Genomic DNA, 230686 nt, shown 5'->3' on the forward strand with positions numbered 1-230686 from the left:
CGTCTATAATCGGGGTCTCGAAAATCAAATGGACCTATATGATGTGGGAGTGAAATGGTTTAGATCCCATCCTAAAGAATTTAAAAAGCTTAAAGAAGATAAATCGTTTTACCTCACAGACAACTCTTTAGACAAAGTAAAGGTGAACGTCAACATCAAACACTTTAATGCTTATCGATATGAAAAAAGACAATAGTGAATAGAGAATGGTATCTTGCGTATGAAAAGCTCATTCAGTGTTTTGTTCATTTTACCCTGCATACGAGTGAGTAGTGATAAAGAAAGGAGTGTTTCCATATGAATATCAGCATCTATATCCTCTTATTGTTGCTATCGGCTGTTGTGGCAATCGGATGGAGCTGGAAGAGGCTATTGGATTTTAACACCTATAAAAAACCTTTTATTGAAGGAGTAGCCGTGCAATTTTCATTTCTATTCATCGCATCTGTATGGTGGATCATAACAGAAGATAGATCGGATGGAGTCATGGGTGTTTTTTACTACTTTTTAGCCTTTATTACCATCATGGTTATTCATGGATATATCCTTCACTATCTATTCTCTAAGAAGAAAATGCAGGAACGGGAGGAATGAGACGGGACTTTCTTTAGAGGAAGGGTTCAGCTTTCACAAAATTGACAATGTATCTTTTCTGTACCAATTGTTTTTTAATCCTTTTTTTACTAACATAGAATGGGAGAGAAAGACAAAGTCGGAGGAGATATAGGTGTCTAAAACCAAAACGTTCATTCTGGTGATAAGCATCATCGGTTTTCTCCTTGCAGGTTGCAGTAATAGTAACTTTCAAGCAGAAACAAATTATGAAGTGAAAGATTTCAATTATACGAACCAAAATGGTAAAGAAGTCAGTCTAAAGGATCTAAAAGGAAAGGTTTGGATAGCGGATTTCATTTTTACCAATTGTGAAACGGTTTGTCCCCCTATGACATTCAACTTGACAAAGCTTCAAGAGAAGTTGAACGAAGAAGGTGTCGAGGATTATAAGATCGTTTCATTCAGTGTAGATCCTGAAAATGATACACCAGAAGCATTAAAGGAGTATATTGCTAATTTTGATGCGGACACAAGCAAATGGGATCTACTGACAGGCTATGAATTTGACGAGGTAAAAGACCTTGCAGAACATTCCTTTCGTTCCATAGTCGCGGACGACCCCAATTCCGATCAGATGATTCACGGTACAAGTTTTTATTTGGTCAATCAGGAAGGAATAGTCGTGAAAACGTATAGTGGCAATAGTGACGTCCCATACGATGAGATGGTACAAGATATGAAAACGTTAATAAAAGAAGGAACGTAACAGTCCCAGTTTTAAGGAGAATCACTTCATATCAGGTGATTCTCCTTTTTTATGTTTCGCTCCTTTCGCAACAATTGTTGCTTTTAGCATCAGCACGTATGTACTTACGCTGGAGTCTACGCTCATCTTTGAAACTTTTATAGCGAAGGGGCTGAATGTGTCAATGAACAATAAAGCAACATCTTTGTTCCTTAATAGGAAATCATCCTTTTAATACATTTTAATGTAGTTGTTTCTACCATTATTTAAATACATGCTTAGAACGTTGTTTTGGAGCATCCTGCAGCGGAAATCAACTTCAACTTTCTTCTTTAGGATAGCAACAATGATTACGAAAAGCATGATGGTTTAATTTTTCCAAATACAAGGGAATAGGATTATAATAAAAAAAGCATCGGTGATGAAACAATGAATATACGGATTGTTTCTGAAGATGATCATTCGTTCAAATGGGCCTTTTTTAGGAGAGTGTTAAATGGTAAGAAATAGACCCCATGGAACGTCTAAGAGAAGGTATGATAAAGTGAGAGAGTCACAACTATATTATTGGGCAGCAGGTGAAGAAACATTCGAAATTCTAAAGGAATACTGATTTTTGATCTGTGTATCACCATATTTATATTGATATGGGTGGTTAAATCTTTTGCTGATGGGGATGTGTGGAAGGGAAGTTTATTCGCCGCTTGTTTCGCGATCATGGCAGGCGTCATATTATTTCGGTTCAATAAGAAAAGATAGGAGAAGGTGAGAGATTGGAGAAAAATTATTACACGATTGGAATGGCCGGTCACATCGATCACGGAAAAACAACCCTTACAAAGGCCCTTACTTCGGTGGACACAGATCGTTTAAAGGCAGAAAAAGAGCGAAGCATCTCCATTGAACCTGGGTTTGCCCCGTTGTATCATGATGATGAAATGGAGATTTCCGTAGTGGATGTGCCGGGTCATGAAAGGTTTATCCGGCAAATGATCGCAGGTGTGGCAGGAATCGATTTCGTCGTTTTAGTCGTAGCGGCAGATGAAGGGGTTATGCCACAAACAAAGGAGCATCTGGATATACTTGCCCTATTAGGTGTAACGGAGGGCATGGTCGTACTGTCGAAGAGTTCGAGAGTAGACAAAGAACTTAGAGACATGGCGCGTGAAGAGGTGCTCCAGGAGTTGGAGGGAACGGTATTCGAGGATTCCGATGTTCTGCTTGTGGATAGTATAACCGGTGAGGGGATCCAAGAATTAAGGCAGAAACTCATTGTGGCATTGAAGGATACGGCCCCAAGGAGAATTAGAGGAGATTTCCGTTTACCGATTGATCAGGTATTCACGATAAAGGGGCAGGGTACCGTTGTAAGAGGCACTGTCTTTGAGGGAAGCTTGAACACCGGAGAGGAAATAACCATATTGCCTCAACGTATACATACAAGAGCAAAGCAAATCCAAAGCCATAATAGGAAAGAATTCAGTGCGTTTGCCGGTCAACGTGCAGCCATTAACCTTTCAAGAGTGGATTACAAAGAGCTCAAGCGGGGGAATGTACTTGTATCGTCTACTCATTTTAGTGTAACGGATACGATTGATGTGAATCTCGTTGTTTTAGATGGACTGGTCCATCCACTAAAACAAAGGATGCCTGTTGTAGTTCATACCGGGACTTCTGAAGTGATGGGAAGGCTTATATTTTTTGACCGGAATACATTGACAAATAAAACGGATCCTATTTTATGTCAAATCCGTCTGGATGAGTCCGTTGTTGCTAAAAGAGGGGATCGGTTTATCATAAGAAGACCATCCCCAACGGAAACGATCGGGGGAGGTTGGATCATTCATCCCAATGGGGGGAAATACAAATTCGGGGAAGAAACCATCGCTTTCTTGCAGGCAGAAAAGAAAGGCACCCCTAAAGAAAGACTGCTCAGGCTGCTTGAACAATACAAGTGTGTCGAAGACTCCATGATATTAAACGATCTTTCTATCTCACATGAAGACCTGGATGAACTGTTGAATGGTGATTTAAAGTGGATTAAACTACCTCAGTCTAAAATTACCCATATGAACATAGTGGAAGAATGCATGAACGACATGGAGAAAGCTCTTCGCAGGTTCCATGGTGAATACCCCTTACTAAAAGGGATGAATAGTGGAGAATTGAAGCAAACGTTTAGAACGTATACAAGTGAGCTAGCCGATTATGTTATTGAACTTAAATCTTGGAAACAAGACGGTGGGTTGCTCTCCTTAGAGGGCTTCATTCCCCATCTCCCTCCTGAATGGGAAAAACGGTGCCAGCAGGTCCTGACATTCCTACAGTCTGACGGAACAAAGGTAAAGTCCATGAACGACTACTTTCAACAAGCGGGGATCCCGGAAAGATGGAGGTCTGATTTCTACCATTTCTTTATTCAGGAAAAGAAAATCGTACCCCTGGATGATGAAAAATCTTATTCCTATCAAGTATTTATGGAAGCAGTAGCTAACCTGAAAGAAAACACAGGAAAAAAATTTGATCTTTCAGAAGCAAAGGAAATATTGGGAGTATCCAGAAAATATATGATCCCGTTTTTAGAGAGATTGGATAAGGATGGACTGACATTAAGGATGGACGATCAGCGAAAATGGATTGAAGAAGGATTTAAAGGGTGAGGAATTAGTGAAGACAGTGATGTATACATTAGTCATGGTACAACAGGGGAATGACGTACTTTTGCTGGATAGACCGCAATCGAAACAATACCCAGGTTATATCGCACCTGGAGGGAAAATTGATTTCCCTGAAAGTCCCCTAGACGGAGCAATACGTGAAGTAAGGGAAGAAACGGGTTTACATGTGGAAAAAATAAGGTATAAAGGGTTAGATGAATATGTGGTCCCGGAGGAAGGTTTTCGATATATGGTGTACAATTTCCTTGCTTATGAAACATCCGGTGATCTCCTTGAACACCCACCTGAAGGCAGTCTTGTATGGGTCCCAAAAACAGAAGCTCTGAAATTACCGATGCAGCCATTCTTTAAACGCAAATTTCCATTGTTTTTTGAGGAAGGGACATTTGAAATTCACACTTCTTGGAATGGGAAAGATAAAGATTCAGCGGATGTGACCATCAGGATATTGTCATAAGTCCACTACTGAACACATATATCATGATAAACAAACCGGAGGAAAGTGTTGTAGCATAAAAGAAAGTAGGATACGAAATCATGAAAGAATTATGGAGCGCATTTGGTTGGGTACTTCCCATTATTGTGGTCGTGACGGTGTCCCTTATCTTTGCAGTCTCCTTTTGGAAGAAAAGAAAAGGGAAGGGCAGATGGATGAATTTACTGCCCGTCTTGTTTACATGCATAACCATCACAGCGATTTGTTTGATTACCCTCACCCCATTGACAGGTGGGAACGTATCAGAAGGGTCTGTGAATTTAGATCCATTCTCCAATCTTAAGTTAAATTTAATTTATCGCATTCATTTAGATGTGCCTATTCGAAATTTGCTGGCCAATATACTCTTATTTATTCCTCTCACCTTTTTCATTGCCTGGTGGATGAGGCATTCGAAACAGATTGTATTAATGGTTACATTTATAGGCGCACTCTTTTCCTTTGGTATTGAGCTTGCACAATATTATCTTCCTTTGGGAAGAGCAACGGATATTGATGATTGGATCATGAATACCCTTGGTTCATTTATAGGTGGATTCATATTTGTATGCGTACGTATCATTTATAACCTTATAAGAGTCAACAAGAGGAAAAAATGAGAGCATTAACGCCAAGTTAATGCTCTTTTTGTTTTCTTAGAAATGTATAGTCCTGCTCCTTAAACAAAAGCTACTATTAAATAGAAAGGCGGTGAGTTTCCTTGGTGAAAAAAGGGTTAATCGGGCTTCTGCTTCTGGCTGCAAGCATCGTGGTTTTGTTCATGATCATGCATTGGGATGTCAGGCAAGGAGTGAAGAATTACACAAGAACTCACCCCATTACAGAAACCATTACCAGTAAAGCTTCTATCAGCGTTTACAATACTGGGGAAAGTGTATATGAAGTCTTATTTGAAGATATAAGGAGAGCTGAATCCTTTGTATGGATACATTTTTTCATCATCAGGGACGATGAGGTTTCCAACCGTTTTTTTGATTTGTTAATAGAGAAAGCTCAAGAAGGTGTGGATGTCCGCTTGTCCGCTGACTTGTTAGGCTCAGATATTAAGAAGAAGACTGTAAAGCGCATGGAAGAAGGAGGGGTTAACATAGTAAAAAGCAGACCCCTCTCCCTGAAGAACCTGTTTTATTCTGTTCACCACCGGAATCATCGGAGACTCATCTCCATTGATGGAAATACAGCCTATATGGGAGGTTTTAATATGGGGGATGAGTATCTTGGCAAAGATCCGGAATTAGGATATTGGAGGGATTATCATATCCGGTTGGAGGGAGATGCAGCCAAAGATGTGGCTTTGCAATTCAAAAGGGACTGGCTTGAAGATGGAGGCAATCGAAAGGGAATCCATACTCCTTATGTTCCAATAGAGGAAAGAGGGGAAAGTAATGTGCACTTCATATTTTCAACAGGAGACAGCCTCGTGAATAAAACAATCGAATGGATCGATGGGGCTCAAGAGAGTCTGACCATTACCACCCCCTATTTCATTCCCAATGCTCCGTTGATTGCAGCGTTAAAGAAGGCAGTGAATAGAGGAGTTGAAGTGAAGATACTCGTTCCGGATGATACTGATGCATGGTTCACTAAACCTCCAAGTTATCAAATTGAAAAAAGTTTGTTAGAGAGCGGGATCGATCTTTATTTATATGAAAAAGGCTTCTTCCATGGAAAAGTCATGGTCATCGATCATAAATGGGCAGACATCGGTACTGCGAATTGGGATCCGCGAAGCTTTTATTTAAATGATGAAAGCAACTGCATCATTCGAGATGAGAAAATTGCCCGGGAGTTGGAATCACTCATTCATAACGATATTCATGATAGTGAAAAACTAACGATGAATGCTTTCAATAAATTGCCTGCATGGGAAAAAGCGTTAAGGAAAACTCCTCGATGGGTTTATTACTATTTTTAAGGATAAATAATTTTTTTGAATAAGAAATTATGGTAAAGTATGAACATATCTTAAAAATGAACACACCTTACTGGAGAAAGGGATTGTCCATGAGCGAGCTCTTATTTGTATCGTTGTTTATTCTTTCGTTATTGGCTTTTAAGTTTATTAACGTGTTAAAGAAGAAGCATGTGTCAAGGTCTCACAGGTCTGTAGCAGTGAGTATTGTCATCTTTTCTGTTATCGGCATGATGTTGACGGTCCTATTCTATCTTCCTGATGCATCTTAAACTGATTGAAGGAGTTCACACACGGGAGAAGCGTTCTCGTGTTTTTTTTGTGGGAAAGAAAACAGATTTCCTAAAAGTCCGAAGGGCAAACGAATGATAAGGACAGGATCTCCAATATGAATTTGATATGATTAGGGAAGGTCCACTTTGTAAATATAAATGTAAGTAAGGCATTAAAGGAGAATATATATGAAAGCTGCAATGATTTTTGATATGGATGGAACGTTGTTTCAAACGAACCAAATTCTTGAAGAGTCCCTCCAGGATACCTTTCAACTATTGAGAGATAAAGGGATGTGGAATGGAGAAACGCCTGTCGAGGCATACAGGGCTATCATGGGTGTGCCTCTTTACGTTGTGTGGGAAACCCTCATCCCTCATCATCCTGTCCATGTACATACTGAAGTAAATGATCTATTTCAAACATTACTGATTGAAAATATTTATAGGGGCAAAGGGAAATTATACCCCCATACTGTAGAAATATTAACTTATCTTTCCGAAAGAGGCTTCCGTATCTTCGTAGCCAGCAATGGATACCCTCATTATCTTAAGGCAATAGTTGAGTATTATCAATTGGATCAGTGGATTGAAAACTGTTACAGCATCCAGGAAATCAAATCAAATGATAAAGGGAAGTTGATTCAAAGGATCAAAGAAGAACATGATCTTTCCTACGGTGTCGTGATTGGTGATAGACTGTCAGACTTCGAAGGGGCAAGGGCGAATGATTTACTGTCAATCGGCTGCGCCTTTGACTTTTCGCAGGAAATCGAGTTACGTGAAGCTGATATTGTGGTTGAGGACCTGATGGAAATTAAGGAATATCTGGAGGAAATGAACGAACGGAGGGATTCAGGTGGAAAATGAGCAACTGGCCATCTTTGATGACAGCGGAAAAAGATGCGGAGTGGCGACGAGATCTGAAGTCCATGCTAAAGGCTTTTGGCATGAAACGTTTCACTGCTGGATTGCCCATCATGACGGTGATCAGGGTGATGTGTATCTATACTTTCAATTAAGAAGTAATCACAAGAAGGATTACGGGGGATTACTTGATATAACCGCAGCCGGGCATATCTTATCCCATGAGACAATAGAGGATGGTATTAGAGAAATTCATGAAGAGCTAGGTGTCATGATCAAGATGAATGAACTGGAGCCATTGGGCATTTTGAAAGGAGAATTAATTCAAGGGGACTTCATTGATAGGGAATTAACCCATGTGTTCCTCTATTCCAAGCCTGTTGCCTGCGACGTTTTCCGACTTCAACCAGAAGAAGTGGCCGGTATATATCGTTCGACACTTCAAGACTTTAAAGCACTTGTACAATGTGAGAAAACGGAAATTGAGGTAGAGGGTTTTATCGTCGAAGAAGGAGAACAAAAATATTCCTCGAAATCAGTTAGTTATCTGGATTTTGTTCCACATAAAAGATCGTATTTGAGTGAAATCATTGACAGCATTTCGTCATGCCTGAAAGAAGTGCAGGGAACAATACATTCTACCCATGGTCAAAGAAGGTCATAAAAGCTATCATAGTAATCTACAGCATAATGTGAAAGGGAAGTAGGAGGTCACAATTGAACGGCACAGCACATATGGCAATCGGAGCAGCAACAGGTTTCATAGTCGCCAACTCATATGGATCAGGACCCGGTACGACTGTAGTACTTGTTGCAATCGGCGGGTTATCAGGACTCATGCCTGATCTGGATATTGACGGGAAGCTTAGTAATAAGGTTACTTTCTCAGCGAAAATGATTAGGGCTGTGGCACAAATGATAGGATTCTTAATGATATTATACAGCTATCTAGAAGGAATCGGGGAGGATAGATGGTTTGGTATTGCATACGGTGTTGGTATGATCATTCTCTCCGGATTCATCACCCAAAGAAGGATGTTGATGATTACTGGGATAGGAGTGTCGGCATGTGGATGGCAGTTAAATGAGACTTGGCTATGGATGTTGGGGATCTACCTATTCACAGCTTCATTCGTTTCTCATCGATCTTATACCCATTCCTTCCTAGGTGTCCTTTTTTATGGAATGATTGCTCACCATTTAGAGTCATCCATCATGTTGGATGGAGTATTTGAAGCTTGTGTCATCGGTTATACGAGTCACCTGATCGCAGACATGAAAGTTTTACCATTCAATAAAAGAGGCATAAAGCTCCTTCTGCCATTTTCATCCAGAGAAATATAAATATGTGATATCCACTTGACCAATTTTTTCAAGTGCATTAAAATAATGGAAATGCTTTATCATAATCACATGCGATGAAAAAGAAGAGTAGGCGGACGAAACATTTCAGAGAGCTGATGGTTGGTGTAAATCAGCATGCAGAGACCGTTGAATGGGCTTTTGAGCATCCTGGCTAAAATGAGTAGGTCGAGGCGGAAGGTCTCTCCGATAAAGGGGGCGGTGTATGGAAGGCGATTTCTATACATATGAGTGCGCTTATACTACGATGTAAGCGAATAAAGGTGGCACCACGGGTTTCTCGTCCTTTTTAGGGGACGGGAAGCCCTTTTTGTGTTTATTTTTTATCATTTCGAGTGAGGTGAAGGGGTATGGGTAAAACAGTTCTGACGGGTATAAAACCTACTGGACAGATCCACTTGGGGAATTATATTGGAGCGATTAAACCTGCATTGCGTTTGGCAGAGAATGAATCATACCAGAAGGCATACTTTGTTGCAGACTATCATGGTCTTACCAAAATACACGATCAAAATCAATTGAAGGAACTTTCATACGGAGTCGCTGCAGCCTGGTTGGCTCTCGGCCTCGACCCTGATCGGGCAATCTTTTATCGTCAATCCGACATTCCTGAAATTTTTGAGTTAAGCTGGATTCTTTCCTGTTTTGCACCCAAGGGATTGATGAATCGTGCTCACGCTTACAAATCCCTTGCAGAGGGAAATCAACGTAGTGGAAAAGATGTAGATGCAGGAATCAACATGGGATTATTCACGTACCCCATATTAATGGCCGCTGATATTCTCCTCTTTCAATCAGAGTTGGTGCCTGTGGGGAAAGACCAGATACAACATGTTGAAATCGCACGTGACCTGGCTGAAAGCTTCAACAAACAATATGGAAAAATATTTACGATCCCAGAATATATCATTCAGGAAGAAACATCCGTTATACCTGGACTCGACGGACGTAAAATGAGCAAAAGCTATAATAATACGATTCCTTTGTTCGAGGAACCAAAAAAGCTTCAAAAACTGATCAATAAGATCAAGACTGATTCCATGCCGGCTGAAGAGCCTAAGGACCCTGACTCATCCGTCATTTTTGCCCTTTACAAAGAATTTGCCACCATCGAACAAACTGTAGAGATGAGAAGGAGATTTGAACAAGGGATAGGCTGGGGGGAAGCGAAGAAAGAGCTATTTGGAGTAATGAATTCCTTTATTGCAGAACCTCGCTTGAAATATGATGAACTGATAGCCAATCCCCGGAAGCTTGATGCTATCCTATACGATGGAGCAAAGAAAGCCAGAAAAAAAACGATTCCCTTTTTGAAAGAAATTAAAGAAAAAATCGGGATTTATCAGTAACTTAGAACCTGCTGGTGTGACCGATCATTATCATATATTTTCAGATAATTCATAATTCTCATTGACAATTAACATTCTTTGTTATAAGTTATGGGAAAGTTATTTTTCACACAATCATATAGTTTCTTATCAAGAGAGGTAGAGGGACTGGCCCGACGACACCTCAGCAACCAGCCGCAGTATCAGGTATGGTGCTAATTCCAGCAAGTTGATGTCAACTTGAACGATAAGAGGGAAAACGAATGTACAAAACCTTCTTATTTTTTAAGAAGGTTTTTTGTTTTTTTCTTTTCGATTTCAAGGAAGAAAAGGAGAGAAGAAAGTTGAAAAATCATATTGATACGTTACTGGTCCAGGCAGGAAACCGAAAAGATCCCGGTACGGGTGCCGTAAGCCTGCCTATTCATTTAACCACTGCCTATGCACATAAGGGGATCGGGGAATCGACAGGCTATGATTATTCAAGAACGGGTAATCCGACCCGTACTACATTAGAAGAAACTCTTGCAGAATTGGAGGAGGGGGAGAGGGGATTTGCCTTTAGTTCGGGGATGGCGGCCATCCAGGCCGTTTTGAACCTATTTGTGAGCGGGGATGAATTGATTGTGTCGAAAGATTTATACGGTGGCAGCTACCGATTATTCGTTCAGTATGAAGCACAATATGGGATCAAATGTCACTTTATTGATACAAGTGACATGGGGGCAATAAAGGGAAAGATATCTGCCGAGACCAGAGCCATTTTCCTTGAATCTCCTACCAATCCGTTAATGAATGAGGCGAGTATCTCAGAAGTAGCCGACATAGCAAAAGAAAGGGGGCTGCTTCTCATTGTCGACAATACCTTTTACACACCTGTGCTGCAGAAACCCATTACCAATGGGGCGGATATGGTGATTCACAGCGCTACGAAATATTTAGGGGGACACAATGATGTATTGGCTGGCATTGTGGTCGTAAATACAACAGATCTTGGTGAAAAGCTCTATACTATCCAAAACTCTATAGGTGCGGTGCTTGCCCCATTCGATTGTTGGCTCTTATTAAGGGGAATGAAAACCCTGAGTCTTCGCATGGCTCAGCATGAAAAAAATGCAAAGAGACTGGCAAAGTACCTTGAAGAGCATGAATGTGTAACGGATGTTTTATATCCAGGAAAGGGAGGAATGCTTTCTTTTCGTATTGCAAAAGAAGAATGGGTTGCCCCCTTCCTGAAACACTTGAAGGTCATTACATTTGCAGAAAGCCTGGGTGGAGTAGAAAGCTTCATCACTTATCCTGCTACGCAAACACATGCTGACATTCCTGAGGAAGAAAGAAAAAAGATAGGGATATGCAACAGACTCCTGCGATTTTCGGTGGGAATCGAATATATAGATGACCTTATTGAAGACTTGGAGAATGTGTTTCATCAATTGGAGAAAGAGGTGCTTACGTATGAGTAAAAAACCATTTTCACTTCAGACGTCACTCATTCATTCTCACGGGGTTGACAAAGAAACCGGTGCTGTTTCTACGCCGCTTCATCATGCTACCACCTTCCATCAACAGAATTTCGATCAGTATGGAACATATGATTACAGCCGTTCAGGTAATCCGACGCGGGAAACTGTAGAAGAAACGATTGCAGAATTAGAAGGAGGAATAAAAGGATTTGCCTTTTCATCGGGAATGGCAGCCATCTCAACAAGCTTTTTATTATTATCAAGCGGAGATCATGTTCTCGTATCTGAAGAAGTGTACGGCGGAACTTACAGAATGATTACAGAGGTACTTACCAAGTTTGGTATTGAATATTCATTTGTAAACATGAAGGACCTCCATGAGGTGGCTTGTGCAATAAAGCACAATACGAAAGTGATTTATATGGAAACTCCCTCAAACCCGCTTTTGAATATTACGGATATTGAAGGAGTGGTGAAGCTTGCCAAAGCGAATGGATGTTTAACATTTCTAGATAATACCTTTATGACCCCCCTTCTTCAAAGACCGATCAGTTTAGGGGTAGATGTTGTTCTTCACAGTGCGACGAAGTTTCTTGCCGGTCATAGTGACGTATTAGCAGGCCTTGCCGTAACGGGGAATATAGAGGTTGCAAACAAGCTTTCTTTCTTGCAAAACTCTTTCGGTGCAGTCCTCGGTGTCCAGGACTGCTGGCTGCTTCTGAGAGGTTTGAAAACACTGCATGTACGATTGAAGGAGTCATCAGAATCAGCTTTTAAAATAGCAAACTTCCTTGAGAAAAGAAAGGAAGTGGAAGAGGTGTATTACCCGGGCCTGAGTTTTCATCCTGGCCGCGAAATTCAAATACGACAAGCAGAAGGCCCTGGAGCCGTTCTTTCCTTCAGGTTAAAGGGGGAGAATGAGGTGAAGCAGTTCATTCAAAATGTCACCATTCCTGTCTTCGCAGTGAGCCTTGGGGCAGTAGAGTCGATTCTTTCCTATCCATCCAGAATGTCACATGCTTCCATGCCAAAAGACGAAAGAGAGCGAAGGGGGATTACAGATGGTTTACTACGATTATCTGTTGGACTTGAACACGTGGATGAACTCATAAAGGATCTTCAAAACGGGCTGGACAGTATAAAGGAAAACAAAGGGATTAGTGTGATAAATCTATAATAAAAGGAGGGGAAGCCATGAAGCCGTTACTGGAAGAATTGAAAGAAAGAATCTTAATTGCAGATGGGGCAATCGGAACATTGCTGTATTCATATGGAGTGGACAGATGCTTTGAAGAATTGAATCTATCCCATCCTAATGAAGTGTTAAAGGTCCATAAAGAATATACTGATGCTGGAGCGGATATCATTCAGACCAATACGTACGGAGCCAATTATCAGAAACTTTCCAGATACGGTTTGGAAGATTCAGTGAAGGAAATCAACACTGCTGCAGTGCGACTGGCGCGAAAAGCTGCGGGTATTGATACCTATGTTCTCGGTACCATCGGGGGGATCAGGGCAATCAAACAAAATGTGACGTTAGAAGAAATCAAAAGGAGCTTTCGTGAACAGCTATATTGTTTATTGTTAGAGGGAGTGGATGGCATCCTTCTTGAAACGTATTATGATTTCGAGGAATTAACGACGGTCCTGAATATCGCAAAGCGGGAAACCGATGTTCCTGTCATTGCACAGGTCTCCCTCCATGAAACAGGAGTGCTTCAAAATGGTCTGGAGGTAAAAGATGCCCTTCAACAACTGGAATTATTGGGAGCGGATCTTGTAGGGATCAATTGCCGTATGGGTCCATTTCATATGGTAAACTCCTTAGAATCAGTCCCCCTTCCTAAAAGAGCATTTATCTCCGTCTATCCCAACGCCAGTCTCCCAAATTATGAAGAAGGACGGTTCTATTACTCTGCTGAACCGGATTACTTCGGGGATATAAGCAATGAATTGAGAATGCAGGGTGCAAGGCTTATCGGGGGGTGCTGTGGAACGACTCCCGATCACATCCGATCAGTTGCTGCCCGGCTGAAAAGCAGGGAACCTGTGAAACAAAAAGAGGTGAAAAAGAAAGAAATCGTTCAGTTATCATCTCCGACTATCAAAGGGAGCCTGTTGCATACGAAGGTAAAAGAAAAGAAAACCATCATCGTTGAACTCGATCCTCCTAAACATTTGGATACCAAGCTGTTTTTTCAAGGCGCTGAGGCCCTTAAGGGAGCTGGAATCGATGCAATCACCCTTGCTGATAACCCCTTGGCATCACCACGTATAGGAAATGACGCGATCGGCAGCCTTGTCCAATCAAGATTTGACCTCACCCCATTAGTCCACATTACTTGCCGGGATCGGAACCTGATTGGACTTCAGTCTCACCTAATGGGTTTACACACGTTAGGGATTCACAATATATTAGCGATAACGGGTGATCCCGCCAAGATTGGTGATTTTCCAGGGGCTGCATCAGTATATGACCTGTCGTCCCTTGAACTTATCGAATTAATCAAGCAGAACAATGAAGGCATATCGTTTTCAGGTAAATCACTCCGTGAGCGTACTCAGTTTTCAGTTGGAGCAGCATTTAACCCAAATTTCAGGCATTTGAACGCTTCAGTGAAAAGGCTCGAAAAGAAAAAGAAAGCGGGAGCCGATTATTTCATTTCCCAACCCATATTCGGGAAAGAGCAGCTGTTTCAAGTGCATGAAGCCACAAAACATTTAGATGTTCCGATCTTTATTGGAATCATGCCACTGATCAGCTCAAGAAATGCAGAATTCTTGCACCACGAAGTTCCTGGTATAAATGTTCCGGAAGAAACAAGGAAGAGGATGAATGAGGCTGGAAGTGACCCGGTTATTGCGCGAGCAAAGGGAATGGAAATAGCGAAGGAGTTATTGGATACGGCAATCGAGTTGTTCAATGGCATTTATCTCATCACTCCTTTTGTCCGTTACGATATGAGCATCGAATTAATTCACTATGTTCATGCTAAAGTCAATTCAGAAAGAGAGGTTCCCTATGGCCATCACATTGTTTGAACAACAACTCAGAAAAAAAATACTTGTACTCGATGGAGCAATGGGAACGATGCTTCAACAAGCGGAATTATCTCCTGAAGACTTTGGAGGGGAAAAGCTTGACGGTTGTAATGAAAATCTTGTTTTGACAGCCCCTGAAGTCATTTATAGGATTCATCTTGAATACCTGGATGCAGGAGCAGATGTGATTGAAACGAACACATTTGGAGCAACTCCCGTGGTACTGGATGAATATGATCTGGGCTACAAAGCTTATGAAATAAACAAAGTGGCCGCAGAAATCGCCAAAAAAGTGGCCCGTGAAAGATCGACTCCAGATTGGCCGAGATTTGTTGCGGGTTCTCTCGGGCCAACTACTAAAACCCTATCTGTCACAGGGGGAATAAGCTTCGGTGAGTTAGTAGATAACTACCGTGTTCAAGCTGAAGGCCTTCTTGATGGAGGAGTGGATGTGCTCCTGCTTGAAACGAGTCAGGATGCATTGAATGTTAAAGCGGCAAATCTTGGGATACGGACAGCATTTGATACCATAGGGAAAGAAGTACCTATTCTTTTATCCGGGACGATCGAGCCCATGGGAACCACACTGGCAGGTCAGAATATCGAAGCATTTTATTTATCATTGGAACATTTGAATCCAATAGTCGTAGGATTGAACTGTGCGACTGGTCCTGAATTTATGAGAGACCATATCCGTTCCTTATCAAGTCTCGCAACTACGTATGTCAGTTGTTACCCCAATGCCGGTTTACCGGATGAGGAGGGGAATTACAACGAGACCCCTGACTCACTAAGTGTGAAGATGAAAGGCTTCGCTGAGAAGGGCTGGCTTAATCTCGTAGGAGGCTGCTGTGGAACCACCCCTGACCATATCCGTGCCCTTTCAGAATCCGTGAGTGGGCTGCCGCCCCGGAAGCCTAACGATTCACATCCTCATGCGGTTTCAGGTATTGACCCTTTTCTATATGAAGATGAGGGTCTAAGACCAATCCTGGTCGGAGAAAGGACAAATGTCATCGGCTCCAGGAAATTCAAGAGATTGATAGCTGAAGGTAAAATGGAAGAAGCTTCAGAGATTGCAAGGGCACAAGTGAAGAATGGTGCCCAGATCATCGATATTTGCCTTGCAGACCCAGACCGTGAAGAAGATGCGGATATGAATGTATTTATACAGGAGGTGGTCAAGAAAGTTAAAGTCCCCCTTATCATTGATTCTACTGATGAGAATGTGATGGAGACCGCCTTGAAACACATTCAGGGAAAAGCCATCATCAATTCCATAAACCTTGAGGATGGAGAAGAGCGGTTTGAAAAGGTGACAAAACTGATGAAAGAATACGGAGCGGCAGTGGTAGTTGGGACAATCGATGAAAAAGGGATGGGGGTTTCTGTTGAAAGGAAGGTAGAAATTGCTCACCGTTCCCACAAATTATTAACTGAGAAATATGGGATCTCATCAGAAGACATTATCTTTGATCCCCTCGTCTTTCCGGTTGGCACTGGAGATGATCAGTATATCGGATCTGCTGAAGCCACGGTGGAAGGGATAAAGAAAATAAAGGAAGTCTTACCGAAATGCCCGCACATCTTAGGGATCAGTAACGTTTCGTTTGGCCTGCCTCCTGTTGGCAGAGAGGTGCTGAACGCTGTCTATCTTTATCATTGTACAAAAGCGGGATTGGATTATGCGATTGTCAATACAGAAAAACTAGAACGATTCGCCTCGATACCGGATGAAGAAGTGAAGATGGCAGAAAAATTATTATTTAAAACTTCTGATTCAAGCCTTGCTGAATTCACTGCCTATTATAGGGGGAAAAAGAAGGAAGTAAAGGTTCCCGTAAACACGATGACCCTGGAAGAAAGACTGTCCCATTATGTAGTTGAAGGGACGAAGCAAGGGCTTGTCGACGACCTTGAGATTGCTCTTCAGAAGTATGAATCCCCACTTGATATCATTAACGGCCCACTGATGGAAGGGATGAGTGAAGTAGGGAGACTATTTAATGATAACCAGCTGATTGTAGCAGAAGTGTTGCAGAGTGCGGAGGTCATGAAAGCATCTGTTGCCCATCTGGAACCACATATGAAACAAACGGCAAGTTCATCTACGAAGGGAAAGGTCATTTTAGCCACTGTCAAAGGGGATGTTCATGATATTGGAAAGAATCTCGTTGATATAATCCTCAGTAATAATGGTTATGAGGTGATTGATTTAGGAATAAAAGTGTCACCACAACAACTGATCGATGTCATCAAGGAAGAAAAGCCAGATATTGTTGGATTATCCGGCCTCCTTGTGAAATCGGCCCAGCAAATGGTCATCACGGCGAATGATTTAAAACAATCTGATATTTCCGTCCCCCTTGTAGTGGGAGGTGCTGCCCTCACCAGGAAATTTACAACGAATAAGATCGGGATGGAATATGATGGTCTGGTGCTTTATGCAAAGGATGCCATGGATGGCCTTAGTATTATGAATGGAATTCAGCATGCAGAAACAAGGAAACGAATGGAAGAAGAAAGCATTGAAAAGCGAAGCAAGTTTGTTTCGGTTAGAGAATCACCGGCTCGAAAACAATCTGCAACGGCAGTGATATCAAGATCTTCAGTTGCAAAAGATGTAAAAGTTCATATCCCGGCCGACTTGTTCCCACATACGATAAAAGAATTCTCACTGGATCAGATTCAACCCTATATTAATCAGCAAATGCTGCTTGGTCATCATCTTGGGATCAAAGGGAAAATTTCAAGACTATTAGAAGAAGGAGACGAGCGAACGGTGGGACTGAAAGCTGTGACGGATGAGCTCTTTCAGAAAGCTAAACAAAAAGGGATGATTCAAGGTTCAGCGAGGTATCAATTTTTTCCTGCCCAATCTGATGGGGACGATGTTATCATCTATCATCCTGATGATCCATCCGTGGAAATGGAACGGTTTCACTTTCCTAGGCAGGGAGGTAATCAATGTTTATGTCTGGCAGATTACTTAAGATCTGTAGAGAGTGGTGAATTGGATTATGTCGGCTTCTTTGCCGTAACGGCTGGTGTGAAGATCAGACAGTGGGCGAAAGAATTGAAAGAAGCGGGGCGATTCCTTGAAAGCCATGCTTTGCAAGCACTAGCATTAGAAACAGCAGAAGGTCTGGCTGAGAGGGTGCATGAAATGATGAGGAGCAGGTGGGGGTTTCCTGATCCCGTTGATTTTACCATGCAGGACCGGTTCAGGACTCATTATCAAGGGCAGAGATTTTCATTTGGTTATCCAGCCTGCCCGGAGCTTGAAGATCAAAAGAAGTTGTTCAAGCTTATTCAACCGGAAACCATTGGAATCCATTTAACCGATGGCTGCATGATGGAGCCCGAAGCGTCCGTCACGGCGATGGTTTTCGCTCATCCGGAAGCCAGATATTTTAATGTATTATAAAAGGTATAAATGTAAAAAAAAGCAACTTCGCAGAGCGAAGTTGCTTTTTACATGTGATCAAGCGCTCAATAGCTCAATGGGTAATTTTATGTCAAGGTCAGTGGCGGGAATATTGAAAGACAAACGATTCTCTAAATGAAAGGAATGTTGGAAAAGAGGTAAATGTTACTCCGCTGTATAGATAAATGGGGAAATCAAAAAATCAGGTAGAGCGATCTTTCATATGAACATTATTTTGACTAAACGATATTTCTAGTATTTCCAGTATACTTTCTTCAGAGAATCCGGTGACCATGGATAGGTTTACTAAGCTGGGCTTAATTCCTATAGCCACACAGAATTGATAGGCACTTTTGATTGCCAGCGTTTCGGTGTGCTTTCTTGTCAGCTTGTCTTTCATTCTCTCATCAGCTCCCAACTATTTTGACGAAATGACTAAGCAGTCAGATACGATAACGTATTATGGGTTGCAGTTGATCTAGAAGAGGAAGTTCATTTCATCGAAATCATATATGGAGACATACCTTTTCAGTCAGATTCTCGGTTATTACCTTCATTATACACTTTATATTTTGAATTGTAGAGAAATGATTACAAAATATCGTATATTTTTTAGAAAATACAAAAAAGTGTAAGCTTTTATTATATAATCAATAGGAGAAATTATTTTTGGTTTATATTGGAAAATATGCAGGTGAGTAAAAGAATTCGATAAATCATCCTGCTTCTTAATGGTGTGAGAACTGTAAGTCAGTATGTGAGTCATACAGAAAGGAGATCAGAAGATGGAAATAAACGGGTTGCTGGAAAAGTTGAAAGTGAATGAAGTGGATATCATTTCTTCAGTTGCTGAAAGCAAAGACAGCTCTGTTTGGAAAGTGGTCTTGAAGGAAGGATCTGTCCTAGCTGTTCGCATATCCGAAAAGGAGAACCTGAATCGGTTTAAACGTGAAGAAGCCATCATGAAGTATGTCCGGAAAATGGGTATTCCATGTCCGCTAGTGTATAGAGTGGAAAACGTGGCTCAACACTCCATTATGTTAATGGAGTGGGTGGAAGGCAAGACAGTCTTTCATCATCTTCTTGAAAGGCCACAGGAATCGTTTGGTTTCGGAGTAAAGTTTGGGGTTATGCAGGCGATGCTTCATAATCTTCCGGTGCATGATTTTCCATATCATATATCTGAGAACTGGCTGAAGCCGAAATCAGATATTGAGGAAGAATTACTTTCCAAATGTCATAACGAAAAACATTCATTGCTTCATCTGGACTACCATCCATTAAACGTGTTGATTAATGTGGATGGAGTGATCGATTGGGCAAACTGCTCATACGGTGATTATCACTTAGACCTTGCAAGGACGTTATCTATCCTAGAAATTCAGGGCAGTCAATTTTTTTCTGACACAACCATTTCCACATTTATCAAAGGGTGGTACAAAGGATATCGATCCAAAAGGGAAGATGTAGGCGATCTTTCACCTTATGTAGCATGGGCAGGTGAACGTATGAAATTTGATATGGGAAGTCAGTTGGATGAAAAGGGGAAAAGGGAGATAGATGACTGGGTGCGTAACAGGACCATGATGATACGGAGCGCTGAAATTGGCTTCTAGTGTCAGGTTTCCGATGATTGGATCTCCTTTTCAATTATGGATGCATTCCGGTTCAATGGGATTCATGCGATTCTTTCCGGGATACGCACAAGTTGGCGCAAGCATCTGTCTCTTGTGAATCTCGAAATCGTTTCGATTACTTGTATATGACTCATGCTCTGTCAATTTATCATGATGAGTAGGTTTAATCCCAAAGGATTAAGGCATCCGTACATTTGTACGGGTGTTTTTTGTTCTTTAAATTGAGAGAAGGTGAAAGACAAATAAAACTTTGAAACAAAGTATCTTGAATTAAAGGTATTTTTCATGTATGATGTAAGTAGAAAGTAAGGGACACTAACACTAAGGAGTGAATACACTATGAATTTAAAACCACTTAAAGGGCAGCATCACGTATCTGCCATTACAGCAAATGCGAAGAAGAATTATGAATTTTATACTAAGACGTTAGGTCTTAGACTAGTGAAGAAATCAATCAATCAAGATGATACATCTGTCTATCATCTTTTCTACGCCGATGAAAGGGGAAATCCAGGGACGGACCTTACGTTCTTTGAAATTCCCCATGCAGGTCAAACGTATAAAGGAACAAATAGTATTTCCCTCACTTCATTACGGGTTCCTGCAGATGATTCATTGACTTATTGGAAGAACCGTTTTGAAGAAATGGGAGTGGAGCATGACGAAATCTCCCATCACACCGGCCGATCAACTCTAAGCTTCAGAGATTTTGAAGGACAGCGGCTCATGCTGGTATCCGATGAAAAGAATGAAGGTGTCCCGGGAGGAAAACCTTGGGATAAAAGCCCTGTTCCTGTTGAGCATGGGATTGTAGGTCTGGGTCCTATAACGCTTACTGTTGCCCAAGGTGACAACACGGCGATCGTATTGAAAGAGGTTTTAGGATTCAAAGAAACGCGGACTTTCCCGTCCCATCTTGAAGGTCAACCTGATATCCGTGTGTTTGAAACAGGCGAGGGGGGAACCGGTGGAGAAGTATATTTAGAAGAGAGAAGCGATATCCCTCGAGAAAGACCTGGTAGAGGAAGTGTGCACCACGTTGCCTTCAGGGTAGAAGATGAAGGAGAATTACGAAAATGGGTAGAGTGGATTACACAAAACCGACTGCCAAATTCAGGTTTCGTAGAAAGATATTATTTCCGTTCCCTCTACTTCCGTGAGCCAAATGGTATTCTATTCGAACTGGCTACAGATGGGCCGGGCTTTGAAACGGATGAAGACTTTGACTCATTAGGAGAGAATTTATCCCTCCCACCATATTTTGAAGCCCAGAGGGAGTCCATTGAATCACGATTAAAACCATTAGATACGAAAAAATAAGGAGGAAGTCAGCTTGAAACATCTTTTTAAACAAGGGAATAAAAACCTGCCTACATTGTTACTCCTTCATGGAACAGGCGGTGACGAACGTGATCTGCTGCCGTTGGCGGATATGATAGAGCCGGAAGCTTCTGTTCTAAGTGTAAAAGGAAATGTTGATGAAAATGGGATGGCACGGTTTTTCGCGCGCCTAAAGGAAGGAGTCTTCGATGAAGAAGATTTAGTATTCCGTACGAAGGAATTATTGGATTTTGTAAGGGAGAGTGCCGTTAAGTACGAATTCGATCCCAATAATCTTGTTGCTGTAGGATACTCAAATGGTGCCAATATCGTAGCCAGTTTAATGTATCATTATAATGATGCTTTAAAAGGCGGCATCCTGTTTCATGCCATGGTGCCAATTCGGGGACTGGACCTTCCGGAATTAAGTGGCGTACAAGTATTTATCGGTGCCGGTAAACGCGACCCACTCATCCCCATGCCTGAGACAAAAGAGCTTGTGAAAAATCTAAAAGATGCTCAAGCATCGGTAACGGAGTTTTGGACTGAGGGTGGACATGAGCTGAGAAGAGATGAAGTAGTGGAAGCAAAGGGTTGGTTTGAGAATCATTTTAAATGACGCATCCGGAAGAATATTTCTTCCGGATTTTTTTATTCAGTTTCTATTCTATTATAGTTGGAGAGCACCCTGAGCATCCCAAGAGTCAATATTCCTCTCCATTCCCTTTCAGCTACTGGCCATGTTTCCTCGAAGTGACCGAACCAGGACCAATTGGGCTGCCAATAACCTTCTGGGTGTTGATCTGATACTTCCGCTTCCAATTGAACACGAATCTCATCTTTTAAAATGTCATAAAAGGGTGAAGATGGATGACTGGCTACCTGCAAAGGTTTTGCCACATATTCATTCCACCTGGATGGGTCTGTACAAACCGTCTCTCTTACGGAAGAAGTCAAGATCTTAATAAGATCAGAGTAAGCGTGTCCTTTTACTCCTTGAACGAGCCTTTGATAGCAGAGAAAATCATGCATTTCAATCGGATGTTTCAGTTCCTTTAACTCTGTGACAGATCTTTCTGTCCATTCTTGCAGTAGGGGCTGTTCCGGTTGGAAAAGATGAAAATACCCTATTATTTCAGCATTGGGATTCGCCCAGGTTGTTTGAACTCCGGAAAATCCCCTTTCCGAGTCGAAATGCCACCATGGTGCGTGGGGAACTGCATTTACGGCTTCTGATACTGCATGCCATCCTCCAGCCTTTTCATCGTATGTATCAAGTAAGTAGCTCATCGCTCCTTGAACGACAGGATGGTTCCGAGAAAGGTTTAATTCTTTGGCATGCTGTAAACCAACGGTCGTTGCCATTGGAGAAGAACTGTCCAGTCGAAAGTCGGGCTCTATAGACCGGCCGAATCCCCCGTCATCATTTTGGAATTTTGCTAATTCATCTGCTGCGTCTTCTTTACTGCCCCCTTCAAAATGAAAGCTGAGCAGTTTTTGTTCCAAGGGTCTTGCATGGGTTTTGATATAATTTGCTGATGTGTTAAATTGTTGAATGGTTAATTTCATAAAAGTAGCTCCTTTCGTTAGATTTATGCTAGGCCTACCTTGTAATATTGTCCATACAGCCAGTGAATTCCTGCCTGTATGACCAAATTGATGGAAAAGAAAGGTCCGTCCCTCAAGAAGTGGAACTTTCCAGGGTGATAGTCGTATATAGGAGTACTGGAGAAGAGGAGGGGTCGAATTGTTTTATGTGTTAGGATGGATATTTATGGTAATTGCAGGAATTTCCCTTATCGCCGCAGGGTGATGTTCATTGGAAATGGAGTAGTTGTCAAGAATGAAGAATGGCGTGAACATGCACTGATTCAAGTAGAAGATCGTAATGGGACGATCGGGATTTTCCAGGGAGAAGAACAGAAGGCGGCCATTGCATATGATAATCCTCCTAAAGAGAAGGAGGAATACAAGACTTCTTTACTAGTATGGGATAAATATGCCAATCTCGAGCTAAGCCTTAAGAAAAAAGGTGAAGAACAAGCAGTGAGGATAGAAGCATCGGACAGTGAGTGTTCACGATACAATGAAGAAGCCTATTCTGTTCCGGTTACCTTTTATTTCGAAGAGTCAGGTTTATGGAAGATAATTGTTGAAAATGACGATGAGGTAATTGGAGAGAGCGTGTTGGAAGTAAAAAAATAATGGGTTCCTTTTTTAAATCAGGAAAATGGTGCCATAGTGCAAAGGCGCCTTTTTTGTTGAGTGAGGATGTAAGATCCAGTGAACAAAGAAAGGGTAGGTACTCAGACATGGATGGCTTTTCATTGCTTGCATAAGCCTTTAAGAGCAACTAAACTATGAGATAGAGCTTTTTACAGATGGGGAGTAATGTACATATGAACGTTGCTAGAAAAGGTATCATATTGGGTGTAGCCGCTACTGTTCAAGGATTGGCCATGGCGGTCTTTCTGTTTCCACATTTCATTCCCTCAGGAGGGGCAGCGAGTGTAAGCGTACTTCTTCATCATCTGTTGAATGTGCCATTTGCCGTTTCTCTTTGGATGTTAAATGCCTGCTTATTACTCGCAGCCATTAAATGGCTGGGGAAAGAAAATGCCATCTGGACACTGTATTGTGTATCTGTCACATCATATGTGGTCAATCTCATGTCTCCATTGGTTTCGGGTACGATTTCATTTGTGATCGTTGATTTGCTGATAGGCAGCATTCTTTTTGGAACAGGGGTCGGCATCCTTTTTCGCATGGGGGCATCCTCAGGTGGGATGGATATATTAGCCCTGATTGTTTCGAAGCTAAAAGGATACAGCCCAGGTAAAACATTGTTTTTCATTAATGGAAGCCTATTAATACTGACTGGAATGATAGTAGATTTGAAGATTATCCTGTTTGCCTTGATCTGTCAATTCATCTCTACAAGAATAGTCGATATCATGTTCCAAATCCATATAAAAAGAAATTTTATCAGTATCGAACATCAGTAAAAGGAAGGTTCGTCCCTCTTACAAAAGTGGGACGGACCTTTTTTTCAGGATATTTCTTTGATTATTGAGTTGACTGTGTGTGCAGGTGAGTTTTCAAATAGTGAGATGTATTGGAAAAGTTTGTTTTTTGGAAGGAGGTGTCTCCTGATTTCTTTAGGGGTTTGCCCCTCAAGATGGGCTTTGGTGACAGCGTCTTGTAGGTCGACCAGATAGTCCCGTTTTCTTTCGAGGAGCCTTCTGCCGTTCTTTAAATAACCCTGATGTGAGCAATACATATCCTGAAAGGAATACTGCAGAGTTTTGTCAATTGACCGGATGAGCTCCGGAACAGATTCAAATGAAAAATTTGATGTAGGTGAATGGAATAAGTATAAATCGCCTGAAAAACAAATCCCTCTTTCTTCATCAATGAGCACAATATGATCCTCCGCGTGACCAGGAGTGTGAACAATTTCAAAGGAGTGTTCAGGCGTGTTAAATACTCTTTTCTCAAGTGGCAAGGGGCTGAATGCAGGCCGGTTATGCCAAAACACTGCTCTGTATAAAGGTAATTTGGTGCTTTCAGTGCACGGAATCACACCTAAAGGGTGAATCCATTGAGGAATGGAATAAAATCTATCGATCCAGGAGCTATTCCCGGTATGATCCTCATGGTGGTGAGTGTGTATGACTTCATTTACCCCCAGCTCCTTAAAAATAGTCCGGACTTCATTTTTCATGCTATACGGCCCTGTATCAATCAGAACATCATCGACTTTAAAAATATAGACGGGCATTTTTTGTCCTAATCTCTGAACGTTTAACTTAAATGATTGAATCAAGTCAAATACTCCCTTTTCATAAATGGTTATAGTACATAATTCGAATGGAAAATGATAAATTCCTGCTTATCTGTAAGATTAATAGCAGAATTTTCTCACGGCTCACATTAGGCGGTCTTAAATAAGGTATAATTTTCAATAAAGGGTGATAGATTCTTTCAAAGGGGTTTTCAATGAATGAAGGCGAATCAGAAGTTCTTACTTTTTATCGTTGCGTTTATCATGACAGTCGCCTTGATACTGCTGGATAAAATGGGATTGCAACAAGCGATTGAAGCATGCGAACACCATGAAAGATCAGCAGAGGTGGAAATAGGATTTCTTTCTTGGAATGTGTCTTGCCATGAAAAGTAACAGATCGTGTATGAGCTTTCCTGGATGTTCCTTTTCTTGTCAAGCAGCCCATCAGTCACGAATTCTTCCGAATGTTCTATTCTATAGACTGTTGGGATCATGATGTTAACCTGAGTATCCTATTCAATGATAAAAGTGTGAATCTCCTTACTATTTTCTCCTCTTTAAAAGCCGTTGATGGTAAACTGGATAATAGAGTAGAAGATAAATCTAGGAGGAAGTACTTTGCAAAAGTGTAATGTATGCAAAAATCAATTTCAATGGAAAGAGCTATTATTCTCCATCTGGAGGTCTTATAAACCGATCGAATGCAGTCAATGTGGCAAGAAACATACCATCAACTTTGCATCGAAATTCTTTGTTTCTTTCCTTATCATCATTCCTGCTGTCGTTTTCGGATTATTATTTGCACCTGAACTCGGTTTATCAAAGCCGCTTACATTCAGTTTAATCATCGTCATGGCTTTCGTGATTTCTTTGATTCTACCATTTTTTGTGAAATATGAGTATAAGAACTGATCATTCAAAAGAGAGAGCGCCCGTTAGGAGCAGCTCTCTCTTTTGAATGATGGACTAATTTGACGATTTCATTTCTTTCACCACTTCTTCTAAGCGGTCAGGATAATTCGTAAACATTCCCGTCACACCCCATTCAATCAATCTCTTCATATCTTTTTTTTCCAAAACGGTATAAGGGTGAATGAACAGACCATGATCACGTACCTTGTCTACATACTCCTCATCGATCTTTTTATTATCCATTCCAAGTCCCACTGCATATTCCTCATAGTCCTCAAGTTCTTTATCAGTAATCGTAGCCTCATTCTGATAGTCGATCAGTTGGACAAGAGGAATATCATCATTCAGGCCGTGAATTTTTTTAAGGCTTTCGTCACTGAATGACTGAATGATCACTTTACTGGAAGACACATTCTGACCCAGAAGGTTATGATCTTTTAGTATTTTCAGTAATTTTTCTTCCATGCCCGGATATACTTCAGGTGATTTGGTTTCAATGTAGAAACGCTTGTCCTGACCAAAATGATGAAGGATTTCTCCAAGTGTTTGAACTTTCAGTCCGGTAAATTCCGAACTGGCCATTTCAGGGTACATCTTATTAAACCATGATCCCGCATCTAACTCTTTCAATTCTTTCAATGTATAATTTTTTACAAGACCACTGCCATCAGTCGTCCGGTCGAGTGTTTTATCGTGCATGGCAATTAATTCACCATCTTTGGTCATTTGCAGATCAATCTCTAAATAATCCCCTCCCATATCATTTCCCCGATCATAAGATGATAAGGTATGCTCAGGTGCATATGCTGAAGCACCTCTGTGTGCAATAGTTAAAAACTCACGGCCATTCATTTCTGGATGACTGGCAAAAGAGGGATGAAAGGAAACTGCCGCCATACCAATGATTGCTGAAGATAAGATGACAGAATTAACTAATATTTTCATGATGCATTCTCCCTTCTGATAGAAATTCAGATTAAGAGTATACAATGAATATGAAGGGGAATCCTTCAGTTTGAAAAGATCATGTAAACAATGGATGAAAGGAATGTATCAGATAATTCTATAGAAGTGTGTCAAATGAAATGAATAGGGATGGCCAGTAATACCTTGAGCCTGGAATCTTACATAAGGTACACTATTCACAAGGCTGAAAATTCAGCAATAAACAAAGGAGGCCTTTTATATGGGGATTACATACAGATATTATCGAGATGAAAATGATTTGGCACTTCAATATGATTTTTGGAAGAGAATAACGTCAGATCTTCCTTATGCATGGAAACCTACTTTGGCACCTAAGTTTTTTCAGGGGCAAAAGGAATTCCATCCAAAGGCCCGCTGTTTCGCCTATGATGGAGATGAAATTGTAGGGTATATGAGTTTTAGCGGAAAAGGTGATTTTGTTTCACTTGGGTACCCATGGGTTTTACCAGGGTATGAGGCCATTCAGGATGAATTATTCCAGCGAGTTTATGGCTTTGCTGTCAGCGATGAGTATGGGGGAAAGATATTCGCTCAGCGTTTTCGCCACCAGTGGGAAGATCAAATCCTATATTTTGAAACGAAAGGATTTGAGATCACTAATGAATCGGAATTGATCGGTGTTTCACTCTCCGATACAACCGTTTCCCACGAGGCTGAATTTACATGGAAGGTTTCCAGTGGTTTTGCTTTTGAAGAGTGGGCATCGATTGTAATGGCAAACGGGGAAGTGAATGAAGTTCAGCTTAAGATGATGGAGGAATACTACACTTCGGTGAATTTCGACTTTACCGTCACTTTCATGAGGGAAGGGGAAATCTTTGGTATTATAGGCGTCACGATAAGAGAAGATACAAAATTTAGTGAAGTTGTATCTTTCGGTATTTTACATGATTCAGAGGTTCATAAGGAAGATATGCTTTGTGTCTTGATGAAAGAGGCAGAATTACGTGGGGCAGAAATGATCTCATTTCATGGTGCAGATATACCTGAGGAGCACATTCGTAAAAAACTGAAATTAAGAGAACTTACTAAAGATGTCATGATGGTGATGGAAATGTAGGCTTGGTAGGGAAATGTAAAGGAATTCCAAAAATGCTGGAGCTCTGTGATTTATCACAAAATGTTCGGAAAATATTCAGTTCTTCAATGACAAAACACTAGTGAATAGGATAAAATGAGATACATTAAGGTAAGGCTTCAAGAGCTTAAAATGTACTATCAATTTTCAATTATAATTGATAATAGATTTATAGGGTCCCGTAAAAACTGACCTGATTCATTTTATTCTTTTGGTAGGTTGTGCTGTTTTAAGGAGAGAACTGATGCTGGAATACAACGTTCATCAAGAGGTTGGCAAGGAGTATGTGGTGTTTCTTCATGGAATTGGAGGAAACTCAAGTATTTTCTGCAAGCAGCTCGATGTATTTAAGAAATATTATAATGTGATTACCATTCATTTACCTGGCCATGGAAATTCCCCGGGTATTGAATGCTATAATGGGAACTTCACAATTGATTTGATCGTTGAGGAAGTTTTCAAGGTTTTGGATCATCTTAAAGTCGAACGTGCTCATTTTATTGGGATTTCCCTGGGCTCTGTGCTTATCCATGCTTTGCTGCAGGCTCATCCAAATCGGGTGAAAAGTGCAGTTTTGGGAGGTTGCATTACAAGGTTTACTATACTTTCCAATACATTGCTCAAGATTGGGGACGCGATAAAAGAAATGATCCCTTTCATGTGGTTATATAAGATTTTCGCTTATATCATGATGCCTAAAAGCAATCATAGGATTTCGAGAAAGCTATTCATCCGTGAAGCAAAGAAAATGAATCGCAACGATTTTCTTGCCTGGTATCGCCTTACACCTTACGTTAAATCCACCTATTCTTCTGTACAGGAAAAGGCTTCCCATATACCAAAGCTCTATATATCAGGAAAGGAAGACCATCTCTTTGTAAAGTCCCTGGAACAGGATACAATGGGTGATCCTTCCTCTACAATCATATTTATCAAAGATTGCGGACATGTGTGCAATGTAGAAAAGCCACGTGAATTTAATCGCTTGGCCCTTGAATTCATATATAAGAACCAAGACGTACCGTTACGTAAAGTTCAATAAAATCAGATGATTCCCATTTCCTTATGGAAATGGGAACTTTTTTTGCACGTAAGGATGTTGATGGTTGGAATGGCCGATTACAGGAAATCAGTTGTCAGGGGATTTTTTGTTCTATGACATAGACAGATTACATACACGCTTAGTGGTGAATGTTTAATGAATGGAAGCGGGAGGTACTTAAGGGAAGGTCCGTCCCTCACCATCACTCAACTATGATGAAATCGGGGTTAGGGGAGTTTTAGAGGTCCGTCCCTTTAAAGGGTTTGAATATGGATTTGGAGAATATTGTATGGAAGGGTGTAAGGAAGGGGGAGAGGATTTGAATTTCAGGTATGAAGAGTATCCGTTTGAGTTGTTTTCGGTTTCTCATGTGGCGGCCATGACGTTGTCGTTAGGCTGTATCTTCGTTTTGTATGGAATGAGGAATCGCATAAGCGAAAGAGGTAGAAATGTGTTGAAATGGCTGCTCGTGATGATGCTCCTTTCAAGTGAAGCACTATTTCACATTTGGTATCTAATCAATGATGTTTGGGATCCGGCGATTAATTTACCTTTTCAATTATGCTCAATCTCCTTATATTTGTGCACATTTATGCTATTGACGAATAGTTATAAGATCTTTGAAATCACTTTCTTTGTGAGTATGTCAGGTGCACTTATTGCCATTGTTACACCTGAGTTGTTTTTTGGATTTCCTCATTTTCGCTACTTTCAGTTCTTTCTGGCACATCTAGCCATTGTATTATCCAGTTTGTACATGGTATGGATGGAAGGCTTCACGTTAAGATTTAAGTCTCTCTTGAGGGCATTCGGAGCTTTAAATGTGATGGCAGTCATTGTGTATATGGTGAACGAACTGCTGGGTGCAAATTATATGTTTCTTTCACATAAACCATATAATGCCAGTCCCATAGATTTTTTAGGTCCTTATCCATGGTACATCCTGTCTCTTGAAGGTGTAGCCCTGATAATATTCGGCCTCCTTTACTTTCCTTTCTACCTTTTTCATAAAAGGAAAGAGGGGGAGGCAAAAATATGAAACTTTTACAGCTTCAGCTCGTCTATTATCATATAGGAAAAATGGGGTGCAGCTATGTGGAGTGACATGATGATGATGTGCATGATCATTCTGATTTCTTACGGGTTGGGCAGTATTACAGGTGCTTATTATATCGTCAGGATCTATACCGGAGAAGATATTAGGAATGTTGGAAGCGGAAATGTCGGTGCCACCAATGCCGGCAGAGCATTAGGTAAAAAAGGATTTCTACTCACGCTGTTCATAGATGCAGGGAAGGTGATGATTGCCTTGCAGATTGCTTCATTGCTTAATGGAGATGATCGTTACTTAGTACTTTCCTCCATATTCACTATGATCGGACATCTATTTCCCATCCAACTTGGGTTTCACGGAGGAAAAGGTGTCGTTACCTACTTAGCAACGGCGTTATTTTTCAGTGCCCCTTCCATTGGTTTTTTCGCCATTACCATGGGAATCTTATATGTGATTTTAAGAAAATACACCATTGCAGGATTTCTATCCATGGCGTCCATCCCAATCTCAGGATATTTGATGGGTGAATCATTTACAATATCTATTGGGTTGTCATCCCTATTTGTGATGGTGGTGCTTGCCCATAACCGAAAGTTTCCACACGCTCTAGATACATAGGAGGTAAGAGAATGCAAAATCCTTCTCTACATTATAAAATTGCCAATGAACTTGATGAATTTCAACAAATAGCTTCCTTGAATTACCAAACATTTGTAGAAGAAATCCCTCAGCATAAGGGAAACCGAAAACGCAGGCTAGTTGATCGATTCCATGATGAAAATACATATGTGATCGCGAAACATAAGAGTGAAGTTGTGGGGATGATCGCTGTCCGTGCAAAGCGTCCATTTTCCTTGGATCTAAAATTAGAAAATCTTGATGCCTATTTGCCTTCTGATACTGTTCCTTGTGAAATACGTTTATTATCTGTTAAAGAAGAATATAGAAGCACAAGGGTCTTTTACCAATTATGTGAACGATTAGTGTCTTATTGTCTTAAGAAAGGATATACGATGGCTCTAATCTCAGGGACCGTTCGTCAGCTTACACTTTATAAGCGAATCGGCTTCAAACCTTTCGCTCATTTGGTTGGAGAAGCCGGCGCGGAATTTCAGCCCATGTATTTAACACGGAAAAACTTTGAACAATCTACAAAAGCCTTTCAGCGTTTAATGATGAAGAAAGAAGAAAATTCAACTCCTATGAGTTTCCTCCCTGGACCGGTTCCCATACATGAAAAGGTAGACGATGCCTTCAAGGGGGAAGCCTTTTCCCATAGAAACAGTTCGTTCCTCCAGGATATGGAAGAATTAAGGGAGGCGTTATGTAAGATAACAAACGCAAACCACGCAAATATCGCAGTAGGAACAGGCACCCTATCCAATGATATGGTTGCAGCCCAGCTTAAAGGTATGGCAGGTAAGGGTCTTATTTTGGCAAATGGAGAGTTTGGTTACCGTTTGATAGATCATGCAAACAGATTTGGTTTGTATTTTTATAAGATTGAAAAAGAGTGGAATGAAGCCATTTCAATAGATGAAGTAGAAAGATTCCTAAAGGAAAATCAAGATATTACCTGGCTCTGGACGGTCCATTGTGAAACCTCGACAGGATATGTCTATGACCTTGATGCTCTACTTCCACTTTGCAGAAGATATGGAGTAGAGCTTTGCATTGATGCATGTAGTTCGGTAGGCGTAATCCCGGTAGATTTTAAAGAAGTGTATTTTGCCACAACGGTCAGTGGGAAAGGATTAGGTTCATATCCAGGCCTGGCTGTTGTCTTTCACCGGGATAAGATCATTCCTGACCGGTCGATACCGAGATATCTTGATGTGGGAATGTATGAGAGGAATCGAAGCATACCGTATACGCACTCTTCTAATCTTGTATATGCGCTAAAAGAAGCACTTCATTACGTTGAATATGACGACAATAAACAATTGGCTAAAGTAGTAAGGACCTCACTAACAAATGGTGGATTTGGCCTACTGGGAGATGAAAACTATTCTCCAGGCGTGGTTACAATTGCACTGGAGAGGGAAATGTGTAGTAAACGGTTTGGTGATGTGTGTAAAGGAAAAGGTATCTTATTAAGCTATGAAAGTGACTATCTACTAAGAAGAAATTGGGTACAGGTAGCTCTGATGGGAAATCAAAATGAACGAAAGGTTTTGAAAGCAATGAACATACTCAACAAAGAATATCAAACCACTGGGAAAACAAGGGTTGTGGAATGAGTGGGATAACCCATTTCTTTTCTCGCATTAAACCATTTAATCTCATTGGATTTGCACTGATTTCACTTTGGCTGAAGACTGCATTTCTTTCCATTGTTGGATTTAATCTGCATTTGGAATCATTTTTGGACTTATTGCTTATCTTATTCAATCCCATTGGTTCGTTAATGATCGTTGTCGGGTTCAGTTTTTACTTCTCTAGAGAAGTTAAACCTTCAGCTGTCATGCTCGCCATGGGATTTGCAACCGGTCTACTTTACGGGGATTTATTGTATTTTAGGTTTTATTCTGACTTCGTAACGGTCCCTATTCTATTTCAGTTTAATAACGTAGGGGGCATAGGCCCGAGTACATTTGAATTGATGAGTGCCTGGGATTTCCTGTTGGTTGCAGATTTACTTCTAGTCGGATGGTTAGTAAAGAAGAAGTGGATTTATCCCCCTAAGGTGTCAAAGAGGTGGAAATTCTCATATATGGGATTAAGTACCGTATTACTTCTTGTAACAGTCGGACTGGGGTTATTGAAATCACCCTATTTATTTACAGAATCCTATGACAGGGAGCAGCTGGTCAAATCAATTGGACCATTTAATTATCATTTATACGATATCGCTATGGAAGCCACCGTGCCGTTCACAAAGATACTTGCCAATAAATCGGATACAGAAGCATCCGTTAACTATACTCAATCCAGAAAAGGTACGGACTCAGATCTATTTGGCGTTGCAGATGGAAAGAATGTGGTATTGATCAGTATGGAATCTACTCAGAATTTCGTCATCAACCAAAAAATCAACGGAGAAGAAATCACACCCTTTCTAAATACGTTCATAAAGGACAGCTTTTATTTCAGTCAAATTTATGATCAAACTGCACAAGGAAAGACATCGGACTCGGAATTCATGATCGATACGGGATTGTATCCTTTGGCAAGTGGATCGGCATTTGTTCGAACCACAGATAATCGCTATAAGAGCATGCCCCATATTTTAAAAAAGAAAGAAGATTATTATGCTGCCGTATTTCATGGCAATGATCGCACGTTTTGGAATCGTGAATTGATGTATGATACGTTAGGGTATGATCGCTACTTCTCCAAACGAGACTTTGATGTAACAGAAGAGAATTCGGTTAATTACGGGTTAAAGGATATCCCTTTCTTTGAACAGTCCATCTCGTATCTCGAGAAATTGCCACAACCATTTTACACCCGGCTGATTATGCTGACGAATCACTTTCCTTTTTTATTAGAAGAAGAGGATCAATTGATCCCTGAGGCATCTACAAGTGAGGATGTTGTCAATCGTTATGTGACGACGGTTCGATACCAGGATGAAGCAATTAAGAAATTCTTTGATCGGGTAAAAGAAAGTGGAATGTATGAGGACACCGTTTTTGTTTTGTATGGGGATCATTATGGAATTTCCGAGAAATATGAAAAGGGAGTGTTTGAACTTCTAGGTCAAGAGGATCATCCACTAAATCATGTAAATCTCCAACAAGTTCCACTGATTATCCACGTGCCTGGGGAGGAAGGCCGATTGATTGAAACCCTCGGGGGGGAAATCGATATTCGACAGACAATTCTGCATTTATTGGGAATACATACGTCAGACAATCTTTCCTTCGGCCATAACTTGTTCTCTCGACAGAAAGATCATCCTGTCATCTTCCGGGATGGAGACTTTGTGACGGAGGAATACGTCTTTATAGATAACGTTTGCTATGATAAAAGAAGTCAATCTTCCGTTTCTGATACATTGTGTGAGCCTTATAAACAAACGGTGAGAAAAGAACTGGATATGTCGGATGATATTATTTATGGAGATTTATTGAGGTTCGTTGAATAGTGTTAAAAAAAATCCGACTTCTTCAATTTTTCATCGTGATTAATTTATTATAATTTTATTATGTTAACTAATTGTGAGACAGGCTGGAATGGATAGAAATTATCGTACAGAAAAGGCTTAGGGTGCTTACCCTAAGCCTTTGGGGATTGTACATTTTCATTCACAATCGGGAGACGAATCGTTACAGTTGTACCTTTATCCAATTGACTTTCATATTCGATCATTCCATCCATTTCCCTGATAATCTTGTTTGTCACCATGCTGCCAAGTCCTGTTCCTTTTGTTTTGGTAGTATAGAAAGGAAGGCCGATCTTTTTCAATTCATCAGATGTCATTCCTTTCCCTGTATCCGTTATTTTTAAAAGGATGGATTCAGAAGAAGGTTCTTCTTTTACAGATATCTTTATGTAACCCTGTTCCTCGATTGATTCAATTCCGTTTTTCATGACATTCATAATCGCTTGCTTCATATGATGTTCGTCACCTTTAATGTAATGGGTACCCGAATCCTGGAATAGTATCGAAGTGTTGGTGTATGAGGCAAAAGGCCTTAATAGATCGACACAGTCCTGGATAACTTCCTCCAAATGAAGGATAGAAAGGTGAAACTCACTAGGTTTTGCCACGCTGAGGTAGTCAGTGATGATTTTATTTGTACGATCTAATTCATTCAAGATGAGGGGGGAGTATCCTTTAAACTTTTCATCATCCGTGTTTTCACTGAGATGTTGAATGAATCCCCGCACAGTTGCAAGAGGGTTACGGATCTCATGGGCAATGGAAGCAGCCATTTGACCAACCATATTCAGTTTATCTAGGTAGACCATTTCTTCTATTTGTTTGTTGGTCCTGATCAGATGCTCAATGATGAAAACGAGAGCAACAAACGTAAAATAAAACACCGAAAAATAAATCAAATAAAAGGTTACATCAAGAAATGGGATCGTAATCTTGATGATCGTGATGTATAAAATGGAGTGAATGAGGAAGATGAATGTACTTCCAAGAAATTTATATTGCGTTTTCAAGAGCATTTTGCGAAAGAGAACTCCCATCACAAATGCTAGAGCTGAAACGATTATTCCAATCATCACAAAAGGACCGCCGATCAAATAGCGGGTTAAAATCACGCATCCTAGTACGATGGATCCGGATAGGAATCCTGCATAGATGGTTGCAATCAGGATAGCGATCATTCGTAAATCAAAATGAGTTTCCCCAAGGGTTTCCATTGGATAGAGCATACATAATAAAGCACCAAATGATCCGATCAATCCATATGTGATTTTGTGCTTTAGATGAGGGACTTGTTTTTCTTTAAACGGGAAAAAGACATTCGCATTATACGTAAATGAAAACAAAATGGTAATATTGACCAGAAGAGTCTTGATTAATGTAATCAAAGAAAAGCCTCCATAACTGAATTACCTGAAACAGACAAACTGTCCCAGTAAAAAACCTGAACATACAAGTATTAAAAATACTTCAATTTTCCCTTTTAGTCAAATGTTTCTACCTGAAGAGGGAAGGACCTTAGAAATCGATGAAACTCTATGAATATCCCGTTGAAGAGGATCAAACCGGACTGCAGTATTCAGGCTTGAGATGGTATTACTCCAATAGAGGTCCGCCCTCCCTAATGGCAGGTATTTTAATACTGAGAGTAGAATATATAAGTTATACAAGCTTATTTTTAGACGCTTGTGATGGATGATTACATAGATCATTTTGTTCCGAAGAGTTGGGTAAGGCTTTCGTCAAGGTGGGTTTATCTTAAAAGGAGGAATGGAGATGATTGAAGGTCAGGTAATACAACAAATGCAGCAAGTGAAAATCAAGCATAAGAAGATCCCTTTGAAAGAAGTGGTGAAAAGAGCTGTCCTCATCACCATCGGGGCGGTGATCATGGCGGTGGGTCTTGAGATATTCCTGGTGCCGAATCAGGTCATTGATGGAGGGATCGTAGGCGTTTCCATCATTCTTTCACATATTACAGGCGTTAAGCTCGGACTATTCATCTTTATTTTGAACATCCCCTTTTTTTTCATCGGGTATAAACAAATCGGAAAAACCTTCGCATTTTCCACGCTATACGGCATCATTATTTTATCTACGTCTACTACGTTCCTTCATCCTGTCCCTGCATTCACACAAGACATTCTACTGGCTTCTTTATTCGGGGGAATCGTTCTCGGGATAGGAGTCGGTTTGGTCATTCGCTACGGAGGATCTCTCGATGGAACGGAAATCCTTGCTATCCTGACAAGCAAAAAGCTCCCCTTCTCAGTTGGGGAAATCATCATGTTTGTAAACCTATTCATTCTGGCGTCGGCTGGATTTGTGTTCAGCTGGGATAGAGCCATGTATTCACTATTAGCTTACTACGTGGCGTTCAAGATGATTGACATTACCATCAAAGGGTTAGACGAATCCAAATCTGTATGGATCATAAGTGAAAACTATGAGGAAATCGGTGATGCTCTCCTTCACCGATTGGGGAGAGGAGTAACCTACCTGAAGGGTGAAGGAGCCTTTTCAGGAGATGATAAGAAAGTCATCTTCTGTGTCATCACCCGCCTTGAAGAGGCGAAGCTTAAAGATATCGTCGCAGAACACGACCCCTCAGCGTTTCTGGCCATTGCCGATATAGCTGAAGTAAGAGGGGGGCGGTTCAAGAAGAAAGATATTCATTAAAACGGAAAGGAAGCTCAGTGCAGGGGAAGTGATATGCCTCTGTAATGAGCTTTTTATTTGAGAAAAAATAGATATTGTCGTCCTCTGGGGGTTGTAGTAAGATATTCTAGATTATCATGAACGGGAGGGGAAATGATGGAGAGATTGCTGTTTGTATTACTTTACTCTTTCAGAATGTTTCAGGGCGTTGGGGAATATGAGAATTTTATCAGTGAAAAAGTCACACAGCATCAAGATCAACATGATGAACTTGCCGCCTTTTCATTTCCTTTATCTCCTCTTTTCATGACGAAGAATATGGAAGGGAAAGGGAACCCTCTGTTTGAGGGGAGTCATCATGACATTTCCCCGAAGCTGCATCCCCGCCGACAGAACCCATATATTCATGGGGATTCAGCCGGATTTACAGGCATTGTCAAATTCCACTCCAATTACCTTTCTTAACTGTCTGTTATACCAAATGTATAAATGGACAGAGGAGAAATGATAAATGGATTTCATTGTGTTATTAAAAGCAATTATTCTTGGTATGGTCGAAGGACTTACGGAGTTCGCTCCCGTGTCTTCAACGGGTCATATGATTTTAGTAGACGATCTGTGGATTAAATCAAAAAAAGTACTAGGTAAATATCCGGCAAATACATTTAAGGTCGTCATACAACTGGGCTCAATATTGGCAGTTGTCATCGTATTCAGAGAGAGATTTAAAGATTTACTGGGGATAAATCAAACTAAAAGCCATTCATCCAGGTTAAAACTTTCCCATATCTTTACGGGATTACTTCCTGCGGTGATTCTGGGATTAGTATTTGAGGAGTATATTGATAAACACCTATTTTCAGTGAATACAGTCCTTATTGGTTTAACGGTAGGAGCATTTCTAATGATTGCAGCGGATTGGTATAGACCTAAAGAGTCAATGGTGAAAACTGTCGATCAGATTACCCATAAAAAAAAGCATTCATCATTGGTCTGATCCAATGTTTGTCACTATGGCCAGGTTTTTCAAGATCCGGTTCAACCATCTCAGGAGGTGTTTTACTGGGATTAAGCTACCGGGCAGCAGCTGACTTTACATTCATCATGGCTGTACCAATCATGTTTGGAGCAAGTTCCATTTCCCTATTGAATAACTGGATGTACTTCACGCCTGAATTTTTACCTTTTTTACTGGCTGGATTTTTGAGTGCTTTTCTTTTTGCGTATCTGTCGATCCATTTTTTCCTAAAGGTGATCAATAAAATCAAGCTCCTTCCCTTTGCCATATATCGACTTCTCCTTGTTGGGATCATTCTTGTTGTATTTTATTCATAACTCTTGACAGTTAGAAATTACTACCATATAATTTCTTTAACAAATTTATTACGAATGGCATATACTATGAGAAAGCTGAGAAGAGGACATGAATCATTCCCTTTTTCTTAATTATCAGAGAGCAGGGTCATTGGCTGGAAGCCCTGAAGAAAAATGAATGATTTACCACCTCGGAGCTATTATGGGGAACGAACAGTATCCATAATCGGGAAACCGTTATCTTGCTTGAGCGAAGCGTTTATTTGACACTTCGGAATTAGGGTGGAACCACGACCGCACTCGTCCCTTGTAAGGGATGAGTGCGGTTTTTTTATTGAATTGAATACGATGTGCGATGAAGAGGATATGAATCTTCTACCGTTTTCTTATCAGAGAATAGGGTCATTGGCTGAAAGCCCTGAAGAAAAAAAGATGATTTACCACCTCAGAGCTATTATGGGGAACGATCAGTATGATCAGTATCCATAATCGGGAAAACCGTTATGTTACTTGAGCGAAGAGCTGTTTTATGCAGCTTTTTCGAAAAAAGGGTGGTACCACGACCGCATTCGTCCCTTATACAGGGATGAGTGTGGTTTTTTTATATAAAAAATGAGCAGTAGGAGGAAACAATATGTCAATTCAATCTGAAGTAGAAAAGAGAAATCACAGGAAGATCGGCCAGGAGCTTGAATTATTCATTTCTATGGAGGAAGCGCCTGGAATGCCCTTTTATTTACCGAAAGGGATGCTCTTGCGAAATGAACTGGAGGACTTTTGGAAAAAGGAGCATAGAAAAGCAGGCTACCAGGAGATCAGGACACCCATCATGATGAAGCAGGAATTGTGGGAGAAATCGGGGCACTGGGATCATTACCATGAGAATATGTATTTCTCAGAGGTAGATGATCAGAACTATGCCATCAAACCGATGAGTTGTCCTGGAGCAGTCCTGATTTATAAAAGCAAAAGGCGCAGCTACCGGGAGCTTCCTCTCAGATACGGCGAACTTGGGTTGGTTCATAGACACGAGCTCTCCGGTTCTTTAAGTGGGTTATTGAGAGTTCGGTCGTTCACTCAGGATGACGCCCATCTATTCGTAAGGGAAGATCAAATTCGATCAGAGCTTCATAAAGTATTGGATCTTATCGATGTCTTTTATAACCGATTTGGATTTGACTATATGGTAGAACTGTCGACTCAACCAGAAGATTTTATGGGGTCCCTTGAGCTATGGGATAAGGCTGAAAGTGATCTGGAGGCAGTATTGAAAGAAAGAGGAGTGAATTATCAAGTAAACGAAGGGGATGGTGCCTTTTATGGGCCTAAGATAGACTTTCATATTATGGATTGCCTGGGACGGAGCTGGCAGTGCGGTACAGTACAACTTGATTTCCAAATGCCGGATAACTTTGAATGTGAATATATCGGGGAAGGAAACCAGGTGTTAAGGCCCATTATGATCCACCGGGCCATATACGGATCACTCGAACGGTTTCTCGCCATTATCATCGAACATTTCGGAGGGAATTTCCCCCTTTGGTTAGCTCCTTATCAGGTTAAAATTCTTCCGATAGCCAATGCACATCATTTATATGCTCAGGACCTTAAGTCACAATTGGAGAAAGAAGGATTTAGGGTGGAACTGGATGATCGTGAAGAAAAGATAGGGTTAAAGATAAGGGAAGCAGAACTTCAAAAAGTTCCCTATATGATGGTGATAGGGGATAAGGAAATGAAAAGTTCATCTGTTTCACTCCGTAAAAGGAAGGAAGGGAACGTTGGTATGATGAAAATGAATGAAGTTGTGTCAACTTTCAAAGAAGAGTTGAAAGAATAGACAGAAGGGAAAATTCCATTGACCCTTACCTGTATTTTTTATACAATATTGTATAGAAAATTCTGAGTTTCATGCAGTGGAATGATACGTTTTACTGAATAATCATCAACCAAGCTCAACGATTTCTTCTGAAATAGAACTAAAAAGGTGTTCAGCACCTTCTTAGTTCTTTTTTATACGATGACGCCTAATCATTTAGCATAAGACATTTCAGGTGGAAAAGCTCGTTGAGGGGGAGGACCGGCTTAATGAAAATCATGATTCAGAACAGATTTGATCCAGACCAGGTGGGGGAGATCAAGGAAATTTATCATTCAGTAGGTTGGATGAAACATAGTGATGAGGCAATTGAAAAGGTGTTCATAAGAAGTGACATTCTTTCGTTAGCTATATGTTGTGGCAAGGTAGTGGGGGTGGGAAGAGCACTAACCGATGGTGTGTTCAATGCAACTATTTATGATGTAGTGGTCCATCGTGAATACCAAGGAAATGGGATCGCAAGTCTCATCATGGATGATTTATTAAAAAAGCTGCAGGAGATCTCATGTGTTCTATTAATCTCCACCACCGGCAATGAAGAATTCTATAAAAAACATGGATTGAAAAAAGTGAAGACGGGCATGGCAAGATATCTAAACTCAAATCTTGCTGATGAATATTTGGAATGAGGGCCAAGACGAAAAGGGATGTAGAGACTGTCCTTTTTTAAGTAGTTTTTAGGATGCTGAAAAGTGAATTCCTTGACAGGCGTATTAGAGTTTTTACTTTATCCAAACAAAAACGCCAGGGATATCCCAGCGCCATGGTTATAGTATTTTTGATTTTTCTTTGGAGTCTTTCACGTTCATCTGTTCTAATTCAAGTCTTAATTTCTGAGTCTCAATCACAAAGTTATCGTGTTTCAGTCTTTCCAGCTCAAGTTGGTCTTCTATCATCTTTTGCTTCATCTTGGATTGTTTTTGGAAGTGGTCGGTTATGATACCGAGTAGGGGTATCGAAAAAATCATGATAACAGCAATGGTGCCAGTCATTACAATCATCCCTTTCCTTCAAATCGTCTTCGTCACTTCATAGTTAAATGATAACAAAACCCGAAGTGGATTAGTATACAGCGTGGAAATTTAATATAGCTTTATACAAAAATATACGAATAAGACCTATAAAGAGTTTCAACTTTATTTATGAAGGTTTTACAATGCAGAGGCCAATCACTCGAAATAAAAGCGATGATTTTCGTGACGCTTTTTGACTGACCATATCAATAATCACCGATTTTCCTTTACCAACATACTCCTTTACTAGTATGGACAGCCACCTGTATTCTAAATGTGATAATATAAAGGGGGATACACTGAACTCTTTTGCAATAAATTATCAACAAAGTATTTGTAAAGGCTTATAATAAAAATTCATGTCACTTCATGAATTTTTTTCAAGACATTCCTTTATGTATGAAAGGAACATGTTATTCTAGACTTAATATACTTTTTGACAGAGTGAGGATTAAAGATGAAACTAACCAAAAAAATACCCAATATGGTCACATTGGGGAATCTGTACTGCGGTTTCTTATCGATCGGATTTGCCGCAAACGGACAATTTAAAAATGCAGCCATACTAATTATCATTGGTATGATGCTGGACAGCATGGATGGAAGACTGGCGAGGATGCTTAAGGCGGATAGTGTACTGGGCAAAGAACTGGACTCTTTAGCGGATATTGTCACGTTTGGTATTGCTCCATCATTTCTTGTGTATTATACATATTTCTTTCAATTTGGATTATTAGGATTTATTGTAGCTGGTTTATTTCCTTTATTTGGTGCTTATCGCCTGGCGAGGTTCAATACAAGCCCTCCCAAATCGTCCCTTCACTATTTTGTGGGGGTTCCGATCACGGCTGCAGGAGGTATTCTTGCGATTCTCACGCTCTTCGGAAATTTCATCCCGAACATTGTGACAACGGTCATTTTCACCGCCATGTGCTTCCTCATGGTGAGCAGGATACGAATCCCCAGTCTTAAGGAAGTACCACTGCCGAAATATGGCACGATCGTGACACTCTTCATTGGTGCACTCCTTTTCGTCATTTATAAAGGGACTTACGAGGAATTTCCTTATTTAATTTATATTGCAACACCCCTTTACATAGCGTATCTCGCTTACAGATTCATCAAAAGATAAAAAATGACCCGGGTATTCATTTACCTGGGTCATTCCTTTAATATGAATCTTTCATACTATATATGTTCCTGCCAATGAATCCTATTCTCATGATATGAACATGGCCCTAAAAAGCTATGACACACTCACTGTCTTTATCCGTCCTGCTTAAATGTAACTCATCAACAGTCCGCCGACTGCTCCCGTTAACACGACTATCCATGGCGGTATTTTCCAGAAGACCAGCATGCTGAACAGTACGGCTGCAAAGGCAAAGTCCAGTGAAGAAATGATGGAAGAGGTCCATATCGGTTGATAGAATGCTGCGATGAGGATTCCTACCACGGCAGCATTCACACCCATCAGGGCCCCTTTTATTTTGGGATTCCGACGGAGGGTATCCCAAAATGGCAGCGTACCTACTATAAGGAGAAAAGCAGGGAGAAAAATAGCGAACGTTGCAAGCAATCCGCCCTGCCATCCATTGATCACTGCACCAATGTAAGCTGCAAAGGTGAATAGTGGTCCTGGAACTGCCTGGGCAGCACCATATCCTGCTAAAAACGCCTCTTCTGATAGGAGGCCGGTTGGGACAAACTCCCTTTCAAGAAGAGGCAATACAACATGTCCGCCCCCAAAAACCAACGATCCTGAACGATAAAAACTATCAAGTAAGGCGATCCATCCCAGGGACGTCACATCCCTCAAGACTGGAAGAAGAATAAGCAAACCGAAAAACAAGGTTAAACAGAAAGCTGCAAACCTCCTCGAAATGGGGAAGTTCACTCTCGCTTCACTGTCTGTAGTCTGTTGTCTAAACAGAAGGAACCCGATGAAACCAGAAAGGACAATGACACCAATCTGTGAAAATGCCGTTTGCCATAATAAAATGATCACTAATGCTAATAGTGCAATGGCTTTTCTCTTTAAATCAGGTGTCAGCTTCTGTGCCATTCCTATGATTGCATGGGCCACTACAGCGACAGCGACAATCTTTAGTCCATGTATCCAACCTGCATCAGCCACATCTAGACTTTGAAGAATGATGGCAAACAGGATTAAAGCGACGACCGATGGAAGGGTGAAGCCTAAAAATGAAACAATTCCTCCTAACACACCTGCCCGCATGATCCCAATCCCCATGCCCACCTGGCTGCTGGCTGGTCCGGGGAGGAATTGGCATAGGGCTACGAGATCGGCGTAACTTTTCTCATCCAGCCATTTTCTTCTCCGGACATATTCTTCATGAAAATAGCCTAAATGGGCAACAGGTCCTCCAAAAGATGTAAGACCGAGTCTCGTTGATATGATCAGTATTTCTAAGAGTGACTTTAACTTTCCTGATGTATTCACGATTATTTCACCTTCTTTATGAATCTTTGATTTCCTTAAATAACTCATACGCTTTATGTCTTGCTTCTTGTAATACTGCATTCCCTTTCTCCGTAGTCGAATAATATTTACGGATTTTACCTTCTACATTTTTTTCTTTTTTTGTCAGGAGTCCATCCGTCTCCATCGTGTGAAGGATGGGATACAGCGTACCTGAACTTATGCTGTACCCATGTTCTCTTAATTCATCCAACATCCAAGTCCCGTAAATGGGAGCTTCTTTCGCATGATGAAGAATATGGATTTGGATAAACCCGAGAAAGAGTTTTCGTAATACTTTATCTTCCAATCAATCACCTCCATATATTGGATCCCAATATCGGGATTCGATATCGAATTCGAATATAGGAACTATAACATGAGAACAGACCGAAATAAAAGAGGTGAGTGGAAGTTTACAAAATTTTAACGTTTGTGATAGGAAAAAACCATATCCTTCTTGGATATGGCAATGGTCAGATCATGTCTTTTTCTTGATGTAAAAAGGAATATGATTTTTTTAACCCTATTACAAATAAGAAAAGGGCGATATAGGCAGGCAGAAGGTGGATAAAAGAAGTGTAGCCGATGGCAAAATGGATATATATGCCGGCTATGAAGGCAGGGAGCCCACCAACTAACAGGGTCCACCATACCCACCGGCTTCCTTGTTGAAACCCCCAAAGAGAGAGCGTCAGCACCAGTAGTCCGACACTGAATAAGGCACTGCCGAATCCTGCTCGATCATGGGCAATAACCGGAATGAGATTTTGATTGAACTCATTCAGTATATCCGGTGTCATACATAGGTAAAGTAGATCTGTCGGAACAAAAACAGACGTCACACCATAGTAAGAAATCGTAAGTCCCCCAACAACGAATGAAAATCCAAGTACGACAAAGGCAAGCTGGCCATAAAGCGCTTGTAACCAATTGCTGTGATTTCTTCGATTTCCAGAAGAGGGTGTACCTCTTGTCTCTCTCGTATGAACCCAACCATGAATATAAAAAGGCAGCAATATGAGCCAGAATACAAGATGCAGCCAGTCAAAGTATCCAAATCCGATAAATAATAGTATCCCCAAAAAGCCGGTTGAGGCTCCAATATCAATGGATTGTTTAGCCCAAAGAAGACGTCTCCTTACTCCGTGATAAGCGAGCTGCATATAGACAATCCCACCTGACATCATAGTACCTGCCAACGTCATCCTGTCGTGAGCCATGAATTTCACTATAGAGTCATTAAATCCTGAAATAGTTTCCCTCTGCATCCCCAAATACTGTTCGTCATAGGGGAGAATCACAGACGTTAAGCTGAAAAGGAGAGCCAAGAGCCCCCCTATAAAAATAAATAAGCCAAATACCCAATACGAAAACCACCCTTTTTGTGGAGGGGGGTGATCATTCAAATCATCAAGTAATGCTTCGTTAATACGTTTGGTTAATCCCGGTCCAGAAAAGACATATCCATCAGAAAGCAGAATAAGGTCCGCCCCGGCATTTAAAAGTTTCAGCGCATGACACGGTTCAAGGACGCCGCCTGAAGAAATAATCGAAAGATCCGGGTAAGCCTCACGATAGGAACGGATTCTTGATATGAGAGCATCAAGCTCATCTTCTTCTACGACGATTCCTGCTGTATCCTGATTGTTCAGAGTGTGGCGGTCTGTCATGTCAGGGTTCGAGAGATACATTGGTTTATTGCTATGAATAGTTGGATGTTGCTCATTTCCCTCTAGTATATAAGCATCCGCATAAATGTCTAAATGTTCCATCATACTGGATATTTCTTCAGGGCTTCCGGATAAGCGAATGATAAATGGTTGCTTTTTACTATGTTTCTTTAATTTCTTTAGAGTTTCCTTTAATCCAATGGATTCAGGGGGATCTTGGAATGTAATCTGCTTCTTATGATGATCTGCTATAGGATAAGCGGAATTTCTTGCAGGATGTATGGTGACAGGACCTATTTCAATAAAACCAAATCCCAGATGGGTAAAGGCAGATGTACCGGATAATAATGGATCGATTTTACCGGACAATCCAACAGGATTTACACATACCAGCCCATCGATCTCTTTCTTCAGGCGGGGAGAACATTCTTCCCTACCCAGGAAATGGATGATGTGTGGCCCTTGTGGAAGAGAAGAAATAAGGCTCATCCCTTTATGGATAAACTCCCTGGATATATGTGAAGGAAGCTTAGATAAAACAGGTTTAAATATTCCATGATAAGACCAATCAGGCATAGAGCATCCCTTTCAATATAGTTTATATCCCTATTTTAACAGTGAATTTGAAAGAGGGGGACGGTTAAATGATTAAATCTGATTTATTCGGTGAAAGACCATTCCTCAATTGAGTAAGAAGAAAGTTTTTCTTATTGCTTGGAGGATTAGTCCTTTCCTCCCTAATGATGTAAGTTCAGTTATATGTTTAGAATTCTGCCGATATACTTTATAGGTTTCTATCAACTGAAAAAGGAGAGAGGGTATGATTAAAAAGGTATGTGTGACTGTTCTTGCATTCGTATTGTTTCTTCCTGGCTGGAGTCAGGCAGGATCATTTGGGAAAGATGACCCTTCAGGGGTTCCAGGGCAATGGTATGTGGGTACGACTCCTTCAATTGTTGCTCCTTCAAAACATCCTGTTCTGTTTGTTCACGGTTTAAATAGTTCTTCCAATACTTGGTGGAACGAAAACAATATGTACGACACCGCCTATCAAAATGGATACGAAACGGCTTTCATCGATTTGTATCCAACCAAGAATATGTGGGATAACGGTGCTCTCCTTGCCCAGAAAATCAGGGACATTTACACATACTACGGTGAGAAGGTAGTGGTGGTTGCGCATAGTAAGGGTGGAATCGACACGCAATCAGCACTTGTCCACTACGGTGCCTATCCCTATGTTGCGAGGGTCATTACCCTTTCGACACCCCATTATGGTTCCCAATTGGCGGACCTTGCCTATAGCAGCTGGGCAGGTTGGTTAACTGGGATCCTCGGAAGCAAGAATGATGCTACTTATTCTTTGCAGACAGGGTATATGGATTACTTCCGTTCTGAAACCGATCAACATCCCAATGTAAACCGAAATCCAATCTACACCTTTGGCGGTACGAAGTGGGGAAGCTTTGGAAGCTCTCTGTACTGGGGAGGTTTGTATCTTCGTGCTTATGGAAGTAATGATGGGGCTGTTACGGTCAGCAGTTCCAGGCTCCCATATGGTACTGAATTAAAAGTGGGAGAATGGAATCATTACACAATAAAGGAGGGCTCATCCACATTTAATTTATTCAAGACTTACTTGAACGAAGGAACCGAAACGACGGGTCATAAAACACAAAGTACCATCCAATCAAGTAATGAAGATGAGATTGTCTCTGTTGTCAGGGGAGGAGATTATCATGGAAGAAAACAAGAAAAGGTTATAGTGGAACATGGTGCACAATCTGTAACCTTTGATTGGATTAGCAACAGCCCATCATCACAGATAACCTTAGTTGATCCAACAAATAAAGCAACTTCATCTTTCAAAGTACAGAAAGACGAAAGCGAGTACTTTAAAGGTGCTTATCATCATACGGTGACGGTTAACGATCCGGCACCGGGGGAGTGGACAGTTGATGCTTCATCTTCATCACGGGAAAAGTATCTATTACGAGTTTCTTTCGAGAGTATGATGAATGATGCATTAAGTTTACAATTTGCACAGGATAAAATCAGTATGAAAGCAAAAGACAACAAGTTTAAACTTAAACAGGAAATCATCATTGAGTATTACAAAAATGGAAAGTTGAAACAGAGTAAAATAAAAGCAAAGAATTCCAAATTACCGAAGCTTGAAGAAGGCGTCTATAATGTGACAATTGATGTGACGGGGAAAAAACAGAATGATGCTTTCCAGAGAACCCTCATAAAAAGCATTTACGTGGATGGTTCCGGAAAGGTTTACGGACTGAAGTAAAGGGGATGGGGTTCGGGTTCGAGTGAGAAGCTGTAGTGTTCACAGCTTCTCTCCTTTTGTGACTGAATAGTTAGTCTTCCTCCAATAGAATGAAAATGGTCTGTGATTTCCTGACATGATAAGACTTATGATCCACACGCTATTCCGTATTTCGGTTCTAACGGTTCATTTTTGAGAAGAGGAAAGGTCACTTTAGAAGTATATGGTCAATCGGTCACAGGAAGAGATCTTTACCTTGCACAATTCGGGAACAATGATGATAACCCGACAGTCCTTTGTTTAACTCAGCAGCATGGAAATGAGGCACTTACGACTGAAGGGGCCCTGCAATTCATCAAGCATCTTACGTCGAATTCTAAAGGTGTGAAAGAAATGCTCCAAAAAGTAAACATATTGGTTGCTCCAAGATTGAATGTCGATGGAGCAGAAAGCGATGTTGATTTCTCACTGGAAGAGTATGTAGCGGGGACTCATACAAGGTATAATGCGAATAATGTGGACTTGAATCGGGATCACGTGGATCGCAATCAGCCAGAAACCAAAGCTCTTCATGAAAATGTCCTTCAGAAGTATATGCCGGATTTCATGATCGACCTTCATCATCAGGGAGCTGAAACCACTCTGGGAGATACTGACAAGCTTGTGTCTGGTTCGATTCTATATCCGACCAATGATCATGTAGATCCTAAAGTCGTGGAAAGGTCCAAGCAACTTGGATCGGTCCTGTATAATTCTGTTGAAAGCCGTGGATTCGGGACACTGTCTAAATATGTAGGTGGTACAGCGCCAACCATAAGCAGAAATGGACTGGCTGTTGAGTATGGAATTGCGACACTTCTTTTCGAAATGAGAGGCATGGCTGATCACTATAGAGAAGATTATGTTCTTGGACAAAAAAGCAATGGTTATCTCATTAAACAAGCAGTCATTAGCTTAGATGCTACTGCAAAGGCGATAGCAGACGGTTCTATTGATGAAGTGGACACTTCTTTCTGGGATACACTTCCTGAAAGCTCATATAATCGTAGCGAGAGTGAATAGGTAGATATGTGAAGGTGCACTTCCAAAAAGGAGGTGTGCCTTTTTATGTATTGGGCCATTGAAATGGTTTAATTCCTCTTTTCATTTGAAATTTATGAACTTACACGGGAAACAGTACCATTCACATTACACTAAAAAAAATGAAGGAGTATACGAATGTATGATCATATTGAAGTAACCATAACACCTTTAAAGTCAAAGAGAACCGTTCGTGTTTATCTACCCAATGATTATTATGTGATTGAAACCAGAAGGTACAATGTTGATGAAGATGCAGGATATGGCATGGTATGGTGAATAGGAGAATCTTAGATAAGTCCAATATGGATCTCATTGTGGTGGGTATTGACTGCATCGAAGGATTAAAGCGTTTGGATGAATATGGTCCATGGCAGAGCTCGGCCATGGGGAATGTATTTGATGAGAGTAGAACATCGGTCGGAGGAGAGGGAAAGGATTATATTGACTACATAGTAAATGACTTAAAGCCACGATTGATCATACATACCTCACCAATCCAGAAAAGTCCCGGGGGAGCTCATTGGGCGGACTGATCACTACATAAACTGCGTGTATATACCCCCACGTTATCAAAAGAGTGTCCTCTCTCTCATCTGCCTATTGGTTCAACCAAATCCAAGTAGAGAACTTGATCGAAGAAAGTGAACTATCGCAGGTCGAGGGTTTTTACCTGGATATCGGCACAAAAGAAAATTCAGAAAACCCGGATGATTTAACCTATATCGAATCAAGCAGGAAGGTCTATCGATTGCTCAAAGATAAAGTTCAGGATTGCCGCTTTGAGAGTGTTGAAGGGGCGAAACATAACGAAATTGCATGGAGAGAAAGGTTTCTATGATTCTAAACTATTTGCTCAAGGATTGAAAAAAAGACTTCCATACAGGAAGTCTTTCTCTATTTCACGATCAGAACTGGACATTTTGCCCGTTTGGCAACTTTGTGGCTGACGCTTCCGAGTACCATTTCCTGAAAAACATTCAAGCCCCGGCTTCCTATGACAACTGCGTCATAATCATGTGTATTTGCATATTCAACAATCGTCGGACCAGGCTCCCCATGCAAAAATATAATGTCATAAAGAATTCCATTATGTTTGGCCTTTTGTTCGATCATTTGCAGTTTCTGCCTTCGTCTATCATTGGCATCCAATCCCCAATTCTGTAGGATATCGTCTTTTGATTGCTTTCCGTCGACTACATACACGATATCCATCTTCGAGCGCTCATGGCAGCTAGCCAGCGCAATCGCTTTTTCACCGGCTCTTAAAGAATGTTCAGAGCCATCTGTTGCAAGAAGAATATGTTTGAACATTGCATTTCCTCCATCCAATGAAACCATTTAGTATTTAATTCTATACAATCAATCAAAACCCTTTATAGAATGATAAGATTTTTACATGTGTTTGAAGTAGGATAGTTTAATGATGAAATAGGGAGAAAATGAAAGGAAATGACTGTTGTTTGCGTTTTCATTACCATTTCACAAATGATCTGATCCATTATATAATGTCCTTTGTGTCAAACGGCCCCGACTTTCATGAGAGTTGAAAGTCACAACTAATCGAAAGAGGTGCATTATGATCTTTAGTGAAAAAATTAAATATGAATGGTTTGGGAATATTAGAGGGGATGTGCTGTCAGGTATAGTGGTTGCCATGGCATTGATTCCTGAGGCAATCGCCTTCTCGATCATTGCAGGTGTAGACCCAATGGTGGGACTATACGCTTCATTTTGTATTGCCGTTGTTATTGCATTTGTAGGTGGGCGGCCAGGTATGATTTCAGCTGCAACAGGGGCAACCGCTTTGCTGATGACCACATTAGTGGCAGATCATGGGTTGCAATATTTACTGGCAGCTACGATCTTAACAGGGGTGATCCAAATTGTCATGGGTGTCCTTAAACTAGGACGTTTAATGAAGTTTGTCCCACGTTCTGTTATGGTAGGTTTCGTGAACGCGTTGGCCATCCTGATCTTTACAGCTCAATTACCTCACTTTGTGGACCAGTCCTGGATGATGTATGCCATGGTGGCAGCAGCCCTTGCAATCATTTACATTTTACCACGTTTCACCAAGGCTGTGCCTTCAGCGTTGGTAGCCATTATTGCAGTAACGGTCTTTGCCGTGTTGACAGGAAGTGGTGTTCGTACCGTTGGAGATATGGGGGAGCTATCACAGACCTTACCCCTTTTCTTACTTCCGGATATTCCTTTAACGCTTGAAACGTTGCAGATCATTTTTCCATATTCTCTATCCATCGCAATCGTTGGGTTGGTTGAGTCCCTTTTGACTGCTTCTATCGTTGACGATATGACGGATACAACGAGTAATAAGAATAAGGAAGCAAGAGGACAAGGTATTGCCAATATCGTTTCGGGATTTTTTGGCGGTATGGCAGGGTGTGCGATGATTGGACAATCTGTCATCAACGTGAAATCGGGAGGAAGAGGTCGATTGTCAGCTCTTGTTGCCGGTCTATTCTTAATGGTTCTAATCCTTGTATTAAATGATTTCCTTGTTCAAATTCCAATGGCTGCCCTTGTGGGTGTCATGTTTATGGTTTCTATCGGGACATTTGACTGGTCATCATTAAAGAATCTGGACAAAACACCGTTTACCGATACACTGGTCATGTTGGTCACGGTTATAACTGTATTAATCACACATGATCTATCCAAAGGGGTCCTGGTTGGAATCATCTTAAGTGCAGTATTCTTTGCTTCGAAAATTTCAAAAGTCAATATAACAACAATGGCTTCAGAGGAAACTCATAAGAAGGTTTACAGAGTATCCGGGCAATTATTCTTTGCTTCTGTGACTGAGTTTGTTGAAAGTTTCAATTTCAACGAAGATGTAAAAGAAGTTACGCTTGATTTGACTCACGCCCATTTATGGGATGATTCCGCTGTAGGTGCCATCGATAAAATAATGATTAAATACCATCAAAACGGAGTTAAAGTAACGTTGATCGGCTTGAATACGGAGAGTAATAAGCTCATTGATAAACTGGCAGTGCATAATAAGCCAGGTGGTATGGATAAAGCCGTTAACCACTAAATCCTAAGTTGTAATCTTAAAAGCCCTTGGTCGATGATCAAGGGCTTTTAAATATCCTTTGAAGCGATGAGAAATGCTTGTCATGGAGTATTGGTACAGATTACTGATCCCTTCAGAGCCCTCTTTAACTCAAAAGCTTATCTGCACTCAATGAATTTTGTTTATGTCGGCTGGATAACTGAAAAAAATACAAATTAACTATTGAAATAAGCATATAAGTATTTTATTATATAAGCATTAGCTTATATGTAAAGCTCAACTTTAGATCTCTTACTATTTGAGCTTTCATAAGCAAGTAATATTGATTTGGGGGTGTTTCTATGCTTACTTCGTTAGTCGAAATGGATAGAGCGGCAATGATGCTGAAACTTCTTGGGGATAAAACCCGTCTAACCATGGTGAAACTATTAAGCACAAATGACTTTTGTGTATGTGAATTCGTAGAAATCTTCAAGATCAGTCAACCAGCTGTCTCTCAACATATCCGGAAACTAAAGGATGCAGGTCTTGTAAGTGAATCAAGAAAGGGTCAATGGGTTTTTTACTCTATTAACAAAGAATGCGATACATATCCTTTCATTCAAAGCTTGCTGGAACACTTACCAGATCAAGATTATCGAATGACACAATTAGAAAAACAAGGATTGCGTATTTCTTGTCAGGAGTAGGAGGACTTTACGTGTTATCAGTCATTTTAGCGACCATCATCTTTGTAGCTACATTGGTTTTGGTTATTTGGCAGCCTAAAGGTTTATCCATCGGCTGGTCTGCCTGTGGAGGAGCGGTTTTGGCGTTATTGGTAGGTGTGGTTGATTTCCAGGATGTTTTAGCTGTAACAGGCATCGTATGGAACGCGACATTAGCATTCATCGCCATTATCATTATATCTTTAATCTTGGATGAAATCGGCTTTTTCGAATGGTCTGCTCTGCATATGGCCAGAGCGGCGAAAGGAAATGGGATTAAGATGTTTGTTTACGTATCCCTGTTGGGGGCGGTAGTGGCAGCCTTCTTTGCCAATGATGGGGCAGCATTGATCTTGACACCGATTGTTTTGGCCATGGTGAGGAATTTGAAATTCGAAGAGAAGATGGTGTTTCCTTTTATCATGGCAAGCGGCTTTATTGCCGATACCACTTCATTGCCCTTGGTTGTCAGTAACCTGGTCAATATCGTGTCAGCGGATTTCTTCGATATTGGATTTGTTGAATATGCATCAAGAATGATCATTCCAAACTTCTTTTCATTGTTTGCAAGCATCCTGGTCCTCTATTTGTTCTTTCGAAAAAGCATTCCAAAGGATTATGATGCGAGCCAATTAAAGAAGCCGGTCGAAGCGATCAGGGACCGGAAAATGTTTAAGTTATCCTGGATCGTCCTGGGTATTCTTCTCATTGGTTACTTTATAAGTGAATCACTGAACATCCCTGTATCCATTATTGCAGGTGTTGTATCGATTTTCTTCTTGCTGATGGCTGGAAGAAGTTCTGCAGTCAACACGAAAACCGTCATTAAAGGGGCTCCGTGGGCAATAGTGTTCTTCTCTATTGGTATGTATGTAGTCGTATATGGATTGCGTAATGTAGGACTCACAGATGTATTATCCAATGTAATACAAGCTGCGGCAGATGAAGGGCTTTTCGTCGCAACGATATCAATGGGATTCATTGCAGCCATCCTGTCATCCGTCATGAATAATATGCCGACTGTGATGATCGATGCAATCGCCATAATGGATACAGATACGACGGGTGTGATCAGAGAATCACTTATTTATTCCAATGTCATCGGTTCAGACCTGGGCCCGAAAATAACCCCGATAGGTTCCTTGGCAACTTTATTATGGCTACATGTCCTATCTTTGAAAGGTGTTAAAATTTCTTGGGGGCAGTATTTTAAAACTGGAATCATATTGACAGTACCAACATTATTCATTACATTAATCGGGCTATATATCTGGTTAATGATCATTTCGTAAAACTAATTCATAAAGGAGCTTGATGAGCATGTCTAAAAAAACACTATACTTTTTATGTACTGGAAACTCTTGCCGGAGCCAAATGGCAGAGGGATGGGCGAAGCAACACTTAGGAGACGAGTGGGATGTGAGGAGTGCAGGGATTGAAGCGCACGGACTTAATCCAAATGCGGTAAAAGCGATGAAAGAAGCAGGAGTAGATATTTCTAACCAAACTTCGGACATAATCGATCCCGACATATTGAATAGTGCCGATTTAGTCGTCACTTTATGTGGAGATGCAGCAGATAAATGTCCTGTGACACCTCCCCACGTCAAACGAGAGCACTGGGGATTTGATGACCCAGCGAAAGCAGAAGGGACAGAGGAAGAGAAATGGGCCTTCTTCCAGCGTGTACGTGATGAAATCAGCCATCGCATCAAGACCTTTGCCGAGACAGGACAATAATCGTTAATAAAAGGCGAATCCTTCAGTACTTTCTTGGTACTGAAGGATTCGCTTTTTTTATTTTTCAACCTGGCATCTAACGATCATCATGGAAAAACCCAGTGGGGAAATCCGTTTCTAGTCAGGTGCACTCCTTATTTAATTCCAACTGCATCAAAAGATAGCTTTACTGCATTCACTTCTGCCGAACTGCTGCCATATATGTCAGTTGCTGATTGAACAGCTGCTGCTCGGGCCTGACTGAAAGTGGAGGAAGCTGTAAGGTATACAGTGTTCATTCGATAGTAGATGTCACCGAGCTTCTCACGTCCGATTCCAGGAACGGTGATGCCGTAATGAGTACCGCCTTCACTCAATAAGAAAGCCTGTTTGTTGATGATCCCGCTATTGGTATGAACCCCGCCATTATCAGCAGTTCCCGTATAACGCTTTGAGTAATGATCAGGATCGCCATATTTCGACGGGTCACTCATGGAACGGAGGGCATCTCCAGCAGTACCAGGCGTGTAGATATCTTCTCCAATTTCGAAATCCGGGTTCGATCCATTCTCATATTCAACCAATGTACCGAAGATATCTGAAATGGCCTCGTTCAATGCCCCTGATTCATTTTGATACACAAGATCAGAAGTAAAATCTGTCACAGCGTGAGTCAATTCATGTGCAACAACATCAATGCCTCCTGATAACGGGGCAAAGGTGGTACCGTCTCCATCTCCATACACCATCTGTGAACCGTTCCAAAACGCGTTGTTATATCCGCTTCCGTAATGAACGGATGACACTAACTTGGCACCTTGATTATCGTATGAATTACGGTTGAAGTGATCCTTATAGTAATCGTACGTGACTCCTGCGAAATAGTGAGCGTCCACTGCTGGAGCATCATATGCATCATTCAGGACATTATCGCTATCAGACCACAGTGTTCCCGGCAAGAAGAATTGCGGGAAGAACGTACGGTTGTTCATGTTGTATGTAAACACACCATTTCCCCTCGTATTATCCTGTAAATAGTACTTCCCGCTGGAAAGAGTGGTATTGAGAGGTTTTGAGTCACCCAATACCCCTTTACCCGTTCCCACTTGATTCGTCCCGGTTACTTCGTGCATGTCATTGTATTTATTTAATATCTTTCCTGTCTTTGCATCAATAAAATAATTCCAGTTACCAGGTGACGGCTCCAGATAATTTAAGTTTACAAAATAAGCGAAAGATGCAGAATCACCCTCTGAATAGACGACGAGTTCAGGTTTTGCGTCTTTTTCTAATTTTGGATCCAGCCCCAGGTCATTTTTTGCAATTTTTAAGGCTTTTTTCGCGTTTACTTTCTTCTTGGATGTAGACACTTTCTTATCTAAATCTGATACAACGGAACCCGAGAATGCTTGAAGCACCCCATTTTCTTTAACAACAGCAGACTGTGTTGATCCCCAAACAGGAACTCCCTTATATGTTTGCTGAATCCGGACTACTTTGTTACCAAGAGTGTCTTTTTCGACTGATAGGACTTTGAACTGCTCGTCCGCTTTTTGGTCAGAAAGTTTGAATGTTTTTTTGTTCTGCTCTACGAAAGAAAGGACGACAGACTCTGGTTTTTTTCCAGATGGAGACGATAGTAAGCCTGACACGAATTCCGGTGTTCCCGCTTTCTTGTTCATTTGGAAATGAGCTTTGTCTGAGGGAGCAGCCATTCCCCCGGTCGCCAGCATTCCAGATAGTAACCCGACTGATAAACCCACACTTATGATTTTTTTCTTTTTCAATCCAATTCCTCCTCATTTTCTAATAATTCTGTCAAAACAAGGATATCACAGGTAAGGAGAAGAGGGTATTGAGAAAATATAGGACTATATGCTGATAAGTACTAGCTTGAAAATGGTGCGATTCAGGAAAATTTTCATAATAATCCCTTAGAATTTCGAATAAAAAAATATGTCAGGGATGAGAGGGACGGACCTCTACTATTAAGATTTACAATTGAACGACTCCTTTTTATTGCTATAATGAACATGATGTGGAATCAGAGGTCCGTCCCTCTGAGGTGAAAGGTGGAGATAACCGTGAGTGGCTTGTATCTTTCCGGAGGTGGCGATAAGGAGCAGACCAAGGAGATTGATAGAATGTTTGCAGGTGAATTGGATGGAGGAAAGTCATTATTGTATCTTCCCATAGCTATGAATCCTGATGCCATTTCATACGAAGAGTGTTATAAGTGGATTCAGGATGTATTTGACCCTTTTGGTGTAAGGGACATTATCATGTGGGAAGACCTAAGGGAGAAAACACTTGATGATCTTATGGCATTTTCAGATGTGTATATTGGTGGTGGAAATACATTCAGATTAATGCATGATATTCTACAGAATGATTTTCACACTAAATTAATCAGGTTCATTGATGAGGGCGGAAGTATCTATGGAGGAAGTGCAGGCGCAATCATAGCCGGAAGCAATATAGGAACATGTTTACATATGGACGAGAATCAAGCTGGATTGAAGACGCTCAAAGGATTATGCCTGATGGATGACTTTGCGATATGGTGCCACTACGAAGAAGAAAATGATCATCTGATCCGATCTTTCATCAAAAGCTATGATAAGCCTGTCATAGCTTTGAGTGAAGAGACAGGACTTTACATAAAAAGTGGAAGCATTGTCGTTTTAGGTGCTAAACCAGCCATTGTTTTTGATGACGATTCAAAGAAGACTATAGAACCTGGTGGAATCATTTGAATGGAGAGACTGTTTTGCCGGGATTCTTAAATCACATAAAGAAAACCAGAAGAGAAGGAAGGTAAAGAATGAAACAAAATATTTATGATGACCCCACTTTTTTTCAGGCATATATGAACTTGCGTAAAAGCGGAGAAACGTATAATGACTACCTGGAGCAGCCTGCCATGAAAGAAGAACTGTCAGATCTTGAAGGGAAAAGCGTACTGGATCTCGGTTGCGGAACCGGTGGCTTAGCAAAATTCTGTGTGGAAAATGGGTCAATATCTGTAGTTGGAGTGGATATTTCAGAAAAGATGATTAACCAGGCACTAAAGGAAAATCAGGATGACAGGATTCAGTACGTTTGCAGTCCCATTGAAGACTTTAAAGGACCGCCAGCTTCATTTGACTTGATTGTCAGTTCTCTTGCCCTTCATTATATAGAAGATTACGATAGCTTAATTCGACAACTCCACACTTTTTTAAAGCCGGGAGGAGTATTTATATTTTCTACGGAGCATCCAGTTGTGACAGCGCGAAAAACCATGAAGAATTGGTGGAGAAATGAGAAAGGTGAAAAGCTTCATTGGGCCATGGATCACTACCGGGATGAAGGGAAGCGGGAACAGGAATGGTATGTAAAAGGGGTGGTCAAATATCATCGCACACTATCAACCTTAATCAATGGACTGATAACTCAAGGGTTCGTATTGGAAAGATTGGTTGAACCCCTTCCCACTGATAAAGGCCTGATGCTCTTGCCTAAAATAAAAAATGAAGAAAGAAGACCTTCCTTTTTAATCCTCGTATCATCCAAGAAAACCAGTTGAATTTTACAAGATACGAATCGATCTAAGAAGTGCATAAAAGGAATTAGAATAGAATTTGATCCTCTTTTTAACTCTTTCGAACCACACCTCCATTCTCTTGAAATAAAAAAGATAATGGAGTTGTGAAAGTGTTGTTCGACTAAAGCAGCATTTAAACATACACATCAATGGTCTATAACTTTAAGGAGAGAATGCAGTTGGAGGAATCCCTCTTAAATATATTTCGAGCGCTGGATCATTATGCAATTCTAATAAGTATCATTCTAAATGTGCTCATCAGTGTTCTTGGCATTATCCCCAGTTTTATCATTACAGCAGTCAATTTGAAATTTTTTGGTTTTGAACACGGAATAATGATTTCGATAATAGGAGAAGCGTTCGGTGCAATCGTTAGTTTCTATCTATATCGAAAAGGTATAAAAAAAATAGTAGATAAAAATATACTGAACAGGAAATATGTCACAGGCTTAATGACATCAGGAGGAATAGCAGCTTTTTTTATGATTATTGCCCTTAGGATATTTCCTTTTATCCCTTCAGGTGTTGTCACGTTAGCCGGGGCCATAAGCAAAGTGGGGATCATCCATTTTTCCGTTGCCAGCACAATAGGAAAAATACCTTCCCTTTTAATAGAGGCATACTCGATTCAGCAGGTGTTGCAATGGAATTGGGAAGGTAAAGTACTCTTATCTTTATTTTCATGCATACTAATAGGAATCATCTATATAAATAGAAAAAAATAATCACATTTGAGCACTGGTACCTTTTTTAAGGTAAGGAGTGCTACGAACGTATATGTTTAAGCAGAGGGCGCTAAGCCCTCTTTTTTATTTTGAAAAGATGATTGACAAAGTAGAGTAATTTCCTTATAATTTCAATAATTTTAAATATTACCAATCATCAACTGATGAAGAGAGTTTTAGTGAAGGAGTTTTATAATGAATCCCGTATTGATGGACATATCCACAGAAATTGAAACCGAAAGATTGCGATTAAGAATGCCTCAGCCCGCTGATGGAGCTAAAGTGAATGCAGCCATTAAAGCTTCCTTGCCTGAATTACAGCCTTGGCTGGGATTTGCCAGAAGCAATCCATCTGTAGATGATACGGAAACGAACACACGTGAAGCACATGCGAAATTTCTTACAAGAGAAAGCTTGAGGTACTTGGTTTTTCTAAAGGAGACCAATGAGTTTGTCGGATCTACTGGTTTTCACAACATCGATTGGACCATTCCTAAATTTGAAATAGGCTATTGGATTGATTCCCGAATGAGTGGCAAAGGCTACATGGTTGAGGCAGTAGGGAAATTAACGGAATTCGCATTGACTGAGTTGAAAGGAAAAAGAGTGGAAATAAGATGTGAATCAACCAATAATAAAAGTAAGGCCATTCCTGAAAGACTCGGTTATGAGCTTGAGGGAATTCTTCGGAACGAAGACCTGTCCGTCGATGGGGAGCGACTGACAGATACGTGTGTATATGGGAAAATATAACCTGTACAGATGCAATCAATACTTTTTTAAAAGAAAAGAAGAAAAGCATCAACTAGTCGTGACGCTTTTCTTCTTTATTTTTGACTCTTTACATGAGTTACGCGGCTTCAGACTCTTTTGAATGGACCTTCCTCATGAAATCGTTTACATCACCGGGTACTTTACGATCGATTTTAGAGACGATATACACAGAAAGGAAGCCAATAGGGACCGTGATTAACCCAGGTACATTGAATTGTAGAACTTCGGGGAGGCTGGTTTTAAAGAAAATCATATACATCGATGCTAGAAGACCAATAACGAGGCCTGAGATAGCACCCTTTTCAGTCATTCCCCTCCACCATATACCGAGAATGAAAATAGGGGTGAAGGTACTTGCGGCAACCGTAAATGCCAGTGCGACTAGATGTCCTATGGAAGCTTCTTTAACCATTAATCCGAGAATGCCGTACAGTACACCCAAAATGATGATTGAGACCTTTCCTGCCAATACACGCTCTCTCTCGGTAATGCTTTTCCTGAAGAATGTTGCATACAAATCATGTGCCAATGCACCGGAACTTGCAATGAATAAACCGGACAAGTTGGAGAAGACAGCAGCAAATGCACCTGCAATAACAAGTCCCAACAGCCATTCCCCTCCAAGGGCCTGGGCAGTAGAAGGTACGACCATGTTGTTTCCTCCTGCGATAAGATCCTTCATCACCCCGGGATCTGTATTTCCACTAAGGAAAATGGAGCGTCCCACGACTCCGAGATATACAGCAAAGAAGAAGAATACACTGGCAATACCGATGGCCATCAGTGCAGATTTTCGGGCAGCTTTAGCACTAGGATTTGTGTAGAAACGCAGCAAGATGTGCGGAAGGCCGATCGTGCCAAGTGAAAGTCCGATTGTCATAGAAATGGTTTGCAAGAATGAAGGAAAATAGTTACCTGTGCCTGTCCAAAGAGACCCGTCGAATGGAATATCTTTTCCATCAGATGAAAGTCCTGCCGTCCCTGATATCACACCTTTAAATTCATTGATGGATGCCAGGATTTCCTGATAGTGCAGTCCACCATAAATAGCCGCTCCCACCATAAGAAGAAAGGCCCCCAGCCGAATCCACAATTCAAGAGCCTGGTTAAGTGTCGTACCCTTCATGCCACCGACACCGACGTAAAAAATCATGACTGAACAGGTGAAGATGATTCCAAACTCATAACTTGTCCCAAAGAACATACTTAATATCTGTGCGGCACCAAGTAATTGAGGAGCTGCATAGAACCCTGAGATGGCCAATACGACCGCAACTGCAGCGAGTCGTGCCCGTTTGCTATGGAATCGATATGCTAAAAAGTCTGCAACTGTATAAGCCCCAAAACGACGAAGTGGACCGGCTACGAAGATTGCGAGCAAGGTTAGACCAATGGAAAAGCAAAAAGCATAATACGCTCCGTCATATCCAAGCTGATAAGTAAGACCTGCAATGCCAAGAAAGGTCGCTGCGCTTAGATAATCTCCTCCGATCGCCGATCCATTAGTAAACCAGTTAAAACTTCTTCCTCCTACAAAATAGTCTGAAGCTGTTGCATTACGTTTTGATAAATACGTGATATAAACGATGGTCCCCATTAAGAAAATCGTAAGCAGGAATTTGGGTTCTAATATAACACTCATCAATTGATCTTCCTTTCCTTAGAAGTTGCAGGGAAATGAATCTCTTGTTTCTTAACCTTTAGACGTTTCTCATAAAGAGCAGTATGTATAAAGGCGATGATAAAAGCCATGGCCATGGCTACGATGCTTGTGAAAAACCAGCTATACGTCATTCCTCCCCACATTCGTGAGAACATGAAACCTTCTGCATACCAATTCAATATAGGTATTGACAAGATAAAAATATAATAAAATACAGTCAGTTTAATACCCGTACTGAATTCACCTTTCATGATTTTTCTAGTTTCCGGATCGAGTGGCTCGAGCTCGCTGACATCTATTGTGTCTGCTTCCACATAATCATATTCTGAATAATCTCCTGCCATTAAAATCCCTCCTAAAACAGTTTGTATACTTCTTTTTCGCTCTGTTCGCACCGATTGTTGCTGTTAACATCATCTTTTAATGCTCTGTCAGCCAGTATGTGCCGGATGGTGATGGGGATGGCGGTCGGCCGAACCCCTGTAGCGGAAATGGACTTCTACTTTCTTCTATTGAACAGCAAAAAGGTTTATGGTAAGAGCCTCCTTTTTTGTGAACGTATCCTCCTTTATAGAATGTAAAATAGTGTTAAAATGATTTTACGATATTCAAAAGCGATTTACCTTACAATAAATTATCAGAAATATACAAATATTTAATCAAATCTTATTTTCATCCTATAATAAGATGAACGGAATCCTTCATTATGAAACTCTCAGAGAGGCAGTGTGGAATCTACAGTGTGTTCAATAAAATTATTTGTAAAGAATCAATTAGAGTATGAGGAACTCGAAGAATGGATTACAGAAGAATTCATGGCCAATATGATACTGGCAGAAGAAGCGCAGCCACAAATACATATTGCAATATACGAAGTAAGTACATGGCTTGATTGGGTGAAAATACACCGTATTCAAAAGCGTCATACCGGTTTCAGGATTATTGCTCTCCTCAAGCCTTCCTTATTATCAACACTCCCTCTTGCGCTTGAATTGAAACTTAGCAGTATACTTGTCAAACCAATCAAAAAGCATAAGCTTATTCGGACATTAAAGCAAATTTCAAGGGAGATTTCATACTCGGAGGAAAGCATTCGCCATGTGGATGAATCAGAAAAAGAGCTTATCCAGGGAAAACAAAAGAGCAATACCTTCCCCTTTAAGGAAACATTTTTCAGGAGGTTGCTCTCAGGTGACATAAATTCTGAAGAGGAATTGATTCAATCAAGTGCTCTCTTACCTGATGACGAAGGGCTGCCAAATGTGGTGTGTTTCATACAGGGTTTCATAAAATCCACGGTTGAGAACAAGGAGCAGGGCTGGCAAGCCTCGATACTCATTCAAGAACATTTTAGAGAGCGCTTTCAACTGATGGGGGTATCTTTTCTGTCATATCGTAAGCATTTACTTATGCTGATAAGGATTCCTTCTATGTATGGATCTTTAAAACACTGGAAAGAAGGGGAGTTAAGCATTATTGAAGTAATCGAGGAATTGGAGAAGGCGTATGGGATCCATCTTTATATTGGAGTGGGCACTATCTATCGTGAACCACTCCTCCTGCATCATTCCTATCGGGAAGCATATAAGGCGAGGCGTACGTCACCTTATGAGAGACTTTCCCTCCGTTACTATGAAGACATCACTAAAGACTACCAGATTCAAAAGAGCAAAGACTATATAGCTCGTAACTGTACTGATCATTTATCAATAAGACAAGTAGCGGATCAAATCAATATCAGTGTGCCGTATTTCAGCAAGATTTTCAAAGAAGAGACAGGGCGTAATTTCGTTGAATACGTTACCTATGTCAGGCTTCAGCGCGCGGTATGGCTGTTGAGGCATACAACCCATACGATTGAGCATATAGCTGAAGAACTTGGTTTCAACACACCAAATTATTTTAGTGGCACGTTTAAAAAATATGTAGGCCTTTCCCCGAGGGATTATAGACGAACGAAAGAAATCATGTTTTTTTAAATACATTGGGTGGTTTAAAACGTCCACCCAGAGTCAGATTCCCGCTCTTAAACTGTGGAATTCCTTCCAAGAAAGGCGCATCTATATTCGGAAGTGCCTCTTCAAAGATAAGCTGCTCACGTTTCATTCCAATCCTTCTTTAATAAACTGTACATTGCCAGATCCTCATAATGATCATAAAGCCATTGACCATCTCTGATGATCCCTTCCTTCTTAAAACCTAAACGCTCAGGAATCCCTATGCTCTTCTGATTGGATACGGCGCACTTGATTTCCACCCTGTTAAGGTTCAATTCAGTGAAGAGATAGCTTAACATTGAAGATATGGATCGTGTAATGATCCCTTTCCCTTGGGCTCCTTCAGAAAGAAGATATCCTATACTGGTACTTCTGGTTTTCCAATCAATATAATGCAACCCGATCATGCCGACTAACTTCCCATGATAACGAATCCCGGCATCGAACCCATTGTTGTCAGCGTAATTCCGGATCCAAATAGGTATGATCGGTTCAAGGTCCTCAGGGGATCGGCGTTTATCTACCCAGAGGAGCCACTGACGAAGGTAATCCCTGTTTGAATCTATCATTTCAAACAACTCCTCCTTGTGATGCTGTTGAAATAGTTCGATGGATATCTCTTGATCTACCTTGAATGAAAAAATGGGTATCAGCCCCTTTATAAATTTTAGAAGATTATACCATATATTGTGAGCCTTAAATAGAGTAATGGGCAATAATGAAAAACGGCACAAATTTAGATGGATCATGTAAATGGAAAGTTGAAGAATAGAGGAAAAATTGGATGGTTTCATTCGTCGGCTCAATGATTAAAGTACGCGCCACGTCCATTTCATCGTGTCTATTTAACATAAATACTGTATTACGGAATTCCAATTCTTCTCAACACTTATAAATCCCTTGAAACATTACCATACTTTAAGTAGTATAGATAAGTAGAAAATTGTAGAGTTTTTGAAATGAGGGTTTTAAATGGAGAAGAAATCCATATATGGATTGACATTAGAGCAACTAACCGCATGGCTGGTTGAAAACGGTCAAAAGAAATTCCGTGCTGCCCAGGTGTGGGATTGGTTATATAAAAAGAGAGTGACACATTTTGCGGATATGAAGAACCTTAATGCTGATTGTGTTCAGCTTCTGGAGGATCATTTTTATCTTCATACACTCACTCAGGAAATCAAGCAGGAATCAAAGGATGGTACGATTAAATTCTTATTCAAGCTTGAAGACGGAAACTTGATTGAAACCGTACTGATGCGTTTCAATTACGGTCTGAGTGTGTGCGTCACGACGCAGGTAGGCTGTAATATCGGTTGTACATTCTGTGCAAGTGGGTTATTGAAGAAGAATCGTGATTTATCCAGCGGGGAAATCGTTGAACAGATCATGAATGTGCAGCATCATCTCGATGCAGCAGGCAACGGTGAACGGGTCAGTCATATCGTCGTTATGGGTATCGGTGAGCCATTTGATAATTATGAAAATATGATGGACTTCTTCCGTGTCGTGAATGACCAAAAAGGTCTTTCAATCGGAGCCCGACACATCACAGTGTCCACAAGTGGACTAGCCGATAAAATTTATAAGTTTGCCGATGAAAACATTCAGATCAACCTGGCTGTTTCTCTTCATGCTCCAAACAACGAATTGCGTACGAAGATCATGAAAATCAATCGTGCGTATCCGTTAGAGAAATTAATGCCGGCCATTGATTATTATCTGGAAAAGACGAATCGACGCATCACGTTTGAGTACATCCTCTTGAGGGATGTGAATGATCATAAGGAAGAAGCGCTTCAGCTGGCTAAGCTACTGAAGAACAAGCGACACCTTTCCTACGTGAACCTGATTCCTTATAATCCAGTCGATGAACATAATCAATACCAGCGAAGTACGAAAGAAGCAATCGTTGAATTTTACGGTACGTTACTGGAGCACGGTATAAATTGTGGTGTACGTGTAGAACAAGGAACGGATATTGATGCAGCATGCGGTCAATTGAGAAGTAAGCAGATTAAGAAAGACAAAGTGAAATCTTAATAGAAGTGAAAAAGGCACATGAGTTCCTGCGTGGGATTTATGTGCCTTTTTGTCTGTTTAAGGATAAGGGGACACAACTTCCCGTTCCAATATGTGATAGGATGGAAATAGGATCATTAGAAGGAAGTGGATGCTGAATGATTAGTGAAGCTGAACTGAAAAGAGTACTACGAAGCGTAGATTTTTCCAATCCTGATTCAATTAAAGAATTGGACATGGAAAACATTCTAAAGGAAATGACCCTGCATATAGGTTCAAGCGACGGCGAGCTTAGGGATCAATTGATCTATACAAGTTTTTATAGGTTCATCGAAAGAGACTATCTATCAAACCAACAACTTGTATACCTTTTGGATACTTGTATGAATAAAGAGCATTTGTTTTTTGGCATCGGAAAAAAAGGGGATGATTCGGTTTTCACCCGGACATTTTCCTCTTTAGTCCTGGCTATAGTCCTTAAGAGAGATCGTCATCGTCCTTTTTTACCCACGGAAAAGGTTCAACAGGCATTCGAGGCATGCTTTCTCTATTTAGAAGGTGAAGAAGATACCCGGGGGTATGTTGAAGGCAAGGGATGGGCGCATAGTATTGCACACGGAGCCGATTTTTTGGTGGAAGTGATCCATCATCCCGCCTTTCCTGATGAGTTCCACAAACGTGCTCTGGAGATGATCAAAACCAGTTTATTGAAGGAGGCCGTTTACTGTGACGATGAGGAAGGCCGCCTGCTTTTTGCCATTGAAGCGCTCATTGATAGGGGAATGACTGATGAGACACTGCTTGAATGGACAGAAGACCTTGTTACGGCAGTAAACAGACATTATTTGAAAAAAGGATATTCACTTTATGTTTATAGAAACGTGACGAACGTATCAGATTTTCTCAGAAGTTATTATTTCCGCATGAAGTGGAAGGGGAATGGAAGTGACATCATGCACTTTATCGACAACGTTTTGGAAAAGTGGCATAACCACCAATTTAACTAAGAAAGGGGATCAACGAATGCAATCAGGACATCACGATATTACCATTATCGGTGCCGGAGTGAGCAGTGTCTTCCTGGCGTATACCTTAATGAAAATCAATGAACATGTTTCCATTCATATGATTGATCTTGGGAAAGAATTGAGTGAACGTGTATGTGGCTTAGATCAAGGTGGAGTGTGCACCTGTGACGGTAAATGCAGTAAATACATAGGATTCGCAGGTCTCGGGAAGTCAGAGGGGAAATTTAATTATACCAATGACTTCGGAGGAGAGCTTGGCAGGAAAATCGGTGCGCATGAAGCACGTAACTTGATGAAGGAAGTAGATGAGATCCTCTGTAAGTTTGGCGGAGGTGTCATCCCCTCTTATAGCACAAAAAATGAGGAGCTTTCCAGAAGAGCCGCTAAGGCCGAACTGAAGGTGCTCTCGACGGAAGTGCGCCATTTAGGAACCCGTTTGGCAGTGGAGGTTTTTCAAAAGATGTATGAATGTATGAAAGACCGTGTCACCTTCAGTTTTGAAACTCGTGTAGATTCCATCTCAAAAACGGAGGATGGGTTTCGCATATGTTCCAACAAAGGTGATTTCAAAGCCGGAAAGATCGTGATCGGCACAGGAATGAGTGGAAGCTCATGGCTGAAAGAAATAGCTGCATCACTTGGATTGAATCAAGGCGAAACACGGCTGGATTTAGGGATGCGTGTAGAAATGAAAGGTGATCAGCTTCGCTCGATTTTAACAGAAACATTTGAAACCAAGCTGAAGATCGAAAGGGATTCCTTCAGTGCCACTACCTATTGCATGAATCCCAATGGCAGGATCATTAGAAAACACCAGCATGGTCTGGTGATGCCTGACGGACAAAATGCTCGTGAAGAAGATGTGCCAAGCGCAAATCTAAACTTCAGCTTGTTTGTTCCACGCTATTATCCCAGCCATACCGAGGCAATGGAAGCTGCAACCGGCATTATTGGAGGGATTAATGAAGACCGTGGGCGTATTGTCGTTCAAAGGTTGGAAGATTTCAAGCTTTATCGGAGAACAGAAACGTTGAAGGGGAATCTTATAGGTCCATCCCTCATAGCAGACTGTGGAAATATCAAGGAAGAGCTTCCTGAATTGGATTGTATGGCGATGGAGGAGTTTATGGCCTCCCTTGAGAAACTTATTGGGGAAGGTATTCATGGGGATACCTTATTGTATGGACTGGATGCGAAATTTTATGAACCCAAATTACAAACGGACCTGTACTTTGAAACTGAAGTACCAGGCCTGTATTTAATAGGGGATTGTTCAGGTGAAACTCATTCTTTATCTCAGGCGGCCGCCAGTGGAATATATGTAGGACGATACCTAGGAGGACAGTATTTACCTTTACATGATAACCTTCCAAATCGTTGTGATCATCCTTCCGTTAGGTAAGAACAGGAAGGATGGGTGTATCTGGTTCATGGAATAAAGGAAGAGCATCATATTCAAGGAGTATTAAATGTTGTCCGGATCCCATCCAGATTGGGTATGCAGTCGTTCCTCATATATATGAACGTTCCCTGAATCTTAACAGCAGATCAAGAATAACACCGGTGCTTCTTTTTTCATCGCTGTCTATTGGACTTGAATAAGCTGCATCAAGACACTGTTGTACAAAAGGGAGGTGTGACATGAATTATTTAGGCCTGTTTTACCTATTTGCATTCATATTATTATTTTTCTGGGCCAGTAAGCTTGATACAGGCAAGTATAAGGTGTTCATATACTGTTTTGTTGCGACTTTTGTAGGTCCCATTTATTCCAGCGATACGGACGACGGGAAGATAGAAATCTGGTTTCCGGTGGGATTTACAGTAGCTGTTCTTTATTTGTTAGGGAACGAGCGGGGCGAATCTGTAAAATGGAAAGCGGCTTTTCTTGGAGTCATCATTGGAATCATTCAAGCTGTCAAACAAAACTGGTCCATCCTGTAATAATTGAAGGAAGAATGGTTGATGAATTTCTCCTAAACTACTAAACAAACAATGATAGGTTGTGATGGAATGCAGGAACTTTTTTCTTATAATTGGAAGATTCGACAAGATTGGTTTGAATGGTGCACGGAAGTTGATCAGGATGAACTGATCAGAGAGCGCTCAGGAGGGATGGGGAGTATTTTGAAGAACCTCTTTCATGTAGTGGATTGCGAACAGATTTGGATAAATCAGCTCCAAGGGAAGCCTGTAATGAGAAATGATATCCATCGTATATCATCCCTGGATGAAGTCATATCGTTTTCAGAGCTGACCCGTAAACAAACGGAAAGCTTTTTGTCTCTATGGACTCCAGCGTATGAAAAAAAAGAATATAACATGACATCCAGATCTGGTAAGTCATACAACTTTTCGTATAAGAAAATTTTACTGCATGTGGTGACACATGAGGTTCATCACATAGGACAGCTATCCGTATGGGCAAGGGAAATGGGGAAAAAGCCCATTTCCTCCGATTTCATTTTCAGATAATACTGAGCTACCCTTCTACTCAGTTCCAAGGATATCCTTCCGAAGTAAAGGCGGGTGGTGGATTCGATTCGTATCAAGTCTTATATCCACTTTTGGAAAGGCCAGAGGTACGGATCTATACTTGGACAAGACAAAAATATGATCAGCCGAGAGGTTTTCCAATCCCCTTGGCTGATCTTAGTATCAGGAAAAGATATCCCTCAATCTCTCATCCTCATCTACAATCTCCAATGCCCTCTGCCGATAATCATCGTCATGTAAATAGGTGTAACGATTAGGTTTAATCGAGGGACTCATTGAAATCGCTTCTATAAAATCTGCTTTTTGTAACCCGATCGTTTTCACATATTCAAAAAAGCCGGTTCGAGTAAACACTTTCTCTATCCGTTCTATCCTATGCTCTTGGACCTTTGCCATGATATAGGTGGCTACACCCACTTGTATGCCGTGCATTTGCGAGGTTTCCGAAATGCTTTCAAGGCTGTGGGAAATCAGGTGCTCTGACCCGCTGATTGGAGCACTATTTCCACTGATGACCGTCGAAATGCCTCCCATCGTCAATGAGCTGACCAGTTCCTTTAGAAACACTTCATTTTTCAAGTCATCCATGGGTGTCCGGATAAAGCTGTTCACAGCTTTCTTACTGAGCATGTAGGCAAATGCATTTATAGAACCAATCCCCTTTTTCTCTTCATACTCCCAATCATATAGGGCAGTCAGGTTCGACATAAGATCCCCGACCCCTGCAAGGATAAAGCGATCAGGTGCGTGCTTGATGATATCTAGGTCTACAATTATTCCATAGGGCACTTTGGCTGGAACCGTCGTCTTTTTTCCATCGACGATCAATGAGCAATTGCTGCTTGCGAAACCGTCGTTCGATGGGGATGTGGGAATCGAAATGAAGGGACTTCTTCTTGAAAAAGCTATATATTTCCCGTAATCGATGACTTTACCTCCTCCTACGGCAATCACCACATCAAAGGGGGGAAATGAGAATGCGGAAGAAATTAACCCATGGATATCCAATGTATCCTCCAACATGACACACTCTATAGAGAGATAGGACAAAGAGGTTTCGATTGTTGTCTTTAAAGTGGAGTAAGAGAACGTATCGAATAAGACTATTGCCGATGAGAATGGGTGTTTTTTGAAAATAGTATCCAATTGAGTTGTTACTCCTGACCCAATTTCTAAAATCGATGGAATCGGTACGTTTGTTACGCTATCTGACATAATGATATTCTCCTTTCACTATACTTTTCCACAATCCATACCGGGAATCCTTTAATTTGGTACCTTTTCTCCAGATTCAAATGTTTGACTTTAGAAAACACATGTATTATATTAATTGACAGGTCAACAATTGACCCGTCAATTAAATGAGGAGGAGGAGGCTGTGTCAAATTCGTGTCGTGAAGAAGAGAAGATAATCGTACAACTCAATGATATTTATAAACAAATGAGCCCAAAGTTCGAGCGCTGTACCGGGATCAGTCAGTCACGTCTGGACCTCTTGCACAAACTATTTGAAGTGGATGAGATAAGTCAAACCGCCCTTCAACGGGAAGTGAATATAGATAGTGCTGCCGTGACCAGGCACTTAAAGCAGCTTGAAGGAAAAGGAATGGTTTCCCGTCGGAAAAATCCTGAAGACAACAGAATCACCTTTGTCCGTCTCACCGATGATGGCAGGGGGAGGATAAAAGCTTACCGGGAAGAAAAGGAACTCTTCATCTCGAAAGTCTTTATGAATTTCACCAAAGAAGAGCGTTCAGCTTTATCAGGTATGTTGAATCGCATCCAGGTTAATGTTCAAAATATTGAATACAAGTAAAAAGGAGAATGTCTCATGAATCAAACAAAACTAAATGACTTTAACGAAATCATTACAGGACGCAGATCGATCCGTAACTATGATCCATCTGTAAAAATCAGTAAAGAAGAAATGACAGAAATTCTCACTGAAGCGACTCTTGCGCCGTCTTCTGTTAACCTTCAGCCTTGGCGCTTCGTCGTGATTGACAGTCCGGAAGGGAAAGAAACCCTTGCTCCTCTTGCGAAATTCAATCAAACCCAAGTGAAATCATCTTCTGCCGTGATTGCAGTATTTGCAGATATGAACAGCCTTGATTATGCAGATGAAATTTATGATAAAGCAGTCGAAGAGGGGTATATGCCTGCAGAAGTTAGAGATACACAGCTTCCTGCGATCAAGGGATTGCTCAAGTCTTTATCATTTGAACAGTTTAAAGAGATGAACCTCATTGATGCAGGATTAGTATCCATGCAACTGATGCTTGCTGCACGTGCACACGGATACGATACAAATCCGATCGGTGGTTACGAAAAGGATCAAATTGCAGAAGCATATGGCATGGATAAAGAACGTTATTATCCTGTTATGCTGATTTCAATCGGAAAGGCTGCAGAAGAAGGATATAAATCGGTCCGTCTGCCTATCGAAACCATTGCGGAGTGGAAATAACAAATCGGAAAGAGGAGAAAAGATATGATCATCATTCATGCACAGTTCCAAATCACCCCTAATAAAGAGCAAGCATTTTTAGAAGAAATCCGTTCTCTTGTGGCATCATCGAGGGAAGAGGAAGGCAATGTTTCCTACGATCTAATGAAGGATACCGAGAAAGAAAGTGTCTATACAATGGTAGAAGTATGGAAGGATTCAGCGGCTGTAGAGACTCATAATACGAGCAAGCACTTCACTTCATTCGTGGGAAGAGCTCCGGAATATCTGGCAGCGCCTTTAGATGTGAAAATTTATGAAGCAAATAAGGTTGAGAGATAGTGGTTAGGAGAGCACCCGGCATCGGCCGGGTGCTCTTTTATGTTCTTCAGATGAATTTCTAATGTTCACTTTTCTTAACAATCAAGCATTACAAGTACAAGTTTTTTTAATAGTGATACAACGATGCCAAGAATCCCTTCCATAGTGATTCTAAATTAATGAGATCAAAGTCTAGACAGCAATTCCATCATACCTCGATAATAATCGGCAGAAGTACAGGCTTCCGCTTCAAATGTTTGAAAACATACTGTCCAACGTCTTTTTTGATAGCCTGCTTCATTTCTTTCCAATCACGTATGTTTGCCTCGGATAAATCATCGAGAACTTTTTTCACGAGATGGTTGATCTCGTTTAATAAATCCTCTGAGTCACGTACAAATACGAAACCTCGGGAGACTGTATCAGGGCCGGAAATAACCGTATGATCCGATTTGTTCAGGGTGATGACGATGATCAGCATCCCATCTTCAGAAAGCTGTTTACGGTCCCGTAAAACAATTGATCCAATATCACCGACACTGAGGCCGTCCACATAAGTATCACCTGCTGGAATGGTGCGGGTTTGCCTGGCTGCTGAACTCTCAATATCGACGACATCTCCGTTTTTGATGATGAAGGTATTCCCAGTTTCAACCCCGACGGATTCAGCGAGCAAACGGTGATGATGCAGCATACGGTATTCTCCATGAATAGGGATGAAATAGGTGGGTTTCATTAACGTTAGCATCAATTTTAAGTCTTCTTGATATCCGTGTCCCGACACATGCATGCCGGTGGTACTGCCGCTGCCATAGATCACATGTGCACCGAGTTGAAAAAGGTTATCTAAAATGCGGGATACGTCTTTTTCGTTGCCAGGGATGGGAGAGGCAGCAAGAATGACTGTGTCTCCAGGGTAAACGTAGACGTCTCTGAATCTTCCGCTTGAAAGTCGACCAAGGGCGGCCATCGGTTCACCTTGACTGCCCGTGCAAAGAATGGCGACTTTTTCAGGTGGGAGAGCATCGATTTCACGTGCATCAATCAACATCCCTTCAGGAACAGTCAAATATCCTCTTTCCATGGCAATCGAAACGACATTTATCATGCTCCTTCCCAATAGTGCCAGCTTCCGGTTTGTTTTAATGGAGGCATCGACCACCTGTTGGACACGATTGATATTCGAAGCGAATGTCGAGACGAAGACCTTTCCGCCTGCCTTCAAAAAGGCCTCATCCATGTGATTTCCCACCATTTTTTCAGAAGGTGTCAGACCCCCTCGCTCCGCATTCGTACTTTCAGAGAGCAGTACCAACACCCCTTCATCACCGATCCGAGCCATTTTGTGGATATCTGAGGATTGGTGATTTGCCGGAGTTAAGTCGAATTTGAAGTCACCAGTATGGACGACATTTCCTTCCGGGGTATGGAAGACGATCCCTAAACAATCCGGGATACTGTGACTGACCTTGAAAAACGACACATTAATCGTGCCGAGATTCAAGTTGGATTGTGAGTCGACGGTTACAAGTTTCGACTCTCTCATCAGCTTATGTTCTTCTAGCTTGAGTTCGATTAAACCCAGGGTGAAATGAGTAGCATAAATAGGTATGTTTATTTTTTTGAGCAGATAAGGTATACCGCCTATGTGATCTTCGTGTCCATGAGTGACGATTAATCCACGTATTTTATCCCTGTTTTTCTCAAGATACGTAACATCGGGAATAATCAAGTCTATACCCAAGAGACTTTCATCCGGGAATTTACCTCCACAGTCAATGATGACGATATCATCACGGTGTTGGATGACGTACATGTTTTTGCCGATTTCATTGATTCCGCCTAATGCAAAAATGGATAAAGCCTGTTCATTTGTATGCAAGAATGAACCCTCCAAGATTAACTGTTTTGAGTTATTATTCCCAAATGGTGTGAATTCATCAAGAGTCTTTATGTTACAGAAGGGACCCAGTAATATAGTAGGTTTTTTATAATAAAAAAATTTCCAAAGCAAAAGATTTACTTTTAAGTGAATAATGGATGGATCAGAAGGAATTTACAGTATTTCACTAGAAGTAAAGTATAGGGTAAAAAAGTGCTTTCTGCCCATCAATACTAACCAGTTTATTTTATGAATAGTCCAATGTTGAAGAAAGGCGTGATTTTTACAGAAGCCCAAACGATTCCTGAATGAAGTTGAAGGAAAGAATGATCATGATTAATTGAAAAAGTAATCAAGTTTGTACATACACAAGGAGTGATATGAATGACATCAGCCGAAACGTGGACGAAGGTAGATGAATATTATACCGGTAAACTACAAAAATCAGATTCAATCATGGATACCGTTTTACAAGCCAATCATGCTGCGGGTCTGCCTGCTATCGACGTGTCCCCGAATCAGGGGAAATTCCTTTCATTGCTTGCCCAGCTTAAAGGGGCCAAAAGGATACTGGAAATCGGAACACTTGGCGGCTATAGTACCATTTGGCTTGCCCGGGGTCTTCCGGAGGATGGACGACTTGTAACATTGGAATATAGTGAAAAACATGCAAAGGTGGCAGAACAAAACATTCACAATGCCGGTTTCGATAATAAAGTGGAAATCAAAACAGGAGCTGCCTTGGATACATTACCGACTCTTGAAGGTCCCTTCGACTTCATTTTCATAGATGCCGATAAACAAAATAATGCCAATTATTTAAAATGGGCACTCTTATTATCACAGCCTGGTACGGTCATCATTACGGATAATGTGGTTCGGGGTGGAAAGGTGATCGAAGAAAGGGGTGATGATGAAAGCGTTCAAGGAGTAAGGACTTTCGTGGACATGTTATCTGAAGAGGCGCGCATCGATTCGACAGCCATTCAGACTGTCGGATCCAAAGGATACGATGGGTTCGTCATAGGAATTGTAAAGGAATAAAAAATGATTGCAATTTTCTTTCCTCTTCTGTAAAATAAATGAAAATTCAAAATCATACATGTCATGATAGGAATCAGTAGTGACTTATCTCCCTGTTGCAGAGAGCTGATGCTTGGTGAAAATCAGTACACAGATAAGAGCGAATTACCTCCTTAAACATTCTTTGTGAACATTGAAGTAGCAGAGAACGGCCGGTCCGTTATCCGTATTGAGTGGAAGAGAGATCTTCAATGAGGGTGGTACCGCGTAAACCACGTCCCTTTGTATAGGGACGTGGTTTTTTGGCGTTGAAAGGCGAAAGGAAGTATGTATGAACAGGAGAGTTGGTTATAGGGGGAATATGACCTTTTCGTACTATCTCATCATTCTTCATCTCGTTCAAAGAAGGGTCAATGTAAAAAATGATACTAACAAGAAGGGGGAAACATCATGCTGCACAAATGGGAATCACTCTCAAAACATCAACAGAACGAAGTCGAAAGGCAATTGGCTCAATACAAAAATGGCGTCCAGGAGATCATACCAGAGGCTGAATTGAAGCAGAAACTTGTGAACTCCATTTCTAAGGGGGAACCTCTAAAAATCAAACTGGGACTCGACCCTACTGCCCCGGATGTGCACCTTGGCCATACAGTCGTATTGAATAAATTAAGGGAGTTTCAGGAAAATGGTCATATCATCCAGCTCATCATCGGTGATTTCACTGGTAAGATCGGGGATCCGACAGGGAAATCTGCTGCAAGAAAACAATTGACTGAAGAGGAAGTGAAAGTCAATGCCCGGACATACTTTGAGCAATTCGGAAAAGTCCTGGATCAAGAGAAGGTGGAGCTTCATTACAATTCCCGATGGCTGTCGACTTTGGATCTTGAAGATGTCATTCATCTTTCATCAAAGATCACGGTGGCGCGGTTGATTGAAAGGAATGACTTTTCCACCCGTTTATCTGAAGGTAGACCCATTTCACTTCATGAGCTTTTTTACCCGATGATGCAGGGATATGATTCTGTTGCCCTAAAAAGTGATGTAGAGCTTGGTGGTACAGATCAGCAATTCAATGTATTGATGGGAAGGCATCTTCAAGAACATTACAACCAGGAAAAGCAAGTAGTTATATTGCTTCCATTATTGGAAGGTCTTGACGGTGTGGAAAAAATGTCGAAATCTAAACATAACTATATTGGCATTAATGAAGAACCTAATCAAATGTTTGGGAAGACCATGTCGATTCCTGATGAGTTAATTACGAAATACTTTGATCTTATCACCGATCTGTCATTAGAAGATAAGAGGAAGACCGTTAAGGATATAGAGGAGGGCACCCTTCACCCGAGAGATGCCAAAGTACTGTTAGGTAAAACCATCGTCAGAATGTACCATGGTCAAAAGGCAGCTGATCATGCAGAAAAACAGTTCAAGGAGGTTTTTCAAAAAGGGGCTCTTCCAGAAGACATTCCTGAAGAAGAATGGAGAGGGGTGGAGAAGGTCTCGGTTGTGGATCTCCTTGTCTCTTTAAACATGCAAAGCTCTAAGAGTGAAGCACGCAGGATGATCCTAAACGGAGGAATCAGAATTGATTCAAAGAAAGTGTTGGATGTACGTTCTGTAGTGTGGATTGAAGATGGAATGGTTGTACAGGTTGGGAAGAGAAAGTACAAGAAGCTTAGATGGAAAAGGTAGTTCTTTTACTCCTTTTTTTATGACAATCTTACACATTTAAGGTATAATTTACCTGAAACTGCGTTTGAATGATGTAATCCACTAAGGTTAGGATGATGGTTTAAATGAACCTCAATACAATGATTCACAATCATGCTGAACATAATCGTTTTTCAGGGTCGGTTGTGATAAAAGAGAAGGAATCTGTTCTCGTGAACTCTTCATATGGTCTCGCTGACCGTAGTAATCGCAGGCCAAATTTGATTGATACCCGATTTGGCATTGCATCAGGCTGCAAGTTATTTACTGCTGTAGCCATCTGCCAGCTTGTAGAGAAGCAATGGATATCTTTCCATACTTCTATGAAAGAGTGTCTGCCTTACTCTTTCCCCCATTTCGATGATTCTATTACCATTCATCACTTACTTACCCATACATCCGGCATTCCGGACTACTTTGATGAAGAAGTGATGGATGATTTCGAAGAATTATGGAAACAGACTCCTATGTATTTAATGACCAGGGGAGAAGATTTCCTACCATTCTTTCAAAATGAACATATGAAGTTTCTTCCAGGTGAGAGATTTCATTATAATAATGCCGGATACATCTTATTGGGATTGATCATCGAGAAGCTGTCGGGATTGACGGTACAAGAGTATATTGAAAGGCATATATTTAGAACTGGGATGATGAATGCTTCCGGGTATTTTCGTTTAGATCGTCTACCTGAGAATACAGCATACGGATATATTGATGAACCAGACCATGCATGGAGAACCAACTTCTACTCCATTCCAATACAGGGAGGAGCTGACGGCGGGGCATATGTTACAGGGCCGGATATGGTCCAATTCTGGGAAGCTTTCAAGTCAAATAAACTTCTAAGCGAAGAGAATACAAGACGGATGACTAGTCCCCATGTCAAAGTGAGAGAAGGAGTATATTATGGCTACGGCATGTGGCTCAACCCTCCGAATAAACATCAAGTGATGGGATATGATCCTGGTGTGAGTTTTCATGCAGCACATTACCCTGAAAGAGATATTAAAGTGGCTGTTCTATCGAATAAGAGCTCAGGTGCATTCGATCTCATTAAATTAATTGAAAACTATTTCACTGGATCAGGAGGAGAACAGCAATGAGTCTGGTTAAGATACAAATGGCTGATATAGACGATGCAGCCATCCTGACGGATATAAAAAAGAACGTTTTTGATGCAGAAAAGGTTAAATGGCTTTCAGACCAAGAGGATGTGGTAGATTATAACATTCAGCCTCCGGGTTACGACTGTATTGAAACGGGAAAATACATGATAAGGGAATTGAATTACTATAAGGTACTTTATGATGGAGAAATGGTCGGAGGATTGATTGTGACAGTCGTCGGAAAGCGCCATGGAAGGGTGGACCGGATTTTTATTGAACCACGCCATCAAGGAAAAGGAATCGGTACTGAAGTGATGAAATTAATGGAAGGTGAGTTTCCGAAGGTGAAGACTTGGGAACTTGAAACTTCCAGTCGCCAGGTAAATAATCATCAATTTTATGAAAAGGCAGGGTACAGGAAGGTTTTCCAATCAGAAGATGAGTTCTGCTATGAGAAGAAAAAGCCTGAAGAGGAAGGGACCGGGGATGAGATCAGTAAACTCACTATTCTCGGTGATACTTTGAAAGATGTCGACCTCTCTGAAATACAGGTAGAACACAGTAAAATGGTGAAAACGGATTTTTACGCTATTGATGGAAGTCACTCCTCATTCAGCAACAGTAATTTAAGCCGGACACATTTCAGCAATTGTAATCTCAGTCATGCAAGATTTCAAAATATCAATCTTCAACATACGTTGATTGCTGACCTCAATTTGAGTCACAGTGAATTTGTCCACGTGACGCTGGGAGGGGTACATATTCATGATACAACCCTCGGTGTTGGGGATGAACCGATGAAATTTGAGCGCTGCGAGCTAAAGGGGAGCAGGTTTCAAAACTGCAATATGACAAATGTTGAATTATCGGATTGTGACCTTAGAGGAATGAAGATCAATGGGATATTGGTGAAGGATCTCCTTGAAGCATACACTCAGGTGAAGAGATAGACACGGTGTTGAGACACCGATCCGGTTCGTCAATCATCTTCCATACATTCATGGGTAAGGAAATAGAATGAAAGATTCGTGTTGAGTAGAGAGGAGAAAAAGCATGGAGATACTGCAATTTGAACTGGTGGATTTACCGGCCTACAGGGCAATAGGGCTAACGTGGGAAGGTCCTTATACGGAAGTCCCGGAGCTTAAACGCCTGATTGAAAAGATGAGTCAGAGGATAGGGGAGCTTAAAGGTGCCCTCAAACCAGAATTGCAACTTGGCTTATCTTATCATGTTAGGCCAGACGGTTTCTTACATTATTCTGTTTATGAGGTGAAGAGCGATCAGATAGTTCCGAAAGACATGATTGAAATCAATATACCTGCTATGACCTATTTTAAGACTCATCACAGAAAAGGAGAAAATATTGGACATACCTATCACCACATATATCAATGGTTTAAAGACAGTGACTATAAACCATATCGTGATCCCGATGTCAAATATTTTGATGATCTTCCCATCAAGCATGAAAGATATCCCTTCGATAGGGATTTAGAAGATCCACATTTTGATATTCTGATTCCTGTTGTAAAAAAATGATAAAGATAGAAAGAGATCGTTGAGTTTTTCAACGATCTCTTTCACATGTTTTATTTAAAAATCCCAAAAGGCTTTCCAACGGGAAGTGCTTCTTTCCCAAAGTGAGTATTCAGAACACTCGCAGCGGAACCGTAAAAACTAAACAGTGCAATGAACAATTCAGAGAGTGCTGCTAATTTGTGCATAGGCTCAGGTGCAATCCCTAATGTTGAAAGGGAAAGACCGATAAATAAGAAATCGATCAGGACAAAAATGATGAATAAGACCTTATGCGTTTCCATGGCCCCTACTGTCATGAAAATACTGAAAATCAGATACCCGATATACGCAATCCCAAGCTGCTGCGGATCGACTGCTGAAGCTGCTGCTTCTCCAAATGCTCCGAATGAAATCAACCAGGATGTTCCCACCCCCAGCCAAAATAAACCGAATGCACCGAAAGCCGTCATTCCAAACGTGTTGTTGTGCTTGGCATCCCCAAAGCTTGCAATCAATTGAGCGATACCTCCCAAGAATATTGCCCATGGTAATACGAATGATACACCGTCTGTCCATCCAAGTTTGGCTGATGACGCAACAAGGGTGACCATAGCTAGTCCGAATAGACCAAGGGCGGAAGGGTCTGCTGTCGCTATTTGAACCCGTTGAGTGGTTTGTGTTTGATTCATGATGATACCTCCTAATAAACATACTTGACTAATTTACATAAAAAAGTCGCGGTATGCAATAGAAAATATCATGTAAGCGAAATTTTCATAAATTGTAATATGGAACGTTAAAGTAGTGTGTAATGATGGTATATATTTATTGGGAGAAATGCGCGATTTTGTCTTAAAAATGAAAAAATATTCCTCGATATAATGGAAGTACGAAGTTATCAAAAATCTTGCCGAGATGTGAATATCCCCGTGAACTTTTAAAAAAAGCATGAACCTTCTCATACTCTTCTCTGTAGTCAATCTGAAAACCCGTAGCATCTCTAGAAGTGCTACGGGTTTTGGATTCTCCCAACAAAAAACGCATGAAATGAGTTATTCCAACATAGATATCAGAGGGGGAAAAATTTTTCTCCAAATAAGTAGTCATCTGAGAGGGGTGTAAGAGGTGGAGAATTACTTTATATTCATGCTCATATTTCAAGCAGGGAGTTTCATTATTTCACTATTGAATCATATCGAAAAGTAAACTGTAAAAGCACCTTTTCCGTACTATGACTGGCCTCGTAGTGCGGATTTTTTTCTTTATGATTCTCTTTCCATTTATTCTATGCGGCTCAAACCGTAAATATACGTTTCTATTAATATAGTATTTGATCATACATGTTTCTTAATCATCACTTTGTTGTTATCATAAAGATGAAAAAGTTCGATCGGAGCTTTATACAGTTTCAAGGAAGGGAACCATACACTTGAAAGCCATAAATCAGAAATTTATAAAAAATCGATGCGGTACCGTTTCATACAAAAGTGGTCTAGCCTATTATCAATCAAATAAAGTAACGATTACTGAATATAGTGTCAATTACTGTGAAGCGGCTGTTATGGGGGAAGATGAATTTAATGTGACCATATCAGAAGTGAACAACGGTGACATCAGATCAGAATGCAGCTGTCCGAAACTTGCTTCCTACAATAAAGAATGTCAACATATCGCTGCAGTCCTGATTGCCCTTGAGCATAAACAGCGTGCAGGGGATAGACAAGGGGAAGAGGACACCGAAGACTTCTTTACTCTCTTCGAAGATGAAAGAAAGCGGACGACTGGTCGGCAAAGACACTTTGAAGACCGAGAGACCATTAGGGTCGACATTTGGATTCACACTATACATGTTCCAAGCGGTTCAGAGATGATAGGGATAGAATTGTCATTAGATTCAATAAAGATAAAGAATATCAGGGCTTTCCTGAATAGCTTGCAAGGGGGCACTGTATTCCCCGTTTCCGACTCATTTACCTTTGACCAGAAACGTCATTGCTTTGACAATGTGACAGATGTTGTTCTTCATCACCTGGTAAAAGTGTCAGTTGATGAGAGCTTGTTCTTCACCACAAATGAAAGTAACCCCGGTCGGATGTTGATTCCTCCGTCATCCTGGGACCGGCTGCTGCCGTTATTACTTAAAGCACCCAACGTCAAGGTGCAACAGGCAAATACTATTTTTGGAGAATTTCAACAAAAAGAGCTACCACTACCATTGGAATTTTCTTTTGGACAAGCTCAAGATGATGGGTACCGATTATACATTTCTGGATTAAGAACCCTGGTCATATTAAGTGACTATCAAACGGTTATTCATAAAGGAACTTTCACCTTATTAGATTCAGATGATTGCAAACGTCTGGTTGAATTAAAAAGGCTTCTGTTCATTTCAGGAGAAGACTTCATACCCATTCCACAGGAGCGGATAGGATTTTTTCTTGAGAAGGTTGCTACTGGATTGAAAAAGCTCGGGAATGTACAGCTATCAAAACAGCTTTCTCACAAAATGGGAGGTTCACCCCTCATTGCAAAATTGTATCTTGACCGGGTAAAGAACCGTTTGCTGGCTGGTGTCGAGTTTCATTATGGCCAGGTGGTTATCCATCCATTGGAGAATAGGGAGCCACCTTCAGGTTCCTTGATCATTAGAGAAACCGAGAAGGAAGATACAATCCTTGAATTAATGGAGGAATTCTCATTCGGTAGAACGGAAGGGGGCTATTTCTTACATAACGGGGATTTAGAGTATGAATTTTTAACCTACGGAGTACCCAAAATAGGAGGGCTGACTCAAATCTATGCTACTACGGCAGTAAGAAGTCGTGTATTCAAGGGTTATAATCTGCCTGCTATCCGGGTCAAGGTAAAGAAGGAAAGGATGAATTGGCTGGAATTCAAGTTCGAAATGAATGGAATCCCCGACAGGCAAGTCATGGAAATCCTTGAGGCGTTGGAAGAAAAGCGTAAATATTATCGGATGAAAAACGGATCACTCCTGTCCCTCGAGTCCAATGAATTCCAGGACCTTCAGCGTTTTCTGATTTCTTCCAAAGCGGAAAAGCATGATCTACTCAAGGGACTTGAACTGCCATTGAATCAGAATCTTCATCTCCTTGATACAGTGGATGAAAATCATACATTCAAATTGGATGCATCCTTTCATGAGCTTCTGGAACATTTACGGTATCCTGAAAAAATGACGTTTACTACACCGAGTACTCTTGAACCTCTTCTTAGAGAATATCAAAAAAAAGGATTTCAATGGATGAAGACATTGGCTTTTTATGGATTCGGAGGGGTTTTAGCTGACGACATGGGACTTGGGAAGACGATTCAGGCCATAACATTCATTGCTTCTGTAGTTGAGGAGATCAGATGTAAGAAACGTCCGGTTCTCATCGTTTGCCCTTCTTCCCTCACGTACAATTGGGACAATGAAATCGAGAAGTTTTATCCTGAGTTGAATACCATCATAATGGATGGGAACCGGCAAGAAAGAATGAAAAAACAGGAAGGACTAGAGGATAAAGATATTATCATTGTGTCTTATCCTTTACTTCGCAGTGATAGTCGATGGTATGAGGAGCAAGAATTTCATACCGTTATCTTCGATGAAGCACAAGCATTCAAAAACCCTCTAACGCAAACAGCCAGGAGTGTAAAGAAAATTGATGCAAATCATCGTTTCGCTCTGACCGGAACGCCTGTTGAGAACTCCTTGGAAGAGCTATGGGCGATTTTTCATGTCGTTTTCCCGACTTTATTCCAGGGTTTAAAAGATTATAGCCGGCTTACGAATAAAGATGTGGCTAAACGGATTCGGCCATTCGTCTTACGGAGGCTGAAAGAGGATGTATTATCAGAGCTTCCTCAGAAAAGGACAATAACCGAATCAAAAGAAATGCTGCCCGAGCAGAAAGAAGTGTATGCGGCCTATTTAGCAAAGCTGCGTCATGATACATTAAAACATTTGGACAAACATACGTTAAGGAAAAACAAAATCAAAATTCTCGCAGGTTTGACTAGATTGAGACAGATTTGCTGTCACCCTTCATTATTTGTAGAAGGGTATAAAGGAACATCTGCTAAATTCATACAGCTGATGGAGATACTGGAGGAATCCAGACTGTCAGGGAGAAAGGTTCTGATCTTTTCACAATTTACGACAATGCTTGAATTGATCGGCAGAGAGCTTTCTTTAAGGGGACGTACCTTTTTCTATTTAAATGGGTCTACTCCCTCTGAGGACCGGCTCAACATGTGTAATCGATTTAATCAAGGCGATGGAGATTTGTTTCTCATTTCATTAAAGGCAGGTGGGACGGGGCTCAACCTGACCAGTGCCGATACGGTCATCCTGTATGATACATGGTGGAATCCTGCAGTGGAAGAACAAGCCTCCGACCGTGCCCATCGCATGGGACAGAAAAACAATGTACAAGTCATTAAGCTCATCGCCTCCGGAACCATTGAAGAAAAAATGAACGAACTTCAGGATAAAAAAAGAAATCTTATTCAAGAGGTGATTGATCACGATGAACAAGGGACATCTCACATGACAGAAGAGGATCTTAAAGAAATATTATCATTATAACTCACCAACGAAAAGGCGTGCTTTTTATGACAAAAAGTATGCCTTTTCATTATATAACAATAATATTGACCAGTGTGGTCAAAATAGTTACAATGGTATTGACCAGAACGGTCAAAGGGTAGTCCTTTTGAAGGAGGAAAAAAGCAAAGTGTTTAAAACGTTAAACATCGATCCTGAGAAGGAAGAAAGAATCATTAATGCAGCTACGCAGGTTTTTGCGAAAAATGGCTATCAAAATGCATCCACTAACGCAATTGTGAAGGAGGCAAAAATATCGAAAGGTATTCTATTCCATTATTTTAAAAGTAAAAAAGATCTGTATGTTTCTCTATATGTACATCTGACGGATTTATTCACCGAGAAAATTTATGAGCGAATGGATTGGAATGAACGGGATCTATTCATTTTGATTCGGGCGGTGACGATGATAAAATTTGACCTCTTCTCCGTTTATCCTCATCTCATTCATTTTCTTTCCAGTGCATCACTTGAAGAAGCACCAGAAGTGAAAGATGACATAGAGAAGGTGAAATCCAAAATAGTGGATGACAGTTTTGCAAAATTATTCTCTAATGTCGATACGACGAAATTCAAAGATGGAATCGACGTGAAAAGGGCGATTCAAGTTATTTACTGGACATTTGAGGGGATTGCCAATCAGCAACAGCAAAAAGTCAAAACGATCTCGGTTGAGGAAATAGATCAGGAAGAAGTGATTGCTGAAATAGATTCCTACATTGAATTATTAAAGGCTGCTTTCTATAAATAAAAATGGGAATAGGAAAAGGGAGGAAGAGGTCCATGAATGTAATTGAAATAAATGGCTTAACAAAAATGTACGGAAAGTCGAGAGGGATTACGGACATTCATTTCCATGTGGAAGAGGGTGAAATTTTTGGTTTTATCGGGCCAAACGGTGCCGGGAAATCGACGACGATTAGAACGTTGTTATCTCTCATTCACCCTACAAGCGGCAGTGCTAAGATTTTCGGGAAGGACTGCATAGAGTTTGCTCCCGAAATCGCAAAGGAGGTCGGATATCTCCCGTCTGAAGTATTCTATTATGACAATATGAAGGTAATGGATCTTCTAAAATATTCCGCCAGTTTTTATAATAAAGATTGTATGAAGAGAATAAAAGAGTTAGCTGAAATGTTGAACCTGGATTTAACGAAGAAAATTGATGACCTTTCCCTTGGTAACAAAAAAAAGGTCGGAATCATTCAAGGATTGCTTCATGAACCGAAGCTGATTATCCTTGATGAGCCGACCTCTGGACTGGATCCTCTAATGCAGCAGAAATTCTTTGAATTGCTTCAAGCTGAAAATAAAAAAGGTGCGACAATCCTATTTTCATCACACATTTTAGGAGAGGTGCAGCGTTTATGTGACCGGGTGGCCATCATTAAAGAAGGAAAAATTGTTCAGGTTGAAAAGATCAGCACTCTGAAAGAAAACAATCATAAAAAATTCAAGCTGGAAGTGAGAAGTGACGTTGAGCGCTCTTATTTTGAACTTGAAGGTGTCAGTAAACTTGAAGTAGAAGATCATCACGTCAGTTTCTTGTTCAGAGGGGATATTAATACCGTCATGAAAAGAATCGCTGAAATAGAACTATCGAATCTTTGGATCGAGGAGCCTGATTTAGAGGAAATATTCATGCACTATTACGAAAAGGAGGCTTGATCCTCTATGAATATATTTCTATATGAGCTGAAGGCTTACCGTAAATCTTCGCTTATTTGGACAGGAGCATTAGTCGGTCTTGTGATCCTTTTTATGTCGATGTTTCCTTCCATCTCACAAGAAATCGATGAATTTAAAAAACTACTTGAAGGATTCCCTGAAGGAGTAAGAAAAGCATTAGGAATCCAGGTAGACAGTATAGGATCCCTAAATGGCTATTATTCTTACATTTTTTTGTACATTACACTATGCGGTTCGGTTCAGGCAATGAATCTTGGAATCTCCATTACTTCAAAGGAGATTCGGGAAAAGACGGCTGATTTCCTTTTAACCAAACCTATAACCAGAGCAAAGGTTCTCTTTTTTAAGTTAGTTGCAGCCATCACAACATTACTTTGTACAAATATCGTTTATCTGATTGCTTCATTAATGGTGGCAAATATCGTCAATCTAAAAGAATTCAGTCTGAAAGTCTTCCTGTTGATTTCCCTTACACTTTTGTTTACCCAACTGATCATGTTTGCGATTGGAACCATTCTAGCTGTGGTGTTCTCAAAAGTGAAGTCAGTCATTTCATTATCTCTTGGTGTTGTGTTCACCTTCTTTCTCATCGGGATGGTCGCTGCCACTGAGGAGGCCGGTCGCTATTTTACTCCCTTTAAGTATTTTGATTATACCTACATTATGCATCATGAAAAATATGAATGGACATATATGATTCTCGGCATTTTCTTAATAGTGATATCTCTCATTGCAAGCTTTATCATTTATAACAAAAAAGATATTCATTCTGCTTAGAAGGAGGGGAAAAGGATGAATATATATTGGAGGGAAATGAAGGCGCATCGCAAATCGTTCATCATTTGGTCCATAGGGATGATAGCGCTGATCGGCTCAGGCATGGGGAAATTTGCAGGATTTAATTCGTCTGGTCAAACCATGAATGAGCTAATGGAACAAATGCCAAAATCACTGCAGGCATTTCTAGGTGTCGGAAGTCTTGACTTGTCGACAGCGACTGGATTTTATGGAGTGCTCTATATTTATATCCTGTTACTGGCAACTATTCATGCTGTCATCTTGGGAGCTACCATTATATCAAAGGAAGAGCGTGACAAAACCGTCGAATTTCTATTTGTTAAACCCGTGAATAGAAATCATATCATTGGGGTAAAACTTATGGCGGCCTTCACCCAAATCGTGATTTTAACAGGTATTACATGGATTTCTACTCTGCTCATGGTGGGGCATTATAGTGAAGATCCTTCAATTGGGGGGGATATAGGGTTCACCATGTTAGCCATGTTTATCTTGCAAATCCTCTTTGTACTGATTGGTACATCGATTGCAGCATCGACAAAAAAACCAGGGAAAGCATCATCCGCAGCAACAGGCGTCTTATTGGTGACATTCATCGTTTCCTTTGCCATTGAACTAAGTGAAAAATGGAACGGTTTGAAATTTCTCACACCATTCAAGTATTTTGAAGCAAAGAGTTTGCTGGCAGGTGAAGGCTTGGATATGTTGTATGTTACGATTTCCATTGTATTGATAACAATATTGGGTGTCATGACGTTTCTGTTCTATAATAAGCGGGATTTGAATGTGTAGGATAAGTTGTAAAAGGATCTGCTTCAACGTGAAGCAGATCCTTTTCATAACCTAAAGGGACTTCTTCATCTCCTCAATCTGCCCCAAATGTCTTTTTTCGTGATACCCGATGAAAGGTACCCATTCATCAAGTCGTATCAGACCGAAAACAGGGTGTGGATACGCTTTTTTCTGTAATAATTCTTTATTCGTATGGTTAAGAAATTTCAATAGATTTTTTCGAGATGATTCCAATTTTGCCGTCACTTCATGAAGAGTCTGGAATTCTTTAGTAGGGGTGACAAAAGGTGGAGCATCTACTTTTGTAGATCGATCAAGCGTGTAGTGAATCGGCTTTGAAGGTACATCCTGCTCTTCTCCATTACTCAAGGTTGTTTTCATCGCTTTTGTCAACGATGTTTCCATCAGATATAAATGTTCTAACACCTGGATGATTGTCCACCTGCTGTTTTTGAATCTCGTGTTGCATTCTTCATCTGTTAATCCATGCACACTATTCAATACGTCAGAACGAATGGCTTCAATCAATTCAATCTCTTTCTCCATACAAGTTCCTCCTCACAGTAGCCTCAATCTTCATATTACTTCAATTTGAAGAGGGGCGTACAGTCATAACCTTAGTTGGTTGAAATAAAAAAAGCTCAGGAGATCTGAGCTTTTTTTGATGTGACCTTTATTCATTTTCATGTACAACCTTTTCCTGATCTTGACTCTCATCATAATCCGGGGCAACAGCTTTCCGTATGAATAAAGAAATAACGAAAGCGACTGCTGCCAAGGTAAGAGCGAACCAATAGGCATGGTGTACCCCATAGGTCATGGCTTCGTTCATCACTACATCTTTTACTTCATTCGAATGGCTCTCTATATAGGCCGCCTGCCCTTGCGTCATGATGCTGACAAAAATGGAAACTCCCAGTGCGCCTGCCACAGGCTGAAGGGTGTTGGCAATGGCTGTTCCGTGAGGGTATAAATGTTTAGGAAGTTCATTTAACCCGTTCGTCTGCGCTGGCATCATAATCGCTGAAATGGACAGCATGAGAATCATATAGAAAAAGACGAATAACCATATCGGTGTTGTAGGATCGATCGTACTGAAGAAAATCATGACACCTACCAGGGTCAGTGTACCAGGGATGATCAACTTCCTTGGGCCATACTTATCAAATAGTGACCCCATGGTTGGAGACATCAGACCATTTAGGAGTGCCCCAGGAAGTAGCAATAACCCGGCTGCTTTAGCTGAGTATCCCATTGGTCCTTGTAAATACATGGGCATGACGATTTCAGATGCAAACATGGCCATGATGACAATGACGAAGATTGATACACCCCTTGTGTAGCTTTTATATCGAAAAACGCGTACATCGAGTAGTGGTTCTTTAAGCTTTAACTGGCGTACGACAAATAGGATCAAACTCGTAACGGCGAGTGAAATGATCACGATGATCTTTAAGGATGTAAACCCTTCAGATTCTTCTCCTGCAGAACTAAAACCGTATACGATGCCTCCTATCCCACATGAAGAAAGAACAATGGATATGATATCTACGCCGGGACGAGTGATTTCGCCAACATTTTGTAAGTGTTTAAGTGCAAATAGGATCGAAAATACGGTAAACGGAATGACAGTTATGAATAGCCATCTCCATCCTAAAAAGTCGACAATCACACCGGACAAAGTAGGTCCAATGGCGGGTGCGAACATAATGACCAATCCGAAAGTACCCATAATTTTCCCTCTCACCTCTGGCCGGTAAATGAGTAAGAGAGCGTTCATGATGACTGGAATCAAAAGTCCTGTCCCAACCGCTTGTATCATACGACCGGCAAGTAACATCGGGAAGCTAAAGGCACCTGCGGCAATCACCGTCCCGAGAAGGAATATACTCATCACACCGATAAACATTTGACGGGTCGTGAACCATTGAATAAGCAGGGCCGATATCGGCATAAGAACACCCATAACAAGCATGAAGCCTGTAGCCAACCACTGTACAGTAGGTGCATCGACATTAAAAACAGTCATGAGTTCAGTAAGGGCAATATTTAATAATGTTTCATTTAATATGGCAAAAAAAGCTCCGATCATAAACGTAATGAGGATTGCTTTTGAGTTTATTTCAGGTGACATATCGATCCTCCAATAAAGATTAAAATCGTACAATTACCATCTTGCTCGATTTGAAATCATATCACAAGGGAAATATTCCGTTTTTAAAGCTGCAAACTAACTTCATTATAGGAATGACCAAACATTTCTTTTTTTAAACCAAATCCATTTTGAATCAAAACTATCACGGAGACTCTCATCTTCTTTAAAGCCTGCACCTATATAACAGTGTATGGCAATCAAGTTTTCAGGAACAACCCGCATATAAATCCAGGGAAAAGGGAAGCATCTGCTTTCTTCTTCCAGTTTCTCAATTAACTGTTTTCCGATCCCTTTATTACGGTAATGTGGGTGGACAATGAGGTGGGCGAGTTCCAGGTCCCTTTCCTCCTCATCCACCCAGATTTCACCATAAGCAAGCGGTTGATCATCTATCTGTAAAATATACCCATGTTGATCTTCAGCATCCAACCATTTCTCGTAGATTTCAGTGGAGAAAAGTTCCTTACCAGTAGTCAGCAAACTGACTGTAGGATCATTCAGCCAATCTTGTAGAAGCCGTTCATCTCTTTTTTCTGCTTTTCTCAACTTCAATTCACTTACCTCCGTCAAAGTGTCCTGATCATATCGTTTCCATTATAACAGTGAAAAAGGAAAAGAGGGGGTCACAAGGACACCCCTCAAGTATATTTTTATACTTCAAGCTTTCTTCTTCTGAAACGATGGAAGACAAGATACAGCATAGGTACTATGATCAGTGTTAATATGGCTGAGAATAAAATGCCTGAAATAATGGTGACCGCAAGGGGTGTGAATAGAGCATCACCGCTGACTGCAACTGGTATTAAAGCCACAATTGACGTCAAGGCAGTCAGTAGGATGGGGCGAATACGGGTGCGCCCTGATTCCACTACTGCTTCTTTCACGTTCATTCCATTTTTCAAGCCTTGTTCAATAAACTCGATTAAAACCACAGAATTTCTTACGACGATACCGGTTAGAGATACCATGCCCATTACAGCCAGGAAGCTGATTGGGGTTTGTGTTACAAACAGCCCAAGAATCGCACCTGCGATCGCGAGATATACCGCGACAAGAACTAAGAAAGGAAGTGATAAAGAATTAAATTGAAGGGCAATGACTAAATACACAAGGAAGATAACGATCGTAAATAAGATTGTAATTTCCGAGAAAAAGTCATTTTGAGCTTCATTTTCACCACCAAGAGTGATGGAGTAATTATTGTTGTCAAGATTTTTTCTAACATCTTTCACAATCCCCTCAACGCTGGCTTTGTAGTCCTCCTCATCGCCAGGGAATGCTCGAATTGTAATGGCACGCTCACCATCTATGTGTGGGATAAGTTGCAGTTCTTCTTTCTCCTCTTTTGTAACGAGCTCATCCAGGGATACAAGCTTAGGTGGACCATCAGAATTACCTGAAACAGAAGGAATTTCAAGAGAGGAGAGGTCAACCTCTTTTTCATACCCTTCCAATCGTAACGTCATTTCACGTTTCGTGACCCCATTATCAAAGGCTTTCATCGGTATTCCTTCTGTAGCCAATCGCAGTTGTTGGCTAATCTGGTTGATCGTGATTCCATTATCCTGCAGCAGCTCGCGGTTAGGTACAAACTCGACTGTCGGTTCCATTTCTCCAACATTATCAACGACAAGATCCGTATCTAACTTTTCAACTTCGGATGTAATCGTATCGCGGAGTTCGATTAACGTCTCCATTTCAGGACCGGAAACTGTAACCGTGACCGGAGCCCCGGCAGGAGGACCTTGCTGGATCGTTTCCATGAAGATCTTGGCATCAGGATATTCTGTTCTTAATTTATCCGTCCACTCATCAATCAATCCTTGGGCCGTCTGGTTTTCACGATCTACCCTGGCGACCAGTTGTCCGGTATGTTCGCCTGAATTGGATAGGGAGCTGTTAAATAAGCCAGGTAGTCCAGTACCTGCAAACGCTGTTGTTTCATAAACTCCTTCATCTTTTTTCAGGAGTTCTTCCATATCTGCCAGGGTTTCCGCTGTCTCCTCGATGGTGGTACCGATTGGCAATGTCACATCCACCGTCACTTCTTCTCTGTCAGCGGAAGGGAAGAATTCGAAAGGTGTAAGTGCCACAAGACCAAAGATGGCAGTGGTGAATACAAGTCCTATAGCGGATACAACAAAAGGTCTTTTTGAAAACTTTTTCAGTACGCTGTCAGCATAGAAATCTGACAGTTTGTTCAATGGCTTTCCCAGTAAACCAGGAGCATCGGAAATCTTTTTCGTTGTTTTACTGTAAAGAAGGTATCTCATGATTGGAACAAAAATCAGTGCAACCAAAGTAGATGCGATGATTGTTGTGATCAATACAGCAGGCAATGCCCTGATAAATGCTCCGTTCCCTCCCGATAAGAAAACGAGGGGAAGAAAGGTGAATACAATGGCAAGAGAAGATGTCACAATGGATATCCAAATCTCTTTTATTCCATTGACGGCCCCCAACAGCGCCCCGTCACCAAGCTTATAACGGCGTTGGATATTGTCATTCACAACAATTGAATCATCCACCAGGATACCGAGGGCAATGATGGCACCGATGACTGAAATCTGATTCAGGTCCACTCCAGAAAATGGTAGAGGGATGAGTCCCAATAGAACGGAGATGGGAACAGCCAATGCCACAACAAAAGCACCAGATACCGTCAGCCCGAGAGCTGTCGTTAGAATGACTGCGACAACAGAAATGGCAAGGGACATAAACAACCCATCAAATATGTCTGTCACGATCGATGCCTGAGAGTAATATGGTTCTAATGTCACATCTTGAGGCAGGGAGCCTGCCAAATCTTTCACTTTCTCATTTACTCTCTCATCAACAGTAGGAATGTCTTCTCCTGATTGAACATACGCTGTGAACGAAATGGATGGTTTCCCTTCGAATGTAACGACATCTTTCATTTCCTTAGGAGCCGTCTTAACGTTTGCAATATCCTTCAAAAAGACTGATTCTCCTTGAAGGTTCTTCCCTACAAAAATTTCGTTCATTTCTTCGAGACTTGAAAAGTGATCGACCGTTAATTGAACGACTTCATTATCAACCTCTTGTTTACCTAAAGGGGTTGGGTAAAATTCATCGTTTATGGCATTCATGACAGAGGAAGGATTAAGCGCTGAAGCTTTTAATTCATCCTGTTTTAATTCAATGACAATTTCTTCCTCGGGTAATCCCTTCACCGTTACACTGGAAACACCAGCAATGTCCTCCACTTCTTTCTCCCAACGGCTCATTTCTTCCCGTAGAGTGAGAAGGGATTCCCGGTTGTCGCTTGTCAGATGATAAGAGACGATGGGCATTTTCACCGTGGATTCGTTAATCTCGGGATCAAATACTTCGTCTGGAAAAGAAGTGGAGGCATCGGAAACCGCTTGTCGCACATCTCCAAACACTTCTTTTTTGTTTTCTCCATCTTTAACCTCTACAATAATAGTAGAGAAACCGGCTGCAGATGAGGAACTGATTTCTTTTATCCCATCAATGGACTGTAAGGAGGATTCAATGGGGTTGGTTACCGTCCTCTCAACAGAATCAACGGTTGCACCAGGATATACGGTGCTGACCGTTCCAATGTTTACAGTCGTTTCTGGGATTTCTCTCTGAGGTAACTGAAAAAAGGTGAAAATCCCGATAATTACAAATAGCAAGACAAAAATCAGGGTAATCTTTGAACGATTTAATATCGCCTTTAACATGGATTCATTCCTCCTTGATAAGAATTTGACTGATGGGTCATGAAGACATCGCTAAATATGAATGAATGCTGATATGACAGTCATTTATTCAATTGACTCACTAGTCATTTTACCTGTATATTTTCTTTAGTCAAGAAATAATGCTCTTCTAAGTTTTTCTCATTAGGTTAGAATGACAATATGAATTTTTCTCTGGATGTAGAGGTGTGAATAATGGATAAACGTAATTCAATTCTTGAATCTGCCGTGGATTTATTTGCAGAATATGGATACAATCAGACATCCATGCAGCAAATTGCAGAAAGTGTGGGTATCTCAAAGGGGTCCCTGTACTCATTTTTTCAATCGAAAGAAGATTTAATCATATCAATTTATGAACATTATCAGCAGCTTGTCTTTGAACGGGCTTTCGTCGTCGGTCTTGATGCGGGACTTCCCCCTTTGGAACGTTTTGCAAAGCAGTTTCAAGTCCAGTTTGAAGGGATACTCGAATATAAGTCTTATATGAAAATGCACATGCGGGGAGAAACGGTGAAGAACAGTGAGAAATTGGCTTCCATGGAGCACCGTATGAGAGGACGGTTATTCAGTTGGCTCGAGCATAATCTGTTGGATCTTTTCGGATCAGATATCAGTCCATATAAATGGGATCTCATGTGGATGACACAGTCCATTTACTCCTCTTATATGATGCTTTTGATTTCACATGATGAGCTTTTGGATCCAGCCATACTTGGGAAGCATGTAGTCAGGCAGATTACTCTCCTGGCAGAAGACTTTCTTGACGGGAAAAGCACACCTTTACTGGATGATGTGATGATGAAATCATTTTCAGTCAGCATGGATAGGGAAGGGGCTTTCATCTCATTCGAAAAGCGGGAAGAAGCATGGAAAGAATTATACAATTCAATTAAAGGATTGGAAGAAGATCGTGCCCAATACTATTTGAAGATTGCAAATCGTATATCTGAGGAATATCGTCAATCAGCCCCTGACGAATTAATCATCAAAGGATTATTCCGATTGATGGTGGAAGAAGATCGTCTTAAAAACGAAGCAAACACTTTACAGTCACATCTACTGCCTGAGAATGCATAAGGAATGAAACGGTTCTTCTCTTCAGTATCAGTCAGACATTCCAGGATCAAAGAATAGAAGGTGACAATGCAGTCAGCCTTAACCACGTGCATTTTTGGAATGCCCGTGTGCAGTTATATACTTGAGTATAAAAGGGCTAAACAATCGCAGTGTTTAGGTAGATGATTTAGCTTGGTCAGAATCAACTTTAAATTGATTCTGACCAGGGCGTGTTAAAACTTTTCTGGAAACTGCTTCGCAATACAAGCAGATAGGGTATCAGACAACTGAATAATATGACTCTTCCCGTTATCAAAGCTGTTAATATGTGCTTTCCAGTCTTTGTTAATTCGAGCGACCGCTTCATCCGTCACGAATTGTAAATGCATATATAAAAGATCTTTTAACGCCTTTTCTGACCAGTAAGGATTTGCTTTTGATAAGAATCCTGCAATATCATCTGCATTTCGATACCATTCTTTATTTAACTTCTTCACATTTGCTTGCTTTCCATTTTTAGCAGCATCAACGATTTTGCCTGCTAACACAATATGCTCTGTCAATAAATCGGCTAGTTTATTACCTGCTTCCTCGCCATAATAAGGTTTGATTGCGTTTCCGATGTCCTTCTGATTTTGAAGTAATCTTGAAAGAACCACGTCCTGATCCTCTAATCCATCTACAGCGCTGATCATGTACTGACGTGTATAGATCACATGATCATTCCATAATATCCTCATTTCTTCCTTTGCTTTCATACGGGAACCCGTTATGCACTCAGATTGTTTTGCTTCAGCAATAGGACTTAGCATAGAAAAGGAAGTCAGTGATATCATAAGGATGACAAGAAGTACACCAAGTTTTTTCATTAAGTCTCCTCCACTCATATAGTTTTCTCCTTGTATTATGACCTTCTTTTTCCCTTTCACCCACAGTGAAGGCAGTTGGTATAAAGTGTTAATTCCTAAAGAAGGGGCGGAACTCAACATTCTAATCACTGATCATCAATATGTAAAAAAAAGGCTGTCCAATTTTAGGGAAAAATCGTTGCTTGTCCACACCATCCGGTCATATTTGACATACAGTGTTCTATGGAGGTGATTCATTGCAAGAAGGAAAAGAACATCTTTGTATCTGTCGATTAAAACTCTGCCAAGCTTAACTTGAGAGCGCTATGTAAGTTGCAGCATCTGGATTTACTCTTTCTATCCTTGTTGAGTCAGTGAACAATGGTTATAAGATCAACAGTCCATACTGAAATATTGAAGCGGGTACAGTATGGAACTCCGTCGGTAAATGAAAAATATAAAGAAAAAGACAAATTACGCCCCATAAGAAAATCACCTTCATTTATATAGAGAAAAAAGAGGTCCTTTTTAATAAAAGGTACCTCTTTTTCTCATTCGGGCAACTGGTTCATTTAATATGTCAGTGGCAGTTTATTAACTGTTTAAAGAATGATTAGTAAGAGACATATTTTAAAAAATAAAAATGAACCTATAAAACCTAGGCACCCGGCAAATACTAAACGTATGTTCGGGAGGTGAATCCTATGGATGGAAAAAGTTTTGAACAAATTTACGAGGAATATAAGCAACAAGGAAACGTTCAGGTGAAAGTGGAAATGGCACATGAGTCTGAGGCAGGAGCGGAAAAAATTATAGCCGTTCGGAGAAATGCAGACGATGATCTCATCGCTTTCAAGACAGAGAGTGGAAGGGAATTGGATTATATCACCGCACTTAAGGACGCAAAAGAAGGTAAATTGGCTCATGTAGATGTCATTCATCGATACGGAAGAGATGTCCTTCGCAGTGAACCAGACGGTTTGAAAGAAAACAATTTAAGTGAATTGCCATCTTTTTAATGTGAGATTTCAAAAAGTAACAAAATGATGTTTAAGGCATCTTGGTTAAGGAGAGAGTCTAGATAAAAAGGCCATTACAAAAATTGTAATGGCCTCTTTGCATATTCATCTTGAAGGTTCAAGATGAATGATACTTTCTATGGTTGCCGCCAATTGGCTGAGGTTTGTATACTTTTCCACTTTCCTTGATTCAACATAAGTGATTTGAAAGCATTCTGTATCCGACTGGTAGGTAACGGTCATGATTGGTGAGTGATCTTGAGTTGATATCGTATGAACGATCTCACTGTCCTTGAATTCCTTAAGAGTCTTGAGCATGGTTACGATATTTTCTAGTGACATTCAATATGTCTCCCTTCTAATCGCTCGAGGGATTGACTAAATACAGTCTCTTAGACCCAATGAACTTTTATTATAACATAAATATATATGAATAGAAACGTTTGTTCTAATAAAGCGAAAACGGGCTGATAGTCACAGTCGATTAGAAACTCCCCTATCTTATTTTTCACGAGAGGCTGGGTGAGAAGGGGGGGATTTAATAATAGAACCAGTTCCAGAAAAAGTCTTCTACTCTATCAGTCTTCTGCATAAAGTGAACTATTAAATACTTTATATAGGGGTACTGTTGATGCCGTATAAGTCTCGAAACAATAATAGCCTGGTTCCGCTAGTGTTCGTCTCTATGAAAGCCATCATCCGGGTCCTGTTGATTGGGATCATCCTCATGTACTTGACAGTTTGGTTGATATCGTCAACGGCCATAAAACTGAGGGTGGATAGTTTATTGTATTCCTCCTTGTCTGAGCTTGTACCGAAGGAAACATTCCTTATGCTCTTATCACAAGAATTGACGGGGTTACGTGTCGAGAATGAAGAAGCATTAAATAATGATTTTGACTGGTTGGAAAGTGTTACGAATGTGTCACTTCTTGATGCTCGCAGTCTATTTGGCAGAGAAATTCCAGGAATAGAGAATTATCATACTCACATAGCCGTTGCGGGTAAAGGGACAGATATTACCAACCTTCCCAATGAATCACCCGCACCTACCGAAGATCAGCTGAAGGATCAGGAAATTGACCAGAGTCAAATTGATGAGGCGAACCACAACTCGGGAGAAGGAGTTGAGGAAATCGCTGAAAAGTCCGTCTATATCTACCATTCACACAGCTGGGAAGCTTTCAGTCCATTGATTAAAAATAATGATTCCCAAAACCCGGCCAGTACAAATGAGAAGGTTAATGTTATTGCCGTAGGGTCTAAATTAAAGCAGGAGCTCGAAGCTCGGGGGATAGGGGCAGTTCAGGATAAAACGGATATAAATCAGGCACTAAAAGATAAATCTTGGACATACAATGAATCTTATCAATTATCAAGGGGGTTGGTCCAAGAAGCAATCGCTCAAAATGACGACCTGACTTATCTTATCGATATCCACCGGGATTCCATGCCTCGCAGTATCACAACCAAAACCATAAATGGTAAGAATTATGCCCGTTTATTTTTTATCGTGGGGAAAGAAAATAAGAACTTCGAAAAGAACCTAAAAATTGCCAAAGAATTGAATGCTAAATTGGAAGAGAAATATCCAGGAATCAGCCGGGGAGTTTTCGTGAAAACCAGAACAGAAGGAAATGGAATCTATAACCAGGATCTCACGGAACGTGCCATGCTCTTAGAGTTCGGGGGAGTGGAAAACAACCTGGTGGAATTATACAATTCTACTGAAGCATTCGCTGAGGTTTTTGCAGAATATTATAGGAAGGATGCTGTTGAAGTAAATGCTCAATAACGAGTAGACGCTTGACGTGCACTATTTGGTGCACGTCTCATCTTTAAGAAACAGGCTCCTCTTTATGGAAGAATTGAATGCTGAAGTAAAGGACTCGTTTATGACAACGATTGGAATGAAAATTTCAAGAGTATATCCCCATTTGTTTTCCCGGGCTCATTTTTACCAATTCAGACACAGAATCGTTTTTGAATCATTGAAAAACGTGATAACCTGTATACATAAACGCAATTAATGGAGTGGATATCATATGAAGACAGTAGTTGTCGTAGGTGGAGGAATAACAGGTTTAACAGCACTATACCATCTAAAGAAAATGTCCAAAGAGCATGAATCAGACATCGAGCTAATCCTTATTGAGGGTAAACAGCAATTAGGAGGCAAAATCGTCACTGTAAGAGATGAAGAATTCATTATGGAAGCTGGTGCAGACTCCATCGTTGCACGCCATGAAGGTGTCATGCCTCTCATTGAGGAACTGAACCTTCAAGATGAACTCGTCTACAATGAAACGGGAACATCCTACATATTTACCAATGAGAAGCTGCATAAGATTCCTCAGGATACAATTTTTGGAATCCCTATGACTGTGGACTCCCTTAATGAAAGCACCCTGGTCTCAGAAGAAGGGAAGAGAGCCGCACTAAAAGACCTTGATTCGAAGAACGATCACTTCACGAAAGAAGATTCCATCGGTGATTTCCTAGAAGCCTTTCTTGGTAAGGAGATGGTAGAGAAGCAAATTGCTCCAGTGTTATCCGGAGTATATTCCGGCGATTTGTATGGATTGAACATGGCTACTACACTACCGTATTTGCTGGATTATAAAAATGAATACGGCAGTATTATGAAAGGTTTAACTGAAAACAAAACAAAATTCCAAGGTACCTCAAATAAAAAGTTTCTTTCGTTTGAACATGGGTTATCAACGATCATTGATCGTTTAGAAGAAGCTTGTTCTGGTGCGGCAATTTTAAAGGGTGTCAAAGTAAATAAGTTAAAAAAGAAGAATGCTCAATACGAGCTGACACTGAATGACCAATCGAATATTCAAGCGGATTATGTAATATTTGCCACACCTCATGATGTAACCCAAAAGATCCTCGATCACGAGGAGTTGGAACCTGAGTTCAATGAGTTGAAAAACTCTTCCTTAATTTCAATCTACCTCGGGTTTAATATTCCAGACGAAGAGCTTCCTGCTGATGGGACAGGATTTATCGTATCAAATGGTGGAGAAGTGAAATGTGACGCATGTACATGGACAAGCCGGAAATGGAAGCATACGTCTCAAAATCAAAAACTTTTAGTGAGACTTTTTTATAAAAGCACCAATCCTGATTATGACAAGATACAGCTATGTAACGAGGCAGAACTTATAAGTACGGCACTGCTGGATATCAGAAAGAGTATCGGTATAACAGGGGAACCCATTTCTGTAGAAGTGACGAAATGGACGGACTTGATGCCAAATTATCATCTGGAACACAGTCAGTCGGTGAATTCGTTGGAAAACAAGCTCTCAACAGGGTGGCCTGGTGTGAAGATTGCGGGAGCTTCCTACTATGGAGTCGGCATCGGAGCGTGTATTCAAAATGGTCTGAAAACGGCTGATTGGATTATGGACAAATTAAAAGACAAGGCTTAATCAGAAAGGGAAAAGAGTCTGGATAGATCCAGGCTCTCTTCCCTTTTCATGATTGAGCCTGAAAAAGTTCACTCTCTTTTTCTTTCTTTGAAATAGGCCAATGTGTGCTCTAATCCAGAAATCAGGTCATACTTAGGTTCCCAAGAGAGATTTTCAGATGCTTTTGCGTTTGTTAGCTGGCTGTGCATAATATCCCCATTACGTTTTGATACATAGGTAGGTGTTTTAGATAAGTTGAGCAGGTTTGAAAGCAGGGTAAAGAGCAGGTTTACGGATGTTTGGCTGCCAGAACCGATATTAACGACTAGGTTATCAGCGTTTGAAACCGAAAGAAGGTTTGCACGGGCTACGTCTTCTACGTAGACAAAGTCCCTTGTCTGGTTGCCATCTCCGTAAATGACAGGTGTTTTATCACTTAACAGCTGATCAATGAAAATGCTGATCACTCCGCCTTCACCATCAGTTCGCTGTCTCGGCCCATATACATTTGCGTATCGAAGGATCGTATAGGGAATATGATATAACCTGTGAAACAACTTGATATAGGTTTCTGACACCAATTTAGACGTTCCGTAAAAGGAAATGGGGCTAGTAGGACTTTCTTCGTGGATCACTTCATTTGTATATCCGTATACAGCACATGAAGAGGAGAAGATGAATTTTTTTACACCATATTTTATACTGTACTCTAACAATCTCACAGTTCCCAATACATTGATTGCAGCATCTTCTGCTGGGTTTTCCATTGATCTATCTACATTAACCTGAGCAGCCAGGTGCATAACGATGTCTGGTTTTTCTTTTTTGAAAATATGTTCCACTTTATCCGATAATATATCTTTTCGATATAGTTTCACTCCGCTTGGCACGTTCGCCTTACTGCCATTGGATAAATCATCTAGAATAATAGGTGTATGACCCTCAGATAGCAGCAAATCTACCAGGTGTGAACCTATAAATCCTGCTCCGCCAGTGACTAAAATCTTCATATTTGCTCATGGACCAGTATGTTTTCCCTCATGTAGAGTCTCCTTTCTTCATATATAGGTTTGATAGATTCGTTCCATTTTCTTCGTCATGATGTGACTGGACAAGTGTTGACGGGCATAGGATTGAGCGGTGTTGGCAAAGCGTTCACGTTCTTCTTTCTTTGTAATAAAACGTTTGATCGCATGTGCAAGCTGTTCGACATTCCCGGGATCACAAAGGATGCCTGTAATTTCATGCTGAACCATTTCAGGGATCCCACCACACGTGGTGGAAATCACGGCTTGTTGAGAAAACATTGCCTCCATGACGGATAGGGGAAAATTGTCATTAACCGTCGCTAATACATAGATGTCCGACATGGATAGAATGTTTGGTATATCGTTGCGATTTCCCCAAAAGATCACGTTGTCCAATTGTAATTCTTGTGCTTGTTTCACCAGATGATCCATCATGACACCATCCCCGACAATCCACACCTCAACGTTTGTCAGATGTTCACGTAACAAGGATAATGCTTCTAAGAGTAACCCATGCCCTTTACGCGGGGAAAGTCGGGAAACACATGTCAGGATGATGTTTTCGTGATTTTTCTTTGGGAGGGGATCATAGTCGATACCTGTATGAACGGTAATCATCTTTTCATCTGTTGCACCGAATTCCTTAAGGTTAGATCGGAAGGAATCGGCAATCAAAATGATTTTCGTACTTGCTTCAATCCCTATTTTCTCAAGTTGAGTGAAATATGCTTCCTCGAGGGAGCCTTTCTGCATTTTATCGAATTTTAATCTGCTTTTCGTAAAGAATCCGTGAGGCGTAAAGAATAAAGGTTTTTGATACGTTTGGTTTAAGTGACCCAGGATGAAAATGGCAAATAAGTCTTGAGCGTGTATGATGTCATATTGCTGGAGATTTTTTTCTTTCAAAAAGAGTTCGAATACATGTAGAAAACTTAAATTTTTAACGATTTTTTCATTGGTCTTTCCATAACGTTCAGTCATAAAGTTTCGGGCTTCAGAAGCCGCCTGGGGGACCCATTCTTCCAGTTGTTCTGAAGACATGTGGTTGGGTGCCAGGACATCTACACTATGACCGGCCTTTTCAAAACCGTTTTTAATGGAAGTGATGTAATGAGATAAACCGCCTGTATGAGGATATTGAAAAAACGTAACGTATAAGATTTTCAATGGCTTGGAATCATCGCCTTCTGTTTTCTGACCAAATGGTTGAATTGTGAAGGACTCCTCATTGTCTCGTTCCACTTTATAATACTGATCCATGATGGACAAAAGGGAGGGATGAATGTTGAGAGGGGGCATGCTACTCAAGTATTCTCATCCTTTCATTTTTATTTATAAATTCCCAGCTCACTTCCCCATGTTGAAATTTTTTCTAAGTGATAGGGAAGGAGTTCACCTCCACGATTATCGAAAATACGTCTAAGCTGAGTGTGTAATCCCTTTTCAAGAGTGCGTTGCAGATAGGCCATTTTATATAAATGAATGGGCTTGGTGCTGAATTCGATGCCGTATTTTTTCATTTCCTTCGTATAAACATCCACTGTATGGGTGCGAATCTCTTCTGCATTCTTTTGCCAATCTTTCCTGAATCCAAGTAAAATTTCTACCAGAACAATCATATCAAACCAGGTCGGTGAATATTTGGCTGACTCCCAATCGATGAATTGTATCTCCCAAGGCTCATTTTTACTGACATCTTTTGAGCAGATGTTCTGCATATGAAGATCCCCATGAGTAATGGAAGAACCGCTGTCCAATAATTCCGGGAAAAAGTCTGGACCGGTTCTGTACAGAGTTGTTAATGATTTGTAATGTGGCTTGATTATGTCTTTTAATTGCTTATCTTTTTTGGCCCTATCTAGAAACGTCACAGTATTGGTGATGAATTTCTCCCGGTCTTTTTTCATTTTTGGTGAACTGTAGAGGGGAAACCATGATTGGAAGATGTTTTTTTCTTTCTTGAAATTCCCCTCAAAAGTGTGGGCATGAAGTTTTGCAAGGCTAGGGATAATGTAATCAAAATGCTTGGGTGTGAATGTCAGCTGCCCCCGAATTTGACGGACGAACTCCATGAATACCCAAGTATCACTCCCTATTTTCTCCATTAAATATATTTCAGGAAGAAAATCCTTTAATACTGGGTAAGCTTGACTATAAACATTGATTTCGATTTCATTCTTGTATTTGGTAGAATGGTAGATTTTGAAGATGATGGGGTAGATGTCTGTATTCTTCTGTAACTGGATCTGATAAATGCTGCTTCTTTTGGTGGATTTAAGGTTTTGGATTGATCCGGGAAGGATGGTCACTTTATTCCCGAGTGAGGCAGAGAGCTTTTCTTCAATTGCATGTTTTTGGAAGTGGGCATACACTTCTTTTGGTGTGTACAAAACGCAATCACTCCTTTTGTTTTCTTTTAAATGCATTCCATAAGTGAGATGTGGTACTCCTTATAAAGGGCATTGGATCCTTTAAAGCAAAAAGAGCGAAGACCTTTCTCCCTCTTAACCCATTGAAAAAATCTATAAGGTTCATTTCACCGTTCTTCCTTTTTTCAAGAAAGGTAAGGAAGTAACGAACAAGGTAAATCCATTGAACTCCTTCTACCTGCTGCAATTGAGGGGAGGGGTTTTTACCAGTAAGGTACAGATAATACTGATAGGCAAAGTCCACTCCGGAATGCCCTGTCAAACTATGGGTAAGCCAGAAACGTGGATTGATTTCGATGAGCTTATATTGTCCGTCCCGCGGGTCCTTTTTATATTCAATCATACTGACTCCTTTTAGCCCAAGGGTTTTTAATAATGGAACACCTGCTTCTACAAGTTCTGGTATTCGCTTGCTTACGATATGCGCCCCCGTTCCAAACTGAGCCGGGAATTGGTGGTTTTTTTGAAGTGTGAAGAGGGCGAGCAATTCCATCTCTTCATTATAGAATGTGGCTACTTTATAGAAGCATTTGTTATCTCCAGGGATGATTTCCTGAATGATAAGCTCTCCAAATTTCCTGTATATAGGAAAGATTTTCTTTAATTGAATGGCGTCTTGTATATGAATGGCCTTTTTATTTACATGTTTTCTGAATTCGTGCCCGAATACAGGCTTTAGAATACAAGGAAATTCTAATTGACCGATTGCTTCTTCAAGTTGCTCTTCGTTTTCCACAAAAAAGGTTTTAGCTGTCGGTACATGATGTTTCAAGGCTAATTCATAGGTTTTTTTCTTATCTAATAGATCCATAATCAAAGAGTGGTCTGGATATAGAAATAAGTAATACTGTGACAATTGATCTCTGAATTTAGAGATAAAGACCACATAATCATCTGCACCTGCGTATAGAACGGGCTTATCTTCAAGTTGCATCGCTACATCTTTTAGAAAGGAGAGCAGCTCAGTTTCTTGGGTTAAGGGGCTTGGACATACCCCACAGGTGGCAAGTCTTGATTTTCCCCTTGAATGGGGGCCGGCAGTATCAAATGCGTAAACATCAATTCCTTTCGTGGAAAGAGCATGGATGATCCCAACCCCATTTGCGCTTAAATCAAGGACAACTGCTGGATTAGATGACTTCATATTTCCCCTCCTGAAACGAATAGACTTTGGTAAGTCTCAACAATCTTCCCAATCATAGCTTCACGAGTGAGATGTTTTCTGGCATATAGAGAAGCGTTGCTGCCCAGTTTCCTCCGTAGCGGCTCATTTGTAATCAAGTGTTTGAGGTGGTTGGCCAACTGACTGACATTTCCAGGTTGTACAATGATGCCTGTATCATTATGATGGATGATTTCCGTGATGCCGCCACAATCGGTTGTAAGTATGGCAGAACCGCTATGCATGGCTTCTATGATTGATATCGGTAAATTGTCATTGATAGTTGGCAGAACAAAAATATCCGTTTTGCTTAAAATAGCAGGGATATCATCTCGTTTACCTAAGAATCGGACGTTTGACAGTCTTAAAGATTGAACTTGAGCTTCGAGTGTTTCCCGCATTTCCCCGTCTCCGACAATTTGGACTTCTATATCATGACTTACAGTCTTTATCCGGGAAAGGGCATTAAATAAATCGGAATGTCCTTTTCTTGGACCAAGTCTGGCAATACATGAAATGACAACCTTTCCTTTTTTCTCGACTCGCGCCATTGATTTAAAATCAATTCCTGTATTAATGGTCGTCATCTTGGCAGGATTCGCACCAAGTGATCTCAATGGATCACGGAAAGAGTCACTCAAAATCACCAGATGGGTTGCATAGTCAATCGCCTTCTTTTCTATTTCTTTGTAGTACACCTCTTCTTCAGACCCTCTTTCAATCCGGTTGAACTTTACACGGCTTAGAGTAAACATGCCGTGGGGGGTAAATAGAAGCGGCTTATTTAGATGTTCGTTAAATCTTCCTAAAATGTTGGCTGTAAATAAATCCTGAGCATGAAGAATGTCGTATTTTTCCAATTTGATTGTTTTCATCATCTGCTCATAAATATAGAGGAGTCGGCAGCTCTGAATGATCTTACTCGTATACGTTCCATACCTATTTTGAAAAAAGTTCTTTAGTTCGGGAACAACAACTTCCCGCAATTTTTCCACTTTGCTTTGAGAAAACTGATTTGGAGAAATGATATCAACTTTATGACCTAAAGCACGCAGACCATCACGCATGCTTGTAATGTAGTTGGATAAACCGCCCGTATGGGGATAGTCCCAAAAAGTTGCAATCAGAATGGAAAGTTTCTTATTGTCTGTTTTTCGCTTCGTTTTTTCAGATTTGCTTTTCTTCTTACGGTCTTTCTTCCTGCGTTTAGACCCCTTGTCGGAGTCCTTTAATTTTGTCGTAAATGTCTTTGCTTTTATCCCGTAATAGTTGTCTAGGGCAGATACTACGTAAGGATAGGGGAAATATAGTTCCTTCATTTCCAGACCCTCCTAATAACTTCAAATGCCTCTGCATAACGGACCCCAACCGTCATGCCCCTTACACTTGCCAAATGTTTGATTCCCTCATAAGACCTTGGGTGAGGGAAGTCCCTCATTTCTACATCATAATGTTTTAAAGAAGCCAGTTTATCATCAATCACTTCTGAAATGTCTACATAATAATTGGGTTTGAATTGTTTGTCATTTGTCTGTGTATTCCATTCGCTGGACGAGACCGTTTCAAAGGTAATCAATTCAATCGGTTGATTGGTCGGTATAGGCCGGACTGCTGTTAAGACGGCTTGAAAGGTGATTTGATGATCACGATTCACATCTCCGTAATGATGGGTAAAAATTTGGGTTGGTCGGTAAATATCAATTAATTTTTCTATTTCTTTTGTGAAAAGATGAAGAGGCATCATTTCCAGTTCAAGATTAGGATGTTCCAGGAAAATGACTTCTTTAATCCCTATTTCTTTATTAGCTTTCCTGGCAAGCTGTTGAATATGATGGGCTTCTTCTTTCCTTCCATTTGCTGTAATGATCGAGACCACTCTATTTCCTTGATCTACTAGTCTTTTTAGTGTTCCTGCCGTACCGAGTAGTTCATCATCCGGATGTGCTGCTATGACCAATACAGTTTCTTTCATTCCCTTCACCCCATTTATATATCTATTACATTACTATATGTATCCTTATATAGAGTCGAAACAGACACTAGCACAGGGCTAAAGTCTGTTTCTTATTTCTTCTTCTTTTTTTGAGAAATGCTGATCCCACCGCTGATGATTTGTAGTCTTACATATCCATCCCCATCGATCCAAATAAAGAAATCAGGTCCTGCAGTCAAAAAAGTTCCTTTTTCATCAAGTAGAATATTTCCTGCAAATACGTTGATTTTGTCACCGAGTGTGAAATATTTATTCAAAATCGCCATCGTATTCACTGATTGGGAAGGAAGCGAGACCGGATGATCATTCCTTTGCTGTTTTCTTTGTTGGAGCTTTCCGCTTTCCAATGTTTTTGGCGGGTTCAACTTTAGGCTATCAGGGCGGTTATCACTAATGGATTTTCCAGCTGCGCTATCAGGTCGTTTCAATTTTAGATTTTTTTCAGCAGATGTGATTGAATGTAAACTAGTAAACCTCTCATTTTTAGGAAGTGTAGTGAAGTCTGTTTTGCTTAAATCCATTTTTTTTGATGACTCCTCTGTCTGGTTGACATCCTGTTTTACCTTTTTTGAGTCTGCATTTGATCGAAGGATGTGGAATTCGAAGCCTGAAGTACCCTTTCTATCGCGATTTACGATTTTTGCAGGTCTCCAATCAGTGCGAAGGAGTTGATATCTCACTTTGTCTGCTGCCAGGTTTGATTCTCGGATGTCAACATCAGTAGATGGCTCAGTTTCTGTTTTGTTCTTCACGCATTCTTTTGACTGGATGTCTTTCTTTCTAAAAGGTGGGTCTGCCTTTTTCTTAAGAGTATCTGCTTGTTTAATGTCATAGCTTTGATTGGACGGTCTGAGTTCATTATCTATTTCACCCGTTTTTTTAGAGTCATCATCAGTTAATGGCGTGCTTTTAAAAGGTGAGCTTGCAGGAAAGTGTGATTCTTTAGGTGATAGATTATGTTTTTTTTGATTCTTATGTTTTCCAATCGTTGGTTCACTGCTATCCAGTGTAAGATGTTTGTCTGAATAGGTATTCTGCTGAATATTTTTTGAACGTTCTGCTTTGAGCGGATTCTCCAGGTCTTCTGCCTTTTGTAAAGGTTGTATGTCAGGCGGCGAGTTCGCTTGATAACTTGATTTGGAAAGAGTTTTGCTGTGATCTATATAGTTGATTCTTTCTGATGAGGATATCCCTCTCGATAGATGGAAAGGAGATTTTCCTGATCGTTTATGCCTTCGTGGCTTAATTCGAGAAAGTATCATGCTCGGCTGCTGTTCTTCTGATTCAAGAGTGAGATCGAATGTAGGTCGGTCGCATACTTCATGATAATCAGTTGATTGGTCAAGACTGCTCATCATATGACTAATGATGTGAGATACTTGTGTTGAATTAACATATGCCGGATGTTGCTGTAATTCTTCATTAGCATTCACGTTTGTTTTTTTGACAGCATGATAGCTCACGAAGATGGATTGATTGTGACAAGGGACCAGAAGATCATCGTAATAAAAGGAGGAAAAAATCCTTGGCAAAATGTATTCATTTATAAAAAGACAACAATTGGGCATGAGCTTCACTCCATGTCTCTGTATCTATTGATAATCTATTCAAAAGCCCTGACAGAGTGATTCAAATTTTGGGGTTATACCACAAAATAGGCTATACATTCCTTTTTCACCTACATATATTGATAATGAATTGTAGACAAATTGTAAAGGAGTGGGAACACATATGGTTGATGAGTTTGAGTATGATGATTTCTCGAAAAGTGACAGCGACCATTACGACGATGATGAGCATTGCGAAGGAGATCCTGATGAGCAAGATGAGCTGTGTATAGGGGACCCTGATGAACAAGAAGAGTTATGCGTAGGAGATCCTCACGAAACGGATGAGTATTGTGAAGGAGACCCCCATGATCATCATGAATGCAAACCTGATCATTGCAAAAAACCGGACTTTGACCGGATTCCATGTCAATCCATTGACGAGGTATTGAATACAATATTCCAGTTGGGTGATCATCTTGAAGTATTAAACGAGGATGAGTTGATTGGCTGTGGAGGAACTTTTGTAGCAGCTTATGACAATATTCTGGTCTGGATGGATCATGAAGCAAATGTCAATTTCACAGATTTATGCGGCCCGATTAGTGTCAGGAAAATCGGTTCCAAACATAAGAGAAAAAAGAAAGAAAATGATAAAAGTAAGAAACATAAAGGAGATCACCATAGGGATAAGAAGAAAGAGAAAAAGTCAGGTTCAAAAGATAAGAAAGAAAAGGGTTCAAGAAAAAAAGAAGGAAGCAAGAAGGAAAGAAAAGATGAACGTAGTGTAAATGAAGAAGTCCTGAACTTCGTAAAACTTGAGAAAGAAGAACATTCTGATGAAAGTGCATCCGTAGTAACACTGGATGTTCATCTAGATTCAGAGGACACTGAATTGCTGGAAAGTGAAGCGGCTACTGAAGAGAACCTCCTTGAAAGTGTTTCAGGAGCTGTGATATCCGAATCAGTTGTGGAGGAACCTTTAGGGGAAATGGACTCAGAGACAGAAAGTGATGAATTATCAACAGAATATGCTGCTGACACAGAGGAAGTTATATACGATGATAGCCTGGATCCAACAATGGAGCAGGATACATGGGAAGATGAGGACGAACGGACTGAAGAGGCTTCTGGTGAAAATGAACTGACAGAGACTTCAAATGAAGATGAACGGACAGAGCTTTCTGAAGACGATACCTTATCTGTTAACAAAGATGAAACCTTGTTCATTCTAGAAGAGGATTCTTTGAAAATGGACTCTGATCTTTCGTCAACGAACTCTATGCCTGATGAGAATAAAGATTAATTACTCTAGTAAATGACCAAATACAAAAATTTTTTTGAAATCTAGTTATCTGCCTTAACGTATTTTTCGGTTCAGCATAAAAATAGAGTAAATACCGAAAGGAGGAAACATTATGTCTCATTTATTCAACGATGGAAGTATGGCAGATTTTCTTAATAAAATTTTATCTCTTGGTGATAAAATCGAAGTCCTATCAGGTGACGAACAAATCGAAGAGGGTTCATTTGTCTATGCAAGTGATAACTTCGTTGTTTGGGCTGACGACGACGGCCATATGAACACTTCCAATTTAAATAATGTAACTGTACGTAAAGTATAGTCAACATTATTTAATAAAAGCAAAAATGACTGGAAGCTCTCCAGTCATTTTTCTTTTCTAAAAAAACGAAATGATAGGTAAAAGCCCTATCAAATTCTGATTTATTTAATATAAATATATAGACTAATGTATCACGGTAAAGAAAGGAGGAGGCATTATGGGTTTTTCAGATAAACTTAATAAAGTACTAAAGCTTGGTGATAAAATCGAAGTTCTATCCGGAGCAGATAAAATAGACTGCGACGGAACATTCATTAAAGCGGAAGATCACTTCTTAGTTTGGTCTAATGGTGATGGGGACGTTTTATTTACGCACTTGGATCAGGTAACGGTGAAAAAAGTTTAATTATGATTGAGGTAGTACTCTTTATGAAAAGTACTACCTTTTTATATGGTCCTAGGCATGTCCAACCAATTTATTGAAAACGTTCTTCCCGGTATGTATGAAAGGAAAGGACGTTTTCTTATTAAGATATTTTTTAGTGGAACGAAATGGTACAGAAACGGAAACTACTTAAGTTTTTTCCAGGCATTATGGAGATCGGGGTCCAGTGTTTTAACATGACCCAGGAACTCGCCGGTTAAACCAAACTTCTTCATCCCTTTTAATAGCTTCGTTGGTACGGGAGAATCCGATGTGAACGCCCTCTTATGATCAATCACTTTGAATTCGCCTTCTTCATTCATTAACATATGACGAACCTCCGTATCCCACCTTGTGAAACCTAATCTCTTAAATTCTCCCAACACAAATAAAATCTTTTTGGTCATGTCCTCATCGATATGGCCTTGTCGTTTCATATGGCGGGCAAGAGATATTCCTTTAACAAATTCCATTACAATGTAATTGTCACCGAACTCGTAAAGGCGGGGCATAATGGGTGAGGCCTGCCCAATTTTCATCGCTTCCAATTCACGTTCGTGTGTTTCTTCTCTAAAAAAGTATTTTAAAACTTTATCTTCAGCAACCTTGTAAATCTCGCCGTCTTTCCCATCCCCGATCATCGCATAAGATGCTAATTCTTTTTTTGAAATTTTCTTCTTTCCTGCGAAAAGATTTTCCACCGGTCTTCACTCCTTAAAACGTAGTTGTTACTTTTTCTATAGTGTATGGAAATAGATATACTTTTGTAACCGAGCCAAATGCTGAAATTACGAAAGAACATAATCGACCGATTAAAGATATTCTACTAATTCAGAAACGGCTTAATGGTTGAATCGATGATCACTTTTTCCAGATTTCATCAGGATGTTCTCTCAAATTCACTGGACAATTGTTTTTTTATGTCACCACAGGATGTTTGTCTATACATATTCCTCTTGTCTTCATAGACTATAGTAATTCTGTTTAGCTATTCTTCATTGTTTAATAGGAATAAACTTGAAATAAGAAGAAGGTGAGAAATATGTCAACTAAAAGAGATCGCAATAAGGCTGATAAGCGAAAGAAATATATGGGGGAAAAAGATAAAAAAAGAAACAAAGAACCTGACGTTCTTCAACAAGAAGTCCAAGCCGTTCATGAAGAATTAGGCTCTTCTCGTATCCAGGGTCCTCAAGGCGAACCGGGACCTCAGGGAGAGCGGGGACTTCAAGGCGAACCCGGACCTCAGGGAGAGCGGGGGCTTCAAGGTGAACCCGGACCTCAGGGAGAGCGGGGACTTCAAGGCGAACCAGGACCTCAGGGAGAGCGGGGACTTCAAGGCGAACCCGGACCTCAGGGAGAGCGGGGGCTTCAAGGTGAACCCGGACCTCAGGGAGAGCGGGGACTTCAAGGTGAACCGGGATCTCAGGGAGAGCGGGGACTTCAAGGCGAACCCGGACCTCAGGGAGAGCGAGGACTTCAAGGCGAACCAGGATCTCAGGGAGAGCGGGGACTTCAAGGCGAACCAGGACCTCAGGGAGAGCGGGGACTTCAAGGCGAACCCGGACCTCAGGGAGAGAGGTGACTTCAAGGCGAACCGGGACCTCAGGGAGAGAGGGGACTTCAAGGCGAACCCGGACCTCAGGGAGAGAGGGGACTTCAAGGCGAACCGGGACCTCAGGGAGAGAGGGGACTTCAAGGCGAACCCGGACCTCTTGGATCATGCAATTGTGGTAGTAGTTATTGTACTATTTACAGAACTGGTGGAGACCTCATTATTCCAGATCAGCCTATCCATTTTAATCATACGGGTATCAGTTCAAAAGGGGACTATATTCACTCAGGAACATCTTTAATAGTAGTTTACGAGGGAGTCTATAAGATAAGTTATAACGTCATATTCACAAGTGGGAAAACAGGGTTCAGTAGAGGAGGGGCTTATGCAATATTCTTGAATGGTTCCATCGTAAATTCCAGCAGGTATGGAAACCAAATGGGGATTTTCACCACAGCTCCAGTGACACTCGACTCTATTTTTCAAGTCAATGGGGAAACAATCATTACGATACCTGCAGGTGGGAAATTAGAACTTAGGAATATTGGTCAGACATCGGATAATCTTATTAGTAATGTAGATAACACGTCCATAAACAGTGCAGGGTTAACCATAGTAAAAATAAACTAGAAATCGTGTACATCCCTTTATCGGATACCTTCAGAGTGTTAGGATGAAACATCGATTTGAAACTGCTTTCTATCATTTTTTAGTAGAAGTGACGTACGATTATATACATACGTCACTTTATTATATTTACGGGAAAGACCGTCTAATAGAAAGATGGAAACTATTTAAATGGTTTGCCATTACCTTTTCTTTTTCATGATTTCTAACCCCTGTTGATCTAATGCATATTTCACACCCTGTTGAAGAATGGAGAAGGAAGGGATCTGATTCATGCGATAACCACTCTTCGTTATTTGAATGCTCAATTCAGATGAGATACCCACCAATAAACAGTTGGTTCCTAAAAGTGTCGCTGCACCTACAAATTTCTCGATAAATGTAAGTGTATAGTCGTCGACACCACTAAGGCTCGTCAAATCGATAATTAAATACTCTGCTTTGTAACGGGGGAGATTAAGGAGTGTTTTATTAAGCAGTTCCTCTGCACGCACTTCATTATAACGTCCCACAAGTGGAACGACCAGAATAGATTCGAGTACAGGAATAATAGGTGAAGAGATCTCTTTGATCATATTTGACAAGACTTCTGTTCGAAGGTTCGTCACGCGCTCCAATTCTTTTTGTGCCGCTTTGGTTTGTTCTTCCAAGAGGGCATTTACATTTAAGGAAGGAGATATATCTGAAGAGAAAAACTCATATACACTGCAGTCATCCCCCTGTATTTGACTCTTCAGAACCCGGTACCAGACGTTTGAGCCAAACAACCCGGTAAACACGCCAGCCCAGTGCCCTGGTAGAAATGTCCCTTCGATTTCTTTCCCTTGGGCACGATTTACTTTGTACTCCCAGCCATTGAAGAATTGAACGACAGCTTTCTTCTCATTGATTGAGTAGGAAAGTATTTCAGTGATTCCCCAACCTGCGGTTACATAAATATTTGGAAGCTTTTCCAATATTTCATGTGTGCTTCCGCTGGAATCTAAATAAAACTCACTCACTATACGACCAGTTCGATAACCAGCCGTTTCAAGTACCAATCGAGCCTCTTTTTCACCTGCGATTTCCTCGATGGAGTCAATCAACGTCTTGAATGCAGTATTTACCCAAAAGAGAACGACTTCATCATTCTCAAACATAATGGAACCTTTGTCCAGGTCCCAATCGAATATAGAGCCATTTACATCAATATCATATTTTGTCATCACTTTACCCCCAACACCATTTTCGTATGTCTATCTCTTTATCCATGAAATAATAATTCAAATAATATTCTATTACCCTTATTCAATAAGATATAAACGAATTATTGTATAAGGTTTTTATTTCACCAAGGTTCTATTTCTCGCACTCCAATGAAGCTCTTGAAAGAGTGGACATCTTGATGTACAGCTGAATAATGTAAAAACCCGAACAATGTTACCTCCTTACAAAGAAGATAAATGAGTTCGGGTTTTTCGACTAATAAACGTTTGTTCCGGCCTCCTATGGTATTCTACCAATTGGTAAGAATGCCGGTACTATTTAGTTGATCGCTTCACATATGGATAAATGGGATCGACCAGATTGAATTCATATGTTTCCCCATTTACAATTCCTACGACTTTGTCACTGTCATACAGTTCAAGCAAGAATTCTGCCATTTCCTTGGCAGTATGATATTGGGGGACAGTGCCGCTATATTCGAAATCAGTCACACCTAACGAACGCTGAGCAAACTCGGTTTCAGTCGCTGCCGGAGCCAATACCTTCGCTTTCATACTGGCTCCTTGTGATTGGAGTTCCTGAGCTAGACCTTCTGTGAACGCACTTACATAGAATTTTGTTCCACAGTAAGTTACAGCATCTGCCACGATGGTATATCCACCTCCTGAGGAAACATTGATGAGCTGAGTGCCAGCCACACTTTTGTATTCACGGACAAACAGGGAAGACAACACGGTCAAGGCTTCGATATTAAGCCTTAACATGCTTTCAATTTTAGAAAGGTTTTGATCCGAAACGGAATCGAAATTACCAAATCCGGCATTATTAATAAACGTTTCAATATCATAGGGCTTTAAACTCTCATAAAAAGAATAGACGTTCTCACTTTTAGATAAATCGCTCGTCATGGTGACAACATCCACTTCAGGATTAATGGTCATTATCTCTTCTTTGAGCTTATTTAATTTGTCTTCTCTCCTGGCGACGGCAATAATATTCTTCCCCCTGGATGCAAATGCAAGGGCTGCTTCATATCCGATTCCAGAGCTTGCTCCTGTTATGACTGTATAGTTCATGTTTTATTCCTCCTGTCTTGTTATGGTACAATTTTATCGTAAGGGTTAGAGTTCACTCTAAGTCAAGTATTTATTCTATGGAGGAATCATACATGTATAGTATCAGCCAAGTGTCGGAAATCCTGGGGATAAATCCTCATACCCTCCGTTACTACGAAAAAGAAGGTATTATCACACCTGACCGCTCTACAGCAGGTGTTAGAAGCTACACAGATTCTCACATCAAGTGGTTGAATTTCGTCATGAAGCTGAGGGAAACAGAGATGCCGATTTCCGATATTAAGAAATATACACAATTTTACTTGGAAGGACCTCATACAACCAAAGAAAGATTAACCTTGTTAGAAGAGCATCAGTTAAAGATACAGAAACAGATTCAATCATTGGTTTCTACAAATGACATGTTGACTTACAAGATCGACACATATAAAGAGCTTATAGGCGTGAAAAAAAGCGAACATAATATACGGGTACTACCAACTACCATTGATCTAGAAAAAAACTGAATGTCAAACGAGCATGAGATCGATAGGGAGGGAACGATCAAATGAGCTCTTTTCTAACCTAGTCTTTTGAAGCAAGTGAAAATGATAATAATAAAGGTGATGGATACAAAGATGAATACTGAACTCGGCAAAGTAACAAATGATTGGTACTTAGCTTTTGAACAGTTCGATTGGATGAATCTCTTAATCTTCCTGATTTACGTTTCACTCATCTTTCTAGTGCGAATGATCATCCTTTCATTTACAAAGAGAATGAAGAACAGTGATAAGAAGTGGCTGTTTCAAATGGATTCCCTCGTCAGGTATCTCTTAAATTGGTTAACGACCTATGGAATATTATTATTTATCTTGTTTTACTTCTCGGATTCCTCTTGGATGTTTCGGGAGATTGTATCTGTTGGCAAGGTAAAAGTGACGTTTTTTCTACTTATCATCGCAATCCTCATTATTTCGATTGCCAACCGATCTTCCAAAATGATTACCAAATACTTACTTCCTGCTATATATCAGCGCTACGACTTAGATCGAGGCGTCCAATTCACTTTTGATAAAATGTTCCACTACAGTATAATGGTTTTAGCCATTTTCATAAGTTTGACAACGGTAGGCATTGACTTAAGTGCATTGACTGTCTTTGCAGGGATAATAGGAGTAGGAATTGGATTCGGTTTACAGAATATCGCATCTAATTTCATTTCTGGAATCATTTTATTATTTGAACGGCCAATTAAAGTTGGAGACCGTGTAATCGTGAATGAGGTGATTGGTGATGTGGAAAAAATCAATATGAGGGCGACGATCATCAAGACGCTGGATAATGAGCATATCATTGTACCCAATTCTTATTTTCTGGAGGAACAGGTAGTGAACCGTTCCTACTCTGATCCAAGACACCGTTTAGTCATCCCTGTGGGCGTGGCATATGGAAGTGATGTGGAGCATGTAAGAAAACTGCTTTTGGAAGTCGCAGAAGCAGAAGAAATTGAATCAGAAACAGTCCTAATAGAACCAAAGCCCTTTGTCAATTTCGTAGGCTTTGGCAGTTCTTCGTTAGATTTCGAATTATTTGTATGGATTACTAATCCAGATAAAGTCATTCCCATCAAGAGCAGTCTGCATTTCCGCATTTATAAAGCCCTAACAGACAACAAGATCGAAATTCCATTTCCACAACAAGATCTACATGTTCGGACGATAGATAAAGAAGCAGCAGAGTTGTTTAAAAAATAATGTTCTTTTTTCCATTGAGCGGATGCTTTTCGGCAGCAAGATCAGAGTTGTATAGTATTTCTATTCCATATGTGTTACCATTACATCTTAGAGTAAATAAAGGACGTGATCATTCATGATTAACATTCAAATCCCACAAGCGGATATTTCCATAACGGAACGAAGCCAGCCAAATAATTCAGATGAACCCAGGATTAAAAGTATCCAAGGCTTCATCGATCTTCATGAAATCCCGAGGGATAAGGGCGGTATTATTTTATTTTATAATATCAATGATGAGCTTCTATTCGTTGGGAAAGCAAGAAAATTGAGACAAAGAGTCAAAAAGCACCTTGAAGACAACGTCTCACCGTTACGTAACCACAGGGATGAAGTCTATAGAATCGACGTAGCCATTGTAGAAGACGCAATGGACAGAGATATTTACGAAACATACATCATCAATAAGTTACAGGCGAAATACAACGTAGATAAAGTTTTCTACCAATAAGAAACACCGAAAAGGTACCATTGTCAACTATAAGACACTGGTACCTTTTCAATAGAAAGATTCGATATGTTCCATTCATTCCATTTAGCTCTTTATGAGCAGTTCTATTCAGAATATGGTGGATTCCATTTAGTCATCAGCTCTTCCCGAATTCCGAAATACGTCGTATCCGTACGATCAGTTGCGCCATAAGTCACCTCACATTCATCATGTGTCCATCTAATCGTAATGGACACAATAACCGATGTCCTCCTTACACCGGCAATCTCTATGTCGACCGTCTGATTCAGATTAAATGATGTTTGAAAACCTAGTTCCGTCCTTTTAGTCGAAGGAGGGGAAGGGGCATCGTCAATGTTGACATACTTTCTATTTCTGTCAACTATGTCATAGGCAATAAAAGATTTTCCTGGTTTCATACAGTATATGATTTGTACGATCCTTCCACTCTTTAAGGTCGAACCTTCAAAAGCTTCATGAAAAAGATCTTCATACTCGATAACCTCGTTAAGCATAATGGGATTTATCGTTCCATTCACTGGATTACCTCCTAAGTATATGTCTGTAAAGCTTTTATAGTAATACTTATTGGAGGAGGGCCATACATAGAACAACAGTTGAGAATGAATAGAGGCACATAGATTTTATGGCTGTTTATTCGTAACAATATTTTCTGAAGGAGGGCCAATGACTACCCCGCTTGTTCCCTCGATGGGTTCGAGTGCTTTTTTCATAACTCTTGGGTTAATGTTATAGGCCTGCTGATAAACATCAAGTGGCGTTTTAGTCAACATGGTCGAGCCTTCCTGTGTTTGGAATTGATCGTTATTAAAGAATAGAAGTAACTGAGTGTTATCTGAATTTGCTGCAATCCAGTGCCAATACCCCATTGGGATAAAGACTGTTTCACCTGATTTCGCAAGATTAAATGTCAGTACATTATTAGTAGTCGGATCCAGGATTCCAATAGTGACTGAACCTGATACGAGATAAGTAAGTTCCCATGCATTTGGATGCCAATGGGGTTCTCGTATAAAACCTTTGGACATCCTTAAATTCGCAATTGAACCTCCAATCATGGCAGGCATTTGGGTAGATGATAGTAAATACGCTATATTTTCAGGATTTCTTTCAAACAGGACACTATTTTCTATGTCAAAAAAAAGGTTTGGTGAGCCTTTACCTGTCAAATTTCTATTATCGGTGATGTATCCCGATGTTGGATTGGTCATTTGATCTTCTCCTTTTCTGTATGATCTTATATATTCTATGAAAAAGAGAGAGTTTTGATTGGATACTTGTCCAGGTCTTTTTTCCTCAACATTTCACACCGTTTCTTCCTGTATTCATAGTAGATTCAAAACCTCCTAACGAAAGATACAAATAATGATAAAATACAGATGTAAATAGACTCATCCTATTAATTGATATGGATACTTCCACTCCGTATTTCCACTAAATATGATCATAAGGAAGGGTGAATGTGATGAATCTTGCTTTTACTAAAATAATTGAACCAGACACAATCGCGGTTAACGCCATGAACCGTTGGGATAATGATCCTGAGTTAATCCCATTCATCAGACCAAATAGGGACAGAAAAGACCTTGAACATCGCTCTAATATAACATTGAATGAATTGAGTAAGCGATTGGATACTCACCACATTTACCTTATCTATCTGGATCAACATCTGATAGGGGAAATGAATTATATGGTCGATCCCGGTCATCTGTACAAAAAAGAAAGAGGTACCGCTTGGGTAGGAATCACCATCGGGGAAAGGGAAGGACGGGGAAAAGGAATAGGATTCAAGGCCATTCAATACCTGGAAAAAGAAATTAAGAGGCAGGGACTGAATAGGATTGAACTGGGAGTATTTGAGTTTAATACTCAAGCATATAAGCTCTATCAAAAACTGGGTTACCAGGAGATAGCCAGAATTTCATCATTCACATTCTGGGATAATAGAATGTGGGAGGATATCCGGATGGAAAAGTATGTTGGAGAACGAATATGAAAAGACATACAGAGGTGAAAGTGGAGGAAGTTCCCGTAGAAGACAAACTCAAATTTTATCCTTATCTCCTTTTAGCAGATGATAGCGATGAACTCGTCAGGGATTATTTATTTGAAGGTGATATGTATTCCATTAAATATGGAAATCATATTGCCGGAGTCATTTTAATGCTCTTATCTTCAGAAAACGTAGTGGAAATAAAAAATATGGCTTTGGATGATGCTTATCGTGGAATTGGAATAGGGAAAACGGTTCTGAACCAGATCACTGAGATGTATAGGATGAAAGGCATGTTAAAGGTAATTGTGGGGACAGCCAATTCAAGTATCGGCAATCTTGCTTTCTATCAGAAGGCCGGATTTCGAATGACTGGAATTAGGAAGGATTTCTTCAAAAGGTATCCCGATCCCATTTTTGAAGATGGGATTAGAGCATTGGATATGGTCATGTTTGAGATGGTTTTGAGAAAGTAACCAGCACCCTCATTGTCATGTTTTTGAAATAATTGTAACAAAAATTCTCCCTCAGCTACATGACGGTCCTATTCAGCTTGCTTCATGTCCGTATGATGTAACATGAATGGGTTGGTATACCCATAACCCTAATAATAGTTTTCAAATTGATTTAGGATATCCAGTGCGCTTCTGTGTACAGGATACTCTTTCCTTTAACCTTACCTCGGATTGCAAAATTAAAGTGAATGTAAAATCGTGGTAACCATTAATCTATTGTCTTAAAGTAAAATGAAAATAGATTAATGAGGGGGCGAGCACATGGATGAAACGATTTATAATCATGAAGACTTATTTGAGATGCTGGATTCATTATTAAAGGAACCTGCAGAATTTTGGGATGATTTTTTTGCTGATCGTAATAAATCAGTACCCATTTTTGTAAATGCACCTGATGAGAATCTAGTCTCATATGTGAAAAGCGGGGCAATCACCGGGGGGAAAGTACTGGAACTAGGATGTGGGCCAGGCAGAAATGCGATTTACTTAGCGGAAAATGGGTTTGAGGTAGATGCAGTCGATGTATCGAAAACTTCCCTTGAATGGGCAAAGGAACGAGCAGATAAAAGAAAACTGAGCATAAACTTTCTTCACCAAAATATTTTCGATTTTGACAACAAACAAAGAAAGTATGATTTTATTTACGATTCAGGATGTTTTCACCATATAGCTCCCCATAGAAGGATGAGTTACATAAATGTTATTGATCAATCATTAAAGAAAGAAGGCTACTTTGGTATAACATGTTTTCTTAAGGGCGGTAAATTAGGCGGATCCGAAATATCTGATTGGGAAGTGTATAGAAGACGATCCCTTATGGGGGGGTTAGGTTATACAAAAGAAAGATTAAAGGATGTATTCCATTTATTAGAACCGATAGAAATCAGAAATATGAAGGATACATTTCCTAATGAAAAGTTATTTGGATCCTCTGAGTTATTGACAGGATTATTCAGAAAAAGTTCATTATGAACAGTGTTCACGGTGCTTGGTTTCTATTTCGTAACGTTGAAAGGCTCCATTTTCAACAAGAAAAGATGCATCGAAGATAAGCTTCAAACCTGCTCTAGGGATAGGAGAGAGGTGATTTTTCAGATGAATTCTATAGACTATGTATCTACCTATAAGGGGGCCACTATTTTGTTTGAAACAGTATTAGGAGAACCATCACCAAAAAATAATGAATCGGAGGGAAAGATAAAATATAGTATTCCAGGGTAACAGCATACTTCTTATGCACTCAAACAGAGGCGATTACAAATTTCCGGGAGGCGGTGTGGAAGAAGGTGAAACATTGTCTGTTGCACTCATCAGGGAAGTGACTGAAGAAACAGGCTACCTGCACTGTGTAGTTAAAGAGCCCCTAGGGATTGTTACACAAAGGCATATGGACGTCCATGAAGAAGATGCCTTATTCGAAATGACCTCCCACTATTTTCATTGTGAACTAACACACCGGGATAGAATTCCTCAACAGTTAGAAGAGTACGAATGTGAGCTTGAAATGATTCCTAAATGGGTTCCACTTGATGATGCCATTGAAGAGAACGAAAAGTTGGCGGGAAGGCTCGATCACCCTCGCTGGATCCAAAGGGAGAATTTTGTATTAAGAGAGTTGAAGAGCTTAACGTATCTGGGTTAATGATTATCCTATTCAGTTCAGGATATTTTTGAGCTTTTGAAATTTATGAGAAAAGGGCTGAGAATCAATGATCCCAGCCCTTATTATGCATAGTCATTGAAAGGTCAGCCCATACTTTTTAAGCTCTTCTGTATCATTCGGCAACGTCACATACCCCTCTAACTGCATATCAAGCTTTTCAAGCAGCTTGGAGGATGAATCATTATCATGGGTAGTAATCGCTACTAGACGGTTAAACCCCAATTTTTTTGCAAGTTTCACCGTAGCACTTGCTGCTTCTAGGGCATATCCCTTAGATTGATGCTCAGAGAGAAAGGCGAAGCCTATATCTACATCTTCCAGTCCTTCGCGTTTAATCAATCCACACAAACCTATTGGAATATGATCCTCCTTACGTTCAGTCAAGAATAATCCAAACCCTTCCCTTTCATACATGGCCCTTGGACCGTTCACAATGTAACTCCTTGCATCATCCAATGTCCGGATGCCTTTATCACCAATATATTTCAGCCATCCGGGTTCATTTAACAATTTTTGAATGAATCCTGCATCAGATAATTCGACCCATCTTAATATGAGTCGGTCTGTTTCAGTCACGTTCATATGAATCACCCCATTTATAATCGCTCATTCTTTATTCTAGCTTATAAAATAATGAAAATATATATCATTCATTCACAATCTCCAATGTTCCTTGAATCCTTTCATTCGCCCCTTTACGCCACTTTTTTACCGCAGAAAGGGATACATCCTCGATCTCAGCAATTTCACTTACCGATAACATATGGAAACATGTGTAAATAACCCACTTCCTCTGATTTTCCGTTAATCCTTCACAGTAAGATAAGAGAAATTCTTGTTCAAGTGCAACCTTTGCTTGGTCATCGTTTATTAACTCGAAAAAATCTGCTTCCTTGAAGATACTTTTTTCTTCATTTTTATTTTCAATGGTTAATTGTGAAAGAATCCTTCCGCGGATATATGAGTAAGCATATGCAGAAAAAGTCCCTTTTTCAGGATCAAATTTCTGATACGATTCCCAGAGAGCGATGAGACCGGTCTGGTAGTATTCAGGTTTGTTTTTGTATATGTGTAGAGAGTGAATGATCTTATGGATCATCATGTCATATTGCAAATGAAGGTCTTCGAATGTTCCCAACTTTTTTTCCTTCTGATCAGCGCGCTTCACTTTAAATTCCCAGGTATCCTTACCTTAAAAGGAAAGTGAGCGAAGGACAAAAGGGGCAAGTTTGGATTTTAATAGAAGAAACTCAGCTTAAATATGGATGAAAAACGCAATTCTTCAAGGGTTATAGGGATTACTTTATATCATTCTTATCATGCAGTCCTTATTGGTGATGTGTTTACGACTTCATACAATAAGCAATACTAAAAGGAAAAGCCTGAATGTAAGAAGGTGAGAATTTGCCAAAGAAGAACAGTTCAGCAACATTAGACCCGGAGAGCAAAATCCTAAAGCTCGAACGAATGTTAGTAGCTGTATTGGACTATTTATCAGATGATGATGTAGAAGAAATTGATATTGAATATCTCCTCACAAATACTAAGCATCTTCGTGAATGGTGGGATGAGTATCGTGAGAGAAATAAAAAGGTGGTAGAGGATGAAATAAGAGAATCTTTAAGCAAGTTGACACTCGAAGAATTAAAAAGTATTAGGGAACAGATTAAGAAAAAAGAATGACTAACTCTTAATGATAAGCATTTCTGGCTGCAGGGTTATATACACAAGAACTGGCCGCTAAAGAACAAAAGATAAAAGCCAGTGAAGTGATTGAAATCGATGCAAAACTATTAGTTCACAGAAAAAGAGTGACCATCCGGGGCAAGTCGAATTTGAAACAGGGGGTTAGATTAACAGCAACCTTGAAATTGTTTCCCGATTCTGCCACCATGCTAGACGTGTTGAACAGCAGAAGTGACAATGAACCTAAGGAGATCACCGCCAGATATACAACCGTTGAGGAAGGTGGAGAATTTTCGCTTTCTGTTCCAAGAAGCAGTGACGAAAAAAGGTATCGAGTGGACCTGACTTTAGATCCTTTAAATCAATCAAAGGAGGTTCAACACAAATATGGGATGTATGGAGAAAAAATGGAATCCAGCTTAGGATGACAGAAATGACAGTAGATGGAGAAATTGTAACGGGTATTACACTTAGTGCTCCCATCGTAAAGGCATCTGAAGGTGGAGCAGGTGGAAATTCAGAATATTTTACAAGCAGAAATTGATACGGTCTTAATACTAACTGCCAGGACTCACCTTTCATCCAATCTAATGAAAAGGTGAGTCCTGGCAGGAGATGAGATGTTCGGTATTGAATTCTATTCTAGACGCTGGATCAAATGGAGGGAATCTTTATGATTAAAAGCCCGGTCAAAAATAAGGTCAACCTCGTTTTTATTCCTGTAAGTAACATAGAAAGGTCGAAAAAATGGTATTCAAAGATTCTGGGGTTAGAGGAGGGGGAAGAATATTTCGATCATCTATTCGTCGCAGACATGGATGGAGCAGGTATGGTGCTGGACACAATGCCCATGTGGAAGGATGAGAATGGGAGTTTACCCAGACTGAATTTTCCGGCTATCCAATTTGCCACAGATAATATCTATGAATCTTATCAATTTATGAAAAACAATGGTGTGGAATTGGTAACGGATATCCAAAATGATCAGTTCTTCATCTTTAAAGATCCTGACGGAAATGTATTAATGGTGTGCAACTAATCAACAGCGACGGGAAACACTTTTGTGTCTCCCGTCGTTTCAAATGTTAATGAAAGATCGTTTATACATATGAGGTAATGAAAACATATAAGAAGGAGAAATAACCCATGTACATCCGAAATTCAGCAAAAGCCATCATCAGGAAAGAAAATAAAATTTTACTCACTAAGAATGAAGATGAAAACGGTATCTTTTATTTACTCCCAGGAGGAGGACAGGAGCATGGGGAGACACTTCATGAAGCTTTAAGAAGAGAATGCATAGAGGAAACCGGTAGAGAAGTGAAAGTCGGGGAACTTTTACATATAAGGGAGTATATCGGAAAGAACCATGAACATGCATCTTTTGATCAACACGTACATCAGATAGAATTCTATTTCGAATGTTTTTTATACAGTGAAGGGGGCCATGATCCTGAGCCTTCCAATCCTGATTCCCATCAAGTAGGGATTGAATGGGTGGATCTGAATATGTTAGTCCAATACAGATTATATCCAAGGAAGATCAGGCAGTATCTTACTGAAGAACTGCCTGGGAGAGTATATCTTGGTGACATCAACTAAGTAGAAATTGGGACATGACTAATTTATTCATAGCAGAATATCCATCCCAGACCGGTCAAATAGAATGTTGTCGAAGAATCCGGTCCCTTCATGCTCAAATTGTATATGTCTTCCCTTCATTTCCTTCCACAGGCTTCTCATTCAGATTTTCATTCCAAGCTCATAAAATCTTTTCATTCTGCCAGTGGATATTACCATTATATTCTAAAATAGGTTATGATAATGAAAGACTGGGATAGCCTTGTTCAAGATAGGGGATGAACATGAATCTCTTATATGTGACATGGGGGCTTCCAAAGACTTGGATTGAAAAGAGGGACACAGTGAGTACATTGGATCATATTTCACTGGAATTCTACCATGATAAATATAAACCTCAGTTATCAAACTACCATTTATCAGATGAACAAATGAGATACACTTCCCTTCCAATGCAAGCCATAAGCAAATGTTCACCAGAAAAAGAACGATTCCCGATTGTCATCCTGTACGAGGGAGAAGCTGCCGGATTTTTTGTGCTTCATGGATGGGATGAAGTGAAGGCATACTGGAATAATCGAAGAGTCATTTTGGTAAGGGCTTACTCCATTCACCCTGAATTCCAAGGCAAAGGAGTGGCTTCAAAATCTATCAAAAGGCTCGATACTTTTCTAAGCGATCACTTTAAGGATAAGAATGAAATGATATTAGCTGTCAATCATCAGAATATAGTCGCTCAGCACGTTTACAAGAAAAGAGGTTTTCTTGATACGGGAGTTCGTGTGACAGGCAGGATCGGCGAGATGTTGATTCTCCATAAATTCCTTGGGCAAAGTGCCTGGGATGCTGAATAAACGTATTAAGCAAAAAAGGGGAAGGAACAATATGTGTCCATCAAGATCCTACGAGATATGGAGCTGATATACGAATGATCAAAGCTGCTTTATTTGACCTGGATGGAACCTTGTTGAACAGGGACGCATCCTTGTATGCATATGTAAACAGGCAATATGATAGAATGCATGATTGGCTAGGGCATATTCCAAAAGAATCGTACATGAAACGATTCATCGAACTAGACCAAAGAGGTTATGTTTGGAAAGATAAGGTATTCAAGCATCTCATAGAGGAATTTTCAATCCCTGATATAACCTGGGAAGAACTGCTTGATGATTATTTACTAGAATTCAAGAACAGCTGTAAACCATTTCCACATCTACATGACATGTTGGCCGAATTGAAAGAGAATGATATCAAGCTTGGGATGATCACAAACGGTTATGGCCGTTTTCAAATGGACAACATTCTGAGCCTAGACATCGAGGAATACTTTGACGAAATTCTTATCTCCGAATGGGAGGGCGTAAAGAAGCCGGCACGGGAAATCTTTCGAAGGGCATGTGAGAGGTTGTCTGTAAAACCAATGGAGTGCATATTTATTGGTGACAACCCTGAGAATGATGTTTATGGGGCCCAAAGGGCCGGGATGAAAGGTGTATGGAAGAAAGATCACGAGTGGGGCAATGCCAATCGGGCAGACTTTGTCATTGATGATCTCATGGAGTTAACCAGGTATATAAGAAGTCTAGATTGACTCTTACACCTGACCCTAAAAGGTAAAAGACTCTTTCACAATGGGATAGTAGAAGCCATCCACTTGTTCCGCCCAGATTCACTGAAGGGAAAGCACCGTTCATCAGAGGGGATTTCTTAACAGTGGGAACGTCTTGCTTTCTGTAAGTCATGGACTATTTATGAAAGTAGTGTTAGCAAATGAATATCCAACCTTTATACAAGATTCATAAAGACCGATTGAAGGATTTTTTCCAGTCTCAATGGGGGAGTTCTGTCATGGTGATATCCAGTGGTGTATATGACTGCACCAAATTAGAAGGGTTTGCTGTTGTACGCGGTGATCACACAATAAATGGATTGATTACTTATGAAATAAAAAACGACGAATGTGAAATCATTTCATTAGACAGCCTGGAAGAAGGACAGGGAATCGGAACGGTGTTAATGGAGAAGGTGATATCCGTTTCGAAACATAAAAAATGCAACCAAGTTAAGCTGATCACAACCAATGACAATCTTGACGCCCTGAGGTTTTTTCAAAAGCGTGGATTTGTATTGAAAAAACTGCTAGTGAACGCCGTGGAGAAAGCAAGATTGGTCAAACCTGAAATCCCTTTGATAGGAAATGACGGAATCCCGATCAGGGATGAGATTGTCTTGATTAGAAAACTACATATGTAAAGAAGGGTGAAATGATGCAAGCTGAATTAATGGCTAAGGTAGAAGGGATTATTGGGAAAATATTATCAGTAGATGTTTTGGAAGACCAAGGCTGTACTTCAGAAGTACGGAGACTCCTCACAGAGGAGTCAACTTATCTCCTTAAAAGCTCTTATAAAGAAAAATACAGGGAATGGGTAAGGGAAGAGGCTAATAAGCTGGAGTGTCTGAACCGTCATCCTGAAGTACCCGTTCCTACATATTGTGGCTTGATTGATGAAGAAGATTCTACACATTTGGTGATGTCATTTGAAAGGGGGATCACGCTAACCTCTGCATTAAAATATGCATCGTCCCAAGCAGAAAGGAGTGACCTTATTCAAAGTTTCGGAAAATTCCTTCAACAGTTTCATGAAAGATTGCCTGTCTCTTCTATAGACCACAAGAGGGATTGGCTGCAGGAACAACTTTTAAAAGCAAAAGACTATGTCTTGAATAACCAAACGGACGGGACATTGGAATTATTGGATGAGTTGACATCGAATAAACCTAAAAGCATTAATCAAACGATGATTCATGGAGATTGCACAACCGATAACGTACTCGTTCAAGACGGAGAAGTCCAGCTCTTTATTGATATCGGAGGGATGTCAGTTGGAGATCCAAGGTACGACGAGGCGCTGGCCATCCGAAAATTCATTAACAGTCCTGAAGACATGGACGCCTTTTATAGAGGATATACCCGCTATAAAGTATCCAGAAGTGAGTATGCTTATTTTGAGGAAGGTCTATATGAATTTTTCTGAGGATTGATCATGCTATTGAAATTAGAAGATGGACAAGACTCCCGGCAATCTGTGTTATATGGGATCATTTCATCAAATGTTGGAGGCATCTTATGAATGACATGAAAAAACTTTGTAACTCGATCAATAGTTGCCTAATAAGCTCTGATTCTCCCATAGACGAATGGCAAATGGGGGAAATTATTCAAATGTTTCGTGTGAAATCTCATTTGACTCAAGGGGAATTGGCCCGGAGAGCAAACGTGAGCTCACAAACGATCAAAAGGATCGAAGGAGGAAACGTAAGGGTTAGTGATATCACTTGCCGCGGAATATTTGAGGCACTTGGAGTGAATATTTCATTATTAACCGAGTTATTAGATGAAGAACCGGAGCGTAGAATGAGAGAATAATGGATTAATGATTGTGTTATACCCTTAAAAGACGTTTTCAACCTTGACGTTCAGCCTTGATGCTCATCTAAGGCTGAACGTCAGGGGAGAAGGAAAGAACAGGATTATTGAATATCAAAAAAGGATGAAGTTCATGAAAAAATGGTGGACTCTTTGGTTTTTATCTATTCCAATATTTCTCATTTCGTTTGTTTTCTCATTTTTTACCGATAGTAAGATTGTCTATTGGTCTCAACAGGATTGCAAACCTGAATTTATTTTCACTCCTCAGAGTGTCAAGTACTGCAGTGATATATATGCAATCGATGTGTTACTCATTTCTCTTAGGGATAATCCCATCAGTTATATTTGTTTAACCTCGGGATTATATCTTATTGGTTTTATTTTCTATCAGAAGGTTCTAAATAACAGGCAGTGGTTTCGCGGGAAATGATACCTCTTATGTTGGACGTTTCAAGGAATATATAGTTGGTGATGGTAACGAAAGCTAAAACTGTCTTACATTACTAAACATATGGGGAAGCAAAGAATTGAATAGTGCGGGGGATAGGTGCTATATTTATCTGAACAAGGATATATGTACAAACAAACCTTTAATAGAATCCAGTCATACGAAGGGAGAATATATGAGAAATAAATGGGAATCAGCATTACCTTCTCTCTCTAAAGTCATCGTGTATTCCACTCCCGATAATGAACCCGTGAGGATGCATGGTGTGGATGACAGTCTAAGATGTATCGGAGTCGGGACGGATGCAGCTGTCTTTCAATCCATTTATGTTCCAGAGTATGCTTTCAAAGTTTACGCAGAGGAGAAAGCATCCAAAATAAAAATTGAAGAAGCTGTATACAGTGCCATTGGAGATTCCCCTTTCTTCCCTACCTGCTATGGAGCTGAAGATCGTGTTCTCGTTTTAAGTTTCGAAGAGGGCCCCACACTATTCGACTGTCTGCTTCAAGGGATTCACATACCAAAACAAGCGATTCAAGATGTTGAGGAAGCGAGGCAGCATGTCAGAGATATGGGAATGAATCCCCGTGATATCCATCTGAAGAATATTCTCCTTCAAAATGGAAGGTCCAAAATCATAGATGTTTCCGAATACGTCCTTCCAGGAAATGATTTCAGATGGGAGCATTTAAAAAAAGCGTACGAAGAACATTATCATCTCCTTGAAGGTAGAGCCGTACCGTTTTGGTTACTTGAAACGATCAGGAAATGGTATCACTCTTGGAGCAGACACTTCACTACCTTTGATGATTTTATGAAAATAGCATTAAAGTTTCTGCCGTCTGCTAAAGACTGAATTATCGCCCAGAGTCTTAAAAGCTCTGGGTTTTTTGATCTCTATCAGCTCTTGAGGTTGTCAAGAAAACCGTAGTCCCAATTTCACAATTCCAGCTTTTACAAACATTAACGCTTGTAATCATATCTGACGAAGGTATAATTTTTGGTAAGAAAGCGTTCTCTTTTTTTAGCTTGAATTATCCCAATAGTTAAAATACAGCGATGTTGTAGGAGGTTCAAATGAGAGAAATATTGCCTGGATCCGTAGTGTCATATATTCAGTATGGATATCAAAAAGTTCCTAAGAAAGTTAAAAGTCGATGTCCAAACTGCTCAAAGGTCAGTGAATTTATTTTGAAAGCCAATTTCTATCAAGTGAATAAAACAGGTCTGTTTGCAGAGTCCAATTGTTCAGAATGTAAGAAACCCGCTATTTTCGTTATTATGCTAAATGATGATTCAGGTAGCCGTGGGGAAGAAGCTGGCTTGTATATTTATGATCCCCTCGCTACAAACGGGCCATTGGATCAGATACAGGGAAATAAACGCATCCCACAAGATTTGGTCAGATCATTCCGATCGGCATTGAATGTAAGTCAATCCAAGGATAATTCTGCCACCGCGGTGATGTCAAAGCGTGTATTGGAAAGTGTATTGAAGAATTTTAACGGTGACAAAACAGTAGGCCAATCTTTAGCAGAACAGTTTGACCAGTTACCGGACAATGTTGATCTGTCGAAGCCGATACAGGCACTGAGTCACCTTGTCTCTCCAAACACCCCCTTTAATGAAATGCTGGAATTGGAAAGAGACATTGACGATGAAACGGCTGGTTTACTAATTGAATTATTAGAAGGTCTCATTGAGTACTTATACGTTCTTCCGGAAAAAATAGAATCACTGCAAGAAAGAATTGAAAAAAAATATTAATCAAGTAGAGTGCCTTAGTCTCGCACTCTACTTTTTTTGAGCGGTTCACTCCAGGTGCTTACAGTCGTCTATGGTAAAAAACATCTCGTAAAGAAAGGCTGATTGAGGTCCATTCCATTTTCCATTCTTTGTTAGATCCCCCTTTTAAGTCAAGAACTTTGAGGATTATGAACAGAATTTATTTAAATTTTTCCAAAACTAGTTTATCATTATGAGACAGAAGCAATTTATTCTTAAAAGAAGTCAACGGAATCAAAGGAAGGTACATTATGACAACAGAACAGAAAAAAAACATTACAAGAATACATATAGATGGGAAGGAATACATTCTCATCGGAACGGCACACGTATCGCGATTGAGCGCAGAGCAGGTAAAAGAAGTCATTGAAGACGAACAGCCAGACACGGTTTGTGTTGAGCTGGATGAACCCAGATATCAATCGATTATTGAGGGAGATAAGTGGAGAGACACAGACATTTTTAGGGTCATTAAAGATAAGAAAGCAACGTTATTACTTATGAATCTTGCAATCGGATCTTTCCAGAGAAGGATGGCCAAACAATTTGGAATCAAGCCGGGCCAGGAAATGATACAAGGAATTGAGTCAGCGAAAGAAACAGGTGCCGAACTTGTCTTAGCCGACCGAAACATTCAGATTACATTTTCACGAATATGGAATAGCGTCGGTTTTAGTGGCAAGGCCAAGCTTTTGACTCAAATCGTGTACAGCATCTTCAGTAACGATACCATTACAGAGGAAGAACTTGAGAAAATCAAATCTCAAGATATGTTGGATTCGATGCTGAATGAGTTCACACAGGTGTTCCCTAAATTGAAAACACCATTAATCGATGAACGCGATCAATATCTTGCTCAGAAAATAAAGGATGCCCCCGGAGAGAAAGTTGTGGCCGTCCTTGGTGCTGCCCATGTTCCTGGAATCTCAAAGGAAATCTATAAAGAGCATGATCTGGACAAGCTGAACGAAAGGCCAGCTAAATCAAAATGGCCTAAAATAATCGGTTGGGCTATTCCGGTCATGATTCTTGCTGTCATTGCTTATACATTTGTATCTAATCCCGATGCGGGAATCCAGCAGGGTATTAGTTGGATATTGTGGAACGGTGGATTCTCTGCTCTTGGCGTAGCGATCGCCATGGGGCATCCACTCGCGATATTAACGGCATTCGTAGCGGCACCTTTCACATCGTTGAATCCACTTCTGGCAGCCGGATGGTTCGCGGGATTTGTTCAAGCATATTTTCGCAGACCAAACGTCGGTGACTTTGACTCACTTTCAGAGGACGTACTTAGCATAAAAGGATTCTGGAGGAATAAAGTAACCCGTATCCTCCTTATTGTCGTCCTTGCCAACTTGGGAAGTTCTTTGGGAACAGTCATTGGCGGCGCCGATGTAGTACGTTTATTCATTGAAAATGTAAAGTGAATTGAAAAAGCTATCCATTTTGGATGGCTTTATTTCTTTAATAAACTTGGAATATTATGCTAAAATGTCTTCATAAAAAGAATAGGGGGTCCAGGCTATGAATCAATTCTTCTCTAAATATTCCCATTGGCTCCTTCTCATTTTGGTAGGACTAAGCTTTATGATGGGTTTATCAATGTTTACTAAATCACTTCAAGGTCTTATCGCTGGAATTTTCGGGTTTTTTGGGTTAATGGGAGTGGCTTATCTGGTGATACATATGGAGATACAAAAGAGGAGAAGAGCAAATTCAAAGAAATAGCTTTTTTCCTGCAGTAGGTAAAAGGATAAGTCCTAGTATTTACATGATCCAGCATGGAAAGGCGAATTCAGATAAGGGGAGGTTTCCAGTCCGGTAAAAAAAGTAATCCAATTCAAATTCAACAAACTTAGAATACCTGAAATTTTTCGGTTCAGTATGCGTTTTCAAATAGAATCTTTGGGTAAATAAAGATTAACCTTTACCCGAAACCTTGTGAGGAGAGAATAATGGGAGCTGTGACTATCGTTGCTTGATATACATGACAGATACTCGATTGTTTTGTATCAAACACATATGGCAAAAAAACAGGCTACTCGTAAATCCCAAAAAATTACGATTCAAATGCTTTCCCAATATACAGGTTTCTCTGAAGAAATCATTCTCGAAGCACTTGAGTTTGGAACCATTTCACCTGATTCATGTTGTTTATGATCATATACGTGTAAAGGTCTAAGAAAATTATCCTCTCCTCCAGGGTTCCCCACATGAAAACGTGTAATATTGCTGATGCAATTTCGTTACATAATTAATTTTTGAAGAATATATTGAAAAAACAAGCCTATATTTATTATAATAATAGAAAGGATTTATAGAGGAGGATCTAATGGACACCCACAGGAGTAAAAGGATATCAAAGTTATACCGAAAGTTGATTACTTCTGATGCAACACAAGCTTTCCTTATTTATAAAGGCCTAGATGAGACTACGAAAGCAGAATTACTCGATTTGGTGGCAGAGATGGGGTCTCAGCACTCAGAAAAACTTTTGAATAAAATCAGCTAATATACATGAACAGATTTGAAGACCTGGAGGGGTAACCCCTTCAGGTCTTTCCTAATTTTAGCTGTTTTTTCCATTCTCATGAAATGGATGAAACAGAGGAAGGTTCACTGTCAATACCAATCAGTCTGACAGCATCCTTTTCCATTTATAAGGAAAAACTTCATTTCTTTTCTTTTAATGCAGATTAACGATCTGTTTCCCTGAACATGATATCGATAATTTTCTCCGTATCCGTTTCAAACTCTATATCTACCAACACTCCAAATTCTTTCTCACCACGTCTTAGCCAAAGCTTGAATTTCTCCGTAGATACTTTTGATCCATTTTCTTTTCCAATATGAAGATAGTCGACGATTTCAGCATCTGGATATTTCTCTTGTGTCTTTTTCACTGCCAGACTTCCCCATTTTGCATATGAGGGAATTTCTTGTTGAGCATATACGCCTGGGTTCAAGTCAGAAAAGGGAGCACTCGCACTATATAGCAAACCAAGAACAATGAAGAGTTTAAATTTCATAATCAACACCTTAACCTTCTTTTTAGTTGTAGGATGAACCTGTCGCCTATAAAATATTCTCTATTCCGAAGTCATTACTATTACGGAGTGGATTATATATTTTTTAATCAGAATATTCTTTACTTGGGCATCATAACATCTTAAACTGTGATGGAGGAAGAAAATCTTTCCAATCATTTGAAAGGAGGCGAAGACGATGACCGGAATCGTCAGTGAAGTAAAGAGAATGAATGAAGATGAGGTTCTATACTTAAAAACTTAGCGCAGGAGGATCATATGAAGACTACGTTGAATCAAGTGAAGATCGTCGAATATCATGAAGGTTTAGCAAAAGGGATAGCAAAAATGTGGAATGAAAGCCGAGAAAATTGGGGTGGAGATTCCGTGGTCACAACAGAACAAGACGTAAAGGATAAAGAAGCAAACTCCACCAACCTGCATCTGTTTATTGCCTTGATAGGAGATGAGGTGGCTGGTTACTGTGGATTATCTGAGTATCGAGAAGATGAAGGGTCACTTTACATTCCACTCCTTAATGTACATCCCCACTATCACGGCATGAAGATTGGTAAACAACTTGTGATGAAAGCAATCGAAAAAACTGCTGAATTAAAATGGCCCAGATTGGATTTATTTACGTGGGCGGGTAATACAAAGGCCGTACCCCTATACAAAAAATGCGGCTTTTTTTGGGAAGATCGCGAGGATACGGTTCATTTAATGAACTTTATCCCGACAGTACTTCAAATTGAGTGGCTGAAACCATTTTTCGATAAACATGATTGGTATAAAACAAGTCAACGTTTGATTGAAATCAAGCCTGATGGCTTGAAAGATAAAGAACATACGTATTATGAGTATAAGTGGCAAGCAGGTGAGGAGTTCGTCCGTATTCAATTTGAGAGAACCGGACGAAGCATACGCTTAATCGAAACACAGGATTTCCTTGTGGAAATGAAGCTGTCAGCCTTTAAGCTTCTCGAAAAGCAAGAAAATCATGTCTCCTACCACATAGAGAACCGGAGAGAAAATCCATTAGAAATCTCCATGACAGGCATATCTTCCTCTCATGTGAAGCATGAATTAAATGAGTCTTTCTTAGTGAAAAAGAAATGGACGGGAGAATTCCCTGTCACGGTTGATATGCCTCCAAGTGAACCAAGCCCATGGAAAAAACACCCGACAGTCAGTGTGAATCTTGAAGTGGACGGTCAATCGATACCATTAGCTTTAGGATTGTTCCCTAAGCAAGCAGGGAAGGTCCATTTAAGAACGATAAAAAAGAACTGGAGACCAAAGAGTGCAGGAGTTCTGTATCTAGACATGGAGAGCCAATTAGAGGAAGAAGCTTCCTGGAAGATCAAGCTTCCCCACAACAAAATAGTTGAATGGGAAAAACAGGAAATTTATGTCAACACAGGGGTTAAGGAGCGAAAATCTATCCCCATACCCGTACGGTTACTGGTGAATGGCTTATTATCATTGAATCTTCAAGTAGCCGTACAAAGAGAAAAGAAGGAAGAGATAGCATTCAGTCCGAGAATCACCCTTGCGCTGCCAGGTTTCGGTGCAAAGTTTGGCGGGGAAACAGACGAGCATTGGCTAGGCTTTAACGGTCCAAATTTTGTAGAGATTGAAAAAAGGAATCATATCGTTAAAATCGGATCGACAAGATCCATACAGGATCCCATCACGTTCTTCACACCAAAATTCGGGAAGCCATATCATGAGGAATTTTCTAAAAGAGAAGCGTGTGCTGTCGAGTACATCGAGCTTCCAGAAGCATTCGTCATTAAAACCACATTGGAGTCTTTTGCTTTTCCCGCCCTTCTTTTGAACACCTATTTTAGGATTTACGGGGATGGGTTAGTGGAAATCAGTCACGAGGTTGTCAATAACGGGGAAAATGAAAAGAAGAAGCTTTTTCTTGCTCAACCTGTCTTTACGAATTTCGAAGGAATGGCGATTCCTCAGAAAGAAGGGGTCATGGTAGGAAATGAGTCACAGGTTCCATTTATAGAATACATCAAAGACAAAGATATGAGTGAACGCTGGGTATTCACACGCTCTACTGAAGGAGAAACGATGGGCCTTGCTTGGCCGGAAGGGTCCGTAGGGAGAAAAGAAGACTGGCGATTGGCCATTGAATATGAAATAGACGTGATTTCTGCACAGGAAGAAAAGTGTCTAGGACCGATTCAAGTAGGGATTAATACTTCTACAAACTGGTCCAGATGGAGAGAAATGGTTCGTGATGAAGGAGCAGCTGAAATGCAGGAGATACCTCTGTATTCCCTTGAAAAGGAAGGGGGAGATGTGGTTTCTTCCATAGGCGAAAAGATGAGGTACACATTCAGGTCTATGATGACTCCATACCTTCATGGAAAATTAACGGTAGAACACGGAAATGAAACATTTGTTAAGGAAGTCAGCAAAGAAGAATCCCTTACTCAAATTGATTTAGAAATAGAAAATTCTGATACAGGAATAAAAAGTCTTAATGGATATTTGAAGTCCGAGACTCAACAAGGTGAAGTAGAGTCTATTCAATTGGTACACGGCACGGGTGAAGTGATGGTTGAGCGTGATGGGGATCTATGGTCCGTGAATAATGGTGTATTTGTGTTTAAAGCATCTTCAGACTACTATCCTGGCATTTTTTCATTAGTATGCAATGAAAAGGAAGTCTTCGATCATCAATTTCCTGAACCTGGACCACGAGCATGGTGGAATCCATGGGGGGGAGGAATCCGATACGCATTCCAATCGGTGAGTACCTATTCCATGTTGAAGGAGCAAACGGATATCAAGCAGGTATTCAAGTTGGACCAGTATGGTCATCAGTGGACAGGTATCTGTCTCACAACAGATTTTAAAGAACACGAACAGATGAAGGGTGTAGTTCTCCGCCAATATGCTTTAACCCTTCCAGAAGTACCAGTCTTAGCTGTATACGCGGAGATCGAACAGGCCTCTGGGAGAACCTACGCAAAAGAGCAACTGGATCTGGAGGCTTTTTTCAAAAACGGTGAAACTCTTACTTCCACTTTCGTTACACTTCCTGAACAGGGAGTATTTCAAAAATATTATGCCGGCATAGAGGAATTCGTTTTAAGAGACACACCTTATATTATGGTTGGATCAGAGGATCAATCCGATTTTTTCACCTTTATCCATTCGAATACTAGAAAGCGATCAGAAGCGTATCTAAATAAAGAGGTTCTCCTTATTGCTTCAACAAAAGAGTGGTCTGCAGCTTCAGGAGAAACCATAGTGATAGAACCAAGCATTCTTTTCTATGGGAAAGTTCACTCTCCTAAAGCAATCAAGCCGCTACAAAACATTCGCTTCAACTAATATCACACGAACCTGCCTCTTGGGCAGGTTCGTCTTTTTCTTTTGTTTAATGATAGAGGGACGGACCTGTCATCTGTATAAGGTCCGTCCATCAAAAAAACCGGATACGATCGTATCCGGTTTTTTTGATAAAAGGAGTTCAATACACTTTGTCTCCATTAAAGATGGAATTCTTAACGACTACATAATCAACGGTCCTGATGGCTTCAAGCTTTGTTCCACCAGCGTAGGAGATAGAAGATTGAAGATCTTGTTCCATTTCGACCAACGTATGATCCAGTGAACCTTTATGTTCAACGTACATTTTTTTGCCCTCAACGTTCTTCTTCTCTCCTTTTTGGAATTCAGAAGCAGATCCGAAGTATTCTTTAAAGAGTTTACCGTCTTTTTCAATCGTGTCCCCTGGAGATTCTTCGTGGCCCGCAAACAGGGAACCGATCATCACCATGGATGCTCCGAAACGGATGGACTTCGCAATATCACCGTGGGTGCGGATGCCGCCATCAGCGATGATCGGTTTAGTTGCCGCTTTTGCACACCAGCGTAGAGCAGCGAGCTGCCAGCCCCCCGTTCCAAAGCCCGTCTTGATTTTTGTAATGCACACCTTTCCTGGTCCTATACCGACTTTTGTTGCGTCAGCACCCGCATGCTCTAACTCTCTTACCGCCTCAGGAGTTCCAACGTTACCTGCAATGACAAAGCTTCCCGGTACGTTTTTCTTGATGTGCTGAATCATGTTGATGACCGCATTGGAATGACCGTGTGCGATATCAATCGTGATAAACTCAGGAGTCAGCTTTTCTTCAGCTAATTGCTCTATAAATGAATATTCTTCCTCTTTGACCCCTACAGAAATAGAAGAAATGAAGCCACGGGATTTCATATCCTTTATAAATGAAATGCGTTTTTCAGGCTCAAAGCGGTGCATAATATAAAAATAATTATTTTCAGCTAAATACACAGCAATTTTCTCATCAATAATGGTCTGCATATTGGCAGGTACCACAGGTAACTTAAATGTATGGCCGCCAAGGGTCACACTGGTATCACACTCGGAACGGCTATTCACCACACACTTGGCGGGAATTAATTGAATATCTTCGTAATCAAATACATTTTCCATTATTACACCCCTAAACACGAATATTAAACTTTGATTATTTTATAAACGTTCGTACATAAGGTAATTTACCTTATTTTCTTATTCATGTCAAAGGATTTTATTATCCTAATTGGAAAGGTTTTCGCATTTGTAAGATATTCACTTATGAAGATGTAAATAGTCATTAATGGGACCAACCAGGGATGGAGTATGTTACAGTAGAAGGGAGGAGAGTGTTTATACACAAATCTGAATTCTATGAAAGGTGGTTTACCTATGTACTGGGTAATCGCTCTGTTCGATGAAAAAACGGAAAAGGTAATAGAAGAAATTTGGAAGGAACTAACTGCCAAAGACATTTCTTACTATGAAGAAGAAATCAATGATGCACGTCCCCATATCACACTGGGAAGTTATAAGGAACTGGACAAAGAAACGTACATACAGGCATTAGAGACTTACTATGAAAACAAGAAAAAGATTGATATAACCTTTAATACAGTCGGTTCATTTCTGAATTATGGAACACTTTTTTTCTCTCCGACTATGACGAAAGAACTTCTTGACTTCCATTCCTCTCACCATGATTTCTTTCGCGATTTCAATGAATCGGCTGTTCCTCTATATCTTCCTGGAAACTGGATCCCACACTGTACATTGGCCAATAAACTTTCACCAGATAAGTTATCTAAAGGCTTCAAGCATTGTTTAGAAAGAGGTGACACCATTAAAGGGAAGATTACTGGAATTGCTTTAATTGAATTGGTAGATGATAGCAAGGATTGCGTAGAAGCTCCTATTGTTTATTCCAAAACACTCTTAGATTGGAAATAGCCAGTGTAGCCTTCTATCTGAAGGGATCATTCCTTTATCCTTTCAAATGATTCTCCGGTCATCACGCTCATAAATCGTTGGAAAAAAAGCTCATAATCAAAAGAAAAAGCAATTCTATGCTTCTTTGCTGATTCTTCAAATTGAATATAAGGTCTTATATCTGCTATGCTTTGTCCCCGGTGGATGCCAGTGCTTGCTGTGACGATATGAACGGGTAATTGGTGAAACATGAACATGTCTTCGTAGACTGGGGCCATCAGGGTGATTGCATCGTGGACAGGGCTGCCTTTAATCAACGGATTTCGCTTTTTATAAAACCCATAGTAGTAGTCTAATAAAGGTTTAACCAGCTTGGACTTCCCTTTATAATCGATGTAATCCACCATATCAGGTGTTACGATCGCATGGTCTGTAACATTCAGAGGGATGATGGAAAGATTGTTTGCATAAGTCAATACAATCTTAGCTGCAATGGGATCAGAATGAAAATTAGCTTCAGAGACAGCTGTTACATTTCCAGGCACCCAGAACGCTCCACCCATGATGTAAATCTTTTTCACCTTGTTCATTAGACTCTGGTACAAAATGAACATATTGGCAAGGGAGGTCATCCTTCCAATATTTACAATAACTAGATTATCCCCATAGCACTCAATCAGCCTGATGATTTCAAAGAAATTCTCAATAACTCCTTCATACATACCTGGATTTATCGGCCCAAGTCCATATTCCCCATGTATTTCAGGGAAAAATTGAGGCTCCTCTGCAGTCATCGGAACCTCTGCACCTCCAATAATTGGAATATGATCTTTAAAGTTCAATAATTTCATAAGATAGTGAACACTCGACACTGCCCGCTTTCTTGGAACATTTCCATAATCCGCAACAACCCCGACCAATTCAATTTCTTCACTAAGATATGAATAAATCAAAGCAATGGTATCATCAATCCCAATGTCCGCAAATAACAATACTTTCTGCACCAATCCATCACCTTCTTCGGAGTATTTATACAAGTATATGGAAAAAAGCATTCGGATTATGTATAAATGAACTCCTCCGAAAGAACCAAATACTTTCCCAAAAAAAGCTTGAACTTTACGTTAACGTCAATGGTAAACTTGAAGTATCGAAAAATTCTAACAAAGAGATGATGATGATGTACACGATTACTCAATTGTCTAAGGAATTTAACGTCAGTACACGTACCTTAAGGTATTACGAGGAACTACATTTATTGCGTCCTGAAAGGAGCGATTCCGGAAGGAGGATCTATTCCAATGGTGATATTACCAAACTTAAGTTGATTTTAAGGGGAAAGCGTTTTGGATTTTCCTTGGATGAAATCAAAGAGATGGTCCTGCTGTTTGACCATGATCGAACGGGAAGGAAGCAATTAGAACGCACTGTTGAATATGGAAACAGAAGAATTCAGGAGGTGACATCATTTATTGAAGAACTTGAAGTCATGAAAGAAGAAATGGTCGAACTGAGGGATGAATTTGTCAATAGATTAATTGAGTCAAAGGAGGAAATGAATTGAGTATCTCAAGTTTGACAACTTATAAAACACCTGTACTTTTGAAGGAAATTACACCGAATAAAAAGAACGTGAAACAAGTGTTATGCGGGGAAATACAGGAGGTGAAATGATGAAGAAAATTAAAAACTTTTATCGTGAAGATCCGCATTTCAAGGAGTTGCTAAAGCAATATTTGAATGAGAATTTTTTTACATGGGCCGATCAGGAGCTGGATTCTTTCGGTGAACTATGTGCTGGTGACATAGATGAACGAGCGGCACACACAGATCGTGCCGGGCAGCCAAAGCTGATTAGATATGATCGATTGGGTGAAGAAATTTCTTCCATATGGGTGAATGAAGGGTATCGGAAAACTGTACACCAAACATATAACAAAGGGATAGTCGGCTATATCCATAAGGACATTCCCGACTTGGGTCACAAAGGAAACTATGTGTACTCCTATGCCCAGGGCTATCTGTTATCCCAATCTGAACCTGGTTTCTACTGTCCTGTCACTCTCTCTATGGCAACGGCGCTCCTTCTTGAAAAATATGCATCCGTTAGGGTGAGAGAGAAATTTCTGCCACATGTCCTTTCAACTGGAGAAGTTGAATTATATGAGGGGGCGACTTTCTTAACAGAACGTCAGGGAGGCTCAGATGTTGGTGCCAATGAAACGAAAGCTGTCAATAATGGTGATACGTATCAGCTTTTCGGTGAAAAGTATTTTGCATCCAATTCGGGAATGTGCGGAGTGGCCATGGTTCTTGCACGTATTGAGGGATCAGGGAATGGGTCAAAAGGACTCAGCCTTTTCGCTGTTCCATGGAGAAAAGAAGATGGCACGTTAAATGGGATTCGCATCAGAAGATTGAAAGATAAACTGGGTGTCCGGGCGGTCCCATCAGCAGAAGTGGAATTCGAAGGTACTGAAGCTTATCTTGTGGGTGAGCCCAGTCGCGGTATCTATTATATGATGGAGGCGCTGAATCTTTCCCGTGTCTGCAATGCTGTCGCCTCCATCGGAATCATGAGAAGGGCCTATGTTGAAGCGAGGAATTATGCGTTCTACCGTGAGGCATTCGGTCAGCCATTGCATCAGTTCCCGATGATTAAAGAAACCTTGACCCGTTTGGCAGCAAAACAGGAAGTAGAAACCAGTTCAGTCTTTTCCCTCGTAAATCTTTTCGATCGGGTCGTTTCGGACGATATTCCAACAACCGAAGAGGAGTCGGTTCTGAATAGACTCCTTATCGCGATTCTAAAAAAAGAATCGGCGGAACAGGCGATTCACTTCTCTCATGAAGCAATAGAAATGCACGGGGGAAATGGGTATATCGAGGATTTCGTCCTTCCGAGACTGCTTCGGGATGCTCAGGTATTGACGGTATGGGAAGGCACGGCGAACATTTTAGGCCTGGAAGTAGTAAGACTTCTGAACAAGAGCCAGGCACACGTTTATTTTATAAATAAAATGAAAGAAGAGCTATCGAATCTTCCATCAGATCTGATGGCGATTAGCGATCCGGTAAGAGAAGGGATCACTACCCTCGAACATGTATTGAATAAAGTATTGGGGGCAGAAGCAGATAGTCAATCCTACCATGCAAAGAGAATTGCTGAATTAATGGCTAAAATCTTTGAAAGTGTCATTGCCTTGAAAGATGCCCATCAAATGAGGGGAGACAGAAAGCGGATGATTGCTGAAGTATTTATCGAGCACACATGGAATCAAACTGAATGGGTGGATAACGAGATGAAATCCGTCCAATACTTTGATGAGATTGTAGGCATAAACGTGCGGGCATAATAAAACCCCCTGAATGCATCATGAGCGTTCAGGGGGTTTCTCTATTTTTCACAGCAGCACGGACAGTCACATTCTTTTTTCGTTTTGCATGTACAGCGGTCACATGTACATTCCTTTTTCACCAAGATCCGGCACCTCCTATAGCTGATTGTCTCCTTATTCATCGTTTCCAAAATGACAAAATGCATACATTTATAAAACAGCTCCATTATAGGATGAAAGATTCCTGGATGAGTTAAATTCAATCATACAAGAACGAAATAATATCTATTATTTTCATAGCATCCAACCAAAAACTTACCCCAATGAAACCAGTTCCTATACACAAATTGCTATTCATTTCACCTGAACTATTTCGAATCATACATAGGTTTATCCATTTGTTTACATTTTATATAATATAAGGTAATATATATCTGGAAGAAATGAATTTTGAGGAGGATGTAAGATGAAAAGACTATTATTACCATTTCTTTTACTCTCAATGAGCTTATTTATTGCTGCTTGCAGCAGTGATGACAATAGCTCAACTGACACAGAACAGGAAACAACTGCAGAAGAACCTAAGGAAACGTCTGATTCAGATGGAATGGAAATGAAGAGCGCTCTATTAGACTATCAAATGGAGATCATTGACACAGTGAATGCAAATGATTCAGCGATCTACGCCTTTGAATCAGCAAAGGCTAAAGAAGAAGACAAGCCCTCTGATGAAGAAATCGCCAAGTTGAAGGCTGATGCGGAAGCTGCAGCAAAAACCGTGGCAGAAGACGTTCGGGCTCTTGAAGTGCCTGCTGCACTAGATGCTAATAAAGAAGAAATCCAAGGGGCCCTGGAAGATCTTGCTTCTTCTTATGAAACAAGAGCTGCTAACCTTTCAGATGAAGCAAATGCTGAATATGCAGAATCAGATGAAAAATTTGCTTCGTTTGAGGAAAAAATGGCTGCTTTATATGAAGAAGCAGGCTTAACCAAACCTAGTTTTTCAGCAGATATTGTAGATTAATAGTGGAATTTAAAAGGGAATAATCGAGGTTTCTATTATTCCTTACTAGAAATGCGAACCGGAAAGGAATACAAGCATTCAATAATAGAGGGGCTGCACTAGCAGTCCCTCTATTACTATTAAAATGAATGGAAGAATAATGTAGAAAAAAACTGTAATCTAAATGGATAATCATGTTACAGTTAATTAAGTAAGAGGTGCTGTTATGTCAGGTATACTTTTCATCCTTATAACCCCAATTGTATTTTTCATTATTGTATTAAATCTCACAGGTTCATCCAAAAGAGACCATAAAAGTAACGACGGAGGCTATTACGGGACAGGAGGCAGTGAATTCTCAAACACCTCAGATAGTGGATCTGACGGAGGTGATGGTGGTGGAGGAGGAGGTGAGTAATACACTTCCTTCTGTTTTTCACATAATTTCAAAGGAGGTGATACCTTATGAAGCGTTATTATATACATAACCGAGACAGACAAATACATATCACAGAGTGGGGAGACCCGGCTGCCCCTGTAATATTCTGCCTTCACGGTCTGGGGAGTACAGGACTCAGTTTTATTGAAATAGCTGAGGAACTTAAAGGAGAATACCGCATCCTCTCCATTGATGCACCCGGACATGGTCTTACCCCTCCATTTCAGAGTGGGGAACAATATGAAATGGAAAGAATGGCAGATTGGTTGAATGAACTGATTGAAATGCTTGATATCCATTCATTCTATTTTTTATCCCATTCTTGGGGAAGTTTTGTGGCCCTTTTTTATGCTGCAAAGTATCCTTCTAAGATAAAGGGAAACATTCTGATTGATGGAGGGTATCAGGGAAAGCGGCATTCGAATCAAACCTTGGAAGAGGAAGTGGCATTTTATGAGGAGGACTTTGAACAGGTATTCGATACATGGGATGACTTTCTTTCACTAGTTAAAAGCGAGACCCTGAATTGGTCTTCTGCAAAATGGAAGGCTGCGAAAGACCTCGCTCTTTATAAAGATAACCGTTACTACTGGCATGCCAGGGGAAAAACAGCCGGATACATCATCCAGGCTATGCATAAGGATGAAGTCGAGGATATTTATCAGGACATAAGTGGCAACATACTTTTAATGAAAGCCACCCTTCCGGAAAGATTGGAAGATCACAGGAGTAAAACGGCCGCCATCTTTAGAGAAAAGACAAACGGAGAAGTATTGTCAGTTCCCGGTACCACCCATCTCTTGCACTGGGATCGCCCTGAGGCAGTTATTAAGGAGATCAGAAAACGTTGGGAAAGTTGAATATAGAGGAGGAGTCAAGTATGATTACTTTACAACCCATGAAAGACAGTGATTTTGAGCATTGGATTCAAGGTTCGATTAAAGAATATGCAGAGGAAAAGACGAAAGCAGGTAACTTCCAGAAAGATACTTCAATGGACCAGGCTGAAAACGAATTCAATCAGCTGCTCCCTGATGGCCTGCATACGAAAGATCATTTTCTATTTACTTTATTAGATGATAAAAATCAGGATAATGTGGGCACTTTATGGATTAACGTGAATGAAGACAGTCGAGAACTATTTATTTATGATATTAAAATCTATGAAGATAAAAGAGGACAGGGATACGGTAAAGGTGCATTGAAAGCGCTGGATACATTTGCAGCAGAACAAGGGATACCCAAAATATCACTCCATGTATTCGGACATAACAAAATTGCTCTGTCCTTATATGAGAATTCCGGATTTGAAGTGACCAATGTGTTAATGTCAAAATCGCTTTCCATTTGACGTAAGGCACCCTATTATCGGGTGCTTTTGCCATGAAAAGAGGTTCTACCATATGAATTCATCCAAGGAAGGTTATCTTTATTAAGACTCCTATTTTTTTGTAGGCAGCAAAGCTATGCAGATCACCTTAACCATAAAGCAAAGAAAGGAGGAGAAACATGGAAATCATTACATATGCAACAATGCTGGATGTAGATGCCATTCTGAAAATCGATATGGAAGTAATAGGTAACAACAGCAGGTATGAAGAAATCAAGTTGGCAATAGAGGAAAAGAGATGCTTAATAGCAAGAGAAGAAGACACTTGTAACGGATTCCTTTTATTCAACACCCACTTTTTTGAGTGTACATTTGTTTCCCTCCTGATTGTTTCACCAACGAAGAGAAGAAGGGGCTATGCTTCCTCACTTTTGAAATTTGCTGAAACCATTTCACCGACAGAAAAGATCTTTTCATCTACTAATCAATCAAACGTGGAAATGCAAAAAGTATTTCTGATAAACGGGTATTCAGAAAGTGGAAAAATTGAAAACCTGGACCCTGGTGACCCGGAAATTATCTATTTCAAGGAGAAGCAGCACGAAAAGGAGGCCTTAAAATGATCTTTGTACTAGTGATATTCCTTTTAATTTTCTCCTTTGATTTCACGAAATTCAGGAAGCAAAATCAAACCATGATCGAGCAGAATGAGAAGATTATCAAGCTTCTAGAGGAAATGAAAGATAAATAACCCCTGCGTAAAGAAGGCTCACAGGACAGGAGCCTTCTTCAGCTTGCATTAACAAATAGAAATATAATCTTCGTCGTAACTCTCCACACCTTGATCGAACGTGAGCTTGGTTTTGAAAAGGTATCGTACCCCGTTTTCATTTGAATATGGAAGAGTCTCAGGTATTCTATAGGTAAAGGCTAATTTGTTTCGTTCTTCAGCTTTGATGCTGTCGGACTTTAATACAGTAGTAGAGTCAATGATCTTTTCTTTCTTTCCATTGTTATCGAGCATCACCAGGTCACATTCTACCCGCTTGAGCTTTTGTTCAATAATCCCTCCTTCCAGAAAGAAATAGCCATGGAGGAGTTCACCTAGTTTGAACGAATTTTTTGGTAAAACAAGGTCAATCTTTGCAGAACCCACACCAATTAATGACATATATTTCCTTAAAATCATTTAAAACCCTCCTCGGCTGAAGAATATTTTTGATCTATCTTTTCTTCGATACCTTCCATGACTTTCTTATCATTTAAGATTTCATTCTTGTTCTGTTCTATTAGTTGAGTGAGACTGGTTTTTAGTTTTTTCATCGATTTAACTTCCTTTCAACATGAAATGAATATAGAAAAAGACCTTTACCGGAGTCGGTAAAGGTCTTTAAGGACATATTTAAGCCTTCACCAACTGGTAAAGGTCTCGCTAACAACGTAGTTGTCAATAAAGCCGAGAGTAAAGTACTCTGTAATGACGACTTTATTGTTAAAGCTACTCCCCTTTAGGAGAATATTAGATTATGTACATATCATAATCGATGGAGAAAAAGTTGTCAATACATCTAGCTGCCCATTATAGGATTTTGAATTTCAAAGGAACAGGCTTTAACCATTCTGCTCCAGAGTGATATCTGATAAGATATATCATTTGTAGTCCCATAGCAGGAAATCATCTGAAGAATAACGAAGTATACGGGGTAGAATAGTAAATGAGAAACAGAAAGGGGTCATCCTATGTATGAATTAAAGACCAAGGAAAATGACAGTAGTGTGATTGAATTCATCGAAGCCGTTGAAAGTCCCAGGAAAAGGGAGGATGCATACAAATTACTGGATATTTTCACTGAAACGACAGGATATGAAGCAAAAATGTGGGGGCCAAGTATAATTGGTTTCGGTTCATATCATTATAAGTATCAAACGGGACATGAGGGAGATGCACCATTGGTTGGATTTTCACCAAGAAAGGCAAAAATAAGTCTATATTTCGCCACAGGAGATCCTGACAGAGAGAAACTATTGGAGTCATTCGGAAAACACACAGCAGGAAAGGCATGTGTTTACATAAACAAAGTCGCGGATATCGATGAGAACGTATTGAAACAATTGATCAATGAATCCATAAGCTTTCTTCAAAAAACGTATCCTAATCCATAAGAATGTTTGTGAAAGGTAATTAGCCTGAATAAAAGGACTAATTACCTATTTTTATGATTCGGAATCATATAGTTTGAAATCAAAGTATTTATGCTATATTATTAATCTCGAATTAAAAATATTTCAGTTCAAGCTAATTTGTTGTTTTTTCTTGAACTGGGTATTAAAAATCATCCACAGAAAGGTACGATTCTACATGACAAAAGTTTTATACATTACAGCACATCCACATGACGATACACACTCCTACAGTATGGCAGTAGGAAAAGCATTTATTGATTCGTATAAAAAAGTAAATCCGACTCACGAAGTTGTGAATGTAGACTTATACAAAGAAAACATCCCACAAATCGACGCTGATGTATTCAGTGGTTGGGGAAAATTACAATCCGGCCAAGGATTTGAAGAGCTTTCCCAAGAAGAACAGTCAAAAGTAGGCCGCCTCGGTGAATTATCGGATCAATTCGTTGAAGCTGATAAGTATATCTTTGTAACACCATTCTGGAACTTCTCATTCCCTCCAGTAATGAAGGCATATATCGACTCAGTATCTGTTGCAGGCAAGACCTTTAAGTATACAGAGCAGGGACCTGTCGGGCTTTTAACTGATAAAAAAGCCCTTCATATCCAAGCAAGGGGAGGTATTTATTCTGAAGGTCCGGCAGCTGCCATGGAAATGGGTCACCGCCATCTTGAAGTGATGATGCAATTCTACGGTGTTCCTTCATTTGAAGGCTTATTCGTTGAAGGTCACGCTGTGATGCCTGATAAAGAAGAAGAGATCAAAGCTAATGCGATTGCAAGGGCGAAGGATTTAGCTCAAACATTTTAATTCATCTGAGTCAACTTCGGTTGGCTCTTTCTTTTATTAAGGCTCTTTACGTAAACATTGTTGCTAATCAGCAAGATAGAATAAGTTGATTTACGCTTCAGGATGCTCGCTTTCCCAGGGGCACGCCGGTGAGCCTTCTAGAGCTTAAGCCATGTGGGGTCTCACGTGTCCAGCTTCAGGGCTTAGGGGTTCGAGGTCATAAGGGAATAATGCCAAAAAGAAAAAAATGCCTTTAACTACAAACTCTTAAAGATGTTGAAGTAAACTTCGTAGACACCTAGGGAAGTTCGGGCTTGCTGATGAAGAGAAGCTCCCCACATCTTCCGGCAGAACCAAGTACTTTAATGCAACCATCTTTTAGAAAAGAGCGTTTAATAAAAATAAAGTCTGAGATCCTCCATCTTGATAGAGGATCTCAGACTTTATTTATTTCTTTATGAACATTTGCGTCCAATAATGACCGTACGATCCACCCTTCACATATCCCACTCCGATTTCTTTATACGTAGGTGACAGGATATTTTTTCTGTGTCCTTCGCTGTTCATCCATGCTTCAACAACTTCGGCAGGCGTTCTTTGCCCTGCGGCAATGTTTTCACCTGCTGCTTGGTAGGAGATTCCGAAATCCTTAATCATTTGGAAAGGAGATCCATAAGTTGGGGAAGTATGACTGAAATAGTTCTTTGCGATCATGTCTTCCGATTTGTATCGAGCCACACGGGACAATTCCCAATTTTCCTTCAAAGGAGGTAAACCTACTTTTGAGCGTTCCTGATTCACAAGCTTCACCACTTCATATGTATAACTTTGAGCGGTGTTATTGGCTCCCGGAATCGTAAGAGTTTGACCAGGATAAATCATATTCGGATTGCTGATAGAGGAATTAGCAGAAATCAACTCTGATACACCCACCTGATGCTTTACGGCAATCTTCCACATCGTGTCTCCATAGCTCACAGTATAGGTACCAGCTGCAGAAACTTTAGAAGTTTGACCAAAACCAATGACAAAAGTGACAGACAACAATAGGGTTGAAAGAAGTTTTAAAGTTTTCATAGTTCTATTGAAATATAATTCTGTCAATTTTAAAACAGGTAGTTGTTACCACCATACGATCAACCTGTTGAAATCAACATCTAGTAATTATTTCTAGGATTTTTTCAAGTTTATAAGTGGGGACTTATTCATTACTTGAATGCCCGGTTTAAAGATTAATGGAAAAAAATGAAACCTAACCCTCAAGCTGATCGTAATTTTAATAGGAAGATTTTTGAAAGATCTTCGCACTTCACTCACTTCGAAGGGGGAACACATTTTGTGGATCAACATCTTTTTCAGTGTCACCTTCATCCTGGGACTCTTGTATCTCATTCGATATCGATTAAACCTTAAATATTCGGCCGAAAAAGCAGCCAATGCCCTATTTCCCACCAGCGAAGAAGAGATGAACCAAATTCTGATTCCCAGTGAGTTCATGGAGATGCAGCCATTAACAAAGGGGACAAGATCTTATAAACTTGTGAAGTGGGGAACGGTAGGTGTCATATGCCTGTTTGCTGTTTTGATGATGGTAGTATTTTGGACCGATATGCTTCATCAATCTATTTTTAGTATTGTTTATCTCTTTTTCTTTCTGATCAGTTCCATTAAACACCGAGGAAATTTTTATATTGTAGCTGGAGGTCTCATACTGAATGGCTATTATTTTGCATGGGACAGGGTAAAGGGATATGAACTGGAAAAAATCATCAAATGGCATGAGCTATACGGGCTTGATGATAAGATCAATCATGGCTATAAATTAGCGGTAAAGGTAGATAACAAATGGTTTCAACCGCAGTTTGTAGTGGTTAGAGATCAGGTGCATTTGGATCGAATACTATCATTGTTAAACATTCATGGAGTAAAAAAAGTAGGAGAAAACTCGGAGACTCCAGTTTCCTCCTATACAGGTGTTGAATGATATTTTTACGAATGTCTAAAAAAAAGGCAAGAAACGATTGGTGAAGAGTTTAGAATTACTAACGAAAGAAGGAGAAAGATGAAGAAGCTGCCTGCAATGGAAGCATCCAAAAAATTTGTTTTAGAAACCTTTCCAACCTGCACAGGGGCACTTCTTAGTGGAAGCGTCGTAAGAGGAGAGGAGACCAGTACATCTGATCTGGATATAGTCATTATTGACGAAAACCTTTCTTCAGAATACAGGAAATCATTCATCTCACATGGATGGCCAATTGAAGTCTTCGTTCACAATCATGAAACCATACTAGACTATTTCGAAAAAGACTGCCAGAGAGCGAGGCCTTCCCTGCCAAGAATGGTACACGAAGGAATCCCGATCATCTATCATCCGATCATTGACACTCTCAAAGGAGAAGCAGAAAAACGTTTGCAGGGCGGACCACCCAAATGGTCCAGTGAGATGATCGATATGAAGAGATACTTCATCACAGATGCCCTCGATGATTTTATTGGTTCAACAGATAGGGGAGAAAGCATTTTTATTGCGGGATCCATCGGAGAATCCCTTCATGAATTTGTACTCCGGACTCATGATCATTGGATTGGGTCTTCTAAATGGGTCGTAAAGGCATTAAAGGAATATGATGAATCATTCGCTGAAGAATATGTACTTGCTTTCGATCAGTTTTTCCGTAATGGGGAAAAGCAGCCCATTATCAGATTAGTTGATTCCGTTTTAAAGCCATTCGGAGGGCGACTATTTGACGGGTTTTCAATCGGTGAGAATGAGTCTTCCAACTAAAAAAAGCCCAAATTGGGCTTTTTATTATACTAAAATCTGAAATTCATCATGATCGATACTGTTTACTCCGTCATCAAACACCAGACGGGTGACGAACTTATAAGAGACCGTTTCACTGCTGGGGGGAAATGAATCGGAGAGTCTGCATGAAAAGTGAATGGTGCGTTGTTCGTTTGCCTTCATTGTTGACGAGCTTAATATGGTATTGTGATGAAGAACCGATGATTCATCCGTATTTTGATCGTACTGCAAAAGGTCTGTTTCAATTCGTTTCAACTTCTGTTCAACACGCCCGCCAGTCAATTCATATTCCCCTTTAATGACATCTCCCGGGCGAAACTCTGTCTTATTTAATACCAAATCAATCTTTGTTGCACCTATACCGAACCTGCACATCAGTTTACTGAACATACCTGTCATTCAACCTCTCATTCTCTAGTTACCAATTCTACGCATCAAGGAGAGTTTTGGTTTCATTTTTCTTCACCTTTTCTACGAGTATATTCTAAAAGAAAAGCAGCCCATTTGTCTATATTGCTTCTTCGACATGTTTCGATAACTTTCAGTGAACGGAGCTTCTTTTAGATTCATAAGACACAGCATTTCCCAGCGATGTTCATTTAATGTAATTTATTCCATAAAGAGGTAGAAATATAGGGTGATTTTCTATAAAATAGGACTAGAAACTTATCATATTTTGGTAAAATACTAGCCTGAGAAGGGGTCATTCATGTGAAGGAAAAGAAGAAAAAGAAAAAAACCCATGTACCATTGAGAATGAATCTATTGTTTATTTCGGTCTTTTTTCTATTTTCACTTCTGATTCTTCGTCTTGGGGTTGTACAGATCGTGCAGGGAAACCATTATGAAGCAGAAGTGGCAAGAACCGAAAACGTTAAATCGCATAATGGAACGCCTCCGAGGGGCAAGGTCTATGACCGGTATCGAAATGTGATTGTGGACAACGTTCCTTTAAATGCCATCACTTACACGAGAACACAGACGACGAAGCCTGAGGAAATGCTGAAGGTCGCAAGGGATTTAGCTGTGTATATCGAGATGGAGACAGATAAAATCACAGATCGGGACCGGAAAGATTTCTGGCTGTTAAGTCATCCTGAAAAAGCCGAAAAGCTGGTTTCCAAAGAAGAATTAAAAAAGCTGGAGGACAATGAAGATTTGTCAAAGGATGACGTCAACAAAATGGTATATGAGCTTCAGCTTGCACGAATCAGCGAAAAAGACATCGAATCATTCTCAAAGGAAGAAGAAGAAGTACTGGCTATCTTCCGTGAATTCAATACGGGATATGCCCTTACGCCACAAATCATCAAGAATAAAGATGTGTCCATGGAAGAGATGGCACGGGTAAGTGAGCGTTTATCGGAACTTCCAGGTGTAAACGTTACCACTGACTGGGAAAGAAGATATGTGCATGATCATACCCTAAGAACGATATTGGGTAGAGTCTCGACCTCGCAGCAGGGTCTTCCTAGTGAACTAGTCAATGAATACAAGGCTCTCGGATACGCTCTCAATGACAGGGTAGGAACAAGCTATTTTGAATCGGAGTACGAAGATGTGCTAAAAGGACAAAAAGAAAAAATTGAGTACATAACGAAAAAAGGAAGTGTCCTAGATACCAAGCTGATAAGCGAAGGTCACAGCGGAAAAGATGTCGTATTGACCATCGACCTTCAACTGCAGAAAGAAATCGAGAAAATCGTAGAGGAAGAATTAAGTAAACAAGCATCTCAATACTGGGAATCCCCATTCCTCGACCGTGCATTTGTTGTGATGATGGATCCATATACTGGTGAAATCCTTTCCATGGTCGGAAAGAAATATGGCAAGAATGCCGAGGGTAAGACCGAGATGCAGGATTATGCTTTAGGAACGTTTACCTCGGAATATGGAGTGGGATCAGCGGTTAAGGGTGCGACTGTGTTGACGGGGTATATGACAGGGGCATTGAACGTCGGGGATGTGCTTTATGATGAACCGATTAAGATAAAGGATACTAAAGTCAAGAAATCTTGGTTCAGTGGTTCAAGATACTTGAGTGATATCGGTGCTCTCGAAATTTCATCGAACGTGTACATGTTTAAGACAGCTTTTAAAATTGCAGATGCCACTTATCGTCCAAATCAACCATTAAATATTAATCCCCAAGCATTTGATACAATGAGAAATTACTACAGCCAGTTTGGCTTAGGGGTCAAAACCGGAATAGATCTCCCGGGTGAGGTTGAGGGACTAAAAGGAAACGAAAAAAAACCAGGTAAACTTATGGACTTCGCCATTGGTCAGTATGATTTATATACACCTATGCAACTTGTTCAATACGCTTCCACCATTGCCAACGGCGGATATCGTATGCAGCCTCATATCATGAAAGAAATTCGCGAACCAAGCAGGGAAAGGGGTAAAGTGGGGCCGCTTTTATATGAGAACGATCCAAAAGTCTTGAACCGTATCGATGCGACTGAACGAGAAATTCAACAAGTTCAACGTGGCTTTTATCAAGTCACACATGGGGGGAACGGTACAGCAACAGTCTTTAGAAACGCGGCTTATGACGCGGCAGCCAAATCAGGAACGGCAGAGGCTTTTTATTACAGTCCCGAAGAAAAGAGACAGTACAGTACGTTCAACACCACATTAGTCGGCTATGCCCCATACAACAACCCGGAAGTGGCGTTTTCTGTCGTGTTGCCATATTCTCATCAAAATAAAGATCCTTATGTAAATAAAACGATCGCCAAACGGGCAATGGACAAATACTTCGAACTGAAGAAACAGTACGAAAAAGACGGATACTTTGACTCTTCCACCGAAGAAGAAGTCCGTAATGCTGAAGAGCTTGAGGAAACAGAAAATCAGGAAACAGAAGAGGAATAAATATAAACGTAATCCTTCAAACAGAAGGGTTGCGTTTCTTTTTTTGTTACGAACTTCCTTGTTCTAATATTCCTATAGTAAGCATAATTTGAATGGTGATTCTAAAGCTAACCACCCTTCATATATCCATGGTTAAAAGGACTATTTCCTTATATTCGTATTTATCATTGACAATCATTTAAATTTTGTAATTGAAAATGATTCTCATCACAGAAAAGAGGAGTACATAACTCTGCCGCCACTGTTACGTTTGTATTCTTCATTTCAGGTCTTGGCAATGGATCATCGTACCAGTTGTCCACGGGAGATATTGAATACAGATGGGTCATCTTCCATGCTGCCTGTAAACGCAGGTGATGGGTCCAAAACGAATACTACATAAACTTGTCCTGGCCGTCATTCGGGAAGGGGTGGTAATTTATACTTGGGATACAATGACTGGGCTAAAAAGGTATACATAAAACCAACCCATACAAGCATGATAACCTTTCTTGTAAGACATACATATTTATTATGTCAGATCGAAATAGGGGGAGACACAGGCAATTTATCTTCTGCCATTTGATAAACATCCCGATCTTTTTTGTATAAAGAATGATCAGATACTGTGTTCAGAAAGGACTACGTGGAAAAATTGAGAGCTGGGGACCTGATTGTCTTTTCATTAGCAGGAGCATATGGATGGACCATTTCTCACCATGATTTCTTATCCCACCCCCATCCTGAATTCCACTATTTAGAATAAGTTTGAGAGTATTCCTGCCTCATTTAATCCCAATTCATTTCAAAGAGAATGAAACTTATCCTTCCTTTAAACGTAGATCTATTTAAAGAAGTTTTCCGGTCTTTTAAGGAGGGATGATTATGCTTTGGTGGATCTTAGGTATCTCAGTCGGTTTCGGCATACTGAGCGGTCTGATCAGAAACAGATTTTCCAATCATTCTTTTAAAGCAGGAAATCAAAATGAACAACAGTTGCAGGAGGAAGAACGGGTAAAGGCTGGCAGCTGGTTTGGTGGAGGCCATTCATAAAGAAATGTCAGGAAAAACTTCCTGGCATTTTTTTCTGGGTTCCAGGAGAGCAGCGATCCATGCCGTTTCCCCAGGTAAAAAATCTTCATCAAAAAACGAAGGATATGGTAAAATAAGTTAATGTAGTGGAGGGAAGGACCTCAAATATATGGGAAGGGTTTGGAATACAACGATACACACATTTCCTTTTATTTGAGGTGTCTATTTGAGGTGCGTCCCTCTTATGGAAGGAGAAAGCTATGTCTGTGAAGTATTGGTCTCAGGTGGGTGTGGGGTTATTGGTATTTGGGTTTAGCTCGTTGTTTTCATGGTATGAAGGGAGTGCGCTATTGGATAATCCATGGGAATGGAAGTATTCAACTCCATTCAGTCAGATGGTCCATGGTACTGTTTCAATGGGAGAGAAGATAGTGGAAGTTGATTTCTTCGTATACGCTGCAAAGTTTTCACCACTGTTTCCCAGCATCATGCTGTTGAGTGCCAGTTATCTTTTGGTTCTCTTTGGGTACAGACTATTTAAACATCCTGTTTTTTCATTATATCTCTGCATGTTTGGAATCATGTACCTTTTAATAAGCGCTACTATCGCATCTTCTCCTACAACGGGGGGAGACATTCTCTTTTGGCTATTTGTCTCAAACGGACTTTTTCTGATCATGCTTGCCATTTTTTTTCATTTCTCTCCCTCTCTTATGAAGGGGCAATCCAATCAGGCCTGAATATTCAGTTTTAGGACTGCTTGTAAAGCTTTGTCACCTGGGATAATGACGATATGAATTCCCTGAAGAAAATGGGTATTGCTTGATGAAGCCATCTATCACGATTGAGGGAAGGAATGAAGACATTCAATCATCATTGACTCTTTGAATGTTTTTACATAAAACCATCACGTTTAACTGTACGGTTTACCTTAAATAAAGTATACTACTTTAGAGGTGATGTCCTTGGGAAGTTGTATCGAATAGGAGAACTATCGAAGCACAGTCAAGTGTCCAAAAGGACGATTGATTATTATACCAAAATAGGATTATTGGAATGTGATCGATCCCGCAATAACTACCGTTACTACCATGAAGATGCATTAGCTGACCTAAAGCTGATTGAACAGTGTCAGCAGATGAACATGACATTGAATGAAATTAAAGATCGATTGATGGTAATGAAGTCTGTGGAAGTAGATCCAGCGATTCTAAAGAAACAGGTCGAACATATTCGAAGTGAAATGGATCATCTGCAAAACGAGCTGCATGAGGTCCTTCTGGCTATGGAAAATCTAGAGGATGACGAGCGCAAACGCGTGTTAAAGCAGGTATCGCCACAGGCATCCGCACTATTCCAAACATTAACGGTTTTTTCTGGTTAATCCAGCATAATAGATAAACAACTACAGGAGAGTGACTTTTTTTTGGACGATATACCACTGAATTCATTAGTATTATTAGGAGCATTAATTCTTTTATCTGCCTTTTTCTCATCGGCGGAAACGGCTTACTCAAGCGTTAACAAAATCAGACTTATGAACTTCGTAAGTGAAGGAAGAAGAGGGAGCACGAAAGCACATTATATCGCTGAGAACTTTGATAAAGCACTGTCCACGATCTTGGTAGGAAATAACATCGTGAACATTGCTGCAGCCAGTATTTCAGCAAAGCTTGCAACAGATATTTTCGGGGGAAACACGGGTCTTGTCATCAGTACTTTCGTCATGACATTATTAATTCTGATATTCGGGGAAATCCTGCCGAAATCATTGGCAAAAGAAAATGCTGAAACCTATTCCCTTACCATATCAGGCGTGCTATATTTCTTAATCAAAATCCTTACACCGATCAACTTCTTTTTTATTAAATTAAAAGAGTTGGTATCCAAGTTCTTCTCGAAAAATCATGAGATGCCGTCAGTCACAGAGGAAGAATTAAAGGTGATGCTTGATATTAGTGAAGAAGAAGGAGTCATCGATAAAGAAGAAAGAGAATTGATTCATCGCTCCATGGACTTTGATGATATCCTTGTAACTGAGGTTCTGACTCCGCGTATCGATGTGAAAGCTGTTGAGGTGAACCAACCAATTGAGGAGATAAAGGAAATGTTCTTTGAAGAACGATTCTCCCGTATACCGGTTTATGAGGATCATATTGATAATGTGATCGGGATTCTTTCAGAGAAAGAATTCTTCACCCATCTGATTAAATTCGGAGAAGTGAATGTTAGGGAACTGATTCGTGAACCTATGTTTATATTTGAATCTGCCAAGATCTCTTCTCTCCTTACAAAACTCCAAAAGAACAATGTTCATATGGCCATTGTAGTGGATGAGTTCGGTGGTACTACTGGAATCATCACACTTGAAGATATTCTGGAAGAGATTGTAGGGGAAATTTGGGATGAGCAGGATGAAAAGACACATTCCATGAGAAAGATCAATGAAAAAGAATATACCTTCGATTCTCAATATCAACTGGACGAATTTACAGAGCTTCTTGATGTGCCCGAGCCGGAAAGTTCCTATCACACGGTGGGTGGATGGGTCGTTGAGAGTTTTGAAGACCTTCCATCCGAAGGGGATAGCTTCGATTATGAAAACCTAAAAGTAAGCGTTGAAGAAGTTGATAATCGTCGGGTACGTACCATTAAAGTTGAAATACTCGAGAAAAAAACGGAAGATATTGTTCAATAAGTGTAAAATAACAGGCTCTTCAATGCCTGTTATTTTTTTGGCTTAATATTGAAAGAAGGAGGCTGCTGTTATATGCACGAATCAGATACAAAGGAAGCTCTCTTAAGGGAACTGGAAGTTGTAGATAAATGGGCAGATGATCAAAAAGGGTTATGGTTTTGGGAGAAGATCGGACGCATTCCCTTTATGATCCTGGACCGAATCACCCCTCAAATGGTGCACAACAAGATTGGGCAGGCGTTGGATGAAATAGGGAGCTACATACAAAAGGGCGGAGGTTATCTTACAAGTGAGAAAGAAGTCGTAAAGCGATTTAGTAAAGTAACAGGCAACCCCGATTTCTCCGTAGAAAATATCTGCAAACTGCCTCTTTCTGATATGGATGAAGTCAGTGAAGGGATCGTTAGTATAAGGAAGAAGGTTGCCATGACCCAGGGAGCGACTACCGGCATCGGCGGTTTTCTGACTCTGAGTATCGATATACCTTTCATCCTTGGTATATCACTCAAGACTTTACAAGAAATCGCGTTGAGTTATGGATACGACCCAAATGATCAGCAGGAGCGTATTTTCATCATAAAATGTCTTCAGTTCGTTTCATCAGACATCGTCGGGAAGCAGGCTATCCTTCAAGAGCTATCAGACTTCAACAAAAAGGACATGGAAAAGAGAGAACAAACCCTTTCCCAGCTTCAAGGCTGGAGAGAAGTGATGGTCAGCTTCCGTGACAACTTCGGCTGGAAAAAACTATTTCAGATGATCCCCATAGCAGGCATTCTCTTCGGCTCCTTCATCAACAAATCCATGATCACCGACATAGGAGAAACCGGTCGCATGCTCTACCGTAAAAGAAGAATCATGGAGAAGCTGGAAGAGGGACGGACCTCTGAAATCTAAACCTATTGTCAAAAAAGGCTATGTAACGGTCTTTTTTAAACAGGGATAAAGGGGCAGAGGTCCGTCCCTCTGATCTTTGACTAAAAAACATTGGAGTTAATTATATGATGAATATAAAAGGGTATATGCTGGATGAAGACACTTTGAGAAGTTGGGGGAGCAGGCTGATTCCTGAGGTGGAGTGGTTTTATTTTGCTGCTGATGATGGTTTGCTTCCGATGGAGTCCCTTGATTCACTTGATTATTTCAAGGTCCCTATTGACCTTAGAACCTCTTATGCTACATGGGGGATCAGTAAAAAAGCTCGATTTTATGCGAAAATGACTCCTGAGTGTTTTGTCTCTTTAGAAAAAGAAACTCAAGATGAAATGGTGAGACGGCAATGGGAGCTTGGAAGAGGACTCCTTTTTACCAAAGAAGATCTCAGTGAGTTACTTGAAAATCCTAAACTACACCTTCCTGTCACCACACTACATACAGGAGAGGAGATCGTTCTATTCCACCGGATCTTATGGAATTCTCTTTCAGAAGAATCACACTATACCTTTCTGTTAAACTATGGATCCTTATGGGTAAATGAACAGTCCATATGGAAAGGGTTGTGTGCAGAGAGGAAACAAGAGGTATACATACAGGCTCCCCACCTAGAATCACGCTTCGACACATTTTCATCCAAGAATGGACCCAACTGTCTAGGGGCCGTCTCTACGGCTATTACAAAGGATCCATCTTATTTAGACCAATGGATCATAGGGGAAGAGTTTACCTCGATTCTTCAACAAGCGGAATATGCCCCAATGGATACCTCTGTATATAAACCAGATGATGTACTTGTTTGGTTTAATCAAAACAATCAGCCCATACATGCTTCCTATGTACTGACGAATAGCTATGTCTTTAATAAGCACGGACAAACCATGTTTAATCCGTGGCAAATTTTGAAGATAGGTGATGTATTGACAGCCTGGAGCAAATCCGATACCATCCTCGTTATCTTTAGACGCTAATATACGCTTCTAATTTATCATGATTAGTCATGTAATAGTGGAAATTTATCCTGTAGTCAGAAAGTTAAAAGGGACCTCCAAAAGGAAGTCCCTTTACATTATTCATCTTCGTTCTTATCTTTATTAAACCAAAGCGGGTCATCGTTATCCACTTCGCCATTGTAATTAATCAGCAATTCTTCTCCTGCTTGAATGTCTTTATAGGCATAAAAGTCGAAGGTATGGTTATCAAAATTAATTTCGTAAATGGTATTAGGTGAGTACGAATGGTTAAACAACATTCCATACCCTAATAGTAGTGCTGTATGATTGATCCCGTATTCAAATACATAATCCGCAAGGAAAGTTTTTTCAATATGTTCATGTTCCTCATTGGGATAGGGGATGACTGGCGCTTCATGAACCAGCTCTCCTTTGGCTATATCTCTTTTTGCAAAAACACCGCGATTAAGATCACCGTCACTCAGAGATGATATTTTCACTTCGATCATTATGCCACCTTCTTTCTAAATCCTTTAACTTAGTAAGCTTGACACGAACAGGATAGAAAAGCAACACTAAATCGCTCCTGGTAAAAGTTAATTAAACAAATTTCCCAAAAAACCTTGAATGCTACGTGCACTTCGTACCAGCCAGCTCGCCTTCTCCACTGATTCAACGGCGATGATATCCACTTTATAAGTAGGTTTTAGGTTATTAAAAATATACTCACTCTTTTCAGGCATTTCAACGATCATTTCTCCAATTTTTTCACCTTTTTCAATTGGAGCTTGAAGAGTACCATCCTCGTTAAGCTTAGCTTCATCTAATTTGACAGAAGCCTTTACCTTATCTTTCTCTTCTTTTGCCACTCGGATAGAGATAGGCTTTTGGATTTTGATGCCTACCGATTGTTTCACACCGTCTGGAACGTCTACCACTTGTTCCTTTTCTTTTAGAATTTCTTCTAGTTGATATTCAACCGTCTCAAATTCGTCAAATCCATAATCAAGAAGTTCTGTTGTTTGTATAAACCGTTCGGCACTGCTGGGCTGACCATACTCATCCTTGGCATCTAAAATGACAGAAATATATCGGACTCCATCACGTTCTGCCGTCCCGGTAAAAGTGGAACCTGCAAAGGGAGTGGTACCTGTCTTCAATCCATCCGCACCTTCATAATCATACGATTTTCCTTTTAACAGACCGTTTGTGTTCTTCATTAAAAGTTCTTCATCTGTACCAGGCCTGAAAACTTTGGATGGGAGTCCCGATGTTTCCAATACCTCCGGATAATCACGGATGAGGTAAAAGGCCAGAGTGGCTATATCTTCAGCCGATACCATATTTTCATCATTCACGTCAGTACCTTCCGGAAACATCCCGAGCATATCGTAATTACTCAAGCCTGAGGAATTAACAAATTGATAATGCTCAAAGCCCAATTCTTTCGCTTTTGCATTCATCTGTTTAACGAATTCACCTTCTGAACCCGCCACCACTTCGGATAATGCAATCGCTGCGCCATTTCCGGATTTAATGACCATGGCATCATACAACTCTCTGACCGAATACTCCCTGCCTGCTTGTAACGGAACATTACTCAATCCGGGGGCGTTCGCCAATTGATACACTTTTTCACTGACTTTATAGGTTTGATCCCACTTTATTCTTCCTTCATGTATGGCTTCAAGGACAAGGTATTCTGTCATCATTTTCGTCATACTGGCAATGCCGAGTAACTCGTCCTCATGCTCTTTATATACAATCTTCCCTGTATCTGCTTCCACTAAAATCGCAGCATCTGCATTGATATCCAGGTTTGTTTTTCCTTCTGCCGTCTGCTGAAAAGGAACCATGACCATAAAGGAAATCATCAAAACCGACAAGCTCTGTTTTATCGCACTCTCATTCAAATTAAAGACCTCCAGAAAACCAATATCACACAACAAATCATTCTACCATACAAGCACTAAAACCATCCACTTCCCTATAACCTTTTCAAATCGTTCATAACATTGTAAATAATTGTTTAGCAAAAAAATAGATCTCTTCAATAGAGGGACGGACCTTTAATCGCTGGAAAAATGAAAAACTGACCAATTCATCCTCATTGAAGGTCCGTCCCTCTTCCGCTCTCCATCACCAAATTGGAAAATAATTCTTGTAATGAATCTTTTAATCTGTTAAAATCACGTAAACCGTTAGGAGGAGAAAGACGATGATTACATATCCACAGCTTGTGAAAGGCGCAACCATAGGAGTTACTGCTCCATCATCCGGGGTTCCCGATGAACTTCATGATATCCTTAACCAGTCAATCAAAAAGATGGAAGATAAAGGCTATGCCGTTCAAAGCGGAAACACGGCCTGGACCCAGCACAAAGCCAAATCGTCCACAGCCGAAAAGCGAGCAGCAGAACTGAATCAGATGCTGCAGGATGAAGAAATTTCCCTGATCATCCCTCCATGGGGAGGACAGCTGCTGATTGAAATCCTAAACCTCATTGACTATGAAAAAGTCAAGACGAAATGGGTGCTTGGATATTCCGATACAAGTGTACTACTGATGGCTCTCACTTTAAAGACGGGCATAGCAACTGCCCATGGTACCAATCTCATCGACTTAAGAGGGAAATACACCGACTCGACGACAGTTCAATGGGAAACCGTTCTCTCATCAGGAGAGGGATCATCAGTGACCCAGTACTCATCTGAACACTACCAAAAGGAATGGAATCACGAGGTGCCTTCACCATACGTTTTTCATTTAACCGAGCCAACCGTGTGGAAAACGATGGGGGATCAAGATGTAAAAGTGAAAGGACGAATACTGGGCGGGTGTATTGATGTAATCCGACACCTAATTGGCACTCCTTTTGGAAATATTAAAGAGTTCAGGGAAAAGCATATTAAAGGTGAAAAGATCCTCTGGTATTTTGAAAACTGTGAACTAACGACAGCCGATCTGCGCCGTACACTGGTGCAAATGAATTTCGCCGGATGGTTCGAACATTCATCTGGAATCCTCTTTGGAAGAAGTGATGCCAACACGCCAGTCGGTGATTATACAGTCGAAGATGTTTACGAGGACCTTTCAACGGAACTTGGCATTCCTATCGTGTATGATATTGACTGCGGCCATCAGCCTCCTCAAATTACGTTAATCAATGGAGCGTTCGGAGAGGTAGTAGTATCCAATGGAATAGGGAAAGTCACGCAAACATTTAGTTAAAACTCAAAAAAACGTCCTTCTGAGTACCGACCCCCGAAAGTTAGAGTGAAAAACTAACTTTTGGGGGTAAGCACCCTGAAGGGACGTTTTTTTCTAATCACTCTGAATCTCCATATCGTTTCTCATTTAACAACCAAATAATCAATCCCCAAAGCCATCCACCTGTGACACAGATAACAATGATGAGAATGAGATGATCCTTCAAAACTCCGTATAAAATGATCGTAAAAATGAAGCCTGCAAAACACCCTCCATAAAGAACCGAAAAGAACCATTTTTCTCTGACGCGAACCGCTATCCACCATTTTCGGTATGGTCCGTTTGGATCTCTGCTATTGATGAAGAACACACAGGCATTCAAAAAAAAGATAAGACTGATTATCAGGTACATGTATGATTCCGGGTCTAACCAAAACACCAGGAAGTTTATGACTGAAGTGAAGGTGAACATCAGAAAGATCACCTTATTCTGCTTTAATTTATCCATTTACTAGCCCCCGATCACTTGTATTATATCAGATCATGTTCGACAGGGACCAACAAATTCCAACTCTTAAAAGGAATTTCCCTTCAGTTTCTAGAAGATTAGTAATGCCATCATTTATGGAAGGGAGTAAAGAATTGAGAGTGAAGGAAAGTATCAAAATGATAAGAGAACAGGTTTACAGATAGATACATAGGGTTCGGAAGATAGACGGGCATGGTCCCATCACTTTAAAAAAGCAGTATCAGATTTCGTAATGATAAAAGGCGATTATGCCTGTCATAAAACCTGTAAAGAGAGTTCATGAATAGAATAGATAAAGGGGAAATGAGATGTTTACATATATGTTGAACGAAAACCTGGAATTGAGATTACTAGAATTACAGGATGCAGAACGAATTCATGATTTAATCGACCAGTCCAGGAACCATTTGCGGGAGTGGCTGCCATGGGTGGATCATTCAACAACCGTTGAAGATACAATCGCCTTCATCAAGGGGACACGAACAGGCTTTGCAAACAATACAAGCTTGACGGCAGGGATCGTCTATAACGATGAACTGGCCGGTGTCGCCGGTTTCAATGAAATGAACTGGTCAAACAAACTCGCTGTCATGGGATATTGGCTGGGTGAAGGATTTCAAGGGAATGGCATCATGACCAAGGTGTCAAAGGGACTGACGGATTACGCATTTTCCTATTTAAAAATGAATAAGGTCGAAATAACTGCTGCAGAATTCAACTATCGGAGCAGGGCGATTCCTGAAAGGCTTGGTTTCACCATGGAAGGAAAGATCAGACAAAGGGAATGGGTCAACGGTCAGTTTGTTGATCATATTGTCTACGGAATCCTCAGAGACGAGTGGAAGAAATCTTGAATCAGGCATGGACAGACCGGTTTGATGGCCTGATTTCTTGGGTTGAAGACATCAAACAAAAAAATGGAAGCTCGGCTGCAGGCCTGTATATACTAAAAGATTCCCAGGTGGTTCTGGAGCATTATAGCGGAAATCACTCTCACGAGAAAGATGCCCCGCCAACCACCGCACGATCACAATTCAATGTAGCTTCGGCACGCAAAAGCTATTTAGGGCTTGCTGTCGCTTATGCATTGCACGACAAATGTATCTCGGGGATGGATGACCCGATCTTACGATATTTCCCAGAGTATGATCGACCACTTTACGAAGGCACCACCATCCGACATCTTGTCACCCATTCCCATGGCCTCGCTTCCAATATGGACGGAGTCATCTTCAGGGAATTTAAGGCTGGTACCAACTGGGCTTATCGTAACGTGGGAGTGGACATCTTGATAAGCTTAATTCATCGACTGTATGGGAAAGGGTTCCCGCAACTTTTGGACGAAAGGGTGTTCACTCCAATGGGTTTCAGTGAAACAGGCTGGAGGACAGAATCAAACGAACACCTGGTTCCCATTATTGATCGTAAGGATGAACCTCCTCTTTCCGGTCTGGAAAAGAATTCGGACGGGAGTGAAAAAAATCTTTTTGTTTCTGCAAGAGAATTCGCCCGCTGGGGGCAGCTCCATCTTCAGCATGGGAAGATGGGGGAAAGACAAATCGTTCCTCCAGAGGTGATTAAGTTGGCCACTTCCATTCAACATTCACCCTACACGGATCCCAGCCTTCCTGCTAATGGAATGTTCTGGTACATTCAAGATATCCCTAGGGACAAAAGTGAATTGGGGGAAATAGTCCCAGCCGGATCTTATCAAATCTTAGGTGATACAGGTCCTACGATTCTTGTGATACCTGCATATAAAGTTGTGGTGGCAAAAATGTATAATAAGCGCTACAACTACGGGGGAGAGCATTACCTGAAGTATTTAAGGGAGTTCAGTAACCAAGTGTGTGATTTGTTTAGCTGAGTTTTGATTAGAAAAATCTGCTGATAGTTTAATCGTATCTCAAGAGGCAGGGACTGGGAGAAATGAATTTCAATGAAGGATCATGTAGAAAATGATTTTTATTCTTTAACAGGTCTCAGGGAATGAAAAAAGTAAAAGGGAAATCTCTTTAGGAAACGTACCTTTTACTTTTACATCTCGTTATAAAAATAAGACCATTAAATCCTCATCGAAATATTCATTTTTATATTTCAATGCCCGTTTCTCAGTACCGTATGGTTTAAATCCGCAGGAGAGGTAAAGTCCTTTAGCTGTTTCATTGGTAGAGACAACGGTCAGCATGACTTGTTCGATTCCTTCCACCGCTTTAGCATGTGAAATGCAGGCTTCAATCAGCCTCCTGGCATATCCGTTCCCTCTATAGACTGGGGAAACATACATGGCAAAAATGGACGCTTTATGTCTCATTTTCAGGGCACTTTCACGTACGAGGGTGGCTGTACCCACCAGTTTCTCCCCAACAAAGCAGCCGAATGTGTGGCTGTCCTTCTGGATCAGTCTCCCTGCGGTCACTTCAATTGGATTCGGGCGCGTGAGAGCTTCTTCATAGCTGCTCCCGAAGCTTGAAGGACTTTGCTTCAGCATTTCCAGGCGAAGCTCCCAATACGCTTCGGCATGATTTTCATTGAGTAGTTGGATTTCCATATTTTTCTGACCTTCTTTCCTATACATGATATGATGAGAGGAGTCCTTATTTCAGCTACTCAAACCATTTTCGACATCAAGAGTCAAATCCCTTTAAATTGGAGGAATAGGAATGGAAAATTGTCTCGGCTGCCGCCTGGCAAATAAACAAGAAAGAACATTTATGATATATGAAAATGATCACGTTGCCTGCTTTTTGGATCATGTCCCCCATCATCCCGGTCATACCCTGATCCTGCCCAAGCAACATAAAATAGAACTGACAGAGTTAAATAAGGATGAGAGTCTCTTCATCATGGAGGCTTCAAAGCTAGTTGCAAGAACCATTCAGGCATTATATGGTCCAAACGGTATAACCATATGCCAAAATGGCGGCATTTATAACGAGCTGACTCATTATCATATGCATGTGATCCCCCGTAATGAAGAACCGGATCGGTTCGGAGACTTATTCTACGGAAATGCGGAAATAGGAACCCACAACGAATCAATTGAAGAAACCCATATCAAGATGAAGACAACTATCAATAGATTACTGGAAGAGGAGTAACCAAAATGACCATACATAGCAATCCTGAAGAAAGATTAAAGCGATACGCAGAACTCGCCATCAAGGTGGGGGTGAATGTTCAACCCGGTCAGCCCCTTTGGATTTCAGCCCCATTGGGCACAGAAACATTTGTGCGTATCGTTGTGAAAGAAGCCTATCTTGCCGGTGCAAAAAATGTGCATGTACAGTGGTATGACGAGGAAATCCTCCGAACACATTATGAATTGGCACCGGAGGAAACCTTTTATGAATACCCAAGCTGGCTCGCTGCCGCTCATGAATGGGTGGTTGACCATAAAGGAGCATTTCTGCAAATAGAAGCAAATGATCCGGACCTTTTGAAAGGCATCGATTCGGATCGAATTCTTAACTTTGAAAAAGCAAGTGGAGATGCACTGGATCGCTTCTATGAAGCAATCGAAAAGGATCAAATCAGCTGGTCGATCGTCGCCATCCCCTCCCAGAAATGGGCAGATAAGGTATTTCCCGAATTACCAGAGAAAGAAAGAATCCCGAGCCTATGGAACCGGATATTCACATCCGTCCGTCTCGACCAAGAGGATCCCGTCATGGCATGGAAAACACATATCGAAACCTTAACCAACAAAGCATCCGACCTCAATAGCTTAAAACTCAAAAGTCTCCACTATGAGTCAGAAGGGACGGACCTTACTGTAGAACTCCACGAAGATCACCTGTGGCTGACAGGGGCAAGCATCACCCCACAAGGGACGCACTTCATCGCCAATATGCCTACAGAAGAGGTTTACACCGTACCAATCAAGTCTGGAGTGAATGGTACGGTCAAAAGCACCAAACCACTGGCCTACAACGGCAATGTAATCGACGATTTCACCCTTACCTTCGTAGATGGGGAAATCATTAAGGTGACAGCAAGGGAAGGGGAAGAAATTCTGAAGAAACTAATATTGACTGATGAAGGTGCAGCGTACCTTGGCGAGGTGGCACTTGTTCCGCATCGATCACCAATCTCTGATTCAGGCGTATTATTCTTCAACACTCTATTTGATGAGAACGCATCGAATCATTTAGCAATCGGTTCCTCTTATCCAACTTGTATGAAAGACGGCAACATCCTGTCTGATGAAGAGCGGGAGGAAATGGGACTGAATGAAAGTGTGGTTCATGAAGATTTCATGATAGGATCAGCTCAGATGAATATCGACGGTGTGTGCCGTGATGGCAAGAGAGTCCCCATCTTCCGAAATGGAAACTGGGCATTCTGAAGATAGAATGGCTGCATCCAACTCATTCCACGAGTTCTCACCAATGTAACACTTCTTTAATAATGAAAGGAGACGACAGATGATCTATGAAATGACTGTTCAGCTAAGGGTTCCTGACATAAAAAAGGGACAAGAATGGTATGAAACTCTTTTACATCGACCACCTGATTTTATCCCTCATGAAGGGTTTGCAGAATGGGAGCTTGTTCCCGGATGTTGGCTGCAGGTAGCAGAAGGCAGTCCTTCGGTCCATTCAGGTCCCATCCGTTTAGGGGTAGAAGATATCTGTAAAGAAAGAGAAAGGCTGACATCCCTATTAGGGACGGAACACTTTGAGATCCATGCAAGAGAAGAGGTCCCTGTGAAATGGGGAACTTTTCGGGATCCATGGGGAAATGGAATCGGCTTGTTTCAATATCATGATAAATCTGAAATGATGAGACGTATCGATATGCTTAGAAATGAGGTATGATCCAAGAAGGGAAGGTTCTTATGGAAAGCCCACTGGCAAAAACGGAAGCGGAAGAAAATTTCTTGATTTCATGCCTATACCTGAAGAGGAAATATGGGATCACAACCCGATTGCCGGCTCTTTTTCGGTTATCATGGTAGGAGAAAAGGTACTTATGTGCTATAACGTTTTTCGTCAACAATGGGAACTTCCTGCCGGAAAAAGAGAAGGAAACGAAACTACCCGTGAATGTGCTCTAAGGGAGTTATTTGAAGAAACGGGGCAGCATTTGCAATATCTTCATTTCAAGGGTTTAATGAAGGTCAAAAAAGCTTCTGGTGCTGTTCAATATAACCCTGTCTATACAGCCTCCCTAAAAGAACTGCAGCCATTCATCCCTAATCCGGAGACCAATGAGATCATCTTATGGGATCAAAAAATGGATATTGGCACGATGGATGCTGTGGATGTGAAATTATTACTGTACCTTTAGATCCCTGGTTTTCTGAACAGTATGCGAACAATAAGCCCCCCTTCCTTTTCTGGAAGGGGGGCTTATAAGAGCATAATTATTCCTCGATGTTCATCTGAAGCTCATATTCTTTTACGTACGCCTGCGGCAGTAAAATTTTCTCGAAATCAAACTCTTTTAAGTCGATTCCTTTATCAACCTTATTTGGAAGGTCGGGGTTCGCTAGTGCACTGGTTCCCAGGCTGATGAATTCCGCATGTTGTTTTTGTAGGAGACCCTCCGCTTTGGAGGGGTCACCCAATTGCCCGTTGGCAATTACCGGAAGCCTGCTATAAAACGTCGCCGCTTCAGCAAGTGTCATTCCACCTTCACCGAATGAAGATACGGCACCATCGCCGTCGGTCGTATGGATATAATCAAGTTCTGTTTTCCCCAATGAAGTGAAGATCACCTCAGCCGCATTTTGTCCTTCCGGCCATTTGTAGCCTTGATCGGCGACTTTACCTTGGGAAACGCGTATTCCTATCACAAAGTCGTCTCCAACGGCACTCCGTACCTCGTGAATGACTTCGATCATAAGGCGCAGCCTATTGTCTAACGCCCCACCGTATTCATCATCGCGTTCATTTAAATAATCAGTCAGAAACTGATCAAGTAAATATCCGTTTGCTCCGTGTATTTCGACACCTTCAAAACCTGCTTCCTTGGCATTCACTGCACTTTCTACGAAGGATTTTTTAACCGCTTCTATTTCCTCACCTGTCATTGCTTCTGGAATAGGAAAGTCCCCAGACCCACCGTAAAACCCAAGTTGTTCCCCTCTAGGCGCAATAGCCGAAGGAGCCTTGGTGGTATCTTGATATGGATTTCCCTGGCTTTGCCCTCCTGCATGCATCAGTTGGGCAATCATCAAAGCACCGTGATTGTGAGCAGTCTGAACAATTTTCCTCCATGCGTCTGTTTGCTCCTGATCGACAATGCCGGGTTGGTTAAAGTATCCCTGGCTGTATCGTTTATCAGTATAGATACCTTCTGTGATGATGACGCCAAATCCGCCTTTTGCGAACCGTTCATAATAGTTTTCCATGATTTCATTGGGGATTCCGTTCTCTTCTGCACTCACACGGGTCATGGGTGCCACGATATACCGATTCTTTGTCAGGCCTGCACCCAGGTGAAAATCGAATCTTACGACTGTATAATGTGCTTACTCCCACTAGATGTAATAATGTGGTAAAATCATGAAGGACATATTTATAAAAAGTATATACGCTTCTATGGTATAATTCTTCCTCGTGAAAAAAAATATACTAAAATTAAGAGGGGGTAACGAAATGACATTTGCGGGTCAAAAGATTTTGCCTGCCATTCGCTCCATGAAGGACTTTGATAAAATGCTTGAAACCTCTTTTGAGTACGGGGTTTTTCTCGATCTTCACGTGGGGATGCTGAAAAGTGTTTTCGAATATGCTAAGAAACAGAACCGGAAAATGTTTTTACATCTAGATTTAATTCATGGATTATCCAGTGATGAATACGCCACTGAATATATCTGTCAGGAAATCAAGCCCTACGGGATCATATCAACAAAGGGAAATGTGATAAAAAAAGCCAGACAAAAAGGGGTATATGCCACACAAAGGATGTTTGTGATCGATTCCAGCGCAATGAAAAGAAGTATTGAACTTATACATAAGACTGAACCCGATTTCATTGAAGTGCTGCCGGGAGTGGTTCCAAAAATCATTAAAGAAATAAGAGAAAAAACCGGTAAACCCATTTTTGCAGGTGGACTCATTGATACGGTGGAGGAAGTGGATGCTGCCCTGCAGGCAGGGGCTACGGCCATCACAACCTCAGATCGGGCATTATGGAAACACTTTGATAGTAAATAATTTTTTATAGATAAATCTTGACAACGTTTTCATAACAAGCTAATCTTATAGACAAGTTAATACTTTGTGAAAGAGATTAAGAGACTCACGTGAAGTGCCCTTATTAATTGGGCATATTCCGTGAGTCTTTTTATTTTTTTCCATAACGAATGAAGAGAGGGAACAAATATGACTGCATTTTTAGGAGAAATTGTAGGAACAGCATTATTGATCATTTTTGGAGCAGGGGTGTGTGCCAATGTGAATCTTAAGAAATCCTTTGCTTACAACTCTGGATGGATTGTCATTACATTCGGTTGGGGCCTGGGTGTCGCCATGAGTGTATATGCCGTGGGTCAGTTCAGCGGTGCCCATTTGAATCCTGCCGTAACGCTGGGACTCGCCTTCAATGGAGATTTCCCGTGGAGTGATGTTCCACAGTACATCGTCGCCCAAATGCTCGGAGCGATGATTGGGGCATGTATCACATTTTTACACTTCTTACCTCACTGGCATGCCACACAAGATCCGGGTGTGAAGTTAGGAGTATTTGCTACAGGACCTGCGATCCCACACTATTTTTCAAATCTGTTAAGTGAAATCATTGGAACTTTTGTGTTAGTGGTAGGAATATTGTCTATAGGAGCGAATACATTTACAGATGGATTAAATCCTTTTATCGTTGGATTCCTGATCATCGCAATAGGGATATCACTTGGAGGTACAACTGGGTACGCAATCAATCCTGCCCGTGATTTAGGGCCCCGGATTGCCCATTTCCTTCTGCCGATCCCTGGGAAAGGCACATCAAATTGGGGGTATTCGTGGATTCCGGTGGTCGGACCTGTTTTAGGCGGATCATTTGGAGGCGTATTTTATAAAGCGATTTTCCTAGGACAATTCACTGCAAATTTTTGGATCGTCCTGGTTGTCACACTAGTGGTTCTTGGTGTCGCTTATGCAAGCGACAGAAAGATCAGCTTAGCCAAAAAAGTGCATCGACTATCAACAGATAATTAATTTTTGGAGGGATAAAAATGGAGAAATACATTCTATCATTGGATCAAGGAACAACAAGCTCAAGAGCGATACTATTTAATCGAAGCGGGGAAGCGGTACACACCTCACAAAAAGAATTCACTCAGCATTTTCCAAAACCAGGTTGGGTTGAGCATAACGCCAATGAAATATGGGGATCTGTTTTAGCGGTTATTGCAGGTGTCTTATCTGAATCGAGTGTGAAACCGGACCAGATAGAAGGAATCGGGATTACAAATCAACGGGAAACGACAGTGGTATGGGATAAAGAAACGGGAGAACCTGTATACAATGCGATTGTCTGGCAGTCCCGACAAACCGCAGCTATTTGTGAAGAATTAAAATCACAAGGATATAATGATACGTTCCGTGATAAAACCGGTTTATTGATTGATGCGTACTTCTCAGGAACAAAGGTGAAATGGATCCTTGATCATGTGGATGGTGCAAGGGAAAAAGCAGAGGCCGGTCAGCTTCTTTTCGGAACGATTGACACATGGCTGATTTGGAAAATGTCCGGAGGAAAAGCTCATGTAACGGACTATTCCAATGCATCCCGCACTCTTATGTATAATATTTATGATTTAAAATGGGATCAAGAATTACTTGAAATTTTAGGGGTACCTGAAAGTATGCTTCCAGATGTCCGTCCCTCATCAGAAGTGTTTGCCAAGACGGTTCCTTATCATTTCTTCGGGAAAGAAATACCGATTGCAGGTGCAGCAGGCGATCAGCAGGCTGCCATGTTCGGGCAGGCGTGCTATGAGGAAGGTATGGCAAAGAATACGTATGGAACCGGGTGCTTCATGCTTATGAACACAGGTGAAAGAGCCGTTAAATCTGAAAACGGTTTATTGACTACACTGGCATGGGGAATTGACGGGAAAGTCGAATATGCACTGGAAGGGAGCATATTCGTAGCCGGATCTGCCATACAGTGGCTGAGAGACGGCCTCCGTATGCTGAAGAATGCCAAGGACAGCCAAGGGTATGCAGAAAAGGTTGACTCAACAGAAGGTGTTTATGTCGTTCCTGCCTTTGTAGGGTTGGGAACACCTTATTGGGATAGTGACGTTCGCGGTGCGGTATTCGGTTTAACAAGAGGAACATCCAAGGAGCATTTCGTTAGAGCTACCCTGGAATCCCTCGCTTACCAAACGAGAGATGTACTGACAGCAATGGAAGCGGACTCTGGAATTTCACTTAAGAAACTGAGGGTCGACGGTGGTGCTGTCAACAACGATTTCTTGATGCAATTCCAAAGTGATATCCTGTCAGTCCCGGTTGAGCGACCTGTTGTAAGTGAAACAACCGCACTGGGTGCTGCTTATTTAGCAGGTTTAGCCGTTGGTTTCTGGAAAGACAGGGATGAAATTTCGAAGCAGTGGAATAAAGACAGGGAATTTGAACCTCACATGACCGCTGAAACTCAGGAAGAATTGTACAGCGGATGGAAAAAAGCCGTTAAAGCGGCTATGGCTTTTAAATAAAATGAATGTATGATATACTTTTTACAAGTTAATAAATTCGGTTAGAGACCACGAGAGACCAGACCTGCATTATGGAACCATTGACCATAATGTTCGTTTCGGTCTCTTTTTTTATGGTTAAACAAAAAACAGTGAGTGTAAAGACTACTTATCATGATTTAGGAGGATACAATTATGCCATTTTCGAGTACTTCAAGAACAGAAGTAAAACAAACATTAGCTTCTACTGACTTTGATCTAATTGTTATTGGAGGGGGAATTACAGGAGCAGGGATTGCCCTCGATGCCTCAAAACGGGGGATGAAAGTTGCATTGGTCGAAATGCAGGATTTCGCAGCTGGTACTTCGAGCCGATCTACGAAACTCGTTCATGGAGGTTTACGGTATTTAAAGCAATTTGAAGTGAAGATGGTCGCTGAAGTCGGAAAAGAACGTGAAATCGTTTATGAAAACGGACCTCATGTCACCACTCCGGAATGGATGCTGCTTCCTCTTCATAAAGGAGGTACATTCGGTAAATTCAGCACTTCCATCGGATTAAAGGTATACGACTACCTTGCCGGCGTAAAGAGAAGTGAAAGGAGATCCATGCTTTCTGTTTCAGAAACACTAAACAAGGAACCTCTCATAAAAAAAGACGGTCTGAAAGGCGGAGGCTACTACGTTGAATACCGCACAGATGATGCCCGATTAACGATCGAAGTCATGAAGGAAGCCGTTGCTCATGGCGCCACCATCATAAATTATATGAAATCCCAGAGATTTAGCTATGAAAATAAGAAAGCTACAGGGATAGAAGCAGAAGACTTGATGACGGGGGAGACCATTGAAATCCGCGGATCTAAAATCGTCAACGCCGCTGGTCCATGGGTGGATGATGTCAGGGGGAAAGATTATAGTACAAATGACAAACAGCTTCGTTTAACGAAAGGAGCTCATATTGTCATTGATCAAAGCAAGTTCCCCCTTCAACAGGCGGTTTATTTCGATACACCGGATGGACGAATGGTATTCGCAATCCCAAGGGATGGTAAAGCATACGTAGGCACAACAGATACCTTTTTCGACCAGGAAAAATCATCTCCCCATATGACTTCTGAAGACAGAGACTATATTTTGAACGCGATTCATTATATGTTCCCTGATGTATCTCTAAACAAAGAGGACGTGGAATCGAGCTGGGCAGGAGTCCGTCCATTGATTTTTGAAAAAGGCAAAGATCCTTCAGAAATTTCCCGGAAGGATGAAATCTGGGAAGGGGAAAGCGGCCTCATCACCATCGCCGGTGGTAAATTGACAGGTTACCGTAAAATGGCAGAGACCGTGGTCGACCTTGTATCAAAACGGTTAAAAGAAGAAAATAAAAAGAAGTTTCCCTCTTCTTCAACGAAACATATGCCGATCTCAGGGGGCCATGTCGGAGGCTCAAGAAAATTCCAATCGTATGTGGAGCAAAAGGCAGCAGAAGCGCTTCAATATGGGTTGTCAGAAGCAGAAGGAAGAAGGCTTGCCGGCATGTACGGTTCCAATGTGGATCAGATTTTCAAACTCGCTCATGCTTATAGCGGTACATCTGGTGAAAGGTCCGTCCCAGCCTATTTATATGCTCAACTCATATACTCGATTCAGGAGGAAATGGCCGCGACTCCCGTTGATTTCTTCATGAGACGTACAGGCGCATTATTCTTCGATCGTGAGTGGGTAGAGAAATGGAAGGAGCCAGTAATCATGATCATGTCAAAGCTTTTGAACTGGACTCAGGAGCAGGAACAACAGTATCGAGCTGATTTAAATCATGAGCTGGAGAGTGCTGTAGTGCCGGTAGATTTGCAGTCATAAGGTAGAAACGGCAGGTGTTTCCTGCCGTTTTTCATTGGTTTTGGTATCAAAAAAGATATGAATGAACGATACCTGTTCAATGATAGACTATGCCTATAATTATAGAAATATATGAATTTACGCTGAAATCGACCATAGCTTACTCTTCATTTCCGGAGAGACACTGTCACAACTTCCAAGAGAAGTTGATACCAAAAGTGAGATGCAGTAGATTTGACATAGAAATTGACTCGACTTCCTCGTTAAAAGGGTGGCTTCAATGGGATGAAGCCACCTTTTTTTGTTTAGTTTGATTTACGCTCTTTGGACAATACCCATTTTTGCTATAATAAGTGAGAGAAAAATACAGGGGGAGTTGGAATGAATCACAAGATAGCCGTAGTGACAGGATCAAATAGCGGATTCGGTTTTCTCTCTACACTGGAACTTGCCCAATTAGGATATACAGTTATCGCCACCATGAGAGATCCTGATAAAGGAAATGCATTGATACAACAAGCTGAGAAAAGGAAGGTGAAGGATTTAGTTCAAATCCTCCCACTGGATGTAACTTCTGAAGCATCCGTCAAAGCTTTTGCGAATTACCTTAAACAAATCGGCAGAGTGGACCTGCTCCTGAACAATGCTGGATATGCTTCTGGTGGATTCTCAGAGGAAGTGACCATCAATGAGTACAGAAACCAATTTGAAACGAATGTATTTGGTGTAATGAGAATCACTCAATGTGTCCTCCCTTATATGAGAAAGCAAGGGAATGGCAAAATCATCAATTTGAGCAGCATTAGCGGAAAATTCGGGTTTCCGGGTCTGAGCCCTTATGTCTCCTCTAAACATGCCCTTGAAGGATACAGTGAAAGTCTGCGATTGGAACTTAAACCCTTTGGCATTACCGTTCATTTAATTGAACCGGGCTCTTATCGAACGAATATCTGGGATACAGGAAAGAAAATCACCCCCCGTTCCCTGGAAAAAAACTCTCCCTATTATGCGTACATGAAGGCCATCAACAACGAAATCGAAGCTGGTGCGGAATCCCTTGGTGATCCCATGGAGATCGCTGCAGTTGTCCGTGAAATAGCTCTTAATAGGAAGAATTCATTCAGAATACCTGTCGGAAAAGGAGTACGGCTTACCTTGCTGATGAAAGCCGTACTCCCATGGACGTTGATTGAAAAGCTCATACTCAAAAAGCTCGGGATTAACTTTGATCAAGGTGAGGGACGGACCTGAAAAAGCGATTATTAAAGTTAGAATTTTACGAATTCTTTTCTGTTGAAGGAGAATTTTGTCAAAAAAGCGAATATCCAAGAGAGGTTGCCATATAGGGGGGATGACATGTATAGTTGGAAGGGTGCTTCGGCCCTTTGTATGCATGAAGGGCGTTTATTAATGGTTTTACAAGGGAATGCACAAGAAGAGAAACGATGGTCTGTTCCTTCTGGAGGACTGGAAGAAGATGAGTCCTTTCAGGAATGTTGTAAACGTGAAGTGTGGGAAGAAACAGGCTACCTGATCAATGTGGGAAAGCATGTGTATACAAAATGGGGAAATGAAGGGGAAATTTCTACAATCGTTCATTATTATGAAGCGGATCTTATCGGGGGAGAAGCGATCCTGCAGGACCCCGACCAATTAATACATAAGATAGACTGGATTTCTCTCCATGATATTCAGAACCTCCACCTTGCATTCCCCGAAGATCATTCCATCCTGTAAAGCTATATGAAGAGAAAGTCAATCAACCCATAGGACAGCATGTTTAGAAAATTATAAAAGGAGAGAGTAGTATGGTGAAACGTACAGGAGAAGTAGTAATGGGAGTTATTGGGATTATTTTATCCGCGTTATTTTCAATCATCGGTATCTTAATGAACATGGGAATGAGCAATCCTGAAATCATGTCACAGATGGAAGAAGGGATGGCAAGTGATCCTAACCTTCAAGCTGAAGGAATGACCCCGGGAGATATGGCATCTGTCATGTCAGTTGCGGAATCAATGGGTTCTTATCTCGTCATTTTGGGCATTATCGCTTCCATTCTTGGAATCATTGCTGTGGTTTCCATTGTGAAAAATAAAAAGCCTGTATTAGCCGGAGTCATGTTTATCATCGCAGCTCTTGTTATAGGGCTTGGAACCATCGGGTTTGGTTTTGTTCCAGGACTTCTGTTCCTCATCGCAGGAATCATGGCGTTTGTTCGCAAACCAAAGAAAACAGATCCTGTTTATTAAACCAATAAAAAAACAGCTTAGAGAAATTTTTCTCGAAAGCTGTTTTTTTATTCATATCCCACTCTGTCAACAAATAGAGTTAGATGATCACATTGTTTTGTACTGACTGGAGAAAATTCATTGTAAGCGAGTTGCGTTTAAAACAAAATTATATTATCTTAATAGTAGAACACCATAAAAAACAAGAGACACTGGCGGCAACCAATGTCTCTTGCTACACAGCAAACTGCAAGGAAAGCAGTGGCCCAATAGAGAAAGGAATATAACTCTACCCTTCAAAGTTTAGGCGCTTCATGAGGGTGGGGTTATTTCTTTTTATCATTCGAAATAACTATGGCAATGATCGAGACAATTAAAGAGCCAAAGGTAATCATTAGCGTCAATGCCTCATACGTTGTCACTATAAGCACCACCTCCTTCTATAAGGAAGTGGCCACTCCCACCCTACATTCACTGTATGGTTTAAATTATAGCACAAACTAATCCATTACTTTATAGGCAAGAGGTAGGATAAGCTATCACCTTGCCCGCGCAGCCACCCCTTTTCCATCCACAATAACCCCACTTAAAATACGAATATTTCAATCTCTCTGCTAAATGTGTTAGCATATATATGCCCATACGAAACACTTACATACCATCACAGTAATCAAGGAGGACAATAAAAAATGAATCAGCGGATAGAAATGTTAAAAAACTGGTTAAAAGAAGCGAAAATCGACGCGGCTTTTATAAACTCAACGGAAAATGTTTTTTACTTAACAAACTTCCACACCGATCCACATGAACGGTTAATGGGATTATTCGTCTTTCAGGAAGAAGAACCATTTATTGTTGTACCAGGCATGGAAGCACGCCAAGTAAAGGATGCTGGCTGGGGCAACGAAGTGATAGGGTATTCAGATCATGAAGATCCATGGCATTTCATTAAACAATCCATTCACAAACGTAACGTGAAAGGGAGCAAGGTTGCTTTTGAGAACGAAGTGCTAACCTATGGCCGGAGTCAGGCATTTTTAGACCTGTTTGACTCTCCTGCCATCGTCAATGTTGAAGATAAGTTAAATGAGATGAGGGTGGTAAAGGACGAGAAAGAAATCGAAATCATGCGTCGCGCTGCAAAAATGGCAGATTTCGGAGTGGAAGTAGGGGTCAGTGCCCTTGAGGAAGGAATCACAGAGATGGAAGTCCTTGCCAAGATTGAGTATGAGTTAAAGAAGCAAGGAATTCGTGAAATGTCGTTTTCTACTATGGTTTTATTCGGTGAAAAGTCCGGAGACCCACACGGCAATCCAGGAGATCGGAGGCTAAAGGCAGGTGACTTCGTATTGTTTGATCTTGGTGTTGTCCTAGAAGGCTATACGTCTGATATCACCCGCACTTTCGCCTATAAATCTGTTTCAGACAAGCAAAAAGAGATTTACAATACGGTTCTAAAGGCAGAACTCGCATCCCTAGAGGCAAGTAAGCCCGGCAATCGCATTGGTGATCTGGATCAAATCGCCAGGGATATCATTTCAGATGCAGGATATGGGGACTATTTTCCTCACCGCATTGGCCATGGCCTAGGAATCAACGTCCATGAGTTCCCTTCCATGAGCCATTTGAATGATGGGATTATAAAAACCGGTATGACCTATACGATTGAGCCTGGGATATACGTCCCGGAAATAGGTGGAGTAAGAATTGAAGACGACGTCCTTATCACCGAAGATGGATACGAGACACTGACAAAATTCCCTAAAGACCTGCAAATTATAGAATAAGAATCACCGTGAAGGCTGACTGAGATTGTCAGCCTTCTTTTTTTATAAGATGAAACTTATTCAGATTTCGTTCGTATGTAATAGATGGAATGGAATATGGTACAGGAGGATTGATAACAGTGAAGAATATCATAATCGCATTCAGCTTTTTAATGCTGACAGGCTGCGGGATACTTGAAGAAGCTAACAACAGCTTAACCTATGTAGAGGAAATGACGGAATACCTTAATGAAGCAGAACAATTTACAAATGACTTCCAAGGACTAGTTGAAGATGCAGCAGCAGATCCTTCCGCAATAGACACCCTGGAATCAAGATTAAAGGAAATGAAAACAGAAATTCAAGAGATCAATGATTTGACCCCTCCTCAATTGGCAGATAACCTTCACCAACAAGTTTTGGAGTATAACGGGCGGGCACTAGAAGGTATTGATCGTGCCTTGGTCGAAATAGATAAAGGCGAAGGACAGATTTCAGAACTGAAAGACCTTGAAATCGTGAACACTTTCAATCAACTACAAGATTTAAAAAGCAACTTAGAGAGTTTAAAACAATAAGTCAAGGGAGGACAGTTTAGAAATTATACTGTCCTTCCTTCATTCCTAAATAGATGACCCCACAGTCCCCCTTTGCAAGAGAATGTCAAATCAACACAACAACTAAATCCTTCCCAATCTTTTCTATAAATTTAACCAGCCCAACATATGACAGATAGTAAACAATATTGACTGTTCTCCATATGTAGAACAAGAGTTCTAAAAAACGTGATATAATGGAGGAATCATTTACGTGAACAGGAGAATGTTATGAAAGTTATTATTGCGGAAAAACCCGATCAAGGTGCAACCCTCGCTAAACCGTTTCCCCACCGGAAACGCCAAGGGTATATTGAGATACACTCCAATGATGTATTTCCAAAAGGGGCGTTTATCACATGGGCAGTCGGCCATCTCTTCCAACTGCAAGCTCCCGAAAAATATGAGGGAAAATGGAAGAAGTGGGCACTAGAGGACCTTCCCATCATTCCGACCCGCTTTCAATATGAACTGCAAAAGACAAAAGCAAAGCAGTTCACTGTCATCAAAGAGCTCCTTAAGAAAAGGGAAGTAACCGAGATCATCCATGCAGGGGATGCAGGACGGGAAGGTGAGTTAATTATCCGAAACATCATTTCCATGTCCAGGGTACAAAAACCGATGAAAAGATTGTGGATATCATCCCTGACTGAGAAGGCCATCATAAATGGGTTTAATGCCTTAAGAGAGGAATCGGAAATGAGAAGCCTCTATTATGAAGCCTATTCCCGTGCTTGTGCTGACTGGCTTGTTGGGATGAATGCATCAAGGGTGTATAGCATTCTTCTAAAACAGCAAGGCATGTCAGATGTATTTTCAGCAGGAAGGGTACAAACCCCGACCCTCGCATTGATTGTGAAAAGAGAGGAGGAGATCGAGAAATTTAAGAGCGAACCTTTTTGGGAAGTGAAGGCCAGTTTTCATATGGACCATCATGTATATGAAGGGATTTGGCAAAAGGAAGGCGAATCAAGGATACCTTCCAGGGAGCTAGCCGAAAAGATCGCTGCTTTTTGTCAAAATAAACCTGCTACAGTCGTTACAATGAAGACAGAAAGAAAAGAATATGCCCCTCCTTTACTGTTCAACTTGTCTGCCCTACAAGCGACCATCAACAAAATGTATAAGTTTTCTCCTAAGAAAACGCTTGATGTTCTGCAGAAACTGTATCAGAAAGGGATCGTATCTTACCCAAGATCAGACTCTCAATATGTAACGAAAGGCGAAGCGGAGACCTTTCCTGAGATCTTGTCCAAGCTAAAAGAATATCCTCCTTACAATAACTGGATCCCTGTACCAAATAGTTTATTGAACAATAAGAGGTTTGTGAATGAAGCCAAAGTATCGGACCACTATGCAATCATTCCTACTGAACAGGTAACAGATCCCCGAACTCTTTCCGGGGATGAACAGAAGATCTATGACGTGGTCGTGAAACGATTTATCGCTGCACATCATGACAAAGCCATCATGGACTATACGACCATCACTACGATGGTGGACGAAAGGGCTGAGTTTGTTTCGAAAGGCAAACAAGTCATTCAGGAAGGCTGGAGACATGTTCTGTTCGGGAACGAAAAAGATAAAGACGATGAACCAATCCTCCCCCCTGTAAAGGAAAAGGACAAAGGATCGGTAAAGAGAGTGGACATAAAGGAGGGCAAAACCCAGCCGCCCAAACGATTCACAGAAGGGCAACTGATCACATTAATGAAATCAGCTGGGAAATACATGGAGAATGACGAATTAGAAAAAGTGTTGCAGCAAACGGAAGGTCTTGGAACCGAAGCAACCCGAGCGGGAATCATCACCATGCTTAAAGACCGACAATACATTGATATCCAAAAGAACATCGTATACCCGACTGACAAGGCGAAGGTACTAATCCGGGCCATAGGGGAAAATGTGTTAGCTTCAGCTGAAATGACAGCTAAGTGGGAGCAACGGCTACAGGAAATAGGCAAAGGCAAAGCTTCCGCTCCCGAGTTCATGGAACAAGTGAAGAAATTAAGCGATCGTCTTGTTCAAAATGCCCTTCAAGAATCTGCGTCCTGGGAGTTTGGGGACCTTGATACTGCTTCCATTCAGAGAAAAAACCAAAAAGGAAAAAGAACAAATAAATCCAGTTTGGGTACATGTTTGAAATGCGGTGGTAAAGTCATAGATAAAGGAAAGTTCTATGGATGTTCGAATTACCAAAAGTCCAAGTGCAGTTTTACAATCTCAAAAGTCATCCTTTCAAAAAGAATCACCCAAAAAATCGTTAAAAAAGTGCTGGCTGATGGGAAGTCAGAACGAATCGACGGCTTTGTGAAAGGGGAAAAAGAGTTCTCTGCATACTTGAGCTGGGACCCTGACCAAAAGAAAATCCAGTTTAAATTTGATATGAACTAAGTCGCTAATACGGCTGGTACCAAAATTACTTCCCATGAATCACCGGAAAACATGGTAGAAGTACTCAATACCCTTCAGGTCAGAATTGACCTTTCTGCTGCCTTCTATGCGACTCTCACCAGGGAGTCGTTTTTTCCATACTAAACAAAATGAAGGAGAATAATTCAATGGCAGAAGTTTAATATTATGAAAAGTGGATAAACAATGAGTAGCATCAGCTTATTAAATGGAGGGTATTTACATTGAAAAAGATTTTAATGGTACTTACTAATGAAAGCAAAATTGATGATGAACACGAAACGGGCCTTTGGCTATCCGAGTTCGCTGAACCATACGAAGAATTTACAAAGCAGGGTTACCAAGTAGATGTTGCCAGTATAAAAGGCGGGAGAATCCCTTTAGATCCAAATAGCCTTGATGATGATGAACAGGTGGAAAAATGGAAAGGAATCACAAAGGAATTGGATCAAACGATGGTCCTCTCTCAATTGAACGTGAACGAATATTCGGGGATTTTCTTGCCTGGAGGACACGGAACGATGTTTGACCTCCCTGAAAACCCTGAACTTCAAAAAGCACTGGCTCACTTTGCCGAGAATAATAAAGCTATTGGATCCGTATGCCATGGTCCTGCCGGATTTGTCGGAACCAAGTTATCGAATGGAAAATGGCTGGTTGAAGGGAAAAGCTTGACAGCATTTACAAATGAAGAAGAACAACAAACGGGTCTTGATTCATTAATGCCTTTCTTACTGGAAACGAGATTAAGAGAGCAGGGAGCACAATTTGAAAAATCGGAAGCCTGGACTGATCATGTGATTACAGATGGAAAATTTGTGACCGGTCAAAATCCACAATCCAGTCAGTCGGCAGCTGAAGCCTTCGTCAAAGTTTTATAAAAAAAGTTCATTCTATACTGAATGATCTATTAGAGCATGGGGGATACTCCTCCATGCTCTTTTTCTCTTTTACAAAACCTCTATTCTGCGACCATTTATGATAAAATCGGAAAAAGAATAAAACGAGAGGAGAATCTCATGCAGGTCATTCGACTATTGATCCAAATTGGTATTTTAAGTATTTTCTTTGAAGTTGGAAAGTGGTGTAGCAGCTTCTTTCAGCTGCCCATTCCCGGGAGTATTATCGGGATGCTTTTTTTATTTCTATTATTATTAACGGGTGTGGTGAAAGAACGGTTATTATTGGACGGTTCAGGGTTCTTTCTCAGGCACTTTTCATTCTTTTTCCTTCCCTTAGCCGTAAGTGCCATGATATTGGGGCCTTACTTTATGGAATATGGCTGGAAGCTTCTATTCATCTTAATTGTGAGTGGAGTAATAGGTTTCATTTCCACTGCATTATCAGCTGAACGATTAATAAAATGGAAGGAGAAACGGAAACATGGCCACTCTCATTAGTTCCTTTCTGGCAATAGGCGTAACGATACTATATTTTCTCCTGGGTGTGAAAATTCACCGATTATGGCCCAATCCAATCACGATACCTATCTTTGTAAGTACGATAGCAGTCATCATCACATTGGTGATCGTGGATATTCCGTATGATCGCTATGCTGATTTCACATCGGTCATTACCTATTTACTTGGTCCTGCCACTGTATCACTGGCCTACCCTCTCTATCAGCACAGGAAGTTATTCGCTCAGAATGTGCAGCCCATCCTCTTCGGTCTTTTTATGGGGAGCGGCATGTCTATGCTCATTTCGTATTATTTCAGTCTGTGGTTGGGGATACCAGCTGAATGGAATCGCTCCTTACTTATTAAAACGATTACAACCCCTGTAGCAGTGGATATAGGCAAAGTCATACATGCAAACATCGAAGTGATCCCCACCGTTGTCATCGTAACCGGTATGTTCGGCGCCATGATCGTGCCGTCCATTAATCATTGGCTGGGAGTTATCCATCCTATCTCCAAAGGACTCCCATTCGGTGTGATCGCACATGGGGTCGGAACGTCCCAGGCCATTAAAGAAGGGGAAAGGGAAGGTGCTGTAAGTGGGGCTGCCATGGCATTAACCGCCACGATCATGTCCTTTGTCATACCTTTCTTATTTCTTTTGGTTTGATGCTCTTGTGGAAGGGGGAAGCTAGAGGAGAAACCTTTCTTTCATAAAGGAGAGACATTCCTATGAAACGCTTCCTAATGAAAATGCGAAAAGGGATATGGGTCGTTCCTGCCCTCTACAGTATGTCATCATTGATATTGGCCATCATGACTGTTTCCCTTGATACCTACTGGATTCATAAAATCGAGCCTTTTATCCCTGTCATGATGTTGACCAGTATCGATCTCGCCCAAACGGTACTGAGTGCCATTGCATCGTCATTGCTTACGATGACAACTTTTACATTTTCGACAGTAATGGTTGTTTTAACGACGTACTCTTCTCAATTTTCTCCCCGAACCCTGCAAAATTTCGTGAAGGATAAGACCACGATGAGGGGACTTGGGATCTTTCTTGGAGGATTTATTTACTCCATCATTTCACTATTATTTATGAGGCAAAGCTTAGAGGAACATTTAGTTTCTTCCGCATTTGTCGGGGTCCTTTATGCCATTGTCTGTTTGGCGTTTTTTGCATATTTTATCCACCATATTGCTACATCTATACAGATCAGCCGTTTAATTGAGCGACTAGAACAAGAAGCATTGAAAGTGATCGATTATTATTCCTCACTTCAGCAAAATCAGGAAGTGAAAGCATTTACAATGATTCCGGCACATGATGGTAATGGAACCAACATCCCTTCACATAAATCAGGATTTATTCAATTTATTGATTTGTCAGGATTAGTTCTTTTTTGTTCAGAAAATGATTCAGTGATTGAAATTCAAACAAAAGTTGGAGAGTTCGTTAAAGAAGGAGACATCCTTTTTACGATTTATGGTAACGAGATAAGTGAAGAAGAATATCGTTCATACATATATATTGGAAGAGAGCGGATGGGAGAGTATGACCTTGCTTATTCCCTTCAAAAAATTGTGGAAATTGCATTAAGGGCCGTTTCCCCCGGAATCAATGATCCGAACACTGCAAGAGATTCGATCAAATATTTAGGTCTTTTATTGAGCGAAACCCACGACATTAAGGATGGAATTGTAACATTAAAAGATAAAGACCGTTATCCAAGGGTATCGGTGACGATCTTTTCATTTAACCATATTCTGTATAAAACATTTTATCAACTTGTTCATTACGGTAAAGAAGATATATCTGTCATACTGGCCATCATGGATGCCCTTATTATGGTGTATCGTGAAGTCGATACAGATCGTAAGCATATTGTGTACGATTTTCATAAATATGTACTACACGGAATGGATAAAGACCAGATGCAAGAATGGGATCTATACTATATTAATGAAAAAATCGAAATGCTGAGACCTTAAAATTCAGCAGGCAGGTGAATTTCCTTTAAACTCAATGTTTTTACTTTACGTATTTCAAGAGAAGCTTTCCCTTTAAAAACCGTAGGTGTTTCGGTATAGTAGGGGAAGGTGAAATAACAAAAAGAGAAGGAAGATAGTATGATTGTCAAAAATGATGAAGATTTAAAAGCATTAAAAGACATCGGCCGCATTGTGGCCAACATCCGGGATGAACTACGAGCTCAGACAAAGCCCGGCATAACGACCAAGCAGCTTGATGATATGGCAGGGAAAATGTTTGAAGAAAATGGAGCCATTTCAGGTCCAAAAGGGGAATATGATTTTCCCGGATTTACATGTATCAGTGTGAATGAGGAAGTAGCCCATGGAATCCCCGGGGATAAGGTAATCAATGAGGGAGATCTGGTCAATATAGACGTATCTGGATCTAAAGGTGGATATTACGCTGATACAGGCATATCATTTGTTGTAGGCGAAGGAGATCAGAAGCTGACGGATTTATGTGAAGCTGCACTTAAAGCATTTCAAGCGGGACTGCAAAAAGCTAGAGCCGGTTCGAAACAAAACGGTATAGGCAAAGCTGTTCATAATGAAGCAAAAAAGAATGGTTATACAGTGATTATGAACCTGACCGGTCATGGTGTTGGACGATCCCTCCATGAGAAACCGGATCATATCTTAAACTACTTCGATCCATGGGATAATGCCCTGCTTAAAGAAGGGATGGTCATCGCATTTGAACCCTTTATCTCAACAAAAGCTCAAAATGTAATCGAAAAAGGCGACGGCTGGACATACATCACGCCAGATAACAGTCTCGTCGCCCAAATCGAACACACCATCATCATCACCAAAGACGAACCCATCATTTTAACACAGTAAAGCAGTGAGGGACGGACCTTCAATTCCGGGATTAACTCCCGGAAGACAGCTCCGTCCCTTTTTGTATACATTTTGTATAAGGGCAAACGTTGCATGACCGAGTGGAGCAGGGCTAATCCTGTTACAGCCATTACCAAAACGCTGAGATGAACTTTATGTAAATAATGTTAAGGATGGTACAAAATAGTTGTAATAGGCAGAAAGTTGGAGTAAAGTAGATGTATTATTGTTGTACAAATATTATACATACTAATGAAAAATTCGGAGGTATCCCCCAATGGCTGTATTATTTTCAAGGAAACCCAAGACTGAACCCGTCATTGTCCCTTCCTCAAACGTCATCGTCCTTGAAGACAAGAAATTGAGTGAAAGACTGCACTATATGCAATTTCAGGAACATCACTTACGTGAACTGAGAGAAGTTCTTCCCGTGTATGAACAATTATCAGATTCCTTACTTGAAACAGTGTTGGATCATCTGTACAAACATCCCAGCCTCGTAGAGATTGCCGTCAATCACTCCAGCCGGGAACGATTAAAGACGGTATTCCATGACTACTTCCGTTCACTCTTCTCCGGGCAACTAGATCAAGAATATTTCAACATGAGGGAGAGGATGGGGAAGATCCATAACAGAAATGGTGTTACAATTGATTGGTTCATTTCTACTTACACAACCATCCAACATCTATTGATCCCAAAAATCGTAGAGCTTTATCAAAAAGACCCATCCAAGCTTGCATCAGTCTTAGTCGCCATTGATCATGGAATACACCTGGATGCGAGCATTGTATCTGAATACTATATCCAAAGCAGAATGGACGAGCTCCAAAAACTTCACCATGAGAATCAGTCCCTTCAAGTAGAAATGCTGAACATGAACACAGAACTCGGATCTTCACTGAAACAAACCGAGCTAAGCCTGAATGAGACTGCCAAAAAAGCGGAACAGATTCGAGCAGAATCTGAAAACACCGAAAAAAGCAGCAAAAATCTTTTACAATTATCGAAAATGAACAAAAACCAAACAGATCATATGATTGAAAGTTTCGGGTTCATTACCGAACAAATACACTCACTTCTAAATGAAATTCAAGGAGTTAAGCACATAGCCGAACGGATTACGCCACTTTCCAATTCAATACAGAAAATAGCTGACCAGACCAATCTTCTGGCTCTGAATGCCTCTATTGAAGCAGCACGAGCCGGGAATGAAGGGAGGGGTTTTGCAGTAGTTGCTTCAGAAGTAAGAAAGCTTGCTGAGGATTCGAAAGAACTGAGCAATTCCATCCATCAACTAGTCAATAAAAGTAACAAACAAATCGGAGTTGTCTCAAATCGCGTCAGAAACATGACGGATTTGACGGAGAATTCCCGTAAAGAAATAGGAAATGTGCAAAGCGGCATCGTGACCGTCCAAATGGAGATGGAAAACTATATGAACATGTTCAAACGAAATCAAACCGATCTAAATCATATTGTAGAGTCCATCAAGCAGATCAATCACACGACTGATGAATTGGTTCGATTTGCTTCAACCATCATTCATAAGATGAACAAATAAATAGAAAGAGGGAAATCGGATTAAAGCCGGTTTCCCTCTTTCTATTAAACGATTTTCGTTTTACCGCACTCCTGGCACTTCCGATAAAACTTACCATCCAAGACACGCGATTTAAAAATATTGTTCCCGCATTCGCAGCGACCGCTGTGTTCATCGGGCTCATCTTTATAAAGTACGATCGTTTCATCCTGATTTTCCAACCTGCCATCCTCCAGTTCATTTTTTCTACTTATAGTATAGAAGGAATCTTTCATATTGTTAAGATTTATCTTCTATTAAATCAAAATTGGATTTTCTATTGTTGAAACGAATGAATGTTCACTTACGACATACTTGCCTGTAAAACCCTCAACAATCAAAGCAGATGTTCATTATAAACCTGCATACTGACTGAGTTTTACCATAGTATTCCTCTATATGATAGTTTATACAGAAGATCACTTTCTATTACAGCCTTGAAATATTCTTGACGCACGATATTAAAGTTCCTGTTATTGAAATGAGATTTTACTATGTTAGTATTTTCCCTGTTAGCAAAAATAAATAACCCGCTAGCTACATAAGGAGGAATATTTTCTATGAAACTAAAAAAATCGATTATTTCTGTGGCTGCATTTACTACACTTGCAGTGTCTGGTGGAGCTAGCGCTTCAGCACAAGACATCGAAATAAAAAAAGGTGACACATTATGGGGAATTGCCAAAGAATATGGAACTTCCGTTGATCAACTTATGAAATGGAACAGCTTGAGTTCACACATCATATATCCGGATCAGGAACTTAAAGTTTCGTCCAAAGAGTTTTATACAGTCAAAAAAGGCGACACTCTCTGGGGCATCTCTTCTCATTATGGAGTTTCCGTCGACAGTTTAATCGGGTGGAACGCCCTTGAAACAGATGTAATTGTCCCTGGACAAGAATTAGTCATTAATCTAGAAGATAAAAATACACCTTCAGCTACTGCACATACTTCTGAAGAAGCAGCCACGCCTGCCGAGGAAACTGCAGAAGTAGCTCCAGAAGCTGAAGCGCCGGCAGAAGAGACTGCTGAAGAGGCGGCAACTGAGGAGAATGCAGTGAAGGAAATCACAGTGGAAGCTACCGCTTACACAGCAAGCTGTGATGGATGCTCCGGTACGACTGCGACGGGTGTAAACCTATTAGAAAACCCTGATGCCAAGGTGATTGCCGTAGACCCGAATGTAATACCACTTGGATCAAAAGTATATGTAGAAGGCTATGGCTATGCAACTGCGGAAGATACTGGTGGGGCAATCAAAGGTAATCGAATCGATGTATTCATCCCTTCAAAAGACCAGGCCATTGACTTTGGAAGAAAAACGCTGAATGTAAAGATACTTGAAACAAAATAATAACCAACAACCGCTGAGTTTCATTTCTCAGCGGTTTTTTTATGTGCAATGAAATGAATCTTTATATGTACTCTTCTCCGCGAAAGTCCTTCCTGATTTATCCACTCATTTCTACTTATCGCTAAACGTTTCCCTATACTGAAAGAATATGGAGGATATTCCAATAGAGAAGATAGAAAACATAAAATATTACAGGCTTGTCACCTAATTGTTAACCGTTTATAAACAGTTTGTTATGATTCTGAGGTAAGTCTATGTTACTATTTCAACTGTTGGTTTTACAGACCATACACAAAAGGAGGAATTACACAAGATGAAAAAAGTATTATTTTCCATTTTTTCCTTCACAGTTTTTCTAACCATCGGACTTACTTCCGCCTCTGCGGAATCAAACGATACTGCCATAAATGATTATCATAATTTAGAAAAAGGCGATATTCTTTGGGAGATTGCAAATCGATATCATGTTTCGATAGATGAAGTTGGGACCCGTCAACAACTATTGAAAGAAGGCTATACTGTGAACGAAGATTCAACTGACGGACAAGCTGTTCAATCAGCTGAGATAGAAACAAGTGAAGACGACGTCGTCAAAGAAGTGAATGTGACAGCTACGGCATACACAGCCTATTGCGAAGGCTGTATCGGCATAACGAAGACAGGTGTTGACTTAATCGAGAATCCTGATGCCAGAGTCATTGCTGTTGACCCAAGCGTCATTCCTTTGGGATCTAAAGTGTACGTAGAAGGGTTCGGCTATGCCCGTGCCGAAGACACCGGGGGAGCCATTAAAGGAAACCGGATCGACATTTATATGGAAAAAGAAAAAGATGCCCTTAATTATGGTGTACAGGATGTTAAAGTCAAAGTCATAAAAGAATAAATTCATACAAAAGAGACTGGAACAAAACAAAAAACCCTCAGATAAACACGATCAATTCCAGTGAAGCCTCTTTATACCGCTAATGATTTCCGTGCAAGACTCCGCTTTCCGCGGGTAGCCCGTGAGCCTCCTCGGCAAGCCTCCGGGAAGAGAAGCGGAAGGGCTTTGCTCGAGAGGCTGGTGGCATAAGGCGAAACGGCCCTGGAGGCGTTCTTTGCCTTCATGGACGGTTTGATTTATGACATGTGCCTCTAAGCCCTGCAGCTGGACGGGTCTCACATTAGCTACTCTTCCTGCAGGAGTCTCCGTCTTGAACTCCAATCAACCGCTGGATAGAATTGAAATCTTAGGTGAATTTCAATAATTGAAAAACCCGGACTATTTCGCTTTTTCACAGGCATAATAGTCCGGGTTTTGTTCGGGTATACATCCTTTTGTCCCAGTCTTTTTTCATTTTTCATTGATTTTCAGGAAAAATGAACTTGTGTGATATTCTTATGATGCTCCATTGTGAGGTTCTTTACAAATTACCATTTATAAATTCCTATCGCCCTCGCGTGTGCCTGTGTTATTTTTGGCTGATGGAGCAACAGATTTCATTTCGATTTCTTCACCCATTTGTTGTTCAGCCATCTTTTTGGCAGTTTCATGCTGCTGATTTTTCTTGTTTTTCATGACGTAACCTCCTGTTCGTTTCTTTTCTATTTTTTACCTACATTTCAACATTATTACCCATTAAGATAATCGGCATTCACCATTCAGCATCCTATCAAGGATCGTGATACGTATCGAAAATGATGAGCATTCACAATTCCCTTTTTCTCTCGAAAAAAAATTTTTATGTTTCATCTGCTTTCCTTAAACAATAGGAATGAAAACGCAAAAACGACAAACACTATAAAAAAATATAAGCGTTTTTGCTTGCATTGTTAAACTTTTTTCTGATAGGGTAACAAATGTTGGTTTTATGAGAGTGTGGGAAGGGAATAGGAAATAAGTATTTATTCCTCCTCCATCCTCAGAATGCACATTTTCCCATCTGCATTAACTGAGACTCTTTCAATATGAAGGATCAAAACAGCCGGTGTACATACAAAACGATACACCTTACGTCCGGCGGTGATAACCTGAATGCCCAAAGAGCAAAAAATGAAGCAAAAATGGAAAGGAGAATTTTATGAAGAGGATATCAAATGTTTTCTGGATTACTGTAGCATTAGTTGCCCTTGCAGTAGGATATGGTGTTATGGCACCTAAATCCTTTGAATCTGTGACAGCTAATATGCAAGCGTTTATTACCTCAACATTCGGTTGGTATTATCTTATTTTAGTAACTGTCATTGTAATATTCTGTGTTTTTCTGATCTTTAGCCCAATGGGGACAATCAGATTAGGAAAGCCGGATGAAAAACCTGAGTACAACAAAGGAACATGGTTCGCTATGTTATTTAGTGCAGGGATGGGAATCGGTTTAGTATTCTGGGGGGCAGCTGAGCCACTGTCACACTATATTACGCCTCCACTGGCTGAAGGTGGGACAAACCAGGCTATCAAGGAATCCATGCGCTATACTTTCTTTCATTGGGGGATACATGCATGGGCAATCTATGCAATTGTCGCCTTAGCCCTTGCCTATTATAAATTCCGTAAAGATGAGCCAGGCTTGATCTCAGCTACACTCAAGCCGATCTTTGGGGATAAAGTAAACGGTCCGCTTGGGACATTAATTGATGTTTTAGCCGTGTTCGCCACTGTAGTGGGGGTTGCAACCACTCTTGGGTTCGGGGCGGCTCAAATCAATGGAGGGCTTTCATATCTTCTTGGAGTCCCAAATAACTTCACTGTTCAATTTATCATTATTGCGGTTGTAACCGTGTTATTCATGATTTCAGCATGGTCTGGATTAAGCAAGGGGATTAAGTATCTATCGAATACGAACATGGTTCTCGCAATCGGGCTGTTCGTGTTGATGTTCTTTATAGGGCCTACTTTATTAATCCTGAATATGTTCACGGATACGATCGGTGCCTATATTCAAAATATCGCTGCAATGAGTTTCCGCATTGCTCCATTAAATGAAGAGCATCGCGGCTGGATCAACGGCTGGACGATTTTCTATTGGGCTTGGTGGATTTCATGGTCACCATTTGTGGGGATCTTCATTGCCCGTGTATCCAGAGGAAGAACGATTCGAGAGTTTTTAATCGGCGTGCTGCTGCTTCCTGCTCTTGTAAGTTTCCTCTGGTTTGCAACCTTCGGTACATCTGCCATCGAAGTTCAGCAGGCAGGTACTGATCTTTCAGGACTTAACACAGAAGAAGTATTGTTTGCTGTATTCAATGGTTTCGAATGGTCAACAATCCTTTCGGTCATTGCGATAACACTGATCGGAACCTTCTTCATCACATCGGCGGATTCTGCTACATTTGTACTGGGAATGCAAACAACCTATGGATCGTTGACTCCACCAAACTACGTAAAGTTAACATGGGGAATCGCCCAGTCAACGGTTGCATTGATCCTGCTATACAGTGGAGGACTGCAGGCATTGCAGAACGCACTGATTGTGGCAGCACTTCCATTCTCGGTCATCATGTTCTTGATGATGCTGTCCTTATACAAATCGCTCACGAAAGAAAAGAAAGAGCTCGGCTTGTATATTAAACCTAAGCCAAGAAAAACAAAAGAACCAAAAGAGCATATGTAAGGAAAAGCCTGCGCCTGGAATATACCATTCCAGGCGCTTTCTTTTTCCCACGTCTGGTCATTTTACCCATTTTCTGTTCTTCTTTTTAGAATAAGTCCTTTATTCATAAGTATTTGACGCTTGTACCCATGCCTATTTGGAAAATGGGTGTTGATTTTAATTAACCTACAATTTGTCCACTACATACATTAATATCGTAGTAAGATAACTGGAGGTGACTGATGATGTATGGATACCCTGGATATGGATATGGATATGGCTGCGGTGGGGGCTACGCAGGTGGCTTTGCGTTAATCGTAGTATTATTCATTCTATTAATTATCGTTGGAGCAGCGTTTGTTTGTTAACAATAAATAAATAATCGTTTAAACCCCTAAAAGGCCGGTGACTTTTCTTTCTCACCTTTGTGAAGATAGAGCCGGCATTCAGGGGTCATTTTTTTATACATAATTGATTGTCATAAGAGGTTTCCCATATTAAAATACTAGAGATACCAATTTTCCCGTAAAGGATCGAAACCCAATGACAAAAAATGTTCACAGAAAAAATAGCCCGTCCCCTAAAAAACGATCCTCACCATTTACGGTCGTTCTGATCCCCATCATCATCCTGGCCATCTATTATGCCGTGAATACTGAGGGTGACAGGTATAATCTGTCTTCCTTTGGCAAAGAAGAAGTGCCATCAAAATATATTCCTATTTACAAGGCTGCTCAGGAGGAATACGGAGTACCGTGGTATTTACTCGCCGCTCATCACCGTGTCGAAACGAAATTCTCTACTATGAAGACCCTCGTTTCTCCCGTTGGAGCAGAGGGACATATGCAAGTGCGACCATAAGGTCGTGTAAGAAATCTTCTTTAGCAAGGAGCAGACGAAACCACAATGTCTGTCATCACCTAACTTATCCGTGAGGGAAACCAATATCGGGGAGTGTAGCATGTTAGGAAAGCCATAAGTTATCAAGTTACTATGATACGACTGAATGGCAAGATGAAAAGTTATAAACAAGGATGAAAGCTAAACTGCCTGAACGACAGTCCAAGGGGGTTAAAGGTCCACCTATAACGGAAAGTAACTATAAACGTTATACAGCCAAGAAAATAAGATAATTGGTAGCTTATTTTCAAATGCACTTTGATTAATTGCATGTCATTAGTGAAGTGGTTCAAGGCTGACCAATCCCAATAAGGGAATAAAGGACGAACGTCGCATCCGAAATTATAACGTGCTGGTTCTTACACGTACTAAATGGTGATTACCTACGTTGGAATGCTTATACTTGAAGCTATGACATAAGTGTCTGAATATCCAATTTGGTAACGGAGTTCTCGTAGTAGTCCGAGATAAGGAAAGCTTATCACATGGCGAAGGGGAACAGTTTATCTAGTCTAACTTAAATTGGAAAGGAGCGAGAGGCTCTATGAGAAGTCCAAAAGTAGTGTTAGACAATCTAGCGAAGCAGACAACTCGTAAAGATTACAAGTTTCAAAGGCTCTATAGAAACCTTTACAACATGGAGTTTTATCTTATGGCATATACGAAGATATACTCCAAAGAAGGCAACATGACAGAAGGTGTAGATGGACAAACCATTGATGGTATGAGTCTTGAACGTATTGAAAATCTTATTGAGAAGTTGAAAGACTTCAGTTATCAACCTAAACCGTCTAAACGAGTCTACATTCCTAAAAAAAATGGAGACAAGAGACCTTTAGGTATTCCATCTTTTGAGGATAAATTAATTCAAGAAGTTGTGCGAATGATACTCGAAGGTATCTACGAGAAGAACTTCTCAGAAACATCTCATGGATTTCGCCCAGAAAGAAGTTGTCATACTGCTTTAGCTCAAGTAAAAGATAGGTTTACGGGTGCTAAATGGTTTATCGAGGGTGATATCAAAGGATTTTTTGATAATATCGACCACCATAAGCTAATAGGGATACTAAGAAGGAAAATTGATGATGAACATTTTATCGGTTTGATTTGGAAATTCCTAAAGGCTGGGTACCTCAAAGAATGGCAATTTCATAAAACTTATAGTGGTACACCACAAGGCGGAATCATTAGCCCAATTCTCTCTAATATCTACCTGGATGAACTAGACAACTTTATCAAAACTTATAAAACAAACTTTGATAAAGGTAAAGGTCGCAAAAGGATGAGAGAATATCGCACTCGAGAAGCTAGACTTAGTAGAGCGAGAGCAAGATACAAAGAGAAGTGGGAAGAGATGAACATTCAAGAGAAAGAAGATGCACAACAACACATTAAATACCTTAAAAAGCACATGATGGAAATTTCATACAAAGAACCAATGGATGATAACTATAAAAGAATCCAATACGTCAGATACGCAGATGATTTCTTAATTGGAATTATCGGGAGTAAAGAAGACTGTAAAAGTATTAAGCACGATATCACTCTATTTCTTGAGAATGAACTAAAAATTGAACTATCACAAGAAAAAACACTGATTACACATTCTAAGAATAGAGCGAGGTTTCTCGGCTACGACATTAAAATCAGTCATGATAACCTCACGGCTAAAACTACCGCAAGTGGTCATAAGCAACGTACTAGAACCATGACATGCGAACTTTTACTCCCTCATGAAGTTTGGAGAAACAAACTGATTGAATTTAAAGCGCTGAAAATAGACTCAAAAACACAAAAATGGAAATCAGCTCACCGAGCACACCTACTTCAAAATGACGATTTAGAGATTCTATCTACTTATAATGCCGAAATTAGAGGTTTGTATAATTACTACAAATTAGCGACAGATGTCTATAAATTAGATAGCTTCAAACACATCATGGAATATAGCATGTATAAAACTTTCGCTAATAAATACAAATCAAGCGTTAAAAAGATAATCAGTAAATTCAGCATAAATGGTCATTTTGGCGTTAGATATGATACAGCCAAAGGTAAAAAGATATCTTTCTTTTATAATGACGGGTTTAAGAAACAAACCCACATTGCAAAAGAAGAAACTATAGACGCTATCCCTACGGGAAGAAACATCATTTATAATCGCACGGGTTTAATCGAAAGACTTTTAGCAGGACAATGTGAGTGGTGTGGAAAAACAAACCTTCCACTTCAAATACACCACATAAAGAAGCTAAAAGACTTGAAAGGCAAGAAGAGATGGGAAAAGCGAATGATTGAAAGAAATCGCAAAACCATGGCACTCTGTAAGAAGTGCCATCTTAACTTGCATAATGGGAAGCTAGATTGATAAATGGAGAGCCGTATACGTCGAAAGGTGTACGTACGGTTCGGGGAGGAGTTCTTGGAGACCTACCATAGAAATATGGAAAGGCGCCGGGTTCTTACTCTACTTCATGCCTTGTACATTTGTGGGCTGGTCTCATCCCAGTTGCACAGGTTTAGGCAAGGGGAATATCCCTGAACATCAAAAAACCGATCCTGCCACGATTGAAAAATATGGCGGATACGGGGTAGATGCCAACGGAGATGGTATAGCTGATCCTTTTCAAATCGAAGATGCAGTGTTCAGTGCCGCAAATTATCTGGCACGGAACGGAGCGGCAGACGGTAAAATTGAACAAGCCGTATTTGCATACAACCATAGTGACGAATATGTAGAAGATGTATTGTACTATGCAGACCGTTTTGTGAAGAAAGAAAAAGAAGAAGCTGACGAGGCTATGTGAATGATGACTTGCAGAGGTGAGACTGAGAAGTAAAAGGATGGTAGTTTAAATAAAACCCGAACTTGATTACCTGCAAAAGGTTATATAGTTCGGGTTTTATATCTTTTCTGAAAAACTAAGATTTCAATTCTACCCAGCGGTTGATTGGAGTCAAAGACATAGACCCCTGTGGGAAGTGTAAGTTATGTAAGGTTTTTTTAGTTTTGTCCCAGCCTCTTCTTACATAAATGTACCTCAAGACCACTAAAAGTAATTACATTTATATGGAAACACACCGAAAGCAGCCCAGTCCCCTTTATAGTTTAATAAATGTTTGACAATCATTCACCATATACAGTTTGTTCAAAAATTGATATGATAGTGTTCTTGATTTTTAACGGATGGTTAAGGTGATATCAATTGAAAGTAACAGAAATGATTACAGAGTGGCAAACCGCCCTGGATATGGAAGTTCTACAACTTAAAAAACGTGAAACATCCGGGGTATTGATTGAAGAAGGAAAATGCATACGCAAAGAAGAACATGCTTATATCTATTGGTTCACCCTTAGCTTTCCTGCTTCTTTACCTGAAGGGGGGAGTGTCGTCTTTAAGAGGAAGCAATCATCCTTCCCAGGTTTAGTGATAAGTTCAGAGGGCAGGGACTGTACGATTGAGCTCGATCAATACCTGGGTGACACCATCACTTATGGACAAATTCTACATGAACCATGGGAAATATTAGAGAAGCTCATAGATAGATTGGATGAAGCAAAGGAACGTCACGGAAAAACCCAGCGTATCCAGCAGTTAATGGAGCCGCTTAATGAAACCAGGCATCCAAAGACCACTTTTAAAAACCCTTTACATGAAGCATACGTTCGAAGTAAATATAACCCTGTCACGTTCCTGTGGGGTCCTCCCGGCACAGGAAAAACCTATACTCTTGCCAGGGTGGCAGCTTATCATTATTCAGAAGGAAAAAAAGTTCTTCTTCTTTCCCACAGCAATTCTGCAGTTGATGTATTAATAGAAGAAATGTATCATTTCCTCACTGATCACAACAGGTGGAAAGCAGGGGAAGTGATCAGGTATGGAAACAGTCGTAAACCGTTTAGTGAAAACATTACAGATTTAAGTGTCCTTCAATTGTTGGAACAACGGGACCCAAGCCTTGCAGAGGAAAAAGGTAAGGTCGAAACATACAGGAGAAGGATGAAGAATAAACTGGCGAAAAACTATACGGATTATGATTCCAATCGGTTATCCCAACTCGAAGTTCATTATCAAAAAATAAAAGAAACGTTTAAACGAAGAGAAGGAGAACTTGTCACAGATGCCAAAGTGATCGGTACGACTCTTTCTAAAGCGGCCATTGACGGGATGATCTATGATGAAGAATTTGATCTGGTTATAGTTGATGAGGCGAGCATGGCCTATATCCCGCAAGTGGCATTTGCAGCCTCACTTGGGACGAAAACCATTATCTGTGGGGATTTCAAACAACTTCCACCCATTTCAACATCTTTTCACCCCATGGTAAGCAAGTGGCTCAAGGAAGACATCTTTCACTCTTCAAATGTCGCACATGCTGTTAACAAAGGCAGGAAACATCCACAGCTGTTATTGCTTCCGGAACAAAGACGGATGCATCCGAGTATCTCGGCTTTTACCAATCGCTACATCTACCATTCGAAGGTAGGTGACCACCAGTCGGTAGGGGTACAGCGTGCGGTGATCACGAATAAAAAACCTTTTCCTTCACATGGCGCCGTGTTATGTTCACTGCAGGAAGGAACTGAATGGGCAGAAACCCATAAAGGGTCCCGATGGAATATCATTTCCAGCCTGCTGACAATCCAGCTTAGTTTAGATGCCATCAGAGACGGCATTCATTCTATCGGCATCGTCACTCCCTACCGTATACAAGCAAAATGGTATAATCTTATACTGGATGAACTGATAAGGAAGGAATATCCTCAGGCAAATATATTTGCCGCTACCGTTCATGGGTTTCAAGGTTCGGAAAATGACATGATCCTTTTTGACCTCGTTGATGGTGTATCCCATGGAAAGCCTGGAGCACTACTTACTCGAAAGGGAAGCGAAAGGCTCCTGAATGTAGCCATTACCCGCGCCAGAGGGAAATTTGTTTTAATCGGAGATGATCAATTCATCAAGGAGAAAACACCATCCACCCAGCCCATTCATCAATTCATTCGTCACCTTCAACATGAAGGTCATTCAGATACAGGTTCGTCCATCACCCCTTTCTCAATGAAGAAAATGAAATGGGTGGAGATAAATGATACGAACAGACTGATGAAAGATTTCAAGGCAGCCAAACAAAAAATTGTCGTTAACGTGGAACATCTAAAAGACATTCCTCAAGCATTACTTGCCTTATTAGAAGCAGTATCAGGGGATAAAGATGTCATGATTCGAAGCAAGGATGCTATCGTTCCTCACCGTGGGGCCCACATCAAAATGGAAAGAGCATTCACGAGTATTCCTTTCATTTCAATCGACGATAAAGTGATCTGGTTCAACTCCTTTCCGGTAAGTAAAAAAAGATTTCCATATCAAGTAAGGATATTATCAAAAAAAATGACCGGCCAGTTTCTCCATATGATCCAAGAAAAATAAGCGTTGTTCCTTTAGAATCCAGAAGTATCCATTTACTTCTGTCAAAAGGAACAACGCTTTTTTATTTTTCAACGAGAATACTACGGTCCTGTTTTGCTGTTACTCTGCCTATGATTTGTGCAGAGATTGAATGAAAGTGCAACGCTTCAATGTATTTTTTTCCTTGATCTTCTGGGAGACTGATCAATAATCCTCCAGAAGTGATTGCGTCGCAGAGAATCCATTGGTCTTCCATTGTAAGTTCCGGGTCATAGTGTACGTTTTCTTCAAGCCACTTGTGATTTGATTTGGAACCGCCCGGTATGACTCCTTGTGCAGCCAATTCCCTCGTTCCATCTAAAATGGGAATCAAGGAGTAGGTTAAGTGTATTGTCACATCACTGCCTTTAGCGACTTCAAATGAATGGCCAAGCAATCCAAAGCCAGTAATATCGGTCACTGCATTGGGCTCAAAGCGTTGTAAAACTTCTGCAGCTTTTTTATTTAACGTACTCATGACGTCTATTACTTCTTTTTCCTGGGATTCGCTCACTACTTTACGCTTGATACCCGTAGTCATGATCCCAACTCCAATAGGTTTCGTGATCAAGATGACGTCTCCTTCTTTAGCACCGTTATTCGTCCAATATTTTTTCGGGTGTACGATCCCGGTTACGCTTAAACCGAATTTAGGTTCCTGATCATCAATGGAATGTCCTCCAACCGTGACAGCGCCTGCTTCGATTACTTTACTTTGTGCACCAGAGAGGATGGAGGTAAGGACGTGACCTCCCAGTTTTTTTATCGGAAAACCCACAATATTCAAAACAGTTTTAGGGGTTCCACCCATTGCATATACGTCGCTTAGAGCGTTGGCTGCTGCTATTTGACCAAACGTATAGGGGTCATCCACGATGGGGGTAAAGTAATCTACGGTTTGTACCATGGCAAGTTCTTCAGTCAATTGAAAGATACCGCCATCGTCGGATGATTCATTCCCTACTAATAATGCTTCCGTTGATGGTTGAGGGGGCAGCTGACGCAGCACGTGCGTCAGGTCACTAGGACTAAGTTTGCAGCCTCAGCCAGCTTTTGACGATAGTTCTGTCAGTCGAATGATTTCTTCTTTACTCAAACTCTTCACCCCTTTATGTATGTATACTTTCATTGTACAGGATAAAAATACAAATGAGCAAAGCACTAGTCACTATAATGAATGGGAATAGAGTGATTTGCACATGTATCTTCTCTATAATAGAATGTAAACAAAGAGGAACTAAGAAAAAAGGAGGAATTTTCAAATGGAAAATCGATCCATTATACTTGAATTTTGCATGAGGTGAAACTACGCACCTAAAGCCGCGAGTTTCGCGGAACAGCTATTCAACCATTTTCGTACAGAGATTCATGAACTAACGTTAGTACCATCTTCTGGAGGAGCCTTCGAGATTACTGTGGACAATAAAAAAATTTACTCCAAGCTCGATACGGGGGTATTTCCAGAGATCAGCCATATCATTTCAACAATTGAATCCCTTTAGCAGAGAAAAAGGTCTGAGTTCGCCTCAGACCTTTTGAATCTATTTAGAGAAAGTGGTTACTCATTGGACAATCCCTGTACCCTGATGACATAGGATGTGGGAGAGGGGCAGTCCTTTTTCGGAACGTTTATTTCGATCGTATGATGTTCGATCGAATATGTGATGGCCCGTTGTTTCAAACAAAAAGGAAAACGAATGGTGCGGTTCCTCACCTTGATTTCATCTTTCATTAATATTGATAATGACAGTTGAGTGTCATCCTTCTTGATGATCAACTCATCCGGACAAATGTTTTCAGTCTCAATTTCTACAATGAACGCTTCGGTAGTATCCAGAAAGTCCACCCTGAATTCTTGTTCATCCAATTGAAACGTAGCAGGATCCAATAACCAATCCTTCATATTCTCTTCCCAGTTCTCTAAATAAAAATCCTCCTTATCCTTGCTCATTCACACCTGACCCCCAACATACTCTTTTACACATTGTATTCGTTCTAATTTAATTGGTGAGGGTGTTATAATCAGTATAAACGCACAAAGGAGGTCACCAATGAACAAGTTAGTCAGACATATCCCACCTATCCATGAACTTCAACATACCACTCATTTCCAAACTTTCCTTAGTAAACATCGACTTACCAAGGAAAGAGGGACGGACCTCATAAAAAAAACGGTTACCAATTTCAGGAATTCCATTCTGGATGGGCAGTGGGCAGGACCTCATCCAGAATCACCTGAGTTTATTGTCAAGTTGTTCACAGAAGCCGATTCATTGATGCACAAATCGTATTCCCTGTCACTTCGGAAAGTCATCAATGCATCTGGAACCATTTTACATACAAATTTAGGACGTGCCCCGTTGGCAGGGGATGTCCTTGAACATGTGAAAGACACGGCAGGTCACTACAGTAATCTTGAATACAATATTGATGAGGGGACCAGGGGGTCAAGGCATGTCCACGCTGAGAAATTCATCTGCGAGCTGACCGGGGCGGAATCGGCCATGGTTGTAAATAATAATGCTGCAGCAGTCTTCCTGATTCTTTCTTCACTTGCCAAGCATAAAGAAGTCATCGTATCCAGAGGAGAACTAGTGGAAATCGGCGGTTCGTTTCGCATTTCTTCCATTATGGAAGAAAGCGGGGCAAAGCTTTCAGAAGTGGGCACAACGAATAAAACACATTATAGGGACTTTGAATTGGCAATAGGAGAGGAAACGGCCATGATCATGAAGGTACACCAAAGTAATTTCGTGATCAAAGGATTCACTGCATCCGTGTCCACAGATGAACTTGTTCGGTTGTCCCGTCAACATCCACAAGTCATCTATTATGAAGATTTAGGAAGCGGTGCCCTATTTGACTTCACTCAAATGGGAATCGGAGCAGAACCCCTAGTGAAAGATGTGATAAAAAAAGGGGTGGATCTTGTTTCGTTCAGCGGGGATAAATTACTGGGAGGGCCTCAGGCAGGGATCATCGCAGGGAAAAAGCATTGGATCGAACAATTAAAAAAGCATCAGCTTGCCCGTATTTTACGTGTAGACAAAATGACCTTGGCAGCTTTAGAGATGACTCTCATGCATTATATAACAGGGGATGTGTTGGATAAAAACCCCACCATTGAGGCTATCACCAGGAAAAAAGAAGACATATTACAGCAATCCAGCCTTTTTTCTAAAGAAGGCAGGTGTCTGTTACCTGATTTCACTTTTGATATAATGGAAGGAAAAAGCCAGATAGGGGGAGGGACCATGCCGGATGTTGAGTTAGACACTTACCTTGTTTCCGTCACCCACAACAATATGTCAGCGAGGGAACTGCAAGATAAACTCAGAACGGGCAATCCCTCCATCGTTACCATGATTCAAGAGAATTCTGTCCTCTTTGATCTACGAACAGTCTCTCTGAAGGAACAAGGACAATTGCTCCATGCACTAAAAAATTTGCATTAAATAAGGAAAGGGAATGCAGGATGGACCTACCCATTCCTGCATTCCCTCCTAGAGACTACATATCGTGATGGCTATGTTGTTTTTGTCGGGTATGGTTTCGATTTTTCACTTTATGTGATCCACTTAACGCTTCCGGCTGTCCTGATTCTTTCGGTGCATTTTTACGCATATCTTTGCTGTCATTTTTATTCGTCATACATCATCCCTCCTGTTCTTAGGATGCTATGGTGGAAAACAGTTTATTCATGGGTATACTTTCAATCCACTTTGACCATACTAAAAAGGCTATTTTCACAATAAGGAGAGATGATGTATGCCATACCATAAAAATAAGCAGCAAGCTTATCAGGCTGCCGAACAGAGTGTGACTGAAGTCCAAAATACAATCAATGAACTGGTTTTGGATGGAGCCAGTTATGGTACACAACTGGCCCACTTAAAAAATGAAGTCAACGAAGCCTATCAACAGATCGAAAATGCTCTTGAAGTGGCATCCGACACACAGAGAGCACAGCTTCAACAATTTAAATCAGATTTATCATCCATCGTCAATGAAGTAAACGGACAAGTGTAAAGACAATAATCGAGTAGGAGGGGGTGACTAACCCCCGACCTCTCACACCACCGTACGTACGGACCCGTATACGGCGGTTTCTTTAAGATTGACGTATGGTTGAATACCTTTCATACAAGCTTAGGAGCCCTAAATGCTTCCAAAAAGAATTGTTTAGGGTTCTTCCTAATATAGGGCTATTCGTTATTCTCCAGTATCCCTTTCGGGAGTTTGCCCATTCATGAGCTTTTCGGCGAGGGACCCCTAATTGAACGAGATTCCGTTTCCTTGCTTTTGGTATTTTCCAGTCCTTCCACATACACATTCTTAACCTTCTTCTAATCCATCCATCTAACTTTTGAAAGATACTGGCTGTATCAGCTAAGGCAAAGTATCCGCACCAGCCCATTAGATATTGGTTGAGTCGATTGATTCGATACGCCATCGACCAGCCTTTTGACCTTGAGGTCAATGCTCGAATGTTCTCTTTCAATTTCATTAGACTCCTATGATGGACTCGAACTCTCGGAATTTTATGTGGAGTGAATGAAAAACCCAGGAACTTTCTCTTCCATGGTCTGTCAACTGCTGACTTTTCTCGGTTCACTTTGAGTATTAATTTCTTCTCAATAAAATCCGTTATCGAATTCTTGACCCGTTCACCAGCTTTCTTTGACTTTACATAGATATGAAAGTCGTCCGCATAGCGGACAAAACGGTGTCCTCTCTGTTCCAGTTCTTTGTCCAGTTCATCTAGGAGGATATTAGCTAACAGAGGACTTAATGGACCACCTTTTGGTGTCCCCATTTCAGTTCTTACAGAAACCCCATTCTCCATTACACCTGCTTGTAGGTATCGGTAAATAAGTTTAAGGAGGGTTTTATCCTTTATTTTCTTAGCTAATATACCCATTAATTTATCGTGATTCACTTTGTCAAAGAACTTCTCTAAGTCCATATCAATTACCCATCTATATCCTTCTCTTATATAGTATTTGGCTTGTCTTATTGCTTGGTGGGCCTGTTTGTTCGGCCTGAAACCAAAACTATATTTGGAAAACTCCGGGTCGTAGACCCTGGTTAATGTTTGGGCAATCGCTTGTTGGATGAATCGATCTACCACGGTAGGGATACCCAGTAACCTTATTCCTCCGTCTGGTTTCGGGATTTCGACTCGACGGAACGGAGAAGGTTTGTAGGTTCCCTCCTCTAATTGTTGACGTAAAGAATCCCACTGCTTCATGATATGACTTCGCAGGTTTTGTACGGGCATATCGTCCACACCGTGACTCCCTTTATTACGTTCAACACGTTTCAATGCTTGTATGAGGTTGTCCCGTGATAGTATTTGATTCATCATAAGATATCTCTCCTACGCGAGCGAATGGCTCTATTTCTTCCACTTTCTACTCCACACTCTCAAAGTCCCCCATGGACTTCACCATTTCCTCCTTTGAGTAGCCTCAAGGATGAGTTGTCTGTTTCATGATAGAAAGTGCCTCCCTAGGCATCGCTCTTTCTTAAAGATTCCGTCCTTCCCACCTCTCTCGAGTTAAGGTGGTACTATGACTTCTGCTGACTTCTGACAGTTCAGCTATTTATCACTAAATAGGTTGCCAAGTGTACTTGGCGTTCCGTCAGACCTCCCCGGGTAAGTGCACAAACTTCCTTTCCATGTACCCGCCTCATTTACTACATTCCCCTTTGGTCGTTGAACTTTGACTTGTTTTGCAGTCTCATTCAAGAAATGTAGCCTAGTATGAGATTCGTGTTCCTCGGGTCGGAAATTTGCTTACAGCTTCCTTCAGATTCCAGGTCACCCTGGACACCCTTGCCTTCAGCTAACGGCTACAACGACCTTCACCGTTCGGGACTTGAACCCTAAAGCGTGTGCACATGCCGGGCACACAAAAAAACCCGCTCTGAGGATAGTATCAGAGCGGGTTTCATTTTTGAATAAACAGGGTAGGGGAAGAAGGGAAGAGCTCGTTACATATAGACGCGTGATTTAGTTAGCACAGTATTCAATTGCCGACAATAAGAATTACTGATTGGTTTTACGTTTCTTATTGAACTGCTTTTGAGCTTCTGTCAATGGTTCATTTGAATACTCTTCATTGTAACCTGCACCTGTCCCTTGTGATTTAGCAGCATTCATACCGGTAATCACATGGTTTGCTTTACGTTTAGCCATTTTCTAGATCACCTCCATAAGAATAGAGTTCCACCTTATTCTTCGCCTTATTAGAGGGAGTGGCTGACAGATTTATTTTTTTAAGATAATATTTTTTTGCTGTTGACACGTTTTGACAAAGGCCGAAATGTTGTCATACCAATATTTCTCTAGAAACCTTAAGGAGTTTATGGTTTCAGATAAGAAAAACTTATCAAAAACAATAACTTTATTGTTATTTACTTATGTAATCGCTTGTATTAAGATGGAAATGTGAGAAAAGTTCGTTAGTTTAGAACGAAAACTTTTCGACTTATTGTGTGATGTAGTTTAGAGGGGGAATCGAAATGGCAAAGAACGATGTATTTAATGCACGGTCTTCTTTCGAACTAGAAGGAAAACGTTATCATTATTATCGTTTAAAAGCGCTTGAAGAAGCAGGAGTAACAAAAATTAATCGCTTACCTTATAGTGTAAAGGTATTGCTTGAGTCTGTACTTCGTCAATTTGACGGACGTGTGATCAACAAGGAACACGTTGAAAATTTAGCGAACTGGGGCTCAACTGAAGTGAAAGATGCAGAAGTACCATTCAAACCTTCCCGTGTTATCCTTCAAGACTTCACAGGGGTACCGGCCGTGGTTGATTTAGCATCTTTACGTAAGGCAATGGCTGATATAGGGGGAGACCCTCAAAAGATCAATCCTGAAATCCCGGTTGATCTTGTTATCGACCATTCCGTACAAGTTGATAAATATGGAACTGCAAATGCATTGCAAGCCAATATGGACCTTGAGTTTGAACGGAACGCAGAGCGTTATCAGTTCCTTAGCTGGGCTCAAAAAGCATTTGAAAACTATCGTGCTGTTCCGCCTGCAACAGGTATCGTTCACCAAGTTAACTTAGAATATCTGGCAAATGTTGTACACGCTGTTGAAACAACAGAGGGCGACTTTGAAACGTATCCTGATACATTGGTGGGTACTGATTCTCATACTACGATGATTAACGGTATCGGTGTATTAGGCTGGGGTGTAGGTGGAATCGAAGCCGAAGCAGGAATGCTTGGTCAACCATCATACTTCCCTATCCCTGAAGTAATCGGGGTGAAATTGACTGGAGAACTTCCTAATGGTGCAACAGCTACTGACTTAGCTCTTAAAGTGACACAAGTATTGCGTCAAAAGGGTGTAGTAGGCAAATTTGTTGAGTACTTCGGAACAGGAGTGGCAACATTACCGCTTGCTGACCGTGCAACCATTGCCAACATGGCTCCAGAGTATGGTGCTACTTGTGGTTTCTTCCCGGTGGATTCTGAGTCACTGGACTACCTTCGACTAACAGGTCGTGAAGAGGATCATATCAAGATGGTTGAAGAATACCTGAAGAAAAACGAAATGTTCTTCACTCCTGAAAAAGAAGAGCCAACCTATACAGATGTAGTGGAAATTGACCTTTCTGCCGTGGAACCAAACCTTTCCGGACCAAAACGTCCACAGGATTTGATCCCTCTTTCTGATATGAAAGAAGCTTTCCAACATGCAATTACAGCTAAAGAAGGAGTTCAAGGCTTCGGTTTAGATGCATCTGAAATCAATAAAACGGCTAAGTATACAACAGAAGATGGAAAAGATGTTGTGATGCCTACGGGAGCGATCGGAATCGCTGCCATTACATCATGCACAAACACATCGAACCCATATGTCATGCTGGGTGCCGGCTTAGTTGCCAAGAAAGCAGTCGAGCTTGGAATGAATGTTCCGGATTACGTGAAAACATCACTCGCGCCAGGCTCTAAAGTTGTAACGGGTTACCTAAGAGATTCAGGCTTATTGTCATACCTGGAAGATATCGGCTTTAACCTTGTAGGATATGGTTGTACAACATGTATCGGTAACTCTGGTCCATTGCGTCCTGAGATCGAGAAAGCTGTGTCAGATGCAGATTTACTTCTAACATCTGTATTATCAGGTAATCGTAACTTTGAAGGACGTATCCATCCACTTGTGAAGGCGAATTACTTAGCTTCCCCACCTCTTGTGGTTGCTTACGCATTAGCTGGTACAGTGGACATCGACCTCCAAAAAGATTCATTAGGTAAAGATAAAGATGGTAATGACGTATTCTTCAAAGACATCTGGCCATCACAAGATGAAGTGAAAGATGCTGTCAAGTCAACCGTTACTCCAGAATTATTCCGTAAAGAATACGAGCATGTTTTCTCAGAAAACGAGCGTTGGAATGAGATTAAAACAAGCAACGAGCCTCTTTACAGCTTTGATGAGAACTCGACATACATCCAAAATCCAACATTCTTTACTGGACTCGCGACTAATCCTGAAGATATTAAAGGTCTAAATGGTCTTCGTGTAGTTGGTAAATTTGGAGATTCCGTTACAACTGACCACATTTCACCAGCAGGTGCCATCGGTAAAGATACACCGGCTGGAAAATATCTTCGTGCCAATAATGTAGAACCTCGTGATTTTAACTCATATGGTTCACGCCGTGGTAACCATGAAGTGATGATGCGTGGGACGTTTGCAAACATCCGCATCCGTAACCAAATTGCTCCTGGCACGGAAGGTGGTTTCACCACTTATTGGCCTGAGAATGAAGTAATGCCAATGTATGATGCATGCATGAAGTATCAACAAGATGGTACTGGATTAGTCGTACTGGCAGGAAAAGATTACGGTATGGGATCATCCCGTGACTGGGCTGCAAAAGGTACAAACCTTTTGGGTATCAAGACTGTTATCGCTGAAAGCTACGAGCGTATCCATCGTTCAAACCTTGTCATGATGGGTGTTCTGCCACTACAATTCAAGAAGGGTGACAGTGCTGAGTCATTAGGTTTGACTGGTAAGGAAACCATTTCTGTCAATATTACAAATGATGTAAAACCTCGTGATATCTTAACGGTTACTGCAGTGGCTGAAGATGGATCGAAAACAGAATTCGAAGTGCTTGCTCGTTTCGATTCTGAAGTAGAAGTAGACTACTACCGTCATGGTGGTATTCTACAAATGGTACTTCGAAATAAATTACAGGCATAATGACTGCCTAAGTCCCGGGTTTCCCGGGACTTTTTTTATTTCTTCCATTGTTGTTCTCCAATACCTGGACTAAAAACAGACAAGCAGTCATAAGATGGTAATACGATTATTTCACAGAGAGGAGCGTTCTCCCTTGAAATCCATTTTTGGGACTTTGCTTGTGATTTTATTCATTTTCGCATTCTACATGGAAAATAAATCAAATCCCCATATCTTTTCAGAAAATACATTTCAACAAACAGAGTCGTATGATCAACTCATTGATATAGAAGAAGGAGAGTTGCCAGAAGCAACACCCTCAGAAAACTTTCCAGGACCAAATGTAGGAGACCGGGCCATCGACTTTAAACTTGAGACATTAGAGGGTAAATCCATTACACTGTCTGACTTAAAAGGAAAAAAAGTGATTTTAAACTTCTGGGCCACCTGGTGTCCACCCTGTAAAGAAGAAATGCCAATCATGCAACAATTCCATGAACAATACGGTACAGATGTAAAAATCCTGGCGGTCAATATCGATCCCCAATACAACGTAAAAGAATACCAAAAAGCAATGGGACTAACCTTTCCCATCCTCTTGGATAAAGACGACAAAATAAACAACGCCTACGACATCCTAACTGTCCCAACAACCTTTGTCATCAATGAAAAAGGCATCATCACCCACAAACAAATCGGCGCTCTCACCACCCTTGACGCCTTCACCGCATTAATTGAGTGAGGGACGGACCTCAACTTAACCTATAGCTAACCTCTTCCATTGTGACCTTTGTTTAAAATATCTGACATTTGGATATACTATTGGTAACACTACAATGGAAAGCGAGGGGAATCAATTGCGCAGACCTAGGAAAAAATCTTTTGCAGATCTTGTGAAAGAGAATAAAAAACAACTCCTTCTGGATCAGGATGCCATTGATGCGATTGAAGAACGAATCGATGCAAGACTTGAAATTAAGCGACCGATGGGCAAAGCCGAGTAAGAAATTACGAGGCTTATTTTTTTGTCTCCTTAAATGATTCTGCCAATTATTACGCCTTTTCTTCTATCCCATTTTGGTAATCATATTAGTAAGGAGGGGAAGTTAATGAGCAATCCAAAAGGAAGTCAGAATCATTTTGCACCAAACCATATCGGTACACAATCAAGAGCTGCAGGTGGCAACAAAGGGAAACAAATGCAGGATAAATCAGGTAAGCACGCTCAAGTCATCCAGACAAAGGGTGAATAACGCTTATTTATGAATAGGGTCTGACATGAAGGTCCGTCCCCAATATGAATAACAGGAGGAATGAAGGATGGCATGGAATAAACCGAATCCGGATGATCGCAGTGATAACGTAGAGAAGCTTCAAGGGATGGTTCAGCATACGATCGAGAATATGGAGAGAGCTGAGGAGTCCATTTCTTTCACTGACAGTGAGGAGCAGCTTCAGTCCATTAAAGATAAAAACGAGCGCCGCAGGGAAAGCCTGCAGGCATTCCGTAACGAGATCAAAGACGAGGCTCATCAAACAGAGCAATAATAGCCGTAAGACCCGAACAGCGAAGCCCTGCTGTTCGGGTTTTATCCTTCATCACCGAATCCAAAGCCAATCTGTTCATTGCACTCTTTAATTATGCTAAAATGAAAAAGTACTGACGAATAGCTTAAAGAGGGTGTAGTGAATGAAAGTTGCTGAAAAAACCATTGAGGTTCGATACGCAGAGACTGATCAAATGGGGGTTGTGTATCATGCAAACTACCTTGTTTGGATGGAATTAGGAAGGACTCAACTCATTGAAGATCTGGGATTCAGATATGCGGACATTGAAAAAGAAGGCATTCTTTCTCCTGTCATCGATCTGAATGTCAGCTATAAAACTCCCGTTCGTTACGGCGAGAAAGCGTTTGTTAAGACGTGGATTGAAGAATATGACGGACTGAGAATTACATATGCTTACGAAATTTATAATGGACAAAATCAACTTGCCATTACAGGACAATCTAAACATGTTTGTGTCAAGCAAGAAACCTTCCGACCGGTTTCAATAAGGAAGTTGTTTCCTCATTGGCATGACGCATACGAAAAGGCAAAGAAGTGATCGATCTCCCTAGTTAGGATGCCTTCTCAAAAAGGCAAGAAGGAAAGGAAGATCTCTATGGCATTCGGACTGACCAGACATGAATTACAAACATGGAAGCAGCGTGTAAAGCAGGGAGAGGTTGCATTCCTCACTCATTATTGGGTAGATGACCGATTTCCTCATGCACGATCTGTCACAAAAGTGGGCTGCAGTAATCTCATTACATTATCTCGATGGGGAGAAAAATATGGATTGAAGAAAGAATGGATTCATGAGAGGGAAGACGGTTTTCCCCATTACGACTTAATAGGAGACATTCAATATGAAATTCTCATTAAAGAAGGCCTCCACGACCATATCACCCGTTTTCTCAAAAACTGAAAATGCTGGCTATCGCCAGCATTTCAATCGGTCTTATTTTTTGTATTCGTAAGAAGGTTCCTCAAGCTCTTTATCGTAATGAACATGTAAATCATGACCATCGAAGAACCATAAATCTCTTTCTTCGATAAAAAATTCCCGGTTTTCGATTTCCACAAGTTCTCCAATATCAACCGGTTCGTCTTTGCTCACACCTAATGAAAAACTGTCATGCAGAGGACTGGAACCTCCATAACGTACATAAAAACGAATTTGTTCGCCTTCTTCTACAAGCATTTCGTTCTTAAACCACGAAAGAGCTTCTTTTGAAATATGTATCTTCATCGATGAGACTCCTTTCTCTACAGGGGATTTCCCCAGAGTGTTCTTGATTTCTGGACATAGAAGGTTTCATTTCATATTATATACATAGAAAAGGTGGAACATCTACTAATACGCATAAAGGATGAGACGAATGAATACTAAAGCATTATTATACTACATAGGTGCATTTATATTTGCCGGATTAAGTGTATTGACCTTCCTGCAACTGCACGATTCAAAATATCAGTTGGAAGCAGGGACCTTCATAATCATCTCAGCAGTCATTTATTACGGGATGGTGACACTATTCTTTAAGGGATCGCGGAAAACCTTTTTCCTGGCAAATGCCTTTCTGGCTGTTTTGGCCCTCGCAGGGATATTCTTTAATTCATTGCTCTTTGGCGGACATTAAAAAACGAGCTCCCTTGAACGGGTGCTCGTTTTTTGTTAACGCCTATTGCTTCGGGTGAATAGAAAGTGGCATTTATTCCGGTAGCCCATTCACCATATGAGAAACCATTTCTGCTTCTGAATACCCAATCATTCCATTGTTATTAGCGAAATCAAGAGGATAGATCCTGTAGTTATTGTATTGATGTTCATAAACAAACGTGGGCTGGAAATCAATTGAAGGGAAGCTGATGACAGATCCACCGGGATTCATCGTTTTTTCCACTTGAACCGTAACCATTCCCCCGATGTCTTTGAAATCATCTTTCTGTCCAGAAAGAAAATTTCCTAATGAATAGATGACAACTGCTTCTCGGCCGTCACCCGTCTTATACGTCTGGATTGGCTGCAGGACATGTGGATGATGTCCAAAGATGATATCGACACCGTTTTCCGTCAAAACCTTCGCCAGTCTTTCCTGTTCTTCAGTGGGGAAGCGCTGGTATTCATTCCCCCAATGCAGACTCATCACAACTAAATCAATATCCATATTTCTCGCTTTCTCAATTTCACGGATCATATTTTGTTCATCGATTAAATTGACTAAGTAGTCTTTTCCCTTTGGAACTGGTATCCCGTTTGTGCCATACGTGTACGAAAGCAGTGCGAACTTTATCCCATTGACGTTGAAAGTACGGATTCGTTCCTTGTCTTCAGGACTTTTAAACGCACCCACATACGGCATGGATATTTTCTCATAATAGTCGATCGCACTCAGAAGACCTTTCTCCCCTTGGTCCAAAGAGTGGTTATTAGCTGTCGTGACTGCATCTACACCGACGTTCTGTAATGCTTCTACAATTTCTTTCGGACTATTGAAGAGAGGGTAACTGGAAACACCCAGTTCCACTCCAGCCGGTGTAGATTCCTGGTTGGCAATCAGGAAATCAGGCGATGCCAGCATGTCTTTTATAGGGGCGAACATAGGGTTGAAGTTATACCCGTTTTCAACTTCCGCATCCTTATATACCGTATCGTGGAGCAAAATGTCCCCGATGGCGGCAAGAGTTGCACTGGACTTTATCGATTTACCTGATGCTTGAACTTCTCTTGTACTATGCAGGATAGAGTAAAAGTCCTCTTCCTCTTCACCTCTTATTGAACTGTTCCAGTCTGAAAATTGGTCATTGACAAGATATCCAATGACCAACAGGAATGAAGCACAAAGGAATAGTCCTGTCATTAATCGTCTTGTAGTCATATTTCATCATCCTTTATTTTTACACTACCTCTATTTTACAAAAAAAAATGGGGGATTGGGTGATATTTAAGAAAATATTGGGGTAAAATAGCCATTTTTGTGAATTTCGCACTGTTACGTATGACTTAAGATCACTCCCCGCAAAGAAAACAGGCCAGACGAACAGTATGTGCCGTTTTAGAGGAAACTGCCTCATCATCTTTCTCAAAAGAGTATATGGGTATACCTGTTTAATCCATTCAACCCATTATAAAAAGCACCCCTATATCACATGAGGGTGCCTTTAGATTTGGTGGCGTTACAGCCATTTAATTTTTGGTTCGGTTTTATTCTTTATCCGGATTATATTGGCCCGGTGCCTGTAAACAACGAAGAGGGTCAGGATTCCAACGACAATAATGAGAGGGACATCCCCAGTGAAAATCGAGTACGTAAAGGCAAGTACTGCAGCGATCATTGAAGAAAGTGACACATACTTCGTAACATATAAACAAAGGAAAAACACTACCAATAAAATTAAAAATAAAATGTAATGATACCCAAGAAGAACCCCTGCAGAAGTTGCGACTGCTTTTCCCCCCCTGAAGTTCGCGAACACGGGATACATATGACCGATCACAGCAAATACCCCGGCTAATAACATATGTACGTCACTTGCCAACAGCAATGGCAATAGAGTTGCCACGGTTCCTTTTAAAATATCCATGATTGTAACAATCATACCGGCCTTCACACCCAAGGTTCTGAATGTGTTGGTTCCACCCAGATTGCCACTTCCATGCTCACGGATATCTTTTCCGTAGAACGTCTTTCCTATCAGCAATCCTGATGGGATAGAACCTAATAAATATGATAATACGAGAATAAGGGCAAAAATCATTATCACTGCTCCTTTAAATGAACTAATCCACTTTTATTTTAACATGTTTTCCATAGGTTGGGGGAAAAATCATCAAAATATTTAGTACCTGTTCATAATAGTAGATGATATTATATTTTCTTTCAAATAATGATCCAGACAGTCATTTGTATGTTAAAATGGACACAATTTACATATTTGAAATGAAGGTGTACTAATATGCAACTGCTATTATCAGCCTTTCAATGGGTGGCCTTTATGGTCGCAGGCTCCATTGCCGCTCCTATTGCCATAGCTGATCTGTTCCAATTGTCTTCAGAAGACACAGCCGGGTTCATTCAGAGGACCATCTTTGTATTAGGTGCAGCCAGTCTCATTCAGGCATTATTCGGCCATAAGCTTCCCATCAACGAAGGGCCTGCAGGACTTTGGTGGGGAGTCTTCGCAATCTACGCCGGGTTTTCAGGGACCCTGTACAGCAGCCACGAAGAGGTGTTAACCGTTTTACAAGGCGGCATGATCGTAAGCGGAGTGATCTTCTTCATCCTTTCTGCAACTGGACTGCTGAGGAAGTTATCATCATTATTCACTCCGACGATCACCTTTATTTACTTGATGTTGTTGATTCTTCAATTAAGCGGATCTTTTATTAAAGGGATGTTCGGAATTCAGCAGGAAGGACAATCCCTTCAACCGCTAGTATTGCTCGGAAGTATTCTGACCATCCTTGTGGCATTATATTTCTCTGGTCATAAACGGAAATGGATCCGGCAATACTCCATTATTCTTGCTTTACTCTCAGGGTGGTTGATTTTTATCGCTATGGGATTGGCTGATGGGACAACAGTATCAGACCGCTGGTTTTCCTTACCCGACGTTTTAGTATTTGGAGCTCCTGTGTTCGATACGGGTGTCATTGTGACCTCAATTTTCATCACATTTTTATTAACCACTAATATGATTGCATCCATCCGAGTAATGGAAGAAGTGATGAAAGCCCAGGGGGAGCCGACGTACGAACGATATACGGAGAGTGGATTTTCCTCAGGTCTGAATCAACTATTAGGCGGCGTATTCTCTGCGATTGGATCTGTTCCCATATCCGGCTCTGCCGGGTTTGTTGCTGCTACAGGAATGTACTCGATCGTTCCATTCTTGATTGGAAGCGGAATCATCATGTTCATCAGTCTGATTCCTAAAGTGATGAATTTTTTTGCAAGCCTGCCTGCTCCGGTCGGATACGCTGTTACGACGGTCATTTTCATCAAAATGGTTGGCCTTGCCCTGGGAGAGTACCGGAAAGAAGCAGACATCGAAAGAATTCACTTTGTCGCAGGGATCTCATTGATAGTCGGTGTCGGAGCGATGTTTGTTCCAGCTTCCGCTTTTAAGGATTTGCCCGTCGTTGTGGCCTCTGTTTTGAACAACGGATTAATACTGGGCACCATTACAGCAATTTTCGTTGAACAGTATTTGATCAAAAGAAAATAACCCTTACTAGAGCCGTTGGGCATATTCCAACGGCTTTTTTGGATGTGTAAACGGTTGCTCATTAAAGAACCTTGTATGATGATTTACTAAATTTCATAAGCTAAGGGAACTAAGCCTATTCCTTGGACATCATGTTTACCTTTTGTATAATGAGGGTATCCCTTCTATGTTTAGTAAAATTTCTCAGTTCATAAAGCAGGTGGAAAAGTGATTGAATTCAAGAACGTAACAAAAATTTATGATGACGGCACCGAGGCCGTTTCAGGCATTAATCTGACGATAGAAAAAGGTAAGCTTGTCGCCTTGATCGGTCCGAGCGGATGCGGAAAAACGACTACAATGAAAATGATCAACAAACTAACCCGCCCTTCCGGAGGGACGATCCTCATCGATGGAAAGGATACAGCAGAAACCGATGAAGTGGAACTCAGGCGCAATATAGGCTATGTGATTCAACGAATCGGGCTGCTTCCTCATATGACGATTGAAGAGAACATAAGCCTCATTCCCCGATTAAAAGGATGGAAAAAAGAACAATACGAGGGACGTGTTGATGAGCTTCTAAATCTTGTTGGACTTGATCCCGGAGTGTACCGTAAACGGTATCCACTGGAACTGAGCGGTGGGCAGCAGCAACGGGTTGGAGTCATTCGTGCCCTGGCAGCAGAACCGCCGATCATTCTCATGGATGAGCCTTTCAGTGCACTCGATCCCATAAGCAGGGAGCAGTTGCAGGATGAGCTGAAAAGCATCCAAAACACCATACATAAAACGATTGTATTTGTGACACATGATATTGATGAGGCGTTGAAGATCGCTGATGAAATTGCCGTGATGCGAGATGGTAAGATCGAACAGATCGCTACACCAGAGGAACTGATAAAAAATCCCGCAAACCAATTTGTCCGTGCATTTATTGGCGAGCACAGGCTACATAAACAACCATCTCCAATGCAGGTGGTTCATTTAATGGAGGAAGATTCCACCTACAGCCTTCTTGAGGAATCTGAATATACAATCATCCATCATGATGCCACTATCAAGGAAGCTGCCAGGATACTTGTTGAAACAGGAAAGCCTTACCTCATGGTGGAAAGGGATGGGAGGCATATAGGGAGTGTCACGGCAACAGGAATTCTCCGAGCGGTCGCCTCAGCAGGGAACAAAGAGGAGGCAGGGTCTGTATGAATACTTTCACTATCATGTTCATCAGTACGATATCCAATCGTTCCGACGCCATCTTAACAGGGCTGTTTGAGCACCTTTACTTATCATTCATATCCATTTTTATTGCTATTGCCATTTCTTTGCCCCTTGGTATATACATTTCAAGAAAAAAACAGACGGCTGAATTTTTTATCGGGATAACAGCCGTATTCCAAACCATCCCGAGTCTAGCTTTGTTTGGCTTCCTTATACCGCTCTTCAGTACGGGAAGTGTCACAGCCATCATTGCCCTGACTGTGTATGCACTCTTGCCGATTCTCAGAAATACATACACGGGGATCATCGGAGTCGACGAGGGTGTCATTGAAGCCGGCAGGGGAATGGGAATGACAGACTCTCAACTACTCTTCAAAGTCGAGCTTCCCCTTGCCCTTCCGTTTATCATGGCGGGAATCAGAACGGCCACTGTCTTAACAGTGGGAGTCGCGACGCTTGCAACCTTTGTAGGCGCAGGGGGATTGGGTGACCTTATTTACCGGGGTCTTTCAACCTGGAACAATTCGTTAGTTCTGGCAGGGGCCATTCCTGCTGCACTGCTTGCTCTTACATTCGATTTCATCTTAAAGATGCTTGAGAGGATGACCACCCCTAAAGGTTTAAAAGCCAGAAAATAAACAACATTCAAAGGAGAAGAAAATGAAGAAAAAATTAAAACCCATTATAGTTGCTGCACTATTATCGATCCTGATCGCAGGGTGCGGTAATGGCGGCGGAAAAGACACGATTACCGTTTCAGGGAAGATGTGGACAGAGCAATTTATTTTAACCCAAATGATGGCTGAACTTCTCAAAGAAAAGACCGACCTTGACATCAAAGTCGAAGAAGGATTGGGAGAAGTATCGATTCTGACACCTGCTCTTGAAAAGGGCGATATTGATGTATATATCGAATATACAGGAACCGGACTTGAAGCGGTCCTGAAAGAACAGGCAAAAGAAGGGGCATCCGCTGATGAAATCCTCTCTCAGGTCCGAAAGGGCTATGAAGAAAATTTCAATGTCACGTGGTTAAAACCACTCGGGTTCGAGAACACATATACTATGGCATATACTCAAGATCAGCCATTTGATGCAAAAACATTCTCGGATCTTATCCCGCTTTCCAAAGACTTAAGCTTTGGTGCGCCTCATCAATTCTATGAGCGTGAAGGTGATGGATACGATGCATTCTCTAAGGAATACGGCTTCGAATTCAAGGAGAAAAAGAGCTTTGACCCGAACATCATGTATGAAGCCGTTAAAAACGGGGATGTGGATATCATTCCGGCCTTTACAACGGATGGAAGAATCCAGCGTTACAACTTAAAAACGACCAAGGACGACAAGGGATTCTTCCCTCCTTATGACGCTGCCCCGATCATCCGTCAGGAAGTTCTTGAAGAGCATCCTGAGGTGGAGGAAGTGCTGAATGAATTAGCAGGGCAAATCTCTGAAGAAGAGATGAGTGAAATGAATGCCAAAGTGGATATGGATAAAAAGGATCCAAAAGAAGTCGCAAGAGAATTCCTTATTTCAAAAGGACTGATTAAAGAATAAATGATTTAGAAGTGTCAGGCAGGATAGAGAGGGCGGTACCGCATCCTCCTATCTTTCTGACACTTCGTTCTATTTCGTTGAATTTATAAAATTTTGAAAAAACAAAGGGAAGTATGGTATAAAAGAAGAATAGGACTAAAGGTACAAATGTATCATGATCATGAAGGAGTTGAAATCATCCATGGAAAACCCATCCCGCCAGGAAATCGGCACGATCCTAAAGCAATCTAAACGCATTGCGGTTATCGGTTTAAGTGATAATCCCGAGCGAACCTCTTATATGGTATCAAAAGCGATGCAGGATCAAGGATATGAGATCATCCCTGTAAACCCGACCATCGAATCGGCATTAGGTGTGAAATCCGTATCTTCCTTAAAGGAAATTGAAGGATCGATTGACATTGTCAATGTATTCCGCCGCTCTGAATTTTTGCCGGAGATTGCGCACGAGTTCGATGAAATCGATTCTAACGTTTTCTGGGCACAACTTGGAGTAGTGAATGAAGAGGCTTATCGCTTTTTGAAGGAACGTGGGTATACAGTCATCATGGATCGCTGTATTAAGGTTGAACATGCTTTAACCAAATAATTCACACTCGTAGCAAGCGGCTCTTACCGCTTGTTTTTTTTCGGGCAGACCGTTCTTCAATCCTTTCCTAAAAAGAGATTTTCTAAGAAGAAATCCGGGCGAAATTAGATCTGTTCATGGAAATTACATTTGCGAAAATCAAATAAAACGCTACAATATAGCATAGTGGTTTACCTAAGAAATGATGATAAAAGGTAAACGAACAAACGTTCTTGTGTTATAGTTAACATATACATAAGCAATACTACCGTACAAGTACCGCTCGACGGTGATAGAAGTTTTGAAAGGGGAATGTTCGTGGCCAACCAGAATAAGACCATGGATTACAATGATGATGCCATTCAAGTATTAGAAGGGTTGGAAGCTGTCCGCAAAAGACCCGGGATGTATATAGGCTCGACCGATTCAAGAGGGTTGCATCACTTAGTATATGAAATTGTCGATAACGCCGTAGATGAAGCCCTGGCAGGCTTTGGAAACGAGATTATTGTTACGATACATAAAGATAATAGCGTCTCTGTGCAGGATAAGGGGCGCGGTATGCCAACAGGCATGCACAAGCTGGGGAAACCGACTCCTGAAGTCATCCTGACCGTTCTTCATGCAGGCGGGAAATTCGGGCAAGGCGGTTATAAAACGAGTGGAGGACTTCATGGTGTAGGTGCCTCTGTCGTAAATGCCCTGTCTGAATGGCTGGTGGTAACAATAGAGAGAGATGGAGTTAAATATGAACAGCGCTTCTCCAAAGGCGGAAAGCCGGAAACCACCCTTGAGAAAATCGGGAAAACAAAGAAATCAGGAACGTGTATACATTTTAAGCCTGATCCTGAAATCTTCAGCACCACCACCTATAATTATGACACGCTTTGTGAACGTTTAAGAGAATCTGCTTTCCTTCTGAAAGGATTAAAGATTGAAATCATTGATGAACGCCATGATCAAAAAGAGGTCTTCCACTTTGAGAGCGGGATACAGGCGTTTGTTCAATACCTGAACGAGGAAAAAGACGCGCTTCATAACGTGGCATTCTTTGAAGGGGAACACCATTCCATCGAGGTGGAATTCGCTTTCCAATTCAATGATGGATTCTCAGAAAACATATTGTCCTTCGTTAACAATGTGCGTACGAAAGACGGAGGCACTCATGAAGCAGGCGCTAAAACCGCTATGACCCGTGTCTTTAATGAGTATGCCCGTAAAGCAGGCATCCTCAAGGAAAGGGATAAGAACCTGGAAGGTACCGATATCCGTGAAGGCTTAGCAAGTATTGTGTCCGTACGCATCCCAGAACATCTTCTTCAGTTTGAAGGGCAGACAAAAGGAAAGCTGGGGACGAGTGAAGCACGTTCTGCCGTTGACGCAGTCGTATCGGAGCATCTTCTCTATTTCTTAGAAGAAAACCCTGACACCAGTTCCCTGCTTATCAAGAAATCCATCAAAGCGGCTCAAGCCCGTGAAGCGGCACGAAAAGCAAGAGAAGATGCACGTAACGGGAAGAAACGAAAACGCTCTGAAACCGTTCTTTCAGGGAAATTAACACCGGCTCAATCCAGGAATCCCCAGCGTAATGAACTTTACCTGGTGGAGGGTGATTCTGCAGGAGGTTCTGCGAAACAAGGTCGTGACCGTAAATTCCAGGCAATTCTTCCTCTTCGCGGAAAAGTCATCAATACGGAGAAGGCCAAGCTGCAGGATATCTTCAAGAATGAAGAAATCAATACGATCATTCACGCAATCGGCGGCGGAGTTGGACCTGAGTTCAACGTAGAGGACATCAATTACGACAAAATCGTCATCATGACTGATGCCGATACAGATGGAGCCCATATACAGGTACTCTTGTTGACCTTTTTCTACCGCTATATGAAACCGCTAATAGAGGCAGGAAAAGTCTACATTGCACTGCCTCCCCTTTATAAAGTAAGCAAGGGAGCAGGAAAGAAGCAAAAGCTCGAATATGCCTGGACGGATGATGAGCTTAAGGGAGCCATCTCCAAAGTTGGAAAAGGCTACATGATTCAACGTTATAAGGGTCTCGGAGAAATGAATGCCGACCAGTTATGGGAGACGACGATGGATCCGGAAACCCGTGCCTTGATCCGCGTCCGCATAGATGATGCTGCACGAGCTGAACGCCGTGTGACAACTCTTATGGGTGATAAAGTAGAGCCGCGACGTAAATGGATCGAAAGCAATGTAGCCTTTGGACTTGAAGAAGACGGAAGCATTCTAGAAAATGAAAACATTACGGTCGCAGAGGAGGGGTAAGACATGACAACTGTAGAAAGATATCAAGATTTGCCTCTGGAAGAGGTGCTTGGCGACCGATTTGGACGTTATAGTAAATATATAATCCAGGAACGTGCTCTTCCTGATGCACGTGACGGATTGAAACCAGTACAAAGACGTATTCTTTACGCAATGTATGTAGATGGAAACACCCAGGAAAAAGGATTCCGTAAATCTGCGAAAACCGTCGGTAATGTTATCGGTAATTACCACCCCCACGGTGATACATCTGTATACGACGCCATGGTGCGGATGAGTCAAACGTGGAAGGTCAGAAACTACCTTGTAGAGATGCATGGAAATAACGGTAGTATCGACGGGGATCCCCCTGCTGCCATGCGTTATACAGAAGCCCGGCTCTCGGCCATCTCCATGGAGCTTCTACGTGATATCGATAAAAAAACCGTGGACTTTGTTCCAAACTTTGATGATACCTCCAGCGAACCGACTGTTTTACCGTCACGTTTTCCCAACTTGTTGGTAAATGGTTCAACAGGGATTTCAGCCGGGTATGCAACGGATATCCCACCACATCATCTTGGTGAGGTCATCGATGCCGCCATCATGAGAATGGAAAAGCCCGATAGTACTGTCGATGATCTGATGACAGTATTGAAAGGTCCTGATTTTCCAACAGGCGGTATCATTCAAGGGGTTGACGGCATCAAGAAAGCCTATGAAACCGGAAAAGGAAAAGTCGTTGTACGGGGAAAAGCGGATATAGAACATATCCGAGGAAGTAAACAACAGATTGTCATCACGGAGATACCATACGAGATCAACAAAGCGAATCTTGTGAAGAAAATGGACGAATTCCGGGTAGACCGTAAAGTTGAAGGGATCGCAGAAGTCCGTGATGAAACCGACCGGGATGGGATGCGCATCGTTATTGAGTTAAAGAAAGATGCTGATGCAACAGGCGTATTGAACTATCTGTACAAAAACAGTGACCTTCAAATCTCTTACAACTTCAACATGGTTGCGATACATAACCGACGTCCAAAACTGATGGGACTTCGTGAGCTGTTGGATGCATACATCGAGCATCAAAAAGAAGTGGTGACCAATCGGACCAGGCATGATTTAACGAAAGCAAAAGATCGTCAGCATATCGTCGAGGGTCTCATGAAAGCCCTGTCCATATTAGATCAGGTGATTGCAACGATCCGTGCCTCGAAAGATAAACGGGATGCAAAAGATAACTTAATTTATAAGTTCCAATTCACAGAAGCTCAATCTGAAGCCATTGTCAGCCTGCAGCTTTATCGGTTAACGAATACAGACATTACAGCACTTCAGGCTGAAGCCGAAGAACTTGCGAACACGATTGCAGAATTAACGGCGATTCTTGAAAGTGAAAAGAAGCTGTTCAGCGTCATCAAAAAAGAATTAAAAGCGATTAAAAAGCAATTTGCAGACGCTCGTCGTACGAAGATCGAAGATAAAATAGAAGAAATCAAGATTAACCTTGAAGTTCTGATCGCCAGTGAAGATGTAATGGTTACGGTCACCCGTGATGGATACATGAAGCGGACAAGCCTTCGCTCCTATTCTGCTTCAAACGGGCAGGACCTGGCCATGAAGGAAACCGACAGACTCCTTGGTCAATTTGAGATGAATACAACGGATGTGCTGTTGGTCTTCACAAACAAAGGAAATTACATCTACTGCCCTGTCCATGAGCTCCCGGATATACGATGGAAAGACCTTGGACAGCACGTAGGGAACATTGTGCCCATCGATCGTGATGAACAGGTTCTCAAAGCGATACCGATTAAAGAGTTTGATCCTTCCCATTATTTACTGTTTGTAACGAAGAACGGCATGATCAAGAGATCCGAGCTTCCTCAATACAAAGCACAGCGTTATTCACGTCCCCTTGTCGGGATCAACCTGAAAGGAGACGATCAGCTTGTGGATGTACACTTGACTGACGGGTCTCAGGATGTCTTCATTGCAACCCACTTAAGCTATGGACTTTGGTTCTCAGAGGAAGAAGCGAACATCGTCGGACCAAGGGCAGCGGGAGTAAAAGGGATTAACCTGAAGGAAGACGATTATATCGTAGCAGGTAAAGTCCTATCAGATCCAGTGAAAGAATTTGTTTTCTTAGCTACCCAGCGCGGGGCAGTGAAGAAAATGAAATTAACGGAATTCGAAAAAACGTCTCGTGCCAAGCGTGGAGTCATCATGCTGCGGGAATTGAAATCTAATCCCCATCGCGTGGTCGGAATAGAAATCGCTAAAGATACAGATAAAGTTGGACTGATTACGGAAAAGGGAAAAACAGAAGAAGTGATCGTTTCAGATTTGAGGCCGAATGACCGATACTCGAATGGATCATTCGTTATCGATGAAAAGGATAGCGGCTCTGTATACACAACTTGGGTAGAATCAACCCTTATTGGTCCCAATGAATGAAATCAGTAAACGAAAAACGACTAGATACTTTTTCTAGTCGTTTTTTAATTGAGCACATTGATTGAATGGACTACTCATAATGGGTAAGATGGGTACTATTCGACAGCAGAAAGGATGTAAGAAGATGGACTTAGGATTAAAAAATAAACTGGTACTCATAACAGGTTCCACAAGCGGTATTGGGAAAGAAACGGCCAAAACCTTCTTAAAAGAAGGGGCGAATGTCATCATTAATGGACGGACCCAGGAAAAGGTCGACAATGTGGTTCGTGAATTATCGCCTTTAGGCACTGTGTATGGGATAGCTGCTGACTTATCACGTATGGAGGAAAGCAATAAATTATTTGCAGACATACAACAACTGGGCAGTCTTGAAGTATTGGTAAATAATTTAGCCTTTTTTGAAGTGAAGGATTTTGCTGATGTAACAGATGAAGAATGGATGCACTATTTCGAAACAAATGTTCTTACCGCAATAAGGGCAGCACGTCAATTTCTTCCGCAAATGCTCGAAAGAAATAGCGGGAGAGTGATCAATTTGGCAAGTGAAGCAGGAGTGAAGCCTCTCGCCCAGATGATTCCTTATTCTGTCACTAAGACTGCTCTGATCAGTTTATCACGGGGACTTGCAGAACTGACAAAAGGATCCAATGTAACGGTAAATTCTGTACTTCCCGGACCAACATGGACTGAAGGGGTAGAAAACTATATGAAGGGAGCAGCCGAAGCAGAAGGAGAAGAGCTATCAAGCTTTACCGAGAATTACTTTAAAAACAATGAGCCCACTTCTCTTATTCAGCGTTTCGCCACCGTTGAAGAAGTAGCAAGTACAATCGTATATTTAGCATCTGATAAAGCCTCTGCCATTAATGGAAGTGCACAGCGCGTAGAAGGTGGCATTATCCGATCACTATAAAACAGACAAAGCTCTTTGACCCCTGCTATATGGGTTAAAGAGCTTTTTATTATGGTAGTTGAATATTTAATGTATATTCATTCACCATTGTTGTACAATACCTGCGAATGATTGTACAACAATTTATATTCTTTCAGGAATCATGAATTTATGTGTTGAATAGGCATTTGTTTTTTGATAGATTAAGAAAGTGTCTGAATGGGTAAACATACAAAGGTTCATACATTATATGTCATAAACACAAACATCTAGGAGGAACAATCATGGAGTTATTTACAAGTATCATAGGCACCTTGAACGATTTTATGTGGTCATACATACTGATTGTGGCGCTAATCGGTCTCGGTTTATACTTCTCAATACGAACAAATTTCGCACAATTCCGCTATTTAGGAGAAATGGGCAGACTATTAACTGACAAGACTACGATTTCATATGAAGGCAAAAGGGGCATCTCTTCTTTTCAGGCTTTCACAATCAGTACCGCTTCACGTGTAGGGACAGGAAACCTTGCAGGAGTAGCAACTGCGATTGCCGGAGGTGGACCTGGGGCCGTATTCTGGATGTGGTTGATCGCCCTTCTTGGAGGAGCAACAAGTTTCGTGGAGAGCACGCTTGCTCAAATCTACAAAGTGAAAGATGGAAAAGACGGCTACCGTGGTGGTCCGGCCTATTACATGGAAAAGGGATTGAATGCCCGTTGGATGGGGATCCTGTTTGCCGTTATCATTACTTTCTGCTTCGGGCTTGTATTTAACTCCGTACAATCCAATACGATCTCACTGGCAATGGAAGAAGCCTATTCCTTTGATCGTATGACTGTAGGAATCATTCTTGCTGTCCTGACAGCACTAGTTATTTTTGGAGGAGTAAAACGCATTGCAAGCGTCACTCAAATTGTCGTACCGATTATGGCTGTTCTCTATCTGATTCTGGCATTCTATATTTTAGTCACGAATATTACCATGCTGCCTGATATGTTTATCATCATTTTTGAAAATGCGTTCGGTATACGTGAAGTAGCCAGTGGCGGTGTAGGGGCTGCCATCATGATGGGAATCAAACGCGGTCTATTCTCCAATGAAGCCGGTATGGGTAGTGCGCCGAACGCTGCGGCAACTGCAGGTGTCACTCACCCCGTTAAACAGGGACTTATCCAAACACTTGGTGTGTTCACTGACACATTGCTTATTTGTACAGCTACAGCCTTCATGATCATCTTGTCTGATCAATATACATCAGGAATCGATGGCATTCAGCTGACTCAAGCAGCCTTAAGCTTCCATGTAGGGGATTGGGCAGATACATTCGTTGCCGTCGCCATATTCTTATTTGCCTTCAGTTCGATCATTGGGAACTACTATTATGGGGAAACGAATATCGAGTTCATTAAACACAGCCCGGTTTCTCTATTCATCTACCGGATTGCCGTTCTAGGCATGGTGATATTTGGAGCTGTCGTCAAGTTGGATATCGTGTGGAGCCTGGCAGATTTATTTATGGGACTCATGGCCATCATCAATTTAATCGCCATCACATTATTAGCTAAAATCGCCATATCTGCACTTAAAGATTACCGTGAACAAAAGAAGCAGGGGAAAGATCCTGTTTTCTACTCTAACTCCATTAAAGGATTAAAAGGAATAGAAAGCTGGGATTCAAAACCTGAGACATCTTCGGACCATAAATAACGTGAAAGACCAACCGGATGAAGGTTGGTCTTTTTATCATACATATCAGGAGGATGATGAGATGGATCATTTCAGCCATTTAATGATAGAAATGGAGATACACTTGAACCCAACCATTATGAAAAGAGGACTGGCCTATTATAGAAGCAATCGAATTGTTGATGTGGAGATTTTTCCATCTCATGTTCATGGGAATGTGAATGGAAAAGGAGACGAGTATGAAACAATCGTGTATTTCGATCGGTTTGAGAGGAGCATTTGCACTTGCCCTTTTACCGGTTATTGTAAGCATATTGCTGCACTTGTTTTCACATTACAGGACTTCGGGATAGATGAGAGGACGTCAATATCTTCGACGATGAAAGAATTGAGCAATCGTTCAAAAGAAGAATTGTTACACTTGATTCAAGACCTGGCTGTAACAAACCCACAGGCCCATCAGGCTTTATTGAAACATAACAAGAAAGAGTGACGATGTTCGTTACATAGATTTTCCTTCTTTGGAGAAAATAATAACGAATATTATTCAATCAAGGAGAGAGAATCATGAGAAAAGAACTATTGTTTGCATTCGGTGCTTTCTTTGTTATGTCCCTCCATGCCATTGCGGGAAACTTTTCAAGTGAACAAGTTGAGAAACAGCCTGAGAATGAAATGACGATTCATGTGTATAAAAAGGATGTGACCGGCGATGGTAAAAAGGATTCCATAACGCTTAAAGCGATTCCTTTTTCTCCTGATGCCTTGTTTCTAAAACAAATTTGGGCAGATATTAAAACGTCTGAAGGCAGTGAACTTAGAATTGATTATGAAGGCGGTTATCAACCAAGAATTCAATTTGTCGACCTGAATCATGATGGTATAAAGGATATGTTGTATTCATCAGCAACCGGAGGCAGCGGGGGACTTTATACTGTAGCACTTCATACACTTGCAGAGAATAAGCTGGTTGACATAGGATTACCAGAACCATTGACAATCCAGGCTCAATTCCAAGATGACTACCAAGCATCGATTTCGTTCACTGATACGAATCAATCGTACACAGTGGACTTACGTGATCGAAAAGAAGACTACGACCGCCTGGGAATTTACACAGATGGAACCCTGAATGAACCAATGGAATTGATGGTTTTACCCTATGCATTTTTCGAGCCCGTCAATAGTAAAGGTAAACCGGGTAAAGGGCTAAAAGGATACCAGCAAATAAGCGGTGCCTATAAGGCAGACGGCATTGGTACAGTAACATCTTATTGGTATTATGAAGAGGATCGTTGGAACCTGATGGATATCAAATGGAAAGCAAATAAGTAACCTTATCTAGGCTGCCTTCATAGTCTGTTGTAAGCCCATTTTTTGTAAAGGAGGCTTACACATGAGTGAATTTAATCCTGAAAAGCTAGCCGTCACTTATTTGCCACCAGCTTCAGTCTTCCATCCCATCGATAACCGGAAATACACCTTGACCCATTCCGATACGACAGGTGAACTTTTCTTGAGTGTCGGTTGCCACTTTGATTTGGAGAAGGTCAATCCATCCATGAGGGATGAAGTATTTGGAGAATGGAGACGAGACCTTGGCCAATATACACTCGCTGGAAATGTATATGTTAGCGGAGGAGAATTCGACCAACAACTTTCCAATGTCCGGTACATGATTTTCAAAAAAGAGCTGCCATTGGCATTGACAGCCATGGTTAATGGAGATCGAGGTTTCTTTACCTATTATCCATGGCTCCTGGATGCCCCCATCTTCATATGCTTCGAATCCGTATTCCCTGAATTTCAGCAGACTCTTTATTTCGGGACCCCAAGGCAGTATTTAGTGAAATAATAGGCAGGCATAAAGTACTTCAATGTTTGAAGGCTTTATGCTTTTTTTCATTGGATCTGAAGCCGAGTGATTGGCTATCAAAGACAAGGAATGAAGAAAATAGGAGTAGATGGAACAGTATACGAACACTTAGGAAGCTAAAAGAAATAATGTACTTAATGTAGAAAATACAAAAAGTGAATATTATCTAACCGGATTGAAGAATTTTTCAATAGTGAAGGAGGAGTAGAAGTTAACGACTATATTTGTAATCCGTTTGAAAGTTAAGTTTGCAAGTTTTAGTTTATATATGTTCAATAAAACATTTACGATAATGGATATTGTGATTGGTGGAGGATTATTCTTACTATTTGGTGCATTGACCTTCCCGTTATTTTACATCTTTAAACCAGGCTATATCACAACGTTTGTTCTGATAAGCTTTATTCTACTCACATGGATCTCACAGCCTGTAACATCCTTTATATTAGGACACCTTCCTGTAATCACTGAATTCGTCGACAACCTATCTATGACGTTTATATATATAGCAACTACTATTGCTATTCTCTCTCTATGGAATTTCTTGGGGAGTTTCGACTTTAATATATTTGAGAAAAGAATTTTAATATCAAGTTAAATCAGCTAATATAGTGATCCAGAAATTTATGGTGGTCAGGGAACAGTAGGACTAGTCATTTTAGAGCAGAATAATGACATTGATTCTATAATAGTGCCTGTTGTAGGAGGCTTAATTTCGGGAAGAGCAGTGGCGGCTAAGTTTATTAAACCAAAGATACGTATCATAGGAGTACAAATAGAAGCATGTCCTGCCATGTTAAACTTGATCATTTCGTTAATCCAAGTACCGTTTCAACCAAAGGGAGCAGCGAGTATTAACATACACTTCACTCTCTTTGTCACCTTTTCCATGAACAATAACAGTGTTGGCAGAGACGTTAATGTCTTCTCTTTTGATTGGAATGGTCTGGAACTACCAGAAGACTTAATGTTTTATCAAAACGATAAATGTGTATCGGCTGGATATTCACACGAAGGATTTTTCATGGATGATGAAACTTTATGGAAAAGTTTCTTATTAAGCTACCGCGGGCGTTGATCTAAGAAGGATTAACGCTTCTTTTTGTTGAAGTTATTTATTGGACTAAAGGAGCGGGTTACTTGAAGAAAGGATCCAAATAATTGGTATCGAATTATATTATAAATTTCATAAGGAGATAACAAACGATGAAGCTCAATACCGTCCACATTGATAGATTATTTGTATAATGTACGAAAGGCTGGGATAAATCATGGCAAAAAAAGAAGCACCGAAAATTCAAACTGAACGATTGGTTTTACGTCCGAGATCGGAAAAAGACATTCCCAATATGCTTAAAATGTTTAACAATGATGAAGTAAGAGAATTTCTTGGAATTAATCCCCCTCGTGATGAACACTCAATGTTAGAAATGGTGAGGAATCGTACTGAAACAAAATGGACTGTCGCCTTAAAAGATACTGATGAATTTATCGGTGATGTAATGATTCCAGAAATAGCAGAAGGTTATCTTGGCGAAATTGGTTATCGCTTCATGAGAGAGCATTGGGGAGGCGGTTTTGCGTATGAAGCGGTTTCCGCGGTCATTGAGCATAGTAAAAGCACATTAAACCTTAAACGTCTATGCGCGACTATAGATAATAAAAATACAAAGTCAAAAAAGTTAATTGAAAGACTAGGATTTACTTTGGTAGCGGTGTTGCCTGAATCGCATTTACACGGCAGAGTTGCCGATGTAGCTTACTATTCTCGCATAGTCTAAGCATCCTGACGCTCTCCTTAGAAATATGAACAAACAGGTGAGTGTTTAAATGGGGATATTTTGGGTCTAGCGATGTAATTCAAAGTTCACGTAAACAGGGAGCTTGTTATCCATTTTGGGTGATTGAATCCCGGCCATAAAGTCGGATGACATCATGTGCTCTTTTTGACAGAACGATTTCAAGCTGGAAATACGTCTGCACACCGTTCGTGGTTTGTTTTGCTCCTGAAGCGTCTGCTGCTGGATGAACCTGCGAACGAGGGAGGGGTTCAAATCACTCAAAACAGTCGACGCGATTCTGCAGAAAGTTCATGAAAAGCGTTAAATCACTTCCAAAACTGGTTAGGGTATTTTTGGAATAATTTTTTTCGACGTCGAGATACAGCAAAAATTCATCCAAAGCATGTTGATAGTCCATGGAAAAGACCTCCAAATGATAATTATCTGGAGGTACCAACAAATTCTATCCTGAGTCAAGCGATTATCGAACAATGCCGGTGACTTATCAGGAAGATCCAGAAAATAATCTGGAACCATTATAGAGAAGTAACTCAGGAACTTATCAATATCAGTTATTATAGGAAGTATCTCATTTACCGAAATTTTTATTTCGTCTCAATATAAAGCGTATAGCCTTTTGAGACCTATTCAGTCATACTGAATTAACTTCCGATAATATATATTAGAAGTTAATAAACTTCTTCTTATCAGTTTATTCCTATTATTATTGGTTCGGGATAGGGACTTATATGGTATATCCTTAGCAATTATGTTCGCTTAAAGTAAGAATATTTCGAGGAGGAATTGAACTATGACTTCAGAAAGCCATGCTCTCACGCAAAAACAAATAGCAGAGTCATTTTCTAATGGTAATTTTGAGCGTACTTTTCCATTTCTAGCAAAAAATATTGAATGGAATATCGTTGGTGACAAAACCTTAGTAGGTAGGGAAGCTGTAATAGAAGAATGCAAGCAAACATCAAATTATTTCAAAACTATAACCACTAAATTCACTACATTGAATGTAATTTCCGAAAAAAATTGCGTTGCAGTAAATGGAACAGCTGAATTTATTCGCAATGGTGAACAATTATCTTTTGTTTCAGCCTGTGATGTCTATATTTTTAATGATAAAAATGAACTTCAAAGAATTGATTCTTATTGTATCAAATGAGAAGCTTTTCCCGTAAAAAGTATTTGTTAAGGCTTACAAGGATGAAAGTTTTGAACAATCGGGCGCGACTGTCGAATAACAAAAGTAGAAAATGATTGAACTTTTTTATAAAAATTTACATTGAGTCTTCAGGAGAAGAATCCATTTTGATTCATCTATTTTCAAAATGGATTCTTTTTTTAGTGATGGTGTTAAGGTTTGTGAGATGTTTTTGATCAAAGTTTATTCTAAAGCAACAATTCGTTAGGGCTTTTTATTGTGTCTATAAAATAAAGATGCGAAGCAAAAAAGGATGTTTTGAAGAAAGTTTCGACGTTTATAAAAAAGATTGTAAAAAAAGCAAATCCTGTTGTAAGTTATATCAGGGTTTTTTCTTTTTCCACAAACGGGCCATTTAATGGAAAAAATTCTGGGAAAACTATCCTTTTGCTTCTGTCTTATGATAAAATTTAGTTGTCTGAAAATCCCCTTTTGATTTTCAGTTCTATCATTTATACAGGAGGTAGATATTATGAAAGACAAAAAAATAATAGCAATAAATACTACGGGGGAATTGCCTAACTAATATATAACCAAGCATTTCCCCCAATCTGAAAGGGGAAAATCATTTGAACCAAGCATTACTTATTATTGATGTACAACAAGAATTAATAGAAGGAAATCAGGAAACACAAGCTGTTTTTAACAAATCCAAGTTGATTTCCAATGTAAATATAGTTATTGAAAAGGCTAAATTATTTGATATTCCTGTTGTTTTTGTAAGAGACACGGATGTTTCACAAGGTCAAGGTGAAGGGTTTCAAATTCATGAACGAATTAATGTGCCAGCAGAATCTAAAATCTTCGACAAAGCTGCTACAAATTCTTTTCATGGAACAGGGCTGCTAAGTCACCTAAGATCTCTTCAAATCAAACATCTGGTGATTATGGGATGTGCAACTGAACATTGTATTGACAGTGCTGTTAGAACTGCCACTATAAGTGGGCTCGATGTCACATTAGTCGGGGATGGCCATTCTACGACAGACAATGAGGTAGTAAGTGCTGAACAAATCATCAAGCACCATAACCACACACTACATGGACATTACAATGTTGAACACTTTTCAATTGTACGGAATTCCGAAGAAGAATTATTCACTCCTACTCATAATTCTTATAGATAAAGTCGTATAAACATAGTAATTGTCTTACGAACAGCTCCCAATTTCCTAGTAGGAAATTGGGTTGTTCATTTAGGAGAATATTCAGAAGCAAGGTTATTTAAATTGGATAGAAACAATTATGCGCTCATAATTGTAGATATTCAAGAAGCCTTTAATGCTCCTAAGTGGGCAGTTTAGCTTTAGAAGACGTTTTTGATAAAGAGGTGAAAAATGAATAATCGATGGAACAAAATCATATATAAACTTTGGTCTCCAATCTACGATAAGTTTTTTAATTCGGGAAATTTCCTTAAAGCTCGAAATAAGATATTTCAAGGGGAAAAGTTTGTTGAAAATCAAAATATTCTATTCGTTGGTGTAGGAACTGGAGCAGACTTGGAACTAATAGAACATAAAGAATTAAATATTACAGCAATAGACTACTCTTACGAAATGCTTGAGAAAGCAAAAGTTAAATTCAAAGATTCTTCAATAAATTTCTTGGAAATGGATGCTCAAAATATGAGTTTTAAGGATAATCAATTTGATGTTGTGGTAGGTAGTCTTGTTTTATCAGTTGTTCCTGATGCAGACAAATGCACCAAAGAGATGATTCGAGTTTTAAAACCGAAGGGAAAAATTTTAATATTTGATAAATTTTCACCTAAAGGAAAGAACCTTTCTCCTCTGAAGAAAGCAATTAGACCGTTAATCAGGTTATTAGGCACTGATATCGGTGTAAACTTTGAAACATTGTATGAGAAAAACAAAGAGGTTTTATCTGTTATAGAGGATACGCCCGTAATGTTTAATGGTATGTACAGAAAGATAGTCATGAACAAAATGAAAGCTTAATGTTCTTCAACTGAATATCTTGATACTGAGTATTCAAGAAACGGGACGCTAATGTAAGATCGATGTTCATTTATGTGTTCCTATAAAAAAGGAACTTTTTTTAATAGATTTGTATAAATCATCTTCCGAATGGGCATGCTAACACCATAGTTTACTTGGTTGGCAGTCTTGTAGGAGATGATAACGTGATAAGACAGTCCGAAGCCTGGCAGAAGTACTCGCTGTTCCCGTTGGTTGAAACGATACTTTGATGAAAGAGACGATCAAGAAGATTGCCTATTCATAACAGAAAGAAAACCCAAACACAGGATGAGCATTGATATGATTCTATACATTATAAAACGGGTTTCTAAACGAGCCGGTATAAAGAAGAGCATTCACCCTCATCAATTAAGACATAGCTATGCGACTCATTTGATTAATAACGGTGCGCCCCTTGAAGTGATCCAAAGCCTTTTGGGACATGAGAACAGTGAGACTAGAAAGATCTATGCTCAACTTAGTAGGAAGCTGGGCCAAGACTTCTATTGCCAATATTTTTATAATGTCAGAGCTTCGGCCCTCATTGGGTGAGGCTCTTTCTTCTTGTATTAGGACTTTTTATGGAATAAAAGGATTGTCAGTTCGAATGTAATTTGAAATAATTGGTAGAGAATCCAAAATATATAAGCGGGAGGATGAAAATGTCTAATTTTAATGTAAGAATACTTCAAACTAGAGGAAGTTCATTTGATATTGGCCTTGAAATAGGAAAGTTTTTTAAAGATACACCTGTAATGAATTCTTATGAAGCAATAACGAAACCTGAAATTGATTATGTAAGTTTGAAATCAATTTTTTCTTCAATCTCTCCCC

General features: G+C 40.7%; 235 protein-coding genes, 7 pseudogenes, 1 riboswitch and 4 other annotated features (2 of these 247 running past the window's edge). Of the genes and pseudogenes, 179 read left to right on the forward strand and 63 right to left on the reverse strand.

What is annotated here, in order from left to right; genetic code table 11:
* The 19 genes from LS684_RS21350 to LS684_RS21440 all read left to right on the forward strand — a co-directional run.
* Positions 1-196, forward strand: partial view of a Ger(x)C family spore germination protein gene (locus LS684_RS21350; RefSeq protein ID WP_233811833.1) — the final stretch only. Its footprint begins 965 nt before the window's first position; the window shows 196 of its 1161 coding nt (coding positions 966-1161); its start codon lies off the left edge, out of view; the stop codon is at positions 194-196.
* A gap of 101 nt (positions 197-297) precedes the next feature.
* Positions 298-594, forward strand: a complete 297-nt coding sequence (locus LS684_RS21355) for a hypothetical protein (protein ID WP_169215870.1) — start codon at positions 298-300, stop codon at positions 592-594.
* 133 nt (positions 595-727) lie between these two features.
* Entirely contained in the window at positions 728-1321 is a 594-nt protein-coding gene (locus tag LS684_RS21360) for an SCO family protein (RefSeq protein WP_169215869.1), read from the forward strand.
* A 752-nt stretch (positions 1322-2073) separates the two neighbouring features.
* Positions 2074-3960 (forward strand): selenocysteine-specific translation elongation factor, encoded by a 1887-nt coding sequence (gene selB / locus LS684_RS21365; RefSeq protein WP_267930442.1) that lies wholly within the window; start codon positions 2074-2076, stop codon positions 3958-3960.
* A gap of 19 nt (positions 3961-3979) precedes the next feature.
* Positions 3980-4435: an NUDIX domain-containing protein gene (locus tag LS684_RS21370; RefSeq protein WP_169216263.1), complete on the forward strand. Its 456-nt coding sequence runs from the start codon at positions 3980-3982 to the stop codon at positions 4433-4435.
* Between the two features lie 80 nt (positions 4436-4515).
* Positions 4516-5073: a VanZ family protein gene (locus tag LS684_RS21375; RefSeq protein WP_169215867.1), complete on the forward strand. Its 558-nt coding sequence runs from the start codon at positions 4516-4518 to the stop codon at positions 5071-5073.
* A 104-nt stretch (positions 5074-5177) separates the two neighbouring features.
* The gene (gene cls, locus LS684_RS21380) at positions 5178-6389 is read left to right on the forward strand and encodes a cardiolipin synthase (RefSeq protein ID WP_225003082.1); all 1212 of its coding nucleotides are present in this window, start codon (positions 5178-5180) and stop codon (positions 6387-6389) included.
* Positions 6390-6418: 29 nt separating this feature from the next.
* Positions 6419-6658, forward strand: a complete 240-nt coding sequence (locus LS684_RS21385) for a hypothetical protein (protein ID WP_169215865.1) — start codon at positions 6419-6421, stop codon at positions 6656-6658.
* A 189-nt stretch (positions 6659-6847) separates the two neighbouring features.
* The gene (locus LS684_RS21390) at positions 6848-7528 is read left to right on the forward strand and encodes an HAD family hydrolase (RefSeq protein ID WP_233811834.1); all 681 of its coding nucleotides are present in this window, start codon (positions 6848-6850) and stop codon (positions 7526-7528) included.
* Positions 7518-8189: an NUDIX hydrolase gene (locus LS684_RS21395; protein WP_233811835.1), complete on the forward strand. Its 672-nt coding sequence runs from the start codon at positions 7518-7520 to the stop codon at positions 8187-8189. Before LS684_RS21390 ends, LS684_RS21395 begins: the two co-directional genes overlap by 11 nt.
* A 53-nt stretch (positions 8190-8242) precedes the next feature.
* Entirely contained in the window at positions 8243-8869 is a 627-nt protein-coding gene (locus LS684_RS21400; RefSeq protein ID WP_233811836.1) for a metal-dependent hydrolase, read from the forward strand.
* A gap of 65 nt (positions 8870-8934) precedes the next feature.
* Positions 8935-9178: a binding site (T-box leader), on the forward strand.
* 59 nt (positions 9179-9237) lie between these two features.
* Positions 9238-10236, forward strand: coding sequence for a tryptophan--tRNA ligase (locus LS684_RS21405; protein WP_233811837.1), 999 nt, complete (start codon positions 9238-9240; stop codon positions 10234-10236).
* A gap of 123 nt (positions 10237-10359) precedes the next feature.
* A riboswitch (SAM riboswitch) is annotated at positions 10360-10469 on the forward strand.
* A gap of 90 nt (positions 10470-10559) precedes the next feature.
* Positions 10560-11681, forward strand: a complete 1122-nt coding sequence (locus LS684_RS21410) for a methionine biosynthesis PLP-dependent protein (RefSeq protein ID WP_233811838.1) — start codon at positions 10560-10562, stop codon at positions 11679-11681.
* The gene (gene metC / locus LS684_RS21415) at positions 11674-12858 is read left to right on the forward strand and encodes a cystathionine beta-lyase (protein ID WP_233811839.1); all 1185 of its coding nucleotides are present in this window, start codon (positions 11674-11676) and stop codon (positions 12856-12858) included. Before LS684_RS21410 ends, metC begins: the two co-directional genes overlap by 8 nt.
* A gap of 17 nt (positions 12859-12875) precedes the next feature.
* Entirely contained in the window at positions 12876-14726 is a 1851-nt protein-coding gene (locus LS684_RS21420) for a bifunctional homocysteine S-methyltransferase/methylenetetrahydrofolate reductase (protein WP_233811840.1), read from the forward strand.
* On the forward strand, positions 14707-18153 hold the full coding sequence (metH, locus tag LS684_RS21425; RefSeq protein WP_233811841.1) for a methionine synthase: 3447 nt from the start codon (positions 14707-14709) through the stop codon (positions 18151-18153). Before LS684_RS21420 ends, metH begins: the two co-directional genes overlap by 20 nt.
* Positions 18154-18938: 785 nt before the next feature.
* A complete protein-coding gene (locus LS684_RS21430) occupies positions 18939-19769 on the forward strand; it encodes an aminoglycoside phosphotransferase family protein (RefSeq protein ID WP_233811842.1) in 831 nt (276 codons plus the stop codon).
* 360 nt (positions 19770-20129) lie between these two features.
* On the forward strand, positions 20130-21110 hold the full coding sequence (locus LS684_RS21435; RefSeq protein ID WP_169215854.1) for a ring-cleaving dioxygenase: 981 nt from the start codon (positions 20130-20132) through the stop codon (positions 21108-21110).
* Positions 21111-21123: 13 nt separating this feature from the next.
* Positions 21124-21729 carry an alpha/beta hydrolase gene (locus LS684_RS21440; RefSeq protein WP_233811843.1) on the forward strand — a complete coding sequence of 202 codons (606 nt, stop codon included), beginning with the start codon at positions 21124-21126 and terminating at the stop codon, positions 21727-21729.
* Positions 21730-21761: 32 nt separating this feature from the next.
* Here the strand turns inward: LS684_RS21440 and LS684_RS21445 are convergent, their stop codons facing one another.
* Positions 21762-22679, reverse strand: coding sequence for a hypothetical protein (locus tag LS684_RS21445; protein ID WP_233811844.1), 918 nt, complete (start codon positions 22677-22679; stop codon positions 21762-21764).
* 243 nt (positions 22680-22922) lie between these two features.
* Between LS684_RS21445 and LS684_RS21450 the strand changes: the two genes are divergently transcribed.
* Positions 22923-23315 carry a hypothetical protein gene (locus LS684_RS21450; protein WP_233811845.1) on the forward strand — a complete coding sequence of 131 codons (393 nt, stop codon included), beginning with the start codon at positions 22923-22925 and terminating at the stop codon, positions 23313-23315.
* A 194-nt stretch (positions 23316-23509) separates the two neighbouring features.
* A complete protein-coding gene (locus LS684_RS21455) occupies positions 23510-24115 on the forward strand; it encodes a YitT family protein (RefSeq protein WP_233811846.1) in 606 nt (201 codons plus the stop codon).
* A 44-nt stretch (positions 24116-24159) separates the two neighbouring features.
* On the opposite strand, the gene LS684_RS21460 is transcribed toward LS684_RS21455, so the two are convergent.
* Positions 24160-24936, reverse strand: a complete 777-nt coding sequence (locus tag LS684_RS21460; protein ID WP_225003097.1) for an MBL fold metallo-hydrolase — start codon at positions 24934-24936, stop codon at positions 24160-24162.
* 177 nt (positions 24937-25113) lie between these two features.
* Here LS684_RS21460 and LS684_RS21465 point away from each other — a divergent pair, with 177 nt between their 5' ends.
* Together LS684_RS21465 and LS684_RS21470 are read left to right on the forward strand one after the other, a co-directional pair.
* Positions 25114-25290, forward strand: a complete 177-nt coding sequence (locus LS684_RS21465; RefSeq protein WP_169215848.1) for a hypothetical protein — start codon at positions 25114-25116, stop codon at positions 25288-25290.
* Positions 25291-25515: 225 nt separating this feature from the next.
* Positions 25516-25809, forward strand: coding sequence for a TIGR04104 family putative zinc finger protein (locus LS684_RS21470; RefSeq protein ID WP_169215847.1), 294 nt, complete (start codon positions 25516-25518; stop codon positions 25807-25809).
* 54 nt (positions 25810-25863) lie between these two features.
* On the opposite strand, the gene LS684_RS21475 is transcribed toward LS684_RS21470, so the two are convergent.
* On the reverse strand, positions 25864-26754 hold the full coding sequence (locus tag LS684_RS21475) for a glycerophosphodiester phosphodiesterase (protein ID WP_432418839.1): 891 nt from the start codon (positions 26752-26754) through the stop codon (positions 25864-25866).
* A 241-nt stretch (positions 26755-26995) separates the two neighbouring features.
* Here LS684_RS21475 and LS684_RS21480 point away from each other — a divergent pair, with 241 nt between their 5' ends.
* From LS684_RS21480 to LS684_RS21505, 6 genes are all read left to right on the forward strand, one after another.
* Complete coding sequence (locus LS684_RS21480; protein WP_233811847.1) at positions 26996-27856, forward strand: hypothetical protein; 861 nt, start codon at positions 26996-26998, stop codon at positions 27854-27856.
* A gap of 262 nt (positions 27857-28118) precedes the next feature.
* Entirely contained in the window at positions 28119-28916 is a 798-nt protein-coding gene (locus LS684_RS21485) for an alpha/beta fold hydrolase (protein ID WP_233811848.1), read from the forward strand.
* 319 nt (positions 28917-29235) lie between these two features.
* On the forward strand, positions 29236-29955 hold the full coding sequence (locus LS684_RS21490; protein WP_233811849.1) for a YwaF family protein: 720 nt from the start codon (positions 29236-29238) through the stop codon (positions 29953-29955).
* A gap of 54 nt (positions 29956-30009) precedes the next feature.
* On the forward strand, positions 30010-30588 hold the full coding sequence (locus LS684_RS21495) for a glycerol-3-phosphate acyltransferase (RefSeq protein ID WP_233811850.1): 579 nt from the start codon (positions 30010-30012) through the stop codon (positions 30586-30588).
* An 11-nt stretch (positions 30589-30599) separates the two neighbouring features.
* The gene (locus LS684_RS21500; RefSeq protein ID WP_233811851.1) at positions 30600-32210 is read left to right on the forward strand and encodes an aminotransferase class V-fold PLP-dependent enzyme; all 1611 of its coding nucleotides are present in this window, start codon (positions 30600-30602) and stop codon (positions 32208-32210) included.
* A complete protein-coding gene (locus LS684_RS21505; RefSeq protein WP_233811852.1) occupies positions 32207-34060 on the forward strand; it encodes an LTA synthase family protein in 1854 nt (617 codons plus the stop codon). Before LS684_RS21500 ends, LS684_RS21505 begins: the two co-directional genes overlap by 4 nt.
* Before the next feature lie 131 nt (positions 34061-34191).
* On the opposite strand, the gene LS684_RS21510 is transcribed toward LS684_RS21505, so the two are convergent.
* Positions 34192-35463: an ATP-binding protein gene (locus LS684_RS21510; protein WP_169215839.1), complete on the reverse strand. Its 1272-nt coding sequence runs from the start codon at positions 35461-35463 to the stop codon at positions 34192-34194.
* 415 nt (positions 35464-35878) lie between these two features.
* On the opposite strand from LS684_RS21510, the gene LS684_RS21515 reads away from it, so the two are divergent.
* From LS684_RS21515 to LS684_RS21535, 5 genes and pseudogenes are all read left to right on the forward strand, one after another.
* Positions 35879-36754 (forward strand): YitT family protein, encoded by an 876-nt coding sequence (locus LS684_RS21515; protein ID WP_432418849.1) that lies wholly within the window; start codon positions 35879-35881, stop codon positions 36752-36754.
* Positions 36755-36886: 132 nt separating this feature from the next.
* The gene (locus LS684_RS21520) at positions 36887-37198 is read left to right on the forward strand and encodes a hypothetical protein (protein ID WP_233811853.1); all 312 of its coding nucleotides are present in this window, start codon (positions 36887-36889) and stop codon (positions 37196-37198) included.
* Positions 37199-37244: 46 nt separating this feature from the next.
* Positions 37245-38068, forward strand: a pseudogene (locus LS684_RS21525) (undecaprenyl-diphosphate phosphatase).
* A gap of 68 nt (positions 38069-38136) precedes the next feature.
* Positions 38137-38358, forward strand: a binding site (T-box leader).
* Between the two features lie 35 nt (positions 38359-38393).
* Positions 38394-38627, forward strand: a binding site (T-box leader).
* 54 nt (positions 38628-38681) lie between these two features.
* Complete coding sequence (thrS, locus tag LS684_RS21530) at positions 38682-39887, forward strand: threonine--tRNA ligase (protein ID WP_233811854.1); 1206 nt, start codon at positions 38682-38684, stop codon at positions 39885-39887.
* Positions 39888-40135: 248 nt separating this feature from the next.
* On the forward strand, positions 40136-40555 hold the full coding sequence (locus tag LS684_RS21535; protein ID WP_233811855.1) for a GNAT family N-acetyltransferase: 420 nt from the start codon (positions 40136-40138) through the stop codon (positions 40553-40555).
* Positions 40556-40693: 138 nt separating this feature from the next.
* Here the strand turns inward: LS684_RS21535 and LS684_RS21540 are convergent, their stop codons facing one another.
* The gene (locus LS684_RS21540; protein WP_233811856.1) at positions 40694-40918 is read right to left on the reverse strand and encodes a hypothetical protein; all 225 of its coding nucleotides are present in this window, start codon (positions 40916-40918) and stop codon (positions 40694-40696) included.
* Positions 40919-41396: 478 nt separating this feature from the next.
* On the opposite strand from LS684_RS21540, the gene pssA reads away from it, so the two are divergent.
* Positions 41397-42071: a CDP-diacylglycerol--serine O-phosphatidyltransferase gene (pssA, locus tag LS684_RS21545; RefSeq protein WP_169215833.1), complete on the forward strand. Its 675-nt coding sequence runs from the start codon at positions 41397-41399 to the stop codon at positions 42069-42071.
* A gap of 147 nt (positions 42072-42218) precedes the next feature.
* Here pssA and LS684_RS21550 read toward each other — a convergent pair whose 3' ends face one another.
* The 3 genes from LS684_RS21550 to LS684_RS21560 all read right to left on the reverse strand — a co-directional run bounded on the left by LS684_RS21550 (position 42219) and on the right by LS684_RS21560 (position 45670).
* On the reverse strand, positions 42219-43403 hold the full coding sequence (locus LS684_RS21550; RefSeq protein WP_432418840.1) for a chromate transporter: 1185 nt from the start codon (positions 43401-43403) through the stop codon (positions 42219-42221).
* A 16-nt stretch (positions 43404-43419) separates the two neighbouring features.
* Positions 43420-43731 carry a PadR family transcriptional regulator gene (locus LS684_RS21555; protein ID WP_169215831.1) on the reverse strand — a complete coding sequence of 104 codons (312 nt, stop codon included), beginning with the start codon at positions 43729-43731 and terminating at the stop codon, positions 43420-43422.
* A 166-nt stretch (positions 43732-43897) separates the two neighbouring features.
* Positions 43898-45670 (reverse strand): beta/alpha barrel domain-containing protein, encoded by a 1773-nt coding sequence (locus LS684_RS21560; RefSeq protein WP_233811857.1) that lies wholly within the window; start codon positions 45668-45670, stop codon positions 43898-43900.
* Between the two features lie 244 nt (positions 45671-45914).
* On the opposite strand from LS684_RS21560, the gene LS684_RS21565 reads away from it, so the two are divergent.
* From LS684_RS21565 to LS684_RS21580, 4 genes are all read left to right on the forward strand, one after another.
* A complete protein-coding gene (locus tag LS684_RS21565) occupies positions 45915-47393 on the forward strand; it encodes an esterase/lipase family protein (protein ID WP_233811858.1) in 1479 nt (492 codons plus the stop codon).
* A 171-nt stretch (positions 47394-47564) separates the two neighbouring features.
* A complete protein-coding gene (locus tag LS684_RS21570) occupies positions 47565-48434 on the forward strand; it encodes a M14 family metallopeptidase (RefSeq protein WP_233811859.1) in 870 nt (289 codons plus the stop codon).
* A 156-nt stretch (positions 48435-48590) separates the two neighbouring features.
* Positions 48591-48731: a hypothetical protein gene (locus tag LS684_RS21575; RefSeq protein ID WP_233811860.1), complete on the forward strand. Its 141-nt coding sequence runs from the start codon at positions 48591-48593 to the stop codon at positions 48729-48731.
* Positions 48725-48988: an alpha/beta hydrolase gene (locus tag LS684_RS21580; protein ID WP_233811861.1), complete on the forward strand. Its 264-nt coding sequence runs from the start codon at positions 48725-48727 to the stop codon at positions 48986-48988. Before LS684_RS21575 ends, LS684_RS21580 begins: the two co-directional genes overlap by 7 nt.
* 361 nt (positions 48989-49349) lie before the next feature.
* Here the strand turns inward: LS684_RS21580 and LS684_RS21585 are convergent, their stop codons facing one another.
* Positions 49350-49766 (reverse strand): universal stress protein, encoded by a 417-nt coding sequence (locus LS684_RS21585; RefSeq protein WP_169215828.1) that lies wholly within the window; start codon positions 49764-49766, stop codon positions 49350-49352.
* Between the two features lie 265 nt (positions 49767-50031).
* Between LS684_RS21585 and LS684_RS21590 the strand changes: the two genes are divergently transcribed.
* From LS684_RS21590 to arsC, 4 genes are all read left to right on the forward strand, one after another.
* Positions 50032-51513 (forward strand): SulP family inorganic anion transporter, encoded by a 1482-nt coding sequence (locus tag LS684_RS21590; RefSeq protein ID WP_233811862.1) that lies wholly within the window; start codon positions 50032-50034, stop codon positions 51511-51513.
* A gap of 320 nt (positions 51514-51833) precedes the next feature.
* Entirely contained in the window at positions 51834-52181 is a 348-nt protein-coding gene (locus LS684_RS21595) for an ArsR/SmtB family transcription factor (protein WP_225003116.1), read from the forward strand.
* 11 nt (positions 52182-52192) lie between these two features.
* Positions 52193-53491: an arsenic transporter gene (locus LS684_RS21600; RefSeq protein ID WP_169215826.1), complete on the forward strand. Its 1299-nt coding sequence runs from the start codon at positions 52193-52195 to the stop codon at positions 53489-53491.
* 28 nt (positions 53492-53519) lie between these two features.
* Positions 53520-53939 (forward strand): arsenate reductase (thioredoxin), encoded by a 420-nt coding sequence (gene arsC, locus LS684_RS21605; protein ID WP_169215825.1) that lies wholly within the window; start codon positions 53520-53522, stop codon positions 53937-53939.
* A gap of 134 nt (positions 53940-54073) precedes the next feature.
* Here arsC and LS684_RS21610 read toward each other — a convergent pair whose 3' ends face one another.
* Positions 54074-55651 (reverse strand): M4 family metallopeptidase, encoded by a 1578-nt coding sequence (locus LS684_RS21610; RefSeq protein ID WP_432418850.1) that lies wholly within the window; start codon positions 55649-55651, stop codon positions 54074-54076.
* 339 nt (positions 55652-55990) lie between these two features.
* On the opposite strand from LS684_RS21610, the gene LS684_RS21615 reads away from it, so the two are divergent.
* The 4 genes from LS684_RS21615 to LS684_RS21630 all read left to right on the forward strand — a co-directional run bounded on the left by LS684_RS21615 (position 55991) and on the right by LS684_RS21630 (position 58982).
* Entirely contained in the window at positions 55991-56674 is a 684-nt protein-coding gene (locus LS684_RS21615) for a Type 1 glutamine amidotransferase-like domain-containing protein (protein ID WP_233811863.1), read from the forward strand.
* Positions 56675-56742: 68 nt separating this feature from the next.
* A complete protein-coding gene (locus LS684_RS21620; RefSeq protein WP_233811864.1) occupies positions 56743-57486 on the forward strand; it encodes a class I SAM-dependent methyltransferase in 744 nt (247 codons plus the stop codon).
* 197 nt (positions 57487-57683) lie between these two features.
* Positions 57684-58229: a TVP38/TMEM64 family protein gene (locus tag LS684_RS21625; RefSeq protein WP_233811865.1), complete on the forward strand. Its 546-nt coding sequence runs from the start codon at positions 57684-57686 to the stop codon at positions 58227-58229.
* Positions 58230-58424: 195 nt separating this feature from the next.
* Positions 58425-58982 (forward strand): GNAT family N-acetyltransferase, encoded by a 558-nt coding sequence (locus tag LS684_RS21630; RefSeq protein WP_233811866.1) that lies wholly within the window; start codon positions 58425-58427, stop codon positions 58980-58982.
* Positions 58983-59079: 97 nt separating this feature from the next.
* On the opposite strand, the gene LS684_RS21635 is transcribed toward LS684_RS21630, so the two are convergent.
* The gene (locus LS684_RS21635; RefSeq protein ID WP_233811867.1) at positions 59080-60645 is read right to left on the reverse strand and encodes a sodium/solute symporter; all 1566 of its coding nucleotides are present in this window, start codon (positions 60643-60645) and stop codon (positions 59080-59082) included.
* Positions 60645-61010 (reverse strand): hypothetical protein, encoded by a 366-nt coding sequence (locus LS684_RS21640; RefSeq protein WP_225003124.1) that lies wholly within the window; start codon positions 61008-61010, stop codon positions 60645-60647. Before LS684_RS21640 ends, LS684_RS21635 begins: the two co-directional genes overlap by 1 nt.
* A gap of 384 nt (positions 61011-61394) precedes the next feature.
* Here LS684_RS21640 and LS684_RS21645 point away from each other — a divergent pair, with 384 nt between their 5' ends.
* On the forward strand, positions 61395-62645 hold the full coding sequence (locus LS684_RS21645; protein WP_233811868.1) for a helix-turn-helix transcriptional regulator: 1251 nt from the start codon (positions 61395-61397) through the stop codon (positions 62643-62645).
* Here LS684_RS21645 and LS684_RS21650 read toward each other — a convergent pair.
* Genes LS684_RS21650 through LS684_RS21660 form a run of 3 tightly spaced genes read right to left on the reverse strand, consistent with a single transcriptional unit; the run spans position 62632 to position 63539 of the window.
* Positions 62632-62772, reverse strand: a complete 141-nt coding sequence (locus tag LS684_RS21650) for a hypothetical protein (RefSeq protein WP_233811869.1) — start codon at positions 62770-62772, stop codon at positions 62632-62634. The two genes, LS684_RS21645 and LS684_RS21650, sit on opposite strands and share 14 nt — an antisense overlap.
* Positions 62762-63307: a GNAT family N-acetyltransferase gene (locus LS684_RS21655; protein WP_225003795.1), complete on the reverse strand. Its 546-nt coding sequence runs from the start codon at positions 63305-63307 to the stop codon at positions 62762-62764. The genes LS684_RS21650 and LS684_RS21655 overlap by 11 nt, the downstream gene beginning before the upstream one ends.
* 52 nt (positions 63308-63359) lie before the next feature.
* Complete coding sequence (locus LS684_RS21660; protein WP_233812156.1) at positions 63360-63539, reverse strand: hypothetical protein; 180 nt, start codon at positions 63537-63539, stop codon at positions 63360-63362.
* Between the two features lie 96 nt (positions 63540-63635).
* On the opposite strand from LS684_RS21660, the gene rlmN reads away from it, so the two are divergent.
* The 5 genes from rlmN to LS684_RS21685 all read left to right on the forward strand — a co-directional run bounded on the left by rlmN (position 63636) and on the right by LS684_RS21685 (position 68188).
* Positions 63636-64706 (forward strand): dual-specificity RNA methyltransferase RlmN, encoded by a 1071-nt coding sequence (rlmN, locus tag LS684_RS21665; protein WP_225003127.1) that lies wholly within the window; start codon positions 63636-63638, stop codon positions 64704-64706.
* 137 nt (positions 64707-64843) lie between these two features.
* On the forward strand, positions 64844-65692 hold the full coding sequence (locus tag LS684_RS21670) for a DUF2785 domain-containing protein (RefSeq protein WP_233811870.1): 849 nt from the start codon (positions 64844-64846) through the stop codon (positions 65690-65692).
* 16 nt (positions 65693-65708) lie between these two features.
* Positions 65709-67115: a Rossmann-fold NAD(P)-binding domain-containing protein gene (locus tag LS684_RS21675; protein WP_233811871.1), complete on the forward strand. Its 1407-nt coding sequence runs from the start codon at positions 65709-65711 to the stop codon at positions 67113-67115.
* Between the two features lie 239 nt (positions 67116-67354).
* Positions 67355-67657, forward strand: coding sequence for a hypothetical protein (locus tag LS684_RS21680; protein WP_169215814.1), 303 nt, complete (start codon positions 67355-67357; stop codon positions 67655-67657).
* A gap of 69 nt (positions 67658-67726) precedes the next feature.
* Positions 67727-68188, forward strand: coding sequence for a DinB family protein (locus LS684_RS21685; RefSeq protein ID WP_233811872.1), 462 nt, complete (start codon positions 67727-67729; stop codon positions 68186-68188).
* A 183-nt stretch (positions 68189-68371) separates the two neighbouring features.
* Here the strand turns inward: LS684_RS21685 and LS684_RS21690 are convergent, their stop codons facing one another.
* Positions 68372-69424 carry an iron-containing alcohol dehydrogenase family protein gene (locus LS684_RS21690; RefSeq protein WP_233811873.1) on the reverse strand — a complete coding sequence of 351 codons (1053 nt, stop codon included), beginning with the start codon at positions 69422-69424 and terminating at the stop codon, positions 68372-68374.
* A 163-nt stretch (positions 69425-69587) separates the two neighbouring features.
* On the opposite strand from LS684_RS21690, the gene LS684_RS21695 reads away from it, so the two are divergent.
* From LS684_RS21695 to LS684_RS21705, 3 genes are read left to right on the forward strand one after another with little or no spacing between them, the layout of a single operon-like run.
* A complete protein-coding gene (locus LS684_RS21695; protein ID WP_233811874.1) occupies positions 69588-70025 on the forward strand; it encodes a MarR family winged helix-turn-helix transcriptional regulator in 438 nt (145 codons plus the stop codon).
* A gap of 15 nt (positions 70026-70040) precedes the next feature.
* Complete coding sequence (locus tag LS684_RS21700; protein WP_169215810.1) at positions 70041-70676, forward strand: nitroreductase family protein; 636 nt, start codon at positions 70041-70043, stop codon at positions 70674-70676.
* A 24-nt stretch (positions 70677-70700) separates the two neighbouring features.
* A complete protein-coding gene (locus LS684_RS21705; RefSeq protein ID WP_233811875.1) occupies positions 70701-70997 on the forward strand; it encodes a putative quinol monooxygenase in 297 nt (98 codons plus the stop codon).
* Between the two features lie 187 nt (positions 70998-71184).
* Here the strand turns inward: LS684_RS21705 and LS684_RS21710 are convergent, their stop codons facing one another.
* Positions 71185-72858: a ribonuclease J gene (locus LS684_RS21710; protein ID WP_233811876.1), complete on the reverse strand. Its 1674-nt coding sequence runs from the start codon at positions 72856-72858 to the stop codon at positions 71185-71187.
* Between the two features lie 384 nt (positions 72859-73242).
* On the opposite strand from LS684_RS21710, the gene LS684_RS21715 reads away from it, so the two are divergent.
* From LS684_RS21715 to LS684_RS21735, 5 genes are all read left to right on the forward strand, one after another.
* Positions 73243-73902: an O-methyltransferase gene (locus LS684_RS21715; protein WP_233811877.1), complete on the forward strand. Its 660-nt coding sequence runs from the start codon at positions 73243-73245 to the stop codon at positions 73900-73902.
* Between the two features lie 54 nt (positions 73903-73956).
* Positions 73957-74166 (forward strand) — a binding site (T-box leader).
* A gap of 165 nt (positions 74167-74331) precedes the next feature.
* Entirely contained in the window at positions 74332-75582 is a 1251-nt protein-coding gene (gene tyrS, locus LS684_RS21720; protein WP_233811878.1) for a tyrosine--tRNA ligase, read from the forward strand.
* Between the two features lie 104 nt (positions 75583-75686).
* Entirely contained in the window at positions 75687-76706 is a 1020-nt protein-coding gene (locus LS684_RS21725; protein ID WP_233811879.1) for a serine hydrolase domain-containing protein, read from the forward strand.
* Complete coding sequence (locus LS684_RS21730) at positions 76703-77659, forward strand: GNAT family N-acetyltransferase (protein WP_233811880.1); 957 nt, start codon at positions 76703-76705, stop codon at positions 77657-77659. Before LS684_RS21725 ends, LS684_RS21730 begins: the two co-directional genes overlap by 4 nt.
* Before the next feature lie 103 nt (positions 77660-77762).
* Positions 77763-78251, forward strand: a complete 489-nt coding sequence (locus LS684_RS21735) for a GyrI-like domain-containing protein (RefSeq protein WP_225003138.1) — start codon at positions 77763-77765, stop codon at positions 78249-78251.
* A gap of 50 nt (positions 78252-78301) precedes the next feature.
* Here the strand turns inward: LS684_RS21735 and LS684_RS21740 are convergent, their stop codons facing one another.
* Positions 78302-78919, reverse strand: coding sequence for an acetate uptake transporter (locus LS684_RS21740; RefSeq protein WP_205832404.1), 618 nt, complete (start codon positions 78917-78919; stop codon positions 78302-78304).
* 740 nt (positions 78920-79659) lie between these two features.
* On the opposite strand from LS684_RS21740, the gene LS684_RS21745 reads away from it, so the two are divergent.
* From LS684_RS21745 to LS684_RS21765, 5 genes are all read left to right on the forward strand, one after another.
* The gene (locus LS684_RS21745) at positions 79660-82824 is read left to right on the forward strand and encodes a DEAD/DEAH box helicase (RefSeq protein ID WP_349293141.1); all 3165 of its coding nucleotides are present in this window, start codon (positions 79660-79662) and stop codon (positions 82822-82824) included.
* Positions 82825-82972: 148 nt separating this feature from the next.
* Positions 82973-83593, forward strand: coding sequence for a TetR/AcrR family transcriptional regulator (locus LS684_RS21750; RefSeq protein WP_169215803.1), 621 nt, complete (start codon positions 82973-82975; stop codon positions 83591-83593).
* A gap of 32 nt (positions 83594-83625) precedes the next feature.
* The gene (locus LS684_RS21755) at positions 83626-84510 is read left to right on the forward strand and encodes an ABC transporter ATP-binding protein (RefSeq protein WP_233811881.1); all 885 of its coding nucleotides are present in this window, start codon (positions 83626-83628) and stop codon (positions 84508-84510) included.
* Between the two features lie 6 nt (positions 84511-84516).
* Positions 84517-85308, forward strand: a complete 792-nt coding sequence (locus LS684_RS21760) for an ABC transporter permease subunit (RefSeq protein ID WP_225003141.1) — start codon at positions 84517-84519, stop codon at positions 85306-85308.
* A 15-nt stretch (positions 85309-85323) separates the two neighbouring features.
* Positions 85324-86121 (forward strand): ABC transporter permease subunit, encoded by a 798-nt coding sequence (locus LS684_RS21765; protein ID WP_233811882.1) that lies wholly within the window; start codon positions 85324-85326, stop codon positions 86119-86121.
* Positions 86122-86172: 51 nt separating this feature from the next.
* On the opposite strand, the gene LS684_RS21770 is transcribed toward LS684_RS21765, so the two are convergent.
* The 4 genes from LS684_RS21770 to LS684_RS21785 form a co-directional block, all read right to left on the reverse strand.
* Positions 86173-86667 carry a DinB family protein gene (locus tag LS684_RS21770; RefSeq protein WP_233811883.1) on the reverse strand — a complete coding sequence of 165 codons (495 nt, stop codon included), beginning with the start codon at positions 86665-86667 and terminating at the stop codon, positions 86173-86175.
* 127 nt (positions 86668-86794) lie between these two features.
* The gene (locus tag LS684_RS21775; RefSeq protein ID WP_233811884.1) at positions 86795-88255 is read right to left on the reverse strand and encodes an MDR family MFS transporter; all 1461 of its coding nucleotides are present in this window, start codon (positions 88253-88255) and stop codon (positions 86795-86797) included.
* Positions 88256-88360: 105 nt separating this feature from the next.
* Positions 88361-88828 carry a GNAT family N-acetyltransferase gene (locus tag LS684_RS21780; protein ID WP_169215797.1) on the reverse strand — a complete coding sequence of 156 codons (468 nt, stop codon included), beginning with the start codon at positions 88826-88828 and terminating at the stop codon, positions 88361-88363.
* Positions 88829-88926: 98 nt separating this feature from the next.
* Complete coding sequence (locus LS684_RS21785; protein WP_225003146.1) at positions 88927-91986, reverse strand: efflux RND transporter permease subunit; 3060 nt, start codon at positions 91984-91986, stop codon at positions 88927-88929.
* A 213-nt stretch (positions 91987-92199) separates the two neighbouring features.
* Here LS684_RS21785 and LS684_RS21790 point away from each other — a divergent pair, with 213 nt between their 5' ends.
* Positions 92200-93084 (forward strand): TetR/AcrR family transcriptional regulator, encoded by an 885-nt coding sequence (locus LS684_RS21790; protein WP_169215795.1) that lies wholly within the window; start codon positions 92200-92202, stop codon positions 93082-93084.
* Positions 93085-93296: 212 nt separating this feature from the next.
* Here LS684_RS21790 and LS684_RS21795 read toward each other — a convergent pair whose 3' ends face one another.
* A complete protein-coding gene (locus tag LS684_RS21795; RefSeq protein WP_233811885.1) occupies positions 93297-93932 on the reverse strand; it encodes a glycosyltransferase in 636 nt (211 codons plus the stop codon).
* A 683-nt stretch (positions 93933-94615) separates the two neighbouring features.
* On the opposite strand from LS684_RS21795, the gene LS684_RS21800 reads away from it, so the two are divergent.
* Positions 94616-94930: a DUF3892 domain-containing protein gene (locus LS684_RS21800; RefSeq protein WP_225003147.1), complete on the forward strand. Its 315-nt coding sequence runs from the start codon at positions 94616-94618 to the stop codon at positions 94928-94930.
* A 105-nt stretch (positions 94931-95035) separates the two neighbouring features.
* On the opposite strand, the gene LS684_RS21805 is transcribed toward LS684_RS21800, so the two are convergent.
* On the reverse strand, positions 95036-95272 hold the full coding sequence (locus LS684_RS21805) for a hypothetical protein (protein WP_233811886.1): 237 nt from the start codon (positions 95270-95272) through the stop codon (positions 95036-95038).
* A 289-nt stretch (positions 95273-95561) separates the two neighbouring features.
* Between LS684_RS21805 and spoIIP the strand changes: the two genes are divergently transcribed.
* The gene (spoIIP, locus tag LS684_RS21810) at positions 95562-96725 is read left to right on the forward strand and encodes a stage II sporulation protein P (RefSeq protein WP_233811887.1); all 1164 of its coding nucleotides are present in this window, start codon (positions 95562-95564) and stop codon (positions 96723-96725) included.
* Between the two features lie 250 nt (positions 96726-96975).
* Positions 96976-98373 carry a protoporphyrinogen oxidase gene (locus LS684_RS21815; RefSeq protein WP_233811888.1) on the forward strand — a complete coding sequence of 466 codons (1398 nt, stop codon included), beginning with the start codon at positions 96976-96978 and terminating at the stop codon, positions 98371-98373.
* A gap of 68 nt (positions 98374-98441) precedes the next feature.
* Here LS684_RS21815 and LS684_RS21820 read toward each other — a convergent pair whose 3' ends face one another.
* The 7 genes from LS684_RS21820 to LS684_RS21850 form a co-directional block, all read right to left on the reverse strand.
* A complete protein-coding gene (locus LS684_RS21820; RefSeq protein ID WP_233811889.1) occupies positions 98442-99362 on the reverse strand; it encodes an NAD-dependent epimerase/dehydratase family protein in 921 nt (306 codons plus the stop codon).
* A 48-nt stretch (positions 99363-99410) separates the two neighbouring features.
* Positions 99411-100679, reverse strand: coding sequence for a glycosyltransferase family 4 protein (locus LS684_RS21825; protein WP_233812140.1), 1269 nt, complete (start codon positions 100677-100679; stop codon positions 99411-99413).
* 29 nt (positions 100680-100708) lie between these two features.
* Positions 100709-101770: a phosphotransferase gene (locus tag LS684_RS21830; RefSeq protein WP_432418841.1), complete on the reverse strand. Its 1062-nt coding sequence runs from the start codon at positions 101768-101770 to the stop codon at positions 100709-100711.
* A 7-nt stretch (positions 101771-101777) separates the two neighbouring features.
* Complete coding sequence (locus LS684_RS21835; protein WP_233811891.1) at positions 101778-102953, reverse strand: carboxylate--amine ligase; 1176 nt, start codon at positions 102951-102953, stop codon at positions 101778-101780.
* On the reverse strand, positions 102950-104290 hold the full coding sequence (locus tag LS684_RS21840) for a glycosyltransferase family 4 protein (protein WP_233811892.1): 1341 nt from the start codon (positions 104288-104290) through the stop codon (positions 102950-102952). Before LS684_RS21840 ends, LS684_RS21835 begins: the two co-directional genes overlap by 4 nt.
* Positions 104287-104943, reverse strand: coding sequence for a PIG-L deacetylase family protein (locus tag LS684_RS21845; protein WP_233811893.1), 657 nt, complete (start codon positions 104941-104943; stop codon positions 104287-104289). The genes LS684_RS21840 and LS684_RS21845 overlap by 4 nt, the downstream gene beginning before the upstream one ends.
* A 92-nt stretch (positions 104944-105035) precedes the next feature.
* A complete protein-coding gene (locus LS684_RS21850) occupies positions 105036-106532 on the reverse strand; it encodes a hypothetical protein (RefSeq protein WP_233811894.1) in 1497 nt (498 codons plus the stop codon).
* 163 nt (positions 106533-106695) lie between these two features.
* Here LS684_RS21850 and LS684_RS21855 point away from each other — a divergent pair, with 163 nt between their 5' ends.
* From LS684_RS21855 to LS684_RS21865, 3 genes are all read left to right on the forward strand, one after another.
* Entirely contained in the window at positions 106696-107817 is a 1122-nt protein-coding gene (locus LS684_RS21855) for a hypothetical protein (RefSeq protein WP_233811895.1), read from the forward strand.
* A gap of 112 nt (positions 107818-107929) precedes the next feature.
* Positions 107930-108136, forward strand: coding sequence for a hypothetical protein (locus LS684_RS21860; protein ID WP_225003155.1), 207 nt, complete (start codon positions 107930-107932; stop codon positions 108134-108136).
* 157 nt (positions 108137-108293) lie between these two features.
* Complete coding sequence (locus LS684_RS21865) at positions 108294-108482, forward strand: hypothetical protein (RefSeq protein ID WP_169215781.1); 189 nt, start codon at positions 108294-108296, stop codon at positions 108480-108482.
* A 164-nt stretch (positions 108483-108646) separates the two neighbouring features.
* Here the strand turns inward: LS684_RS21865 and LS684_RS21870 are convergent, their stop codons facing one another.
* Positions 108647-109141 carry a serine/threonine-protein kinase gene (locus LS684_RS21870; RefSeq protein ID WP_205832422.1) on the reverse strand — a complete coding sequence of 165 codons (495 nt, stop codon included), beginning with the start codon at positions 109139-109141 and terminating at the stop codon, positions 108647-108649.
* 627 nt (positions 109142-109768) lie between these two features.
* On the opposite strand from LS684_RS21870, the gene LS684_RS21875 reads away from it, so the two are divergent.
* Complete coding sequence (locus LS684_RS21875; protein ID WP_233811896.1) at positions 109769-110356, forward strand: hypothetical protein; 588 nt, start codon at positions 109769-109771, stop codon at positions 110354-110356.
* Between the two features lie 508 nt (positions 110357-110864).
* Here LS684_RS21875 and LS684_RS21880 read toward each other — a convergent pair.
* Positions 110865-111887 (reverse strand): STAS domain-containing protein, encoded by a 1023-nt coding sequence (locus LS684_RS21880; RefSeq protein ID WP_169214821.1) that lies wholly within the window; start codon positions 111885-111887, stop codon positions 110865-110867.
* Positions 111888-112202: 315 nt separating this feature from the next.
* Positions 112203-112964 carry an SDR family NAD(P)-dependent oxidoreductase gene (locus LS684_RS21885; RefSeq protein ID WP_169214822.1) on the reverse strand — a complete coding sequence of 254 codons (762 nt, stop codon included), beginning with the start codon at positions 112962-112964 and terminating at the stop codon, positions 112203-112205.
* Between the two features lie 92 nt (positions 112965-113056).
* Between LS684_RS21885 and LS684_RS21890 the strand changes: the two genes are divergently transcribed.
* The 3 genes from LS684_RS21890 to LS684_RS21900 all read left to right on the forward strand — a co-directional run bounded on the left by LS684_RS21890 (position 113057) and on the right by LS684_RS21900 (position 115190).
* A complete protein-coding gene (locus LS684_RS21890) occupies positions 113057-113470 on the forward strand; it encodes a MerR family transcriptional regulator (protein WP_169214823.1) in 414 nt (137 codons plus the stop codon).
* 111 nt (positions 113471-113581) lie between these two features.
* Positions 113582-114700, forward strand: a complete 1119-nt coding sequence (locus LS684_RS21895; protein ID WP_233811897.1) for a mechanosensitive ion channel family protein — start codon at positions 113582-113584, stop codon at positions 114698-114700.
* Positions 114701-114815: 115 nt separating this feature from the next.
* Entirely contained in the window at positions 114816-115190 is a 375-nt protein-coding gene (locus LS684_RS21900; RefSeq protein ID WP_169214824.1) for a nucleotide excision repair endonuclease, read from the forward strand.
* A gap of 104 nt (positions 115191-115294) precedes the next feature.
* Here LS684_RS21900 and LS684_RS21905 read toward each other — a convergent pair whose 3' ends face one another.
* Together LS684_RS21905 and LS684_RS21910 are read right to left on the reverse strand one after the other, a co-directional pair.
* Positions 115295-115729, reverse strand: a complete 435-nt coding sequence (locus tag LS684_RS21905) for a hypothetical protein (RefSeq protein ID WP_169214825.1) — start codon at positions 115727-115729, stop codon at positions 115295-115297.
* Positions 115730-115834: 105 nt separating this feature from the next.
* Positions 115835-116422 (reverse strand): cupin domain-containing protein, encoded by a 588-nt coding sequence (locus LS684_RS21910; protein ID WP_169214826.1) that lies wholly within the window; start codon positions 116420-116422, stop codon positions 115835-115837.
* A 254-nt stretch (positions 116423-116676) separates the two neighbouring features.
* On the opposite strand from LS684_RS21910, the gene LS684_RS21915 reads away from it, so the two are divergent.
* From LS684_RS21915 to LS684_RS21930, 4 genes are all read left to right on the forward strand, one after another.
* A complete protein-coding gene (locus LS684_RS21915) occupies positions 116677-117210 on the forward strand; it encodes a GNAT family N-acetyltransferase (protein ID WP_169214908.1) in 534 nt (177 codons plus the stop codon).
* The gene (locus LS684_RS21920) at positions 117207-117683 is read left to right on the forward strand and encodes a GNAT family N-acetyltransferase (protein ID WP_233811898.1); all 477 of its coding nucleotides are present in this window, start codon (positions 117207-117209) and stop codon (positions 117681-117683) included. Before LS684_RS21915 ends, LS684_RS21920 begins: the two co-directional genes overlap by 4 nt.
* Before the next feature lie 300 nt (positions 117684-117983).
* Positions 117984-118694: a class I SAM-dependent methyltransferase gene (locus LS684_RS21925; protein WP_169214828.1), complete on the forward strand. Its 711-nt coding sequence runs from the start codon at positions 117984-117986 to the stop codon at positions 118692-118694.
* A gap of 232 nt (positions 118695-118926) precedes the next feature.
* A complete protein-coding gene (locus LS684_RS21930) occupies positions 118927-119364 on the forward strand; it encodes an NUDIX hydrolase (RefSeq protein WP_349293158.1) in 438 nt (145 codons plus the stop codon).
* 93 nt (positions 119365-119457) lie between these two features.
* On the opposite strand, the gene LS684_RS21935 is transcribed toward LS684_RS21930, so the two are convergent.
* Both LS684_RS21935 and LS684_RS21940 read right to left on the reverse strand, forming a co-directional pair.
* Positions 119458-119967, reverse strand: a complete 510-nt coding sequence (locus LS684_RS21935; protein ID WP_233811900.1) for a GNAT family N-acetyltransferase — start codon at positions 119965-119967, stop codon at positions 119458-119460.
* A 64-nt stretch (positions 119968-120031) separates the two neighbouring features.
* Complete coding sequence (locus LS684_RS21940; protein WP_233811901.1) at positions 120032-120523, reverse strand: sigma-70 family RNA polymerase sigma factor; 492 nt, start codon at positions 120521-120523, stop codon at positions 120032-120034.
* 266 nt (positions 120524-120789) lie between these two features.
* Between LS684_RS21940 and LS684_RS21945 the strand changes: the two genes are divergently transcribed.
* The 15 genes from LS684_RS21945 (at position 120790) to LS684_RS22010 (ending at position 130484) form a co-directional block, all read left to right on the forward strand.
* Positions 120790-121068 (forward strand): hypothetical protein, encoded by a 279-nt coding sequence (locus tag LS684_RS21945; RefSeq protein ID WP_233811902.1) that lies wholly within the window; start codon positions 120790-120792, stop codon positions 121066-121068.
* A gap of 86 nt (positions 121069-121154) precedes the next feature.
* Positions 121155-121499, forward strand: coding sequence for a hypothetical protein (locus LS684_RS21950; protein WP_233811903.1), 345 nt, complete (start codon positions 121155-121157; stop codon positions 121497-121499).
* A 245-nt stretch (positions 121500-121744) separates the two neighbouring features.
* The gene (locus LS684_RS21955) at positions 121745-122110 is read left to right on the forward strand and encodes a VOC family protein (RefSeq protein ID WP_233811904.1); all 366 of its coding nucleotides are present in this window, start codon (positions 121745-121747) and stop codon (positions 122108-122110) included.
* Positions 122111-122217: 107 nt separating this feature from the next.
* The gene (locus LS684_RS21960) at positions 122218-122673 is read left to right on the forward strand and encodes an NUDIX domain-containing protein (protein WP_233811905.1); all 456 of its coding nucleotides are present in this window, start codon (positions 122218-122220) and stop codon (positions 122671-122673) included.
* Positions 122674-122936: 263 nt separating this feature from the next.
* On the forward strand, positions 122937-123506 hold the full coding sequence (locus LS684_RS21965; protein WP_233811906.1) for a GNAT family N-acetyltransferase: 570 nt from the start codon (positions 122937-122939) through the stop codon (positions 123504-123506).
* 74 nt (positions 123507-123580) lie between these two features.
* Complete coding sequence (locus LS684_RS21970; protein ID WP_225003169.1) at positions 123581-124246, forward strand: HAD family hydrolase; 666 nt, start codon at positions 123581-123583, stop codon at positions 124244-124246.
* 179 nt (positions 124247-124425) lie between these two features.
* The gene (locus LS684_RS21975) at positions 124426-124908 is read left to right on the forward strand and encodes a GNAT family N-acetyltransferase (protein WP_233811907.1); all 483 of its coding nucleotides are present in this window, start codon (positions 124426-124428) and stop codon (positions 124906-124908) included.
* An 11-nt stretch (positions 124909-124919) separates the two neighbouring features.
* Positions 124920-125693 carry a phosphotransferase gene (locus LS684_RS21980; RefSeq protein WP_233811908.1) on the forward strand — a complete coding sequence of 258 codons (774 nt, stop codon included), beginning with the start codon at positions 124920-124922 and terminating at the stop codon, positions 125691-125693.
* A gap of 92 nt (positions 125694-125785) precedes the next feature.
* Positions 125786-126085 (forward strand): helix-turn-helix domain-containing protein, encoded by a 300-nt coding sequence (locus LS684_RS21985; RefSeq protein ID WP_225003172.1) that lies wholly within the window; start codon positions 125786-125788, stop codon positions 126083-126085.
* Positions 126086-126218: 133 nt separating this feature from the next.
* On the forward strand, positions 126219-126518 hold the full coding sequence (locus LS684_RS24345) for a DUF4306 domain-containing protein (RefSeq protein ID WP_169214841.1): 300 nt from the start codon (positions 126219-126221) through the stop codon (positions 126516-126518).
* 193 nt (positions 126519-126711) lie between these two features.
* Positions 126712-127392: a serine/threonine protein kinase gene (locus tag LS684_RS21990; RefSeq protein WP_169214842.1), complete on the forward strand. Its 681-nt coding sequence runs from the start codon at positions 126712-126714 to the stop codon at positions 127390-127392.
* Positions 127393-127613: 221 nt separating this feature from the next.
* On the forward strand, positions 127614-128303 hold the full coding sequence (locus tag LS684_RS21995; protein ID WP_233811909.1) for a DUF4145 domain-containing protein: 690 nt from the start codon (positions 127614-127616) through the stop codon (positions 128301-128303).
* Positions 128304-128572: 269 nt separating this feature from the next.
* Positions 128573-129751, forward strand: coding sequence for a TraB/GumN family protein (locus LS684_RS22000; RefSeq protein ID WP_233811910.1), 1179 nt, complete (start codon positions 128573-128575; stop codon positions 129749-129751).
* Positions 129752-129848: 97 nt separating this feature from the next.
* Positions 129849-130052, forward strand: coding sequence for a hypothetical protein (locus LS684_RS22005; protein ID WP_169214845.1), 204 nt, complete (start codon positions 129849-129851; stop codon positions 130050-130052).
* 246 nt (positions 130053-130298) lie between these two features.
* The gene (locus tag LS684_RS22010) at positions 130299-130484 is read left to right on the forward strand and encodes a hypothetical protein (RefSeq protein ID WP_233811911.1); all 186 of its coding nucleotides are present in this window, start codon (positions 130299-130301) and stop codon (positions 130482-130484) included.
* A 536-nt stretch (positions 130485-131020) separates the two neighbouring features.
* Here the strand turns inward: LS684_RS22010 and LS684_RS22015 are convergent.
* Complete coding sequence (locus LS684_RS22015; RefSeq protein ID WP_169214847.1) at positions 131021-131353, reverse strand: YqzG/YhdC family protein; 333 nt, start codon at positions 131351-131353, stop codon at positions 131021-131023.
* 276 nt (positions 131354-131629) lie between these two features.
* On the opposite strand from LS684_RS22015, the gene LS684_RS22020 reads away from it, so the two are divergent.
* Positions 131630-134710 carry a GNAT family N-acetyltransferase gene (locus tag LS684_RS22020; protein ID WP_233811912.1) on the forward strand — a complete coding sequence of 1027 codons (3081 nt, stop codon included), beginning with the start codon at positions 131630-131632 and terminating at the stop codon, positions 134708-134710.
* A gap of 139 nt (positions 134711-134849) precedes the next feature.
* Here LS684_RS22020 and guaC read toward each other — a convergent pair whose 3' ends face one another.
* On the reverse strand, positions 134850-135833 hold the full coding sequence (gene guaC / locus LS684_RS22025) for a GMP reductase (protein ID WP_169214849.1): 984 nt from the start codon (positions 135831-135833) through the stop codon (positions 134850-134852).
* Positions 135834-136088: 255 nt separating this feature from the next.
* Between guaC and LS684_RS22030 the strand changes: the two genes are divergently transcribed.
* On the forward strand, positions 136089-136646 hold the full coding sequence (locus LS684_RS22030) for a 2'-5' RNA ligase family protein (RefSeq protein ID WP_169214909.1): 558 nt from the start codon (positions 136089-136091) through the stop codon (positions 136644-136646).
* Positions 136647-136672: 26 nt separating this feature from the next.
* On the opposite strand, the gene LS684_RS22035 is transcribed toward LS684_RS22030, so the two are convergent.
* Complete coding sequence (locus LS684_RS22035) at positions 136673-137632, reverse strand: nucleoside hydrolase (RefSeq protein ID WP_233811913.1); 960 nt, start codon at positions 137630-137632, stop codon at positions 136673-136675.
* A 167-nt stretch (positions 137633-137799) separates the two neighbouring features.
* Here LS684_RS22035 and LS684_RS22040 point away from each other — a divergent pair, with 167 nt between their 5' ends.
* From LS684_RS22040 to LS684_RS24180, 8 genes are all read left to right on the forward strand, one after another.
* Positions 137800-138189, forward strand: a complete 390-nt coding sequence (locus LS684_RS22040; RefSeq protein ID WP_169214910.1) for a MerR family transcriptional regulator — start codon at positions 137800-137802, stop codon at positions 138187-138189.
* A 109-nt stretch (positions 138190-138298) separates the two neighbouring features.
* Positions 138299-139981 carry an acyl-CoA dehydrogenase family protein gene (locus tag LS684_RS22045; protein ID WP_233812141.1) on the forward strand — a complete coding sequence of 561 codons (1683 nt, stop codon included), beginning with the start codon at positions 138299-138301 and terminating at the stop codon, positions 139979-139981.
* Positions 139982-140429: 448 nt separating this feature from the next.
* Positions 140430-140987: a hypothetical protein gene (locus LS684_RS22050; RefSeq protein ID WP_169214852.1), complete on the forward strand. Its 558-nt coding sequence runs from the start codon at positions 140430-140432 to the stop codon at positions 140985-140987.
* A 205-nt stretch (positions 140988-141192) separates the two neighbouring features.
* Positions 141193-141384, forward strand: a complete 192-nt coding sequence (locus LS684_RS22055; RefSeq protein WP_233811914.1) for a hypothetical protein — start codon at positions 141193-141195, stop codon at positions 141382-141384.
* A gap of 47 nt (positions 141385-141431) precedes the next feature.
* Entirely contained in the window at positions 141432-142265 is an 834-nt protein-coding gene (locus tag LS684_RS22060; protein WP_233811915.1) for an alpha/beta fold hydrolase, read from the forward strand.
* 20 nt (positions 142266-142285) lie between these two features.
* A complete protein-coding gene (locus tag LS684_RS22065) occupies positions 142286-142756 on the forward strand; it encodes a GNAT family N-acetyltransferase (RefSeq protein WP_233811916.1) in 471 nt (156 codons plus the stop codon).
* A 158-nt stretch (positions 142757-142914) separates the two neighbouring features.
* On the forward strand, positions 142915-143358 hold the full coding sequence (locus LS684_RS22070; RefSeq protein ID WP_169214855.1) for a GNAT family N-acetyltransferase: 444 nt from the start codon (positions 142915-142917) through the stop codon (positions 143356-143358).
* The gene (locus tag LS684_RS24180; protein ID WP_263627418.1) at positions 143355-143486 is read left to right on the forward strand and encodes a hypothetical protein; all 132 of its coding nucleotides are present in this window, start codon (positions 143355-143357) and stop codon (positions 143484-143486) included. Before LS684_RS22070 ends, LS684_RS24180 begins: the two co-directional genes overlap by 4 nt.
* A gap of 48 nt (positions 143487-143534) precedes the next feature.
* Here the strand turns inward: LS684_RS24180 and LS684_RS22075 are convergent, their stop codons facing one another.
* Both LS684_RS22075 and LS684_RS22080 read right to left on the reverse strand, forming a co-directional pair.
* Complete coding sequence (locus LS684_RS22075) at positions 143535-143924, reverse strand: sporulation protein (RefSeq protein ID WP_225003184.1); 390 nt, start codon at positions 143922-143924, stop codon at positions 143535-143537.
* Positions 143921-144058, reverse strand: coding sequence for an FbpB family small basic protein (locus LS684_RS22080; protein WP_233811917.1), 138 nt, complete (start codon positions 144056-144058; stop codon positions 143921-143923). Before LS684_RS22080 ends, LS684_RS22075 begins: the two co-directional genes overlap by 4 nt.
* Positions 144059-144475: 417 nt before the next feature.
* Here LS684_RS22080 and LS684_RS22085 point away from each other — a divergent pair, with 417 nt between their 5' ends.
* A complete protein-coding gene (locus LS684_RS22085) occupies positions 144476-144898 on the forward strand; it encodes a DUF1801 domain-containing protein (protein ID WP_225003185.1) in 423 nt (140 codons plus the stop codon).
* A 196-nt stretch (positions 144899-145094) separates the two neighbouring features.
* Positions 145095-145730: an FMN-dependent NADH-azoreductase gene (locus LS684_RS22090; RefSeq protein WP_233811918.1), complete on the forward strand. Its 636-nt coding sequence runs from the start codon at positions 145095-145097 to the stop codon at positions 145728-145730.
* A 426-nt stretch (positions 145731-146156) separates the two neighbouring features.
* Here the strand turns inward: LS684_RS22090 and safA are convergent, their stop codons facing one another.
* Positions 146157-146786 carry a SafA/ExsA family spore coat assembly protein gene (gene safA, locus LS684_RS22095; RefSeq protein ID WP_233811919.1) on the reverse strand — a complete coding sequence of 210 codons (630 nt, stop codon included), beginning with the start codon at positions 146784-146786 and terminating at the stop codon, positions 146157-146159.
* A 259-nt stretch (positions 146787-147045) separates the two neighbouring features.
* Here safA and LS684_RS22100 point away from each other — a divergent pair, with 259 nt between their 5' ends.
* Positions 147046-147693, forward strand: a complete 648-nt coding sequence (locus tag LS684_RS22100) for a hypothetical protein (protein ID WP_233811920.1) — start codon at positions 147046-147048, stop codon at positions 147691-147693.
* A 78-nt stretch (positions 147694-147771) separates the two neighbouring features.
* Positions 147772-148494 (forward strand): nucleotidyltransferase domain-containing protein, encoded by a 723-nt coding sequence (locus tag LS684_RS22105; RefSeq protein WP_225003190.1) that lies wholly within the window; start codon positions 147772-147774, stop codon positions 148492-148494.
* A 24-nt stretch (positions 148495-148518) separates the two neighbouring features.
* Here the strand turns inward: LS684_RS22105 and LS684_RS22110 are convergent, their stop codons facing one another.
* On the reverse strand, positions 148519-148914 hold the full coding sequence (locus tag LS684_RS22110; RefSeq protein ID WP_225003191.1) for a sporulation protein: 396 nt from the start codon (positions 148912-148914) through the stop codon (positions 148519-148521).
* Positions 148915-149271: 357 nt separating this feature from the next.
* Between LS684_RS22110 and LS684_RS22115 the strand changes: the two genes are divergently transcribed.
* From LS684_RS22115 to LS684_RS22150, 7 genes are all read left to right on the forward strand, one after another.
* Complete coding sequence (locus LS684_RS22115) at positions 149272-151395, forward strand: peptidoglycan D,D-transpeptidase FtsI family protein (protein ID WP_233812142.1); 2124 nt, start codon at positions 149272-149274, stop codon at positions 151393-151395.
* An 864-nt stretch (positions 151396-152259) separates the two neighbouring features.
* The gene (locus tag LS684_RS22125; protein WP_169214863.1) at positions 152260-152427 is read left to right on the forward strand and encodes a hypothetical protein; all 168 of its coding nucleotides are present in this window, start codon (positions 152260-152262) and stop codon (positions 152425-152427) included.
* 239 nt (positions 152428-152666) lie between these two features.
* A complete protein-coding gene (locus LS684_RS22130) occupies positions 152667-153146 on the forward strand; it encodes a YjdJ family protein (protein ID WP_233811921.1) in 480 nt (159 codons plus the stop codon).
* A gap of 233 nt (positions 153147-153379) precedes the next feature.
* Positions 153380-153790: a MerR family transcriptional regulator gene (locus LS684_RS22135; protein ID WP_169214865.1), complete on the forward strand. Its 411-nt coding sequence runs from the start codon at positions 153380-153382 to the stop codon at positions 153788-153790.
* A 42-nt stretch (positions 153791-153832) separates the two neighbouring features.
* Complete coding sequence (locus LS684_RS22140; protein WP_169214866.1) at positions 153833-155104, forward strand: hemolysin family protein; 1272 nt, start codon at positions 153833-153835, stop codon at positions 155102-155104.
* Positions 155105-155176: 72 nt separating this feature from the next.
* Positions 155177-156001, forward strand: coding sequence for an EcsC family protein (locus LS684_RS22145; protein ID WP_169214867.1), 825 nt, complete (start codon positions 155177-155179; stop codon positions 155999-156001).
* Positions 156002-156105: 104 nt separating this feature from the next.
* On the forward strand, positions 156106-157008 hold the full coding sequence (locus LS684_RS22150; RefSeq protein WP_169214868.1) for a hypothetical protein: 903 nt from the start codon (positions 156106-156108) through the stop codon (positions 157006-157008).
* A 98-nt stretch (positions 157009-157106) separates the two neighbouring features.
* Here the strand turns inward: LS684_RS22150 and LS684_RS22155 are convergent, their stop codons facing one another.
* Both LS684_RS22155 and LS684_RS22160 read right to left on the reverse strand, forming a co-directional pair.
* Positions 157107-157499, reverse strand: a complete 393-nt coding sequence (locus LS684_RS22155) for an SET domain-containing protein (protein WP_169214869.1) — start codon at positions 157497-157499, stop codon at positions 157107-157109.
* An 87-nt stretch (positions 157500-157586) separates the two neighbouring features.
* The gene (locus LS684_RS22160) at positions 157587-158903 is read right to left on the reverse strand and encodes a D-alanyl-D-alanine carboxypeptidase family protein (protein WP_233811922.1); all 1317 of its coding nucleotides are present in this window, start codon (positions 158901-158903) and stop codon (positions 157587-157589) included.
* A 305-nt stretch (positions 158904-159208) separates the two neighbouring features.
* Between LS684_RS22160 and LS684_RS22165 the strand changes: the two genes are divergently transcribed.
* Positions 159209-160222 (forward strand): S66 family peptidase, encoded by a 1014-nt coding sequence (locus LS684_RS22165; RefSeq protein ID WP_233811923.1) that lies wholly within the window; start codon positions 159209-159211, stop codon positions 160220-160222.
* Positions 160223-160319: 97 nt separating this feature from the next.
* Here the strand turns inward: LS684_RS22165 and LS684_RS22170 are convergent, their stop codons facing one another.
* Positions 160320-160709, reverse strand: coding sequence for a hypothetical protein (locus LS684_RS22170; RefSeq protein WP_225003203.1), 390 nt, complete (start codon positions 160707-160709; stop codon positions 160320-160322).
* A 329-nt stretch (positions 160710-161038) separates the two neighbouring features.
* Between LS684_RS22170 and LS684_RS22175 the strand changes: the two genes are divergently transcribed.
* Together LS684_RS22175 and LS684_RS22180 are read left to right on the forward strand one after the other, a co-directional pair.
* Positions 161039-161584 carry a GNAT family N-acetyltransferase gene (locus LS684_RS22175; RefSeq protein WP_233811924.1) on the forward strand — a complete coding sequence of 182 codons (546 nt, stop codon included), beginning with the start codon at positions 161039-161041 and terminating at the stop codon, positions 161582-161584.
* A complete protein-coding gene (locus LS684_RS22180) occupies positions 161578-162597 on the forward strand; it encodes a serine hydrolase domain-containing protein (protein WP_432418851.1) in 1020 nt (339 codons plus the stop codon). Before LS684_RS22175 ends, LS684_RS22180 begins: the two co-directional genes overlap by 7 nt.
* A 180-nt stretch (positions 162598-162777) precedes the next feature.
* On the opposite strand, the gene LS684_RS22185 is transcribed toward LS684_RS22180, so the two are convergent.
* Entirely contained in the window at positions 162778-163281 is a 504-nt protein-coding gene (locus LS684_RS22185; RefSeq protein ID WP_233811926.1) for a GNAT family N-acetyltransferase, read from the reverse strand.
* 112 nt (positions 163282-163393) lie between these two features.
* Here LS684_RS22185 and LS684_RS22190 point away from each other — a divergent pair, with 112 nt between their 5' ends.
* The 4 genes from LS684_RS22190 to LS684_RS22205 all read left to right on the forward strand — a co-directional run bounded on the left by LS684_RS22190 (position 163394) and on the right by LS684_RS22205 (position 166022).
* Positions 163394-163831: an HIT family protein gene (locus LS684_RS22190; protein ID WP_169214874.1), complete on the forward strand. Its 438-nt coding sequence runs from the start codon at positions 163394-163396 to the stop codon at positions 163829-163831.
* A gap of 5 nt (positions 163832-163836) precedes the next feature.
* On the forward strand, positions 163837-165078 hold the full coding sequence (locus LS684_RS22195) for an aminopeptidase (RefSeq protein ID WP_233811927.1): 1242 nt from the start codon (positions 163837-163839) through the stop codon (positions 165076-165078).
* A 79-nt stretch (positions 165079-165157) separates the two neighbouring features.
* Positions 165158-165550, forward strand: coding sequence for a VOC family protein (locus tag LS684_RS22200; RefSeq protein WP_169214876.1), 393 nt, complete (start codon positions 165158-165160; stop codon positions 165548-165550).
* Positions 165551-165620: 70 nt separating this feature from the next.
* A complete protein-coding gene (locus LS684_RS22205) occupies positions 165621-166022 on the forward strand; it encodes an NUDIX domain-containing protein (protein WP_267930466.1) in 402 nt (133 codons plus the stop codon).
* A 76-nt stretch (positions 166023-166098) separates the two neighbouring features.
* Here LS684_RS22205 and LS684_RS22210 read toward each other — a convergent pair whose 3' ends face one another.
* Complete coding sequence (locus LS684_RS22210) at positions 166099-167175, reverse strand: NADH:flavin oxidoreductase (RefSeq protein ID WP_267930467.1); 1077 nt, start codon at positions 167173-167175, stop codon at positions 166099-166101.
* A 160-nt stretch (positions 167176-167335) separates the two neighbouring features.
* On the opposite strand from LS684_RS22210, the gene LS684_RS22215 reads away from it, so the two are divergent.
* The 7 genes from LS684_RS22215 (at position 167336) to LS684_RS22245 (ending at position 174473) form a co-directional block, all read left to right on the forward strand.
* Complete coding sequence (locus LS684_RS22215; RefSeq protein WP_169214879.1) at positions 167336-167896, forward strand: glycerol-3-phosphate responsive antiterminator; 561 nt, start codon at positions 167336-167338, stop codon at positions 167894-167896.
* A gap of 168 nt (positions 167897-168064) precedes the next feature.
* Entirely contained in the window at positions 168065-168895 is an 831-nt protein-coding gene (locus LS684_RS22220; protein WP_169214880.1) for an MIP/aquaporin family protein, read from the forward strand.
* A gap of 17 nt (positions 168896-168912) precedes the next feature.
* A complete protein-coding gene (glpK, locus tag LS684_RS22225; protein WP_233811930.1) occupies positions 168913-170403 on the forward strand; it encodes a glycerol kinase GlpK in 1491 nt (496 codons plus the stop codon).
* 174 nt (positions 170404-170577) lie between these two features.
* Positions 170578-172242, forward strand: coding sequence for a glycerol-3-phosphate dehydrogenase/oxidase (locus LS684_RS22230; RefSeq protein WP_233811931.1), 1665 nt, complete (start codon positions 170578-170580; stop codon positions 172240-172242).
* Between the two features lie 360 nt (positions 172243-172602).
* Positions 172603-173472 carry an SDR family oxidoreductase gene (locus LS684_RS22235; RefSeq protein ID WP_233811932.1) on the forward strand — a complete coding sequence of 290 codons (870 nt, stop codon included), beginning with the start codon at positions 172603-172605 and terminating at the stop codon, positions 173470-173472.
* Positions 173473-173577: 105 nt separating this feature from the next.
* Positions 173578-173958, forward strand: coding sequence for an NUDIX hydrolase (locus LS684_RS22240; protein WP_233811933.1), 381 nt, complete (start codon positions 173578-173580; stop codon positions 173956-173958).
* Between the two features lie 71 nt (positions 173959-174029).
* A complete protein-coding gene (locus LS684_RS22245) occupies positions 174030-174473 on the forward strand; it encodes a DUF4064 domain-containing protein (protein WP_233811934.1) in 444 nt (147 codons plus the stop codon).
* Positions 174474-174778: 305 nt separating this feature from the next.
* Here LS684_RS22245 and LS684_RS22250 read toward each other — a convergent pair whose 3' ends face one another.
* Positions 174779-174874 carry a putative holin-like toxin gene (locus tag LS684_RS22250; protein ID WP_224940763.1) on the reverse strand — a complete coding sequence of 32 codons (96 nt, stop codon included), beginning with the start codon at positions 174872-174874 and terminating at the stop codon, positions 174779-174781.
* Between the two features lie 267 nt (positions 174875-175141).
* Between LS684_RS22250 and LS684_RS22255 the strand changes: the two genes are divergently transcribed.
* The 10 genes and pseudogenes from LS684_RS22255 (at position 175142) to LS684_RS24355 (ending at position 185067) form a co-directional block, all read left to right on the forward strand.
* Positions 175142-176239, forward strand: coding sequence for a M24 family metallopeptidase (locus tag LS684_RS22255; protein ID WP_233811935.1), 1098 nt, complete (start codon positions 175142-175144; stop codon positions 176237-176239).
* A gap of 119 nt (positions 176240-176358) precedes the next feature.
* A complete protein-coding gene (locus LS684_RS22260; protein WP_233811936.1) occupies positions 176359-176796 on the forward strand; it encodes a DUF6376 family protein in 438 nt (145 codons plus the stop codon).
* A 249-nt stretch (positions 176797-177045) separates the two neighbouring features.
* Entirely contained in the window at positions 177046-179208 is a 2163-nt protein-coding gene (locus LS684_RS22265; RefSeq protein ID WP_233811937.1) for a DNA topoisomerase III, read from the forward strand.
* Positions 179209-179450: 242 nt separating this feature from the next.
* Entirely contained in the window at positions 179451-180107 is a 657-nt protein-coding gene (locus LS684_RS22270) for a type 1 glutamine amidotransferase domain-containing protein (RefSeq protein WP_349293144.1), read from the forward strand.
* A 138-nt stretch (positions 180108-180245) separates the two neighbouring features.
* Positions 180246-180626: a CidA/LrgA family protein gene (locus tag LS684_RS22275; protein ID WP_233811938.1), complete on the forward strand. Its 381-nt coding sequence runs from the start codon at positions 180246-180248 to the stop codon at positions 180624-180626.
* Positions 180610-181296 (forward strand): LrgB family protein, encoded by a 687-nt coding sequence (locus LS684_RS22280; protein WP_233811939.1) that lies wholly within the window; start codon positions 180610-180612, stop codon positions 181294-181296. The genes LS684_RS22275 and LS684_RS22280 overlap by 17 nt, the downstream gene beginning before the upstream one ends.
* A gap of 62 nt (positions 181297-181358) precedes the next feature.
* On the forward strand, positions 181359-182621 hold the full coding sequence (locus LS684_RS22285; RefSeq protein WP_233811940.1) for a DUF2254 domain-containing protein: 1263 nt from the start codon (positions 181359-181361) through the stop codon (positions 182619-182621).
* Positions 182622-182759: 138 nt separating this feature from the next.
* Entirely contained in the window at positions 182760-183503 is a 744-nt protein-coding gene (gene map, locus LS684_RS22290; protein ID WP_225003216.1) for a type I methionyl aminopeptidase, read from the forward strand.
* A 277-nt stretch (positions 183504-183780) separates the two neighbouring features.
* A pseudogene (locus tag LS684_RS24350) lies at positions 183781-184305 on the forward strand (protoglobin domain-containing protein); the annotation flags it as partial.
* Between the two features lie 234 nt (positions 184306-184539).
* A complete protein-coding gene (locus LS684_RS24355) occupies positions 184540-185067 on the forward strand; it encodes a methyl-accepting chemotaxis protein (protein WP_432418852.1) in 528 nt (175 codons plus the stop codon).
* Between the two features lie 44 nt (positions 185068-185111).
* On the opposite strand, the gene LS684_RS22300 is transcribed toward LS684_RS24355, so the two are convergent.
* The gene (locus LS684_RS22300; protein ID WP_233811942.1) at positions 185112-185267 is read right to left on the reverse strand and encodes a DUF8096 family protein; all 156 of its coding nucleotides are present in this window, start codon (positions 185265-185267) and stop codon (positions 185112-185114) included.
* Positions 185268-185645: 378 nt separating this feature from the next.
* On the opposite strand from LS684_RS22300, the gene LS684_RS22305 reads away from it, so the two are divergent.
* Positions 185646-186440, forward strand: a complete 795-nt coding sequence (locus LS684_RS22305; RefSeq protein ID WP_233811943.1) for a 3D domain-containing protein — start codon at positions 185646-185648, stop codon at positions 186438-186440.
* Positions 186441-186753: 313 nt separating this feature from the next.
* On the forward strand, positions 186754-187323 hold the full coding sequence (locus LS684_RS22310) for a 3D domain-containing protein (protein ID WP_169214896.1): 570 nt from the start codon (positions 186754-186756) through the stop codon (positions 187321-187323).
* Positions 187324-187857: 534 nt separating this feature from the next.
* Here the strand turns inward: LS684_RS22310 and LS684_RS22315 are convergent.
* Positions 187858-187998, reverse strand: a complete 141-nt coding sequence (locus LS684_RS22315) for a hypothetical protein (RefSeq protein WP_169214897.1) — start codon at positions 187996-187998, stop codon at positions 187858-187860.
* A 502-nt stretch (positions 187999-188500) separates the two neighbouring features.
* On the opposite strand from LS684_RS22315, the gene LS684_RS22320 reads away from it, so the two are divergent.
* The 6 genes and pseudogenes from LS684_RS22320 (at position 188501) to LS684_RS22345 (ending at position 196341) form a co-directional block, all read left to right on the forward strand.
* A complete protein-coding gene (locus LS684_RS22320) occupies positions 188501-190030 on the forward strand; it encodes a glycine betaine uptake BCCT transporter (protein WP_225003218.1) in 1530 nt (509 codons plus the stop codon).
* 224 nt (positions 190031-190254) lie between these two features.
* The gene (locus LS684_RS22325; RefSeq protein ID WP_277348668.1) at positions 190255-190377 is read left to right on the forward strand and encodes a YjcZ family sporulation protein; all 123 of its coding nucleotides are present in this window, start codon (positions 190255-190257) and stop codon (positions 190375-190377) included.
* A 175-nt stretch (positions 190378-190552) separates the two neighbouring features.
* Positions 190553-190870, forward strand: a complete 318-nt coding sequence (locus tag LS684_RS22330) for a lysozyme family protein (protein WP_233811944.1) — start codon at positions 190553-190555, stop codon at positions 190868-190870.
* 583 nt (positions 190871-191453) lie between these two features.
* Positions 191454-193277 (forward strand): reverse transcriptase/maturase family protein, encoded by a 1824-nt coding sequence (locus LS684_RS22335; RefSeq protein ID WP_233811945.1) that lies wholly within the window; start codon positions 191454-191456, stop codon positions 193275-193277.
* 82 nt (positions 193278-193359) lie between these two features.
* Positions 193360-193716 (forward strand): annotated as a pseudogene (locus LS684_RS22340) (lytic murein transglycosylase); the annotation flags it as partial.
* Positions 193717-194115: 399 nt separating this feature from the next.
* Positions 194116-196341 carry a DEAD/DEAH box helicase gene (locus LS684_RS22345; RefSeq protein ID WP_233811946.1) on the forward strand — a complete coding sequence of 742 codons (2226 nt, stop codon included), beginning with the start codon at positions 194116-194118 and terminating at the stop codon, positions 196339-196341.
* 61 nt (positions 196342-196402) lie between these two features.
* On the opposite strand, the gene selD is transcribed toward LS684_RS22345, so the two are convergent.
* Positions 196403-197488 carry a selenide, water dikinase SelD gene (gene selD / locus LS684_RS22350; protein ID WP_432418842.1) on the reverse strand — a complete coding sequence of 362 codons (1086 nt, stop codon included), beginning with the start codon at positions 197486-197488 and terminating at the stop codon, positions 196403-196405.
* Positions 197489-197675: 187 nt separating this feature from the next.
* On the opposite strand from selD, the pseudogene LS684_RS24245 reads away from it, so the two are divergent.
* Positions 197676-197861: pseudogene (locus LS684_RS24245) on the forward strand (Rdx family protein); the annotation flags it as partial.
* A 56-nt stretch (positions 197862-197917) separates the two neighbouring features.
* Here LS684_RS24245 and LS684_RS22355 read toward each other — a convergent pair.
* On the reverse strand, positions 197918-198310 hold the full coding sequence (locus tag LS684_RS22355; RefSeq protein WP_169214903.1) for an Hsp20/alpha crystallin family protein: 393 nt from the start codon (positions 198308-198310) through the stop codon (positions 197918-197920).
* A 100-nt stretch (positions 198311-198410) separates the two neighbouring features.
* Between LS684_RS22355 and selA the strand changes: the two genes are divergently transcribed.
* Complete coding sequence (gene selA / locus LS684_RS22360; RefSeq protein WP_233811948.1) at positions 198411-199814, forward strand: L-seryl-tRNA(Sec) selenium transferase; 1404 nt, start codon at positions 198411-198413, stop codon at positions 199812-199814.
* A gap of 55 nt (positions 199815-199869) precedes the next feature.
* Here the strand turns inward: selA and LS684_RS22365 are convergent, their stop codons facing one another.
* Positions 199870-200010 carry a small acid-soluble spore protein P gene (locus LS684_RS22365; protein WP_169214905.1) on the reverse strand — a complete coding sequence of 47 codons (141 nt, stop codon included), beginning with the start codon at positions 200008-200010 and terminating at the stop codon, positions 199870-199872.
* A gap of 117 nt (positions 200011-200127) precedes the next feature.
* On the opposite strand from LS684_RS22365, the gene LS684_RS22370 reads away from it, so the two are divergent.
* Complete coding sequence (locus LS684_RS22370) at positions 200128-200388, forward strand: hypothetical protein (protein ID WP_169214906.1); 261 nt, start codon at positions 200128-200130, stop codon at positions 200386-200388.
* Positions 200389-200470: 82 nt separating this feature from the next.
* Here the strand turns inward: LS684_RS22370 and ltrA are convergent, their stop codons facing one another.
* Both ltrA and sspO read right to left on the reverse strand, forming a co-directional pair.
* Entirely contained in the window at positions 200471-201727 is a 1257-nt protein-coding gene (ltrA, locus tag LS684_RS22375; RefSeq protein ID WP_233811949.1) for a group II intron reverse transcriptase/maturase, read from the reverse strand.
* Between the two features lie 684 nt (positions 201728-202411).
* Positions 202412-202561, reverse strand: coding sequence for a small acid-soluble spore protein SspO (gene sspO, locus LS684_RS22380; RefSeq protein ID WP_169214920.1), 150 nt, complete (start codon positions 202559-202561; stop codon positions 202412-202414).
* 326 nt (positions 202562-202887) lie between these two features.
* On the opposite strand from sspO, the gene acnA reads away from it, so the two are divergent.
* From acnA to LS684_RS22415, 7 genes are all read left to right on the forward strand, one after another.
* Entirely contained in the window at positions 202888-205599 is a 2712-nt protein-coding gene (gene acnA / locus LS684_RS22385) for an aconitate hydratase AcnA (protein ID WP_169214921.1), read from the forward strand.
* A gap of 133 nt (positions 205600-205732) precedes the next feature.
* On the forward strand, positions 205733-206320 hold the full coding sequence (locus LS684_RS22390; protein ID WP_233811950.1) for a peroxiredoxin family protein: 588 nt from the start codon (positions 205733-205735) through the stop codon (positions 206318-206320).
* Positions 206321-206435: 115 nt separating this feature from the next.
* On the forward strand, positions 206436-206582 hold the full coding sequence (locus LS684_RS22395; RefSeq protein WP_082892732.1) for an FbpB family small basic protein: 147 nt from the start codon (positions 206436-206438) through the stop codon (positions 206580-206582).
* Positions 206583-206687: 105 nt separating this feature from the next.
* Positions 206688-206831: an acid-soluble spore protein N gene (locus LS684_RS22400; RefSeq protein WP_169214923.1), complete on the forward strand. Its 144-nt coding sequence runs from the start codon at positions 206688-206690 to the stop codon at positions 206829-206831.
* Between the two features lie 67 nt (positions 206832-206898).
* Positions 206899-207126 (forward strand): small acid-soluble spore protein Tlp, encoded by a 228-nt coding sequence (gene tlp / locus LS684_RS22405; RefSeq protein ID WP_233811951.1) that lies wholly within the window; start codon positions 206899-206901, stop codon positions 207124-207126.
* Between the two features lie 142 nt (positions 207127-207268).
* Entirely contained in the window at positions 207269-207685 is a 417-nt protein-coding gene (locus LS684_RS22410; RefSeq protein ID WP_169214925.1) for an acyl-CoA thioesterase, read from the forward strand.
* 57 nt (positions 207686-207742) lie between these two features.
* On the forward strand, positions 207743-208048 hold the full coding sequence (locus LS684_RS22415) for a hypothetical protein (protein ID WP_169215285.1): 306 nt from the start codon (positions 207743-207745) through the stop codon (positions 208046-208048).
* Between the two features lie 33 nt (positions 208049-208081).
* Here LS684_RS22415 and LS684_RS22420 read toward each other — a convergent pair whose 3' ends face one another.
* Positions 208082-208372, reverse strand: coding sequence for a HesB/YadR/YfhF family protein (locus tag LS684_RS22420; protein ID WP_169214926.1), 291 nt, complete (start codon positions 208370-208372; stop codon positions 208082-208084).
* A 130-nt stretch (positions 208373-208502) separates the two neighbouring features.
* Between LS684_RS22420 and LS684_RS22425 the strand changes: the two genes are divergently transcribed.
* Positions 208503-208763 carry a hypothetical protein gene (locus tag LS684_RS22425; RefSeq protein WP_233811952.1) on the forward strand — a complete coding sequence of 87 codons (261 nt, stop codon included), beginning with the start codon at positions 208503-208505 and terminating at the stop codon, positions 208761-208763.
* Positions 208764-208835: 72 nt separating this feature from the next.
* Here LS684_RS22425 and LS684_RS22430 read toward each other — a convergent pair whose 3' ends face one another.
* Together LS684_RS22430 and plsY are read right to left on the reverse strand one after the other, a co-directional pair.
* Positions 208836-210002 carry a CapA family protein gene (locus LS684_RS22430; RefSeq protein ID WP_225003225.1) on the reverse strand — a complete coding sequence of 389 codons (1167 nt, stop codon included), beginning with the start codon at positions 210000-210002 and terminating at the stop codon, positions 208836-208838.
* Positions 210003-210300: 298 nt separating this feature from the next.
* Positions 210301-210882 (reverse strand): glycerol-3-phosphate 1-O-acyltransferase PlsY, encoded by a 582-nt coding sequence (plsY, locus tag LS684_RS22435; protein WP_169214929.1) that lies wholly within the window; start codon positions 210880-210882, stop codon positions 210301-210303.
* Positions 210883-211080: 198 nt separating this feature from the next.
* Here plsY and LS684_RS22440 point away from each other — a divergent pair, with 198 nt between their 5' ends.
* The 13 genes and pseudogenes from LS684_RS22440 to LS684_RS24360 all read left to right on the forward strand — a co-directional run.
* Complete coding sequence (locus tag LS684_RS22440) at positions 211081-212352, forward strand: purine/pyrimidine permease (RefSeq protein ID WP_233811953.1); 1272 nt, start codon at positions 211081-211083, stop codon at positions 212350-212352.
* A gap of 207 nt (positions 212353-212559) precedes the next feature.
* A complete protein-coding gene (locus tag LS684_RS22445) occupies positions 212560-213540 on the forward strand; it encodes an ABC transporter ATP-binding protein (protein ID WP_169214931.1) in 981 nt (326 codons plus the stop codon).
* Positions 213537-214193 carry an ABC transporter permease gene (locus LS684_RS22450; RefSeq protein WP_225003227.1) on the forward strand — a complete coding sequence of 219 codons (657 nt, stop codon included), beginning with the start codon at positions 213537-213539 and terminating at the stop codon, positions 214191-214193. The genes LS684_RS22445 and LS684_RS22450 overlap by 4 nt, the downstream gene beginning before the upstream one ends.
* Before the next feature lie 22 nt (positions 214194-214215).
* Positions 214216-215115 carry an ABC transporter substrate-binding protein gene (locus LS684_RS22455; RefSeq protein WP_169214932.1) on the forward strand — a complete coding sequence of 300 codons (900 nt, stop codon included), beginning with the start codon at positions 214216-214218 and terminating at the stop codon, positions 215113-215115.
* 181 nt (positions 215116-215296) lie between these two features.
* Positions 215297-215704, forward strand: coding sequence for a CoA-binding protein (locus tag LS684_RS22460; protein ID WP_225003228.1), 408 nt, complete (start codon positions 215297-215299; stop codon positions 215702-215704).
* A 297-nt stretch (positions 215705-216001) separates the two neighbouring features.
* On the forward strand, positions 216002-217972 hold the full coding sequence (gene parE, locus LS684_RS22465) for a DNA topoisomerase IV subunit B (protein WP_284701595.1): 1971 nt from the start codon (positions 216002-216004) through the stop codon (positions 217970-217972).
* A 3-nt stretch (positions 217973-217975) separates the two neighbouring features.
* Positions 217976-220414 (forward strand): DNA topoisomerase IV subunit A, encoded by a 2439-nt coding sequence (parC, locus tag LS684_RS22470; RefSeq protein ID WP_233811955.1) that lies wholly within the window; start codon positions 217976-217978, stop codon positions 220412-220414.
* A gap of 124 nt (positions 220415-220538) precedes the next feature.
* Positions 220539-221330, forward strand: coding sequence for an SDR family NAD(P)-dependent oxidoreductase (locus tag LS684_RS22475; protein WP_233811956.1), 792 nt, complete (start codon positions 220539-220541; stop codon positions 221328-221330).
* Positions 221331-221593: 263 nt separating this feature from the next.
* On the forward strand, positions 221594-223021 hold the full coding sequence (locus tag LS684_RS22480; protein WP_233811957.1) for an alanine/glycine:cation symporter family protein: 1428 nt from the start codon (positions 221594-221596) through the stop codon (positions 223019-223021).
* Between the two features lie 61 nt (positions 223022-223082).
* The gene (locus LS684_RS22485; RefSeq protein WP_233811958.1) at positions 223083-223493 is read left to right on the forward strand and encodes an SWIM zinc finger family protein; all 411 of its coding nucleotides are present in this window, start codon (positions 223083-223085) and stop codon (positions 223491-223493) included.
* Positions 223494-223567: 74 nt separating this feature from the next.
* The gene (locus LS684_RS22490; protein ID WP_225003232.1) at positions 223568-224335 is read left to right on the forward strand and encodes a YybI family spore inner coat protein; all 768 of its coding nucleotides are present in this window, start codon (positions 223568-223570) and stop codon (positions 224333-224335) included.
* A 61-nt stretch (positions 224336-224396) separates the two neighbouring features.
* Positions 224397-224855 carry a staygreen family protein gene (locus tag LS684_RS22495; protein ID WP_233811959.1) on the forward strand — a complete coding sequence of 153 codons (459 nt, stop codon included), beginning with the start codon at positions 224397-224399 and terminating at the stop codon, positions 224853-224855.
* Between the two features lie 676 nt (positions 224856-225531).
* A pseudogene (locus LS684_RS24360) lies at positions 225532-225678 on the forward strand (threonine ammonia-lyase); the annotation flags it as partial.
* Between the two features lie 15 nt (positions 225679-225693).
* Here the strand turns inward: LS684_RS24360 and LS684_RS24365 are convergent.
* Positions 225694-225807 (reverse strand): annotated as a pseudogene (locus LS684_RS24365) (integrase); the annotation flags it as partial.
* Between the two features lie 340 nt (positions 225808-226147).
* Between LS684_RS24365 and LS684_RS22505 the strand changes: the two are divergent.
* On the forward strand, positions 226148-226657 hold the full coding sequence (locus LS684_RS22505) for a GNAT family N-acetyltransferase (protein WP_169214942.1): 510 nt from the start codon (positions 226148-226150) through the stop codon (positions 226655-226657).
* 274 nt (positions 226658-226931) lie between these two features.
* Here the strand turns inward: LS684_RS22505 and LS684_RS24370 are convergent, their stop codons facing one another.
* The gene (locus tag LS684_RS24370) at positions 226932-227075 is read right to left on the reverse strand and encodes a site-specific integrase (RefSeq protein WP_225003235.1); all 144 of its coding nucleotides are present in this window, start codon (positions 227073-227075) and stop codon (positions 226932-226934) included.
* A gap of 393 nt (positions 227076-227468) precedes the next feature.
* On the opposite strand from LS684_RS24370, the gene LS684_RS22510 reads away from it, so the two are divergent.
* The 5 genes and pseudogenes from LS684_RS22510 to LS684_RS22530 all read left to right on the forward strand — a co-directional run.
* Positions 227469-227831: a nuclear transport factor 2 family protein gene (locus LS684_RS22510; protein WP_233811960.1), complete on the forward strand. Its 363-nt coding sequence runs from the start codon at positions 227469-227471 to the stop codon at positions 227829-227831.
* A gap of 608 nt (positions 227832-228439) precedes the next feature.
* Complete coding sequence (locus tag LS684_RS22515) at positions 228440-228997, forward strand: cysteine hydrolase family protein (RefSeq protein ID WP_233811961.1); 558 nt, start codon at positions 228440-228442, stop codon at positions 228995-228997.
* Positions 228998-229207: 210 nt separating this feature from the next.
* Positions 229208-229831, forward strand: coding sequence for a class I SAM-dependent methyltransferase (locus LS684_RS22520; protein WP_233811962.1), 624 nt, complete (start codon positions 229208-229210; stop codon positions 229829-229831).
* A 213-nt stretch (positions 229832-230044) separates the two neighbouring features.
* Positions 230045-230404 (forward strand): annotated as a pseudogene (locus LS684_RS22525) (tyrosine-type recombinase/integrase); the annotation flags it as partial.
* Between the two features lie 110 nt (positions 230405-230514).
* A protein-coding gene (locus LS684_RS22530) for a C45 family autoproteolytic acyltransferase/hydrolase (protein ID WP_233811963.1) crosses the window boundary here: on the forward strand, positions 230515-230686 show its 5' end (the start). Its footprint extends 848 nt past the window's final position; 172 of the gene's 1020 nt are visible here — the first part of the coding sequence; the start codon lies at positions 230515-230517; its stop codon lies off the right edge, out of view.

Source organism: Cytobacillus spongiae (assembly GCF_021390075.1).

Coding starts and splice junctions, on each gene's coding strand:
- LS684_RS21355 (WP_169215870.1), top strand. CDS start 298: ATGAATATCAGCATCTATATCCTCTTATTGTTGCTATCGGCTGTTGTG.
- LS684_RS21370 (WP_169216263.1), top strand. CDS start 3,980: ATGTATACATTAGTCATGGTACAACAGGGGAATGACGTACTTTTGCTG.
- LS684_RS21375 (WP_169215867.1), top strand. CDS start 4,516: ATGAAAGAATTATGGAGCGCATTTGGTTGGGTACTTCCCATTATTGTG.
- LS684_RS21385 (WP_169215865.1), top strand. CDS start 6,419: ATGGTAAAGTATGAACATATCTTAAAAATGAACACACCTTACTGGAGA.
- LS684_RS21390 (WP_233811834.1), top strand. CDS start 6,848: ATGAAAGCTGCAATGATTTTTGATATGGATGGAACGTTGTTTCAAACG.
- LS684_RS21405 (WP_233811837.1), top strand. CDS start 9,238: ATGGGTAAAACAGTTCTGACGGGTATAAAACCTACTGGACAGATCCAC.
- metC (WP_233811839.1), top strand. CDS start 11,674: ATGAGTAAAAAACCATTTTCACTTCAGACGTCACTCATTCATTCTCAC.
- LS684_RS21420 (WP_233811840.1), top strand. CDS start 12,876: ATGAAGCCGTTACTGGAAGAATTGAAAGAAAGAATCTTAATTGCAGAT.
- metH (WP_233811841.1), top strand. CDS start 14,707: ATGGCCATCACATTGTTTGAACAACAACTCAGAAAAAAAATACTTGTA.
- LS684_RS21430 (WP_233811842.1), top strand. CDS start 18,939: ATGGAAATAAACGGGTTGCTGGAAAAGTTGAAAGTGAATGAAGTGGAT.
- LS684_RS21435 (WP_169215854.1), top strand. CDS start 20,130: ATGAATTTAAAACCACTTAAAGGGCAGCATCACGTATCTGCCATTACA.
- LS684_RS21445 (WP_233811844.1), bottom strand. CDS start 22,679: ATGAAATTAACCATTCAACAATTTAACACATCAGCAAATTATATCAAA.
- LS684_RS21450 (WP_233811845.1), top strand. CDS start 22,923: ATGTTCATTGGAAATGGAGTAGTTGTCAAGAATGAAGAATGGCGTGAA.
- LS684_RS21455 (WP_233811846.1), top strand. CDS start 23,510: ATGAACGTTGCTAGAAAAGGTATCATATTGGGTGTAGCCGCTACTGTT.
- LS684_RS21465 (WP_169215848.1), top strand. CDS start 25,114: ATGAAGGCGAATCAGAAGTTCTTACTTTTTATCGTTGCGTTTATCATG.
- LS684_RS21475 (WP_432418839.1), bottom strand. CDS start 26,754: ATGAAAATATTAGTTAATTCTGTCATCTTATCTTCAGCAATCATTGGT.
- LS684_RS21480 (WP_233811847.1), top strand. CDS start 26,996: ATGGGGATTACATACAGATATTATCGAGATGAAAATGATTTGGCACTT.
- LS684_RS21485 (WP_233811848.1), top strand. CDS start 28,119: ATGCTGGAATACAACGTTCATCAAGAGGTTGGCAAGGAGTATGTGGTG.
- LS684_RS21495 (WP_233811850.1), top strand. CDS start 30,010: ATGTGGAGTGACATGATGATGATGTGCATGATCATTCTGATTTCTTAC.
- LS684_RS21500 (WP_233811851.1), top strand. CDS start 30,600: ATGCAAAATCCTTCTCTACATTATAAAATTGCCAATGAACTTGATGAA.
- LS684_RS21505 (WP_233811852.1), top strand. CDS start 32,207: ATGAGTGGGATAACCCATTTCTTTTCTCGCATTAAACCATTTAATCTC.
- LS684_RS21515 (WP_432418849.1), top strand. CDS start 35,879: ATGCAGCAAGTGAAAATCAAGCATAAGAAGATCCCTTTGAAAGAAGTG.
- LS684_RS21520 (WP_233811853.1), top strand. CDS start 36,887: ATGATGGAGAGATTGCTGTTTGTATTACTTTACTCTTTCAGAATGTTT.
- thrS (WP_233811854.1), top strand. CDS start 38,682: ATGTCAATTCAATCTGAAGTAGAAAAGAGAAATCACAGGAAGATCGGC.
- LS684_RS21535 (WP_233811855.1), top strand. CDS start 40,136: ATGAAAATCATGATTCAGAACAGATTTGATCCAGACCAGGTGGGGGAG.
- LS684_RS21540 (WP_233811856.1), bottom strand. CDS start 40,918: ATGACTGGCACCATTGCTGTTATCATGATTTTTTCGATACCCCTACTC.
- pssA (WP_169215833.1), top strand. CDS start 41,397: ATGAAACTAACCAAAAAAATACCCAATATGGTCACATTGGGGAATCTG.
- LS684_RS21560 (WP_233811857.1), bottom strand. CDS start 45,670: ATGCCTGATTGGTCTTATCATGGAATATTTAAACCTGTTTTATCTAAG.
- LS684_RS21565 (WP_233811858.1), top strand. CDS start 45,915: ATGATTAAAAAGGTATGTGTGACTGTTCTTGCATTCGTATTGTTTCTT.
- LS684_RS21575 (WP_233811860.1), top strand. CDS start 48,591: ATGTATGATCATATTGAAGTAACCATAACACCTTTAAAGTCAAAGAGA.
- LS684_RS21580 (WP_233811861.1), top strand. CDS start 48,725: ATGGTGAATAGGAGAATCTTAGATAAGTCCAATATGGATCTCATTGTG.
- LS684_RS21585 (WP_169215828.1), bottom strand. CDS start 49,766: ATGTTCAAACATATTCTTCTTGCAACAGATGGCTCTGAACATTCTTTA.
- LS684_RS21590 (WP_233811862.1), top strand. CDS start 50,032: ATGATCTTTAGTGAAAAAATTAAATATGAATGGTTTGGGAATATTAGA.
- LS684_RS21595 (WP_225003116.1), top strand. CDS start 51,834: ATGCTTACTTCGTTAGTCGAAATGGATAGAGCGGCAATGATGCTGAAA.
- arsC (WP_169215825.1), top strand. CDS start 53,520: ATGTCTAAAAAAACACTATACTTTTTATGTACTGGAAACTCTTGCCGG.
- LS684_RS21610 (WP_432418850.1), bottom strand. CDS start 55,651: ATGCTGGCGACCGGGGGAATGGCTGCTCCCTCAGACAAAGCTCATTTC.
- LS684_RS21620 (WP_233811864.1), top strand. CDS start 56,743: ATGAAACAAAATATTTATGATGACCCCACTTTTTTTCAGGCATATATG.
- LS684_RS21630 (WP_233811866.1), top strand. CDS start 58,425: ATGAATCCCGTATTGATGGACATATCCACAGAAATTGAAACCGAAAGA.
- LS684_RS21635 (WP_233811867.1), bottom strand. CDS start 60,645: ATGAGTGTTATATTAGAACCCAAATTCCTGCTTACGATTTTCTTAATG.
- LS684_RS21640 (WP_225003124.1), bottom strand. CDS start 61,010: ATGGCAGGAGATTATTCAGAATATGATTATGTGGAAGCAGACACAATA.
- LS684_RS21650 (WP_233811869.1), bottom strand. CDS start 62,772: ATGAAACGTGAGCAGCTTATCTTTGAAGAGGCACTTCCGAATATAGAT.
- rlmN (WP_225003127.1), top strand. CDS start 63,636: ATGGAGAAGAAATCCATATATGGATTGACATTAGAGCAACTAACCGCA.
- LS684_RS21670 (WP_233811870.1), top strand. CDS start 64,844: ATGATTAGTGAAGCTGAACTGAAAAGAGTACTACGAAGCGTAGATTTT.
- LS684_RS21675 (WP_233811871.1), top strand. CDS start 65,709: ATGCAATCAGGACATCACGATATTACCATTATCGGTGCCGGAGTGAGC.
- LS684_RS21680 (WP_169215814.1), top strand. CDS start 67,355: ATGAATTATTTAGGCCTGTTTTACCTATTTGCATTCATATTATTATTT.
- LS684_RS21685 (WP_233811872.1), top strand. CDS start 67,727: ATGCAGGAACTTTTTTCTTATAATTGGAAGATTCGACAAGATTGGTTT.
- LS684_RS21690 (WP_233811873.1), bottom strand. CDS start 69,424: ATGTCAGATAGCGTAACAAACGTACCGATTCCATCGATTTTAGAAATT.
- LS684_RS21700 (WP_169215810.1), top strand. CDS start 70,041: ATGAATCAAACAAAACTAAATGACTTTAACGAAATCATTACAGGACGC.
- LS684_RS21705 (WP_233811875.1), top strand. CDS start 70,701: ATGATCATCATTCATGCACAGTTCCAAATCACCCCTAATAAAGAGCAA.
- LS684_RS21715 (WP_233811877.1), top strand. CDS start 73,243: ATGACATCAGCCGAAACGTGGACGAAGGTAGATGAATATTATACCGGT.
- tyrS (WP_233811878.1), top strand. CDS start 74,332: ATGCTGCACAAATGGGAATCACTCTCAAAACATCAACAGAACGAAGTC.
- LS684_RS21725 (WP_233811879.1), top strand. CDS start 75,687: ATGAACCTCAATACAATGATTCACAATCATGCTGAACATAATCGTTTT.
- LS684_RS21730 (WP_233811880.1), top strand. CDS start 76,703: ATGAGTCTGGTTAAGATACAAATGGCTGATATAGACGATGCAGCCATC.
- LS684_RS21735 (WP_225003138.1), top strand. CDS start 77,763: ATGGAGATACTGCAATTTGAACTGGTGGATTTACCGGCCTACAGGGCA.
- LS684_RS21740 (WP_205832404.1), bottom strand. CDS start 78,919: ATGAATCAAACACAAACCACTCAACGGGTTCAAATAGCGACAGCAGAC.
- LS684_RS21755 (WP_233811881.1), top strand. CDS start 83,626: ATGAATGTAATTGAAATAAATGGCTTAACAAAAATGTACGGAAAGTCG.
- LS684_RS21760 (WP_225003141.1), top strand. CDS start 84,517: ATGAATATATTTCTATATGAGCTGAAGGCTTACCGTAAATCTTCGCTT.
- LS684_RS21765 (WP_233811882.1), top strand. CDS start 85,324: ATGAATATATATTGGAGGGAAATGAAGGCGCATCGCAAATCGTTCATC.
- LS684_RS21770 (WP_233811883.1), bottom strand. CDS start 86,667: ATGGAGAAAGAGATTGAATTGATTGAAGCCATTCGTTCTGACGTATTG.
- LS684_RS21775 (WP_233811884.1), bottom strand. CDS start 88,255: ATGTCACCTGAAATAAACTCAAAAGCAATCCTCATTACGTTTATGATC.
- LS684_RS21785 (WP_225003146.1), bottom strand. CDS start 91,986: ATGTTAAAGGCGATATTAAATCGTTCAAAGATTACCCTGATTTTTGTC.
- LS684_RS21790 (WP_169215795.1), top strand. CDS start 92,200: ATGGATAAACGTAATTCAATTCTTGAATCTGCCGTGGATTTATTTGCA.
- LS684_RS21795 (WP_233811885.1), bottom strand. CDS start 93,932: ATGAAAAAACTTGGTGTACTTCTTGTCATCCTTATGATATCACTGACT.
- LS684_RS21800 (WP_225003147.1), top strand. CDS start 94,616: ATGGATGGAAAAAGTTTTGAACAAATTTACGAGGAATATAAGCAACAA.
- LS684_RS21805 (WP_233811886.1), bottom strand. CDS start 95,272: ATGTCACTAGAAAATATCGTAACCATGCTCAAGACTCTTAAGGAATTC.
- spoIIP (WP_233811887.1), top strand. CDS start 95,562: ATGCCGTATAAGTCTCGAAACAATAATAGCCTGGTTCCGCTAGTGTTC.
- LS684_RS21815 (WP_233811888.1), top strand. CDS start 96,976: ATGAAGACAGTAGTTGTCGTAGGTGGAGGAATAACAGGTTTAACAGCA.
- LS684_RS21820 (WP_233811889.1), bottom strand. CDS start 99,362: ATGAAGATTTTAGTCACTGGCGGAGCAGGATTTATAGGTTCACACCTG.
- LS684_RS21825 (WP_233812140.1), bottom strand. CDS start 100,679: ATGCCCCCTCTCAACATTCATCCCTCCCTTTTGTCCATCATGGATCAG.
- LS684_RS21835 (WP_233811891.1), bottom strand. CDS start 102,953: ATGAAGTCATCTAATCCAGCAGTTGTCCTTGATTTAAGCGCAAATGGG.
- LS684_RS21840 (WP_233811892.1), bottom strand. CDS start 104,290: ATGAAGGAACTATATTTCCCCTATCCTTACGTAGTATCTGCCCTAGAC.
- LS684_RS21845 (WP_233811893.1), bottom strand. CDS start 104,943: ATGAAAGAAACTGTATTGGTCATAGCAGCACATCCGGATGATGAACTA.
- LS684_RS21850 (WP_233811894.1), bottom strand. CDS start 106,532: ATGCCCAATTGTTGTCTTTTTATAAATGAATACATTTTGCCAAGGATT.
- LS684_RS21855 (WP_233811895.1), top strand. CDS start 106,696: ATGGTTGATGAGTTTGAGTATGATGATTTCTCGAAAAGTGACAGCGAC.
- LS684_RS21860 (WP_225003155.1), top strand. CDS start 107,930: ATGTCTCATTTATTCAACGATGGAAGTATGGCAGATTTTCTTAATAAA.
- LS684_RS21865 (WP_169215781.1), top strand. CDS start 108,294: ATGGGTTTTTCAGATAAACTTAATAAAGTACTAAAGCTTGGTGATAAA.
- LS684_RS21870 (WP_205832422.1), bottom strand. CDS start 109,141: ATGATCGGGGATGGGAAAGACGGCGAGATTTACAAGGTTGCTGAAGAT.
- LS684_RS21880 (WP_169214821.1), bottom strand. CDS start 111,887: ATGACAAAATATGATATTGATGTAAATGGCTCTATATTCGATTGGGAC.
- LS684_RS21885 (WP_169214822.1), bottom strand. CDS start 112,964: ATGAACTATACAGTCATAACAGGAGCAAGCTCTGGAATCGGATATGAA.
- LS684_RS21890 (WP_169214823.1), top strand. CDS start 113,057: ATGTATAGTATCAGCCAAGTGTCGGAAATCCTGGGGATAAATCCTCAT.
- LS684_RS21895 (WP_233811897.1), top strand. CDS start 113,582: ATGAATACTGAACTCGGCAAAGTAACAAATGATTGGTACTTAGCTTTT.
- LS684_RS21900 (WP_169214824.1), top strand. CDS start 114,816: ATGATTAACATTCAAATCCCACAAGCGGATATTTCCATAACGGAACGA.
- LS684_RS21910 (WP_169214826.1), bottom strand. CDS start 116,422: ATGACCAATCCAACATCGGGATACATCACCGATAATAGAAATTTGACA.
- LS684_RS21915 (WP_169214908.1), top strand. CDS start 116,677: ATGAATCTTGCTTTTACTAAAATAATTGAACCAGACACAATCGCGGTT.
- LS684_RS21920 (WP_233811898.1), top strand. CDS start 117,207: ATGAAAAGACATACAGAGGTGAAAGTGGAGGAAGTTCCCGTAGAAGAC.
- LS684_RS21925 (WP_169214828.1), top strand. CDS start 117,984: ATGGATGAAACGATTTATAATCATGAAGACTTATTTGAGATGCTGGAT.
- LS684_RS21935 (WP_233811900.1), bottom strand. CDS start 119,967: ATGAACGTGACTGAAACAGACCGACTCATATTAAGATGGGTCGAATTA.
- LS684_RS21955 (WP_233811904.1), top strand. CDS start 121,745: ATGATTAAAAGCCCGGTCAAAAATAAGGTCAACCTCGTTTTTATTCCT.
- LS684_RS21960 (WP_233811905.1), top strand. CDS start 122,218: ATGTACATCCGAAATTCAGCAAAAGCCATCATCAGGAAAGAAAATAAA.
- LS684_RS21965 (WP_233811906.1), top strand. CDS start 122,937: ATGAATCTCTTATATGTGACATGGGGGCTTCCAAAGACTTGGATTGAA.
- LS684_RS21970 (WP_225003169.1), top strand. CDS start 123,581: ATGATCAAAGCTGCTTTATTTGACCTGGATGGAACCTTGTTGAACAGG.
- LS684_RS21975 (WP_233811907.1), top strand. CDS start 124,426: ATGAATATCCAACCTTTATACAAGATTCATAAAGACCGATTGAAGGAT.
- LS684_RS21980 (WP_233811908.1), top strand. CDS start 124,920: ATGATGCAAGCTGAATTAATGGCTAAGGTAGAAGGGATTATTGGGAAA.
- LS684_RS21985 (WP_225003172.1), top strand. CDS start 125,786: ATGAATGACATGAAAAAACTTTGTAACTCGATCAATAGTTGCCTAATA.
- LS684_RS24345 (WP_169214841.1), top strand. CDS start 126,219: ATGAAAAAATGGTGGACTCTTTGGTTTTTATCTATTCCAATATTTCTC.
- LS684_RS21990 (WP_169214842.1), top strand. CDS start 126,712: ATGAGAAATAAATGGGAATCAGCATTACCTTCTCTCTCTAAAGTCATC.
- LS684_RS21995 (WP_233811909.1), top strand. CDS start 127,614: ATGAGAGAAATATTGCCTGGATCCGTAGTGTCATATATTCAGTATGGA.
- LS684_RS22000 (WP_233811910.1), top strand. CDS start 128,573: ATGACAACAGAACAGAAAAAAAACATTACAAGAATACATATAGATGGG.
- LS684_RS22005 (WP_169214845.1), top strand. CDS start 129,849: ATGAATCAATTCTTCTCTAAATATTCCCATTGGCTCCTTCTCATTTTG.
- LS684_RS22015 (WP_169214847.1), bottom strand. CDS start 131,353: ATGAAATTTAAACTCTTCATTGTTCTTGGTTTGCTATATAGTGCGAGT.
- LS684_RS22020 (WP_233811912.1), top strand. CDS start 131,630: ATGAAGACTACGTTGAATCAAGTGAAGATCGTCGAATATCATGAAGGT.
- guaC (WP_169214849.1), bottom strand. CDS start 135,833: ATGGAAAATGTATTTGATTACGAAGATATTCAATTAATTCCCGCCAAG.
- LS684_RS22030 (WP_169214909.1), top strand. CDS start 136,089: ATGTACTGGGTAATCGCTCTGTTCGATGAAAAAACGGAAAAGGTAATA.
- LS684_RS22040 (WP_169214910.1), top strand. CDS start 137,800: ATGATGATGTACACGATTACTCAATTGTCTAAGGAATTTAACGTCAGT.
- LS684_RS22045 (WP_233812141.1), top strand. CDS start 138,299: ATGAAGAAAATTAAAAACTTTTATCGTGAAGATCCGCATTTCAAGGAG.
- LS684_RS22050 (WP_169214852.1), top strand. CDS start 140,430: ATGAAAAGACTATTATTACCATTTCTTTTACTCTCAATGAGCTTATTT.
- LS684_RS22055 (WP_233811914.1), top strand. CDS start 141,193: ATGTCAGGTATACTTTTCATCCTTATAACCCCAATTGTATTTTTCATT.
- LS684_RS22060 (WP_233811915.1), top strand. CDS start 141,432: ATGAAGCGTTATTATATACATAACCGAGACAGACAAATACATATCACA.
- LS684_RS22065 (WP_233811916.1), top strand. CDS start 142,286: ATGATTACTTTACAACCCATGAAAGACAGTGATTTTGAGCATTGGATT.
- LS684_RS22070 (WP_169214855.1), top strand. CDS start 142,915: ATGGAAATCATTACATATGCAACAATGCTGGATGTAGATGCCATTCTG.
- LS684_RS24180 (WP_263627418.1), top strand. CDS start 143,355: ATGATCTTTGTACTAGTGATATTCCTTTTAATTTTCTCCTTTGATTTC.
- LS684_RS22075 (WP_225003184.1), bottom strand. CDS start 143,924: ATGATTTTAAGGAAATATATGTCATTAATTGGTGTGGGTTCTGCAAAG.
- LS684_RS22080 (WP_233811917.1), bottom strand. CDS start 144,058: ATGAAAAAACTAAAAACCAGTCTCACTCAACTAATAGAACAGAACAAG.
- LS684_RS22085 (WP_225003185.1), top strand. CDS start 144,476: ATGTATGAATTAAAGACCAAGGAAAATGACAGTAGTGTGATTGAATTC.
- LS684_RS22090 (WP_233811918.1), top strand. CDS start 145,095: ATGACAAAAGTTTTATACATTACAGCACATCCACATGACGATACACAC.
- safA (WP_233811919.1), bottom strand. CDS start 146,786: ATGAAAACTTTAAAACTTCTTTCAACCCTATTGTTGTCTGTCACTTTT.
- LS684_RS22105 (WP_225003190.1), top strand. CDS start 147,772: ATGAAGAAGCTGCCTGCAATGGAAGCATCCAAAAAATTTGTTTTAGAA.
- LS684_RS22110 (WP_225003191.1), bottom strand. CDS start 148,914: ATGACAGGTATGTTCAGTAAACTGATGTGCAGGTTCGGTATAGGTGCA.
- LS684_RS22115 (WP_233812142.1), top strand. CDS start 149,272: ATGAATCTATTGTTTATTTCGGTCTTTTTTCTATTTTCACTTCTGATT.
- LS684_RS22125 (WP_169214863.1), top strand. CDS start 152,260: ATGCTTTGGTGGATCTTAGGTATCTCAGTCGGTTTCGGCATACTGAGC.
- LS684_RS22130 (WP_233811921.1), top strand. CDS start 152,667: ATGTCTGTGAAGTATTGGTCTCAGGTGGGTGTGGGGTTATTGGTATTT.
- LS684_RS22145 (WP_169214867.1), top strand. CDS start 155,177: ATGCACGAATCAGATACAAAGGAAGCTCTCTTAAGGGAACTGGAAGTT.
- LS684_RS22150 (WP_169214868.1), top strand. CDS start 156,106: ATGATGAATATAAAAGGGTATATGCTGGATGAAGACACTTTGAGAAGT.
- LS684_RS22155 (WP_169214869.1), bottom strand. CDS start 157,499: ATGATCGAAGTGAAAATATCATCTCTGAGTGACGGTGATCTTAATCGC.
- LS684_RS22165 (WP_233811923.1), top strand. CDS start 159,209: ATGATTACATATCCACAGCTTGTGAAAGGCGCAACCATAGGAGTTACT.
- LS684_RS22170 (WP_225003203.1), bottom strand. CDS start 160,709: ATGGATAAATTAAAGCAGAATAAGGTGATCTTTCTGATGTTCACCTTC.
- LS684_RS22175 (WP_233811924.1), top strand. CDS start 161,039: ATGTTTACATATATGTTGAACGAAAACCTGGAATTGAGATTACTAGAA.
- LS684_RS22185 (WP_233811926.1), bottom strand. CDS start 163,281: ATGGAAATCCAACTACTCAATGAAAATCATGCCGAAGCGTATTGGGAG.
- LS684_RS22190 (WP_169214874.1), top strand. CDS start 163,394: ATGGAAAATTGTCTCGGCTGCCGCCTGGCAAATAAACAAGAAAGAACA.
- LS684_RS22195 (WP_233811927.1), top strand. CDS start 163,837: ATGACCATACATAGCAATCCTGAAGAAAGATTAAAGCGATACGCAGAA.
- LS684_RS22200 (WP_169214876.1), top strand. CDS start 165,158: ATGATCTATGAAATGACTGTTCAGCTAAGGGTTCCTGACATAAAAAAG.
- LS684_RS22205 (WP_267930466.1), top strand. CDS start 165,621: ATGCCTATACCTGAAGAGGAAATATGGGATCACAACCCGATTGCCGGC.
- LS684_RS22215 (WP_169214879.1), top strand. CDS start 167,336: ATGACATTTGCGGGTCAAAAGATTTTGCCTGCCATTCGCTCCATGAAG.
- LS684_RS22220 (WP_169214880.1), top strand. CDS start 168,065: ATGACTGCATTTTTAGGAGAAATTGTAGGAACAGCATTATTGATCATT.
- glpK (WP_233811930.1), top strand. CDS start 168,913: ATGGAGAAATACATTCTATCATTGGATCAAGGAACAACAAGCTCAAGA.
- LS684_RS22230 (WP_233811931.1), top strand. CDS start 170,578: ATGCCATTTTCGAGTACTTCAAGAACAGAAGTAAAACAAACATTAGCT.
- LS684_RS22235 (WP_233811932.1), top strand. CDS start 172,603: ATGAATCACAAGATAGCCGTAGTGACAGGATCAAATAGCGGATTCGGT.
- LS684_RS22240 (WP_233811933.1), top strand. CDS start 173,578: ATGTATAGTTGGAAGGGTGCTTCGGCCCTTTGTATGCATGAAGGGCGT.
- LS684_RS22245 (WP_233811934.1), top strand. CDS start 174,030: ATGGTGAAACGTACAGGAGAAGTAGTAATGGGAGTTATTGGGATTATT.
- LS684_RS22255 (WP_233811935.1), top strand. CDS start 175,142: ATGAATCAGCGGATAGAAATGTTAAAAAACTGGTTAAAAGAAGCGAAA.
- LS684_RS22265 (WP_233811937.1), top strand. CDS start 177,046: ATGAAAGTTATTATTGCGGAAAAACCCGATCAAGGTGCAACCCTCGCT.
- LS684_RS22275 (WP_233811938.1), top strand. CDS start 180,246: ATGCAGGTCATTCGACTATTGATCCAAATTGGTATTTTAAGTATTTTC.
- LS684_RS22280 (WP_233811939.1), top strand. CDS start 180,610: ATGGCCACTCTCATTAGTTCCTTTCTGGCAATAGGCGTAACGATACTA.
- LS684_RS22285 (WP_233811940.1), top strand. CDS start 181,359: ATGAAACGCTTCCTAATGAAAATGCGAAAAGGGATATGGGTCGTTCCT.
- map (WP_225003216.1), top strand. CDS start 182,760: ATGATTGTCAAAAATGATGAAGATTTAAAAGCATTAAAAGACATCGGC.
- LS684_RS24355 (WP_432418852.1), top strand. CDS start 184,540: ATGATTGAAAGTTTCGGGTTCATTACCGAACAAATACACTCACTTCTA.
- LS684_RS22305 (WP_233811943.1), top strand. CDS start 185,646: ATGAAACTAAAAAAATCGATTATTTCTGTGGCTGCATTTACTACACTT.
- LS684_RS22310 (WP_169214896.1), top strand. CDS start 186,754: ATGAAAAAAGTATTATTTTCCATTTTTTCCTTCACAGTTTTTCTAACC.
- LS684_RS22315 (WP_169214897.1), bottom strand. CDS start 187,998: ATGAAAAACAAGAAAAATCAGCAGCATGAAACTGCCAAAAAGATGGCT.
- LS684_RS22320 (WP_225003218.1), top strand. CDS start 188,501: ATGAAGAGGATATCAAATGTTTTCTGGATTACTGTAGCATTAGTTGCC.
- LS684_RS22325 (WP_277348668.1), top strand. CDS start 190,255: ATGTATGGATACCCTGGATATGGATATGGATATGGCTGCGGTGGGGGC.
- LS684_RS22330 (WP_233811944.1), top strand. CDS start 190,553: ATGACAAAAAATGTTCACAGAAAAAATAGCCCGTCCCCTAAAAAACGA.
- LS684_RS22335 (WP_233811945.1), top strand. CDS start 191,454: ATGAGAAGTCCAAAAGTAGTGTTAGACAATCTAGCGAAGCAGACAACT.
- LS684_RS22355 (WP_169214903.1), bottom strand. CDS start 198,310: ATGAGCAAGGATAAGGAGGATTTTTATTTAGAGAACTGGGAAGAGAAT.
- selA (WP_233811948.1), top strand. CDS start 198,411: ATGAACAAGTTAGTCAGACATATCCCACCTATCCATGAACTTCAACAT.
- LS684_RS22365 (WP_169214905.1), bottom strand. CDS start 200,010: ATGACGAATAAAAATGACAGCAAAGATATGCGTAAAAATGCACCGAAA.
- LS684_RS22370 (WP_169214906.1), top strand. CDS start 200,128: ATGCCATACCATAAAAATAAGCAGCAAGCTTATCAGGCTGCCGAACAG.
- ltrA (WP_233811949.1), bottom strand. CDS start 201,727: ATGATGAATCAAATACTATCACGGGACAACCTCATACAAGCATTGAAA.
- sspO (WP_169214920.1), bottom strand. CDS start 202,561: ATGGCTAAACGTAAAGCAAACCATGTGATTACCGGTATGAATGCTGCT.
- acnA (WP_169214921.1), top strand. CDS start 202,888: ATGGCAAAGAACGATGTATTTAATGCACGGTCTTCTTTCGAACTAGAA.
- LS684_RS22400 (WP_169214923.1), top strand. CDS start 206,688: ATGAGCAATCCAAAAGGAAGTCAGAATCATTTTGCACCAAACCATATC.
- tlp (WP_233811951.1), top strand. CDS start 206,899: ATGGCATGGAATAAACCGAATCCGGATGATCGCAGTGATAACGTAGAG.
- LS684_RS22410 (WP_169214925.1), top strand. CDS start 207,269: ATGAAAGTTGCTGAAAAAACCATTGAGGTTCGATACGCAGAGACTGAT.
- LS684_RS22415 (WP_169215285.1), top strand. CDS start 207,743: ATGGCATTCGGACTGACCAGACATGAATTACAAACATGGAAGCAGCGT.
- LS684_RS22420 (WP_169214926.1), bottom strand. CDS start 208,372: ATGAAGATACATATTTCAAAAGAAGCTCTTTCGTGGTTTAAGAACGAA.
- LS684_RS22425 (WP_233811952.1), top strand. CDS start 208,503: ATGAATACTAAAGCATTATTATACTACATAGGTGCATTTATATTTGCC.
- LS684_RS22430 (WP_225003225.1), bottom strand. CDS start 210,002: ATGACTACAAGACGATTAATGACAGGACTATTCCTTTGTGCTTCATTC.
- plsY (WP_169214929.1), bottom strand. CDS start 210,882: ATGATTTTTGCCCTTATTCTCGTATTATCATATTTATTAGGTTCTATC.
- LS684_RS22440 (WP_233811953.1), top strand. CDS start 211,081: ATGCAACTGCTATTATCAGCCTTTCAATGGGTGGCCTTTATGGTCGCA.
- LS684_RS22450 (WP_225003227.1), top strand. CDS start 213,537: ATGAATACTTTCACTATCATGTTCATCAGTACGATATCCAATCGTTCC.
- LS684_RS22455 (WP_169214932.1), top strand. CDS start 214,216: ATGAAGAAAAAATTAAAACCCATTATAGTTGCTGCACTATTATCGATC.
- LS684_RS22460 (WP_225003228.1), top strand. CDS start 215,297: ATGGAAAACCCATCCCGCCAGGAAATCGGCACGATCCTAAAGCAATCT.
- parC (WP_233811955.1), top strand. CDS start 217,976: ATGACAACTGTAGAAAGATATCAAGATTTGCCTCTGGAAGAGGTGCTT.
- LS684_RS22475 (WP_233811956.1), top strand. CDS start 220,539: ATGGACTTAGGATTAAAAAATAAACTGGTACTCATAACAGGTTCCACA.
- LS684_RS22480 (WP_233811957.1), top strand. CDS start 221,594: ATGGAGTTATTTACAAGTATCATAGGCACCTTGAACGATTTTATGTGG.
- LS684_RS22485 (WP_233811958.1), top strand. CDS start 223,083: ATGGATCATTTCAGCCATTTAATGATAGAAATGGAGATACACTTGAAC.
- LS684_RS22490 (WP_225003232.1), top strand. CDS start 223,568: ATGAGAAAAGAACTATTGTTTGCATTCGGTGCTTTCTTTGTTATGTCC.
- LS684_RS22495 (WP_233811959.1), top strand. CDS start 224,397: ATGAGTGAATTTAATCCTGAAAAGCTAGCCGTCACTTATTTGCCACCA.
- LS684_RS22505 (WP_169214942.1), top strand. CDS start 226,148: ATGGCAAAAAAAGAAGCACCGAAAATTCAAACTGAACGATTGGTTTTA.
- LS684_RS24370 (WP_225003235.1), bottom strand. CDS start 227,075: ATGGACTATCAACATGCTTTGGATGAATTTTTGCTGTATCTCGACGTC.
- LS684_RS22510 (WP_233811960.1), top strand. CDS start 227,469: ATGACTTCAGAAAGCCATGCTCTCACGCAAAAACAAATAGCAGAGTCA.
- LS684_RS22520 (WP_233811962.1), top strand. CDS start 229,208: ATGAATAATCGATGGAACAAAATCATATATAAACTTTGGTCTCCAATC.